Origin of the sequence: Paenibacillus sp. LC231 (assembly GCF_001860525.1) — a bacterium.
Classification (GTDB): Bacteria; Bacillota; Bacilli; order Paenibacillales; family Paenibacillaceae; genus Paenibacillus_AQ.
Genome location: NZ_JFOM01000054.1, coordinates 57672 through 288357, shown reverse-complemented (window position 1 = coordinate 288357; position 230686 = coordinate 57672). Strand labels below are relative to the sequence as shown.

210 protein-coding genes, 1 tRNA gene, 4 pseudogenes and 1 other annotated feature (2 of these 216 only partly in view) are annotated in these 230686 nt (G+C 50.7%); of the genes and pseudogenes, 159 read left to right on the top strand and 56 right to left on the bottom strand.

Annotated features, from left to right (window positions below):
- From AK95_RS30290 to AK95_RS30150, 30 genes are all read left to right on the top strand, one after another.
- Window positions 1-1632, top strand: partial view of a hypothetical protein gene (locus AK95_RS30290; protein ID WP_071223621.1) — the 3' portion only. 438 nt of this gene lie to the left of the window's left edge; only the last 1632 of its 2070 coding nucleotides appear in the window; its start codon lies off the left edge, out of view; it ends in the stop codon at window positions 1630-1632.
- A 72-nt stretch (window positions 1633-1704) separates the two neighbouring features.
- Window positions 1705-2184, top strand: coding sequence for an ABC transporter permease (locus AK95_RS30285; protein ID WP_071223620.1), 480 nt, complete (start codon window positions 1705-1707; stop codon window positions 2182-2184).
- Between the two features lie 67 nt (window positions 2185-2251).
- Window positions 2252-2644 (top strand): hypothetical protein, encoded by a 393-nt coding sequence (locus AK95_RS30280; protein ID WP_071223619.1) that lies wholly within the window; start codon window positions 2252-2254, stop codon window positions 2642-2644.
- The gene (locus AK95_RS30275; protein ID WP_071223618.1) at window positions 2641-3189 is read left to right on the top strand and encodes a hypothetical protein; all 549 of its coding nucleotides are present in this window, start codon (window positions 2641-2643) and stop codon (window positions 3187-3189) included. The genes AK95_RS30280 and AK95_RS30275 overlap by 4 nt, the downstream gene beginning before the upstream one ends.
- Entirely contained in the window at window positions 3176-4150 is a 975-nt protein-coding gene (locus tag AK95_RS30270; RefSeq protein ID WP_071223617.1) for a hypothetical protein, read from the top strand. The genes AK95_RS30275 and AK95_RS30270 overlap by 14 nt, the downstream gene beginning before the upstream one ends.
- A gap of 29 nt (window positions 4151-4179) precedes the next feature.
- A complete protein-coding gene (locus AK95_RS30265) occupies window positions 4180-5814 on the top strand; it encodes an RCC1 domain-containing protein (protein WP_071223616.1) in 1635 nt (544 codons plus the stop codon).
- 20 nt (window positions 5815-5834) lie between these two features.
- On the top strand, window positions 5835-6872 hold the full coding sequence (locus tag AK95_RS30260) for a DUF916 domain-containing protein (RefSeq protein ID WP_071223615.1): 1038 nt from the start codon (window positions 5835-5837) through the stop codon (window positions 6870-6872).
- A gap of 68 nt (window positions 6873-6940) precedes the next feature.
- Window positions 6941-7561, top strand: coding sequence for a WxL domain-containing protein (locus AK95_RS30255; protein WP_071223614.1), 621 nt, complete (start codon window positions 6941-6943; stop codon window positions 7559-7561).
- A 145-nt stretch (window positions 7562-7706) separates the two neighbouring features.
- Window positions 7707-8813, top strand: a complete 1107-nt coding sequence (locus AK95_RS30250) for a copper amine oxidase N-terminal domain-containing protein (RefSeq protein WP_071223613.1) — start codon at window positions 7707-7709, stop codon at window positions 8811-8813.
- Between the two features lie 3 nt (window positions 8814-8816).
- Window positions 8817-12650, top strand: coding sequence for a DUF5704 domain-containing protein (locus AK95_RS30245; RefSeq protein WP_235613261.1), 3834 nt, complete (start codon window positions 8817-8819; stop codon window positions 12648-12650).
- Between the two features lie 16 nt (window positions 12651-12666).
- Window positions 12667-13161, top strand: coding sequence for a hypothetical protein (locus AK95_RS30240; protein ID WP_071223612.1), 495 nt, complete (start codon window positions 12667-12669; stop codon window positions 13159-13161).
- A 9-nt stretch (window positions 13162-13170) separates the two neighbouring features.
- Entirely contained in the window at window positions 13171-13437 is a 267-nt protein-coding gene (locus AK95_RS30235; protein ID WP_071223611.1) for a helix-turn-helix domain-containing protein, read from the top strand.
- A gap of 12 nt (window positions 13438-13449) precedes the next feature.
- A complete protein-coding gene (locus AK95_RS30230; RefSeq protein ID WP_481855873.1) occupies window positions 13450-20691 on the top strand; it encodes a helicase-related protein in 7242 nt (2413 codons plus the stop codon).
- Window positions 20692-20777: 86 nt separating this feature from the next.
- A complete protein-coding gene (locus AK95_RS30225; protein ID WP_071223610.1) occupies window positions 20778-21476 on the top strand; it encodes a Fic family protein in 699 nt (232 codons plus the stop codon).
- Between the two features lie 93 nt (window positions 21477-21569).
- Entirely contained in the window at window positions 21570-22076 is a 507-nt protein-coding gene (locus tag AK95_RS30220; protein ID WP_071223609.1) for a recombinase family protein, read from the top strand.
- Window positions 22077-22221: 145 nt separating this feature from the next.
- Complete coding sequence (locus AK95_RS30215) at window positions 22222-22533, top strand: DUF6664 family protein (RefSeq protein ID WP_071223608.1); 312 nt, start codon at window positions 22222-22224, stop codon at window positions 22531-22533.
- A 124-nt stretch (window positions 22534-22657) separates the two neighbouring features.
- On the top strand, window positions 22658-23605 hold the full coding sequence (locus AK95_RS30210; RefSeq protein WP_071223607.1) for a DUF3991 and TOPRIM domain-containing protein: 948 nt from the start codon (window positions 22658-22660) through the stop codon (window positions 23603-23605).
- Window positions 23606-23684: 79 nt separating this feature from the next.
- Window positions 23685-23852 carry a hypothetical protein gene (locus tag AK95_RS34350; protein WP_162487671.1) on the top strand — a complete coding sequence of 56 codons (168 nt, stop codon included), beginning with the start codon at window positions 23685-23687 and terminating at the stop codon, window positions 23850-23852.
- Between the two features lie 285 nt (window positions 23853-24137).
- On the top strand, window positions 24138-24476 hold the full coding sequence (locus AK95_RS30205; protein ID WP_071223659.1) for a plasmid mobilization protein: 339 nt from the start codon (window positions 24138-24140) through the stop codon (window positions 24474-24476).
- Window positions 24477-24597: 121 nt separating this feature from the next.
- A complete protein-coding gene (locus tag AK95_RS30200) occupies window positions 24598-25881 on the top strand; it encodes a relaxase/mobilization nuclease domain-containing protein (RefSeq protein ID WP_481855871.1) in 1284 nt (427 codons plus the stop codon).
- Complete coding sequence (locus AK95_RS30195; protein WP_071223605.1) at window positions 25826-26779, top strand: PcfB family protein; 954 nt, start codon at window positions 25826-25828, stop codon at window positions 26777-26779. The genes AK95_RS30200 and AK95_RS30195 overlap by 56 nt, the downstream gene beginning before the upstream one ends.
- Complete coding sequence (locus AK95_RS30190; protein WP_071223604.1) at window positions 26776-27681, top strand: ArdC-like ssDNA-binding domain-containing protein; 906 nt, start codon at window positions 26776-26778, stop codon at window positions 27679-27681. The genes AK95_RS30195 and AK95_RS30190 overlap by 4 nt, the downstream gene beginning before the upstream one ends.
- 47 nt (window positions 27682-27728) lie before the next feature.
- Window positions 27729-27920 (top strand): hypothetical protein, encoded by a 192-nt coding sequence (locus AK95_RS30185; RefSeq protein WP_071223603.1) that lies wholly within the window; start codon window positions 27729-27731, stop codon window positions 27918-27920.
- Window positions 27907-29685, top strand: a complete 1779-nt coding sequence (locus tag AK95_RS30180) for a VirD4-like conjugal transfer protein, CD1115 family (protein ID WP_071223602.1) — start codon at window positions 27907-27909, stop codon at window positions 29683-29685. The genes AK95_RS30185 and AK95_RS30180 overlap by 14 nt, the downstream gene beginning before the upstream one ends.
- On the top strand, window positions 29682-29978 hold the full coding sequence (locus AK95_RS30175) for a glutamyl-tRNA amidotransferase (RefSeq protein ID WP_071223601.1): 297 nt from the start codon (window positions 29682-29684) through the stop codon (window positions 29976-29978). The genes AK95_RS30180 and AK95_RS30175 overlap by 4 nt, the downstream gene beginning before the upstream one ends.
- Window positions 29979-30035: 57 nt before the next feature.
- Window positions 30036-30875, top strand: coding sequence for a VirB6/TrbL-like conjugal transfer protein, CD1112 family (locus AK95_RS30170; protein ID WP_071223600.1), 840 nt, complete (start codon window positions 30036-30038; stop codon window positions 30873-30875).
- Window positions 30876-31063: 188 nt separating this feature from the next.
- A complete protein-coding gene (locus AK95_RS30165; RefSeq protein ID WP_071223599.1) occupies window positions 31064-31249 on the top strand; it encodes a hypothetical protein in 186 nt (61 codons plus the stop codon).
- 25 nt (window positions 31250-31274) lie between these two features.
- Entirely contained in the window at window positions 31275-31583 is a 309-nt protein-coding gene (locus AK95_RS30160; protein WP_071223598.1) for a hypothetical protein, read from the top strand.
- Window positions 31584-31620: 37 nt separating this feature from the next.
- Window positions 31621-31977 (top strand): PrgI family protein, encoded by a 357-nt coding sequence (locus AK95_RS30155; RefSeq protein ID WP_071223597.1) that lies wholly within the window; start codon window positions 31621-31623, stop codon window positions 31975-31977.
- Window positions 31974-34298 carry a VirB4-like conjugal transfer ATPase, CD1110 family gene (locus AK95_RS30150; RefSeq protein WP_071223596.1) on the top strand — a complete coding sequence of 775 codons (2325 nt, stop codon included), beginning with the start codon at window positions 31974-31976 and terminating at the stop codon, window positions 34296-34298. Before AK95_RS30155 ends, AK95_RS30150 begins: the two co-directional genes overlap by 4 nt.
- Before the next feature lie 50 nt (window positions 34299-34348).
- On the opposite strand, the gene AK95_RS30145 is transcribed toward AK95_RS30150, so the two are convergent.
- Complete coding sequence (locus AK95_RS30145) at window positions 34349-34687, bottom strand: helix-turn-helix domain-containing protein (protein WP_071223595.1); 339 nt, start codon at window positions 34685-34687, stop codon at window positions 34349-34351.
- A 199-nt stretch (window positions 34688-34886) separates the two neighbouring features.
- Window positions 34887-35426 (bottom strand): RNA polymerase sigma factor, encoded by a 540-nt coding sequence (locus tag AK95_RS30140; protein WP_071223594.1) that lies wholly within the window; start codon window positions 35424-35426, stop codon window positions 34887-34889.
- Between the two features lie 659 nt (window positions 35427-36085).
- On the opposite strand from AK95_RS30140, the gene AK95_RS35200 reads away from it, so the two are divergent.
- From AK95_RS35200 to AK95_RS30085, 12 genes and pseudogenes are all read left to right on the top strand, one after another.
- Entirely contained in the window at window positions 36086-36214 is a 129-nt protein-coding gene (locus AK95_RS35200; protein WP_268801977.1) for a hypothetical protein, read from the top strand.
- On the top strand, window positions 36189-36611 hold the full coding sequence (locus AK95_RS30135) for an RNA polymerase sigma factor (RefSeq protein ID WP_071223593.1): 423 nt from the start codon (window positions 36189-36191) through the stop codon (window positions 36609-36611). Before AK95_RS35200 ends, AK95_RS30135 begins: the two co-directional genes overlap by 26 nt.
- 429 nt (window positions 36612-37040) lie before the next feature.
- Window positions 37041-37988 (top strand): annotated as a pseudogene (locus AK95_RS30130) (flavin-containing monooxygenase); the annotation flags it as partial.
- A 248-nt stretch (window positions 37989-38236) separates the two neighbouring features.
- Complete coding sequence (locus tag AK95_RS30125) at window positions 38237-39037, top strand: arsenite methyltransferase (protein WP_071223592.1); 801 nt, start codon at window positions 38237-38239, stop codon at window positions 39035-39037.
- A gap of 508 nt (window positions 39038-39545) precedes the next feature.
- The gene (locus tag AK95_RS30120; protein ID WP_071223591.1) at window positions 39546-40169 is read left to right on the top strand and encodes a class I SAM-dependent methyltransferase; all 624 of its coding nucleotides are present in this window, start codon (window positions 39546-39548) and stop codon (window positions 40167-40169) included.
- A 34-nt stretch (window positions 40170-40203) separates the two neighbouring features.
- On the top strand, window positions 40204-40860 hold the full coding sequence (locus AK95_RS30115) for a class I SAM-dependent methyltransferase (protein ID WP_071223590.1): 657 nt from the start codon (window positions 40204-40206) through the stop codon (window positions 40858-40860).
- A gap of 143 nt (window positions 40861-41003) precedes the next feature.
- Window positions 41004-41642, top strand: coding sequence for a CadD family cadmium resistance transporter (locus AK95_RS30110; RefSeq protein ID WP_071223589.1), 639 nt, complete (start codon window positions 41004-41006; stop codon window positions 41640-41642).
- Between the two features lie 40 nt (window positions 41643-41682).
- Window positions 41683-43092, top strand: coding sequence for a dihydrolipoyl dehydrogenase (lpdA, locus tag AK95_RS30105; protein ID WP_071223588.1), 1410 nt, complete (start codon window positions 41683-41685; stop codon window positions 43090-43092).
- 77 nt (window positions 43093-43169) lie between these two features.
- On the top strand, window positions 43170-43538 hold the full coding sequence (locus AK95_RS30100; protein WP_071223587.1) for an ArsR/SmtB family transcription factor: 369 nt from the start codon (window positions 43170-43172) through the stop codon (window positions 43536-43538).
- On the top strand, window positions 43531-45921 hold the full coding sequence (locus AK95_RS30095) for a heavy metal translocating P-type ATPase (protein WP_071223586.1): 2391 nt from the start codon (window positions 43531-43533) through the stop codon (window positions 45919-45921). Before AK95_RS30100 ends, AK95_RS30095 begins: the two co-directional genes overlap by 8 nt.
- A gap of 55 nt (window positions 45922-45976) precedes the next feature.
- Window positions 45977-46453, top strand: a complete 477-nt coding sequence (gene lspA, locus AK95_RS30090) for a signal peptidase II (RefSeq protein WP_235613258.1) — start codon at window positions 45977-45979, stop codon at window positions 46451-46453.
- 12 nt (window positions 46454-46465) lie between these two features.
- Window positions 46466-47227 (top strand): ZIP family metal transporter, encoded by a 762-nt coding sequence (locus AK95_RS30085; protein WP_071223658.1) that lies wholly within the window; start codon window positions 46466-46468, stop codon window positions 47225-47227.
- A 19-nt stretch (window positions 47228-47246) separates the two neighbouring features.
- On the opposite strand, the gene AK95_RS30080 is transcribed toward AK95_RS30085, so the two are convergent.
- Window positions 47247-47942 (bottom strand): C39 family peptidase, encoded by a 696-nt coding sequence (locus AK95_RS30080; protein ID WP_235613257.1) that lies wholly within the window; start codon window positions 47940-47942, stop codon window positions 47247-47249.
- 251 nt (window positions 47943-48193) lie between these two features.
- Here AK95_RS30080 and AK95_RS30075 point away from each other — a divergent pair, with 251 nt between their 5' ends.
- The gene (locus AK95_RS30075; RefSeq protein WP_071223584.1) at window positions 48194-48907 is read left to right on the top strand and encodes a cytochrome c biogenesis CcdA family protein; all 714 of its coding nucleotides are present in this window, start codon (window positions 48194-48196) and stop codon (window positions 48905-48907) included.
- Between the two features lie 359 nt (window positions 48908-49266).
- On the opposite strand, the pseudogene AK95_RS35020 reads toward AK95_RS30075, so the two are convergent.
- Window positions 49267-49476: pseudogene (locus AK95_RS35020) on the bottom strand (cytochrome P450); the annotation flags it as partial.
- On the bottom strand, window positions 49403-49636 hold the full coding sequence (locus AK95_RS35395) for a four-helix bundle copper-binding protein (RefSeq protein WP_481855874.1): 234 nt from the start codon (window positions 49634-49636) through the stop codon (window positions 49403-49405). The gene AK95_RS35395 and the pseudogene AK95_RS35020, both read right to left, overlap by 74 nt.
- A 203-nt stretch (window positions 49637-49839) precedes the next feature.
- Between AK95_RS35395 and AK95_RS30070 the strand changes: the two genes are divergently transcribed.
- A complete protein-coding gene (locus AK95_RS30070; protein WP_071223583.1) occupies window positions 49840-50082 on the top strand; it encodes an SHOCT domain-containing protein in 243 nt (80 codons plus the stop codon).
- 125 nt (window positions 50083-50207) lie between these two features.
- On the opposite strand, the gene AK95_RS30065 is transcribed toward AK95_RS30070, so the two are convergent.
- Window positions 50208-50510: a hypothetical protein gene (locus AK95_RS30065; RefSeq protein ID WP_071223582.1), complete on the bottom strand. Its 303-nt coding sequence runs from the start codon at window positions 50508-50510 to the stop codon at window positions 50208-50210.
- A 44-nt stretch (window positions 50511-50554) separates the two neighbouring features.
- Here AK95_RS30065 and AK95_RS30060 point away from each other — a divergent pair.
- Both AK95_RS30060 and AK95_RS35255 read left to right on the top strand, forming a co-directional pair.
- Window positions 50555-50770: pseudogene (locus AK95_RS30060) on the top strand (methyltransferase domain-containing protein); the annotation flags it as partial.
- Between the two features lie 250 nt (window positions 50771-51020).
- The gene (locus tag AK95_RS35255) at window positions 51021-51428 is read left to right on the top strand and encodes a DUF6075 family protein (RefSeq protein ID WP_074961978.1); all 408 of its coding nucleotides are present in this window, start codon (window positions 51021-51023) and stop codon (window positions 51426-51428) included.
- Window positions 51429-51455: 27 nt separating this feature from the next.
- Here the strand turns inward: AK95_RS35255 and AK95_RS30055 are convergent, their stop codons facing one another.
- Window positions 51456-51707 carry a hypothetical protein gene (locus AK95_RS30055; protein ID WP_071223580.1) on the bottom strand — a complete coding sequence of 84 codons (252 nt, stop codon included), beginning with the start codon at window positions 51705-51707 and terminating at the stop codon, window positions 51456-51458.
- A 249-nt stretch (window positions 51708-51956) separates the two neighbouring features.
- On the opposite strand from AK95_RS30055, the gene AK95_RS30050 reads away from it, so the two are divergent.
- From AK95_RS30050 to AK95_RS30035, 4 genes are all read left to right on the top strand, one after another.
- A complete protein-coding gene (locus AK95_RS30050) occupies window positions 51957-53324 on the top strand; it encodes a C40 family peptidase (protein ID WP_071223579.1) in 1368 nt (455 codons plus the stop codon).
- Between the two features lie 448 nt (window positions 53325-53772).
- Window positions 53773-55611, top strand: coding sequence for a recombinase family protein (locus tag AK95_RS30045; RefSeq protein ID WP_083397764.1), 1839 nt, complete (start codon window positions 53773-53775; stop codon window positions 55609-55611).
- A gap of 265 nt (window positions 55612-55876) precedes the next feature.
- The gene (locus tag AK95_RS30040) at window positions 55877-56452 is read left to right on the top strand and encodes a 50S ribosomal protein L25 (protein WP_071223578.1); all 576 of its coding nucleotides are present in this window, start codon (window positions 55877-55879) and stop codon (window positions 56450-56452) included.
- 204 nt (window positions 56453-56656) lie between these two features.
- The gene (locus AK95_RS30035) at window positions 56657-57361 is read left to right on the top strand and encodes a DNA alkylation repair protein (RefSeq protein WP_071223577.1); all 705 of its coding nucleotides are present in this window, start codon (window positions 56657-56659) and stop codon (window positions 57359-57361) included.
- Between the two features lie 64 nt (window positions 57362-57425).
- Here AK95_RS30035 and AK95_RS30030 read toward each other — a convergent pair whose 3' ends face one another.
- Window positions 57426-57854, bottom strand: a complete 429-nt coding sequence (locus tag AK95_RS30030; protein ID WP_071223576.1) for a GNAT family N-acetyltransferase — start codon at window positions 57852-57854, stop codon at window positions 57426-57428.
- A 345-nt stretch (window positions 57855-58199) separates the two neighbouring features.
- Between AK95_RS30030 and erm the strand changes: the two genes are divergently transcribed.
- From erm to AK95_RS29990, 8 genes are all read left to right on the top strand, one after another.
- Window positions 58200-59066: a 23S ribosomal RNA methyltransferase Erm gene (erm, locus tag AK95_RS30025; protein ID WP_083397763.1), complete on the top strand. Its 867-nt coding sequence runs from the start codon at window positions 58200-58202 to the stop codon at window positions 59064-59066.
- A gap of 127 nt (window positions 59067-59193) precedes the next feature.
- Window positions 59194-59571 carry a MerR family transcriptional regulator gene (locus AK95_RS30020; protein ID WP_071223574.1) on the top strand — a complete coding sequence of 126 codons (378 nt, stop codon included), beginning with the start codon at window positions 59194-59196 and terminating at the stop codon, window positions 59569-59571.
- Complete coding sequence (locus AK95_RS30015; protein ID WP_071223573.1) at window positions 59568-59888, top strand: thioredoxin family protein; 321 nt, start codon at window positions 59568-59570, stop codon at window positions 59886-59888. Before AK95_RS30020 ends, AK95_RS30015 begins: the two co-directional genes overlap by 4 nt.
- Window positions 59889-60029: 141 nt before the next feature.
- Complete coding sequence (locus AK95_RS30010) at window positions 60030-60707, top strand: CPBP family intramembrane glutamic endopeptidase (protein WP_071223572.1); 678 nt, start codon at window positions 60030-60032, stop codon at window positions 60705-60707.
- A gap of 68 nt (window positions 60708-60775) precedes the next feature.
- Window positions 60776-61801 (top strand): phosphotransferase family protein, encoded by a 1026-nt coding sequence (locus tag AK95_RS30005; RefSeq protein WP_071223571.1) that lies wholly within the window; start codon window positions 60776-60778, stop codon window positions 61799-61801.
- 61 nt (window positions 61802-61862) lie between these two features.
- Window positions 61863-62270, top strand: a complete 408-nt coding sequence (locus AK95_RS30000; RefSeq protein ID WP_083397762.1) for a MerR family transcriptional regulator — start codon at window positions 61863-61865, stop codon at window positions 62268-62270.
- Window positions 62257-62997 (top strand): SDR family oxidoreductase, encoded by a 741-nt coding sequence (locus AK95_RS29995; RefSeq protein ID WP_071223570.1) that lies wholly within the window; start codon window positions 62257-62259, stop codon window positions 62995-62997. Before AK95_RS30000 ends, AK95_RS29995 begins: the two co-directional genes overlap by 14 nt.
- 152 nt (window positions 62998-63149) lie before the next feature.
- Window positions 63150-65078, top strand: a complete 1929-nt coding sequence (locus AK95_RS29990) for a PAS domain S-box protein (RefSeq protein ID WP_071223569.1) — start codon at window positions 63150-63152, stop codon at window positions 65076-65078.
- 179 nt (window positions 65079-65257) lie between these two features.
- On the opposite strand, the gene AK95_RS29985 is transcribed toward AK95_RS29990, so the two are convergent.
- From AK95_RS29985 to AK95_RS29970, 4 genes are all read right to left on the bottom strand, one after another.
- Window positions 65258-66970 (bottom strand): cellulase family glycosylhydrolase, encoded by a 1713-nt coding sequence (locus tag AK95_RS29985; protein WP_071223568.1) that lies wholly within the window; start codon window positions 66968-66970, stop codon window positions 65258-65260.
- A 352-nt stretch (window positions 66971-67322) separates the two neighbouring features.
- Window positions 67323-70790 carry a copper amine oxidase N-terminal domain-containing protein gene (locus tag AK95_RS29980; protein ID WP_071223567.1) on the bottom strand — a complete coding sequence of 1156 codons (3468 nt, stop codon included), beginning with the start codon at window positions 70788-70790 and terminating at the stop codon, window positions 67323-67325.
- A gap of 173 nt (window positions 70791-70963) precedes the next feature.
- Window positions 70964-71938, bottom strand: a complete 975-nt coding sequence (locus AK95_RS29975; protein WP_481855870.1) for a proline dehydrogenase family protein — start codon at window positions 71936-71938, stop codon at window positions 70964-70966.
- Window positions 71939-72011: 73 nt separating this feature from the next.
- Complete coding sequence (locus tag AK95_RS29970; RefSeq protein WP_235613256.1) at window positions 72012-72845, bottom strand: AraC family transcriptional regulator; 834 nt, start codon at window positions 72843-72845, stop codon at window positions 72012-72014.
- A gap of 118 nt (window positions 72846-72963) precedes the next feature.
- Here AK95_RS29970 and AK95_RS29965 point away from each other — a divergent pair, with 118 nt between their 5' ends.
- From AK95_RS29965 to AK95_RS29935, 7 genes are all read left to right on the top strand, one after another.
- A complete protein-coding gene (locus AK95_RS29965) occupies window positions 72964-73281 on the top strand; it encodes an ArsR/SmtB family transcription factor (protein ID WP_071223566.1) in 318 nt (105 codons plus the stop codon).
- A gap of 65 nt (window positions 73282-73346) precedes the next feature.
- Window positions 73347-73829, top strand: coding sequence for an SRPBCC family protein (locus AK95_RS29960; protein WP_071223565.1), 483 nt, complete (start codon window positions 73347-73349; stop codon window positions 73827-73829).
- 128 nt (window positions 73830-73957) lie between these two features.
- A complete protein-coding gene (locus AK95_RS29955) occupies window positions 73958-74965 on the top strand; it encodes a C45 family autoproteolytic acyltransferase/hydrolase (protein WP_071223564.1) in 1008 nt (335 codons plus the stop codon).
- A gap of 373 nt (window positions 74966-75338) precedes the next feature.
- The gene (locus AK95_RS29950) at window positions 75339-76040 is read left to right on the top strand and encodes an ABC transporter ATP-binding protein (protein ID WP_071223563.1); all 702 of its coding nucleotides are present in this window, start codon (window positions 75339-75341) and stop codon (window positions 76038-76040) included.
- A gap of 13 nt (window positions 76041-76053) precedes the next feature.
- Window positions 76054-79371: an ABC transporter permease gene (locus AK95_RS29945; protein WP_235613254.1), complete on the top strand. Its 3318-nt coding sequence runs from the start codon at window positions 76054-76056 to the stop codon at window positions 79369-79371.
- Between the two features lie 277 nt (window positions 79372-79648).
- The gene (locus AK95_RS29940) at window positions 79649-81391 is read left to right on the top strand and encodes an ABC transporter ATP-binding protein (protein WP_071223561.1); all 1743 of its coding nucleotides are present in this window, start codon (window positions 79649-79651) and stop codon (window positions 81389-81391) included.
- Window positions 81372-83231 carry an ABC transporter ATP-binding protein gene (locus AK95_RS29935; RefSeq protein ID WP_071223560.1) on the top strand — a complete coding sequence of 620 codons (1860 nt, stop codon included), beginning with the start codon at window positions 81372-81374 and terminating at the stop codon, window positions 83229-83231. Before AK95_RS29940 ends, AK95_RS29935 begins: the two co-directional genes overlap by 20 nt.
- Before the next feature lie 465 nt (window positions 83232-83696).
- On the opposite strand, the gene AK95_RS29930 is transcribed toward AK95_RS29935, so the two are convergent.
- Both AK95_RS29930 and AK95_RS29925 read right to left on the bottom strand, forming a co-directional pair.
- Entirely contained in the window at window positions 83697-84617 is a 921-nt protein-coding gene (locus AK95_RS29930) for a class I SAM-dependent methyltransferase (RefSeq protein WP_071223559.1), read from the bottom strand.
- Between the two features lie 534 nt (window positions 84618-85151).
- The gene (locus AK95_RS29925) at window positions 85152-86546 is read right to left on the bottom strand and encodes an MFS transporter (RefSeq protein WP_071223558.1); all 1395 of its coding nucleotides are present in this window, start codon (window positions 86544-86546) and stop codon (window positions 85152-85154) included.
- A 119-nt stretch (window positions 86547-86665) separates the two neighbouring features.
- Between AK95_RS29925 and AK95_RS29920 the strand changes: the two genes are divergently transcribed.
- The 11 genes from AK95_RS29920 to pepT all read left to right on the top strand — a co-directional run bounded on the left by AK95_RS29920 (window position 86666) and on the right by pepT (window position 98192).
- On the top strand, window positions 86666-87577 hold the full coding sequence (locus AK95_RS29920) for a LysR family transcriptional regulator (protein WP_071223557.1): 912 nt from the start codon (window positions 86666-86668) through the stop codon (window positions 87575-87577).
- A 98-nt stretch (window positions 87578-87675) separates the two neighbouring features.
- On the top strand, window positions 87676-88626 hold the full coding sequence (locus tag AK95_RS33960) for a cupin domain-containing protein (protein ID WP_083397761.1): 951 nt from the start codon (window positions 87676-87678) through the stop codon (window positions 88624-88626).
- A 278-nt stretch (window positions 88627-88904) separates the two neighbouring features.
- The gene (locus AK95_RS29910; protein ID WP_071223556.1) at window positions 88905-89681 is read left to right on the top strand and encodes an ABC transporter permease; all 777 of its coding nucleotides are present in this window, start codon (window positions 88905-88907) and stop codon (window positions 89679-89681) included.
- Window positions 89678-90478: an ABC transporter permease gene (locus AK95_RS29905; RefSeq protein ID WP_071223555.1), complete on the top strand. Its 801-nt coding sequence runs from the start codon at window positions 89678-89680 to the stop codon at window positions 90476-90478. Before AK95_RS29910 ends, AK95_RS29905 begins: the two co-directional genes overlap by 4 nt.
- 15 nt (window positions 90479-90493) lie before the next feature.
- A complete protein-coding gene (locus AK95_RS29900) occupies window positions 90494-91480 on the top strand; it encodes an ABC transporter ATP-binding protein (RefSeq protein WP_071223554.1) in 987 nt (328 codons plus the stop codon).
- 94 nt (window positions 91481-91574) lie between these two features.
- A complete protein-coding gene (locus tag AK95_RS29895; RefSeq protein WP_071223553.1) occupies window positions 91575-92075 on the top strand; it encodes a DUF3995 domain-containing protein in 501 nt (166 codons plus the stop codon).
- 203 nt (window positions 92076-92278) lie between these two features.
- Window positions 92279-94249, top strand: coding sequence for a tetratricopeptide repeat protein (locus tag AK95_RS29890; protein ID WP_071223552.1), 1971 nt, complete (start codon window positions 92279-92281; stop codon window positions 94247-94249).
- A 220-nt stretch (window positions 94250-94469) separates the two neighbouring features.
- Entirely contained in the window at window positions 94470-95219 is a 750-nt protein-coding gene (locus tag AK95_RS29885; RefSeq protein ID WP_071223551.1) for a methionine ABC transporter ATP-binding protein, read from the top strand.
- A gap of 4 nt (window positions 95220-95223) precedes the next feature.
- A complete protein-coding gene (locus AK95_RS29880) occupies window positions 95224-95922 on the top strand; it encodes a methionine ABC transporter permease (protein ID WP_071223550.1) in 699 nt (232 codons plus the stop codon).
- A 56-nt stretch (window positions 95923-95978) separates the two neighbouring features.
- Window positions 95979-96815, top strand: a complete 837-nt coding sequence (locus tag AK95_RS29875; protein WP_071223549.1) for a MetQ/NlpA family ABC transporter substrate-binding protein — start codon at window positions 95979-95981, stop codon at window positions 96813-96815.
- Window positions 96816-96959: 144 nt separating this feature from the next.
- Window positions 96960-98192 carry a peptidase T gene (gene pepT / locus AK95_RS29870; protein WP_071223548.1) on the top strand — a complete coding sequence of 411 codons (1233 nt, stop codon included), beginning with the start codon at window positions 96960-96962 and terminating at the stop codon, window positions 98190-98192.
- A 98-nt stretch (window positions 98193-98290) separates the two neighbouring features.
- Here pepT and AK95_RS29865 read toward each other — a convergent pair whose 3' ends face one another.
- Window positions 98291-99175, bottom strand: a complete 885-nt coding sequence (locus AK95_RS29865; protein ID WP_071223547.1) for a helix-turn-helix transcriptional regulator — start codon at window positions 99173-99175, stop codon at window positions 98291-98293.
- Between the two features lie 190 nt (window positions 99176-99365).
- On the opposite strand from AK95_RS29865, the gene melA (AK95_RS29860) reads away from it, so the two are divergent.
- A complete protein-coding gene (gene melA / locus AK95_RS29860) occupies window positions 99366-100664 on the top strand; it encodes an alpha-glucosidase/alpha-galactosidase (RefSeq protein ID WP_071223546.1) in 1299 nt (432 codons plus the stop codon).
- Between the two features lie 135 nt (window positions 100665-100799).
- On the opposite strand, the gene AK95_RS29855 is transcribed toward melA (AK95_RS29860), so the two are convergent.
- Entirely contained in the window at window positions 100800-102053 is a 1254-nt protein-coding gene (locus AK95_RS29855; RefSeq protein ID WP_235613253.1) for a sensor histidine kinase, read from the bottom strand.
- A gap of 242 nt (window positions 102054-102295) precedes the next feature.
- Between AK95_RS29855 and AK95_RS29850 the strand changes: the two genes are divergently transcribed.
- The 12 genes from AK95_RS29850 (at window position 102296) to ald (ending at window position 117753) form a co-directional block, all read left to right on the top strand.
- Window positions 102296-104116, top strand: a complete 1821-nt coding sequence (locus AK95_RS29850) for an ABC transporter substrate-binding protein (protein WP_071223545.1) — start codon at window positions 102296-102298, stop codon at window positions 104114-104116.
- 103 nt (window positions 104117-104219) lie between these two features.
- Window positions 104220-105230 carry an ABC transporter permease gene (locus tag AK95_RS29845; RefSeq protein ID WP_113056503.1) on the top strand — a complete coding sequence of 337 codons (1011 nt, stop codon included), beginning with the start codon at window positions 104220-104222 and terminating at the stop codon, window positions 105228-105230.
- Between the two features lies 1 nt (window position 105231).
- Window positions 105232-106068, top strand: coding sequence for an ABC transporter permease (locus tag AK95_RS29840; protein ID WP_071223543.1), 837 nt, complete (start codon window positions 105232-105234; stop codon window positions 106066-106068).
- Between the two features lie 8 nt (window positions 106069-106076).
- Window positions 106077-107087: an ABC transporter ATP-binding protein gene (locus AK95_RS29835; protein WP_071223652.1), complete on the top strand. Its 1011-nt coding sequence runs from the start codon at window positions 106077-106079 to the stop codon at window positions 107085-107087.
- Complete coding sequence (locus AK95_RS29830) at window positions 107074-107874, top strand: ABC transporter ATP-binding protein (protein WP_071223542.1); 801 nt, start codon at window positions 107074-107076, stop codon at window positions 107872-107874. The genes AK95_RS29835 and AK95_RS29830 overlap by 14 nt, the downstream gene beginning before the upstream one ends.
- 291 nt (window positions 107875-108165) lie before the next feature.
- Entirely contained in the window at window positions 108166-110568 is a 2403-nt protein-coding gene (locus AK95_RS29825; RefSeq protein ID WP_235613252.1) for a sensor histidine kinase, read from the top strand.
- A 54-nt stretch (window positions 110569-110622) separates the two neighbouring features.
- A complete protein-coding gene (locus AK95_RS29820) occupies window positions 110623-111288 on the top strand; it encodes a response regulator transcription factor (protein WP_071223540.1) in 666 nt (221 codons plus the stop codon).
- A gap of 217 nt (window positions 111289-111505) precedes the next feature.
- A complete protein-coding gene (locus tag AK95_RS35195) occupies window positions 111506-111628 on the top strand; it encodes a hypothetical protein (RefSeq protein WP_256720554.1) in 123 nt (40 codons plus the stop codon).
- A gap of 6 nt (window positions 111629-111634) precedes the next feature.
- Window positions 111635-113632 carry a methyl-accepting chemotaxis protein gene (locus AK95_RS29815; protein WP_071223539.1) on the top strand — a complete coding sequence of 666 codons (1998 nt, stop codon included), beginning with the start codon at window positions 111635-111637 and terminating at the stop codon, window positions 113630-113632.
- A gap of 183 nt (window positions 113633-113815) precedes the next feature.
- The gene (locus tag AK95_RS29810; RefSeq protein ID WP_071223538.1) at window positions 113816-114736 is read left to right on the top strand and encodes an AraC family transcriptional regulator; all 921 of its coding nucleotides are present in this window, start codon (window positions 113816-113818) and stop codon (window positions 114734-114736) included.
- 107 nt (window positions 114737-114843) lie between these two features.
- Window positions 114844-116349 carry an alpha-glucosidase/alpha-galactosidase gene (gene melA, locus AK95_RS29805; protein WP_071223537.1) on the top strand — a complete coding sequence of 502 codons (1506 nt, stop codon included), beginning with the start codon at window positions 114844-114846 and terminating at the stop codon, window positions 116347-116349.
- Window positions 116350-116634: 285 nt separating this feature from the next.
- Entirely contained in the window at window positions 116635-117753 is a 1119-nt protein-coding gene (gene ald, locus AK95_RS29800) for an alanine dehydrogenase (RefSeq protein WP_071223536.1), read from the top strand.
- 143 nt (window positions 117754-117896) lie between these two features.
- On the opposite strand, the gene AK95_RS29795 is transcribed toward ald, so the two are convergent.
- Both AK95_RS29795 and AK95_RS29790 read right to left on the bottom strand, forming a co-directional pair.
- On the bottom strand, window positions 117897-118589 hold the full coding sequence (locus tag AK95_RS29795) for a pseudouridine synthase (protein WP_071223535.1): 693 nt from the start codon (window positions 118587-118589) through the stop codon (window positions 117897-117899).
- Between the two features lie 191 nt (window positions 118590-118780).
- The gene (locus tag AK95_RS29790; protein ID WP_071223534.1) at window positions 118781-119341 is read right to left on the bottom strand and encodes an SLOG family protein; all 561 of its coding nucleotides are present in this window, start codon (window positions 119339-119341) and stop codon (window positions 118781-118783) included.
- A 125-nt stretch (window positions 119342-119466) separates the two neighbouring features.
- Between AK95_RS29790 and AK95_RS29785 the strand changes: the two genes are divergently transcribed.
- On the top strand, window positions 119467-120342 hold the full coding sequence (locus AK95_RS29785) for a DUF6612 family protein (protein ID WP_071223533.1): 876 nt from the start codon (window positions 119467-119469) through the stop codon (window positions 120340-120342).
- A 147-nt stretch (window positions 120343-120489) separates the two neighbouring features.
- Here AK95_RS29785 and AK95_RS29780 read toward each other — a convergent pair whose 3' ends face one another.
- Window positions 120490-121476, bottom strand: a complete 987-nt coding sequence (locus AK95_RS29780) for a DUF4871 domain-containing protein (RefSeq protein WP_071223532.1) — start codon at window positions 121474-121476, stop codon at window positions 120490-120492.
- A complete protein-coding gene (locus tag AK95_RS29775) occupies window positions 121473-121991 on the bottom strand; it encodes an RNA polymerase sigma factor (protein ID WP_071223531.1) in 519 nt (172 codons plus the stop codon). Before AK95_RS29775 ends, AK95_RS29780 begins: the two co-directional genes overlap by 4 nt.
- A 154-nt stretch (window positions 121992-122145) precedes the next feature.
- Between AK95_RS29775 and AK95_RS29770 the strand changes: the two genes are divergently transcribed.
- Together AK95_RS29770 and AK95_RS29765 are read left to right on the top strand one after the other, a co-directional pair.
- Window positions 122146-122649: an LURP-one-related family protein gene (locus AK95_RS29770; RefSeq protein WP_071223530.1), complete on the top strand. Its 504-nt coding sequence runs from the start codon at window positions 122146-122148 to the stop codon at window positions 122647-122649.
- A gap of 43 nt (window positions 122650-122692) precedes the next feature.
- The gene (locus tag AK95_RS29765) at window positions 122693-123214 is read left to right on the top strand and encodes a mismatch-specific DNA-glycosylase (RefSeq protein ID WP_083397760.1); all 522 of its coding nucleotides are present in this window, start codon (window positions 122693-122695) and stop codon (window positions 123212-123214) included.
- 140 nt (window positions 123215-123354) lie between these two features.
- Here the strand turns inward: AK95_RS29765 and AK95_RS29760 are convergent, their stop codons facing one another.
- Complete coding sequence (locus AK95_RS29760; protein ID WP_071223528.1) at window positions 123355-124209, bottom strand: 1,4-dihydroxy-6-naphtoate synthase; 855 nt, start codon at window positions 124207-124209, stop codon at window positions 123355-123357.
- Entirely contained in the window at window positions 124206-124916 is a 711-nt protein-coding gene (locus AK95_RS29755; protein WP_071223527.1) for a futalosine hydrolase, read from the bottom strand. The genes AK95_RS29760 and AK95_RS29755 overlap by 4 nt, the downstream gene beginning before the upstream one ends.
- Before the next feature lie 187 nt (window positions 124917-125103).
- On the opposite strand from AK95_RS29755, the gene AK95_RS29750 reads away from it, so the two are divergent.
- The 7 genes from AK95_RS29750 (at window position 125104) to mmsB (ending at window position 134191) form a co-directional block, all read left to right on the top strand.
- Entirely contained in the window at window positions 125104-125703 is a 600-nt protein-coding gene (locus tag AK95_RS29750; RefSeq protein ID WP_071223526.1) for a TetR/AcrR family transcriptional regulator, read from the top strand.
- Between the two features lie 222 nt (window positions 125704-125925).
- Window positions 125926-126933, top strand: coding sequence for a substrate-binding domain-containing protein (locus tag AK95_RS29745; protein ID WP_071223525.1), 1008 nt, complete (start codon window positions 125926-125928; stop codon window positions 126931-126933).
- Complete coding sequence (locus AK95_RS29740) at window positions 126914-128857, top strand: cache domain-containing sensor histidine kinase (RefSeq protein WP_481855869.1); 1944 nt, start codon at window positions 126914-126916, stop codon at window positions 128855-128857. The genes AK95_RS29745 and AK95_RS29740 overlap by 20 nt, the downstream gene beginning before the upstream one ends.
- A complete protein-coding gene (locus tag AK95_RS29735; RefSeq protein ID WP_071223524.1) occupies window positions 128854-130071 on the top strand; it encodes a response regulator transcription factor in 1218 nt (405 codons plus the stop codon). Before AK95_RS29740 ends, AK95_RS29735 begins: the two co-directional genes overlap by 4 nt.
- A 290-nt stretch (window positions 130072-130361) precedes the next feature.
- Complete coding sequence (gene chvE, locus AK95_RS29730) at window positions 130362-131447, top strand: multiple monosaccharide ABC transporter substrate-binding protein (RefSeq protein ID WP_071223523.1); 1086 nt, start codon at window positions 130362-130364, stop codon at window positions 131445-131447.
- 42 nt (window positions 131448-131489) lie between these two features.
- Window positions 131490-133022 carry a multiple monosaccharide ABC transporter ATP-binding protein gene (gene mmsA, locus AK95_RS29725; RefSeq protein ID WP_071223522.1) on the top strand — a complete coding sequence of 511 codons (1533 nt, stop codon included), beginning with the start codon at window positions 131490-131492 and terminating at the stop codon, window positions 133020-133022.
- A gap of 2 nt (window positions 133023-133024) precedes the next feature.
- Window positions 133025-134191, top strand: coding sequence for a multiple monosaccharide ABC transporter permease (gene mmsB / locus AK95_RS29720; RefSeq protein ID WP_071223521.1), 1167 nt, complete (start codon window positions 133025-133027; stop codon window positions 134189-134191).
- An 83-nt stretch (window positions 134192-134274) separates the two neighbouring features.
- Here the strand turns inward: mmsB and AK95_RS29715 are convergent, their stop codons facing one another.
- From AK95_RS29715 to AK95_RS29700, 4 genes are all read right to left on the bottom strand, one after another.
- Window positions 134275-135000, bottom strand: coding sequence for a Tat pathway signal protein (locus tag AK95_RS29715; protein WP_071223520.1), 726 nt, complete (start codon window positions 134998-135000; stop codon window positions 134275-134277).
- Complete coding sequence (locus AK95_RS29710; RefSeq protein ID WP_071223519.1) at window positions 134997-135875, bottom strand: ATP-binding cassette domain-containing protein; 879 nt, start codon at window positions 135873-135875, stop codon at window positions 134997-134999. The genes AK95_RS29715 and AK95_RS29710 overlap by 4 nt, the downstream gene beginning before the upstream one ends.
- Window positions 135865-136251 carry a GntR family transcriptional regulator gene (locus AK95_RS29705; protein ID WP_071223518.1) on the bottom strand — a complete coding sequence of 129 codons (387 nt, stop codon included), beginning with the start codon at window positions 136249-136251 and terminating at the stop codon, window positions 135865-135867. The genes AK95_RS29710 and AK95_RS29705 overlap by 11 nt, the downstream gene beginning before the upstream one ends.
- Window positions 136252-136701: 450 nt before the next feature.
- Entirely contained in the window at window positions 136702-137295 is a 594-nt protein-coding gene (locus tag AK95_RS29700) for a M15 family metallopeptidase (protein ID WP_071223517.1), read from the bottom strand.
- 174 nt (window positions 137296-137469) lie between these two features.
- On the opposite strand from AK95_RS29700, the gene AK95_RS29695 reads away from it, so the two are divergent.
- On the top strand, window positions 137470-137997 hold the full coding sequence (locus AK95_RS29695) for a hypothetical protein (protein WP_071223516.1): 528 nt from the start codon (window positions 137470-137472) through the stop codon (window positions 137995-137997).
- Between the two features lie 118 nt (window positions 137998-138115).
- Here AK95_RS29695 and AK95_RS29690 read toward each other — a convergent pair whose 3' ends face one another.
- The 3 genes from AK95_RS29690 to AK95_RS29680 form a co-directional block, all read right to left on the bottom strand.
- The gene (locus AK95_RS29690; RefSeq protein ID WP_071223515.1) at window positions 138116-139297 is read right to left on the bottom strand and encodes a MalY/PatB family protein; all 1182 of its coding nucleotides are present in this window, start codon (window positions 139295-139297) and stop codon (window positions 138116-138118) included.
- A 33-nt stretch (window positions 139298-139330) separates the two neighbouring features.
- A complete protein-coding gene (locus tag AK95_RS29685; RefSeq protein ID WP_071223514.1) occupies window positions 139331-140254 on the bottom strand; it encodes an AEC family transporter in 924 nt (307 codons plus the stop codon).
- Between the two features lie 248 nt (window positions 140255-140502).
- Window positions 140503-141222, bottom strand: coding sequence for a 3-ketoacyl-ACP reductase (locus AK95_RS29680; protein WP_071223513.1), 720 nt, complete (start codon window positions 141220-141222; stop codon window positions 140503-140505).
- A gap of 170 nt (window positions 141223-141392) precedes the next feature.
- On the opposite strand from AK95_RS29680, the gene AK95_RS29675 reads away from it, so the two are divergent.
- Window positions 141393-143525 carry a class I SAM-dependent methyltransferase gene (locus AK95_RS29675; protein WP_071223512.1) on the top strand — a complete coding sequence of 711 codons (2133 nt, stop codon included), beginning with the start codon at window positions 141393-141395 and terminating at the stop codon, window positions 143523-143525.
- Between the two features lie 164 nt (window positions 143526-143689).
- Here the strand turns inward: AK95_RS29675 and AK95_RS29670 are convergent, their stop codons facing one another.
- The 4 genes from AK95_RS29670 to AK95_RS29660 all read right to left on the bottom strand — a co-directional run bounded on the left by AK95_RS29670 (window position 143690) and on the right by AK95_RS29660 (window position 146300).
- Window positions 143690-144412: a peptidylprolyl isomerase gene (locus AK95_RS29670; protein ID WP_071223511.1), complete on the bottom strand. Its 723-nt coding sequence runs from the start codon at window positions 144410-144412 to the stop codon at window positions 143690-143692.
- Between the two features lie 249 nt (window positions 144413-144661).
- Window positions 144662-145054, bottom strand: coding sequence for a hypothetical protein (locus AK95_RS29665; protein ID WP_071223510.1), 393 nt, complete (start codon window positions 145052-145054; stop codon window positions 144662-144664).
- Between the two features lie 92 nt (window positions 145055-145146).
- A complete protein-coding gene (locus AK95_RS34655) occupies window positions 145147-145323 on the bottom strand; it encodes a hypothetical protein (protein ID WP_201259445.1) in 177 nt (58 codons plus the stop codon).
- Window positions 145324-145601: 278 nt separating this feature from the next.
- Window positions 145602-146300 carry a hypothetical protein gene (locus AK95_RS29660; RefSeq protein ID WP_071223509.1) on the bottom strand — a complete coding sequence of 233 codons (699 nt, stop codon included), beginning with the start codon at window positions 146298-146300 and terminating at the stop codon, window positions 145602-145604.
- Window positions 146301-146643: 343 nt separating this feature from the next.
- On the opposite strand from AK95_RS29660, the gene AK95_RS29655 reads away from it, so the two are divergent.
- The 3 genes from AK95_RS29655 to AK95_RS29645 all read left to right on the top strand — a co-directional run bounded on the left by AK95_RS29655 (window position 146644) and on the right by AK95_RS29645 (window position 152246).
- On the top strand, window positions 146644-148095 hold the full coding sequence (locus AK95_RS29655) for a SulP family inorganic anion transporter (RefSeq protein ID WP_071223508.1): 1452 nt from the start codon (window positions 146644-146646) through the stop codon (window positions 148093-148095).
- 195 nt (window positions 148096-148290) lie between these two features.
- Entirely contained in the window at window positions 148291-150207 is a 1917-nt protein-coding gene (locus AK95_RS29650) for a sensor histidine kinase (protein WP_071223507.1), read from the top strand.
- Between the two features lie 149 nt (window positions 150208-150356).
- Window positions 150357-152246 (top strand): sensor histidine kinase, encoded by a 1890-nt coding sequence (locus AK95_RS29645; RefSeq protein ID WP_201259444.1) that lies wholly within the window; start codon window positions 150357-150359, stop codon window positions 152244-152246.
- A gap of 94 nt (window positions 152247-152340) precedes the next feature.
- On the opposite strand, the gene AK95_RS29640 is transcribed toward AK95_RS29645, so the two are convergent.
- On the bottom strand, window positions 152341-152580 hold the full coding sequence (locus AK95_RS29640; RefSeq protein ID WP_071223505.1) for an NHLP leader peptide family RiPP precursor: 240 nt from the start codon (window positions 152578-152580) through the stop codon (window positions 152341-152343).
- 72 nt (window positions 152581-152652) lie between these two features.
- Entirely contained in the window at window positions 152653-153606 is a 954-nt protein-coding gene (locus AK95_RS29635; RefSeq protein WP_071223504.1) for a hypothetical protein, read from the bottom strand.
- A 235-nt stretch (window positions 153607-153841) separates the two neighbouring features.
- On the opposite strand from AK95_RS29635, the gene AK95_RS29630 reads away from it, so the two are divergent.
- Entirely contained in the window at window positions 153842-154504 is a 663-nt protein-coding gene (locus tag AK95_RS29630) for a general stress protein (protein ID WP_071223503.1), read from the top strand.
- A gap of 77 nt (window positions 154505-154581) precedes the next feature.
- Window positions 154582-154935: a hypothetical protein gene (locus tag AK95_RS34345; RefSeq protein WP_071223502.1), complete on the top strand. Its 354-nt coding sequence runs from the start codon at window positions 154582-154584 to the stop codon at window positions 154933-154935.
- Window positions 154936-155129: 194 nt separating this feature from the next.
- Here the strand turns inward: AK95_RS34345 and AK95_RS29620 are convergent, their stop codons facing one another.
- Window positions 155130-156239 carry a GNAT family N-acetyltransferase gene (locus tag AK95_RS29620; protein WP_071223501.1) on the bottom strand — a complete coding sequence of 370 codons (1110 nt, stop codon included), beginning with the start codon at window positions 156237-156239 and terminating at the stop codon, window positions 155130-155132.
- Window positions 156240-156432: 193 nt separating this feature from the next.
- Between AK95_RS29620 and AK95_RS29615 the strand changes: the two genes are divergently transcribed.
- The 3 genes from AK95_RS29615 (at window position 156433) to AK95_RS29605 (ending at window position 159663) form a co-directional block, all read left to right on the top strand.
- Window positions 156433-157881: a potassium/proton antiporter gene (locus AK95_RS29615; RefSeq protein WP_071223500.1), complete on the top strand. Its 1449-nt coding sequence runs from the start codon at window positions 156433-156435 to the stop codon at window positions 157879-157881.
- 207 nt (window positions 157882-158088) lie between these two features.
- On the top strand, window positions 158089-158562 hold the full coding sequence (locus AK95_RS29610) for a Dps family protein (protein ID WP_071223499.1): 474 nt from the start codon (window positions 158089-158091) through the stop codon (window positions 158560-158562).
- A 195-nt stretch (window positions 158563-158757) separates the two neighbouring features.
- Window positions 158758-159663, top strand: coding sequence for an EcsC family protein (locus tag AK95_RS29605; protein ID WP_071223498.1), 906 nt, complete (start codon window positions 158758-158760; stop codon window positions 159661-159663).
- Window positions 159664-159782: 119 nt separating this feature from the next.
- Here the strand turns inward: AK95_RS29605 and queF are convergent, their stop codons facing one another.
- From queF to AK95_RS29575, 6 genes are all read right to left on the bottom strand, one after another.
- Window positions 159783-160280, bottom strand: a complete 498-nt coding sequence (queF, locus tag AK95_RS29600; protein WP_009591586.1) for a preQ(1) synthase — start codon at window positions 160278-160280, stop codon at window positions 159783-159785.
- Window positions 160281-160347: 67 nt separating this feature from the next.
- Window positions 160348-161139, bottom strand: a complete 792-nt coding sequence (gene queE, locus AK95_RS29595; RefSeq protein WP_071223497.1) for a 7-carboxy-7-deazaguanine synthase QueE — start codon at window positions 161137-161139, stop codon at window positions 160348-160350.
- Window positions 161132-161623 (bottom strand): 6-carboxytetrahydropterin synthase QueD, encoded by a 492-nt coding sequence (queD, locus tag AK95_RS29590; RefSeq protein ID WP_071223496.1) that lies wholly within the window; start codon window positions 161621-161623, stop codon window positions 161132-161134. The genes queE and queD overlap by 8 nt, the downstream gene beginning before the upstream one ends.
- A 1-nt stretch (window position 161624) precedes the next feature.
- On the bottom strand, window positions 161625-162296 hold the full coding sequence (queC, locus tag AK95_RS29585; protein WP_071223495.1) for a 7-cyano-7-deazaguanine synthase QueC: 672 nt from the start codon (window positions 162294-162296) through the stop codon (window positions 161625-161627).
- 277 nt (window positions 162297-162573) lie between these two features.
- Window positions 162574-163278 carry an AIM24 family protein gene (locus AK95_RS29580; RefSeq protein WP_071223494.1) on the bottom strand — a complete coding sequence of 235 codons (705 nt, stop codon included), beginning with the start codon at window positions 163276-163278 and terminating at the stop codon, window positions 162574-162576.
- 54 nt (window positions 163279-163332) lie between these two features.
- Window positions 163333-163785 carry a cell division protein ZapB gene (locus AK95_RS29575; RefSeq protein WP_071223493.1) on the bottom strand — a complete coding sequence of 151 codons (453 nt, stop codon included), beginning with the start codon at window positions 163783-163785 and terminating at the stop codon, window positions 163333-163335.
- A 220-nt stretch (window positions 163786-164005) separates the two neighbouring features.
- On the opposite strand from AK95_RS29575, the gene AK95_RS34650 reads away from it, so the two are divergent.
- The 6 genes from AK95_RS34650 to AK95_RS29545 all read left to right on the top strand — a co-directional run bounded on the left by AK95_RS34650 (window position 164006) and on the right by AK95_RS29545 (window position 171317).
- Window positions 164006-164161, top strand: a complete 156-nt coding sequence (locus tag AK95_RS34650; RefSeq protein WP_201259443.1) for a hypothetical protein — start codon at window positions 164006-164008, stop codon at window positions 164159-164161.
- Window positions 164162-164291: 130 nt separating this feature from the next.
- Entirely contained in the window at window positions 164292-164687 is a 396-nt protein-coding gene (locus AK95_RS29570; protein WP_235613251.1) for a hypothetical protein, read from the top strand.
- 293 nt (window positions 164688-164980) lie between these two features.
- Window positions 164981-165607 carry a hypothetical protein gene (locus AK95_RS29565; protein WP_235613250.1) on the top strand — a complete coding sequence of 209 codons (627 nt, stop codon included), beginning with the start codon at window positions 164981-164983 and terminating at the stop codon, window positions 165605-165607.
- Between the two features lie 114 nt (window positions 165608-165721).
- Complete coding sequence (locus AK95_RS29560) at window positions 165722-166120, top strand: helix-turn-helix transcriptional regulator (RefSeq protein ID WP_071223490.1); 399 nt, start codon at window positions 165722-165724, stop codon at window positions 166118-166120.
- 322 nt (window positions 166121-166442) lie between these two features.
- Window positions 166443-167642, top strand: a complete 1200-nt coding sequence (locus AK95_RS29555) for an S-layer homology domain-containing protein (RefSeq protein ID WP_071223489.1) — start codon at window positions 166443-166445, stop codon at window positions 167640-167642.
- Between the two features lie 993 nt (window positions 167643-168635).
- The gene (locus tag AK95_RS29545; RefSeq protein ID WP_235613249.1) at window positions 168636-171317 is read left to right on the top strand and encodes a DUF5704 domain-containing protein; all 2682 of its coding nucleotides are present in this window, start codon (window positions 168636-168638) and stop codon (window positions 171315-171317) included.
- 257 nt (window positions 171318-171574) lie between these two features.
- On the opposite strand, the gene AK95_RS29540 is transcribed toward AK95_RS29545, so the two are convergent.
- On the bottom strand, window positions 171575-172678 hold the full coding sequence (locus tag AK95_RS29540) for a YheC/YheD family endospore coat-associated protein (RefSeq protein WP_071223487.1): 1104 nt from the start codon (window positions 172676-172678) through the stop codon (window positions 171575-171577).
- Window positions 172679-172971: 293 nt separating this feature from the next.
- On the opposite strand from AK95_RS29540, the gene AK95_RS29535 reads away from it, so the two are divergent.
- The 19 genes from AK95_RS29535 to AK95_RS29445 all read left to right on the top strand — a co-directional run bounded on the left by AK95_RS29535 (window position 172972) and on the right by AK95_RS29445 (window position 189648).
- Window positions 172972-174117, top strand: coding sequence for a glycosyltransferase family 4 protein (locus tag AK95_RS29535; RefSeq protein ID WP_071223486.1), 1146 nt, complete (start codon window positions 172972-172974; stop codon window positions 174115-174117).
- Between the two features lie 82 nt (window positions 174118-174199).
- Complete coding sequence (locus AK95_RS29530) at window positions 174200-174760, top strand: WIAG-tail domain (protein ID WP_071223485.1); 561 nt, start codon at window positions 174200-174202, stop codon at window positions 174758-174760.
- A 177-nt stretch (window positions 174761-174937) separates the two neighbouring features.
- The gene (locus tag AK95_RS29525) at window positions 174938-175795 is read left to right on the top strand and encodes a glycosyltransferase family 2 protein (RefSeq protein ID WP_083397758.1); all 858 of its coding nucleotides are present in this window, start codon (window positions 174938-174940) and stop codon (window positions 175793-175795) included.
- A 145-nt stretch (window positions 175796-175940) separates the two neighbouring features.
- Entirely contained in the window at window positions 175941-176876 is a 936-nt protein-coding gene (locus tag AK95_RS29520) for a glycosyltransferase family 2 protein (RefSeq protein WP_071223484.1), read from the top strand.
- Window positions 176873-177634 carry a glycosyltransferase family 2 protein gene (locus AK95_RS29515; RefSeq protein ID WP_071223483.1) on the top strand — a complete coding sequence of 254 codons (762 nt, stop codon included), beginning with the start codon at window positions 176873-176875 and terminating at the stop codon, window positions 177632-177634. The genes AK95_RS29520 and AK95_RS29515 overlap by 4 nt, the downstream gene beginning before the upstream one ends.
- Entirely contained in the window at window positions 177631-178362 is a 732-nt protein-coding gene (locus tag AK95_RS29510) for a sugar phosphate nucleotidyltransferase (RefSeq protein ID WP_071223482.1), read from the top strand. The genes AK95_RS29515 and AK95_RS29510 overlap by 4 nt, the downstream gene beginning before the upstream one ends.
- A complete protein-coding gene (locus AK95_RS29505; RefSeq protein ID WP_071223481.1) occupies window positions 178359-179090 on the top strand; it encodes a glycosyltransferase family A protein in 732 nt (243 codons plus the stop codon). Before AK95_RS29510 ends, AK95_RS29505 begins: the two co-directional genes overlap by 4 nt.
- Window positions 179091-179161: 71 nt before the next feature.
- Window positions 179162-179452, top strand: a complete 291-nt coding sequence (locus AK95_RS29500; protein WP_071223480.1) for a nucleoside-diphosphate sugar epimerase — start codon at window positions 179162-179164, stop codon at window positions 179450-179452.
- A 32-nt stretch (window positions 179453-179484) separates the two neighbouring features.
- Window positions 179485-179796, top strand: a complete 312-nt coding sequence (locus AK95_RS29495; protein ID WP_233354786.1) for an alpha-helical endospore appendage domain-containing protein — start codon at window positions 179485-179487, stop codon at window positions 179794-179796.
- Window positions 179796-180110 carry a hypothetical protein gene (locus AK95_RS29490; protein ID WP_071223479.1) on the top strand — a complete coding sequence of 105 codons (315 nt, stop codon included), beginning with the start codon at window positions 179796-179798 and terminating at the stop codon, window positions 180108-180110. The genes AK95_RS29495 and AK95_RS29490 overlap by 1 nt, the downstream gene beginning before the upstream one ends.
- Window positions 180111-180117: 7 nt before the next feature.
- Window positions 180118-180426 (top strand): hypothetical protein, encoded by a 309-nt coding sequence (locus tag AK95_RS33715; protein WP_074961975.1) that lies wholly within the window; start codon window positions 180118-180120, stop codon window positions 180424-180426.
- A 203-nt stretch (window positions 180427-180629) separates the two neighbouring features.
- A complete protein-coding gene (locus tag AK95_RS29480; RefSeq protein ID WP_071223477.1) occupies window positions 180630-181721 on the top strand; it encodes a CgeB family protein in 1092 nt (363 codons plus the stop codon).
- Between the two features lie 49 nt (window positions 181722-181770).
- A complete protein-coding gene (locus AK95_RS29475) occupies window positions 181771-182895 on the top strand; it encodes a CgeB family protein (RefSeq protein WP_071223476.1) in 1125 nt (374 codons plus the stop codon).
- 149 nt (window positions 182896-183044) lie between these two features.
- Complete coding sequence (locus tag AK95_RS29470) at window positions 183045-184445, top strand: glycosyltransferase family 4 protein (RefSeq protein ID WP_071223475.1); 1401 nt, start codon at window positions 183045-183047, stop codon at window positions 184443-184445.
- Between the two features lie 150 nt (window positions 184446-184595).
- Complete coding sequence (wecB, locus tag AK95_RS29465; protein WP_071223474.1) at window positions 184596-185690, top strand: non-hydrolyzing UDP-N-acetylglucosamine 2-epimerase; 1095 nt, start codon at window positions 184596-184598, stop codon at window positions 185688-185690.
- On the top strand, window positions 185680-186666 hold the full coding sequence (locus tag AK95_RS29460; protein WP_071223473.1) for a polysaccharide biosynthesis protein: 987 nt from the start codon (window positions 185680-185682) through the stop codon (window positions 186664-186666). Before wecB ends, AK95_RS29460 begins: the two co-directional genes overlap by 11 nt.
- Window positions 186663-187490, top strand: a complete 828-nt coding sequence (locus tag AK95_RS29455) for an SDR family oxidoreductase (protein ID WP_071223472.1) — start codon at window positions 186663-186665, stop codon at window positions 187488-187490. The genes AK95_RS29460 and AK95_RS29455 overlap by 4 nt, the downstream gene beginning before the upstream one ends.
- Window positions 187472-188431 carry an NAD-dependent epimerase/dehydratase family protein gene (locus AK95_RS29450; protein WP_071223471.1) on the top strand — a complete coding sequence of 320 codons (960 nt, stop codon included), beginning with the start codon at window positions 187472-187474 and terminating at the stop codon, window positions 188429-188431. Before AK95_RS29455 ends, AK95_RS29450 begins: the two co-directional genes overlap by 19 nt.
- A gap of 176 nt (window positions 188432-188607) precedes the next feature.
- Window positions 188608-189648, top strand: a complete 1041-nt coding sequence (locus AK95_RS29445) for a YhcN/YlaJ family sporulation lipoprotein (RefSeq protein WP_071223470.1) — start codon at window positions 188608-188610, stop codon at window positions 189646-189648.
- Window positions 189649-189745: 97 nt separating this feature from the next.
- On the opposite strand, the gene nagA is transcribed toward AK95_RS29445, so the two are convergent.
- Genes nagA through AK95_RS29430 form a run of 3 tightly spaced genes read right to left on the bottom strand, consistent with a single transcriptional unit; the run spans window position 189746 to window position 192537 of the window.
- A complete protein-coding gene (nagA, locus tag AK95_RS29440) occupies window positions 189746-190933 on the bottom strand; it encodes an N-acetylglucosamine-6-phosphate deacetylase (protein ID WP_071223469.1) in 1188 nt (395 codons plus the stop codon).
- Window positions 190930-191658 (bottom strand): glucosamine-6-phosphate deaminase, encoded by a 729-nt coding sequence (nagB, locus tag AK95_RS29435; protein WP_071223468.1) that lies wholly within the window; start codon window positions 191656-191658, stop codon window positions 190930-190932. The genes nagA and nagB overlap by 4 nt, the downstream gene beginning before the upstream one ends.
- Before the next feature lie 6 nt (window positions 191659-191664).
- Window positions 191665-192537: a MurR/RpiR family transcriptional regulator gene (locus AK95_RS29430; protein ID WP_071223467.1), complete on the bottom strand. Its 873-nt coding sequence runs from the start codon at window positions 192535-192537 to the stop codon at window positions 191665-191667.
- A gap of 290 nt (window positions 192538-192827) precedes the next feature.
- On the opposite strand from AK95_RS29430, the gene AK95_RS29420 reads away from it, so the two are divergent.
- From AK95_RS29420 to AK95_RS29390, 7 genes are all read left to right on the top strand, one after another.
- Entirely contained in the window at window positions 192828-193052 is a 225-nt protein-coding gene (locus AK95_RS29420) for a helix-turn-helix domain-containing protein (protein WP_006208732.1), read from the top strand.
- A 278-nt stretch (window positions 193053-193330) separates the two neighbouring features.
- Complete coding sequence (locus AK95_RS29415; RefSeq protein WP_071223465.1) at window positions 193331-193603, top strand: hypothetical protein; 273 nt, start codon at window positions 193331-193333, stop codon at window positions 193601-193603.
- Window positions 193604-193778: 175 nt separating this feature from the next.
- A complete protein-coding gene (locus AK95_RS29410; RefSeq protein WP_071223464.1) occupies window positions 193779-195572 on the top strand; it encodes a cache domain-containing sensor histidine kinase in 1794 nt (597 codons plus the stop codon).
- Window positions 195547-196335 carry a response regulator transcription factor gene (locus AK95_RS29405; protein ID WP_071223463.1) on the top strand — a complete coding sequence of 263 codons (789 nt, stop codon included), beginning with the start codon at window positions 195547-195549 and terminating at the stop codon, window positions 196333-196335. Before AK95_RS29410 ends, AK95_RS29405 begins: the two co-directional genes overlap by 26 nt.
- A 112-nt stretch (window positions 196336-196447) precedes the next feature.
- Window positions 196448-197767: an extracellular solute-binding protein gene (locus AK95_RS29400; protein ID WP_071223462.1), complete on the top strand. Its 1320-nt coding sequence runs from the start codon at window positions 196448-196450 to the stop codon at window positions 197765-197767.
- Window positions 197768-197867: 100 nt separating this feature from the next.
- Window positions 197868-198749: a carbohydrate ABC transporter permease gene (locus AK95_RS29395; protein WP_071223461.1), complete on the top strand. Its 882-nt coding sequence runs from the start codon at window positions 197868-197870 to the stop codon at window positions 198747-198749.
- Between the two features lie 13 nt (window positions 198750-198762).
- Window positions 198763-199647, top strand: a complete 885-nt coding sequence (locus AK95_RS29390) for a carbohydrate ABC transporter permease (protein WP_071223460.1) — start codon at window positions 198763-198765, stop codon at window positions 199645-199647.
- Window positions 199648-199754: 107 nt separating this feature from the next.
- Here the strand turns inward: AK95_RS29390 and AK95_RS29385 are convergent, their stop codons facing one another.
- From AK95_RS29385 to AK95_RS29375, 3 genes are read right to left on the bottom strand one after another with little or no spacing between them, the layout of a single operon-like run.
- Window positions 199755-201140, bottom strand: coding sequence for a nucleoside recognition domain-containing protein (locus AK95_RS29385; protein WP_083397757.1), 1386 nt, complete (start codon window positions 201138-201140; stop codon window positions 199755-199757).
- Entirely contained in the window at window positions 201091-201837 is a 747-nt protein-coding gene (locus AK95_RS29380) for a FeoB small GTPase domain-containing protein (protein WP_071223459.1), read from the bottom strand. The genes AK95_RS29385 and AK95_RS29380 overlap by 50 nt, the downstream gene beginning before the upstream one ends.
- Window positions 201834-202085, bottom strand: coding sequence for a FeoA family protein (locus AK95_RS29375; protein WP_071223458.1), 252 nt, complete (start codon window positions 202083-202085; stop codon window positions 201834-201836). The genes AK95_RS29380 and AK95_RS29375 overlap by 4 nt, the downstream gene beginning before the upstream one ends.
- Before the next feature lie 235 nt (window positions 202086-202320).
- Here AK95_RS29375 and AK95_RS29370 point away from each other — a divergent pair, with 235 nt between their 5' ends.
- From AK95_RS29370 to AK95_RS29340, 7 genes and pseudogenes are all read left to right on the top strand, one after another.
- On the top strand, window positions 202321-203388 hold the full coding sequence (locus AK95_RS29370) for a flavin-containing monooxygenase (protein WP_071223646.1): 1068 nt from the start codon (window positions 202321-202323) through the stop codon (window positions 203386-203388).
- Window positions 203369-203674, top strand: a complete 306-nt coding sequence (locus tag AK95_RS29365; RefSeq protein ID WP_071223457.1) for an ArsR/SmtB family transcription factor — start codon at window positions 203369-203371, stop codon at window positions 203672-203674. Before AK95_RS29370 ends, AK95_RS29365 begins: the two co-directional genes overlap by 20 nt.
- Window positions 203675-204042: 368 nt before the next feature.
- A pseudogene (locus AK95_RS29360) lies at window positions 204043-205778 on the top strand (proline--tRNA ligase).
- A 519-nt stretch (window positions 205779-206297) separates the two neighbouring features.
- Window positions 206298-207320: an MBL fold metallo-hydrolase gene (locus tag AK95_RS29355; protein ID WP_071223456.1), complete on the top strand. Its 1023-nt coding sequence runs from the start codon at window positions 206298-206300 to the stop codon at window positions 207318-207320.
- A gap of 435 nt (window positions 207321-207755) precedes the next feature.
- Complete coding sequence (locus AK95_RS29350) at window positions 207756-208940, top strand: glucose-1-phosphate adenylyltransferase (protein WP_071223455.1); 1185 nt, start codon at window positions 207756-207758, stop codon at window positions 208938-208940.
- A gap of 14 nt (window positions 208941-208954) precedes the next feature.
- Window positions 208955-210058, top strand: coding sequence for a glucose-1-phosphate adenylyltransferase subunit GlgD (gene glgD / locus AK95_RS29345; protein ID WP_071223454.1), 1104 nt, complete (start codon window positions 208955-208957; stop codon window positions 210056-210058).
- A gap of 38 nt (window positions 210059-210096) precedes the next feature.
- Complete coding sequence (locus tag AK95_RS29340) at window positions 210097-212541, top strand: glycogen/starch/alpha-glucan phosphorylase (RefSeq protein ID WP_071223453.1); 2445 nt, start codon at window positions 210097-210099, stop codon at window positions 212539-212541.
- Between the two features lie 367 nt (window positions 212542-212908).
- Here AK95_RS29340 and AK95_RS29335 read toward each other — a convergent pair whose 3' ends face one another.
- On the bottom strand, window positions 212909-213472 hold the full coding sequence (locus tag AK95_RS29335) for a phosphatidylglycerophosphatase A family protein (RefSeq protein WP_071223452.1): 564 nt from the start codon (window positions 213470-213472) through the stop codon (window positions 212909-212911).
- Window positions 213473-213638: 166 nt separating this feature from the next.
- On the opposite strand from AK95_RS29335, the gene AK95_RS29330 reads away from it, so the two are divergent.
- From AK95_RS29330 to AK95_RS29320, 3 genes are all read left to right on the top strand, one after another.
- Entirely contained in the window at window positions 213639-214697 is a 1059-nt protein-coding gene (locus AK95_RS29330) for a GerMN domain-containing protein (protein ID WP_071223451.1), read from the top strand.
- 112 nt (window positions 214698-214809) lie between these two features.
- A complete protein-coding gene (gene rph, locus AK95_RS29325; protein ID WP_071223450.1) occupies window positions 214810-215568 on the top strand; it encodes a ribonuclease PH in 759 nt (252 codons plus the stop codon).
- Between the two features lie 4 nt (window positions 215569-215572).
- Window positions 215573-216202, top strand: a complete 630-nt coding sequence (locus tag AK95_RS29320; protein ID WP_071223449.1) for an XTP/dITP diphosphatase — start codon at window positions 215573-215575, stop codon at window positions 216200-216202.
- 80 nt (window positions 216203-216282) lie between these two features.
- On the opposite strand, the gene asnB is transcribed toward AK95_RS29320, so the two are convergent.
- Window positions 216283-218127, bottom strand: a complete 1845-nt coding sequence (gene asnB, locus AK95_RS29315; RefSeq protein WP_071223448.1) for an asparagine synthase (glutamine-hydrolyzing) — start codon at window positions 218125-218127, stop codon at window positions 216283-216285.
- Window positions 218128-218289: 162 nt separating this feature from the next.
- On the opposite strand from asnB, the gene AK95_RS29310 reads away from it, so the two are divergent.
- Together AK95_RS29310 and AK95_RS29305 are read left to right on the top strand one after the other, a co-directional pair.
- Window positions 218290-218598, top strand: coding sequence for a hypothetical protein (locus AK95_RS29310; protein WP_071223447.1), 309 nt, complete (start codon window positions 218290-218292; stop codon window positions 218596-218598).
- Window positions 218599-218654: 56 nt separating this feature from the next.
- On the top strand, window positions 218655-219020 hold the full coding sequence (locus AK95_RS29305; protein WP_071223446.1) for a hypothetical protein: 366 nt from the start codon (window positions 218655-218657) through the stop codon (window positions 219018-219020).
- Window positions 219021-219125: 105 nt separating this feature from the next.
- On the opposite strand, the gene AK95_RS29300 is transcribed toward AK95_RS29305, so the two are convergent.
- A complete protein-coding gene (locus AK95_RS29300) occupies window positions 219126-220151 on the bottom strand; it encodes an aldo/keto reductase (RefSeq protein ID WP_071223445.1) in 1026 nt (341 codons plus the stop codon).
- A gap of 112 nt (window positions 220152-220263) precedes the next feature.
- On the opposite strand from AK95_RS29300, the gene sigZ reads away from it, so the two are divergent.
- Both sigZ and AK95_RS29290 read left to right on the top strand, forming a co-directional pair.
- The gene (sigZ, locus tag AK95_RS29295) at window positions 220264-220827 is read left to right on the top strand and encodes an RNA polymerase sigma factor SigZ (protein ID WP_071223444.1); all 564 of its coding nucleotides are present in this window, start codon (window positions 220264-220266) and stop codon (window positions 220825-220827) included.
- Window positions 220828-221092: 265 nt separating this feature from the next.
- Entirely contained in the window at window positions 221093-222574 is a 1482-nt protein-coding gene (locus AK95_RS29290) for a copper amine oxidase N-terminal domain-containing protein (RefSeq protein ID WP_071223443.1), read from the top strand.
- Window positions 222575-222667: 93 nt separating this feature from the next.
- On the opposite strand, the gene AK95_RS29285 is transcribed toward AK95_RS29290, so the two are convergent.
- Window positions 222668-222964, bottom strand: coding sequence for a magnetosome magnetite crystal formation protein family (locus AK95_RS29285; RefSeq protein ID WP_071223442.1), 297 nt, complete (start codon window positions 222962-222964; stop codon window positions 222668-222670).
- A 159-nt stretch (window positions 222965-223123) separates the two neighbouring features.
- Here AK95_RS29285 and AK95_RS29280 point away from each other — a divergent pair.
- Both AK95_RS29280 and AK95_RS29275 read left to right on the top strand, forming a co-directional pair.
- Window positions 223124-223197 (top strand) — tRNA-Arg (locus AK95_RS29280).
- A 401-nt stretch (window positions 223198-223598) separates the two neighbouring features.
- Window positions 223599-224039, top strand: a complete 441-nt coding sequence (locus AK95_RS29275) for a hypothetical protein (protein ID WP_071223441.1) — start codon at window positions 223599-223601, stop codon at window positions 224037-224039.
- Between the two features lie 87 nt (window positions 224040-224126).
- On the opposite strand, the gene AK95_RS29270 is transcribed toward AK95_RS29275, so the two are convergent.
- The 3 genes from AK95_RS29270 to AK95_RS29260 form a co-directional block, all read right to left on the bottom strand.
- The gene (locus tag AK95_RS29270) at window positions 224127-225989 is read right to left on the bottom strand and encodes an arginine--tRNA ligase (RefSeq protein WP_071223440.1); all 1863 of its coding nucleotides are present in this window, start codon (window positions 225987-225989) and stop codon (window positions 224127-224129) included.
- Between the two features lie 63 nt (window positions 225990-226052).
- Window positions 226053-226277: a binding site (T-box leader), on the bottom strand.
- 43 nt (window positions 226278-226320) lie between these two features.
- Window positions 226321-227100: a class I SAM-dependent methyltransferase gene (locus tag AK95_RS29265; RefSeq protein WP_071223645.1), complete on the bottom strand. Its 780-nt coding sequence runs from the start codon at window positions 227098-227100 to the stop codon at window positions 226321-226323.
- Window positions 227101-227244: 144 nt separating this feature from the next.
- Window positions 227245-227673, bottom strand: coding sequence for an EamA family transporter (locus tag AK95_RS29260; RefSeq protein WP_071223439.1), 429 nt, complete (start codon window positions 227671-227673; stop codon window positions 227245-227247).
- 107 nt (window positions 227674-227780) lie between these two features.
- On the opposite strand from AK95_RS29260, the gene AK95_RS29255 reads away from it, so the two are divergent.
- Both AK95_RS29255 and AK95_RS29250 read left to right on the top strand, forming a co-directional pair.
- Window positions 227781-228248 carry an acetyltransferase gene (locus AK95_RS29255; protein ID WP_071223438.1) on the top strand — a complete coding sequence of 156 codons (468 nt, stop codon included), beginning with the start codon at window positions 227781-227783 and terminating at the stop codon, window positions 228246-228248.
- Between the two features lie 177 nt (window positions 228249-228425).
- On the top strand, window positions 228426-230686 hold the 5' portion of the coding sequence (locus tag AK95_RS29250) for a DEAD/DEAH box helicase family protein (RefSeq protein WP_071223437.1). Its footprint extends 535 nt past the window's final position; 2261 of the gene's 2796 nt are visible here — the first part of the coding sequence; its start codon is at window positions 228426-228428; the stop codon falls past the right edge of the window.

Here is a 230686-nt window from a genome sequence, read left to right as displayed (position 1 = left end):
CGGCTGGAGCTGCGCCTGCTCCGGCAGCTTCGCATCTTCTTCGGCGATATCCGCCACCACTACCATCGCCACGGCATGGTGGAGGAAGCGATTTACGAAGCGGCGGACGGCGCTCCCTATGAAATGGCGCTGCACGGGCAGGAACTGTACGAGATGCTGACGGACAGCGATGCGGAGGACAAGCTGGCGCAATATGTGGAACTCGCCCCCAACCGCTATTTGCAAGGGCTGGCTGGATTGTCTTACCTCATTAAAGAGCATGGCGACCGGCAAACGGAAAGCGGCTCAGTGTACCTGAAAGGGCTGGAAAAGCTGTCCGGCGAGCTGAATCTGGAGCTGCTGCGTCGGGAGAAGCTTAGCTATTTGTTGCAAGGGCTGACGGTGATCGCGTTGGTGCCGCTGCTTTTTACCCGCCCGATTGAAGCATGGGCCAGCCACTTTTTCCCGTCAATGGACGCCTTCTACGCCGGAGCGCTCGGCTGGCTGGCGAAGCTGACCCTGCTCGTGGTTGTCTGGTTGTCCTATGTGCTGCTCCGCGCGCTGGGAGAGTTGGACGGGACTGCCCGATCAACCAGCCGAAACAGATGGGAAAGGCGCGTGTACGATTGGCCATGGATACGCTGGCTCGTGCAACGGTTGATACCTGTCCCCGATTCGCGGGAAGCGCAGCGCGTGACCCGGCTGCTCAAGGACACGGCATCGCCGCTGCGGCTGGAATGGTTTTATGTGCAGCGCTTAGTCGCGGGCGCGTTGGCTTTCACCGCTGTATTGGGGCTGTTCGTGTCCTTGCATGCAGCGGAGCGGCACCAACTGCTTTATGCGCCGGTAAAACCGGGGATGCTGTTCGGGCAGTTGTCCGCCGAGGAGGAAATCAAGGCGCGGGAAACTGCAGCGCTGGATCGCCACATTTTGGAACAAGTAAAGGAGGTGAGGCCGCGCAACGAACGCATCATCATGAACCTACTCCGTCAGCAGGCGGTAAACGGTGAACAGGAAGAGCAGCTTCGCCTGACCGCGCGGCGGGTGATGGACAAGCTGGAGCAATTGGATCAGCCGTGGCTGCTGTGGTGGGAAGCCTTTCTAGCACTTGCCGCAGGCTGGGGCGGGTATGCGCTGCCCGTCGGCATCCGGTTGTTTGAGCGGCGCATGCGGCGAATGGAGATGAAGCACGAGGTCGATCAACTGCAAGCGGTGATCGCCATGCTTTCCGGGATGGAGCGCATGTCGGTCGAACAACTGCTGATCTGGATGGAGCAGTTTGCCCGTGTGTTCAAGGAGCCGCTGCAAGCCTGCTTGCTCCACTTTGAACAGGGCGAGGAGCAGGCGCTTGCGCAACTCAAGGAGGATGCGCCGTTTCTGCCGTTCGTGCGGACGGTGGAGAAGCTGGAGCTCGCATCACAGCATTTGACGATCCGCCAAGCGTTCGACGATCTCGAAGCGGAGCAGGCGTTTGCGCGGGAGCAGCGCAAGCAGGAGTATGAGCAGTTGATTGAGCAAAAAGCAGGCTGGGGCCGATGGATTGGCTTTACCCCCTTGATGACGCTGATCTTCGGGTATTTGGTGATACCGCTCATTGTCGTTAGCCTGCAGCAAATGACCGCCTATTATGAGCAGCTTCAGCGCATTCAGTAGGCGGCAGCATCGCTTTCCCTCATCTTGCGGGAAGGCATTTTTGTATTTCCATGTCAAAGGAGCGAATGGAAGATGTCGAATGCACAAAAAGCATTGGTGATGGCAGCGGGGATTTTCCTCGCCATCGCCCTCATTACCCTGGCCGTGGTCTTGTTTGTTTCGGCCCAGGATTCCACCAAAGCGGCTCAAAGCAATTTTAGCAACATTCAAACCGAGCTGTCGCAGACGGCCTTTACGGTATACGACAATACGACGTTGTCGGGCAGCCAGGTTGTCAACGCGCTGCGCAAATTCCGCGATGTCGATCAATTCGGTATTCAGATTTTCACTGGCAAAAATCCGGCTGGACTTTGGTACGGCAAAACGATCAATACGAGTGTGCCAATGGATAACGTGACCTACGGCACGGTCGTTGGCGTTGCTCCCGGCCTGATCGCCCAAACGGTAGACGAGGCGGATATTAACTATGTCAATCCGAGCGGCAAGTTCCGCGCGACTCTGGTGCTGGACAGCAGCAATGTCATTCGCGGCATTGTTTTCCGGCAGCAGTAAGACCGAATGAAGGGCTGAAAGCGTCTGGGTATCCCCGGGCGCTTTCAGTTGGAAGGAGGAAAAACGGATGGATTATGCCCCGAGAACGATGATGGAGATGAGTGTCGCGTTTCTGGCGTTTCTGCTCGCGGCGGGAACGGGCCTAATGCTGTTTCAAAACGGAGCTTCGCTGAATGCGTTGGCCTACGTCTCGGGCCAAGCCCAGAATCGCAGTTTGCATCAGACCGCAAGCCCCATAGCCAGCGACGGCACGTTCAGCGGTGCGGAGGTACTCCACGTACTTGCGCGGCTGGAAGAAGGCGATGCGGAAATAATCGTGAACGGTGTCCGATACGAAGCGCCGCTGGAACGGGAGCAGCTTCGCGTAAGCGGCATCCACCTGCAAGCGAAATATGTGCCGCAATATGAGCGGGATGAGAGCGGACGGCTGCTGCGGCTGATCTTGAGGCGAGTGCCATGAACACGCTGACCAAGCTGTTTGCGGTGCTGATTGCCCTCCTGTTGCTCTACCTGTATCCGCTCGCCGCCGCCTTTGACCAGCAGGACGATATTTCCGAGCTGGTGGCGCTGCGGGCGACGACCTCATTTGTGGATGCGGTGCGCGACAAGGGCGGCATTACGCCCGCTATGTACTACGATTTTATGGCCGCATTGGCTGCAACGGGCAATAGCTTTACGGTCGAGATGGAGCATGGCAGCAAAAAATACGTGCCGGTCTACGATGACCCGACTCGGCCGGAGACGTTCCGCGGCATCTATGAAATACATTTCGATTCGTACTATGACGAACAGATTTTGCCGGTACTGTTTCCTGACAATACGCTGGCCAGAGATGATCCAAGCCGCCGCTACCGGATGCGGGCGGGTGATAGCTTCTCAGTCACGGTGCGCAATACGAATCGGACGGCGGGGACGCTGATCTTTGACATGTTGAACAATACGATCAGCCCGAATGAAAAGATCGTTATTCCCTATGGAGGGATGGTGCGCCATGCGATGGATTGAGTGGGCGATTGTCGGCGCACTGCTGTTCCTTCCGTTTGCCACCATCAATCGTATTGAGACGGATGCGCTGCGCCGGACGCTGCTGACCGAATTACGATATGACGCTGCGCTGGATGCGGCGGTGGACGATGCGGCGAGCCAGTTAATTGGCAATGCCAGCCAGCAACGGGAAGCGCAGTACGGCTCGGAGAAACGGGTCGCACTAAATAAGGAAGACGCCATCGCGGCGTTTTATCGGACGCTGGGTGCGGGCTTTGGCATCGCGGACGATCCGGTGGCGCAAGGCACGCTGCGCCGCTACATCCCCGCGATTGTCATTGTGGGGTATGACGGCTTCTATGTGTATAGCGAACACGAATGGGTTGGCGCTGACGGGAAGGCGGTGATGAAGCCGGTTTGGGGCGCGAAGAAGCCGTATGCCTACGCCGATGCGGCCGGCAACAGCCTGTCGTTTACGCTGGATCAGGAGGTATTGGCTTACGATGCGGCGAGCGGAAGCTGGCAGGAAGGGTTGCGGCAGGACATTCGGCAGCAAACGTCGATTCCGCTCCTGCAGGATGCCGAACAATTTGAGCAGATACGGCGCAGCACGATTGTCCGGGCGATTCAGGATGAACTGGCATATCGGATCAACCAATACAATGAAACCGTCTCCCGATCCGGATTTTCGTACGTGTTCACCTTGCCGCTGATCCCGGATGAGGACTGGAGCAACAGTATCGACGATGTGGGCGTCATGGCGTTTTTGCAAGGCATTCCGATGGGCGTGAAGGTGTACAACAGCTATGCATTGGGGGGAAGCCGGGTGCTGAAACAGGAGGCCATTATCGGCGCTCGAAAAGGCGCGATGAAGGTATATTTCCGCAACTCCTGCGGCTACGGATATCCGCGCGAAGAGGTGTTTGCCAACGAGCAAGCGGCTGCGCACAAGGGGTACATGCCGCTGCCCTGTCCGCAATAGCTGGCATTATCGAAAGGAGGAAGCCGGATGTGTATGTCCGAGTATTGATTGGAATTTTGCTATGGCTTGCCGTCCATATCCCCGCCGCGCAAGCAGCCGGGCCTGTGTATACCCAGGCTTGTGGCGGCAGCGAATTTGCCATGGCGTTAAAATCGGATGGCACGGTCTGGTCGTGGGGCAGCAATCAACAACGGCAGTTGGGATACGATTCCGGCGGTGCAGTCGTTTCGTTCCCTACTCGGATTCAATCTCTGCATCAGATCACGGACATCGCTTGCGGCGCCACCTCGGGCTATGCGCTGCAAGCCGATGGTTCGGTATGGGTTTGGGGGCGTGGAGCAGAGGGGCAGCTTGGTCTTGGCGACACGCAGCAGAAAAATGAACCAACACTACTTTCATTGTCCGATGTGACGCAAGTGGAGGCCGGAGTCCATTTTGCGCTGTTTGTACGTGAGGACGGGACGTTATGGGCAGTTGGAGAGAATCAGCAGGGGCAGCTTGGCGATGGGACGACCACGAGCAAGACATCGCCGGTTCAAGTGCCGGAGCTATCTTCGATTCTAACCGTCGCGGCTGGCGGCACTCATAGCCTGGCCGTCACGACGCATGGCCATGTATACGCTTGGGGGAGCAATAGCTACGGCGGCATTGGCAATGGAGGAGCCGGACCGCCGGTAACCACGCCGTACTGGCAAAGTACCTTGGCCAACATCGTCAGCGTGTCGGCAGGGAACGATTCCTCCTTTGCCTTGGATGGCAATGGTCAGGTCTGGTGCTGGGGCGTGAATACGTATGGACAACTGGGCTTTGGCGATACCGTAAGGCGCTATGAGCCGACGTTGTTTTCGGCGTTATCGAATGTAGCTTCGATTCATGCCGGTGGCGATTACACTCATGCGAGGCTGTCGAATGGCGAACTATGGGGCTGGGGCTCGAACTGGAGCGGCAAATTGGGAGACGGGACGGGGATGGATCGCCATTCCCCGGTGCAAATACAGATGGAAGCTGTTCAATTTTTAGGCAGCATCAAATCCAACTTTGTTCTGGCAGGAACAATCGACGATTTATTGTATAGCTGGGGCTATGGGGCGGGCGGTGTGCTTGGATACGGCGGCGGCTCACGAGCCTTGCCCGGCCTGGTGACCGGGACGATGACGACAGCAAAAGGAACCGCTTCGTTCTCAACGGTAGCCCTGCCGTCCTCGCTTCAAAGTTCGGCAACCTTGCCCATAACGGTTTCGGACTTGCGCGGCTATAACGCGGGTTGGACGCTCAGCGTATCCGCTTCTCCATTTTACTGGTCGGGACTTGATCCCACAACGGGAAACAGCAGTCTGATCGCCAGCTTTCCAGCCTCCAGCCTGATGATAAACGGAGCCGCGCCGATTACGGTGCTAAATGGTATGGAAATCGACGCCGTTCACGGTCCCAAGCACCTGCCGGGACAAACACTGGGGACGACCTCCGTCCCCATCATGCAGGCAGACGCCGGGTACGGCACAGGGAGATATGAGACGGCCATGTTTTTGGCGCTGGCGGTGCCGTTGACCGTACAGGTATTTCAGGCTGCTCCTGCCTCTTCCTACGAGCCAGGCGACACGATTGGCCTGTTGGCCGGAACGTATACGTGTACACTCACCTTGACGCTGACCAGCGGAATTTGAACAAAAGGAGCGAATAACGCATGAGGATTCGACTGTTGCTGCTGGCAACGGTTTTTTGGGTTGGAACGGGGTTTTCCGCCCCGGCGAAGGGACAGCAATTGATCGTGAGCGGCGATCCCGAACACGTCCATCCGCAACTCGGCGCTTACGTCGAGGAAATTGTCCCCGGAGAGGAACGCGAGTATGCGGTGGAGGTGAGCAATCCGACGGAGAAGGACATCACCGCCCTGCTCTACATGGCGGATGCCATCCCGGCGCTTGGAGGGGGGATGGATTTTACGTTGCCGAATGATCCGGATCTAAGCTCGGCAGCTTGGTATACAACGCCGGATCGACCCATTACAGTGCGGGCCGGAGAAACAGAACGCTTTACCGTGAACATGCGCATCCCCGATTCCGTTCAGCCGGGTCAATATGTCTCGGTGATCGGCGTTTACGACGATCAGGATCACACGGTGGAAGTGTCGGACGATACGCAGGCGCGGTTTGTTACCCACGTGGTTCGCAAGACCGGCTTGCAGGTCGTCCTCAACTTCAAGCTGGACGAAGCGAAGCCGCCGCAGGCGGTTCCGCATGCAGCCGTCTATGCGAAAGAAAATGAGAAAGCTTTCCTCTCCATTTTGCTCATGAACGAAGGCGGCAGTTTATCCAAGCCGGAGATGACCGTGGAGGTCAAGCGGCAGGACGAAGGTAAGCCCGTACTGGAACTGAAAACTCGCTTTGACTCCATCTATGCGGGGACGGTGGCGCAATATCGGGCCGAACTAAGTCGACCGCTCGCTCCGGGAGCCTATTTGGCGGAGGTCATCACGAACGTCAACGGGCAGATGGAGCAAAAGGTACTGCCCTTTGAAGTGGCGGGCGAAGAAGAAAGCACCCGCTGGGGAACGGCGTCTTCGGGCGAGGTGATTCAGGTAGCGGAGGACGGCTCCCCGTTGCCCGCGCCGTGGCTTGGGTTGCACCGCATCTACCTCTATGCCGGACTGTTGTTGCTGATTGTGATCGTCACGTGGCGGCGAAAACGTGCCGACAAGCGGCGTTCTAGGGAGCCGCGCTAAAATCCCATGCTGCGTCCGGGCGCAGCATGTTCATATAGATCACCCCATTTGTAAAGGAGAATTGATCTATGTTCAACTTCATTCGCAAGCTGCTTCCCCTTGCCTTGGCAACGGCGCTCCTGCTCCCTGCCGCCGCCCATGCCGAAACGGTGTCCATCATCGCAGGCACGAATCAATCGTCGCAGACGGCCATTTCCTTCAGCGCAGTGACGCTGGACGTAACCGCGAATCAGATCTCGACGGCCTCCAATGGAATTACCGTTCGCGACAGCCGCGGCAGCGGTGCAGGCTGGTCGGTATCCGTGTCGTCCACCGATTTTGTGAGCGGCTCCTTGCCTGACCCGACGACCTCGGGCATGTATACCGTCAAAATTCCGGCCAGCGCTGTTTCAGTCATTGTTGGTACGCCGATTGTAGCCTTGAGCGGCCAAGCCGTCGACCCGACCCATGGGCCGCTGGCCTATAACGGCACGCTGTCCGCCACGCCACTCAAGCTGATACAGGCAGATCCGGGTTACGGCATGGGCGAGTATACGGCAGGCATCTCCTACTCGCTGGCAGTGCCGAAAACCGTAACGGTGGCTTCGGTGAGCAGTGGCTCCAGCAAGTATGAGGTGAATGATGTGGTCGGCACGGTAGCGACTACCTATACGGCGACGTTGACCTTCACCCTCGGCTCGGGCGTATAAGACGCGCGAAACGGCTCCTGTTTCTTCATTGAAATGGGAGCCGTTTTCCGGCTTGCAATATAGACAGGCTGTACCGCTATCCCCTATCATGAAGGGAAAAGAAGGTTTTTCCATATGAACAATTCTGATATGAGGAGTGAAGCCGTTGAAAAAAAGAATATTGCTGGTGTTGATCGTGGTCATGCTGATGAATGGGTTTGCCCTGACTGCGAGCGCGGCATCCAAGCCGCCAACATTTATCACGGTAGTGATGGATGGTACGAAGCTGTGGTTCCCCGATGCCCAGGCGTTCATTGATGAAAACCAGCGAACGTTGGTGCCGGTGCGGTTTGTAGCGGAGGCGCTCGGCGCAAAGGTCGGCTGGGAAGCGGAGAGCCGGTCGGTGCCGATCCAAAAGGACGATCAGAACATTCGGTTGACCATCGGCAGTCATGTCGCGACGGTCAATGGCGAAGAAGTGGCCTTCGATACCCAGGCGGTGATGCAAGGTGGTCGCACTTTTGTTCCATTGCGATTTGTCAGCGAAATCCTTGGCGTTGCGGTGGAATGGGATGGTAAAACGAATACGGTGTTTCTGTCCAATACAGAGCAGCAGGCAGGCGATCTTGATCCGTGGGGCAGGCTGATTCGCACGACTGATCTGCCGAGCAATGCAGCGGATTATCCGTACATTCTGGCGGATGTTCCGAACGCGATGTATGAGCTGGCGTATCCGTATTCTGATCCGGAAGATCGAAAGGTATCTTCGATGCTCTATTCGACCATTTCCGAGTACAACAAAGAGAATGTGGACATCTGGTTGAGCAGGCTGAAAACATTTGGCGCATTATGGCTCAATGTGGACTACCGGACGATTGATGACGAATGGGCGCAGGCGTTGTTTGCAACCAAGATGCAAAACTCCAATGCGGAACTGAAATATATTCGTCAGTATGTGGATTGGGTAAAAACGAACAAGATTCAGGTTGAGGGTTATCTTGATCCAGAACCATCTATGATCTATTATGATGGATTTGGAGCCAATCACGTTCGAGTCAAGTTCAGAATCAATTTTGTATCATTTCAATCTTCAGAAAATTTGATTTATGATGAGTGGTTCCCTAAAGACGCTGAGTTTGAGAAAAATGTGTGGTACGAGGGGTATTCGGATATTAAGTTGGTGACCAATGTCGGCGGAGACTGGGGAAGTACGTTGAAAGTATCACCGACAGCGAGCCTGTTTTTTAACCACACCATTTCGAAGGCGGAATAGCAAATGAAAATAAAAACATTACCCAAACGACTTGTGTGCATGCTGCTGGCATGCACTTTTTTTATGTCGATTGTCTTATTGCCACATGTCGTAACGGCTGCTCCTCAAGTGCGTATTTTTGACGGAGCTATCCAATTTGAAATTACCAGTACAGCCGCTACGACTTCCATTCGGTACAAAACGGTGGGCTGGGTTGTGACGCGAGAACAGGTATGTTCCACGACTTCTCCTAAACAATGCAGTGATCCGCGAAATCGCCCGCATGCGCTGTTTCTCAATCAGGAGGTCAGACAAAAAGGGCAGTATCCTGATCCGCCCATACCCGGCCAGCCATTGACTTCCTATTACGAAGTACCCGAAGAAATCGTGACTCAGCGACTTTGGGCGGCAGGCATGGACGGCATTCAGGACAATGACGATTTGTACTTCTATGCCGTCATGGTTTCCATCAACGGAGACGGCTCGGTTCGCAAAGGCCCCTTCTACACTCTGTCGGGCATCAAGCAAGCCGAGGGCTGGCGGGTTCCCGACGATCTCGACGACTATTTCGGCCTTCATATTCCCTATCGCAGCGCGGAGTTTCCGGTGGATGTCGTGGCCAAAACCGTCGATGGCCGAATCATTCAAAAGCCGGACGTGACGTTTTTGAAGGGCAAATACAAAATCGGGGAAACGATAGACCACGAATTTCCGGCTACCTTGACCGATGGCGGAAAAACGTATCGGATCGTCCGCTCCTACTTGACGCCCAAACAGGATACGACGCAGAAAAAGTGGTTGCAGGAAAATCCCGAAACGAATGATAAAGTCCGTATTCGCAGCTTTACTGTAGCCCTTGGCGGTTCGGACGCGATTGCCGAATATGAGGAAGCCGCAAGCCCCGTGAAAGCCTACTATCAAAAGGAAGACGGTACGGTGCTACAGGAAGTAGATAAGGGCGAGTTTGTGACAGGAGAGGAAGCGAACCACACCTTTGAAGCGACGATAACCAAAGGCGGACAAACGTATGAGATCATTCGCTCCTACATTACGAGCAACAGCAATCCGACAGAAAAGCTGTTCATTCAGGAAAAAGGAGACAGCAAGCTGCGGGAACGTACCATTTTGGTGGGTTCGAGCGGTTCCAACTTTGTGGGTATCTACAAGGTGCCCTCGCCCGTTACTGTTACTTCCGGCATCGACGCACCGGGGCAGGCGGCTTCGACGGAAACAGCGGTCATGGGCGATTTTACGTTCGAAGCCAAGTCGCAAAGCCAGCTCAAGTCTTATCGGATTACGAGTATCGAAAACGCGCAACTGGTCAACGCCAGTCAGCAAACCGGCGCACTGAGCGGCACATCGGCCAGCAAATCGCTGCCGATTCGCATTCGGCTTGGCAGCAGCGATTCTGTCACTGTCAAAATCACAGTCGTGGTGACGGACAAGGCCAACCAAACGGGCGATTCGACCGCCGATCATACGGTGCAGATCAATCGCGGCGGAGAACCCCCGCAAACCGGCTCCGAGCAGCAGCGCGAGGACATGGATGCATCGGCATCGGCGGTGATCAAGGCGGATGCGCGCGGCGCAGAGCGCTATGACGTGCTCAAGGGCATCCCGACATCGGAAAGCCTATACGTGAACGCAAGCGCGAAAGCCTATTTGTACAAAAACAAATTTACGGAGATCAAGGGAACAAAACAGTACCCGGTCACCGTTAGCCGCACCTATTCGCTGCATTGGACGGAATACGTCTCCGGACCGCCAGACAGCGGGGGCAACCCGACCACTATCCCGGTATCTCGCTCCGCTACTCAAACGGTTACGCAAAACTATACGGTGGAACGCAAGTTCAGCTACTGGCTGATTGATCGCCTGGAAGTGTACGGCTTGCAGCGCGCTGAAATATCCAACTATGCCTTGCCGGGCGGCAAGGTGACGCTGCAACCGAGTGGCTACACGCCGCCAACCGTTTCGGCCAGCCATGATGTTTCTCCATCAGCGCATGTGACCGATCCGGTGTATCGTAATGTAACCTTGCCCGGCCAATCGTTATATGGCGGCTCCAGCCGTCCGTCTGTGCCTTCCGAGAACTGGAAATCGGAGGCGGAGCAGGCGGTCGGGAAAATCAAGGTGCGGAACGATTCGCTCCTATTCAACGGACAGACCATTATGGATAGCCGAACGACTGAAGAAACGGCTCCGGCTCCAGGAACGATTCCGGCTCCGCCGATTATCGGGCAGAACGTGCTGTACGGCAGCGGTTTTGTTATCGATTCAGGCAAAATCAATAAGGTAGCGCAGCCAAGCAGTGGGACGCTCTCCTACTCCCTGATCAAAGGCATTGGCGGCGGAAGCAATCAAACCTTCCCGATTTCCGGCATCAATCCGGTGACGGTGCATACGCCGATTGTGAATCGGGCCACCGTCTCCGACGATCAGGCGCATAGCCAGAAGACGGTGCCGACACCCGGGCGTTCGGCGCTCATTTTGAATCGACCCTTTACGGTGACCATCCCGACTAGCGGGCAGCATCGAGACATTACGGGCTACGGCAACCGGGATTATGCGAAATACATCCGCGACAAGCAGGTGAGATTTCCTTTTGACGTGTACAAGGCTGACCGCACTACACTGATTCCAAAGGAGACCTGGACTTCGATTCCAGTTGGCCAGCTACAGACGACGTTTTATTTGCCGGTGTGGGTGGATGAAGGAAACTATGAGGTGTTGTTCCGTTCCTTTGCCGAAAACAGTCCTGCTTCGTTTACGTCGCAGCCTAATGCCAACCTGGATGTGAACCATCATGTGGCGACGCAGGTGGTGCCGGTCGAAGTCATCGGCCGTTTGTTTGATTTCCGTATTACCGACATCGCGGATTACCAGTGGGAGATGGTATTCCGCACGGCCAAAGGCAGTGCAACGCCAACCGGCAACAGCTATTGGGTCGGGCCGAACGGGATTGACGGCGCAGCGCGGGGCAATGCGGCTCCCTTCATATTGCCGATCCGGCAGGGCAGTCACCCGGAGAGCGGCAAGAAAAACGTGGCGATCAAGACGGGCTATCACTTCAAATTCGAGGTCAAGACGCTTGGCAATATGTTTGGTTCGGGCGACGGTATCCTGATTACGCCTACCTTCTATTTCGTGGACAAGAAGGGACAGAACCGACAGCCGGTGGACTTGTATTACCACTCGGGCAACAAGCGGTTTATTCGCATCGGCTCCGCAGAGGACACCGAGCAGCGGCTGGTCACGCTGGATACCCGACTTCGTAATGTGCCGAAGCAGGAATTGACTGATACCGCCAGTTCCCTCTGGAGGTTGAATGGCGCTACAGGCAATCAGACCACGTATGTGCAGCAATTATTGAAGGATGCGGCACAAAAGAAGATTTACGTTGGCGGTTATGACGGCATGCTGCTGCCGCCACAGCTTCGTACCTTCATCGGCAGCATGCAGGTGCCAAGTGGCGTTGATACGGCGCGAGCGAATGCAGCCGTTCAGCTTTGGCGCGGGGAATATAGCTTGCCCGCTGCGCCGTATGCAGTGCCTGCGGGCTTCAATGTGGCCGAGTACGGACGCACCCACAAGCTGGATGACCAGTCTCCGATCTTCCTGCGCGACGGCTACCTGATCGTTAATTTCAACATCGAGACGATACGTAATCGGAACACCAGCCAGCCGCACTTGCAATACAAAAATGCGCCGCTGAACAACCAGTGGCAATTGGAGGGCTTTGCCCGCAGCTTTGTCGATCCGTATGGCGCAAGGTTCTCCCTGCTGGACGGCGACGTGGCGTTTTATCATGCGGACCTGTCCAGCTACGACGATTTTGGCACGGGCGGCACCCACTGAATTGGGAGGAATGGACATGTTTGAGAAGCTGCAAAGCGCCGCTCCCGAGGAAGCGGCTTATTTTTATACGGGTTCGGCTGAGAATGAGATCGGGCGTTCCTGTATCGGACATCTGCGCGGGGACTTCGGGCGCTCGGGCGAGGAGTTTTGGGTGACCTGGTTTCCGCGGAACTCTCCCTTCGAAACGGCAGCGTTTAAGGACGAGTTGGGCAAGGTGTTTCAGGCGATTGGCGACCACGGCGTGCTGAAAAGCCGTCAGCATATGCTTCGCTTTTGCAGCAAGCACCCGGAGGCGCGTATCGCCGGGGCTTGGAGCACGGACGTATATGGCTTTCGCATGGAGACGCAGGAGCATCGCTACTACCTGCGCTGCTTCCCGTTTGCTGGGGATTACAACTTCTACTTGTACTGCTACGCCCGGACGGAGCGCGTGGCCGAGCAGCAGCGGCAAGCCCCTCCCGCCCCTGCGGTAATTATCCCGCAGAAGAAAAAAACGGAGCCGCAACGATAGGAGGACGCCATGAACGATTTGACGCGTTATCGGCTGCTGGCGGAAGCCGCGCTTCCCCCGGCGGCCAAGCTGCTGTACAGCTATTTGCTGGATTTCGCAGGCGGGCGAAACGGCACTGTGTGGCTGTCTTCCCGCCGCCTCGCGGCAGAGGTCGGACTTTCGACCTCTGCCATTCGCCGCAACCTGCATCGTCTGGAACAAAACGATTTGATTCACCTTACCTCGCGTTATTCCGAGGAAGGCATTCGATTGACCAACAAAATTACGATCCGGTAAGGAGGTGTCCCCGTGACAGCCAAGCTGCAGCGCATGGTCGAGCTGTCCGCCCGCACAGCGCATGCGGTGGTGAACGATACCGGACAATGGGCCGACTTCTTGCGCACCGCCGCATGGAATTACAAGTATCCGTTTCAGGATCAACTATTAATCTATGCGCAACGCCCGGACGCTACCGCCTGTGCCCCGATTGAAGTATGGAACCAAAAGCTGAACCGTTGGGTCAAACGCGGCGCGAAGGGCATAGCGCTGATTGAGGATCGGGGCAGCAGCCTGGGGCTGCGCCATGTGTTTGACGTATCGGATACGCAAAGCCGCCAGTCCCGCGCCGTGCCGCTGTGGCGCATGGACGAGGCGGATATGGAGGCTGTGCTTGAAACGCTGGAGAACGCCTTTGGACACGAACGGGAGCCGGGCATGGAGTTGCCCGGCTCCTTGCTCGCTGCGGCGCGGAACGCCATGGAGGATCACAGCGCCGATTATGTGCAGATGCTGCTGGCCGAGCGCGACAATAGCCTGCTCGAAGAACTGGACGCCTCGCATGTGGAGCTGCTGTTTCGGGAAGCCGCGCAGCACGCCGTTGCCTACATGGCAATGGTTCGCTGCGGGCAGGAGCCAACTCATTACATCAGCACCGATGACTTGTCCGGTGTCGGGTATTTCAACACGCTTCCTGCTCTTTCGCATTTGGGCGCAGCCATCAGCGATGTGGCCGAGACGATCTTGCGGGAGATTGAGTCTACTGTCCGGGCACAGCGCCGACAAAACAAGCGAAGTCAAGCTCTGGATTCATCTCGCACCGTTGCAAAGCCAGAACCGCTGTTGCACAATGAAGCTAAACCACGCGAAGGGATGATCGAACATGGAACTGACCTACACGCAGAGCGGGGATTACCTGCTGCCGGATCTGGCACAACCGGAGTCGGTGGGCATCGGGAAATACGGCCTGCTACGCAAGACGTTTCTGAAAACCGAGCGCAAGGGCACCTACGCCCACCTGATGCTCTCGGAGCAGTTGAACCCGCATCTGGCGGAGATCGACCGGACGGCGAGGGAACAGATCGAGCAGACCATCGCGCAACTGCTGACGCAGCACCCGGCACCGGACAAAGCGAGCGATCCGTTGGGCTGGACGGGCCACATGAACAATCTGAAGCAACAGGCGGAGGAACTGATTCTGACCGAACTGGTGTATCGCTAACATGGCATGACCGGAGAACGGAGGACAATCGTCTTCCGTTTTTTCATGACGGGAACCAGATCAACGATATGCTGCGAACCGCGCCGCTCTCGGAGAGCAAGGCGGAGATCGCAGCTTTTTTTGATGCCCATGATGATCCGGTAGAACGCGCCCTGTACGTCAGAAGCCTGTTTCCGCAGGAGAAGATGGAGCTGGAACTGGAGCCGGATACTTGGATCGGTGTGGAGCCTTACCAAAATGTGCTGCATATTTGGACGGGCAAGTCGGATAGCCGGACGGCCCAAGGCTTCTACGATTGGGGCGTGATCGTCGGCCATATCAAGAGCATGATGCTGCTGGGCGAATTTGACCGGACGCAGCCGCCGGAGCCGTCCGCTGAGCAGCAAACGATGTGGCTGGAGGAGACGGCAGAGGAAAAAGCCGCCGCGTTTGTCTGGCCGCAGGAGGTCATAGATGCCGTGCTGCAAAACGGCAGCGGCTTCGAGCATGGCAAGCTGCGGATTGCCCTTCATTTTCAGCAATCTCTGTCGGCGCAGGACAATGCCGAGTATTTGAAACGGGAATATGGGACAGGCGGTCGCGCCCCTGCTTTGATCGGTACGAATATCCATGAGCATCACGACAGCAAGGGCATTACGTTGGAACGCGGCTTTCGAGGGGATCAGGATCAGAAGCTGGTGCTGCCCTGGATGAAGGTGCAAAAGCGGATTGGCGAGTTGCTGACCGCCGGACGTTATTTGAATCGCCGGGAAGCGGAGCAGTTGCCCGCCTATGCCGAACAACTGGAGGAGCAACGGAGGCCGCGCGAAGCCGAGCTGCGAGAACGGCGGCTCCCGTTGCCGGAGCCCCCATTGGATTCGCCGCCAGATGCCCTGCAGCGCGACCGGAAGAAGCTGCGCTATGCGTATGCCGAGGGCAGCTCCATATACATTGGCGCGGATGAATATGAAATCGTACAGTTGGAATCGAATAAGGTGTGGCTACAGGATAAGCAGTTCCCGCTGTTTTCAAAGGAAATGAGCCGCGGGGAATTGGAACGCCTGCTGCGCGACAACCCGCTCAACGATCATTTGCTCTCCAATGAACCGCTGTCCGAAGCGGAAGTAGCGTTGTGGGAAAGCGATGGAACGGATGACCGTTCGGAGGAACCGGCGCAAGCCGCAACAAAGCAAACGGAACAAGACGGAACACCTACTACGCCTATTAACGAGGCCGCTGCACACCCGCGCGAACCGGCGAGCAATTATCGCATTGTGGATGTTGCCTTGGGGCACGGCGGTGCCAAAACGAAATTTCGCCGCAATGTGGAAGCGATCCGGCTGCTCCAACAGTTGGAGCAGGAAAACCGCCAAGCGGATGCGGAGGAGCAGGCGGTGCTGGCGCATTATGTGGGATGGGGCGGCATCCCGCAGGCATTCGATGATGCCAACAGCCAATGGGCTGCTGAATATGCCGAGCTGCAAGCGCTGCTGACCCCGGAGGAGTTTGCGTCTGCCCGGGCCTCAACCCTGAACGCCCATTATACGTCGCCAACGGTCATTCAGGCGATGTACGAGTGCCTGGAGCAAATGGGCTTTCGGCGGGGAAATATTTTGGAGCCTTCCTGCGGGATTGGCAACTTCTTTGGTTTGGTGCCGGAATCGTTTCAGGATTCACGGCTGTTTGGCGTGGAACTCGACAGCTTGACCGGGCGCATCGCCAAGCAGCTCTACCCGCAGGCTTCCATTGCGATCAACGGGTACGAGCGGACGAACCTGCCGGACAGCTTCTTTGACCTTGCCATTGGTAATGTGCCGTTCGGCGGCTATGGCGTGGTGGACAAAAAATATGACAAGCACAAGTTTCTGATTCACGATTACTTTTTTGCGAAGACGCTCGACAAGGTGCGGCCGGGCGGCATCATCGCTTTCATTACCTCCAAGGGGACGATGGACAAGCAAAATCCGGCGGTTCGCAGGTACATCGCGGAACGGGCGGCATTGCTCGGCGCAGTGCGCCTGCCGAGCAATGCGTTTCTGGCCAATGCCGGAACCGAAGTCACGGCAGATATTCTCTTTCTGCAAAAGCGGGATCGCATGGTGACGGTCAACGAGCAGAGCGAGCCGTGGTTGGCGTTGGCTGAAACGGAGGATAGCGTGCCGATCAATGCCTACTTTGCCGCTCAACCGGATATGGCGCTAGGTACGATGGCGTTTGATGACAAAATGTACGGCAATCGCGAGGAAACCACATGCCGACCGTACCCGGATGTACCGCTTGATGAGCTGCTGCGCGAGGCATTGACCAATATTCACGCCGAATGGGTAGAAGGAGAACGTGAGGAGCAGCCGGAGGAAGCGGAGGCTTCCTTGCCCGCCGATCCGAACGTGCGCAATTTCAGCTTTGCGCTGGTGGAAGGCAAGGTCTATTTCCGCCAAAACAGCCAAATGCATCCGGTCGAAACCTCGGCAACGGCGACGGGGCGCATCAAAGGCATGATCCAGTTGCGCGATACCGTGCGCGACCTGATCGAATATCAGACCGAGGACTACAGCGAGGAAGCGATTCGCGAACAGCAGCGCAAGCTGAATGTGCAGTATGATCACTTCGCAGCGCAATATGGGCTGATTAACAGCCGCGCCAACAGTCTCGCCTTTTCGGATGACAGTTCCTACTTCCTGCTCTGCTCGTTGGAAATCCTCGACGATGAAGGGCGTATGCAGCGCAAGGCCGACATGTTTACGAAACGCACCATCCGGCAACGGACGCAAGTAGAGCAGGTGGATACGGCGTCCGAAGCATTGGCGGTGTCCATCGGCGTCAAGGCTCGGGTGGATTTGGCTTATATGAGCGAACTGACCGGTATCCCCACAGAAAAACTAGTGCAGGACTTGCGCGGCGTTATCTTTCCCAATCCCGAACAGATGGATGATGACGGAGAGCCGCTCTACGAGACAGCGGATGCGTATTTGTCCGGCCATGTGCGCGACAAGCTGCGTATCGCCAAGCAATTTGCGGGCTATGATGCGGAGCGGTACGCCGAGAACGTCAAGGCGCTGGAGGCGGTGCAGCCGCCGGATTTGATGGCTTCCGAAATCGATGTTCGGCTGGGGGCGACCTGGCTCCCACCCGAAATCATACGTGATTTTATGTTCGAGTTGCTGGATACGCCGCCGATGTTTCGCCCTTCTATTCAGGTGCTTTATTCCGACTATACGGCGGCCTGGAACGTGCGCGGTAAAAGTGATGACCGAAGCCATAACATCAAGGCGAATATGACGTATGGAACGAATCGTATCAATGCCTACAAAATCATTGAAGACACGCTTAATCTGCGGGATGTGCGCATCTTCGATACAGCGATTGAAAACGGCGTGGAAAAGCGAGTGCTAAATCGGAAAGAGACGGCCATTGCCCAGCAAAAACAGGAGCTGATCAAGGAAGCGTTCGGCGAATGGCTGTGGCGAGATCCGCAGCGCCGCGAACGGCTAACGCGCCTCTACAATGATCGATTCAATGCGATCCGCCCGAGGGAGTATGACGGCAACCATATTCGCTTTACTGGGATGAATCCGGAAATCCGGCTTCGGCAGCATCAGGTGAACGCAGTCGCTCGGGCGCTCTATGGCGGCAATGCCCTCTTTGCCCATTGTGTCGGCGCAGGCAAAACGTTTGCCATGACCGCCGCAGCGATGGAAAGCAAGCATTTGGGCTTGTGCAACAAAAGCATGTTCGTTGTTCCGAACCACTTAATTGAGCAGTGGGCGGCTGAATTTTTGCAGCTTTATCCGTCTGCGAATGTGCTGGTGACGACGAAAAAGGATTTTGAGACGAAAAACCGTAAAACGTTTTGCGCCCGCATTGCCACTGGCGATTATGACGCGATCATTATCGGGCATTCACAGTTTGAGAAGATTCCGATTTCAATGGAACGCCAGCGCCAGCAACTGGAGGAGCAGATTTACGAGATTACCGGCGGCATTCGGGAGTTGAAAGAGGCTAAGGGCGAGCGGTATGCGATCAAGCAATTGGAGAAGACGAAGAAGACGCTGCAAATCAAGCTCGAAAAATTGAACGATACGAGCCGTAAAGACGATGTGGTCACGTTTGAGGAATTGGGTGTGGATCGGCTGTTCGTGGACGAGGCGGATTCATACAAGAACTTGTTCCTGTACACCAAAATGCGCAATGTCGCGGGGCTATCGCAAACCGAAGCGCAGAAGTCATCAGACATGTTTATGAAGTGTCGGTATCTGGATGAACTGACGGGCGGACGTGGAATTATTTTCGCAACGGGAACGCCGATCTCGAACTCCATCACGGAAATGTATACGATGCAGCGGTATTTGCAGTATGGGAGCTTGCAGAAGCAAGGCTTGCAGCATTTTGATTCGTGGGCGTCCACGTTTGGCGAAACCGTCACCGCAATTGAACTGGCTCCGGTAGGAACAGGGTATCGGGCGAAAACCCGCTTTGCCCGGTTCTACAATTTGCCGGAGCTGATGAATATGTTCAAGGAAGTGGCCGACATCCAAACGGCCGATATGCTCCAGCTCCCGGTGCCGAAGGCGCATTTTCATAATGTGGCTGTCCCGCCAAGCGAGTTTCAACGGGATATGGTAGCCGACCTTGCCCGCCGCGCGGAACAGGTTCGAGCCAAGGCGGTCGAGCCGCATGAGGACAATATGCTGCTGATTACGAATGACGGGCGCAAGCTGGCGCTCGATCAGCGGCTGGCGAATCCGCTGCTGCCGGATGATGAGGGCAGCAAGATCAGCGCCTGCGCCAGTAACATCCACCGGCATTGGCAGGAGGGGCAGCAGCAGCGGCTCACGCAGTTGGTTTTTTGCGATTTGTCTACCCCGAAAGCAGACGGCACCTTCAACGTTTATGATGAGATCAAACGCAAATTGTTGGAGAAGGGTGTTCCAGCAGCGGAGATCGCCTATATTCATGATGCTAATACGGATGCGCAGAAAAAGGAGCTATTTGGCAAGGTGCGAGCAGGACAGGTTCGCGTTCTGCTGGGATCGACGTTCAAGATGGGAGCCGGCACGAATGTGCAAACGAAGCTGGTTGCTATTCATGATCTCGACTGCCCTTGGCGTCCGCGAGATTTGGAGCAGCGTTTGGGTCGGGTGATTCGTCAAGGAAACCAAAATAGCGAAGCCTATATCTACCGATACGTGACGGAAAATACGTTCGATGCGTACCTGTATCAGACGCTTGAAAACAAACAGCGCTTTATCTCGCAAATCATGACGAGCAAGTCGCCGGTTCGCTCTGCCGAAGACATTGATGAAGCGGCTCTTTCTTACGCCGAAGTGAAGGCACTGGCGACCGGCAATCCGTATATTAAGGAAAAGATGGACTTGGACATTCAAGTGTCCAAGCTCAAGCTGCTCAAGGCCAACCATCTAAGCCAGCGTTATGCACTGGAGGATCGGTTGCTCAAGCTGTTGCCGCAGCAGATCAAATCGACGGAAGAACGGATTGCCGGGTATGAGCAGGATGTGGCTTTGTACAGGCGTCAGGATGCCGATAAGATGGACGGCGAGGAAGCCGCCTTTGCCGGAATGACGATCAAGGAGTTTACGTATAAGGAACGCGCATCGGCAGGCGCGGCGCTGCTGGAAGCCTGCAAGGGGATGACATCTCCCGATCCGCAGGAGATCGGCCAATACCTGGGCTTCTCCCTATGGGTTTCGTTCGACAGCTTCCATAAGGAGTACAAAGCGACCTTGCGCGGCGCGTTGGGGCATAGCATTTCGCTTGGAACTGATGCAAGCGGCAATCTGACTCGGCTGAACAATGCACTTGTTGCGCTGCCAGAGAAGCTTGCCTATTGCCGCGATCAACTGGTCACGCTCCATAAGCAGATGGAAACGGCGAAGGAGGAGATTGCGGCTCCCTTTGAACAGGAGCAGGAGTTGCAGGCCAAGTCGGCGCGGCTGGCGGAGCTGAATGCGCTGCTGAATATGGATAAGCGGGAGAACGAGGCGATAGACGCAGGCGTGGTCGATGATGAACCGGAACTGACGGAGCGAAAAAGAATGAATCGACAGCAACGATGAGCGAGCTGACCGGGGCGCGCTCTTCTGTATATCTCCTGGTTTGCTTTAGAAAACCGCTATAATGACGAGGTAGGGAGGGATTTTCGATGGAGCTTTTTCCGGATAAATACAAGCTCACCAAGCAGCAGAGCTTGTTTCTGGCCAAAAAGAAATGGGATGAAAATATATACTGCGGGATGAAGATGGAAAATCGCAATATTACATTTCCGCAAACGCAAACGATTTTGAATGGCGTTAACGTACCTAGCGTCACGCTGGACGATATTCAGGCGGTGCTCAACATGCGCGATGCCTGGCGGTACTTGTTCCATGCGATTGATGAACCGATTACCTTGACGCTGTTGTGCAAGCTGAACGAATTTGTGGCGCGAAATGAAGCGCTCGAATGGGGCGTACTGCGTAATGGCCGCGTTGGCAGCTCGGGAACGGATGATGTGCCTCCCCTTCCGGTACAAAGCGAGATCGAGCAGGAACTGGCGGACTTGCTGGCTGCCGATATGACGACCACCGAACGTGCTATTACGGCCTTTCTGTGGGGAGCCAGGCGGCAAATGTTCTGGGACGGCAATAAGCGAACCTCCCTCCTGCTGGCCAACAAGCTGCTCGTGGAGCATGGACATGGCATGCTGACGATTACGGAGAAGAACATGGAGCGTTTTAATGAACTGCTCTCCGCCTATTACAGTACCAATGAAATGAGCGAGATCAAACGTTTCTTGTACGAGCATGCGATCAGCGGTATTGATTTTGAGCCGGAGCGCCGCGAGCCGGAACGGGCGAGATAAGCCCGGCGTGATGAATCGATCCCAAAAGCCTGTTGCCCTTCACCGGCGGCAGGCTTTTTCTCTTGGCGTATCCAAACGAGGAGGCGTGAACCATTGGAATCGAATCAGGACAAGGTTTATCGGGTAGGGATTTATTGTCGCGTAGGCAGAAGGGATGACGGTATTGCAGAGAGCGCCGGTATTGCCGATCAAAAAACACGGTTGACGGAATACGTGGTGCAGCAGGGCTGGCGATTGGCGAATGTGTATGCGGATGATGGTTACAGCGGCATCCATTTCAACCGCCCGGCGTTTCAGGCCATGCTGCGGGACATCCAGGACGGAGGAATGGATTGCATCATGACCTGTGACTTGGCGAGGCTCAGTCGAAATCAATCGGAAGGGTTGTTGGTTTTGGAGCGCTTTTTTCCTGAGCGCAAGGTTCGGTTTTTGACGCTGGATGGCAGCGTGGATACGTTGAATCGGGGAGCGCTTAGCGCCTTACCAGCGCGCCATAGGTTCAACGTAAAGGATAGCGACCGGAAGGCGACAGAACGAAAACCGAATGCAGGAGAGAAAACGGCAAACCGCAGAAAGGGACATTGGCCTACACGCGGATAGTTCGAAGCTCGGACGCTGCCCATCCTATTCTTGATGTGCTTCGATGTGGCGAAGCTTGCCTAATGGAATGATCCATAGAGATGATCAATGACAGGTTCGCGCGTTCCGGCCGGATCAGGTATGTTTGTTATGGGAGGGAGCGCGCATGGAAAAGGAATGTTGGCAGCAACTGGAGCAGGTCTTTGACGATCTGGACAATGAAGTCACCCGGCGTTTGCGCAATGAGGAAGCTTATATGATGTGGGTTCAGCGGAGGGTTGAGATTCAATTGCAGCATCCGTTTATCAAGGGCATGATGGATGGCGATGCTGGTGTTTTTCCAAGCGATCAGGACTATCAAGCCTGGCTGGAGGTTCAAAAGACGCTGGATGAAACGATACGCATGGAACGTATGGCCCTTTATTGGCAAGGTCATGCGGATTGTTATGCATACCTGAAAAAAATAGGGGCGCTATAGCCTCAGAAACGCCATATACTGAACCCGACAAGTCTGTTGCCGACCGGTAACAGGCTTATTTACGTTCATCTCTGCTTGTGTGTGGACATTGAACAGGATGAAGATGTACGAAAGGAGCGAGTCGATGGCTTATGTAAGCAAAGAACAGATTGAGCGTGCCAAAGAATGGGACTTGCTGACGTATCTGCAACATGTCGAGCCTTATGAATTGGTAAAATGCTCACGAAATGCCTATGCGACACGCAGTCATGGCAGCTTGAAAATATCCAACGGCAAGTGGTTTTGGTGGTCGCGCGGGTTTGGCGGACGCTCGGCACTTGATTATCTCATTAAGGTGCGGGGAATTTCCTTGCCGGAGGCGGTGCTGCATATTAACGAGCAGGCTTCCCTCTCTCCATCACCGGTTTCGCAAGCGATTCAGGAGGAGAACGCTGCTGTTCCATTCGAGCTTCCCGAAGCCTATGAAAATGCAAGCCGCGTGGTTGCTTATTTGCGTGGACGGGGAATTGCCCGAGAGGTGATTGAGGCGTGTCTCCAAACAGGACGCCTGTATGAAAGCCGGAACTACCACAATGCGGTGTTTGTCGGTTTTGATGAGCAGGGCGTTCCACGCTATGCGGCGATTCGCGGAACGACTAGCACTCGCTATATGGGCGAAGTGCCGGGCAGCGATAAGCGTTATGCCTTCTCGCTTCCAGCAGCAGAGAACAGCGCTGAACTGCATCTGTTTGAGAGTGCCATTGATCTGCTGTCCTATTGCACGTTAATGTCGATTCGAGGAGAGGACTGGCGGCAAGTCCATCTTCTGTCGCTTGCGGGGATACACCGCCCCGCAGAGAATAAGGACGAGTCGGCACTTCCGGCTGCTCTTCTCTCCTATCTGGATCGCCACTCGGAAGTAAAGCGACTGGTGCTGCATTTGGACAATGATGAACCGGGACGCTTGGCAGCAGAGATGATCGAGCAGCAACTGGCTCAGAGCTATCTGTTGAAGAATGAACCGCCTGTCCAAAAGGATGTAAATGAGGACTTGATGGCGTACAAAAAGCAACGTGAGTTTCCAGCACGGTAGTATTGCGGCACAATGGCAAGCCGGCTCGTCATTCGCAATAATAAAAAAGTATCCATCTCAGGGGGAAGGGGGATTGAGCATGCAGTCGAGAGATGACAAGGAGCAAGGCGAGACAAGTTGGGATGCGGAGAAGATTGAAGCGGCATTGGTGGAGGCAGAGGAGCAAGCTCGCAGCGATAAGACGCGATATGATCATCATCAGGTCATGCGCGAGGCGCGACAAAAGATCAATCGAAAGGAACGTTGAGCGAGGTATTGTGTTCAAATTGAACCGGATCAAGGTTCCACGAAGACGCTGTTTGCACGGCGTCTTTTTTGTTTGCCCGCAGCCCCCTCTTTTTCCCGGCAGGTGTCCTGATGGCAACGTGTAACGTTGCAGCAAGCACTGAATTTGGCTGGCCGCCAAATTCGCTTGTTAGGGGCACCGCCCCTAAGACCCCTGCGTTTTCGCAGTAGTTGGCTTCAAGACAATCGCTATTCACGATGAATCGATTTTGAGGAGCAGTTTTTTTCAGTGAAAGGAGTGCTTCAATTGCGAGAGCGAAGAATCAAGATTATGGTTCGTTTGAACGAGCATGAACGAGAGCGTTTGGTTCAGCAAGTGAAGCAAACGGGGCTTTCTCAAGAAGCCTATATCCGCTCTCTGATCAACGGATATATTCCAAAATCATTACCGCCCCTGGATTACTACACCATGCTGCGTGAACTGAATGCTATTGGCAACAACCTGAATCAGCTTGCAGCGAAGGCGCATTCGACCGGCCATCCGGATCGCAATGCCTTCCAGCGTGAAGCGGAGGATTTGCGGCGGGCTATTCAACAGATACAAGAAGCGGTGACTGCGCCGGAGCCGCGTCAAACTCCTCTATAAGTGAGGAGAACAAGGTATGGCTACGACCGCGATATGGGATGTGAGCGACCGTCTAAAGCGCGTGTTGAATTATGCTGTCAATCCAGATAAAACGGATCAGGGGCGCACGGAAGCAGATGGTTTGCGACAGACGCTTGCCTACACCGGCTCAAACGCGAAAACGGAGCGGCAGCTTTATGTGAGAGGCATCAATTGCGATCCCATCACCGCCCATGAGCAAATGCAACGAACCAAGCGGCAATTCCAGAAGACGGGCGGTATTGTCGCTTTTCATGGCTACCAGTCCTTTGCGCCGGGGGAAACGACACCGGAGCAGGCACATGCCATCGGTGTGAAGCTGGCGCAAGCACTTTGGGGAGAACGCTTTGAAGTAGTCGTCGCCACCCACCTGGACAAGGATCATTTGCACAATCACTTCGTTCTCAATTCTGTCTCCTTCATAGATGGCAAACGTTACTACGACAATAAGGCGTCCTATGCGCGGATGCGGCAAACCTCCGACCGGCTATGCCGGGAGCATGCCTTATCCGTTATCGAGCATCCGGATCGCGGCAAGGCCAAGCAGTACGGGGAATGGCGAGCCGATCAGGAAAGCAAGCCGACATGGCGTGGCGTCATACGCGAGGACATGGACGCAGCTATTGCTGAGGCAAGGACGATGAGCCAATTTTATGCGCATCTGCAAGCGAAGGGGTATGAGATCAAAGCTCATGTCAAGCATTTGGCAGTCCGTCCGCCGGGCAAAACGAGATTTGTTCGCTTGCGCACCTTGGGTGAGGCCTACATGGAGGACGCGATCAAGCAACGTATTTTGAGCAGTACGTTATCGGAGAAAAAAGCAGCCATGCCGCTTCCGCGCCGTAAGCGAGCCGTGTTGATTCGAGGAAAGCGCTCAGCCAAGCATCGCAAGCTTTCCGGCCTTCAAGCGTTATATGTCCGTTATCTGTATGCTTTGGGCATTCTGCCCCGCTATCGTTCGTCTCCGAGACGAGCGTCTTTTTTGTTGCGAGAAGACCTGCGCCACTTGTCGCAAATCATTGAACAGACAAAGCTGCTCTGCCGTCATCAGCTTTCCAGCCGAGCGCAATTAGTAAGCTATTATGAAGCTCGACAGGTCGAGATGAGTGAGCGACAAATTGAACGTAAATTTTGTCGTAGGCGCTTGCGCAGTTGCCGACAGCCAGAGCAGATCGCAGCGTACCGTGAACAGATCGCGGCGCATTCCCGGCAACTCGCGCAGCTTCGAAAGGAGGTGAGGCTTTGCGCGGGCATTTTGGCGCGCTCCGATACGATCAAGGACAAGTTACACCAGCATGAAGAACAATTCAGGCATAAGGAGGTAGAAGCCCATGAGCGGAAACGAGGCGGCCGATCAGGTCGTCAGCATGAGTCTGCGCGGCATTGAAGTGATGGCGAAAATATCCGGCGAAGGCGCCAAGCATCTCGCCGTCTATTTGTTCGCCGTACTGCAAGGGCAAAAACAGACAAGGGGCCGCACGCGGTTGGAAAATTTGCTCCGCAGCGGGAAGGAATTGAAGGTATTCGCCGTGCGCAATGAGGACTTGCCTACCTTCTGCAAGGAAGCGAAGCGTTATGGCGTCCTGTACTGCGCGTTGCGGGACAAAAAGAATGTGGACGGCCTGTGCGATGTGATGGTGCGCGCCGAGGACGCCTCCAAAATCAATCGGATCGTGGAACGCTTCCAGTTGGCAACGGTGGATACGGCCAGCATCAAGCAGGAAATTGAACAAGCCCGTCAGGAGAAGCAGCCGGACAGCATGGAAGCGGAACGAGCGATGAAGGCCGCGACAACCGAGGAACACGAGCCGGTAACCAAGGAGCAGGAAGCTTCCTCACCGGCAATCAGCGAGGAGTTTTTAGATGAGCTGCTGGGAAAGCCGGAGCCGCCGGAGGGGGTGGAGCCGGAAAACGAGGTGCCGGAAGGCGAGCAGCCGGTGCACGAGGGGGAACCGCTGGCCGAAGCGGAGGAGCCGGAACGCCTCCCCCTGCCTCGCCAAGCCGAGAGCCAGAACCAAGCGGAACCCCTCTCTCCGTCCGTGCCTACCTCCGCGCACAACGAGGCATCCGACACGATCCGTGAACAGCCGAAGCCGAAGGTGTCCGTGCGGCAATTGCTGCGCGAAATTCGCGAAGAGAACCGAGCTGCGGAAAAACGGCGGCAAGAGCAGCAGCAAGAACGGGAGCCGGGCTTGCCGAAGCGGAAGAATCGGGGCAAGGCTCCTGTTGCCGTGAACGCTCCGGTCGAGACGCCAAAGCGTAGCGCTCGTAAGAGGGGCAAATGAGCCAGTGGGATGATTTGTTCCGCCAGGAAGCGCCACCGGTGACGGCCGCTTCGCAAAACCAGCCCTTCGACAAGGAGGCTTCGGTGCAGAAGAAGCAGGAGCTGCGCCAATGGACGTATGAAACCATTGATGCCACTACGGCTGCGGTCGCACAAACCGGCGAACAGCTTCAACAGTATTTGGATGTGCAAAGCCGCTTTGGCCGGTACAGTGTTTCCAATGCGCTGCTTATTATGGCACAGCGGCCGGAGGCAACGCGGATAGCAGATTTTGAAGGCTGGAAGGCAATGGGCTTCCACATTCGCCGCAAAGAAACCGGCTTTTACATTCTGGAGCCGGGCGAGACGTACAAACGCGAGGATGGCAGCACAGCGGTCAGCTACAACCCGAAAAAAATGTTTGATGTTGCCCAGGTGATTGGCGAGAAGCCGGTACTGCCGCCCCTGCCGGATGAACGCACCCGCATCAAGGCGCTCATGCATCGTTCACCGGTTCCGATTCAGATGGGTGACGCCTTGCCAGCGGACATGCATGCTCTCTATCAGCCGGATGTCCGCCAGATTGTCATACGCCGCGGGCTGTCGGCCGGTGATATTTTTCGTTCGCTTGCGCAGGAAATGGCGCATGCGGAAATGGATCAAGGTAAGGCCGACTATAGCCGCTCGGATAACCAGGTCCAAGCGTACAGTGTTGCCTATATGCTGAGCAAACAGTTCGGCGTGGAGACAGCGGGCTTCCGCTTCAACCGGGCTGTCGAAAGGCTGAAAGGGCTGGAGCCTCAACAGATTCGTGCGGAGTTAGCCGTTATCCGGGACACGGCCCACACGATGAATAGCCGGATGTACCACATGCTGGGCCAACTGCGGCAGCAGCAGCCGAGTCGCAGCGATACGGCTCGTTAACGTAATGCCTGACCAATGACCATTTCGATGACGTGGGAGGATGGCCGATGAAAGAGGACGAGCGTATTCTGAGCTTGGATCATTACGAGCATGGTATTGTCATCAACGCCTTGAACACCCTGCGCAATGGTTTGATCGGGGAGCGGCGATCGACAGATGCCGTGGACGATCTGCTGCTGAAAACGATTGATGCCCCCTATCGAAAAGCGAAGCATCGGAGCCAGCATGCGGCGCGCTAATTCCGCAACGAGTCAGTTTATACTCGTTGCGGTTTTTTTATTGCCGGTCATCTGGCTGGCGCTGCATGCCGCCCCTGCCCTATCGGACGGCTTGCCTGCCCTGCTATTGCAGCTCAGCGCGGCAATGGAGCATCCCTTCCATATCCGCTGGGTTGCCGATACGCCGCGCAGCCTGCTGCTCTTTACGCTGGCATATGCCGTCTGTACCGGCGTGTATCTGTCCTCGCTGCGCAACTATCGCAGGCGCGAAGAGCATGGCAGCGCCCGTTGGGGAAAGGCGAAGCAAATCAATGCCAAATACCGAAGCAAACAGCCAGAGCAAAACAAAATCCTGACGCAGCGCGTTCGGATCGGTCTTGACGGCCGTAAGCATCGGCGGAATTTGAATGTGCTGGTGGTCGGCGGATCGGGAGCCGGGAAAACACGCTTTTATGCCAAGCCCAATGTCATGCAAGGCCATACTTCCCTTGTCGTTCTCGATCCGAAGGGGGAGATTTTGCGGGATACCGGCGGTTTGCTCCGGGCAGACGGATATGACATCAAAGTGCTGGATCTCATTAACCCGCATCTGTCGCACGGCTACAATGCGTTTGCTTACTTGCGGGACGACAAGGACGTACTCAAACTGGTGACCAATCTTATTCGAAATACAACGCCAAAGGGCAGCAATACGAACGATCCGTTTTGGGAGCGTTCCGAAACGGCGTTGCTGGAGGCGCTTGTGCTGTACCTGCTTTATGAAGCGCCGCCGGAGGAGCAAAATTTCCCAATGGTGATGGAGATGATCGCGGCGGCGGAGGTTCGCGAAGAAGACGAAACGTATCAAAGCCCATTGGATGAACTGTTCGAGCGGCTGGCCATGCGCGAGCCTGACCATCTGGCGGTCAAGCAGTACAACATTTTCAAATTAGCAGCGGGCAAGACGGCAAAGTCCATCCTGATCGGTCTCGGAGTGCGGTTGGAAAAATTTAATCTGCCGACCATCGCAGGCATGAGCGTGGTGGATGAACTGGACTTGTCCGCCATGGGAACGAAAAAGACGGCGCTTTTTGCCGTTATTCCCGATAACGACAGCAGCTTCAACTTTATCGTCGGCATGCTGTATACGCAGTTGTTCCAGACTCTGATGTACGAAGCCGATTACCGGCATGGGGGGCGCTTGCCCGTTCATGTCCATTTTGTGATGGATGAATTTGCGAACGTCGCTTTGCCAACAGAGTTTGACAAGCTGCTTTCGACGATGCGCAGCCGGGAAATTTCGGTGTCCATCATCCTGCAAAATTTGGCGCAGCTCAAGGCGCTATATAAAGATGAATGGGAATCCATTGTCGGCAACTGCGACCTGTTCCTGTACCTCGGCGGCAATGAGCAATCCACCCACAAGTATGTGTCGGAGCTGCTCGGCAAGGAGACGCTCGATACGAACACGTATGGACTGAGCAAAGGGCGCAACGGGAGCTATTCAATTAACTATCAGCAGACAGGCCGGGAGCTACTGACGCCGGACGAGGTTCGGCTGCTGGACAACCGCTATGCGATATTGTTTATCCGCGGCGAACGGCCGGTGATGGATGAGAAGTACGACGTGCTTCGGCATCCCAACGTGCCGTTGACGCTGGATGGCAGCGGAGAAGCCTATCGGCACGGCGACGAGGGGCATGCTGTGGACTGGACAACGGTGGTGCTGCATGAGCAAGGCGACTATGAACTGTTGTCTGAGAGCGAACTGGAAGAGCTGATATTACAAGGAGATGATCGGCATTGAAGCGTAAAACACAATGGTTGCTGGCGTTCGGTACGATGATTGTACTCGGAACGGTAGGGACTTCGACGGCCTATGCCGCAGGCGATCCGATGGAAACGGTCAATAATTTCTCCAATTTCATTTTTGGCCTGATCCGGGCGGTAGGCATGATTATCTTGGGCTTCGGCATCGTTCAGATCGGCTTGTCGCTCAAGTCGCATGACCCATCCCAACGAGCCAACGGTTTTTTAACCTTGGCGGGCGGGGTCATTATTACATTTACGAAGGAAATTCTAGCTTTAATCGCGGGATAACCGATTACGCCGGAGGGGAGCGCTCGCTGCTCCCCTTCTGGACTAAAGGGTGAGGGCATGTCGAAAAACAGTTGGATCGAAGAAAATCTAGAGAACGCGCTGAACACCTGGAACGACAAAATGAACGAGATTTGGCAGCTTGTCACGCAGTCGCCAGCCGAGTTTAAGGGTGGCGTGATCTGGCAGGTGGTCACGGATATTCACGGTGCGCTGCAGGCGACCGGACTTGCGCTGCTGGTGCTGTTTTTCGTGGTCGGCGTGATGAAGACGGCGGGCAATTTTGCCGAGATCAAGCGGCCCGAATTGGCCGTCAAGCTGTTTATTCGCTTTATTCTCGCCAAGGCGGTGGTGACTTATGGGCTGGAACTGATGATGGGGCTGTTCACCATTGTGCAGGGCGTCATATCGACCATCATGGGGAACTCCGGCTTCGGGGCGATGGAAGGAATCAGCCTGCCGGGCACAATTTCACAAGCGATTGAGGATGTCGGGTTTTGGGAGAGCATCCCGTTGTGGATCGTCTCCTTGCTCGGCAGCCTGTTTATTACCGTGCTGTCGTTCATTATGATTCTGTCGGTCTATGGCCGTTTTTTCCGTATCTATTTGTACACCGCGATTGCACCGGTTCCGTTGTCGGCCTATGCCGGTGAGCCAAGCCAAAGCATCGGCACCTCCTTCCTCAAGGGCTACGCTGCGGCATGCCTGGAGGGCGCAATCATCGTGCTGGCCTGCATCATTTATGCCGCCTTTGCCGAAGCGCCGCCAGCCGTTGCGGATGGAACTGGAGCCGTGACGATGATTTGGACATACATTGGCGAGTTGATCTTTAACATGCTCGTATTGGTTGGCGTTGTCAAAATGGCAGACCGCGTAGTTCGAGAGATGATGGGCTTATAGAAAGATTCATGTTGAAAAAATAATGAGCCGCTCCCTCTTCTCCCCTCCTTCTACTATACTCTAAATGTATAATCTGTTTTGCTTGATTATATGTTTGACTTATTAGTGGTTCGTAAGTACCATTTATGTATCCTATAAAGATGATTTTGGCGCTGATCCGGATCGGCTCTCAGACGGGAGGATAATCGATGAAAGAGTTGGAGCGAGAGCTGGAAGAAGAACGGAAACGCTTGAACGAATTGGGATTGCGCCTGATAAAGCAATCCATTTCGTTAGCCGACAATCGAGAAATGCAGGAACTCAGTCAGAAAGTCGATCTTCTCGTGGTTCGTTCTCAACGCAGGAAGCGTGTACAGAAGCAGCATGAACGGTAGTAGAAGAAGGGGAGGGGGAGCGCGTATGGAGTTTCCATCATGGTTCAGGCAAATCATTCAAAAGAGATTGGACAAGGTGACGGCCAAGATAGCCTATCATCCCGATCTGGAGCAAATACGGAGGGAGGAAGAGAAAGCCTTTCAGGCTTTGTTTGCCGGGATCGACCTGAAGCAATCACCGGCCTTTTCAGAATGGGAGGATCGGCATGGCTTGCTGCTTGCCATGATGAATGAGAAGCTGTATTTGAGAGGCATGCAGGATGGCATTCAACTCGCTGTTGCGCTGCTGTCCCCCTTGATCTGGCAGGAAGAGGATGAGCCTTTGGAAGGGTAACTCTGTTCTATGGCAGCAGAAGATTGGGAGGATGCGTATGGAGATCAAAATTAACCGGGAGATCCGGGCATATACGGAAAGCTTATTCTTTGGACTGTCCTTGCGGCAGTTCTTTTTTTCTGTTCTGGCCATAGGCGCGGCGATTGGCCTGTACTTTGGCTTGCGGAGTCAAGTGGGCATCGAAACGGTAAGCTGGATGTGTATCCTCGGGGCAGCACCTTGTGCTGCGCTGGGCTTTATTCAGTACCACGGCATGACCGCAGAGCAACTGCTGTGGGCGTATATCAAGTCGGAGTTTCTGATGCCGAAGCGGCTCGTCTTCCATTCGACCAACCATTATGTTGAAGCGCTGCGGTTGAAGCTACGGCAGCGCGGTCTGGAGGAGACGCGATGATTAAAACGCTCAAGCGCATCCTGAGCCAAGACAAGGAGCGCTTTGTCGTTCCCAAGGGTGTTCAACAAGCGATCCCGATTCGAGCCATGTGGCCGGACGGGATTTTTTGGGTTGGCAACAAATTCTCCAAGTCGTTTCGCTTTGAGGATATTAATTATGCTGTGGCCTCACGAGAGGACAAGGAAGCGATGTTCCTCGCTTACGGCGAACTGCTTAATTCATTGGACAGCGGAGCAACGACGAAAATTACGATCAACAACCGGCGACTAAACCGGACTGACTTGGCTGATTCAATTCTGATCCCGCTGCGGGAGGACGGGTTAGACCCGTACCGGGAGGAATATAACCGCATGCTGCTCGACAAAGCGACCGGCGCCAATGAAACGTATCAGGAAAAGTACATCACCGTCTCCATTGTAAAAAAGAACATTGAGGAAGCGCGGCAATATTTTGCGCGGATCGGTGCCGAGTTGTCCGGGCATTTTACACGGCTCGGCTCCAAATGTACGGAGCTGAATGCGACGGATCGCTTGCGCAGGCTGCATGATTTTTATCGCATTGGCGAGGAAGCCGACTTTCGCTTCGATTTGTCGGAAACGATGCGCAAAGGCCATGATTTCAAGGACTACATTTGTCCGGACACACTGGAGTTTGAGCGGGATCATTTTCGCATGGGACGCTTCTATGGCCGCGCGCTCTTCCTGCGGGAATATGCCAGCTACATCAAGGATAGCATGGTTGCCGAGTTGTGCGACCTGAACCGCAATCTGCTGTTGTCGTTAGATGTCATCCCGATCCCGACCGACGAGGCGGTGCGCGAGGTGGAAAACCGGCTGCTCGGCGTGGAAACCAACATTACGAACTGGCAGCGGCGACAGAACAAAAACAACAACTTTTCGGCGGTCATCCCCTATAACATGGAGCAGCAGCGCAAGGAGAGCAAGGAGTTTCTGGACGATCTGACCACGCGGGATCAGCGGATGATGTTCGGACTGCTCACGATGGTGCATATTGCGGAGAGCAAGGAACAGCTTGACCAGGACACCGAAGCTTTGCTTACGACAGCCCGCAAGCATCTGTGCCAGCTTGCCCCGCTGACCTTCCAGCAGATGGACGGTCTGAATACGGTTTTGCCGTATGGGCTTCGCAAGGTGCATGCGTTGCGGACGCTAACGACCGAAAGCACGGCGGTCTTTGTCCCATTCCGCGCCCAGGAGGTCATGCATCCCGGCGGCGTTTACCAAGGGCAGAACGTCATCAGCAAAAACATGATTTTTGCCAGCCGTAAGCAGTTGCTGAACGGAAATAGCTTTATTTTGGGCGTTCCCGGCTCCGGCAAAAGCTTCACGGCAAAACGTGAAATCGTGAACCAGGTGCTGGCAAGCGACGATGATGTGATCCTGATCGACCCGGAAAGGGAATATTCCGCCTTGGTGAAGGCGCTTGGCGGCGAGACGATTCATATCTCGGCTACATCGTCGAACCACATTAATGCGATGGATTTGAACCGGCAGTATGGCGACGGAGCCAATCCGATCATTCTGAAGTCCGAGTTTGTGTTGTCGCTGTGTGAGCAGTTGATGGGCGGGTACCCGTTGGGGGCAAAGGAAAAATCGCTGATCGACCGTTGCACCGCCAGCGTCTATCGAAGCTTCTTGCAGAGCCAATACAAGGGGGAGCCGCCAACGCTGCGAGACTTCCATGCCGAGTTGCAAAGGCAAGCGGAGCCGGAGGCGCAGGACATTGCGCTTGCAATTGAGCTGTTTACGTCCGGCAGCTTGAACACGTTTGCCCAACCGACAAACGTCAACGTGAATAACCGGCTGATCTGCTACGACATTCTGGATTTGGGCAAGCAATTGCTTCCGATTGGGATGCTGGTTGTGCTGGATAGTATTCTCAACCGCATCACGCAAAACAGGGTAAAGGGCAAAAACACGTATATCTTCATTGACGAAATTTATTTATTGTTCCAACACGAATACAGCGCCAACTTTCTGTACGCGCTTTGGAAACGCGTCCGAAAGTATGGCGCTTTTTGTACGGGCATCACGCAAAATGTGGACGACTTGCTGCAAAGCCATACCGCGAGGACGATGCTGGCCAACAGCGAATTTATTGTGATGCTGAATCAGTCCAGTACAGATCGCAAGGAACTTGCGGAATTGCTGAATATTTCGGATTTGCAGCTCTCCTACATCACCAATGTGGACGCCGGGAACGGGCTGATGAAGATCGGGAGTTCGTTGGTTCCTTTCTCCGATCAGTTCCCGCGGGACACAATGCTGTATCAGTTAATGACCACGAAGCCGGGCGAATAGGCAAGCTGAAGGAGCGGCAGGATAGATGCTGCTCCTTTAGCTCACACGATTTAATCGCCGTCTCCCTCGGTCAACAGCGCCTTCAAAATACGGTGAGCTTGGCGCTGCCGGGCTTCGTCCTGCTGCAAGAGCAGCAGCAAACTCTCCCATATCCAAGGATTCTCTTGCAAGCTGCCTGCTTGGTCGCCAAACAGGTCATGGACTGACATATGTAAACCGGAAGCGATTTTTTCAATCGTATTCAATTTGACATTGATTTCGCCGCGTTCCACTTGGGCAAGGTAGCTGCCAGCCATGCCAATGCGCTCGCCCAACTGCTCTTGTGTCAAATGATGAGCCATTCGATGCAGGCGAATTCTGGCCCCTACAATTTGCGCAAACGTACCCATACCATACCACAACCTCTCTACTAAAAGTGTAGACTACACTTCCAGAGGGGTGGAGAGTCTTAAAACTATAGGTACAACCACAAATTATAGTTTTAGAGGATAATGGATTATACGAGGCAGGATGAAATCGCAAAGGGGAGGAACTCGGCACTCAGCCGAGGCTCCTCCCCTGATATTGTTCAATCAAGTATTCATGCGCTTAACCAAACAGAGCTTGGCGAACCGTGAGCTTGATCTTTTTTCTCAAGCGATAGATGCGCGTCGTGACAGCCGTTTTCGACAGGCTGTATTTCTGGCTGAGCGCGTGTATGGAGAGGCGTTCCTTGAAGTAATCGACATACAATTCTGTTTCCACGCGGCTGAGCTTCTGTAAGACATGCTGAGCTAGGCTGTCCATGTTCAAGGTCGCGATTAAAACCTCGTACAATTCAAAACTGTTGGCGGTCAATTGATTGGCGATGCTGTCGCTGATCGGAATTTCGTATTTTCGTCGTCGATAAAGCTTTCGGAACAGAGTGTTCACTTGATTCCGTGCGGTCTTGTACAGCCAGCCCGCAAGATTGGGATGAGCTTGCAAGGTTGCGATATTTACTTGCACCTGCACAAAGGTGTTTTGCGCACATTCCTCGGCCATCTCGACGGCCTGCCCCCGTGTTAACCTCTTGCAGTAGTTCAAAATGCGGGTGAAATACCTGCGAAACACATCCACAAAAAACGTTTCATGACTCCCGAGATTCATCAAAATCGCGCCCTCCTTCTAATTTCAGGTACACAGACAACGATGAATGGAACGGAGCGGCTGGGCAACGTGAACGTAGGCTGCTTTTGTTAATCCCCCCCTTTTATGAACAGCTATGTATACAAGCAGCAAGCAGACACAGAGAGTCTTCCCGCTGTTGTATCTTCAACCCCTCCATCATTCAACTGGTTCCAAAGGCATTGCTTATCCCGCAACGGATGGCTTTCGATGAGCAGATTCTCCCGGGAAATGGTATCGAATCCCGGTCGTTTTGTCATGAATTGACGTTTTTTTGACGCAATATGTGATTTTACGACTAGATAGCGACATGTTGTATAAGGGAATTTTACCCTAATTTTAAATCTTCGCCCAATGGTTCTTTTGGACTAACTTATTCAGTTGGAGTAGAGCAGGCTGGAGGTTTTGAACATCCATCATTTGCATTCCGGCTAGCGCCAGGACAACTTGAGACAAGCTATCACGGCGGTGCTGCCTTGCGGGCAGGAGCTGATAGATATGCGATGTCCTCGAATGTACGATAGCTTGATTTCTTCCCCCTGTCTTGCTTCTGGTAGTGGGAAGTTTGCTTTCCCGCGACAATCGGCTATACGCGGAATGAAATATGTGTTAGCCGGAACCTCTCAAGCGGGAGGTTCTTTTTGTCTGCCAGAACATCGAAGGAAGCGATGGACAGGCAGCAGGGGGTGCCGCTCCCCGCCTCCGGTTTGGTTTTACGAAAAAACCAAACCGGAGGCGAACAAAATGAAGATAAAAATCAACCTGCGTGAAATCTATCCCTTCTACCAAACCGATATTTGGGTGGAGGTTGAAGAAGAGATGGCTCGCGAGCTGCGACAGTTTGATTTGGATGAAAGCGCGTACATTTTAAGGAGATATCGAAATCGAGCGTATTTCTCCCTGGATCGGGAAGATGGAATTGAGCAAGAAGCCTTGCTCAATCCGGCTTCCCCGGAAGAACTGCTGCTGCAAAAGGCTTCCCGTGAAGAGTTATACAAAGCCTTGTGCCAATTGCCGAGCAAATGGGTTCAACGAATTTATGCGCATTATATGTTGGGTATGAGCAAAGTTGCGATAGCGCGGTCGGAACAAATAGATGAGAGTACGGTGCGTAAATCAATTGAGCGGGGACTTAAGCAGTTGGCACGGTTGTTAAAATCGGAGTAGATGAGATCAGTGAAACGCTAATCAAACAGGCTATGAACAAATGCGTGACGAAGTGTGGTCACGCATTTGTTGTTCACTTTGAAATATACTTGTGCAGCAGACATGATCGATGACGGCAAAGTTCTCCTGATGGTGGGCAAATGTTTTATGGTTATCGATTTGAGTTATCGGGCAAGTACCTTCGGCCGGATGAATTGGACACTGTGGAAGCTGTATACGCTTATGTGATGGATAAAATAAGCCATACTACCCGCGTGTGATGGTGACGGCGCGGGGGCCCGGCGTTTGCTGCGGCAATGGAACGGGTGGGGTTCCCGGTTCCGGTTCCACAACATGCGCTTGAAGCCCAAGACATCCTATAAAAAGCATTATGCAGCGCTTCCCAATCCATCCCAACCTACGTCTATATTTAGGAAACCATTAGGAAGGGATAGACTTATAGGCTCGTGGCCGCGTTATTACGATAGTCTCAAACTGTTCTCTCCAGCACGTTTCTCGTCGATGCCAGGCATGAAGTTCCCCGGCGATCCGAATGGCTATCCCAAGCGTGATGAAGTCATTCGTTATTTACAGGATTACCGGGCAAAATTTCAATTGCCGGTCCGAACCAATCAGCGCGTAGCATCGGTCGAAAGGGATGGAGAAGGGTTTACGGTCCGTACGGCGGTAGGGGATACGTTTCGGGCGCGCACCATCATTAATGCGACCGGCTCCTTTCACAATCCCTATACGCCAGTTGTGCCGGGGCAGGAGGCGTTTCAAGGCCGCACACTTCATTCCTCCGAATACCGGAATCCGGAGCCATTTCGCAATCAACGCGTCGTAGTGGTCGGGCGCGGCAATTCTGCCGTACAGATCGGTGTTGAGCTGGCCGAGGTGAGCAAGACGTCTTTAGCGGTACTCCGGCCGGTCCAATTCATGAAATCGAGGCTGTTGGGTCAGGATGTGCATTTTTGGATCAAACTGATTGGGTTTGACACCTTTCCATTTTGGCGGTTCGGGAAAACCGCGCCGAGTTCAAGTGCGGTGAACGATTCAGGCGGGTACAAAGAAAAAGTAGCGGCAGGAAAACCGGATCAACAACCGATGTTCACATCCTTTTATGAGGATGGCGTCATTTGGCCGAACGGGACAAAAGAGCCGGTGGATACGGTGATCTTTGCGACAGGCTACCGGCCGTATCTTCCCTACCTTCAAGCGATTGGCGCGCTGGATGCGGAAGGAAGGCCGTTACATCAAGCAGGCATAAGCGACGTTCCGGGGCTTTATTATGTGGGGCTGGAAGGGCAGCGTTCCTTTGCTTCTGCTACCTTAAGGGGGGTGGGGCCGGACGCGCAGTTTGTTGTTAAAAAGCTTTTGCATCATCTTAAACACTGAATGCTTACATTTTTTGATAAAAGGATGGAACCGACTTGAACCTCAATTGGTTTGCTGCGGAAATGCTCATGAAACAACGCCAAAGGGAAATCGAACGATCTGCTAGAGAAGCGTGGAAATGGTAAGACGCTATGCAAAAGCAATCGGTCCGATTCTTTAGTAGGCGGCCAATCATTCGTGCAACACCAACGGCTTGTTGCGCTGCGAGCTGCTGTTGATTGTATAAAAAAACTAAGGAGTGATCTTTCATGAATCAAGTGAGTAATTGTCAAATTCGTCAAAACGTTCGGAATCGGTATAAGGAGATCGTCTTACAGGACGTAGGGGCGGGGTCCTGTTGTACGCCAGCGCCAGCTAATGCTTGCTGTGAGTCGCCCGCGGACGTTTCCGCTAAAATGGGCTACTCGTCAGAAGAACTGACAGCCGTTCCGGATGGGGCGAACCTTGGCCTCGGCTGTGGCAATCCGCAAGCCATTGCCGCTTTGCAACCGGGAGAAGTCGTGCTGGACCTGGGCAGCGGCGGCGGGTTTGATTGCTTTCTTGCCTCCCGTCAGGTGGGCGCTTCCGGCCGCGTCATTGGTGTAGATATGACACCGGAAATGGTCAGCCGCGCTCGCGAAAATGCCAGTAAAAGCGGATTTACCAATACGGAATTTCGGCTGGGCGAGATCGAGCATCTGCCGGTTCAGGATCATTCGGTTGACGTAATTATTTCAAACTGTGTCATTAATCTGTCCCCATCGAAGCAGCAGGTTTTTGACGAGGCGTTCCGTGTGCTGCGTAACGGCGGCAGACTGGCCATATCGGATGTCGTGGCAACAGCCGATTTTCCGGAAGAAATCAAGCAGGATATCGACCGTATCTATTCAGGGTGCATTTCAGGAGCTTCCTCCGTCGGCGAACTGGAGGCCATGCTTGCGCAAAGCGGTTTTACCCAAATTGAGATTGAACCTAAAGACGAATCCCGGACATTCATCAAGGAGTGGATTCCCGGCGCAAATATCGAACAATACCTGGTGTCCGCCGCGATACGTGCCATCAAGCCATGAGCAGTGACGGGCTGAACTGTTGCAACTCGTGTTGAGCCGAACAAGCATAAATAAGAAGGCGCTGCCGGTTAGCTGGCAGCGCCATCGCCTTTGCAACGTATAGCTGCGCTTTGCGGTTTATACCCTATATATTTCGCATCCCCTTTATAAGGAAATATTGCGAAGCTGACCATCAATATGTTTGGTTCCATACAGCGGCGGTATTTTGCCTTCCTCCAGAATCGTGCGCGGACGTACACCACGTTTTAAATTCGGTTTCTTTATCGCCTGGATATGCCAAGGTGTACAATGGCGTTATCAAAATCCCCGTATATGGTCCAATGCCGTATCCTTTCCACCGAGGGGGCAGCATGTCAGTTCCTTCACACTTTTTTGAGCTACTTATTCGGAACTTATGATTTTTTTCAAGTTGAACAAATAATCAAATATGTATTTGAATATTCGAGAGGTTTGGTGTATTATAATAATCAAATTAACGTTTGATTGTTGAGGGGGCAAAGAATCGACTATGAATAACTCTTGGAACAAAGTGATTTATCGGTTCTGGGCTCCTTTCTATGATTATTTCTTTAATTCCGGCCCTTTTTTAAACGCCCGGAAAAAGATTTTTGAGAACCTCGACATTAAGCCGAGAAGCAAAATTCTTTTTGTGGGCGTCGGTACGGGAGCAGACTTACAGTTCATTATGGGCAAAGATATTTCTGTTACTGCAATTGACTTGTCATCCGACATGCTTGATAAAGCAAGAAATAAATATGATGCACCAAACTTTACGTTCACAGAAATGGATGCGCAAGATTTGGCCTTTTCTCCGGAATCGTTCGATATGGTCATTGCGAATCTGATCCTATCTGTCGTACCCGATCCGGATCAGTGTTTTCAAGAAATGATTCGGGTTACTGGATCTGGGGGACGTATAGTCATTTTCGATAAATTTGCCCCTCCCTCGCAGGAATTGCCTGTAATTAAGAAATTCCTTCGTCCCGTCGTAGCAATGATGGGGACGGACATTGGCCGTCATTTTGAACAAGTCGTAAAACCATACGAAAACCATATTCGAGTGGAGGAAGATGAGTCTGCCTTATTTAACGGCATGTATCGGAAAATCATACTTCGTAAAATCCAAGCTTAAACTACTGGCAAGATGTCCGGATGGAGGGTGAAAGATGCGTAAAGAAGACACTAGAGATTTTATACCAGCACTGAGATTTCACTGGCTTACATCATTTTATGATCCGATATTACGCTGGACAATGAGGGAGTCTACCTTCAAGAACAAATTAATTAGACAAATTCAAGTTGATTCGGGGCAGCGAGTGCTTGATCTAGGATGCGGGACCGGTACATTAACCCTTCTTTTAAAACAAGCTTACCCGAAAGCAGAAGTAACCGGACTCGATATTGATCCGAATGTTCTCCGAATTGCAGAGAAAAAAGCAGTGGATATGGGAATGGACATCGTATTTAATCAAGGAATGTCGTTTGAACTTCCCTACCCTGATCATTCATTTGATCATGTTGTCACAAGTCTAATGTTTCATCATTTGACTTTAGAAAATAAACTCCGAACACTAAAAGAAATTTTTCGTGTACTTAAACCAGGAGGTGAACTTCACATAGCGGATTGGGGAAAGGCGCAAAATCGGCTCATGCGCATTGCGTTCCTTTCAATCCAAATCCTCGATGGTTTTAAAACGACAGCAGATAATGTAAATGGCCTGATACCGCAAATCATCGATAAGGCCGGGTTTGCTACATCTAAAGAGACGGATAGGTTTATGACAGTATACGGAACCCTTTCTTTATACAAAGCGAAGAAATAAAACAGCATTGCGGTGAAGGTAGCTTCACTGCTACTGCCGCAAATAGCTGGCCGGAGTAAACCTTTGTTAAATGGTAATGTTTAATCAAATAAGTATTTGGATATAAGAACATGTAAATCTACAATTGGATGGAGCAAATCGCTATGTCACTCACATTAATTCTTTCCGCTATTGGCACGTTCATCGTGACAAACGTTGACGACATTTTTGTGCTGATGATCTTTTTCGCACAGATTGAGAAAGCGCGGCACACACAAGTTGTTCTAGGGCAATATCTTGGGTTCGGATTGCTCGTTGTATTGAGCCTATTAGGGGCTTTCGGTTTTACATTTTTGCCACCCGAATGGGCCGGGTTTCTCGGGCTGATACCGATTTATCTCGGTATCCGAATGTTCCTCAAAAAGGAGGAAGAAGATGAGGCAGAGGAAGCGCTTGAGAAATTGGGCGATCTAAAGTCACAACCTTCAAACAACCGATTGTTTGGACCACTAACGGGTAAGGTCGCTGCGATTACCTTTGCCAACGGGGGGGATAACCTGGGCATATACATCCCGTATTTTACGACCCAGGGGAATGCGTCACTTTTATCCATCGCGATTGTGTTCCTCTTGATGGTCGCGGTATGGTGTTTCCTGGCGTATCGGCTGGCAAGCTTCCCGGCCATTCTGAAGATTCTGGAAAAGTACGGAAGTGTCATTGTTCCACTGGTGTTTGTCGCATTAGGTATTTCGATCATGCTGCATGGTGATTCATTTGCATATCTCATAAGACTGTTTGGATAACGTTCACGTAAATCGAAATGACGAACTGGAGGGAAACACAATGGTAGTAGGCGACGCAAGCATGCACACGCAGTTGTTGGTCATCGGCGGTGGTTCTGGGGGTTATGTTGCAGCTATACGAGCCGCGCAGCTCGGCAAGAAAGTGTTGCTGGTGGAAAAATCGGAACTCGGAGGTGTATGTCTCAATTGCGGCTGCGTGCCGTCCAAAGCGTTGCTATCAGCGGCGCATCGTTATGAACAAATGCTGGACAGCGGCATATCCGGGTTAAAAGCGAAAGGCGTTGATATAGATTTTTCACAGATTCAACAGTGGAAACAGTCGAAAGTGGTGAATCGCCTCAAAACGGGTATTCAATCCTTGCTCAAAAAGCATGAAATCTCGGTCTTCAAAGGAGAAGCGTTGTTCATAAATGATCGGGAAGCCCGTCTCTATAATGAACAAGAATCGCTCCGATACCAATTTGACGATTGTATCGTTGCTGTCGGATCGCGCCCAATTGAATTAAAAGCATTCCCGTATGGAAATCGAATTTTGTCCTCCACGGAAGCACTCGCCCTTACCGAAATCCCTGAGCGGATGGTCGTCATCGGCGGTGGCTATATCGGTATTGAGCTAGGCCAAATGTACGCGAAGTTCGGCACGAACGTAACCATTTTGGAAGGTTCACCGTCGATTCTGCCTGGATTCGAGATTGAAATTACCCGGATTGTCAAAAAAAATCTGGATTCCCATGGCGTTACGGTATATACGAACGCCATGGCTCAATCCGCCCAACAGTCGGCTGATGAAATCACGGTTACCTTTACGGTAGATCAGACCGAACAACAAGTGATGGCCGATTATGTTCTTGTGACAGTAGGACGCCGACCCAATACTGATGGCGAACTCGGTCTTGACCGGATTGGGGTAAAAATTGGAGACCGGGGACTGGTCGAAGTCGATCAACAAGGGCGAACGTCTATTCCACATATTTATGCGATTGGTGATATTATCCCTGGTCCTGCACTGGCGCATAAAGCTTCATACGAAGGAAAAGTGGTTGCTGAAGCCATAGCTGGCCAGCCAAGTGCCTTCGACTATAAAGGGATACCTGCGGTCGTGTTTTCCGATCCGGAAATTGCTTCCGTAGGACTTAGCGAACCTGAAGCCAAAGAGAAAGGATATGACATCATGGTGGGTAAGTTTCCGTTTGCGGCAAATGCGCGTGCTCTCTCTTTGAGTGCGTCCGAGGGGTTCGTCAAGCTGGTAGGCGATAAGAAAACAGGTTTGATCCTTGGCGGGCAAATCGTCGGCACAAACGCGTCCGACTTGATTCCGGAAATTGCCTTGGCAATTGAAATGGGAACGACCATGGAAGATTTAGCCCTCACGATTCATGCGCATCCGACACTTGGGGAATTGTCGGCCGAAGCGGCAGAAGTTGCCCTTGGCCATCCCATTCATATTTAGTTTTGTTTGCCTTTGACAAACCAATGGCGCAAGCATAATATAATAATCAAATGAACATTAGATTGAGGTGATGGGAATTGAAAAACCAAGATACATGCGAGATCTTTTGTTATGACGAGGATAAGGTCAATCGAGTCCGGGAAAAATTAAGCAAAAATGATTTTCAGAATATGGCGCAAGTCTTTAAAGTGCTTGCAGATCATACGCGGCTAAAGGTTGCTTATGCCCTGTGCGATGAAGACGAGTTATGCGTCTGTGATGTGGCCAATATTATCGGCTCCACGATGGCGACGGCTTCCCATCATTTACGGCTGCTGCGGAACATGGGCATTGCGAATTATCGGAAGGAAGGGAAGCTCGTTTTTTATTCCTTGGGAGATGAGCAGCTTAAACAAATGATAAGGCTCGCCATTGAGCATCAAAGGGAGGTTGTTGGCGTTGAATAAAGTGGCTGAATCATTAGAGAACAAAAACGTGTACCGCGTTGAAGGATTTACATGCGCGAATTGTGCCGGGAAATTTGAGAATAATGTCAAGCAATTGCCGGGCGTTCAAGATGCGAAAGTGAACTTTGGCGCTTCAAAAATTGCCGTTTTCGGTGAAACCACTGTTGAGGAACTGGAGAAAGCCGGTGCATTTGAGAATCTTAAAGTCATCCCTGAAAAACCGGTACGGATGGCAAAACCGGAAGTGAACGAGGAAAAAAACGTATTCAACGTTCAAGGATTTACTTGCGCGAACTGTGCCGGGAAGTTTGAAAATAACGTGAAGCAGCTACCAGGGGTTCGGGATGCGAAAGTGAACTTCGGGGCTTCAAAAATTGCCGTGTACGGTGATGCAACGATTGAAGAACTGGAGAAAGCCGGCGCATTTGAAAATCTGAAGGTAACGCCGGAAAAAACCGTACGGGCAGCGACGCAAGAAGTCAAAAAGGAAGCCAAACAGCCTTTTTATAAAAGGCACAGCACGTTACTGAATGCGACGTTATTGCTCGTTTTCGGTTATCTTTCCCAGTATGTCAATGGCGAAGAAAACCTGATCACTTCCTTATTATTTGCGGCCTCTATTGTAATGGGGGGATACTCACTCTTTAAAGTCGGTTTCCAAAACTTGCTTCGGTTTGAATTTGACATGAAAACCTTGATGACCGTGGCCATTATTGGAGCCGCGATCATCGGAGAATGGGCAGAAGGCGCGATTGTCGTTATTTTGTTTGCCATTAGTGAAGCACTGGAACGATTCTCAATGGACCGCGCGCGACAATCGATCCGTTCCTTAATGGACATCGCTCCAAAAGAAGCTCTTGTAAGACGCAATGGACAAGAGATGATGATCCATGTTGATGATATCGCCGTTGGAGACGTTATGATCGTGAAACCCGGTCAAAAGATCGCCATGGACGGTGTGGTTGTAAGTGGATACTCCGCCGTGAATCAAGCCGCGATTACTGGTGAGTCCGTACCGGTAGAAAAAACGATCAATGACGATGTCTTTGCCGGTACGTTAAATGAAGAAGGCTTGCTTGAAGTTAAGGTAACAAAGCTTGTGGATGACACAACCATTGCAAAAATTATTCACCTGGTTGAGGAAGCACAGGGAGAACGCGCTCCTTCGCAAGCGTTTGTTGATAAATTTGCGAAGTACTATACACCCATCATCATGATTGTCGCCGCTTTAGTCGCGGTTATTCCTCCGCTTTTCTTTGATGGGAGTTGGGCCGCATGGATTTATCAAGGTTTATCTGTACTCGTTGTAGGTTGTCCTTGTGCGCTTGTGATATCGACTCCAATTTCCATTGTGTCGGCAATCGGAAATGCGGCCAAGAAAGGTGTCCTAATCAAAGGCGGCGTTTATCTCGAAGAAATGGGAGCCTTGAAGGCCATTGCATTTGATAAAACCGGCACGCTAACAAAAGGAGTCCCGGTTGTAACGGATTTCAAGGTGTTTAACGATCAGACAAATACATCGGAATTACTATCTGTCATTACGGCTTTAGAGTACCGTTCTCAACACCCTCTGGCGTCAGCGATCATGAGAAAAGCCGAAGAGGAACACATTTCGTATTCGGATGTAAAGGTTGACGAGTTTTCTTCCATTACAGGCAAAGGCATTAAAGGGATAGTCAACGGAACGACGTTTTACATCGGCAATCCAAAACTCTTCAAAGAACTGCCAACAACTCGTTTCAGCAGCGAGCAGGAGCAATTGGTTACAACCCTTCAAAACGCGGGCAAAACGGCCATGGTTGTCGGAACTGACAGTACAATTCTCGCGGTGATCGCCGTAGCGGACGAAGTTCGCGAGTCGAGTAAGGACGTTATTCAAAAGCTGCACCAGCTGGGCATCAAAAAAACGATTATGCTTACCGGTGATAACAAGGGTACGGCAACTGCCATCGGCGGACATGTCGGCGTATCGGATGTTCAGGCGGAACTGCTGCCGCAGGACAAATTGGACTTTATTAAACAATTGAGATCCGATTACGGGAACGTAGCCATGGTCGGGGATGGCGTCAATGATGCCCCTGCGCTGGCCGCCTCTACAGTCGGCATCGCGATGGGCGGAGCTGGCACAGACACCGCGCTGGAAACAGCAGACGTGGCTTTGATGGGCGACGATTTACGGAAACTTCCATTTGCGATCAAACTAAGCCGAAATGCACTTAGCATCATCAAGCAAAACATCACGTTTGCGCTTGCGATAAAATTGATTGCTTTGCTGCTCGTTATTCCGGGTTGGCTGACGTTGTGGATTGCTATTCTTTCCGATATGGGGGCAACGCTCCTGGTTGCATTAAACGGATTGAGACTCATGCGCGTGAAAGAATAAATAAGCGAGTTAGGGGTTTTACGCCCCTAACTCTTTATTTGGAAGGATGGTGTATGTGCTTCGTTACTTTATTTTCGCTATTATCGCTTTTTCCGTTGACCAATTGATCAAATGGAGTGTAGCAACTTATATGGATCTCGGTCAAAAAATACCGCTTATTTCGGGTGTTATTCAATTGACATCCATTCGGAATCGGGGGGCCGCATTTGGCATCTTGCAAAACCAGCGACTATTTTTCATCGTGGTGACAGCTATAGTTCTTATTGGCATTATCGTCTATTTGCGCAAAATCTATCGCAAGCAAAAATTGCTCGCTTATGCGCTAGCCCTGATTTTTGGAGGGGCACTGGGGAATTTTGTGGATCGCGCTTTACATGGCGAAGTCGTGGATATGCTGGAATTTACTTTTATCAACTATCCTGTATTTAACATGGCGGATGTGTTCATCACGACGGGAGTTATTATGATCATGATTGACACGTTTCGGTCATCCAAAGCGGATAAGGCATCAAGTCAGAGCTTACCGGAGTAGATCGGGGTGGTTATGCTGAATTGGGGCAGTCTGTTTTATGTATTTCTGGCGGCGGCCGCCAATGTGATCGGCGGCCTCGTTTTTGTGTTAAAGCGACATTGGTCACGTAAGAGCTTGAATGCTTTGATGGCTTTAAGCGCAGGACTTTTGATCGCTATTGCCATTTTGGATTTTATTCCGGAATCTTTGGAGCATGATTCCTCAAGCCCGATTTTCATCCTGCTCGGTGTATTGGCGATTTACTTTTTTCAGCAATATGTCGCCGGTTATTTTCACTTCGGCGAGGAAACACATGCCACACAACACGAAAAAAGTACCGCAGTCGGTGCCATGGCCGGTATGCTCATCCACACTTTTTTTGACGGGTTATCGATCGCGGCCAGTTTTGAGGTCGATTTTCGTTTGGGCATTACGGTCTTTATTGCCGTGCTTCTTCACAAAATTCCAGATGGACTCACGATTTCATCCATTATTTATATTCTTTCCAAAAACAGGACAAAGGCTATGGGCGCCGCACTTTTACTAGGAATCTCTACATTGGCAGGTGCGCTGACGGCATTTATTTTTGCCGACTATTATTTGCCTGGGGAACAAACGGTTGCCGTCGCGATTGCTTTTTCGGCAGGGGTGTTTCTGTATGTTGCCGCCACCGATTTACTGCCTGTAGTGAATGCATCCGGAGATCGCCGTGCGGCGTTGTTTTTCTTTATAGGTATCCTGTTATATTTTCTGCTTCAATGGGGAACCAACTGGCTGGCCCCGGCCCTGCATTAATTCATGATCATGTTATGTTTTACTTATTGGGTGGCGTGTAGGACAGAGCTTGTTTTCCAAGCGCTTCCCAACTCCTGATAAACTGCTGCTTGTCCACCTGCTGCCCTTTCACGCCGGATAAGGGATCATTGACGTAGACGTACTGCTGATCGTATCCGACCAAAAGTACGCTATGTACGGAGAACGTGGCACGAACGGGTCCGGTAGGTGAATCCCAGACGACCCATTTCGGGAGTTCTACATATGTTGTGGTTGTCCATGCAATAACAGGTACTCCCTGTGCCAATTGTTGTTCAAGTGTGTCAAACGAATGATTGGTTAAATCGACGGCGGTTGGAATGTAGTTTTTTAATAAATCGAATAAAGCCGAGTGATAGATACTGTACCCTTTTTCCTTGCCTGTGATATCCCCAACAAAACCGAGATTTGGGTTTCCCCAATACGTAATGTTGCCCTGCGCATCGGTTTTCATTGGGGCTGGATCTTTTTTCATTTCGCCGACAAGCTCCATTTTATTCTTAGCAATGCCATGAAACTGAAGCAACATGGCCAAACTGGTGATCTCACACCCGTTATATAACTCCGGCAATTGTTTAATCAAAGGCGCATCGAGCTTTACAATGTTAATTTGGGGCAATGACGAGACGTCTTGCATTGGGATTGTTTTTGGTTCAGGCAACATTAACGGTTCCGACTGAAGTGAACGCCAAGCCAAAATCGGCCTCCCTGACACCTTTTCGTACAAAACGCTGCCTATTATCACATTTATGATGATAAGCGTGCTGATGATCGAGTAAACAAATGATATTTGTAAAGATTTCGATAACAGGATCATTGTCCTACGCATGGCACAAGTTCATTCCCTCTATTCTAGTCTGTTTGAAACTAGGGTATGTTTTGCCTATCGTAGCATGTTTACTAGAAAGATTAAAATCTTTAGTTTCATGTGATAAGGAGGTATGGTTTTTGAACCCTGAAAATATTACGATTTGGTTGGCGTTTGGGGCCGGTTTTTTATCTTTTATTTCCCCTTGTTGCCTGCCTTTGTACCCGTCCTATATCTCGTATATTACGGGTATCTCTACCAAAGATTTAAACGAACGGCAAAGTCTTTTTCACCGTAAAGCCTTGCTGCATACGTTATTTTTCATCCTCGGATTTTCCATTATTTTTTTTGCTCTAGGATTATCGGCCAGCCTAGTAGGGGATTTGTTTGCTAACAATCGTACACTAATCCGTCGATTGGGTGCGATTTTGATTGTCGTGATGGGACTGGTTATGCTCGAGGTGTTCAAGCCCCAGTTACTTATGCGAGAAAAACGGTTCGCATGGAAGACGAGACCTTCCGGCTATGTCGGATCGACATTGGTGGGTATTACGTATGCGGCCGGATGGACGCCTTGCGTAGGTCCAATCTTATCTGCAATTGTTGCTCTGGGCATCACAAATCCTGACCAAGCCATATTGTATATTTTGGCCTATACTCTGGGATTTGGCCTTCCCTTTTTCATCATGGCGTTTTTTATCGGAAAAATGAAATGGATCATGAAATATTCCAATAAAATGATGAAAATAGGTGGTGCGTTAATGGTTTTGGTTGGAATTTTGTTATACACCGACCAGATGACGCAGATTACGATATGGTTAATTCGTTTGTATGGAGGTTTTACCGGTTTTTAAACTATCACGATTTGCTTAACACTGCTTGAGGAGTACGTCCCTTTTTTGTTTACTTTGACGGATGTAAATTAGGGTATATCAGCAAAGCTGGTACTGCCACCCACAAAGCTTAAATATTATTAAAGGGGGTCATCAACATGTGATCGCCGCGAGGCGGTCGTCTATGGTTGGGAGTAGGGGCGGCGCATTGTCGGGGCGTATTTGCGCACAAGCCAAAAAAATACGCTTAAGCAAAGACTTTACATATAAGGAAGCCAATTTCCCACTTAGGGGGGAGAAACAAAAATAGCCGATTTCACCGCGTTAAGAGGTGTACCGGCTATTTTTGTGTAATCAAATTAAGTCCTTCGCGTAACATTTTAGAACACTACTTTACTATGGGGAATACTAGGTATACTGACCATACTGAAACTTAAATCCTGCTCAGGAACTTCATAATTCATTCGATTCACTAAATAATCGAGACTCACTTTCATGACTTCTATGGTGACCCATTCACCGGCACAACGATGTCCCATAAAGTAATCGCCCCCACCTTGCGGAATGAAGCCGAAGGGGCTTCCGTCCCATTTGCTTGGCGTATGTGCTATTACGCGCCATGAATTGAGCAGATAAAGCACAAATATCGATGCAATCCCGGAGCAGATTGATACAATTCACTCTCGCTTGAACATCAGGTTCTTTCAAACATGAACTTAAACATTCTTTGCATGTCTTGCGTACATTTATTACAAGCGTCGATACACATTTGGTATTGCTGGACAGTTGAATTTACAGTGGCTGGCAAAACCTATTCCTCCCTTAGTTTTTCTTACTCATTGTAATTTTTGTCAAGCCACATTCTTTTATGCATGCGTCCCTTTGGAAGATGATCCCCAATGAACGAATAATTGGACAAAAAATAACAATCCTAAACCAAGGGGGTGATGGCGATGATGGATCATATGATGATGGACAGTTCTGTGATGGCGATGATGTGTTTCATGATGGGGATTGGAGCTCTTATCGTCATTATTGTTATTGGAATAACGATTTACATGGTGACTCGTTTACTTATGAAAAAAAGCAGACTTGAGGATCGTCCCCTCATGCTGCTTAAAGAAAGATATGTAAAAGGCGAAATTAGCGATGATGAATATACTCGGATGAAAAAAGTAATCGCTGATTTGAAATAAGAAGAAAGTATTAATCCGGCGAGAATTGATCTTTTGAAAGACTGCGAAGGCGCTACCGGTTAGTTTGGTAGCGCCTTTGTCATTGCGCGTGTAGCCACGCTTTGCGGTTTTATTTCGCATCCTGCTTATAAAGAAAGAATGCGAAGTGTTGGTTGTCCATCAATATGTTTGGTTCCGTACAGCGGTGGTGTTTTGCCTTCCTCCAGGATGGTGCGCGGACACCACGTTTTAAATTCGGTTTCTTCTCGCCTGGATATGCCAAGGTGGACGATGGTTTTATCAAAACCGCCGTAAATGAGTAATTCTGCCCCTAATTTATGAAATTTAATCATGGCTGTGTCGGATGTCAGTATGCGGGGAATGGCGAGATAATAAATCCATTTTCCTTTCAGGCTGTTAAAGTTCGGTTTGCCTGAGCGGGACCGCATATGTTCCCGGTCAATCGTGCCGTTTTTGATGTTCGGCCGCGGATGTTTCCGCTAAAATGGGCTACTCGTCAGAAGAATTAACATCCGTTCCAGATGGGGCGAACCTTGGCCTCGGCTGTGGCAATCCGCAAGCCATTGCCGCTTTGCAACCGGGAGAAGTCGTGCTGGACCTGGGCAGCGGCGGCGGGTTTTATTGCTTTCTTGCCTCCCGTCAGGAGGGCGCTTCTGGCCGCGTCATTGGTGTAGATATGACACCGGAATGGTCAGCCGCGCCCATAATTTTTTTTGGAAACCTTTTGCCCGCCAACACAATAATGAAAATCAGGTTTCTTGGATTCTAATTGATGAACTTATAGTTAAATATTAAATAGTTTTTTTCGACTTGAATTAACTTTACTCATTTTGATATTTAAGTACCCGATTTGAACTCCAGAATGAAAAGGTTAGTAGAGGAGTGCCATTTCCATTGGTTCTTTTGCTGTCACAAATCATTTTGAGAGGAGAAAGCATATGATACCTACCCTATTTCGTGACTCCCAACATGAAGCCTTCTACTATCGCATGTTGACAGAACGTAGATGCACGGATAGTTATCACAGATCATTATTCTATACGTTAGGAATATCGAAAGATACGCGCACTCATATTCATGACGTATTCGATTTTTCAAATGGTGGGATTAAGCCGGAAAGTCTGTCCGCGCCCTGGCAAACCGGGAGCTCTATCCGCACTTGCCGATTGGCGTTCAATCTCTGGAATGGCTGGAGCCAAGCTGGGGAGGAACGCTATTCAACCCCGCATGAACTTTTTGATTGTGGTTTTGCTCCTTACTTTTTTGAAGCGATACGCCTCCGTTATCCCGATTATTGCAGATATCAATTCCCTTCCTTCAGGCCCAAAGCTGAACGTAGTCGGTAAGTTGAGGGGGAATTAGCATTGAAAAAACTAAAAATCAGAAGGATAGTTAAGTCGATCAAACAGATCAACAAGCACGTTCGCGTACTTAAACGAGGTGTATTCGGAAGGAACAGCACCGCCCGATACAAGGTGCAGGAACGTACCCGTTCTTCTTCCGAGCAGATACAAGATCGCAATGATGCGAATATACAGGGAGCCATAGGCAGTATCGTGCGTGTATCGGTGGTAGCTGCAACCACCATCCGAAAGCGATGGCTCCACTCCAATCAGGCGCGTCATTCTCATCCACATACAGACCAGGATTCGCGGTCGAGCGCGCGGCCCAGATTGCAACGTTGGCCAGCTAACGGGAGGCAACCACGAATCGCTAGACGGAAACCGCCGCGCTTATCAGGAAAGGCGGTGGTTCAACACCTGCCCGAAAGGCAACCAGCCGGGAAAAAGAGAGTTGGACATACAACAGCCAGTATCAAAGCCGACCACAATGGAAAAACGAAAGGATATGCGCCGCAGCGGAGGACGGCCGCTATGATGGCTTTTCCGCTTTCGGGGAAAATGAAGCAGAAAGGAACGATTCGCCAAAGGCGAGCGCTTAACGTAGTAGCTCGCACCATCAAGTCCGCTCATCTCTCCGTTTCAGAGGTCGATCATGCTAGTAAGGATGAGAAGCACGCAGCTCATCAGAAGCGAATGCTCCAGGCCGCAATCCAGGCACGGTATTCGATACAAGGGGCGCGAGCAGTCGCGCACATGAATATTCGCATGATTAAAATGCTCGTTCGAGCCACAGCGCTGCTGGTGAAGGGAGTGGCCGCGCTGCTAGGAGTCAGTAGCAGCGTTATTATTCTGCTGTGCATCATCATGATTATTGCGGCGCTGCTCTCCTCCCCGTTTGCCATCTTCGTGGCAGATGAAAATACAGAGCCCGGTACACAGAAGCTATCGTTGATCGTAGACGAGTTGGATGAACAATTCATGACTCGACTGGAGCAGGAACGTCAGGCGGCCGGAGATGTAGATCGAGTAGAAATCCATTACGTTGACAGCGAAGAAAAAAGCCGCATCGACAATTGGCCGGAGGTATTGGCCGTTTTTGCGGTCAAAACGTCCATGTCCACGGCGGGATTTGACGTGGCAACGATGGATCGGCAGCGAGTCGAGATGCTGCAAACGGTCTATTGGGATATGAATCAGATCGATTCGCATGTTGAGACGCTGGAGTATACGGAAATGGTCGCCATTGAGCAGGATGACGGAAGCATAGAGGAGCATCCGGTGACGGAATATGAACGTGTCTTGCATCTGTCGATTACGGCTCGAACGGCAGAACAGCAGGCAACTCTCTATGATTTCTCTATTGAACAGAACGATATAATGGAAGAGTTGTTGTCAGCAACATTTCGACCTATGATGTTTGCGCTTCTTGGTAAAGACGAGAATGTGGGCTTGTCATCGGAACAGTTTGAAGCGATTATGACCGATTTGCCTGCCGGTGTGCTTGGAAGCCAGGCTGTCGAGTTGGCGTTGACCCGGTTGGGCGATCCCTACAGCCAACTAAAGGCGGGGCAGGACAACTACACGGATTGCAGTTATCTCGTTCAGTGGGTGTATCGGCAATTAGAGGTCGGCCTGCCAAGAACGGCGGCAGAGCAGGCGCGTTTCATCGTAGACAACGGACTTTCGCTCACCGCAGATGAGTTGATGGCCGGCGACTTGATTTTCTGGAGCTACGAGCAAAACGGGCGATTTATGGATATTACGCATGTCGGCATTTATGCTGGTAACGGCAAGGTCATTGACGCCTCCTCCACTCGCCTGCAGGTTGTATATCGGAATGTATTCGACGCCGAGCTTCAAGTGATGTATGGTAGGCCGTATTTTCCTTTTGTGGAGTGACCTATAAGAAGCATATCACAGCCCTACAGCACTTCGGTCATATTACCGAAGTGCTGTAGGGCTTTTCGTTTAACAAACATGATCGGGTACCCGATTTGAGCCTCAAAATGAAAAGGTTAGTAGAAGGCCTTGTTTCTAATGGCCATATTGCTACCTAAATTCGGTTTGAGGGGATGATCGCTTGAAAACGGATTTGTTGAGGTACAGTATGCAAATTGCAATGCTCAGGCAATTGCTGACACTATCCTTGATAAGTGAACAAGAGTTCGATTTGATCAAAAAACGAACCATGCGTGATTATGGCATCTATTCAGACCTTACATCTGGATAAACCATCGCATTCGTTCTTTATAAATGAAGTTTTGAAATTCAGATTCGCACCTTTGTCGAATTCACCTGAATTTAATACGCTAATAGCGTAGAAATCAACTCAGGGGAGGAAACAGCAATGTCATTTTCAGTTGAGGTTATAAAAGCAAATCGAAAGCTGTCAGATCGTACTGGCGGACAACAAGAAATTCTGAGAGTAGCCCCGTATGCACGGGTAAGTACAGACACTGAGGAACAACTCAACAGCTACAAATCTCAAGTTTCCTATTACAAAGAAATGATTAGTCAGCGCAGCGATTGGACACTGGTTGATATTTATGCAGATGAAGCCATTACGGGCACTCAGGTGAAAAAGCGTGATGATTTTCAGAGATTAATAACCGATTGTCTCAATGGAAAAATTGATATGGTCATTACCAAGTCTATCTCCCGGTTTGCCCGAAATACAGTGGACACCTTAAAGTATGTCCGCAAGCTCAAGGAAAGAAATGTAGCTGTATTTTTTGAGAAAGAGAACATCAATACTTTGACGATGGACGGCGAGTTATTGCTTACAATCCTCAGTTCAGTAGCACAGCAAGAGGTTGAGAATATTTCATCGATTGTTAAAATGGGCTTGAAAATGAAAATGCAACGCGGCGAGCTTGTCGGTTTCCAAAGCTGCCTTGGTTATGACTACGATCTCACAACCAAGCGAATCTCAGTGAATGAGGATGAAGCGGAAGTTGTACGATACATTTTTGAGCGTTATATTGCTGGTGTGGGGGCCTCTGTCATAGCTCAAGAGTTAACGAAGCTTCCTCATAAAACAAAGCGTGGGAACTCGGAATGGGGCGATACTACAGTGCTGGGTATCATTAAAAATGAGAAATACAAAGGCGACCTTCTTCAAGGCAAAACCTTTACGCTTGATCCGATATCCAAGAGGAGGTTGGATAACCACGGTGAGGAAGATCAATATTACATTAAGAATCATCACGAGCCCATTATAAGTGAGGAGATTTTTGAGAAAGCTCAAGATATTTTGTACAGACGAGGAAAGCCACGCGGGAAACTTGATAAAGGCAGTAAGCGTGAAAAGTTCAGTCGGAAATTTACATTCAGTTGCAAGCTGGAATGTGGATTCTGCGGAAAAAACTATTCCCGAAGAAGTTGGAATAGCCGAACAACTTACGCAAAAGTCATTTGGCAATGCGTCACTTTCTCGAAAAAAGGAAAGAAATATTGTCCGCATAGCAAGGGAATTGAGGAAAACATAATTGAGGGAGCCTTTGTCGAAACGTACAATCGCGTATGTGGCAATCATAAGGATGTGTTAGATGAATTGTTGTTGAGGATGGAGTCCGTGCTTGGAGAGCAGCAGTATCACAAGCAATTACTTAAAGTGAAGCACGAAATCCAGGCTCTCGAACAAAAACGTTCCAATCTGATTGATCTTCATCTGGATGAGAAAATTGACCGCGCCACGTATGAACGTAAATATGATGAACTGGAGTCCACGTTAACGGAACTAATCGAAGCGAGAGAACAACTGGAGGCTTCGGCTCAAGAAGAAGTTGACGTTGAAAAAAGAGTGCAACACTTTCGTAACGTGCTTCAAACCAATACCGTCCTTTCTGAATTTGATCGAAATGTATTCGAAAGTGTCGTTGAAAAGGTTATAATGGGAGAAAAGCAGGAAGACGGAAGCGTAGAGCCGTATCAATTAACATTTGTATTCAAAACGGGCTTAAAGAGCGCTGTTCAATGCAAAGATGGAAGGCAAACTCCAAAAAAGCTAACAGTAGCGGAGAGGAGTGATGCATGTCCCCATGTCCCAAACAACACATGTGGAGGCGGTAACGCTGTTGATCAGGAAAGACAATTAAATCGGAGATATTGCAAAGAGGGGCGAAAGAGCCCCTCTTTTTTCATTGTTATAAAACAGCAGGACACTTGCCCGGTTTGTTTCTTATAACCAGGCAGTTGCATAGGAGATTCCAGCCCGCTTCGGTCGACAACACACTTTTTCTATGATATGGTAGCAAGTAATTAGGCATTTCGTTCCCTTGGGACGAGGTGCCTTCTCGCATATTTATAGCCGTTTTACATTAAATGTCTATCTGGAGGTGATGCAATGGTGCTCCTGATTTCCCCGCTACGGGGGGAGAAATCCGTAGTTCATTATGGACGATCGATGGAGAGTGCACCCAAATAACGATAATCTGAGGAGTGTTGTTGAGATGAGAGTAAATTTACGAGCAGAAACGCGCGCCGCGATGAACAAAACTGGACTTAAGCAGCTTCGTCTTTCGGGGCGAATTCCGGCGGTTGTATTTGGCACAGGGGAAAACAATATGATGATTCAACTGTCCGCCAAAGAATTCGGCAAATGGGCAAGGAACGGCAAAGGAGGAATCCTGGAGCTTCGTTTTGACGATCGGGAGCCGCTTCCGGTTTTGCTGGAGTCCGTTCAGCGTGATTCAATTACTCGTGAATACATTCATGTCGACTTTTTGCGCATCAATATTAATGAAGTTGTTCGGACGAGAGTAAATCTCGATTACATCGGCACCGCCAAGGGAGCCAAACTTGGAGGCGTCGTCCAAATTCAAAGCACGTACATCGAGATTGAGTCTTTCCCTGACCGTATTCCTGCCATCATTCCAGTTGATATCAGCGGACTGGTTATCGGGAATTCCTTACACGTCGGGGATCTTAAACTGCCAGACGGGGTCGTGCCGATCTCTTCGGCAAATGAACTGCTCGTGTCGGTGGTGACACCGAAAGTCCAGTCGGAGCAACCGGAGGCTATGTAACTTCTGCTGCCGGCGATTACTTCCCGATACTCCATCGGGAAGCGATCGCCGGTTTTTTGCGTAAAACTTGAACAGAATCCGGAACTTTCCATCAAGTGAGACTAGGCTTGGTCGTCATTATTATTGTACACTCAAGTCATGTGAACTGCGGCCTGCCGCTTATTCGGCAGCTGCATACTAAGCCAATGAAGGAAGTGTCAAACCATGAATGCAGAATCCGTTATGGCGGAGCTTGAAGGGCTAGGCAAGGAACGGCTCAAGAAAATGTACCTGTCCAATGGGGCGCGTGAACCGCTCTTTGGCGTGGCGACAGGCGCCATGAAGCCGATGGCCAAGAAAATTAAAATCAATCAGCCTCTGGCTGAGCAGCTTTATGCCACCGGGAACTACGACGCCATGTACTTTGCTGGCATCATTGCAGACCCTAAAGCCATGACGGCAGCGGATTATAATCGCTGGATGGATGCGGCCTATTTTTATATGCTGTCCGATTATGTGGTTGCCGTTACGTTGGCAGAGGCAGATATTGCGCAAGACGTTGCCGATCAATGGATCGCAAGCGGCGAAGAGCTCAGAATGTCGGCGGGGTGGAGCTGTTACTGCTGGCTGCTCGGCAGCAGACCGGATCGTGAGTTCCCGGAGAGCAAAATCTCGGCCATGCTCGAACTGGTGGAAAAAACCATTCACGAGTCTCCGGATCGAACGAAATCCGCAATGAATAATTTCATGTACACCGCAGCCATATCCTATTTGCCGCTTCATGATAAGGCGGTTGAGACCGCAAAAGCCGTAGGACCTGTAGAAATGAAGCGGGACAATAAGAGCAAGTTCCTGAACGCTACCGAAAATATTAGGAAAGAAGTCGAGAGAGGGAAACTAGGTTTTAAACGCAAGTATGTGAGATGTTAAACCATGTTTTTAATCGACAGATTTGATGGAAGACCTAAAGAAGGCGGTGTTTTGCTGCCTTCTTTTAAATATCCTTTTTCATATAGTAATGCGTATGCCGTCCGGCATTCTCGATCCGGCCATATACCTCATACCCCTGCTTGATGTAAAAATCCAAGGCTTGGAAGCTCAATGTATCCAATTTAACGAACTCGCATTGTTTCTCTTTCGCTATTTTTTCCACCTCGTTTAACAGCTTGGTGCCGTACCCTGATTTACGGAAAGGTTCGTCCACGAACAAGTAGTGGATTTCCAGCCAGTTCCAGCATATTTCACCCACAATTCCGCCTAAAATCTGACCGTCCGCATTCCTCAACAATAGGTTTACTTCCTGATAACGTCCCTTTAAGTCGTCTGGGAAGTGCATGAGATTATACTTAATCATTTGGTTCCTTACGTAATTTATGTCGGCGCTGTTTGATTCTGCAGTTTCATTAGTAAAATAAATTTGCATAAGGTTTGCTCCTTCTGGTATGCCACATCTGTGGTATGTGAGGATACGAAATCGGTTTATTCCTATCCTTCTCAAGATATCATAGCCTTTAGGTGGATCGGCGGTAAAAAATCTTTTTAAAAGAATGTACCCGTGAGGCAACGGGATGCCTATGCTATACTGTGGTTGTTATTTGATCCGTTTCATCTAAGGGAGGATTGTCCTTACATGTGTTGCATCGCATTCATACGTATTCGTTAATGAAGGTACAGAGCATCTAAATCCGTCCATTTTCATGTAAAAATGCGAAGGATTATTTGTGCTGTGCCTTTTTCATTACTATACGAATGAATGAGGTGCTTTTTTGTGTTTAAACATAATAAAAATAGTCGGAAAAAGTTGAAGAAACCGTCTAACTTTTCCGCTCAGCATTTATTAATCAGCAAACGGCTGATTCATGAGATGATCGATTTGGCCCGGATCCGATCCACCGACATCGTGCTCGATATCGGAGCGGGGACAGGGGCATTAACCTTTCCGCTGGCAGAGAAGGCGGCACAAGTGCTCGCGATCGAGACAGATCCGGCGTTTATTGATAAACTGTTCAGCAAGATAAAAGATGGCAGCAACATTCGCATTAAGCCGTCGGATTTCCTGGAGGTTCCTCTTCCGAAAAGTCCGTTTGCCGTCGTGGCGAATATTCCGTATTCGATCACCACAGCGATCATGGCGAAGCTGCTGGATCATCCCGGCGTGCCGCTGCAGCGAGCCGTGCTGCTTGTGGAGAAGGGGGCAGCCAAACGTTTTACAGCAGTTCCGGTTCAAGATCCGCGTATCTTAAGCTGGAGGATGCATTATGACATGCGGCTCGTGCGGACCGTATCGCCTCAACATTTTGCGCCGCCTCCCAAAGTGGATTCCGCTATTCTAGCCATCAACCGGAGGAAAAAGCCGCTCATTGCCACGCAGCATCAACCGAAGTTTAGAGCACTGGCAGCCTATGGATTGCGGGACCCGAGGCTGCCGTTATTCGCGTCTCTGGCGGGCGTGTTCACGCCTCCTCAGATTACGAAGCTGGTCCGAATGCTGGGGGTGGATCGGGAGCTCCCCATCGGGAGGCTGAACGAAGAGCAGTGGGGGACTGTATTCCATACGATGCTCCAGCATGTGCCGTCGAACCGTTGGCCCAAATTATCTGCTAGCTCTAAAGGGAAATTCAAAAAAAGAGAATAACATTCCATGGGGATATTGTCGTTTCTAATACGATCATTTATAAAATATTCGCAGAATTCGCTTGACCCTGACACTAGTGTCAGGGTTTACAATGAAATCGAATCGTTCATCCAGGAGGCGAAAAAGCATGAAAATCGGAGAACTTGCAGCCCGTACCGGCGTCAGCATCCGTTCGCTTCGATACTACGAACAGCAAGGATTGCTTATGCCGGTTCGCAACGAGAACGGGTACCGGGAGTATTCGATTCTCGCAGAAGAACAGGTGCGTACCATCCAGTTATATTTGAATCTGGGATTGTCCACCGAGCAGATCGCCGGTTTCCTGCATTGCGTCTTGAAAAATAAAGAGGCGTTCTGCGCGGAAGTGTTCCCGATTTTTCGTCAAAAAATTGCAGAGATCGATGCGCAAATCCACCAGCTGAACCATATCAAGATGAATCTGGAGGAACGCATGCAATCGATTCTGGAGGAACGAGAATCGGAAGAAGCGGAGGAATGCAAATGAGTTTACCACGAATAGATGCAGCCAGCTTTCAAGGCGCGATTAAACAGAATGGAGTCACGCTGGTTGAATTTGGAGCCAAATGGTGTCCGCCGTGCAAAGTGCTGCTTCCCATTCTGGAAGAGCTGAGCCAGGAAGAAGCGGGTCGCCTGGAGGTCTATCAGGTGGATTGTGACGAATCCCCGGAGCTTGCCGCTCAATTCGGTATTATGTCCATGCCGACGGTGATCGTGTTTCATAACGGAGAACCGGCAGACAAACTGATTGGACTTCGGCCTAAGAGTGTGTACCAAGCCGCGCTAGGCCGTTATGTATCATAGAATCGAATATGGATGATTAAGCGAAAACGCCTCTGTTGTTTAATGACACAGAGGCGTTTTCTATGGAGGTAGAAGGCATTATGCGCCGTGTATCGAATTCTTATACAGCAACCGTAATACGCTGCCGAAGGAGATACTTTCATGAGATCAAGAAGGAAAATCATATCTCTTCTGACTATCATCGTACTAAGCTGTCTTGCCATGAGCTTGGTAGACGCGGTGATCCGTCCGGATTATGCTGTTAAATCCGCCATCAAGATCATCCTTTTTCTGTCATTACCGATTGGTTACGCCATGATCGCCGGCGGGGTACCGTTTCGGAGGCTGTTCACCTTCGAGAGAAAAGGCCTTCTGATGTCCTTGCTGCTGGGATTCGGCGTATTCACGATCATACTCGGCGGATATTTTTTGTTGAGTCCTTTATTTGATTTCACCAACGTAACAGGAGCCTTACAGGAGAACTTGGGGGTAAACGCGGGCAATTTTGTGTTTGTAGCCCTTTACATATCGATTGCGAATTCACTGCTGGAGGAGTTCTTTTTCCGCGGTTTTGCTTTTTTCACACTGAAGGAGCAGGTCGGACGACGGTTTGCTTATCTATTCAGTGCAGGGGCCTTTGCCGTGTATCATATTGCGATGATGTCCAGTTGGTTCTCGGTAGGGCTATTCCTCTTGTTAATCGCCGGTCTGGTTGTCGCGGGCCTACTGTTTAACTGGTTGAATGAGCGCAGCGGCAATATTTACGCATCCTGGATGGTCCATATGTTTGCCAATCTTGCCATTAACACCATCGGATTTATGCTGTTTGGGATCATCTGATGATAGGATTTTTTTGCTGATAAGAGTATGCCGGCAAGGCGGCGGGAAATTTTAAGGAGGCGTTTTAACTGACAACAGAGATCTTTTTCTCAACTAACCCCATCGGTCATGTAACGGATGAGCAGCTTCAAACCATGCTGGACAGACACAATCTAGGGAACCTCATTTCTGCTGAGAAAACGTCTAAGGGAGTAGGAAATCAGACGTTGTTCATTCACTCGAGCAAAGGAAGCTATGTATTGAAGGGAAATCCCCTTTATGCAGGGCAGTTCGCTGAAGAGAAATTTTATACGGACTATTTGCACGAATATACATCACTGCCTTTATCGGCTCCGTATCTGTTGGATGAGTCCGGCGATATTTTCGGCTGGAGCTACGCGATCATGCCCTGTCTTCATGGCGTACATATGAATGATCCACGATGTAGAGCAAGGCTTGACGCAACGGATCGAATAGATATTGCCTCTTCAGCAGCCAGCATTTTAAATGAAATGCACGGCTGGATAGTGGATCAGTATGGCGAGCTTGATCCGCAAACACAAAAGATCCGCCCGTTTGAGGGATCTTATAAAGAGTGGCTCTACCATCGGATTCGGTACTGGTTGCAGGATGCCAAGCAATATTCCCAGATCACTCCAGCCGATACGGAATGGGTTGAAGAGGTGCTGCGTGCCTCGGCAGATGCGTTCGATAAGCATTGCTCCCCCACTTTTGTTATGGGGGATTTCAAGGCAGAGAATATGCTGGTAGCGTATGATACGGTTCGTCAGGAGTGGCGAATCAGCGGCATTTTTGATTTTACGACCGGATATTTTGGGGATGGAGTTGCGGATTTGCCCAAGATGGTGATTATGTATTGGGATTTCGAGGAACAGGAAGCAGCTAGGCATTTTGTACAGATGTACTTGCAGGGTTCTGCCATTAAGGAAGGCTTTGTTGATCGATTTAGAGTGCATATGCTCCATCAGCGTATATTGGATTGGGGATGTGCCAAAGCGATGGGTGCAGTTACGTGGGATCCGCAGCTTGCTTTTTCCGACTGGGCAAAAGATTATGTTTATGCCATGGACTACTTGAGATCGTGGATTGCATGATGCTTGTGGAATTCCGGATTGACCTTCACATGATGTGATGGTTTACAATGCGGTTAACCGAATGAAAAAGGAGCTGCTGCGTGTGCATATTAGTGAGTTGTCACGTAAAACGGGCGTAAGTTTGCGTTCCTTGCGTTATTACGAGGAGAAGGAACTATTGTCTCCGGACCGTCAGAATAATGGCTACCGTGAATATAGGGAGACGGATATCGAGCGGGTTCGGCTGATCCAGATGTACTTTAGCCTGGGATTGACGGTGAAGGAGATTATGAGTTTTTTCCAATGTGCGTTTGATGAGCAGCCCAAAATCGAATGTCTCCCGAATGCGATTGAGGTAGGTAAGCGGAAGCTGGATGATATCCAGCTGCAGATCGAGCTGCTGAAGCAGGCGGAAATCCATTTGCAGAAGAACATTAAGGCATGGGAAGCTATTTTGGACAAGGGGGATCGGCGTAATGAACAAGGTTGACGGACAGGTTGTGAAGCGAGTTGCTGTCGTGACGGGGGGCAACCGCGGAATTGGAAAAGAGATTGCAAGGCAGCTTGCTGCCAAAGGGCTTCAGGTGATCATTACATCCCGGGACGAAGGGAAGGGGAGGTTAGCTGTCCAGGAATTGCTTGCGGCCCGGCTCGATGTCAAGCTGCAGGTGGCGGATGTCCACGAAATCAACGATGTGGCACGGATGATGGAGCGAATACAGTCAGACTACGGCCGTCTCGACGTGTTGGTGAACAATGCCGGGGTTATTTTGGACCGAGGGGTTTCTGTGCTGGATGTAGAGGAGTCGGTCGTGCGCCAAACGCTGGAGACGAATTTTTTTGGTGCTTTGCGTATGACGCAGGCGGCGATCCCTTTGATGAAGAAGCATCATTACGGGCGTATCGTAAACATCTCTTCCGGTCTTGGCGCTTTCGAAATCATGCAGGATGGTTACGGTTTAAAAGGGTCATCCTCGGCTTACCGTATCTCCAAAACGATGCTGAATGCGTTAACCTGCCTCGTCTCGCAGGAGGTAGCCGGTGCCGGCATAAAGATAAACGCGGTTTGCCCTGGCCGGGTTCAGACCGATATGGGCGGTGAGGATGCTCCGTTAACCGTTGCCGAAGGGGCTGATACGGCTGTTTGGCTGGCGACGATGGAGGAGGATGGACCGAGCGGGGAGTATTTTCGAGAGCGGCAGCGAATCGCTTGGTGATGTGGTGGGGATTTTTGCTATGCAAGGGATGACGTCTATTGTTTGGTTTACCGATGGATGACGCTGCTAATGATTAGCAATATAAAATACTCTGAAAAAGACCCATTTCGAAGATGCTGATGTATAATAATCGGTATCAGGAGGTGCAGAGTATGAGTGGGATCAACATTTTTGGCCATCAGGCTTTGTTTGAACATGTCTACAAAAGTGCTCCAATTGGCATTGCCCTGGTTACGATAGAAGGAAATTGGATCAGCGTAAATCCTGCGGCTTGCAAAATGTTTGGCTTGACGGAAGAAGAATTGATGGCACAGCCGGCAACCGATTATATTTATTCTGATTGCATTAACAATAAAGATAAGCTGTTTCAATCCTTGGATGAGACGTCCTCAACCATTGCGGTGGAAAAACAATTCGTACATAGAGACGGCCGTGGCATATGGGCATCGATGCATGTTTCTCTGGTTCGTGACGAAAAGGATCAATCTCCTTTGTTTTTCATTTCGCAAATTGTTGATATTACCAACAGCAAGATTGCCGAGCAAAGGCTCCAGGAGAGCATTGAACGCTACACCTCGCTGAAGAAGTATAACCATGATGCGATCATTTCCTTCAATCTGGAGGGAAGGATCATTAATGGGAACCAGATGGCAGAGCAGCTGACCGGTTTTAAAATTCCGGAATTAATTGGAACCCGCATTTCAAATTTGATCGGTGAACGTCATCTTGCTCGTATACTTTCTCCTTTAGCGGATTATGTTGCTGTCGAGAAAGCTATAAACGTTATCCATCACAAAAATGGACACACGGTTGAAGTGCTCGCTACGCTTGCACCCATTGTCATTTATAACAAGAATGTGGGTTTTTACATTATTGCCAAGGATATGACAGAGCAGAAGAGGCTCATCATCGAGAAGGAAGCAGCCGAGAAGACAAATAAAGCCAAGAGCGAGTTTCTGGCGATGATGAGCCATGAGATCCGTACGCCGATGAATGGTGTTATCGGGATGACGGACTTGATACTTGAGACAGAGCTTGATGACGAGCAGCGGGACTATGTACAGATCATTAAGAAAAGCGGGACAACCCTTCTGAACATTATCAATGATATTTTGGACTTTTCAAAAATCGAATCGGGCAGAACGGAGCTGGTGAAGGAAACATTTAATCTAAGAACGGCTTTGTCCGAGACATTGAACCTGATTCTTCCGAAGGCGCTGGAGAAAAATATTGAGGTGACTACCTCTGTAGCTTCTGACGTGCCGAATCAAGTGTATGGGGATGTGACAAAGCTAAGGCAGATCTTAATGAATCTGCTTAATAATGCAATTAAATTTACGCCTAATGGCGCCGTCTCCATCTCTGTGCAGTGTGTCGAGGACCAGGGGAACTCGGCCCTTATCCAATTCTCCGTTATGGATACGGGCATTGGCGTGCCGAGTGAGAAGGTTGCGCAGTTATTTGAACCCTTTTATCAAGTGGACCACTATATGACCCGCCAGGTGGAAGGAACGGGACTGGGGCTGGCGATCTGCAAAAAACTCGTTCAGTTGATGGGCGGAGATATCTGGTACGAGAAGAACCAGAACCAACCGGGGTCAGTCTTTACGTTTACGGTTGATTTTTCGTTTAAGTCGAATGATGTCAATCAACAGGAAAATGGGGCCGTTCACGAGAATCACTCCTCAGGAAACGATCTGAAAATTTTGATTGCCGAGGATAATGAGGTGAATCAGTTAGTTCTCAAGAAAATGATTGAGAAGCTGGGATACCATTCGACCACCGTCCAGAATGGACTCGAGGCGGTTGAAGCCTTCGAGCGTTATTCGTATGACATCGTGTTCATGGACATTTCGATGCCCTTCATGGATGGAACAGAAGCGTTCCGGCTCATTAAAGAATCGGCATCATCCGAAAAACAGCCCTTTATCGTGGCCGTTACGGCCCATGCGATCAAGGGCGATCGCGAGAAATATTTAGGGATGGGCATGGATGAGTATGTAAGCAAGCCTGTCAGCATGAATGTGATCTCGGGCATTATCGATAAGTTTCTGGCTGAGCGAGATATGTCTCAAGCCTAAACAGATGAAAGCTCAGGTGATCTCACTTGAGCTTTTGTTCAATCTAATTATAGGAACCACATCGCATCCAGTTTGCAGTTGCTTATCTGCCGTCGCGTGTATGAGAGATGCAGCCGTAGTGAATGGAAAACGGCCTGCGGGAAGGTTCCCGACAGGCCGTTAATGTTATATAAGGTGTCCTAAGAGGCGTTACCGGTTACGCTGCTTCCGCTTTTCGTAAGATTGTAGGTGATGACCTCACCGCTCCAGAAATGGAACTTGAGGATCACTTCTCCGTCTCTGACCTCATTAAAAAAGGTAGGCTTGAGCTTGATTTCACCGGTCGAGTAGGATGGGGAGAACGTATATTCAAACTCTTTGAAGGAGGTCCAGTCCTGCGGTCCTGCATTGCCTCCCGTCGCGTATACCGCCTCCATCGTGGCTAGCTGATCTCCGTTGAATGTCGTTGGAATGCTGAACGAATCGGTTGTACCCTGCGTGTTGCGAAGCTCGGGCTTATCATGGAAGATGACCCTGAAATTCCAGTCCGCACCGCGGTTGAATTTGGCCGTCAATACAGCGTTCACGCCGAATTGGCCGGATGAAGTCAGTCTGGACAGCAGGCTGGATGTAAACGTAATCGCATTTCCGTTAAGCGTATAATCCTGCCCGGCAACTAGCAGCTGTCCGTTTGTGCGAACTTCGGTTAACGTGTGGCCGTTTAAGTTCAAAGGTATGCTCTTATTCTGGATGGCCGTTCCTTTTTTTACGAAGACCAGATCGGTGTCAGCCGTGGAAGAGCGACCGCTCCAACCCGCCTTCATGATGTTGTACAGCTCCGGATCGGACCAGGTAAAAGCGGTTCGCTTAAAGTGCTGGCCATTGTCCCATAGCATATGGGTAATGTTCTTCTCTTTGAGATAATAGGTTAGATATTCGAAGAACTTCAGCTTCTCTCCCTGCTCAATGACTCCCGTGCTCTGATCGAAGCCAAGAAGTCCATATTCACCCAGGATGACAGGAATCCCTCTGGCGATAAAGGTGTTATACACATTGTTGAATGTTTGATCGATATCGTTCCGGGTATCCGTCTCAAAACGGGTATAACCCGCGATGTTCACACTGAACGGCCAAAATCCGTAATAATGGACCGTCGCAATGAGATTGGAGTCATTCAGCTTCGTCATGGTGTTATATAGTTCGTTCATTCTCTCCTGGGTTGGAGAGGCCTCCAGGGTAGATAGCACAAGCGGCCGGGTTGCGTTGCGTGCTCCAGAGCCGCGGACGATCTGATGGAATGAAACATGAAGTTCATCCAGCATCTGAAATGCTTTCTTCTCATCGGTGGTCCCGCCATCCGAGAAACGAGGTTCATTGACGCTTTCAAACATCAGTTTGCTGGAATGGTTCCGGAAGCGATGGGCAACTTGAGTCCACACGGCGTTGTACTTGGCAACGACCTCATTGCGATTGTTCTCCATATGGCTGATCCATAGCCAAGAATCGTGATGGACATTGATCATGACATACAGATCGGCTTTAAGCGCCCAATCGACAACCTCCTGTACCCGGTCCATGTAAGCGGCGTCGATGGTATAGTTCGGCCCGCTGCCGATATGATTGTTCCAGGTTACCGGAATGCGGATGCTCTTATATCCTTGTGCCGCGATTTGGTTGATCAAAGCTTTGGTGATGCGCGGATTCCCCCATGCTGTTTCGTCTGCCCCCACGGCGTCCAGCGAATTGCCAAGGTTCCAGCCGGGCTGCATATCATGGACGTAGGCTTGGGGATTTTTCTTTGGAGATCTTGAATGTTCGTTTTTCGCAGCGGATGCAAAGGATGGGAATAGTGAAAGGACCAGAACAGCGATAAGTGCCAAGGAACATAGGGATTTCTTATTCAGGTTTATCATTAGCAGCTCCTTTTGTAATGAAAGTTGTAAATCGATGTTTTAACTAGAGTGACTTCGTGTGAGGTATCTGTCGGGTTTTGAGGTTTTAGTTGTCGCGAAAGGATTTAGAGCAGGCGTTCACCTCCAAGGGTATATTGAAAGCGCTTCCCAATTTATAAATTATCATATTTTCCCATTTGGAAGTACCCGGACAATTTGTCACAAAATCATGTGAAAATTAGTTATAAGATGCAGGTAGTTTTGGAGAGGGCTTGATGGGTGGAAAGGGATAAAAAAAGAGCTGACCCTCATGGTCAAGTTTGACATGAGGGTCAGCTCTTTATGTTAGAGAAGGTTGGTATTCTACCTTCGACTAAGTTTTTTTAACTAATACAAGTGTTTTGGATGCTTCGGATAAAGGTGTTGCGGATGGAGCACTCGAAGCGATTTTCTTGTCTTTGGACAGTACGGACAGGACATAAACGGCATATTCCGTATTGTCTTTAATGTCTTTACCGAAGGCATCTTTGGCAGGGATTTCAATCAGAGCCGAGATATCTTTGCCATCGGGTTTTATGGTTACATTGGTATTGACTTTGGCATCCGCTTCCGTCGCTGTCTTCAGATCGAAGGCCTTAATGCTATTTTTCTCTACAAACAACAGGCGGTATGCCGTAATGCTGCGTTCATCGATCGCCTTCTTGAAATCGACTTGAAGCTTCCCGCTTGCATCCAACTTGGCTGTAACGCCCGTTGCTCGGGTCGGATTCGGGATTTCGAACTCCGAAGAAGAATTGGAGATGTTGTTGTTGGTAGAAACGGTGCCATCAGCTACAGCAAGGATGTAAACTCTATATTTAGTACCAGTTACGATAGCTGCACCGTTGACGTCCGCTAAACCGGCGGACATTTTGTGCTCGATTCTGTTAGGAGATGGATCTACCTTCGTATACAAATGTTCCTTGGTGATTTTGTTGGCATCGTCTAATCCAAAACTCTGGTTAGCCGGTACAACCATGATTCGGTATTCTTTAACACTTCCTGATGAAGGATTGAATTTGACAACAATGTCACTGCTGTTCCCGTTGGTGCTTTCAATCCCGGCATACACATCCGAAGGAACCGTTACAGCGGTACCCGTAAGCTTAATCGGCGCAGATGGTGCCGACAGGGCATTGCTTATTGAACCATTGTTGCTTACGGACAATACAAATACTTGATAATCCACCAAATTGCGAATTGGCTCATTGTTAACATCTCTTGTTGTAGGTCTCAGAACATCCTCAAAATTGGAACCGATCGGTACTCTGTCGAAGTAAGGTACATTTTTAGCTTGCGCTTCAGTAAAGCTGCCAGCGTTTGCTTGCTTCACGACCATGATTCGGTATTCCTTGATGTTGGATTCATTCGCAGCCTTGGTAAACGATACTTTCAAGTCGCTTGCGTTATTGTTGTCGCCATTATCAGCTGCTGTAACGTTTGTTACTGCTGCTACCTGGGTCACGCCTTGAATCGTCACGGCATTAGAGACCGATGAAAGAGCATTGCTGTAATTCGAATAGCTGTTGCCTCTAGATAAGACGTACACGCGGTAGCTTGAACCTCTTTGAATGAGATCCCCGTCGGAATCCTTGGTCGTGCTAGTCAAATCCCGAGTGATGGTGCCACCGGTTTTGTTAACCGTGGTGTAATTCCCGTTGTTGTAAGCTTGCGACACGTTCAGGCTTTGGTTTGACTTCACAACGAGAATCCGGTAATGATCGATGTAGCTTTCGCCATAAGCGGGACTGAAGGCGACTCTCAGATCACTTCCGTTTCCGTTGTTGCCGTTCAGTGTCAACGTTGGCGTAGAAACAGGGTTTACATTCTGATTGTTGTGTCCAAGCGTAATCGATGAGTAATTGGATAATGCATTGTTATTACTCGAATATCCTACGGACAGGACATATACGCGATAGCTGATACCATTGCGAATCAGCTCCCCATCGATATCTCGGCTGCTGGAATTCAGGGTTTGAGTAATGTAGTTGCTGCTGTTGTTTTTATTGATTTGAGTGTAATAATAGCTGTTGTTTAAGTTAGTGGCTCTATACAGATCAAAATAACTATCAGATGATTTTACAACGAATACCTGGTAGTAGTTGATGTTCGAACGATCGGACGGCTGGTTGAATGATACCTGCAGATCACGTCCGTCATTGTAGTTGTTCACGTCGGTGACAGACAGGCTGGTAACCGCGCCCACATTGTAGCTGGAACTCAAGATGATGGAGCTTGATGGAGCGGACAGCACGTTGTTATTGAGGTTATTGTTGTCCACGGCCATGACGAATACGCGATAGTACACGCCGCTACGAATCGTTGCTCCATCCACATCTCTGGCACCCGATGCCAGCGTCAAATTGTTGATGTTATTGCCGGTTTTGTTGACATGAGTATAGTAGTTGTAGCTGGAGGCCGTATTCGCTTTACTTAAGTTGAAGCTGTTATAATTGCTGTCCTTTACGACAAACACGCGATAAGAGTGAATGTTGGATTCGTTGGATACCTTGTTGAAGCTTACGCGAAGATCGCGGCCATCACCATAATCGGCGATATCCGTCACCTGCGTAATGAAAGGAACCGTTGAATTGCCCGTGCTGAGGGTGATGGAAGACGAACCTGAAGACAGGTTGCTTGCAAGCACGTTCTCATTGCTGCTCACAGACTGGACGAACACGGTGTAAGCAACTCCGCTGCGGATAAGCTCCCCTGACGTATCACGAGCCGAAGAACTTAGCGTCGTGGACAGTGTTGTATTCGTCGTGCTGGTTTTGCTTACCGTCGTGTAATTTTGGCTTTGAACGGATTTGGCAGCCGCCAGATTAAACTTGGCAGCATCCTTCGTTTTTACCGCAAACACGCGATAGTTGGTTACATTGCTCTCATTCTGGGCACGCGTGAAGCTGACCTGCAGATCACGGCCATCGCCATAGTCGCTCACATCGCTTGCCTTCACGTTGGTTGCCCCGTTTACTGAATTGGTGTTGGTCAGCGTCAATGACGGCGAAGCCGAGGAAAGGGCATATGTGCCGCCTGTTTTGCTGACTGCCAATACGTAGGCTTTATAAGCCTGGTTATCGCGGATAAGATCATTATCCACATCCCTTGAGCCCGACGTGAGGGTCAGCGTCGGATCCGAGCCGGACGGGTACACCGTTGTGTAAGCTGCCGAGGACACGCGCTGTGCCTCAGATTGGTTTAACGTTTTGGACTGCTTTACAATCATCACCCGGTAATGCGAAATTAAAGACTCGGTGGATGATTTGGAGAAGCTCACCTGCAGATCGCGGCCGTCGCCGGCATTGCCAATGTCCCGAAGAGTCACATAATTCACAGGCACGATACCGGTATTATTTCCGCCGCCTGAATTGTTCGTTGTTTTGACGGTGACCGTTTTCGTTTTGGAATTCCAGCCGATTTTTTGGCCGAGGGCTTCACTTACGAAGCGTACCGGTACCATGGTATTGCCTTTTAAGTTTTTCGCCGGAACATCCAGCGCTACCGTCTTGTTATTGATGGTGGCCGTCTTGGAGTTGATTTTTAGAATGACGGTTGTGCCATCCTTGGTCGCTGTGACGGTTTTCGTTTTTTGATTCCATTTGACCGATGCATCCAAGGCTTCGAAGATGGATCTCATCGGAAGCATGACGCGTCCTTGGATCATGACAGGCGCTTGAGGCGTATACAGCTTGACGCCGTCAATCAAGACGCTGATGTTCACTGCCGCCTGTACCTGCGATTGGAATGTCATGGGGATTAACAGTATAGCTGCTAGCAAGGCAGTCCATATTCTTTTCACACACTCAACCTCCTGAAATTTAGCTTTGTTATTATTTTCCTCTACAATATGACGCATTGGCCTGGAATAAAGTTTCAACTATAACATCGGCAATCCGAAAATATTTTTTAGTACCTGGTCATAAAAAAGAAAGAAACAGCGTGTTTCTGCCGTTTCTCCCCTGCTGATGTTGATCAATATTGTTTAATTGTATCGGTGCCGCCCTGGATCGACCGGGTCACTGCATCATATATATTCGGCGGGTGCTCGGCGATCCGGTGGCACAGGTACAGAAACCATTCCTCACCGTAAGTCAGATAAATCCGAATAGGGAAGCCGTCATCTTTCATTTGTCTGGAAAGGTTCGGGCGTATGCCATACAGCATCTCAAGCTCGACGGCGGATACGCGATACGTTTCGTTGCTTGTGATATGCCGAAGGATCGTTTCATCATGGGTGGCGACCGATACGGGCCTGCCTGCTTGAATGCATAAATCGACCAGTTGAATATACCTTGAAGTCAGCATCTCGGAACGGGGAATATAGTGCCCCTCTAGTTCCTGATAAGCGCCTTTCACGATGCGGATCGTGCCGGGGCTGTCGGAAAGAATTCTTTCGAGATCTTCCATCGTTCTCGGGAGCTGCGCTTGCAAAGTAATACCGACATTCGTGAATTGGGCCGAGATTTTTCTGTGCAGTTTAAGGATGGCATCCGTTTTGGCGGATTCCTCCATGCTGATGACCAGCTCCAATCCGGCTTCCTCGGCTTGGCCAGCCAGTCCGAGAAGATGCCGGTATGCCAAATCCTCGTCTACCGATAATCCGATATGGGACAGGTCGAGTGATATTCGGGTTCCCGGCCTGTCTTTGGCACAGGCCTTAATTAACCGGGAGAACTCCAGGAAAGCCTGCGTGCATTCCGCTTCGGTCAGCGTGTTCTCCCCGATATATTCCAGCGAAGTGCGATAACCTTTGGCGTCCAGAGCATCCCGACATGACAAACCTTGTTCCAGCACATCGCCCGTGACAAAACGCTCTGCTGCACGCAGCAGGATCGGATACCATTCGGCGGATTGCTGGACGTACTGTTTAAGTTGCAGATTACGGGCGACTGACTTCAAAGCGTCGGCAAAAGCCAGTTCCGTTAATGAATCGTTCAAGTTAAACACCTCGTTTGATTAAGATCTCCTGTGATTCTATCAACGTATAGGCGAGAGGGTCTTGTATAAAATTGCGGTTTGTTTAAGATGTCGCTGCTTTTGCATACCGAAGTGGCGTTGTCCCTACGCAACCGGCAAAAGCTCTCGTGAAATGGCTCTGATCGTAAAACCCGGTCTCCACAGCAACGTCGGCTATGGCTTTTCCTTGAAGTAACTGCTCTTTGGCGTAATTGATGCGCAGTAAATTCTGATAAGCGTGGGGAGCTAGATGATAGGATTCTGTAAACATCCGAATCAGGTGGAATTTGCTGACTCCGGAGATGCCTTGCAGAATATCAAGTGTAATGCGATCTTTGTAATGATGATCCAGATACTGCTTCACTCGCAGAATAGCCGGGGATTGATGAACGCTGCCGCTAGACGCCAAAGCGGCTTCCTCTTGAAGGAGACCCGTCTCCCGCATTAATGTCATAAGCACGGACTCCACTTCGAGGGGAGTGGCATTTTGCTGAAGCAGTGTCCTGCAGGAATGAATCAGATGCCGGGATCGTTCGTTTTGATATTTCGGATGCAGGATGGGCATATGGGCTTGATGGAAATTGGATTTATAGTCCGAAGAGGTTTGACCGAGCCACCGGGGATGGACAAACATCATAGTGTACTTCCAGTTTGCAGGATTCTCGGGATGACAGGCATGAGGCAGCAGCGGCGGAAAATGCACAATATGCCCCTGGGCAGCCTCAAACCGTTTCCCGGCCGACCATACGCGGGTGGCTCCCTTTTCAATGAGGCCAATGGAAATTTCTTCGTGAAAATGCTTCTTATAAGAAAGATTGTCTAACGTATCGCATTCTTTGATTTCGAGAAACGGCAGGTCAGAATCACGCAAAAAAGTGATATCGGGCATTTCCGTCATTCCTTTCCTTCAAACATCAATAGATTCATTATAAGGAAGGCGTTATGTTTGTTCAAAGATCGCGTCCATATTTGTATATAACTTTACAGAAATATAACTATAAAGTAATATAATAAACATGTTGAACGATAACCTTTTTGAAGTGTTGGCAGAACCGAACCGGAGGACAATATTGGACTACCTGCGCGTGAAAGAGTGCACGGTGGGCGAGATTGTAGATCTCATACAGCTTAGCCAACCAGGCGTATCCAAGCATTTGCGCATTTTGCGGGAAGCCGGTCTTGTCTCGGTGCGGAAAGAGGCACAATGGCATGTGTACAGTCTGAATGCCAAGCCTCTGGAGGAAATCCACCACTGGCTGGAGCCTTACCGGCAGTTCTGGACGAATAAGCTGGATGATCTGGAGAGGCTGCTGGATGAGGATGAATCTCCTTAAACATCCTAATGTAGTTTGATTGGAAGATCCATTTTTGAATAAAACATTCCTAAGGAGGATGAAAAATGCTGGCAGTAGTACAGCAAGACGAGTTCGGAACAACCGTCCGATTTGAACGCCGCCTGAAGCATTCGGTTGAGAAGGTGTGGTCCTATCTGACGGATAATGACAAGCTCACACAGTGGTTCTCGGAGCTGAAGGTGGAAGATTTGCGCCAAGGCGGAAGAATTACATTTGACATGCAGGATGGAACGTTTGAAGAATTTGAAATTACAGATTATCGGGAGTTATCGGTACTAGAGTATACGTGGGGAGAGGACCGGGTGCGTTTTGAGCTGCATCCCGAGGCTGGAGGATGCCGTCTGGTACTAATCGAGTCGATAACGAAAATTACGGATCATACACCGAAGGATATTGCCGGTTGGGACGTATGTCTGGACGTCATTGAAGCACTGCTGGATGGCAGGACGCTTGAATCGCGCAAAGACGCCTGGTCCGAAAAATACGAGCAATACGTTCAAGCATTTAAACAATTGCCGCGTGCATAACAATCTGCTCCGACCCAGCATGTAAACATCGGGGTCGGAGCTTTTTTATTGGAAGATGGATGAATTGCATCTATAATCGGGTTAGGGATATATTCCCATATGGAAACCGCTGGGGTGGAGGGGTTAAAATGCCGGATTACACGGTACACATCTTGCAGCTTAGAGAAGATAACTATCATAACGGGCTTAAGCTGGGTCGCCGTCTGCGAAATCAACCGATATTAAAAGCGTTCGAAGCGGTCACCAAGCCGGAGATCGACACGGAACAACTGAAGAGCATTTATAACGAGTTTGCCCCGCAGCTGTTGTCGGAGCTTGAAGGGCTGGCGGAAGGCTTGGAAATGCCGTTTTCCAAAGCCGCGGCGCTTCTCGGCGGATATGACGTCCCGAAAATCGCGGCCATGGGATGCTCGGCGATGATCACGACTTCGTATTACGTAAGAAATTACGACTTTACGCCTGCGTTTTACGATGGTTATTTTACAGTGGCTCAAGCCGATCAAGGCTTAGCGAGTGCAGGTTATAATTTGCAGGCAATAGGCAGGCATGATGGGGTGAATGAGCAAGGGCTTGCCGCCGGGCTGCATTTTGTCAGCTTTGACGGATACCAGGCGGGTCTGTCGCCTTGGGTCGGCGTTCGGATGGTATTGGAGTCATGCGGTACTGTGGAAGAAGCGTCTTATATGCTGCGCCATATTCCCCATGCGGCGTGTTATAACTTTTCAGTAGGGGATGCACGAGGGAACATGGCCGTTGTGGAAGCAAGTCCGGATCAAGTGATTACCCGTACGGGCGGGGAGGCGGCGATCGCCTGCGTTAACCATTATGAGGCTTTGACGGGCAAAAACAGACCATCCATCGAGCACTCCCTTCAGCGTAAACGTTATATCGATAGTTTGGATGCTGAACCGTTAACCCAAACCGAGGCTTTTGGTTTGTTTAAGGACCGAAAGTCCCCGTTATTTTTTACCGATTACGACGATTTGTTCGGAACGCTGCATACCTTTTCGTACGCCTTCGAAGAAGGAAGGGTCATGACATCGCTTGCTCAGGGGGGCGTGCTTGATTTTTCGTTCAGGGATTGGATCGAAGGCAAGGATCTTCAGGAGGCAACACTGACCGGGCATATCGATTGACAATAAATCTATCAGAGAAGCGCTTCTTCCCAGGCGAAGAAGTGCTTTTTGTGCTGCTCGGGCTATTTCAAATTTGGAACATTCTGTGACATTGCCATCGCGGGGGGTGGCTGCGTTTTCTTTGGCCGATTTGTTTGTGCTACACTGATTTTAAAGGATCATTTCATTGAATGAACGTCAGAAAACAAGGAGTCCAGCAACGGTAAAGACACAAATAAGAGGTATAGCACAGTCACGACAGATGCCGAAGTTTGTATCCAATCACGGTGAACGGCCCTCCGGCTTAATCGCCGGATATGCCCTCTTTTGGGTTACATTAGTTTACATAACGATTTAAGCCGATATTGCAACCATGAGTTGGGAGTGGGTACACATGGCTTTTGTGAGCATGAAGGATGAATATAAGCGCTACCGAATGGGAGAGACCACGATTGTAGCCAATGATGGAATCAACCTGGAGATTGAAAAAGGCGAGTTTGCGATCATTGTCGGTCCCAGCGGTGCAGGCAAATCCACGGTGCTGAATATATTGGGCGGCATGGATACGGCGGATGAGGGACAAGTACTCGTGGATGGAACCGATATTGCCAGGTTTAACAGCAAGGAGTTGACCGGCTATCGGCGCAATGACGTCGGATTTGTGTTTCAATTTTATAACCTGGTTCCCAATCTGACGACAAAAGAAAATGTGGAGCTGGCTTCGCAGATTTCTCCTCGAGCCCTGGACGCGGAGCAAGTATTGCGGGATGTCGGCCTGGGTAATCGTCTGAACAATTTTCCGGCACAGCTGTCCGGCGGAGAACAGCAGCGGGTAGCGATTGCCAGGGCACTCGCCAAGCAGCCGAAGCTGCTTCTCTGCGATGAACCCACGGGTGCGCTTGATTATCATACAGGGAAGCAGGTGCTTAAGCTGCTCCAAGACACTTGCCGCCATACCGGAACGACGGTTATCGTCATTACGCATAATTCTGCCCTGACGCCGATGGCGGATCGGGTCATCGAGATCAACAATGCCAAGGTCCGAAACATGGTTTTAAATCCGAACCCCGTTTCTGTAGACAACATCGAGTGGTAGGGAGACTCATATTATGAAGAAAAGAGCGTTGTGGACTGATATTTTCCGGGAAATATCGCGGACAAAAGCTCGGTTTCTGTCCATTTTTGCCATTATCATGCTCGGCGTCGGTTTTTTTGCGGGGATCAAAGCCACGGGTCCAGATATGCTGGACACAGCGGATCACTACTATAGCGATTTAAAGCTGATGGATCTTAAGGTTCAGTCCACCTTGGGTCTCGATCAAAGCGATATCGAGAAGCTGAAGTTGATTGCCGGAGTGGATAAGGTTCAACCTGGCTATAGCGCAGACGCATTTCTCGGTGACAGCGGGCGGATCGCAAAGGTCCTCTCCTATGACCCAGGAAATAATCTGAATCAATACGTGCTTACAGAAGGTCGAATGCCGGAGGCCGCAGGAGAGATCGTCATCGACGCGGGAGATCGGGGGAACGAATTTAAACTGGGGGATCAGATTACCTTTACCAATCCGGATGAGGAAGTCAATCTCAAGAAGACGTTTGACCACCTCACTTATACGGTTGTGGGAAGGGCGAAGAGTCCGCTGTTCATCAGCAGCATGAGCCGGGGAACGAGCGGCATCGGCAAGGGGACTGCGGATGTGTTCGCGGTTATACCGGAGCAGGACTTTAAACTATCTGTATATACGGAAGTCTACCTGACCTTCCAGGACACCGCTGAATCAGCTCCCTATACGCTTGAGTATGATGAGAAGATCAAACGGCACAAAGAAGCGCTAGAACTGGCACTAAAAACCATGCCGCAGGAGCGGCTGGCGGAGATTCGTGCCGAGGGGCAGATGAAGCTGAATGAGGCCTTGGACAAAATCAAGGATGCCAAGAAGCAGCTGACCGATGCGGAGCGGGAGTTAAAGGAAGCGAAGATCAAGCTGAATGAAGGAGAGCAATCCTACCGCGATGGCGTGAATAAACTTCAAACCGAGCTGGCACAGGGACAAGCCAAGCTGGATGCCGCGGCAAGAAAGCTTGCCCAAGGCAGAGCGGAGCTGAAGCGGAATCATCAGCAGTTGGAACAAGGACAGTCCCAGCTTAAGACAGGGCAAAGTCAACTGGATCAACAGAAATTGGAGCTCGCGCCAAAGCTGGCACAAGGGCAGCAATTGGCGAAGGCGCTACAGCAAATCTCCGGTTTAGATCCGAAAGACATACCGGAAGAACAGAGGCAAGAGCTGCTTTCAGCGGCTCAGGCAGCAGATCCGAAACTGGGAGCAGCCATTGCGGGTTACATGGAAGGAGCATTGGATGGCTCTGCTTTGCAAAAGGCTGCTTCTGCGTTCCGGAGCGGTTTGAACGAAGCTTCGCAACAGCTGGATCACGCTCAGCAGAAGCTGCATGCAAGCCGGGCACAACTAAAAGAAGGAGAGGCCAAGCTTCGGGAAGCCGAGCGACAGCTCGTACAGGGCGGAGCTTTGTTGAAGCAAGGAACGGAGGAGCTTGCTGCTGCTAAACAGGCAGGGGAAGCCAAGCTAGCGAATGCGAAAGCGGAGCTTAGCCAAGGACAGGAGAAATACCAGGAGGGTCTAAAGAAATTTAATGAAGAAAAAGCAAAGGCTGAGCGGGAAATCGCCGATGGCGAGAAGGAAGTGGCGGAGGGACAGAAGGAGCTGGATCAGCTCGAGCTGCCGAAAGTCTATGTGATGGACCGCAGCATCAATCCGGGCTATACCGAGTACAGCGATAATGCGGACCGCTTATCTTCCATTGCAACGGCATTCCCGGTTTTCTTTTTCCTGATCGCCGCCCTCGTCAGCCTGACAACGATGACTCGTATGGTTGAGGAGCAGCGGCTGCAGATCGGAACCTTGAAAGCACTTGGATACAGCAACCGGGATGTGATGAAAAAATTCCTGGTGTATTCGACGCTGGCAAGTGTTGCGGCCTCAGCAGCCGGACTGTCTATCGGCTTCACCTTGTTTCCCGCTATTATCTATGATGCTTACGGCGCTTTATACAATCTGCCGGATGTGAGAACGCGATTTTATCTCAGCTACAGCATCATCTCGATCATCGTGGCCGTGCTCTGTACGACCATGACCGCTTATGTGGCGACGCGGGTGGAACTTCGAAGCAACGCTTCGGTCCTGATGCGCCCCAGAGCCCCCAAGAACGGATCCCGCATATGGCTGGAACGAGTTCCTTGGGTGTGGAACCGGCTCGGCTTTATTGGAAAAGTTACCGCCCGTAATTTGTTCCGCTACAAGCAGCGGATGTTTATGACCGTTTGCGGTGTTGCCGGCTGCACGGCCCTGATTCTGACCGGTTTCGGTCTTAAGGATTCCATCGGGGATATCGCGCCGCTGCAATACGGAAAGATTATGCAGCATCAGGCGACCGTTGTATTTCAAGACGATAACGGCGATAGCGGCATGCTGGAGGATTATAACAAGCACATTGCGGACATGCCGGAGATTACGGGGATTTTGAATGTGACGCAAGCGGCGATGACCGCAACAGCTCCGGGGCTGAATACTCAGGATGTGAGTTTGTTCGTGCCGCAATCGCCAGAGGAGATCGATTCCTTTATCGTCCTGAAAACCCGTGTGCAGGAACAGACACTGTCACTGACGGATGACGGTGCGATCATTACCGAGAAGCTTGCCAAGCTGTTTGATCTCAAGATCGGCAGCACTTTCACCGTCCAGAACAGCGACAACGATTCCTATGAAATACGTGTAGCCGGGATAACGGAGAACTATGCTATGCACTACGTCTATATGACGCCGCTGTATTACGAAGAGATTTTTGATGGGAAGCCGGAAGTGAACAGTCAATTGCTGACGTATGACAACAACAATCACGATCCGGAGTGGGAGGACCAGCTTGGAGAAACGTTAACCGCAAGCCAGCGGGTGGCGATGGTCAGCTTCACGAGTGGAGTAAGCAATGCCTTCAGTGATACGATGGACAGTATGAACGTCGTGGTGGTTGTCCTGATTGTATCTGCAGCAGCGCTCGCGTTTGTCGTCCTGTACAATCTGACGAATATTAACGTATCCGAGCGGATACGGGAGCTGTCAACGATCAAGGTGCTTGGCTTCTATGATAAGGAAGTAACCATGTACATTTATCGCGAAAATATGATTCTGACCGTACTGGGGATCTTAGCGGGCAGTCTGGGAGGCGTGTTCCTGCACCGGTTCGTTCTCCTGACCGCGGAAGTGGACGCGATGATGTTCAGTCCCGCGATCCATGGAATCAGTTTCGGCTATGCAGCACTGCTGACGCTGTTGTTCTCGGCCATTGTGATGGCCTCCATGCATTACAAGCTAAAGCGGATTGATATGATTGAAGCGCTGAAATCGGTGGAATAGATATATGTTTCAACAAGAGAGCCCTATTCGAGAGGAGACAATCCTGAAGAATAGGCTCTTTTTTTCATCTCCTTTGCAAAGCTTCCTATACAAGCCAGAAGTTGCGTTTTGGAATGTGAATTACTGTGATTTTTTAATCAGTCGGTAAGTTCTAGGAGAAAATATATTATAATAGACATATCGAGCTCTTGTACGAACTAATATTGCTACTACATGAAGACCCGTGGGTAATTGATGTATGAACATGATAAAGGTCTTCAGCCTCGGAGGAATGCTTATGGGAATGGTTTTCTCGATCTTGAAAAAGTACCGCGTCGCAGCGATTGCGGCACTGGTCATGATGCTGATTGAGCTCACCGTAGAGCTGATTCAGCCGTTGCTCATCTCTAAAATCATTGACGACGGCATACAGAAACAGGATTTGTCCGTTGTCTGGATGTGGGGAGCCGTTTTAACTGGAAGCGCTATCATTGCCTTTATAGCGGGGATATCCAGCTCTTTTTTTGCGGCGCATACGAGTCAGGGACTCGGCTATGATCTGCGCGATCAGCTGTATGAAAAGGTGCAGTCTTTCTCTTATTCGATATTTAACCGGTTTGCTACCTCATCTTTGATTACCAGACTTACAGGTGACGTCACCCAGATTCAGGATACGGTGTTCATGGGATTGCGGTTTATGACGCGCGTTCCGCTCGTTGTGCTGGGAAGCATCATCATGGCATTGGTGGTGAATGTGAAGCTGGGCTTGCTGCTTGTCCTTACCGTGCCATTATTGTTTATTTTTATCGCTTGGATTATGAAGCGGGCAGCGGATGCGTTCCGCCATGTACAGCAGCGACTGGATGCGGTAAACGGCGTCATTCAGGAGAATCTGACCGGGATTCGGTTGATACGCGTATTCGTACGGATGGGACACGAAATTGAACGCTTTGCCCGTACCTCTGGCAAGCTGATGAACACCACGGTCTCGACCTTGCGATTAACGGAGACAACGATGCCGTTTATTCTTCTCATAATGAATGCTGGGATCATGGCGGTCCTGTGGTTCGGCCGCAAAGACATCGCGTCCGGCAGTGCCAGCGTCGGCGAAGTGGTTGCCGTAGTCAATTATTCCCTGCGTTGTATTGGTGCCATGTCCGCCCTGTCCTGGGTTGTCGTTGCCTTCTCCCGGGGACGCGCTTCCGCGCAGCGGACGCAAGAGGTGTTAAATACGGAAGAGGATGCAGCAAGCGCGGCCAAGGATAAGAATAAAAAGGTTCAGATTCAAGGAGGCGTGAAGTTCGAGCAAGTGAGCTTTAGCTATCCGGGCAGCGACATCGACGTGCTGACGGATATTTCCTTTGAAGCGAGGCCCGGAGAGCGGATCGCGATTATGGGAGCAACTGGTTCCGGCAAGTCTTCATTAGTACAGCTGATTCCACGGCTTTACGAGGAAGAGAAGGGAGCAGTACGCGTAGACGGAATGGATGCCGGATCGATCGATGAGGTAACTCTGCGCAGCAGCATCGGTTATGTGCCGCAGGAAGTGCTGCTCTTCTCCGGTACGGTCCGGGAGAACATTGCCTGGGGACGCGAGGATGCTTCCATGGAGGAAATTAAAGAGGCGGCGCGCAGAGCGCAAATCCACGATACCATTGAGCGTCTGCCTAACGGTTATGACACGATGCTGGGCCAGCGCGGGGTCAACTTGTCCGGCGGACAGAAGCAGCGCTTGTCCATTGCGCGGGCGCTTGTGCGAAAGCCCGCCATCCTTATTCTGGACGACAGTACCAGCGCCCTTGACGTCCGAACGGAAGGCGCTCTGCTGGATGCCCTGAAGGATTTGTCCTGTACGACGTTTTTGATTACGCAGAAGATCAGCTCGACCACTTCGGCTGATTTGATTCTGCTGCTGGACGATGGGCGTTTGATTGGAAAAGGGAACCACGAAGATTTGATGGAAAATTCCTCTCTATATCGACGCATCTATGAATCCCAATACGGAGAGGAGGCGCAGCAGCATGCTCAAGGCATTCACTGAACCGTTTCGTCATCCAAGACCGAAGATTGATCTTGGCAAGAATAAGGATGGCGGCCAGGGGGGCAAGCCAAAGGCCAAGGCCAAAAACTGGTCGGGCACCCTCTCCAGAATATGGACTTATCTCGCCCGCCGCAAAGGCAAGCTCGCACTCGTGCTGCTGATGGTGTTGATCAGCTCGGGCCTTGCATTGCTAGGTCCCTATCTGCTTGGCGTCGGCGTGGATAGATTTCTGGATGATGTGCGTAATCCGGACAGCTCCATCGACGCGGCCTGGTTGTATTTTCTCGTTGGCTTGGCCGCCGTCTATGTTCTTCAGGCTTTAACCACTTGGCTGCACAACGTCTGGATGATCGGCATCGCCCAAGAGACGGTGTACCGGATGCGGATGGATCTGTTCACGCATCTGCACCGGCTCCCGATCCCGTTCTACGGCAAGCGCCAGCAGGGCGAGATCATGAGCCGCCTGACGAATGATATCGAGAATGTGAGCTCAACGCTCAACAGCTCAGCTATTCAAATTTTCTCGAGCGTGTTGACCTTAATCGGCACATTAACCGTCATGTTATGGCTTAGTCCGCTCCTTACGCTGCTGACATTCCTGGTCGTGCCTCTGATGATGATGGGGATGCGCTGGATTACCCGGCGGACCGGTCCCTTGTTTAAGGAGCGTCAACGCAACCTGGGGGATCTGAACGGGTATATTGAAGAAACGCTGTCGGGGCAGCGGATTATTAAGGCTTTTTCCCAGGAAGAACGGGTTGTCCGCGAATTCGATGAGCGCAATCAACGGATTCGTCTGTCGGGCTTCTGGGCGCAGAGCATATCAGGCTTCATACCGAAGCTGATGAACGGGCTCAACAACTTGAGCTTTGCGATCGTAGCAGGCATCGGCGGCATCATGGCAATTCAGGGGCATATTACGATCGGCGTCATCATTATATTTGAGAGTTATGCAAGGCAGTTTACGAGACCGCTGAATGATCTCGCAAACCAATGGAATACGCTGCTGTCTGCCATTGCGGGGGCGGAACGCGTATTCGAGGTGCTGGATGAAGAGGTTGAAGCGAAGGACGAAGGGGCTGCTGTCACGCTGAAGAGCGTGGAGGGCGCGGTGAAGTTCGACAACGTCTCGTTTTCTTATGAGAAAGACGGAGACACACTGGAAGGAATCAGCTTTGAAGCGAAACCCGGCGAGATGATTGCGCTGGTCGGTCCGACCGGTGCGGGGAAAACGACGTTAATTCAGCTGCTCTCCCGGTTTTACGATCCGGACAGTGGAAGGATTACCCTAGACGGGCGGGATATTTCTTCGATTCGCAGGGAGAGTCTGCGCGCGCAGATGGCTTTTGTACTGCAGGATTCCTTCCTCTTCCAGGGCACGATCCGTGAGAATATCCGCTTCGGACGGCTGGATGCCACCGATGAGGAAGTGGAAGAAGCCGCGAAATTGGCCAACGCCCACTCGTTTATCGTGCGGATGAAGGATGGTTATGACAAGAAACTCAAGCCTGACGGCAGCGGCATCAGTCAAGGACAGAAGCAGCTGCTTGCCATCGCGAGGGCGATTCTGGCCAACCCTTCCATGCTGGTGCTGGATGAAGCGACAAGCAGCATCGATACCGTAACGGAAATCAAAATCCAGGAAGGATTGCAGCGATTGATGAAAGGACGGACCAGCTTTGTCATTGCCCACCGTCTAAACACGATCCGCTCGGCGGACCGCATCCTGGTGCTCAAGGATGGACGCTTATTAGAGCAGGGCTCCCATGATGAGCTGCTGAAGCAGGGAGGATTCTACAGCGACCTGTATTACGGCCAGCTGAAACGGGCGGCTATGTAACAATATGGTGCAGACACCACGATAAGGGAGTGTGCCTCTGCTCTAGAACCACTCGCACCACTGGTTCCAACTGCGGTTTCCCAAAATAATGCTACCTGAAATAGGGCATGGTTGGAGCCGAGCGGCCTATACCATTTGGAATATCGCATTAGCCATAATCAAAACCACCGGAGAGGCTATAAGCCAAGCAGGGCTCCGGTGGTTTTTTTGTATTGGATTTTATGATTTTTACTCATTCGTTGACAGTGGTTACTTGAGCTTCTATTTATTGCGCGATTTGAGCTTGTTTACTTATAACCGTTCCGTTATTTAGCCGTTTGCTGCCAACAGGCCCCTTTTGAGGCCATTTACGGATCCTATGTCACTATAATCGGGGTAAAGTCCATGTTTCTGGGGCCTTAGCAGAATCAGTATCATCATGGCTGATTTATACTATGGCCCCACTCTTTCCGCCCTCATCCGTGATTATCGGGAGGACTTGACAGCCAAGCAATAATTAACGTTGTCGAATGCCGTTATTTTGTGATCAGGCTGACTCTCATTGTAGGCCTGAAAAAGCTCCCTCGTAATCTCGGAAGGAGTTAGATGCTGGTAAATCAATAAATTAGCCTCTTCCAGCATTTGCTCCAGCTCCGCGTAGGAATAGCCTGCCTGCATGGGTTCGCCTGCACGCATAGCCATCATGACCTGCTTCTGCGCCCGTTCACCCGCCTCAGGGGTAAGCGTAAGCTCATCGGGATAATCAAAGACAAAGCTGCTGCCGCTGGGGACCAGCCGGGCAATGGACGACAACAGCTGTTTGAACGTCTGTTTTGGCAAATAATAACTGATTCCGAGCAAGCTGCTGAAGCTGATTCGTTCCGGGTCAAAATCTGGACAAGCAGCTAAACGGCTTATCCAGTCCGCTTCTAAAAAGTCGGCCGCAATGCAATGCAGATTCGCCGGCTTGGCCAATGGGAGAGCGGATACGCGTTTTTCTTTATCCGCTGCCGTAACGGGATGATCGATCTCGAAAATACGCAGTTTTTCAGCCCACTCCGGCTGTCGGTAGGCGAAGGTGTCGTAGCCGGAGGCAAAGATTAGATACTGTTCGGCTCCCAAGCTGGCGGCAACGGCGAGCGATTGCTCGGCAAATGCTGCTCTCCCGAGCGGAGAAGGAGACAGCTGATAATCGACGACTTCGCGCAGCGCCTGCTCCTGCGAGCCGACAAACGACGGCCGGAAGAAAGTTACGGCCTGGGACATGTTGAAGGCTATCTGCTCGTATTCCTGATCGGTTAATAGCTGGATGGCGATGGGATCGTCAAAAATTTTCACTTGATTATGCTTGGCGTGATACGCCCGCGAAAATGCGCTGACAAGAGCGGTCAGGCTTTTCTTTTCCATGATGGATCACCTCTTATCCGTTGTAGCATGGCAAGGCCCGACAGGATAAGACTTGACTTTCATGTAAATTTATGGTATAATAAATGTATTGAATAGTTAAATTTCACATTATCGCCATATTTGATGGCGTTTTTTTTATTTTCTCCTAATATTGGATGTGATACCTGGTAAATCCGGCACCCGAGTGGAGCGATTGGATCGACTTTTTGGAGAATCCGGGAGCCACCAGCAGAGACGAAAACCAAGGGGCTGTCCCAAAGGTCGATTGACCAGGGATAGCCCCTTGGTATGTTGATAAGACGCTACGAATATAAATCCATTCCTCCAATCGCTGTGTCCCCCAGCGGAAAAAATTCGAGGACAAAGGCAACCGCTGCAGCTTTTCCCGGGCACCTCGTCCTCTCAGCTACTTCGTTGATTTTCATATAAAACAGCCCTGATTTCCGCATTGTATAATTCTGGGCAATCACAAAGGTTCAAATGCGGAGCCTTGCATATTTTAATCTAACACGGACCTATCTGCTGTTCTTTCCCTTATTTAGAGCTCGTAGTTTGAAGCCGCAGTTTACGCTGCCCCGCGGCTTTGCCAAATTGCAGCATGAACAGCAGAAGAACTCCAGCTTGCAAGGCAACCAGGACGATATAGATGTTGCTGTAGGTGGAGGCGCCCTGGAACAGGTTCAGCGGATTCCAGGAGCTGCCGGCGCCAAGATCGACAGCTTTGCCGTACACCCCCGTGGCGATCGCGCCGGACAGGAAGTTAAGCAGCGAGAACAATCCCATCCCGACACCGGTTTGCTCTTTGGGCAGCGACAATGAGATGGTCTTGGAGAGCGAGATTTGCATAAATATTTGACCTACATTGCCAAAGACCAGAATTAGCGCAATGAGGTATGGCGATACGCCCGCGAAGGTGGACAACAGGGCGAAACAGAGCAGAAGCAGGGTGGACGCTGTATAGAACAGATAACGTGTTCCCTTGGTATCCGCGAGCTTCCCGCCTCTTCCGCCGAGTATGGCCGCAGCGACGGCTCCCGGCACCATAACAAATCCGATCCATCCCGGAGCCAAACCGTTAATATCCGCCAGCAGCTGCGGAGTAAGAAAAGGCAGGGCGTAACCGACACTCATGATGAATATGCCGAGGACCAGGCCGACCGAATAGCTTTTGTTGCTGAATAAACGGGGCTGGACAAAAGGTTCTTTAGCCGATCGAATGCGCAGGAGGAACAACAGGAACAGCATGAAGCTGCCTACGCCGAATATCCATCCACTCTGTGTCACCGCAAGGAGCAGCAGGGCAACCGTTCCGGCGAGAAGACCGCCGCCGAGCCAATCGATTCGTCCACCCTGACCTTGTTCATTGCCCAAATATTTGCGGTACAGCGGCAAGGTAACAAGGATCAACAGCGGGATGCAGAAGAGCCATCTCCAGTGGAACATACTGACGATCAAAGCCGAGACTACCGGCCCAATCGCGCTTCCGATGGCGAGTCCGGTGGCGGTTATGCCCAGCGCGCGGCCCCGGCTTTCCGCAGGGAAATAGCGAACGGGAATGATCATGGCGGTTGCCGGAATGACGGCTGCCCCCGCAGCCTGGAGGATCCGCCCCAGCAGCACCATCCAGTAGGCTTGTGCCGACAATCCTGCAATAGAACCGACGAGGAAGAGAAGCAAACCGAAAGTGAGCAGATTTTTGAGTTTATAGGTGTCGGCCAATTTTCCATATAGGACGGAGCCTATGGCATAAATCAGCATGTAAATCGACGATACCCAGCTGACCTGGGCAAAGGAAAGCTGGAATTGCTTGCTGATTTCCGGAAGCACGATATTAAACATCGTTGCGCTCATCGATGAGAGAATCATCGTAAACGCCAAAATGCGTATTAATTTTTCAGCAGATGGTGGTTGTTGCTGATGTTCGTTCATGTGATTTCCCCCTTTCCTTTGGTTACGATTTATTCTACAATCGATAGTTAATAAATAAAAATATATATTATGACATGCATTCATATACTCAAGGGTATCAATAAAGGAGGAAGAACATCGTGGAACTGCTTCAGCTGCATTATTTTCAGACGGTGGCCAGAATGGAGCATATGACCAAGGCTGCGAAGGAACTCCGAATTGCCCAGCCAGCGCTCAGCAAGACGATTGCCAGGTTAGAGGAAGATTTGGGAGTACAGCTGTTCGATCGGCAGAATCGGCAAATCAAGCTCAATTCATTCGGGAAGGCTTTTCTGAAAAGCGTAGATACGGCATTATCAGCGCTTGAGGAAGGGAAGAGAGAGGTGTCGGATTTGGCAGGTATGGAGCGGGGCAGCATCCGCATTGCAACGACGGCACTGCCTCGGCTGTCCAAAGCATTGGGAGCTTTCCGTGCGCGATATCCTGATGTGAATTTCCGCATTATCCAGATTCCGCCTGACTCGATGATGGAGATGGTGCAGATGCTGGAGAATGGTGAAGTCGATTTATGCTTTGCGGCTGCGGCATTGGATGATGACAAGTTTCGGGAAATCCCGGTTCTTCATGCCGAGGTATTCTTGGCGGTACCCCACGGTCATCGATTGGCGGGCAGGAAGAGCATTTCCCTTCAGGACGTTGCGGGGGAAGCCTTCATCGAATACAAGGAAGGCCACCCGTTCCGAAAAATGAATGAGGAGTTCTGCCGATTGGCCGGGATCAGCCGGGATGTCGTCTGTGAAGTGGATGAACCTGCCGCTTTGGGAAGTCTGGTGGCCGCCGGGCTTGGAGCCGCATTTGTACCCGGGTGCAAAGGGGATGAAGAGCCGCCGTACGCGATGGTGCGTATCGAGAAACCTTCCTGCTACCGTACCTTCACTCTAGCGTGGCTGGAGCAGCGATATTTGTCCAAGGCCGCAAGAGAATTCCAGTCATTCCTGGTAGACTATTTCGGCGAGTTTCAGGAGCCGATGATTCATAGGGACGTGATCTGACAGGTCACGTCTTTTTTCCTGTCCCGGCGATCCCCTTCTACATAGTCCGGGCCTTCTACGCATACAGATAGATCAAGAACTTTCAAGGGAGGAACACGATGCTGGATCCAGTACTGACATCTCCGAATTTGAAGCTGTTTGCGGACTCAAACGACACCTTGAACTATAAACGCGATGCGGGAAATTACATAACCCAGGTGTTTGAAAACCAGATGCCGGCCATTGCCACAGGATTCTTCAACGTTCATATGACCAAAGGAATTATCATCCAGCCCCACTGGCATACGAATGCCGATGAGCTGGTGTTTGTCATCAGCGGCGAAGTGCTGACTTCCGTATTTAATCCCTTCACCCAGAAGCTGATGACCTACAAGCTAAAACCGGGACAGGTATCGATGTTACCAAAAGGCTGGTTCCATTGGATTCTGACACTGAGCGACAAAGCCCATATTCTGACTATATTTGATAAGCCGACGCCGGATATCGTATATGGGTCGGACTTCCTCAGGCATATTCCGAAGGAGATCTTGCATATCGCCTACTGCGTGAATGAGGAGGATTACGCCAAAGCGGTTGCTCCGCTGAAGGAAACGGTCATATTGGGGCCACCGCCGGGCTGCGGCAAGCGGGACGAACATGCCCCCTACGTTGAATCGATTCAGCGGCAGCCGTTTGGCCAGCCATTTCCGTTTAACGCACAGCAACCTTCGCCGCCTAGCTATTATGGATATGCACCACCGCCATCATATCCATCATATCCATCGTATCCATACAATTATCAACAAGCGAGGATGCAGCAGTACGGCGTTTCCCCATCGTATTCCCCTTATTCACAGCCGCCATCGTATCCGCCGCAAGCTTCCTTCTCGCCACCGGCACCCTATGCGCAACCGGTAACCTATTCGCAGCAGGCACATCAGCAATCGTCATTCTTCCAGCCGCAGCCGTTCCAGCAGCTTCAGTATCTGTACAGAACGAGCCCGGATCCTGAGCCAGTCTCTAGCCGTGGTCCTGAACCCGATACGGAATTTGGGCGAGAGGGTCAGTGACACCAAAACTTGTTTCCTTTTAGTGTCAGAATGAGATAATATTTCCTGAAAATTTCATTACACGACTCCGAAGTCTTCAAACTCCCTTGGTGGTTTCTTTTGAAACCACCCTCCGGAGAAGAAGGCTTCTTTTTGTATCCCGGATCGTCCGTATATTTTCCTTCCGAAAAAAGCCTTGCCTGATCTGGAACGTTCTGGTATGCTATTGTCCTTCTCTCATTTTCGCCTTGTCTGAAGTGGATGGGTCCGCCATCTAAAATGCTTATCGGAGGTGCTTCATGCTTTATTTCACATTGGCTTCCAAAGCCTATGCCCGCAATTTGCAGTACCGCGGCGCACACATGGTGCACAATATCGCCAGCGCGATGTTTGGCTTCATGTATGCCTGTATCTGGATCGGTCTCGGTGCAGACTACGCACTCGGAGATTACGGAACGCAGGGAATGGTCGGTTATATCGCCTTTACGCAAGCTGCGCTCTGGGTTTCCAGTTTCGTCACGAATGGCCTCGGCATTCCCCAAGCCGTGCGAACCGGCCATATTTCTCTGGATTTGATGCGTCCCGTTCATTTGTTCAGTCATTTGATGGCCAAGGAATGGGGGCAAATCGCCTACCAATTCGTTTACAAATCATTCCCGATCTACCTGGTGTATTACTTTGCCTTCTCGCTGCATTTACCCGGAAAAGCATCTACCTTCCTCTATGTTGCCATTGCGCTTGCAGGAGCCGCCTATTTATCGATCTGCATCAACTATCTCATCGGCGCATCCGCATTATGGACAACGGAATCGTCCTGGTTGTATTGGGGCAACCATGCGATGATCAATCTTCTTGCAGGCTTCTTCATTCCGATTGAATGGCTGCCGGGCTGGCTTCAGACGATGGCCTGGTGGTCGCCGTATCCGTATCTGCTCTATGTGCCGACCCGGATCTATCTGGGTTTTAATGACGTTTCCTATCTATGGGGGACGCTCTTTTGGTGCGTGCTGCTCACGATGGCCAGCCTGCTGGCAACAGGCTTCCTAAGACGGAAAGTGGAGGTGCAAGGAGGATGACCACGAGATCCTGGCTATCTCTATACGCGCTGCTGATCCGCACCAGTATCAAAAGCCGCATGCAGTACAAATTCAATTTTATCCTGGCTTCGTTTCTGGCGGCGCTAATCCAAATTTCTGAGTTTCTCATGGTTGCCATCGTCCTCTATAAGTTCGGGGCCATCCAGGGGTGGTCCATGCATGAAATCGGGTATTTGTTTGCCGTTATGACCTTATCGAAGACGCTCTACCGGACGTTTGCGGATGAAGTGCACCATCTTGAACACTATCTGGTCAACGGGGAGCTTGACCAGCTGCTGACTCGTCCCATGCCGGTACTGCTGGCGCTCATGCCGCAGAAATTCCGGATTATGCTGGGCGAAGTGCTGCAGGGCGGTTTTCTGCTCTGGTGGTCGCTGCATGGCATGATGGCGGCAGGGCAAGTCGGATGGAGCGCGGTGCCGCAATCGCTGTACATTATCGTCACGGGGGCCGTCATCCTGTTCTCGATCGGACTCGCGACCGCCACGTTCGGTTTTTGGACGACCCGGATCACCGAGCTTCAAAATATTACGGAGGACGCGGCCCGGACGGCAGCCCAGTATCCGCTCACGCTGTATCCCAAATGGATGTCGTCGATCCTGCTGATCGTGGTCCCGGTCGGTTTAGTCAATTACATCCCGTCATTATACATACTGCGGGGCGAGCTCGGCGTTTGGGTGCTGCCCGCATTGGCTGGAGCGGCTCTGGTATGTCTCTTCTTAAGTCTGAAATTCTGGCAGTTTGGTTTGACCAAATATCAAAGTACAGGGAGCTAAGGGAGGAACGCGTCAATGATTGAAGTCCACGACATACGCAAGGAATTCAAAACGCCGGTTGTGAAGGAGGGGCGCTTCTCCGGGCTGCGAACCCTGTTTACGAGAGAATACCGGACGAAGGAAGCCGTGAAGGGAATCAGCTTTCAAGTGGAGCAGGGGGAATTCGTCGGTTACATCGGACCGAACGGGGCCGGCAAATCCACCACCATCAAAATGCTGACCGGCATTCTCCACCCGACCTCGGGTCACGTATCGATCGGAGGCATGAATCCGCACAAGGAGCGGCGCAGCGTCGTGAACAACCTGGGCGTTGTATTCGGTCAGCGGAGCCAGCTGTGGTGGGACCTGCCGGTGAAGGATTCCTACGATATTTTGGCTAAAATGTACAGCGTGGATCAGGCGGACAAGGAGCGCAGACTCGGACAGTTTGCCGAATTGCTGGATTTACAGGCGTTCTGGGAAACGCCTGTACGCAAGCTGTCGCTCGGCCAGCGCATGCGCGCCGACCTCGCCGCTGCGATGCTGCATGATCCGGACGTGCTGTTCCTGGATGAGCCGACGATCGGTCTGGACGTAAACGCCAAACGGAACATCCGCCATTTTCTCAAGCTGATCAACGAGCAATTCGACAAGACCATACTGCTCACGACGCATGACATGGATGATATCGAACAGCTGTGCAATCGCGTGATGGTCATTAACAACGGCGAGCTGTCTTATGATGGAACAGTAAAGTCTTTACGGGACACCATCGGGCTGCCTACCGTGATCACCGTCACTTTCCGCGGGCCTTTTGTCATTCCCGATCAATCTTTACGCGAAGGCGGTCTTCCCGCCCCGATTCGGGTGACAAGCACGCTGGATAACACCGTCACCATTGAGGTGAACCGCCGCGAGATGAATACGCTTGATATTTTTAAAGAGCTGGGCCGCTGGGGCGAGCTGGATGATATCGATATGGAAGATCCCGATTTCGAAGATGTGATTCATAAGGTGTACTGAACAGAGGCAAGCTACCGCATATTTAAACTAAACTTAAACTTCAAGTCATCTGAATGCTCTTTTTGTTAAGTATGATGAGCTTGAGGTGATTGACATGAATCATTCAAGAATGAAGAAAGCCGGGTATACGGCTTGTTTTGCCGCTGTTATGTATGCCCTCCCCCATTTCTGGTGGGGACTTGGCATCGGGTTTGCATTCCCGGGGGATTTCCAGGAAGCGCCTGATGAATTTTTGACGCACGTGATCGGTTACTGGGGAATGGGTACCCTGGCCTTATTGGCAGCCGTTTTCGCGCTTGCTTTTGCCAGACCGTGGGGGCTGCGCTTACCGAAATGGTTGCTAATTATACCAGCTGCCATCGGTTCTGTTTTGTTGTCATTATGGGGATTTACTTACTTCGTCATGCAGTATTTGTTGGCGGTCGGCCGCGTTCAGTCGGCCCCCATGTATGCCGATCAAGATGCAAGCCCCATGGCGGTGTGGGGATACTTCTGGTACGCGCTCTTCCTGATCTGGGGAATTTCACTGGGTACAGCAGCATACTATGGGGGAAAAGTTCGTAAGCAGAATAAATCAAATCGTTTCACTAAATAACGCGTGTATTTCTTTCGTTGGACATTTTTGGTAACCTTGTACAATATAATAGGATACACACCTAAAGAGGAGCCTGCACGGTTCCTTTTTAATTTGGGTGCAAATGGACATAGAGGAAGTATAATATAGAGATAGAGGAAGGAAACCTCTGCTCAGATCATACGAGCCCAAGAATAACATCTACATATAAAGGATGAGCCACCATGAAGTTGATGAAGCGGATCTGGTTCCGTATCGGTAACCATTACAGGAAGAAGCGGGATTTTGAACAAGCCCTTAAATATATGAGAAAAGGCGAAAGTGCCATTACCAGTTTCAATGATAAGCTGCACTATGCGGAGCTGCTGCACAACAGCGGCCATTCGGAAGAGGCCGTAGCTTATTTGGAGCGCGTGATCGATACGAGCGGAAGCCATCGCGCTTATGAGCGGCGCGCTCATATTTTGCGTGAGCTGAACCGGGAGCGCGAGGCCATTGAGGATCTAAATGAAGCGATTCGGTTGAATGCCGACAATTATATGAATTGGTATACCCGGGGGATTGCCCACAAAGATTTGAATCAATATGAAGAGGCGATCCGCGATCTGAAGGAAAGCATTAAAAGAGAGGACAGGAGCACGGTTATTTCAACTTATTATGAGCTGGGCATGACCTTTTATGAGAGCGGCAATCCGGCGGAAGCGGCGCACTATTTTCGCCTAAGCATCCAGGAGCCGGAACGCGCCATCCCGATGTATTATTACATGCTGTCCGTATCCCTGGATCTGATGGATCATGTGCAGGAAGCCGTGGGTGTTCTGCAGGAGGGAATCCAGCTGGCCGATCGGTATGAAGCGGAAGCGGATGGCGGATATGGACTGTTTGCAGGCAGCACCAACTACAGCTACGGTGCATTTCAGACGTTTCAGCGGCAAGTGCGGGAGGCGTATTCTTTTCGGAAATCTATGGCGGACCTGTACGTGCAGCTTGGGGACATCGGACAGGCCGAGCACTATCTGTCGGAGGCCATTGAGCGGTATCCGGATTCATACGAGCTTTACTTAAAGAGAGCGGAGGTCTTCAACCGTTCCGGTAACAAAAATGCAGCTAAAGCGGATTTGGCATGGGCGATTGAAGCGGCGCCGGACGATTACCGCGCGTATTTCGACATGGCCCGGATTTATCGCGAGGATGGTCTGGAGGATCAGGCCTACGAGCTGATTTCGAAGTTGTATGCAAGACAGCCGGACTCCCCGCTGGCCTGCTATTGGATGGCCGACTGCTATTACCGGCTGGGTCGTCAGGAGGAGGCGCTGGCGATCAATGACAAGCTGCTTAAGCTTGAGAATGATGATGCACCGAACTATGTGCAGCGCGCCGATATTTACATGGAGATGAATGATCTGCCATCTGCGGAGCAGGCTCTGAAGGAAGCAGCCGCGCTTCAGGACGGGACTGAAATCCGCAATAAGCTGAGTTATGTGCTCTATCTTCAGGGACGCAATGAGGAAGCGCTGCTTGAACTGCAGGAAGCGGTTAAGCAGGAGGAGTCCTTCTCCGAGCATCCGACGTATTTGGCGGCCAGCGGGCATATCTATAAGGAGATGGGCATGTGGGATCTCGCCATCGATGCTTATTCCCAGGCGATCCAGGCGCATCCGTCGAATCCGAGATTTTACGAGTTTCGTGCCGTTTGCTTTGTGGAGACCGGACAGCTGGAACGGGGATTAGCGGACTGCGCTCAAGGACTCAGTTTGAACCCCGGGCAAGGCAGCCTCTACAGCCTGCGAAGCGGAATCTACTATTCGATGGCGGATTTTGCGCGGGCGAAGGAAGATACGCTGCAAGTGCTGGAGCTTTCGCCGGGTCATCCGGGCGCTTTTTTCAGACTGGGACAGATTTATTACAAGGATCAGGAAGAGGATGCGGCATTGGCTGCTTTTGACGAGGTACTGAGGCTGGTTCCCGAGCATGCCGACAGCTATCTGTACAAAGCACATATTTATTACAGCCAGTTCGAGCATGAAGATGCCATACAGGCCATCGTGAACTGGAGCTTGCATCTTCAGAAGGAGATGCCCCCGGCTGATAAAATCCAAGCCATCGAAGGCTTGGAGGGCTTTGAAGAGAGTTTGCTGAATAAGGCGGTAGAACGGTTAACGGGCATGTATGGGCATCAGCTTTATTTGTCCTGAATGCCGCTCTTAACCAGCAGAATCATGTAATCCTGCATTCACTCTGTAAGTCCGATGCTCATGTAGGGATGCGTTGATCACGAAGAAGTTAGAGTCCGCCAAGAAGTGGTGTCACATTTTGTCTAAAATTATGGTATGATTCAATAGTTGTTGCAGCATAACATGCTCGCAGGCTGCATAGCCAAGCGGGCTTTCTTCATGTGCAAGGAGGGGGATTATCATGATCTCACTGCAAGAGGTCAGTAAAAGCTTTGGCAGCGGCAGTGGCCGTTATCAGGCGATAGACGCTGTCTCTCTTCATATTGAGGAGGGAAGCATTCACGGAATCATCGGCACGAGCGGAGCCGGAAAATCGACGCTGCTGCGCATCATGAATGTACTGGAGAGACCGGATTCCGGCCGAGTCGTGGTGAATGGTCAGGAGCTGACCTCCCTTGGCGGCAGGGAGCTTCGGGAGGCAAGAAGATCGATTGGCATGATCTTTCAGTTGTTCCAGCTGGTCAGCAACCGGACGGTATGGGGCAATGTTTCGATGCCGCTTGAGCTCGCAAAGGTACCGAAGACCGAACGGGCGAATCGTGTCCAGGAGGTTCTGCGTTTTGTCGGACTTGAGGATAAAGCGAAGTCGTATCCGGCTCAGCTAAGCGGCGGGCAGAAGCAGCGGGTAGCGATTGCCAGAGCGTTAGCCAATTCGCCGACCGTCTTGTTGTGCGATGAGCCGACCTCTTCCTTGGATCCCCAGACAACCGCGGATATTCTGGAGGTGCTCCGGCATATCAACCGAACGCTGGGGGTAACCATCGTAATCGTTTCCCACGAGATGGACGTGGTGAACGACATTTGCGACCAGGTGTCCGTTATGGAGAACGGACGTCTGAGCAGAACGTACCGCAATCAGCTAAGCGATGGAGAGATTTCTCGGGGTTCCGGATCTTCAATGGACGGTGCAGGGAAAGTGGGGGATGGTTAGTTCCATGAATGACATCATTCCATATTTAAGTGATTATTTTGCCTATGTCCTGCAGTATCAGAATGAAATCTGGCGGGCGATTGGCGAGACGTTCATCATGGTGGGCATATCGATTGCTGCCGCTATAATACTGGGTCTTCCGGTAGGAACACTGCTATTTTTGTGTCGAAAAGGCCAGCAGTATGAGAATCGCCTTCTATTCTCCATTTTGAATGCCTTGGTTAACGTCATACGGTCATTCCCGTTTCTGCTTCTGGTTGTCATTATGATACCGGTCACGAGATGGATCGTCGGCACTTCCCTGGGGACGCTGGCCGCTGCGGTGCCTTTATCCGTCGTTGCGGTGGCTTACTATTCAAGGCTGGTAGAGCAATCCTTGCTGGAGGTGCCGAAGGAAGTGATGGAAGCGGCCGCTTCCATGGGGGCATCCACACTCCAGATGATATACAAATTCCTGTATGTAGAGGCCCGCTCGGGCCTTGTACTTGGGCTGACAACATCCACGATCAGTTTTATCTCGTACTCCACGGTGATGGGGATCGTGGGCGGGGGTGGCGTCGGGGACTTCGCGATCCGTTACGGGTACCAGCGATTTGAGGGAGAGCTTATGTCATTTACGATCATCATTATGATCATTCTGGTACAGTCCATCCAGTTCGGCGGGAACCTGGCATCCAGGCTGCTGGATAAGAGAAAAGTTTAATTCTATTTTTTGAACGCATGCACACCGATTATATTTTAACTGGAGGTAACCAAACGATGAATAAGAAATTAATGCTGCTGATGCTGACCCTCTTGCTGGTGCTGGCAGGCTGCGGACAGCAACCTGCCAAGGACAAGACTCCGGAGAGCGCAGCACCCGATGCCGCGGAAGAAGTTACATTAAAGGTTGCAACGCTCATTCCGCCAATGACCGAGGTGCTTGATCTGGTGAAGCCGATGCTGAAGGAAGAAGGCATCAACCTTGAAATCCAGATCTTGTCCGATAATGTGCAGCCGAACAATGCGCTGGCCCATAAAGAGGTAGATGCGAACTTCTTTCAGCATGTGCCGTACATGGAAGAGTACAATGCGAACAACGGCTCGGAATTGGTTCCGGTCACGCCGATCTATAATGCCGTTTTTGGAGCCTACTCCAAAAAATATAAGACCATCGAAGAGCTTCCGGATGGTGCAAGCATAGCGATTCCTAACGACCCTTCCAACATCGGCCGATCCCTGGTGATGTTCGAGAAGAACGGCCTGATTAAGCTGAAGGAAGGTGTCGGCATTCAAGCGACGCAGGCGGATATCGTGGAGAATCCGCATAAATACAAGTTCACCGAGGTGGATCTGCTCATGCTGGCCCGTACGCTCGACGACGTCGATATGGTTGCCATGACGCCAGCATACGCGAAACCGCTGGGACTTACCCCTAAGAAAGATGCTCTTGTAACCGAAGGCAACGACTCCGATTTCACCATTACGCTGGTGGCCCGTAAAGATAATGTGGATTCCGAGCCGATCCAGAAGCTTGCCAAGGCGATGACCAGCCCGGAAGTGAAAAAGTTCTTCGAGGATAACTACTCCGAGATTGCGCTGCCGGCTTTTGAATAAAGCGCGTATTTTATGGTTCGCAATAACCGTTTTCCGAGGTTTTCGGGGGACGGTTATTTTTTTGAGTGCGGCCAAATATGGTATACTCTTCATGGATTTGAGAGGTGCACCTTACATACCCATACGTATTGGAGTTGAGAATTTATGAAAAAAGAAGTAATCGACAGACTCATTACCTATGCACAAGTGGATACGCAGTCAGACGAGAACAGTAATACCTGCCCTTCGACACCGGGACAGCTGACACTGGGTCAGCTGCTGGTGGACGAGCTGAAGGAAATCGGCATGCAGGATGTAACGATGGATGAGAATGGCTACGTGATGGCCACACTTCCGGCAAACTCGGATAAACCAATCCCGACTATCGGCTTTTTGGCACATATCGATACGGCTACCGATTTTACGGGCGCCGGTGTCAAGCCGCAGATCGTCGAACAATATGACGGACAAGACATCATTCTGAACAGAGCGCAGAATGTGGTGCTCTCCCCGCGGGATTTTCCGGAGCTGAATGGCTACAAGGGGCATACCCTCGTTACAACGGATGGCACCACCTTGCTTGGAGCTGATGATAAAGCGGGAATTGCCGAGATTATGACGGCGATGGCTTATTTGATCCAACACCCGGAACTGAAGCACGGTAAAATCCGGGTTGCTTTTACGCCGGACGAGGAGATCGGGAGAGGACCGCACAAGTTCGACGTGGAGGCTTTCGGGGCTAAATACGCATATACGATGGATGGCGGACCGCTCGGGGAGCTTCAATACGAAAGTTTTAATGCGGCAGCGGCGCTGGTCACTTGCAAAGGGAAGAATGTCCATCCCGGAACGGCCAAAAACAAAATGGTTAACGCGGCGAAAATCGCCATGGAGCTGAACAGCATGCTCCCCGCGGAAGAAGCGCCTGAACATACCGAAGGTTATGAAGGCTTCTATCATCTTACTTCCATCGAGGGTGACGTGGAGCTGACCGAGCTTCGTTATATTATCCGCGATCATGACCGGGAGCTTTTCGAAGGAAGAAAGGCCAAGCTGGCTTCCATCGTAGAGGAGCTTCAAAACAAGTATGGAGCCGAGCGGATCATCCTACAGATGAAAGATCAGTATTACAATATGCGTGAAAAAATCGAGCCGGTCAAAGAAGTGGTCGACATCGCCCAGACAGCCATGGAGAAGCTGAAAATCAAGCCGATCATCGAACCGATCCGCGGTGGCACCGACGGTTCTCAACTGTCGTACATGGGCCTGCCAACACCCAATATTTTTACGGGCGGGGAGAACTACCACGGGCGGTATGAGTATGTATCCGCCGACAATATGGTATTGGCCGTTCAAACGATTATTGAAATCGTGCAGTTGTATGAGGAGCGGGCTTAAGTTAAATCTTTTCAAAAAGGAGCTGCCGGCAGGAATGCCGGCAGCTTTTTCGTATGCTCTTGTTTGGGCCCGCATTAGATATCTTGCCTGTCTATAGATCATGCTTTAGTAGAACCTTTCTCCAGGCTGTATTTATACTCGCTTGGGGTCATGCCTGTCCATTTGCGAAACTGCTTGGAGAAATAGAGTGCATCATTGAAACCGACAGAGGAAGCAATCTCATGAATGGAGAAGGACGATTTCATGAGCGATTTGGCTTTCTCAATACGTACCTTCATGAGATATTGCATGGGGGACATGCCTGTATGCTGTTTGAACATTTTGGACAGATGTGCCCGGTGATAGCCAAGCGTTTTGGCCATTTGATCAATGGAGAGCTGTTGATGATACTGGGTCGAGATCCATCTCTCGGTCTGCCTTACGCCTCGCTCGATATCCGGCACGTCATTGGAGTTTGACGGAAGATGCTCACGGTTTAACATCGCCAGCTTATGGAGCAGCAATCGGAGCCACCCGGAAGCCTGAAGGTCCTCAAGCCAGGGATGATCCGATTGGTTAAAGCCCAGACGGAGATGACGGTACATGTCGATCAGCGACCTTAGCTCAGCTTCATCCGTGCAGTGGATAATCGGCTTAGCCGGCGTAACACCCATGTCGGCCAGCAGCATCTTGGTGCCTTTTTCTTGTAATGCAACCCAGTTATAGTGCCAGGGGTTCCGATCATCGGCTTCATAGCTGAAAAGAACTCCGGGAAGGATCACGAAGGTATCGCCTGCCTGGCAATGATGCACGATGCCGGCACACTCGAAGATGCCTTGGCCTGTTAAGACGGTGTGTATGAGGCAGTAATCATGAATGATCGGACCGATTTTGTGGCGTGGTATGGGAGTTCCCTCACCGCTGAACAGGATGTTCAGGTCGTGACCGCCCGGTGAAGGATTCATACCAATCGTGTAGAGCGTATGGTCTGGCAAAATAGACATGCGCTATCCCCCTTAAACGTGTGCGAGATCAATCGATATCGTGGATGTTGAATTAGGGTTAGCTTACCTAATGAAACAACAAATGTCCATATCGCACTTGTTTTGCTCCATATTCAAAAAAGACCGATTATCATATAGTTAGTCTTGTGAAAGCGTATTAATTCATGGAGTTTAGGGAGGGAATTAATTGATGTCTAAGATTACATTTATCGGAGCAGGAAGTACCGTATTTGCCAAGAATGTCCTGGGGGATTGCATGCAGACCCCGGCCTTGCAGGGATTTGAACTTGCTTTGTATGATATTGACCCGATCCGTTTGAAAGATTCGGAGAACATGCTGAATAATATAAAGAAGACCAGCGGCAGCACCTGTGTCGTCAAATCATACAGTGACCGCAAGGAAGCTCTTCGAGGAGCAAAATATGTCATCAATGCCATCCAGGTCGGAGGATACGATCCGTGTACGATTACGGACTTTGAAATTCCGAAGAAGTATGGACTCAGACAGACGATTGCGGATACTGTGGGAATCGGCGGGATTTTCCGTAATCTCCGCACCATCCCGGTCATGCTGGATTTTGCGGCCGATATGCGGGAAGTTTGTCCACAGGCGCTGTTCTTGAACTATACGAACCCCATGGCGGTGCTGACCAATGCGATGAACACGCTGGGCGGCGTGCAAACGGTAGGTCTGTGCCACAGCGTACAGGCTTGCATTCCGCATCTGTTCGATAATCTGGGGATGGACAAGGAAGGCGTGCAGGCCAAAATCGCCGGCATTAACCATATGGCATGGCTGCTTGAGGTAACGAAGGATGGCGTGGACCTGTATCCGGAAATTAAGAAGCGCGCGGCCGAGAAGCAGAAGGAGAAGCATCATGATATGGTTCGTCTCGAGATGATGCTGAACTTCGGTTACTACATTACGGAGTCGTCCGAGCATAACGCCGAGTACCATCCATATTTCATCAAGCGTAACTATCCGGAGCTTATTGAGCGCTTTAATATCCCGCTGGATGAATATCCACGTCGCTGTGTGAACCAAATCGAGGGATGGAATGCGATGCGCGAGGATTTGGTCAACAACCAGGATCTGAAGCACAACCGCTCCCATGAATATGCTTCTTACATTTTGGAAGCGATCGAGACCAATGTTCCGTTCAAAATCGGCGGCAATGTAATGAACACGGGACTGATCACGAACCTTCCGAAGGAAGCTTGCGTTGAGGTTCCGTGTCTGGTCGATGCCAGCGGCGTAACCCCGACCTATGTCGGCGATCTGCCTCCGCAATGTGCCGCTCTGAACCGCACCAATATCAATACCCAGCTGCTGACGCTGGAAGCGGCGGCAACCGGCAAGAAGGAGCATATCTATCATGCGGCGATGCTCGACCCGCATACGGCTGCCGAGCTGTCCATCGATGACATCAAGAGCCTGTGCGACGACCTGATTGAGGCGCATGGAGACTGGCTCCCTAAATACCAATAAGGCTGATACCACTTAAGCAAAAACAACAGAATTTTTGCAGCAAAAGAAATATTATTCCATAAAAGAGAGACGCTCTGGTATCTACAGGGGCGTCTCTCTTTATCGTTAACGGATTGCGCGCGGAAATTACCTATGTTATGGATTTATATTGGCGTGCGGGAGCGTGATGAGAAACACCGTTCCTGATCGTGGCGAGCTCCGAACCGAGACACTTCCATTCATGGCGCGAATGGCTTGATAGGAGAAGGTGAGTCCAAGTCCGGTGCCGCTCATTTTAGTGGAATAGTAGATTGAACCGAGACGACTCAATTGCTCAGGGGTCATGCCGATCCCGTTATCTTTGATTTCGATGGACACCTGTTCTGCTTCTTCATAGATGGTGACGTGGACCGTGCCTCTGTCGACGTCTTTGCTGGCCTCAATCGCATTCTTAATAAAGTTGACCAACAGCTGCTTGAGCTCCGCCGGACTGCCTAAAATGTAAATGGGGAGCTGAGGGTAATCAGCGCTGAGGGTCACGTTGCTCATATTAGCATATGAAATCATGAGCTCGACAACAGATTTGATCTGGGCCGAAAGCTCGATTCTTTGCTGAAACGGCAAGTGTGGTTTGCTGATCGAGAGATACTCGGACAAGATTTGCTCGGTCCGGCGAATTTCCTCCATGCTGATTTCCAGAAAACGTTCGGTTTTTTCCTGAGGGAACGTACCGCTCTTAATCAATTGCAGGAACCCAAGCACGGTTGTTAGCGGATTGCGGACCTCATGGGCAAGGGATGCGGCGACATGATTGACGGCTTCGGCTTTCTCATTCTGGATATACCGCAGATAAAGCTCTTTGTCGGATACGGATTTGTTAAACAGGGTCACGAGAAGCCATATTCCGAGCGAGTTATGAACCGGCATAGCTAGAATATTGAATACGAAGTTATTTATGATGTAGTCAGGTTTGGTTATGTAGAGTATCGTGAGCGGGAGAATAGAGAAGCTGATACCTGCTATAAAAACGATCCAAAATTTGTGTTTGGTTCGATGGTACATGAATGACAATAGAACGGACAGGGGGAACGTAAAGATCAAGATAATAATGGCGTCGATCATGCCGGATCCGCCAATGTACAACCTGTAGATTAGAAATTCCATAAGGAGAATTGCCCCAGTCAGGAACCCTCCGAACAGCATGCCGAAGAACATAATGACATACCGCACGTCAAAGATCAGCCCGCTTTGAACGGACGAAGCAAAGGTCATGGACAGCAGCATGCACAGCGAACAAATGACAATGATGAAATTACGGGAATAGTTGACTGTCAGTTTTCTGTAATAGATGTTGTATGCGACAAAAGGCATCAATGCAAACAACAACTGCAGCAAAACATCTTTAATCACAGGCAGTAGGCCCACCCCTTTGAAGAGTATCGAATCGTCCGCTAGATTACCTTGTCCATTCAAGTTCGACGTCAATTGGAAAAATCCTTGAGGCTTGAATAAAAATAACAAAATTTATTCGTACTCAGATGGAGTGGAGGAACATATAAATTCATCGAGAAAGCGCTTGCAGACAACATATGTCTGTCCCGGATACTCAGCACTTAAGTGAGAACACATTTCCATGAATGGAGGGTTCACAAGTGAAGCTGAAGACCGTTCTGAGACCCATGTTCATTCTTTTGTTGGCCGCGTCTTTTTTTGCTGCCGGATGCCAGAGTGTAACGCCGCCAACCGCATCAGATCCGCCGCCGCCCAAAGAAGAGGTAAACACACCCGGAGGCAGTGATAAGCCGGCACCGTCGGGCGATGCGAAAGCGACGCCGAGAAATGAAACGCTATACGTGAACGGTTTGCAATGGGGGGCACCTACGAATTTTAACCTGCTTAGCGGAAACCCGGCGTTTCCGATTAACTACGGAAACTCCAGAGAACTCGTCTATGAAACCTTGTTCATGGTCAATCAGCTGACAGGCGAGTTGGAGCCGCTGCTGGGTACCAAGTATGAATGGACCGACGATCTGACCCTGAAGATCGAATTGAACAAGGATGCCAAATGGAGTGACGGCAAGCCATTCACCTCCGATGATGTCGTTTATACCTACCATCTCGGCAAAAAATATGACATTAACTGGAGCAGCTTCTGGACCTACATCGAGGACGTAACGGCAGACGGGCCGCAAACGGTGAACATCAAGCTGAATAAAGACAATCCGAACAAATTGACGGTGCTCGACAGCATCGAGATCATGCCGATGCTGCCTAAACATGTATGGGAAGAGGTCGAGAAGAAAGCCAATAACGACCTAGCCACCATTCGTAAAGAAGTCAACGAGGACCCGATCGGAACGGGGCCTTACAAAATGTATTTTTACAATGATCAGAAGATCACGATCGTACGGGACGATAACTACTGGGGGCAGGCACTCTTTGGCAAGCTGCCGGCTCCCAAATATATCACCCATGTCATCTATAAAGACAATGCAGCGGGCGACCTGGCATTCAAGAGCGGTCAGGTAGACGTATCGCAGCAGTTTATTCCGCAGGTATGGAAAATGTGGGAGGGCGGGGCTCCGGTTAAAACCTATATCAAAGAGGCTCCCTATTATGTGCCCGGCTCCATGCCATCGATCTTCTTCAACATGACGAAGGAAGGACTCAACAATTCGGATGTCAGAAAAGCGATCGCTATGGCGATTGATTACGGCAAAATTTCGGAGCTGGCCATCAGCGGCTACTCGGCCCCAATGGAGCCGTCGTTGACGCTGAATACGGAGGCCGAAGCGAAATATGTAGACCAGGCGGCTATCAAACCGCTCCAATGGACAACGGATGTGGATGCGGCCAATGCGCTGCTCGATTCCATCGGCGCCGCGAAGGGGAAAGACGGCATCCGCGTCTTGAACGGAACCCGTCTCGGCCCGTTTGAAATCGAGTGTCCATACGGCTGGTCGGATTGGAATGCGGCGCTTGAGATTGTGGCCCAGAATGCGAAGGCAATCGGTATCGAGATTCGAACCAAATTTCCGGAAGCACCGGTATGGACCAATGATCTACAGACCGGCAAGTTTGATATCATCATGAACACGCCTGCCGGCGGGGTCAGCCCAAGCCAGCCGTGGAACCGCGCGATGACCATCATGTACTCCAAGGGCGTTGCGCCAATGGGCGAGATGGCATTCTACAACTGGGGCCGGTATAAGAACGATCAAGCCGATGCCATCATCGAGAAGATTCCAACCATTACGGACGAAGCTGAATTGAAAGCGCTCTACACTGAATTGACCCAAATCTGGTTAAAGGATATCCCATCGATTCCGCTCATGTATCGTCCTTGGGTATTCGATACGGTCAATGAATCCGTATGGAAGGGCTTCCCGACGGAAGGGGACGGCAGCAACATACCGCCTCAAATTTCGATGGATGGAGCCGGTATCAAATCGCTGTATCAGATTCATAACTGATGGATATAACTCATTGAACCAAGACCTATATTGGCGGATTTGCACCCCTGATATAGGTCTCTTTTCCACCAATTTCAAGGTGTGATCCATGGGGGTGAGCTGCTTGAGCGTTTACGGAAAATATATCGTCAAGAAGTTCTTCTGGTACTTTCTGACGCTGGTGATTGCAGTCACGCTGAATTTCCTGCTGCCCCGGATGATTGAAGGGAATCCGGTGAGCATGATTGTGTCTGAGATGACGCAGGGGATGACCGACAGCGATACGATCAAACGGGTCTATGAGACGTTTCTCGTCGAGTTTGGAATCGACAAGCCTTTATGGGAGCAGTTCTTCATCTATCTGAAAAATTTGGCGACAGGCAATTTGGGCACTTCATTCGGCCTATATCCGAAACCGGTAACGGAGATTCTGGCCTCGGCGGTTCCATGGACGATCGGGCTTCAGCTTCCGGCCATTCTGGTTGGCTGGCTGATCGGGAACGTGCTGGGCGCCGTTGCGGCTTACCGCAAGGGCGTATTCGATAAAGTGATATTCCCGGTGGCCTTGTTCGTGAATTCCATTCCTTTTTTTACCTTAGCCATTATTATGCTGTATGTATTCGCCCTGTCCCTGAACTGGTTTCCGCTGCATGGGGGCTACGATTACCAGATGGTGCCGTCACTCAGCTTTGAATTCTTCGCTTCCGTACTTCGGCATCATACGCTTCCATTTCTATCGATCGTGCTGGTTACGATTGGCGGCCAAGCCATTGGCATGCGGGAGATGTCCATCTATGAGCTGAATTCGGATTATGTTCTGTACAGCAAACTTCTCGGGATACGGGACTCCAAGATTGCGAGGTATGTATTCCGAAATGCGATGCTGCCCCAGATCACGGGATTGGCGTTATCCATCGGTACGATGGTGGGCGGTTCGCTGATCTGTGAAATCGTATTCAGTTATCCGGGAATCGGAACCTGGATGTTCACGGCGATCCGTCAGCTGGATTATCCGTTAATCTCAGGCTGCACCCTCTTGATCGCCCTGGCCGTGCTGCTGGCCAACTTTACGATTGACCTAATCTACGGCTGGATCGATCCAAGAATCAAGGCCGCTCAGATGGAGGATCAATAATATGAACAGTTCCTTTCGCATATTGATCAAATCGCCAAAGTTTATGTTCGGAGCCTGCATGCTGCTGGCTATGATCGGGATGGTGCTGATCTACCCGCTCTTTAACCGCAACGATCCGCTGGAGATGATCGCCCTGGCGTACCAGCCGCCGGATTCGAAGCTGCTGCTGGGGTCGGATAACTTCGGCAGGGATTTATTCCTGGAATTGATCTATGGCATTCGGACTTCCCTGCAGGTTGGGCTGATTGCCGGCGTATTTGCTACTGTGATTGGTCTTGTGATCGGTTTAGCCTCAGGTTATATCGGAGGCATGATTGATAATCTGCTGACAGCCATCACCAACATTTTCATCGTGATACCTTCCTTTGTCATCCTCATTCTGATCTCGGTCAGCATCGATTCGCGCAGCTCGTTTGTTACGGCGGTTATCATTGGCATTACCAGCTGGCCCTGGACGGCCAGGGCCGTACGTGCTCAGACATCCTCGCTGCGAAACCGGGATCACGTAAATATCGCGAAAATATCCGGCTACAGCACGCCGCGCATTATCATCTCGGAGATATTGCCGTACATCGCTTCCTATGTTGTCATGGCGTTTGTGCTGCAGACGGCATCAGGTATTCTGTCCGAGGCTTCCATCTCGATGCTGGGGCTGGGACCGTACAACACGATTTCCCTTGGCATCATCATGAACTGGGCGCTCGTATTTGAAGCACCGGTTGCCGGCGCTTGGTGGGCCTTCATCCCGGCGGCGATCTCCATCGCCATCATCACCTTCTCCTTGTACATGATGAACACCGGCATGGATGAGATATTCAATCCGAAGATTAGGAGCTGATGGGTGTTGTGAGCACAAATATACTGGAAGTGAACGAATTGAAGACCTATTACCGTACCCGGTTGAAGGAGCATGTCTATGCCGTAGACGGGGTGAGCTTCTCGCTCGAAAAGGGGAAGACGCTTGGCATTGCCGGTGAATCCGGCTGCGGCAAATCGACCCTTGCGCTCAGCCTGATGGGTTTCTATTTTCCACCGCTGCATTATGGCAGCGGCTCGATTGTCGTAAGCGGCACGGATATTATGAAGCTTGGCAAGGAACAGCTCCGTTCCCAGGTGTCGGGAAGAGAGATATCGTATATCCCGCAAGCAGCTATGAATGCCCTGAATCCTACGCTCAAAATCATTCATTTCGTCGAGGATATTATGAAGGAGCATCGCCCTGAGCTGAACAAGAAGCAGGTGTGGGATATGGCGGCGGAACGGTTCGAAACCTTGAATTTGTCAACCAAGGTGCTGAACTCCTATCCGAACGAGCTGTCAGGCGGCATGAAGCAGCGGACGGTGATCGCTATTTCCACCATTCTGAACCCCAAAGTGCTGATTGCGGACGAACCGACCTCGGCGCTGGACGTAACCTCGCAGAAAGCGGTGATCAAGCTGCTGAAAAGTCTGCTGGATCGGGGCTATATTCAGTCTCTGGTATTCATCACCCACGAGCTGCCGCTGCTTTATCACGTAACGGATGACATCATCGTCATGTATGCAGGGGAGATCGTGGAGCGCGGAACCGCAGAGCAAATGATTTTTGACCCGATCCATCCTTATACGAAAAAGCTGATGGGTTCCATCATTGTGCCGGAGGAAGGCATGAAAGGCCATAAGCTGGCCGCTATCCCGGGTACCCCGCCTAATCTGAAAAACGTACCGGAGGGCTGCCGGTTTGCAGATCGCTGTTCCTATGTGCAAGACGCCTGCCGTAAGGGAAAGATAACGAGCCGGACCGTGGAGGATCGCATGTATCGCTGCATCGTGGAACCGGGTGTGCTTAAGGAGTGGTATGCAAATGAAGAGGAATGATGTCCTGATTCGGGGAGAGTATCTCACCAAGGTGTTCGGTTACGGGAAGCAGAAGACCACCGCCGTGGAGGATGTCAGCTTTACCTTTCATGAAGGCGAAATCATATCGATTGTCGGCGAGAGCGGAAGCGGCAAAACGACACTGGCGAAAATGATCATGGGCCTGCTGAAGGAGAGCAGCGGTACGATAGAGTATATGGGCAAGCCAAGGCAGCTGAAGCGGCACAGAGACCGCAAGCGCTATTGGAAAAATATCCAAGCGATCTTTCAGGACCCGTTCTCTTCGTTCAATCTCTTCTATAAAGTCGAGAAGCTGCTGCTCGATTGCATCAAGCTGCAGGGAGATAAACTGACGAAGGAGGAGCAATTCCGCAAAATGAAGGAAGCGTGCTCCTTTGTCAATCTGAAATTCGAGGAGCTGCACAATAAATACCCGTTCGAACTGTCCGGCGGGCAAATGCAGCGCCTGATGATCGCCCGGATTTTCATGCTCCATCCGAAGCTGCTGATTGCGGATGAACCGACCTCCATGGTCGATGCATGCTCGCGGTCCACGATACTGGATATGCTCTTGAAGCTGCGAGATGAGAACAACATGACGATTATTTTCATTACCCATGACGTAGGGCTTGCTTATTATGTAAGCGATACGCTGTATATTATGGAACAAGGGAAAGTCGTGGAGCGGGGACCGGCGGAAGAGGTTATCTTGAATCCGCAGCATCCTTATACCCAGCAGTTGATTGCCGATGTGCCCAAGATTCACTCTGAGTGGGATTTGGCATGAGCGGCGTGGACAATGGAAATCTCATGAGAAAAGCTCGAAGCGCAACGCTGCTTCGGGCTTTATTTTGCTTCGTTTATTTTCGCGGATATGACACTTCGAATCGCTGTGTAAAATTTCTCTATTCTTGATCTTCGCATTTGTGAAGGATCTGCCGATAAATGATATGGCTGCCATTTGAATCATTCCGCAGCTCGCATTCGGTATACCGCAAGGCATCTGACAAGACTGCGTGTATGCTTCATAAGGAGACCATCAAACATTATGTGTACTTACTTCTTGGGGGCAACCATCTTGGTATTAGTCGCCCTCACCATGACATTCTGGATTTTTTTGTTCAAAGTCGCATATCAGCGGAAGATAAGCCACCAGGCCTTGGACATGGCCGAAGGCAGATTCCGCTTGCTTGATGATATGCTGCTTACGCTTGATGTGGGTATTTGGGCATACGATTTCGCCACAAGGAGTATCCAAAATACTTCTTTGGCTTTTCATAAAATCACAGGTTATTCACATCATGATTTCGCAGGCGGCCTTTCCTGGGAAACGCTGATCCATCCGGAGGATATGGCGCTGTTCCGATCCTTGGTTGACAAACTTCGACAAGGCGACGCCGTTCATACCGAATACCGAATCATCCATGCGGATGGTGATGTTCGCTGGGTTCAGGTAAAGATGATTCCGACGTTGAATGACGCCGGTCAAATGATCCGCACGGATGGCATTGCCGTTGATATTACCACCCGCTTCCGCATGGAAGAGGCGCTGTATGATATTACAGAATGCAAGAAGATGGAACAAGCGCTCAAGGAAAGCATGAACCGGTATCGCAGGCTGGTGGAGTTATCTCCGATTGCCATTGCAGTCTGCAAGGACCGCAAGCTCATGTACGTGAATCCCGCCGGACTTCGGATCCTTGGGGCGGCGGGTCCTGAGAACATCCTGGGTACCGATCCTTGGGACTGGGTGCTTGATCCCTATGAGGAGTGGGCCCGCAAACGGCTCAGGCAGCTGATTCGGACAGGGGAAGTTGTTGCCGAAGAACTATCCATAAGACGGGTTGACGGAGAGCGGGTCGATGTCGTGGCGACGGCCCTTTATGATGCGGAATCGGACACGATTGAAGTTTTTTTCGAGGATATAACCGCCCGTAAATCAGCGGAAAGGGCCCTTATGGAGAGTGACCGGATCAACCGCCATATTCTGGATATCGCTCCGGTTGCGATGTTCCTGCATTCCGATTTTTCTTATATTTATGCGAATCCTGCGGGCTTATCCTTATTGGGAATTGCGGACATCGCGCAATTGGACGGCACCTCCTTCCAGGACGTGATTCCTTCCGACCAGCTCGAGTTCGTGACGTCTGAGGTTGAACATGTGTACGCAAGCGGAAATACCTCGGAGCTCGCCGGCAACAAACTAATCCGGCTGGATGGGACGATCATTGATATTGAGGCCATAACGACACCTATCCCATATATAGGACATCATACCGCGCTTACCATTATTCGGGATGTTACGCAGCAGAAGCAGGCCGAACGGGAGCGGATTGCGGCAGAAAGGCTTGTCCGGGAGAGCGAGGACCTGTATTTCAGGCTGCAGATGAGCCTGGATCAATTCTCCTCCGATCTTTTCGGGATGGTGAAGATCAGTGAATTGAATGCCCGGATCGTACAGGAAATCAAGAAGGTGCTGGGGACGGATCGGGTGAGCCTCATCCAGATAAACCACCACAGTCTGCAGATCAAAATCCAAGGGGGCCATAAAGAACCGCCACAAGGGGTGATTCGTGCGATCCATTCATGCGGCCCTGGGCATATTCCGTTCTGTAAACTGTTTGAGATGTGTGATGGATATTTTGTCAAGATTGGAGAAATGAACGGGGATAGCAGCATTGTCTGTATTGGCGGCGACGTTCCCTTGCTCCTGATTCAGGCCCAAAAAATATGGCTGGAGACCATTACGCGTTATGCAAGTGTTCTGTACGATAACTTCCGCGTCATTGAGGATTTGACGAGGGAACTGGAGAAGCTGGGTTCATCCCAGCAGATCATGCCCCTATGGCTGCTGCGACTCATGCTTCATTTATCCGAAAATGAGCGGAAGCGATTGTCCCAGGACCTTCACGATGCCGCGCTTCAGGAACAGATTATATGGTACAGGAAATTGAATCAGATTACTTCGGATCATGAGCTGCCGGAGGATCTGCGCCCGCAGCTGGAGGAGATTGAGCAGGGCCTTCTGGATGTCATTTATCAGATTCGAATTACGTGCAACGAGCTTCGTCCCCCGCTGCTGAAGGAGGAGGGGCTGGAACGTTCGCTTGAGGCATTGTTTGAATTTACCCAGCTCCGAACCAATTACTCCATACAATTCGACTGCTCAAACTTCGATGATGATATCAGTGACGACCATTTGATCGGATTGTACAGGATTGTCCAGGAGCTGCTGGCCAATGCAACGAAGCATTCCAACGCGACGGAGGTAAGGCTCCGTTTGTCCACCCAGTCGGATGAAGTCAACCTGAGTTATGAAGACAACGGGATTGGGATCGACCCCAGTCAGCAATCGGACCAATTCAACAGCATGGGGATTGGCGGCATGAAAGAGCGAGTCAGAAGCATGAACGGCAAAATCCAGTTCGACTCGTCGGATAGCGGCGGGTTGGCTGTCTATATATCCATTACGGCAAGATAAATTCGCCATCAGTGAAGCAAGCAAGATACCAGACTGAAGGAGTCATGAGTGACGATGATCGAAATTTTATTGGTGGATGACCATCCCTCGGTGATGGAGGGAACCAAGGTGCTGCTTGAGCAGGAAAAGGATATGTTCGTGAAGATTGCCAATACGCCGGAGCGGGCACTGGAGTTGGTGAGCACGCTGCATTTTGACGTGATGCTGATTGATATGCATATGCCGGGCATGAACGGAATTGATTTGGCCAAGCAGATCCTCCGGATTGCTCCGGACGCGGTAATGCTGATTTATACGGGCTTTGAAGTCAGCAATCATTTTAATTTGATTATGGAGGCCGGACTGGCAGGTTTTGTCTCGAAAACGTCGGGCAAAGAGCAGCTGGTAACGGCTGTTCGGTGTGCGCTGCGAGGAGAGGTCGTTCTGCCGATGACACTCGTGAAGCAGCTCCGCCGCGATACCGCAAATGGCCCGGAACGAACAGCAGGCGCGCCGGCAGCCCAGTCTATAACCGATAAAGAATATAGTATTCTCAAGGAAATCGCTCGCGGAAAGAGCAACAAGGAGATTGCGGGGACGGTGATCATGAGCCAGCGTTCACTCGAGTACTGCTTAACCAATCTCTTTCAAAAGTTGAATGTGAAGTCACGTATAGAAGCTGCACTGAAGGCAAAGCAAATGGGGATCCTCTCGGATTCGGATTTTGTCCAGATAAGCTGACAGGCTTACTCTTTTTTTCGATTCAGATCATGAAGCAATACACCCTTCGATACGATTTTAGGTAAATTCGCTACCATTCGACAACAATCGCAGGGTAGCCCGCAAAATTCTTGCGTGCTCACGCAAGAGAATTTCGGTTACGAAAGGTATGTAAGTGTATATGCTTATGTTACTGGATGGATATAGTCTGTTAGTAGGAAGGGTGGTTACTTGCGGCATGACAAAGGACCTATTTGAATATGGTGTCGATGACCTCTTGTCACCGGAAGAGATTGAGGAGGTTTTGGCGCAGCTTGAAGAAGAATGGAATGAATTTAACAGCCGGAAGAAGCGAGGGTGACTCATAATGAAACGATGGAAGTCTTTGAAATCTCTGTTTGCAATGAAACTCCAGAGTCGCATGCTGCTTATTATTTTGGGAGCAATCACGATATTTTTAACGAGCATGATGACTTATATCAGTATGACTACAACGGAGGAGGCTCTGGATTCGGCCAAGACGCTTGCGGTGACGACGAGTGAAAAGATCGGCGCTCTGGTTCAAGCAGAGCTTGACGATGTCATGAACTCCGCACGTACATTGGCTGTAAGCTTTGTTGGAATGAAGGAGAGCGACACAACGAATCGAGCAGCCGTTAATGAAATATTAAGAAGAAACCTGGAGGACAACCCGTCGTGGAAAGGGATTTGGACTTTATGGGAGCCGGATGCCTTTGATGGCCAGGATAACGAATACAGAAACAAACAGGGCAGTGACCATACGGGCCGAATGATGTCCTACTGGGCAAGAACGGAATCCGGACTGGAACGTTCCGTCATCGAGGATTATGAGCACGAAGGGGAAGGTGACTTCTATCTCCTGGCGAAGAACAGCGGCAAGGAAATCATTATGGATCCGTACGTCTTCAAAGTAGGTAACGAAGATGTCATGATGACATCGCTCGTTGTTCCAATTATCGATAACGGAAAGACCGTCGGCGTGGTTGGCGTCGATATTTCCCTGGCACATTTGCAAAGCATAATGGAACAATTCCGATTGTTCGATACGGGTTATGCTCATATCTATTCGAATACGGGCGTGATCGTAACGTCCCCGGAGGACGGATTGATGGGGCAGACGCTTGAGAAGGCATATCCTGGCAAGACGGTTCCTCTTATACTGGATGCGATTCGGGAAGGGGACGTTTATACCGAGGAAGATGCCGAGCTGTACAAGCTGTATACGCCGATTAAGACCGGATTGACCGAAACGCCATGGTCTGCCGCTATCATTATCCCGATGGATGAGATTACGGCCAAGTCGGATGCACTGATCATCTCCATCATAGCGGCAGGCGTGGTCACCTTAGTAGCTATGGCAGCTGTCGTAGTCCTGTTAACAAGGTCCATCGTGAAGCCACTGGGTGTTTCCGTTTCCATCGGCGAGTTCATGTCGAAGGGAGACTTCACGCAGGAGGTTCCTGCGGCTTATCTTCGCAGGACAGATGAAATCGGCACATTGTCCCGAGTGTTCGCGCAGCTGCTGGAGAGCATGCGGGAGATGATCGGCAGAGTAAACATGAACGCATCATCGGTAGCCGCCGCTTCACAGCAGCTGTCAGCTGGTGCCGAGGAACTGGCCGTTGGGAGCAGCAGTCAGGCTGAATCCGTGCAGACCGTCAGTGAATTGTTCCATGAATGGTCGAATGCCATCAATTCCGTTGCAAGCGACGCCTCGGCAGCATCCGAGCTTGTAAATCAGACCTCCGGCATTGCAACGGAAGGCAGCGGCATCGTCCAGCAGTCGGTGGAAGGCATGAACCGGGTACGGGAGCAGGTTGCCAAACTCGAAGCGGACTCCCAGCGGATCGGTGAGATCATCGAGGTCATCGACGATATCGCCAAGCAGACCAACCTGCTTGCCCTTAATGCGACGATCGAGGCTGCTCGGGCCGGTGATCAAGGAAGAGGCTTCGCCGTGGTGGCGGATGAAGTGCGTAAGTTGGCCGAACGCAGTGGAGGGGCCACGAAGCAGATTGCCGATATCATCAAGGGCATGCAAAAGAATACGGCCGATAGCGTGGAGGCGGTGAATCAAGGTGTCATCCACACGGAAAAAGCCGGGGAAGCCTTTGCCTACATTACAAGCATGGTGAATGAATCGGCGGGCAAAGTGATGGATATTGCAGCCGCCAGCGAGGAGCAGGCAGCCCAGGCTGCCGAGGTGGCAACCGCCATTGAAACGATATCTTCGTCGACGGAGGAAACGGCGGCTACAAGCGAGGAATCGGCGGCAACGGCACAATCGCTTGCCGAGCTTGCCGAAGAGCTGAACCATACCGTATCGGCCTTCAAAATCTCGTAGCACCACTGGCATATTGATGATAAGCTTGGCCTAAGGGCCAGGCTTTTTTTCATGTAAAGCATTGGCGGCCTGCTATCGCAAGAAAAACTACTTCTAACCGCGGTCTGTTTTTTGTAAGGACGTTGATAGATGTTTTTGTTATGAATTGGAACTCCGTACTGCTTGGACAAAGGAGGAAAACGTGTGAATGGCAGCTTATTTCAGCAGATGTTAGAAGAGGGGGATTACGTCCCGCGTTTTTACGCCTATTACTATAAGCAGTGGATGGATTATGCAATGCCTTACCATCAGCATGATTCAACCGAAATTATGTATATGATCTCAGGAGTATGCCGGATTGACGTGAAGGTAGGCGATACGGAAAAGAGTCTCACGCTGAAAAAAGGGGAGTTTATGGTACTGGATGCCGATGTCCCGCATCGGTTAATCGTTGAGCAGGCGGTCTCCTGCCGAATGCTGAATGTGGAATTCGGATTTATGGAAACTGAAGGAAGGACGCTTTCTCTTAGGCAGATTGCCGGTGAGGAGCAGGAGGTGTCTTTTCTGCTGAATCGGCCGTTTCCCTACTTGGTGTTAGTGGATCAAGAGGAGGTATATCCGGTGTTAAAGAGCCTCGTCCTTGAACTTGATCAAAGAGGGACTGAGGGCAGAATGATGACGCATATGCTGTTTATTCAGCTGCTTGTATGCATCGCCCGGCTGTATGATGAAAGGGAACGCAGCGAAGTGCAGCAGAGCGAGTTCTACATTAAACGAAGCGTCGATTTCTTGCATCAGAACTATGACCGTAATATTCAGGTGAAAGACGTTGCCGCTGAGGTGAATCTGCATCCCGGCTACTTGCATCGAGTATTCCGCAGAGGGACGGGCAGAACCATAACCGAGTATCTCACCATGATTCGAATGGAAAAGGCCAAAATGCTGCTGGAGCAGACGGATATCCCCATCCATGAAATATCGGATTATGTGGGTGTTGGCAGCAGGCAGTATTTTCATATGTTGTTCAAGAAGTATACGGAAACCACGCCGGTGGAATTTCGGCTGCGGAAGGACCGCAATGCCTGGAAATACGGTGATCAGGAAGCCGGAGCAGATAAGAAGTGAGGATTTTTGACTCGGAGGAGTTCAAGAGGTCATAATTTTGATAACGCTTTCTACCACTTGATTGCTACAATAACTACAATCTAATTTGCAGCTAGGGAGTGGATAGAATGTCATTTAAGGTTGCTTTTATCGGAGCGGGAAGCATCGGCTTTACCCGGGGAATTCTGCGTGACTTGTTGACTGTACCGGAGTTTAGGGATATCGAGGTCGCTTTCACCGACATCAGCCAGTATAACCTGGATATGGTCACGGAATTGTGTCAGCGGGACATTATCGAGAACGGGCTGTCGATTGCGATTCAGTCCACCACGGATCGACGGCAAGCCCTGCAGGATGCCAAATATGTTATCTGCACCATTCGCGTGGGTGGATTGGAGGCGTTTCGCACGGATGTGGACATTCCGCTGAAATACGGCATCGATCAGTGCGTAGGCGACACGCTCTGTGCAGGCGGCATTATGTATGGCCAGCGGGGAATCCCCGAGATGCTGAACATTTGCCGGGATATTCGCGAGGTGAGCGCGCCTGATGCACTGCTGCTGAACTATTCGAACCCGATGGCTATGCTGACATGGGCATGCAATCAGTATGGCGGCGTGCGGACGGTTGGTTTATGTCACGGCGTGCAGCATGGGCATCACCAAATCGCCGAGGTGTACGGTCTAAAGAAACATGAGGTCGATATTGTCTGTGCCGGAATCAACCATCAGACTTGGTATATTCAAGCCTCACATCAAGGCAAGGATTTGACGGCTGGACTGCTGGATGCGTTCGAACGGCATCCGGAGTACAGCAGGACTGAGAAGGTTCGCATCGATATGCTGCGACGTTTTGGGTATTACAGCACCGAGTCCAACGGCCATCTAAGCGAATATGTTCCTTGGTACCGTAAACGGCCGGAGGAAATTACGGAGTGGATCGACCTCAGCAGCTGGATAAATGGAGAGACGGGCGGATATTTGCGAGTCTGTACCGAGGGACGCAACTGGTTCGAGACCGATTTCCCGAACTGGATGAAAGATCCGGCTATGGAGTACACGCCCGAGCAACGAGGAGAGGAGCATGGCTCCTACATTATTGAAGGTTTGGAAACCGGCCGGGTATACCGGGGTCATTTTAATGTGGTGAATCAGGGCATTATCTCCAATCTGCCGGATGATGCAATCATTGAGGCGCCGGGTTACGTGGACCGCAACGGCATTTCCATGCCGCATGTAGGGAATTTGCCGTTAGGGCCGGCTGCGGTGTGCAATGCAAGCATATCCGTGCAACGGCTAGCGGTTGAAGCGGCGGTTCACGGAGATGACAAGCTGCTTCGTCAGGCATTTATGATGGATCCGCTGGTCGGTGCGGTATGTAATCCGAAGGAAATTTGGCAGCTGGTCGATGAAATGCTGGTCGCCGGTGAAGCCTGGCTTCCTCAGTACGCGGCTTCGGTCGCCGAAGCGAAGGCACGGCTAACATCTGACAATCTGATACCCACCCGTCCGTATGAAGGAGCAGCGAGACTCAAGGTGAAGACGGTGGAGGAGATGCAGCTCGACCGGGAGAAGGCGAACAAAAACGCAGGTGAATCCGACAAAGGGAAGGATCGCGAAAAAACGTTAAGCTGATTGCGCATTAACGAAGGTGTCAAACAACAGAAATACTTATGGTTTCATGAATGCGTATTATACAAACACTTTGGCGAGGATGATATAACGGACAAAAATCCGTTATAATCCCTCTGCCAGAAGTGTTTTTTTCTGCATGCAGTTCATCTTTCACCTGCATATACTACGGATACATAGATATAAATTCGGATGGACAATCCCATACCTTAGACAGGTACACAGTTTGGGTGAAAATGGTTACAATTCAATTAGATAGGCAAAGCTCACCATTAAGGAGGCATGGGGATGATCATTGGGGTTCCCAAAGAAATCAAAAATAACGAGAGCCGTGTAGGCATGACGCCGGGTACGGTCGTCAGTTTCAGGAATGCCGGGCACGAAGTGCTTGTTCAATCCGGGGCAGGCCTTGGGATCGGATTTACGGATGAAGCTTATAGAGCGGCTGGAGCCAAGGTGGTTGCTTCGGCTGCCGAAGCGTGGAAAGCCGAGATGGTTGTGAAGGTGAAGGAACCCCTGCAAGAGGAGTATGAATACTTTCAAGAGGATATGATCCTATACACGTATCTGCACTTGGCCCCCGAGCCGGAACTGACCAAAGCACTGGTCGACCGTAAGGTGAGTGCCGTTGCTTATGAAACGATACAATTAACGGATGGCAGCTTGCCGCTTCTGACACCGATGAGTGAAGTGGCAGGAAGAATGTCCATCCAAATCGGGGCGCATTTCCTGGAAAAAGCACATGGCGGCAAGGGTGTCCTTCTAAGCGGCGTACCTGGGGTCGCACCGGGTAAGGTTACCGTTATCGGCGGCGGCATCGTTGGCACCAATGCGGCAAGAATTGCGCTGGGACTCGGTGCGGACGTCAGCATCCTCGATATTAATCCCGGCCGACTTCGTCAACTGGATGATCTTTTCCAAGGGCGGGTCAAAACGATTATGTCCGATCCGTATCATATTGCGGAAACGGTAAAGTCCGCCGACCTTGTCGTGGGTGCGGTGTTGATCCCCGGTGCAAGGGCTCCTCGCCTCGTAACGGAAGAGATGGTAAAAGAGATGAGCCCGGGATCGGTCATCGTGGATGTGGCAATTGACCAAGGAGGCTCGATCGAGACGATCGACCGGATCACCACGCATGATAACCCGACTTATGAAAAGCATGGTGTTATTCATTATGCCGTAGCCAATATGCCGGGCGCCGTAGCCAGAACCTCCACCATGGCACTGACCAATGTAACGGCACCGTATGGGTTGAGAATAGCAAGTAAAGGGCTCCGCCCGGCCGCTCGTCATGATAAAGCGCTTGCCAAGGGCATCAATGTCATCGACGGCAAGGTAACCTATGAAGCGGTTGCGGCGGCTCATGGTTATGCGTATACCAGCATTGACGATTATTTGCTGGCATAGCGATAACAAGTTTTACAGCATGCAGAGCCATTTTTCATAAATTTGACACGATACCAAGGTTTGACGTAAACCTTAGCGGTGCTTTCGCTCGGCCGCCGTGGGCAAAGCTGAAAAATGGCTTTTTATGTTGGTTACGCCTTCGCCTAGTTCAACATGAACAGGAGCTGATGCAGTTCCGTTTCCTTCAAATGCCTCCACTCCCCCCGTTCCAGCTGTTCCAGTGTAATATTCATAATCCGAACACGCTCCAGCTTCAGGACTCTGTACCCCAAGGCTTTACACATTCTGCGGATTTGCAGATTAAGGCCCTGCGTCAAAATAATACGAAATACATCTTCGCTTTGCCTGTAAACCTTGCATGGTTTGGTTATGACGTCCAGGATTTCAACGCCTTGAGACATCGCTTGCATAAATTCGTCCGTAACGGGTTTGTCCACGGTCACCACATATTCTTTCTCATGATTATGCTCCGAACGCATCATTTTGTTCACAATATCTCCGTCGTTCGTGAGTAAAATCAACCCCTCAGAGGCTTTATCCAACCTCCCGATGGCAAAAATGCGCGATGGATAGTTAATAAACTGAACAATGTTTCCCGCCACATGCTCAGCTGCCGTACAGACAATACCGATGGGTTTATTGAGAGCCAGGTAAACCGCTTCGCTATCGTTACGAGGAATTTTCTTTCCATCTATCAACACGATATCGTGCAGCTCAACGTCCGCCCCTTTTTCACACACCTTGCCATTGATCGTAATGCGTCCGGCTGCAATCAATCGGTTGGTTTCTCTGCGCGAGCAATATCCCGTTTCGCTTATGTATTTGTTAATTCGCATGCTCCACCGCTTCTCATGTGTCATATTGCCACAGGTCCATTTTAGTTAATACACTTGCTCTTTTCCTTGATCTTTGTGAAATGTGGCATGCTCCAGTTGGGGGGATCGCCGGCCAGAATTCCTCGAGCGATCCAGTTGGGAACATAACAGCTCCTCTGGCGGATCGAAGCGATAACCGGGGAGCAGCGAGCCTAGTAAAAGTCCTGCGACATGTTCTCCTCGTCTGCAACAGCCTGTATCTCCTCCGATCCGATGCTGATAAAGCGGTAGCCGTCGGCTGCCTGCTTCTTCAGGGCACGCTCTTTGATGAACTTGGGGCTGGCTTCGCCGTTATCTTCGTCATACACGAGCAGAATACCATCGGTCTTGCGGAGAAGCAGATCATCCCTGGCCGTAAACTGCCACGGCCCCTGATAAGGGCCCTTGCTGACGGGTGCATAGAAGTCTACCCCCTTCATCACTTCCTGAAAATAAGCTTTTTTATCGTCGTTCCATTGCTCCTCGGGATTCTGGTAGGCCGTCAGAATGGAGCATTTCAGGTTGGGGTATTGGGACTTTAGTTCGATAGCCGCTTCGATGGCCCATAGGTCCACGCCATATTGTCCTGGCGTGATGACCCACTGGAGGCCTTCCTCTAGCAGTGGAACCAGGCGATTGGCAATCGCTTTACGTATATAAGGTATGCCTTGGTGTTTGTTGTTGTAAATACCGAGCTCGTGGGCCCGATATCCGGTAATCAGAATGTTTTCCAATCGAGCACGCTCCCTGACAAAGAATAGGTCTAGTGTACCTTTTTCGGAAATTTTGATCAATCGATGTTACAAATCGTATAGAATGGAGAAGTAACTCGGAATACATATTTTAGGAGGACATTCGATTGAAGAAGTGGACAGCAGCATTACTAGGGGCAATTTTGGTTATGAGCATGACGGCATGCGGCAAGGACAACAAAGCAGCAGACGACGCCGCAACGCCGCCAGCAACAGAACAAGGGACGACTCCTTCGACAGAGACGCCAGCTAAAGAAGGACCGAAGGAGGATGCTCTTCCGACTGCTGACGAGCTTCTCCAGAAATCGGCCGAAGCTTCCCAGAATTTGAAGAGCTTTGCGATGAAAGCCGATGTTAAACAGCATATCGTGGTTGAAGGCGAAGAGAAGCAGGAGCAGGATGTTAATATGTCGCTTGACTCGGAACTTACGCTCGAGCCGGTGGAGATGATGCAGAACGTCGTGATGGATTCTCCGGAAGGCAAGGTCGAGATGAAGCAGTATATAACGGAAGATGGTATTTACATGCTCATGGATGGTCAATGGATGCAGGTTCCGAAGGAATCGGAGCAGGAGATCCGCGATAGCCTGGATCCAAGCAGTGCGAGTCCGGAGCAGCAGGTGGAGCAGTTCAAGACCCTCGCTAAGGACTTCAAAGTTACGGAGGACGGAGACACATACGTCCTGACGGCGGATGTCTCCGGCGACAATCTGAAGGAGCTTGCCAAGTCCATGATGAGCCAAGCAGGCAACGATCCGCAGATGGAAGCCATGATGGATCAAATGGATATCAAGAGCATCCATATTATTTATGGCGTACAGAAGGAATCTTACCTGCCTGCAACAACCGATTTGGACATGGTGATGGCAATGGAAGCCGAAGGTCAGAAGGTATCCTTGGATATGAAAATGAAGAGCACCTACTCGAAGCATAACGAAATCAGCAAGATCGAAGTTCCGAAGGAAGCATTGAACGCGAAATAATGCTGTTTGGCAGATGATATAAGAGGAATTGAAATGGCGATATTCCTCATGAACAAGGCTGCCCCGATTCTGTAGATGCCTACAGACCGGGGCAGCCTTGTTTTATGATGTACTTCAGGCTCGGAATTAGGTTAAGGTGGTGAAAACTTAGTCCTGAGGTTTATCGACCTCCACAATGACGCTGTCGAACAGCTGACCGTCAATGGAGACCATAATGCGCCATAGTCCTGGCGAAGGCAGCGACATGGAGGTAGGTATTGCTGCATCGGCGCCGTTTAACGGAGAGGGCCGTAAACCGGCAACTTTAAAGACATCGATGATCTCGGACGTGTTTCTTTTTACAGCCGTAATGTGCAAGTCACCCGTTAATTCCTCGTCACGCCCCCAGAAATGCCACATGTATTTATTAGGCTGATTTGCATTAAACCAACCTGGATGTATAAATCCCAAGCGACCTTCCACACCGGTCATGGCATAATTACCGGATCTAAATCTCGGGCTCGGCTCCCAGCTGCTGTCCGGCACATCGACCACGATATCGCCGTACTTCTCCTGATCCACCATCACGTCGAAACGCCATAAACCGGAGAGCGGCAGGGCAAAGCGGGAAGATACTCGCGTAAAGTCATTGTATGCCATATCGGAGGTAATCTTCGTCTCAGCAAGCTCTTCAAGGGTAATACCCGTATCCCGATGTACGGCGGATATGCGGATCGTTTTTCCTTCAAGATCTTGAATGGGGGTTAGAAGATTCCACCAGGCACCGGCTGGAGAGCCCGCGGCGTAATCCCCGCCCGGAAATGCCTGAAGTTTATCTACGCCATCCTCCGTGTACACGCTGCGGGGAGCCCAATCGGCAGCATTTCCCCAACCCTTGATCGGTATCAGCTGTTGAATCACGGGTGATTCACGCCATCCCCATGCCGCCACGATTAGAAGAAGCATGAACACACTTGCGGTCATCATACGCAGACGTGTTGGAGACTTCCGTTTTTTTCTGCCCATCCTTACAGAGCCATTAGCAGCGTTTTTTAATACACTGGATTTCATCTCTTCGGTGAACATCGGCTCGTTAAATGGAGAAGAAGCGAGTTCTTGAATCCAATCGGGCTGCAGCTCTTGTTCGGTCTTCACTGGACATCCTCTCCTTTCAACATCATTTCCATTCGGGCTCGAGCCCGGTGCAGTCTGGATTTGATTGTTCCTTCGGATATGCCGAGCAGTTCCGCTATTTCTTTTCGCGGCAGCTGGTAATGGGATTCAAGGATCAACACCTCCCGGTATTTGGGCGGCAGTTCCAACACGTACTTCCAAATCTGCGAGACGGCAGCAGCATCCATAAACTCTTTTTCAGCGGAGGGTTCCGTCTGCTTGGAAGTGATCCAGCCGGTTAAAGATACCCTCGTCATATAGGAAGACTTGAGATAGTTCAGGGAAAGATTGCGGGTGATGGTTAACAGCCATGTTTTGACAGAGCTTCGGCCCTGAAAATCATTCCAGTGCTTAAATGCTCTCAAGAACACGTCCTGACTGATATCGTCAGCCGCATCTTTGCGTTTCGTTAGGAAGAATGCATAGTTCCATACGTCCTGGCCGAAGGACTCCATCCATTCACTCAGCATGGTGCTCGCATCATTCACGGCCACCATAGATTTAAGGTACTCCAATAACATCACCTCGAATATTAGACAATCAAATATCGGATCGGTTCCCGAATTTCCCGCAAAAAAATTGAAACAATTTAATCTGCAAATCGTTGTATGAATAACAGGTATGCAGGAATCGAGGAAGGGGAGAAGTCCTATGCATTTATATTTTAAGGATAACTTTTTCAGCTCGGGTATAACAGATATTATGGATAGGGAAGGCAGTGTCATAGGAAGTCTGGATTTGAAGAGCGCTTTCGGCTCCTCGCTGGACGTATATAACGCTTCTGGAGATCCGGTATGCAGCGGGTCGTTTCGATTCTTCTCGAACAAATGGAATATTACTGGCGGCAATGGGGAAGAACTGGGCCTGCTGCGCATGCGGATGAGCTTTTTTACGAAAAAATTCGAATACGATGCGGGATCGCGGGGCGTATATGAGATCACTTCGCCTGCTTTTTCCAATGAGTATGAAATAACGGATGATGCCGGAGGGGTCATCGCCTCTTTTTCCCGCATTAGCGGCTGGCTTCAAGCCGGAGCCTATCAGCTGCAGAATGAGAGCGACGTTCTTGGTGACTGGGAGCTTGTTGCCGTCGTGATGGGCATTCACCAGATACGCAAACGCAACAACAGCGCTGCCGCATCAAGCTCTCATTAAGCTCAAGGGAACCCAGATTTAGATGATGAGAGGAGGAAGCAGAATGGATGAAGTCAGCGATCATCTGGATTATGGATTGACTCTTGTATTTATCGGTTTTAATCCGAGTTTGCGGTCCGGGGAGGTCGGTCATCATTATGCGAACCCTCGCAACAATTTTTGGAGGATTCTGCATAAATCCGGTTTGACCCCGCGCTTGTATGAAGCCGCTGAGGATGGAGAATTGCTTAAGCTAGGGTACGGATTTACCAATATTGTAGCCAGGCCCACAAGGGGGGCCGAAGACATAACCCGCGAAGAGTACAGGCTCGGTAGAGAGACGCTGCGCGAGAAGCTGGCCAAGTACAGACCGGAGGTTGCCTGCTTTGTCGGCAAGGGCGTGTATACCGAATTCAGCGGCAAAGCCAAGGCGGATTGGGGAATTCAGCCGGACTCCGTCATTGACGGCGTGCGTGAGTTTGTAGCACCTTCTTCCAGCGGACTGGTGAGAATGCCCATGGATGAGATTATCGGAATTTATCAGCAATTGCATGATTTTATATCGAGGAATGAGAATGAGTACTGAACAGGAGTGTACGACAAGAACCATTCATGGGGGACAATGAAAAAGAGGAACGTCCAGGAGACCCGGTTGTCGGGTTCTTGGTGCTCCTCTTATGAATACAGAAAATATAAGCTTTCAGTGAAACCGTTTAGGCTGCCGTATTACGGACGCTTCAGCAGCGCAGGATCGATCCTCGGCACAAGCCCTTCATCGGCTGCGCGGTTCAGCAGGGCTGAAATCGCGGCATAGCCGTCCTCGCCCAGCTCCGCGGTAAATGGATTGACGTACAGGTCGATGTGAGCATCGGCGACATCCGGGTCCATTTCCTGAGCGTGATGGAGGACATAGGCCCGAGAGTCCTCGGGATGTTGCCAGGCATATTCGACAGAGGAGCGGATCCAGTTCGAGATGCTTGCCAGATCCAGCGACCTGCGGGCCACAATCGCTCCCAGAGGAATAGGCAGATTGGTATCGGACTCCCACCAGCTGCCCAGATCCGTCATCATCTTCAATCCATAAGACGAGTAGGTGAACCGTGCTTCGTGAATGACAAGCCCGGCATCAATCGCTCCATCCCGGACAGCCGGCATAATCTGATCGAACGGCATCACCACGATTTCGCCAAGCCCTCCGGGTACGTTCTGTGCGGCCCACAGACGGAACAACAGATAAGCCGTGGAGCGCTCGCTTGGAACGGCTACCCGCCGGCCGGACAAATCCGCAGGGCTGTCAGGAGTTTTACCATCCGTCAGCTTGTCCGCTGTCAGAACGAGCGGCCCGCATCCGCGGCCAAGTGCTCCTCCGCAGGGCAGAAGGGCATATTCATCCAGCACCCAGGGCAGCGCGGCATAGGATATTTTTAAGATATCATGTTCTCGATCTTCGGCCGCCCAGTGATTGGTGATATCGATATCCGCATAGGATACATCCAGCTTGGGGGCGCCTGGAATCCGTCCGTGAACCCAGGCATGAAATACAAATGTGTCGTTGGGGCAAGGGGAAAAAGCGATTTTCATCGTAACACCTCCGGTAGTAATGAACTTGCGGTCTCAAGCGCCTGCAGCGCCTCCTTGATCTTCCATGCACTGCGGTCCCGCGGACCGACCTGATTGGAAATGGACCGGATTTCGAGCACGGGCACACCGACTGCAGCGGCAGCGGTGGCCACGCCGAAGCCCTCCATCGCCTCGGCTGCAGCGTCCGGTACCCGATGGAGGAGACGTGCAGCCGTTGCGGCTGTTCCCGTCGTGGTGGAGACCGTCAGCACAGGCCCAAGGGTTACAGGAACACCAGCATGTTGTAAGGCCTTCGCGAGTTTGCGGGCAGAATCTGGATCTGCCTGTACCCGATCCGTTCCGAAGCCGAGCTCCTGGACGCTGCTGAAGCCGTCTTCGGTTTCGGAACCGAGATCAGCGGCAATGATGGTGTCCGCAATGACGATGGAACTAACCTCAGCCTGACCGGCAAATCCTCCAGCGATACCTGCGCTGATAACCCAATCATAGGTGCCCTGAACCAACTGGCGGGCAGTCGCAGCAGCTGTTGCCGCTGGGCCGACTCCACCCGCGATGACATCAAATCCGTGAGCATGGTTAAGCCCGCGCTGCACGGCTTCTTTTTCAGCATCGACCGCCGTGACAATAAGCACGCGTGTGGAAGACGGGTCTTGCGAGTTATGTGACTCGGTTATATCCACCGAGTTGGATTGGGTATGTTTCTGCATGTTATTTATCTCCTTCTTGGCTGTAACGATAAACATCGTTATCCTTTTACGTTATAACGTTCTTGTGGCGATGTAAAGTCTCGTGCATGTTATGACTGGACTTTATCTGTAGCAGCAACTTTCCGATATAGAGTATAATGGACGGTAACTTACATACATCATGAGTAGATTCGGAGGTTGGATAGCTTTGCGTAAGAAGGGTGCGAACGGACAAGAAAGCCGGGCTAGACTACTGATTGTCGCTGCTAATGAATTTGCAAAGTCAGGATACCATCAGACCAAGATCAGCACCATCGTTTCTCGGGCTGGATTGACGCAGCCGTCATTCTATTTGTATTTTGAGAGCAAAGAAGCCGTGTTCAAGGAGCTGGTGGAGAAATTTCGAGCTGAGCTCAAGATCCTGCTCGAGGGCAGCAGATTGGAGAGCGGAATCGATGAGGATCATGTGACCGGCCGTTTGCAGAGCGTTCTGACAGGGTTGTTCGCGTTTCTTGGGAAAGACCCGGATCTGACGCAAATCGGTTTTTTTATTGGGGATGACGCGGTGATCGTAAAGTCGGAAATGGCAGCCATGATTGAGCAAAATCTGAAGGCTGAGCAGCGGGACGGGTATTTTGACGGTGATTCCGATATGCATATCGTCGCGGAGTGCCTGGTCGGTGTTATTGAAAGACTGACCTCCCAGCAGCTTCTGACAGGCAAGCGGACTCCTGAGGATCTTGCGAGTCACGTGGTGAGTTTATTTATGCATGGTATCAGCATTTATCCGGCTAAGCGGGCTACATAAGGCATTGAAATTCAACCTACAAAAATAAGATTAACATATCAGAAACAGGCTGCAACATGGTTAGTTTTAACTGTGGACGGTCTGTTTTTTGCTGCCGGCCATAGCCAAATTTTAGCAAGGGTTTGATCTTTTTCAAAGAATTGCAGTATATTCATTATACGTTATGTAACCGATTGCAGCTGAAGATGGCGAACGAAGGATCAAGGATCGGGGGACTTATTCATGAAGAAGATGATGCTGGTGTATGGTGCGCTTCTATTGGCTTTTCTCACCTATGTCTTCATGTACAGGCTGGAGGACAAGCGTTCTTCCGCCTGGGAGGAGGGCGGCCTGCATGGCAGCATGGGTGAGAATTATGTCATGGTGACTTTTCAATCCGGCATGGAATACTGGAAAAATATTTTGAAGGGCTTCGAGGATGGAGGGGATGCGCTGGGCGTAACTGTCGATTATCGCGGCTCTACACAATACGACGTGGAGGAACAGATCACTGTTCTGGAACAGGTGATTGCCAAAAAGCCTTCCGGTATCGCCTTGTCGGCCATCGATTCCAAAGCGCTGACGTCGACGATTAATAAAGCCGTGGAAGCCGGGATCCCCGTCGTGCTGTTCGATGCGGATGCGCCTGACAGTAAGGCCTATTCGTTCCTGGCAACCAACAATTACAATGCTGGCGTTGCGGCCGCAGACAAAATGGCGCAGCTTCTCGGCCGGGAAGGGGAGATCGGGATTGTTACCCAGCCCGGGCAGCAGAATCATGATGACCGTTCCGAAGGCTTCAGGGACACTTTAGAGCAGCGATATCCGGGCATGTCCGTGGTGGAGATCAGGGAAGGCAAAGGGGATACCCTCGTTGCCAAAGAGGCTGCTGCCGACATGCTGGACAAGCACCCGGATCTCAAAGGGATCTTCGTAACGGAGGCCAGCGGCGGAATGGGCGTGGCGGATGCCGTGATCGGCGCGGATAAAGCAAACCGGATTACCATCATCGGATTCGATACGAATAAAGGGACGCTGGACCGGATTTCCGATGGAACCATCGCGGCAACGATCGCCCAGGGAACGTGGAATATGGGCTATTGGTCCTTGCAGTATTTGTTTCATCTGCATCATGGTCTTACCGTACCGGCCCCGACGCTCGGCAATGACGTGTCTCCGCTTCCAACAAGGGTGGACACCGGGATTTCCATTGTGACCCGAGAGAATGTGAATGATTATTATGCAAAATAGAAACAGAGCGGAATCCTGGCGCGAAGGCATCTCGCGTTGGCTGCGGTTCGGGGATTTGCCGCTGAGATACAAGCTGGTCATTTTGTTCCTCATGGTTGGCATCCTGCCCTCAATCGCGCTGGGTGTCCTCGTCAATTGGACGGTTAACCGCATTGTGGATCAGCAGGTAACCTCGAACACGATTCAATTGATCGGAAAGGTCAATCAGACCCTGGACAATGATATGGAGAATCTCCAGAACATTACGTATTTGATCGGATTTGACCCGCGCACGGAACGATTTCTGAATGGGGAAATTCAAGGGGACAAGCCAGCCGTTGAAACCGAAGATACGGGTAATTCCGGCCTACAAACGTCCTCGGTCAAGCAGGACAATGCGGAGAATTACGAGATTAAGCGGTACCTTCAAGGCTTCACGACGCTGTACCCGGAAATCGCCTCTATTCTTCTGGTCAATCGCGAGGGGGAGTATATCAGTAACGAAATGTACGCACGCAGTCCGGCAAGTTTGACGGAGGAAGAATGGTACCGCGAGGCTGTTTTAAATGAAGGGATTTTTACCGTGCTTGGCCACCCGGCAGAGCGTAATGTCACCACCCATGTTCATTACGGCAACGAGGAACTGGTATCGGTCGTTCGCTCGATTGTGGATCCGGATACGAGGGAAGTAACCGGTGCGGTATTGATCGATTTGAAGCTGCGGGCAGTCGCAAGAGCGGTCCGGGATGTCACGCTTGGAAAGAGCGGATATTTGATGGTGGCAGAGGCCGGCGGCTCCAGCATCTATGCTCCGGAGGATTCCATCATTCCGTCCATTCCCCCCTCGTGGTTTCCGGAAGAGGACAGCGGCGCCTTGATCCGCGAGGCGAACGGGGAGCGTCTGCAATTGATATACGGCACCTCCTCCTTTACTGGCTGGCGAACGATCGGCGTATTTCCAACCAGCGAATCGGTGTATGAGGTCCGGGAGATTCGTTTCTATATGATTTGTTTCTTGTTTGTGGTGTGCTTGTTTGGGGTTGCGGCATCCTATACGCTTTCACAGTCAATATCCAGACCGATCTGGCAGCTCATGTCCTTCATGCAAAAAGCCGAATCCGGGGATTTGACGACCCGTTACTGGGGAAACCGGCAGGATGAGGTGGGTATGCTTGGCCGCAGCTTTAACCGCATGCTTCTGCAGATTCGCAAGCTGATGAAGCTGAGCGAGCTGCGGGAAAAGCAGAAGCGCGAAGCGGAGCTGCGCAGCCTGCAGGCTCACATTAAGCCGCATTTTCTGTACAACACACTGGATACGATTCATTGGATGGCCCGCAAGAAAGGGGCGGATGATGTATCGGATCTGGTGGAATCCTTGTCGCGGCTGTTTCGGATTGGGCTCAGCAAAGGGGATGATATCATTCCCATGTCCGACGAATGGACGCATATCAGCAGTTACCTGCAAATACAAAAAACGCGTTACCGCGACAGGCTGCAAGTTGAGATGGAGCTTTCGCCAGAGGCTGAGAAATTGTATGTGCTGAAGCTCTTACTGCAGCCGATCGTGGAAAACGCGATATACCACGGCATTAAGGCCCGTAGAGGGCCTGGGCGAATTGTCATCAAAGCCCAGGTGAACGGAGATGTTCTTCTCCTTAGCGTCCAGGATAATGGGGCCGGCATGTCTTCTGATCGGCTGGAGGCGCTTCGCAAACAGCTTGCCGACCCGGTAACCGCCATGGAGGCGACCCCGGGAGAAGGGCTGGGCGGAAACCGAAGCTACGGCATGCTGAATGTGCAGGCACGTATCAAGTTAACGTTCGGCGATGAGTACGGAATCACGATTGACAGTACAGAGAACGAGGGAACCACGGTAGTGATTACGCACCCGCTGGTACATGCCGTTCCTTCGTCCTCCGATCATGATGGGAGAGACAGGTTATGAAGAGAGCGTATCAAGTCTTGATTGCCGACGATGAGCCAATTATCCGCGAGGGCATTCGGGATGCAGTCGACTGGGAGGCACTCGGCATGGAAGTGGCTGCCGAAGCGGAGGATGGCGAAGAGGCGCTGGAGCTTGCGCTCAGCCAACCGATTGACATTATGCTGGTCGATATGAATATGCCGTTCCTGGACGGCATCGGGCTCATGAAGCGGATGAAGGAAGAGCGTCCCGAATGCCGGTTCGTCATTATTACCGGCCATGACGAATTTGCTTATGCGCAGGAAGCGATCCGGCTCGGGGTTAAGGATTATATATTGAAGCCGGTGAATGCGGATCACCTGATCCAGGTGCTCAGCAGCGTTCGGGATGAGCTGAACGACCATCAAATGCAGGAGAACTACCTTAAGAAGGCGTCCGAGCAAATCGAGAAGAACATTCCGCTGCTGCGGGAACGGTTCTGCCTCGAATGGATGCATGGCCTGCTGGATGAGCAGGAGGCGCTCGAGCAGCTGAAATTTCTGGGACTGCCGCCTTGTCGTCCATCCCGGATCGGCATCGCCAGATGGACGGAGATGACGGCTCCGCAGCCTTTGATGAAGGAAAGCGACCGGCAGTTGTATCTGTTCGCGATGGAAAATATAATCGCCGAGCTGTTTCATCCCGCGCCCTGCGTTTTGTTCCGGGATCACACCGGATGGATCGGCATCTGCTGCTGGGGAGTAGCGGATTCGAATATTGCGGCCGATGCCGAGCAGCTGATCCAGAAGTACTTAAAGCTGGCCGTGAATGTACATCTGGAGCCTGTTTCGGAAGAAGCGGACGGCGCGGTTGCAGCCGCTTATGAGGCTTGCCGGGAAGGGGTGTTCAAGGAGGCGCAGCTCTCTCCGCTGGTACGGCGGGCTCGTCAGCTCATCCAGGAACAGTATGCCGTTCGGGAGCTGACGCTGGAATCTTTTGCCCAGGCCCTGCAGGTTTCGCCCGTCTATCTGAGCCGGACGCTAAAGAAAGAACTGGGCACGTCTTTTATCACGCTCATGACCCAGACGAGGATTCAGAAAGCAATCCAGCTGCTCAACTCCACCGAGCTTAGCATCCTGGACATCGCGGAGCGGGTAGGGTATGACAGCCAGCATTATTTCAGCACGGCTTTTAAGAAGGTGATGGGGGTATCGCCGAACCGGTACCGCAAAGGGGCGACGGTTCAGGAAGAGTAAGCGGTTGAGTGAAGGCGAGAGTCTCTGTTTTGTTGGTATAACCAACTAAACAGAGGCTTTTTTTATGCAGGTAACCGCTTGAGACATGCTGTGTACGGAGCCGGAACGTTAAGCAGCCATGCACACTCGCACGAATCCCAAACAACAAAAGTATGAAAATTATAAAAAAGGTTGTTTTCGTGGAAAGACCCCTCCACCTGATGGGATGTATCCTTTTTAGTACAGAGAGGCTTTTCGAACCTTCGGTTGTAAGCGCTCTCGATTCCATTTTTCGGAAAGGGGAACTACCGATGAAGAGAGGATTGCCAGGATTGCTGATCGCGGTGCTGCTCTTGGCCCTGACGGCCTGCAACCTCGCCGAAAGCCAAACCGGCGATGCTGAGAAGGGATACGTCGGCCTTGCGATGCCAACGAAATCATCCGAACGCTGGGTGGCTGACGGAAAGAACATGGAGCGGCTTTTTCAGGAAAAGGGATATAAAACCGATCTTCAATTCGCCGAGGACGTGATTGAAAACCAGATTTCCCAAATCGAGAACATGATTACAAAGGGGGTCGACGTTATCGTCATTGCTTCCATTGACGGCAATACGCTGACAGACGTGATCAAGAAGGCTCATGATCAGGGAATTAAGGTTATCGCTTATGACCGGTTAATTCGAAATACCGAGCATTTAAGTTATTATGCCACCTTCGACAATTTCCAGGTCGGTGTTCAGCAAGCATCTTATATTGAAGAGAAGCTTGGCCTGAAGGAAGGGAAGGGTCCGTACAATATCGAGCTGTTCGGCGGATCGCCGGACGATAATAATGCTTACTTCTTCTATGACGGCGCGATGTCCGTGCTGAAGCCTTACATGGATTCAGGCAAGCTTGTGGTTCGGAGCAAGCAGACCACGATGGCCCAGATTGCGACCCTGCGCTGGGATGGGGCTTTGGCCCAGTCGCGGATGGATAACCTGATCAGTGCCAACTATTCGAGCGAAAATTTGGATGCGGTGCTGTCGCCCTACGACGGGATCAGCATTGGCATCATCTCTTCACTCAAGGGCGTAGGCTACGGGACGGCGGCCAAGCCGCTGCCGATCATCACGGGTCAGGATGCCGAGCTAGCTTCCATTAAATCGATCGTGGCTGGAGAGCAAACACAGACGGTGTTCAAAGACACACGCCAGCTCGCCGAACAAGCGGTTAAGATGGCGGAGAGCGTGCTGAAGGGAGAAGAGGCCGAGGTCAACGATACCGAATCGTACGATAACGGCGTCAAGGTCGTGCCAGCCTATCTGCTCCCTCCCGTATCCGTTGATGCTTCCAACGTGGAGAAAGAGGTTGTGGAGACCGGCTATTATTCCAAGGAAGAAATCGGATTGAAATAGTCTTTAGGCAGCGAACACGAAACGATAGGAAGGTGAAGCCAGATGTCAGAGTATATTCTTGAAATGCGGAATATTACGAAAGCGTTTCCCGGGGTGAAGGCGCTGGATAACGTGAATCTGAAAGTTCGCGAAGGCGAAATCCACTCCCTGTGCGGGGAGAACGGAGCGGGCAAATCCACGCTGATGAAAGTGCTGAGCGGGGTGTATCCACACGGCTCGTATGAGGGAGATATTTTGTTCAAAGGCAGCGTCTGCCAATTCAAAAATATTAAGCAAAGTGAAGACCTGGGCATCGTCATCATCCATCAGGAGCTTGCGTTGATCCCGTATCTGTCGATTGCCGAGAACATTTACTTGGGGAACGAGCGCGCCGAGAAGGGCATCATGAACTGGAACGAGACGATGATCGGAGCTAAAGAGCTGCTGGATAAGGTGGGACTCAGCGAAAACCCGAACACGCAGGTCGGCAGCATTGGCGTCGGCAAGCAGCAGCTCGTCGAAATCGCGAAGGCCTTATCGAAGAAGGTGAAGCTGCTTATTCTGGACGAACCGACGGCGGCGCTCAACGAGGACGACAGCGAGAACCTGCTTGAGCTGATGCTGGAATTCAAGAAGCAGGGAATCTCCTGCATCCTGATCTCCCATAAATTGAACGAGGTGTCAAAGGTATCGGATTCCATTACGATTCTGCGCGATGGTCAGACCATCGAAACGCTCGATATGAGAGGCGGCGAGGTGAACGAGGACCGGATCATCCGCGGCATGGTCGGCCGGGATTTGACGAACCGTTACCCGGAGCGGACACCCAAGATCGGGGAAGTCATTCTGGAGATCAAGGATTGGACGGTTTACCACGAGCAGCAAGCAAGCCGCAAAGTAATTGATAAGGTTAATATGAATATCCGCCGGGGGGAAATCGTGGGCATTGCCGGGCTGATGGGTTCCGGCCGGACCGAGCTTGCGATGAGTGTTTTCGGTAAGGCATACGGCAGGAATATTACAGGAACATTGCGCAAAGACGGGAAGGAAATCCGGAATCAATCTATTACCGAGGCGATAGAAAACGGTTTTGCTTACGTTACCGAGGACCGCAAGGAATACGGGCTGATCCTCATGGACGATATCAAACGCAACATCTCGCTGACCGGACTGTCCAAGCTGGCAAAGAACATGGTCATTGATGAAAGGGAAGAAATCCTCGTGGCGGAGGATATGCGGAAGAAGCTGAAAATCAAAACGCCGAACATTCTCCAGAAGACGGGAAACCTCAGCGGGGGGAACCAGCAGAAGGTTGTCTTGAGTAAATGGATTTATGCTGAGCCGGACATTCTGATCCTGGATGAGCCGACGCGGGGGATTGACGTTGGGGCCAAATACGAGATTTACGCGATCATTAACCAGCTGGCGGATGAGGGCAAGGGCGTGCTTGTCATTTCCTCGGAGCTGCCGGAGATTATAGGGATCTGCGACCGGATTTATGTCATGAGCGCGGGACGGCTGACCGGAGAAGTTAGCAGAGAGCAGGCTTCGCAGGAAACCTTGATGAGATACATGACCAAGAATGGAGGGGCTTAAACATGGAGACACTCAAAAAAATGTTCAAAAACAACATCCGCCAATACGGGATGATTATCGCCCTTGTTGTCATTATGATATTTTTCCAGATCATTACGGGCGGACTTCTGCTGGAGCCGATCAACATCACGAACCTGATTCTCCAGAACAGCTACATCCTCGTATTAGCCATCGGCATGGTGCTTGTCATTATTACGGGTCATATTGATTTGTCGGTCGGTTCGGTAGCCGCGTTTGTCGGTGCGGTTGCAGCGATCATGATGGTCGATATGCAGCTGCATCCCGTCATTGCCGTCATCGTATCCTTGATCGTCGGCGGTCTGATCGGAGCTTGGCAGGGATTCTGGGTGGCTTATGTGAAAATACCGGCCTTTATCGTAACTCTGGCGGGCATGCTCTTGTTCCGCGGTCTAACCATGATCGTGCTGGAGGGCCAATCCATTGCGCCGTTTCCGGGAGGCTTCCAGAAGCTGAGCTCCGGCTTTATCCCGGATTTCGGCAATACCGGCACCAATCTGATCGCCATTCTGGCGGGGATCGTCTTTACGGTTATCTTCCTGATCAATGAGCTTCGCGAGCGAAAATCGCATAAAAAATACAACTTCGAAGTTCTGCCAAACGGCTTGTTCCTCTTGAAGCTTATCCTAATCGCAGCGGTGATCAATGCCTTTACGTTCATGCTGGCCAGTTATGCCGGCCTCCCGAACATTCTGATTCTGCTGTTGGTGCTGATCATCATCTATTCCTTCGTGATGAACAAAACCGTGATGGGCCGTCATATTTATGCGCTCGGCGGCAACGAGAAGGCGGCGGCGCTGTCCGGCGTGAAAACCAAGAAGGTCACGTTCTGGGTATTCGTTAATATGGGCGTAATGGCAGCGATCTCCGGGTTGATCTTTGCCGCCCGCTTGAACGCGGCGACGCCAAGAGCCGGCACGAACTTTGAGCTGGATGCCATCGCGGCGAGCTTCATCGGCGGCGCATCGGCTACCGGCGGGATCGGTACGGTCTTTGGCGCCATCATCGGCGGTCTTGTCATGGGCGTGCTCAATAACGGAATGTCGCTGGTAGGTCTTGGCATCGACTGGCAGCAAGGCATCAAGGGTCTGGTTCTTCTCGCGGCGGTAGCCTTCGATATTTATAATAAAAAGAAGAGCAGCGCTGCTTAATTCAAGCACTGTAAAGAATGATAAATGGCTGACTCCGGAGTAGATATGCTGCTACCCGTGAATCAGCCATTTTGGCGTACATGTTACATTTTGATCGTAACTCTTCGCGTGATCAGCCGAATCAGAATAAGTGCAATCAGGATGACGATCAGGGAGCCTGCAAGAGAGACCGGCAGCGTAAAGGAAAAGTCAGTCGTGACCGGCAGCCACTGTTCCCATATGGAAGCCAGCTCGAATTGCCACAATGCATCCATGAAGGCGATCAACACGAGGGCTAAGGCGATCCACCCCAAGCCGCAAATCCAGCCGAACCGGTAAAATCCGGATCCAATCATCCATCCCATCAGATAGTAGATAAAAATTTGGACGCCATAGGAGACAAGTATCAGCAGCCAGTTGTTATCGAACTTCTGCATCAAGGTGCTGTTGGCATCATGGGAGGTAACCATCCCGATGATCCAATTGACCAGACCCACCACGACTGGAAAGGCCAATGATAGATAGACGGCCGCCAATGCGGCTCCTTTAAAGAAATCCCTGCGCGTAATCCCGTTTCTTACATAATAGCTCAGAAAGCCGTAGGCAGAAATGATGCCGATGACGAGCATAAATCCTTTGGTTGAGCGGTAAGTGATAGAGAAGAAGTCCTCCTCTGCGATTCCTGCGCGAACATTGATACCCATGCTGGTACCGATCCCGACTCCAATATTGATCAACAGTACAATAACTAGAAATCCCAAGGCCCAGCTGCCTTGATGAATAAACATGTCGCTTGATACTCTGGTTACGGCAGATGACGTTTTTTTCATGCGGAATATTCCTCCCCCGTCAGATGGATAAACAAGTCCTGGAGCGAGATCGGCCCGATCTCAAGCCCCGCCCGATGTGCGGCCAGCTGAGCTTCCTCGCTTAATTCTCCATAGACCATGACGGCTTTGGTAGAACCGAGCTGCTGCACGTTGAGGACCTTCATACCCTGGATGAATTCATCTACCTTTGCCGCCGGGCCCGTAACGGAAACGCCTCGGGATGTGAGGCTTTCATAATCGTCTTGCAGTACGAACTGGCCTTTGTGAATGATAATGACTTCTTCGAACAGATAATCCATCTCCGAAACCAGGTGGGTGGAGAGAATGAATGTACGGGGATGGCGCTCCTGGTCTTCCAGCAGCTCCCGGTAAAAAATTTCGCGTGACGGCGCATCCATGCCGAGATAAACCTCATCCAATATGGTCACCGGCGAGCGGCTGGCAAGGCCGATGCATACGTTAAAAGCGGACTGCATGCCTTTGGAGAGCTGCTTCAGCTGTTTATCCAGGGGCAAATTGAATTTGCGGGCAAGCTCCAGGGCATAAGCCGTATCAAAATGGGGCCGGTACCTGGCAACGGATTCAATCGCAGCCTTGACCTTGTCGGTCTCGTCTTTATAGTCGACATCGTAGATGAAGGAGACTTCCCTCATGATTTTGGCATTTTCGAAGGGCTGCTCGCCGCCAATCGTAACCGATCCCGATGAGGGTTCACGAAATGAAGCAAGAACAGACAGAAGCGAGGTTTTGCCTGCTCCGTTCCGCCCCAAGAGACCATAAACTTTGCCGGCAGGGAGATGAAACGAAACATTGCGAACGGCTTCGAGGTCACCATATATCACCGATAGGCGATCAAACTGAATATCAAGATTCATGGACGTCACTTCCTTTTAACTGGGTTATGATTTGAAAAAGCTCATCCGTGGATAAGCCGAGTTTGTCTGCTTCCTGTACCATAGGCACCACATAATGTTCCGCAAATGCACTCTTTCGGGTCTGGAGCAGCATTTCCTTGGCCCCCTCTGCAACAAACATGCCGACACCTCGCTTTTTATAGATGAGTCCGGAATCAACCAGGAGGTTGATGCCTTTTAATACCGTGATGTGATTGATTTTGTAAAATTGGGATAGCTGCGTCGTGGAAGGAACCTGTTCACCTTCAAGCAGTAGATCATTCACGATCTGGTCCTCGATCTTCTCCTTGATCTGGATGAACAGGGGCTTATTATCTGGGTGTACGGTACCGCTCAATAAGAATCACCGCCTTGCCTTCATGTCCTGTTAAGGTTATATACTCATATATATGACTATATAACCAAAAGGTGAATCGAATGTCAAGCATTTGGTTGGATATCAAACATCCATCGAGGCGCCTTTGCAGAGAACAACGTCAAAAAAGGCCGACCAGAAGGATCTGGTCGACCTTGACGTGTAGTAATTCTTACGGACTCAGCATACGTTATTTCGTTAAAATAGTCACTATTTTCTTCATAACGGACAGGGGAGCTCTTATATACGCTTAAAAGCGGAAATAATCTATATTTTATTAGAATAGCGACTTTCGTGTCCGTTATATTCTGAAAATACGGCATAAATTCTTAAATAACGTCGATGGTGTCCGTTTATATTCTATATATGGGATCTAGCTGCGCTTATCTGGAGATACCTTACCTATCGAGTTCTTCAAATAGCAATATCATTTCACTTTGTTTCCGAATACTCGGAAGCGTCCATGGGAGGGAGTTTTCCCCGTTTCAAATCACGGATCGTCAGTCCAAAATCGATCTGCAGATGCGGATAATCCGGGAAGTTGGCCCAATCGCCGCCCCACTGGAAGCCTAAATCTTTGGCAATTTCCACAACTTCCATCCAGTCAGCCTTGCCGTTTCCGTTCCCGTCATATTCCATATCCCAGATGACGCTTCCATCCTTTAGTCTTAGCGCAAAATCAATCGCAAGTCCATAGTTGTGGAGGGATTCTCCGGCCTTGGCATTCGTCACGATGTCGCCCTCGGTGCTGCGGCCCTGATTGTAGATGCGGGTCTGCTCTTCATGGCTGCGGTAACCGTCCGTTATGATGATCGTGATCCCTTTTTTCTTCGTGAGACGGACAAGCTCATTCTTTTGCTGTAATACATACGGGTGGAGCTGGGTGACTTCAGGTGTTTCTTTACTGTTAAAATCAAACTCGAGATCGTTGATGAATCCCGGTATGGAGGTTTGCAGCTGCATATAAAATATGGCGAGTAATAAGGCAGCAATTAGGAAAAGTGTCGTTTTTTTGCGTTTGATCATGAGGACTCTATAATCTACCTACTTTCATATGATGGCTTACTCTATTATATCGGCATCCCGTCCCGTATTCCAACAGACGGGACCCCCTGACCAGATATCGACATGAATAGCAATCCATGGTTTATCGCATCCTATCCATAAACATGGACGCTATCCGGAAAAGGGGGAATTGCAATGAATCATATTCAAAATATGTCGATGAGACTCAACCAGTTGTCGGGTCAATTGACCACTGCAGCGCAAAACGGGGGAATGAACGAAGTCGGGATGATCGCAAGTCAGCTCAGCCAGTTCCAAGCCGAGCTTCAAAGCGCTCAAGCTGGGGTTACGCCTGAAACTTCTTCTGCCGTCCGGCAGGAACTGGTGAATTGCCGAATGGTCTTGCATGGGATGATGAACGCAGTGCAGGATATCCGAACAGCTATAGCGGAGCAGTACCGCCAGGTGCTGGGCGAGAACAAAACGGCATTCGAGCAAATGGACGAGACAACGCAGCAGAGCGAGTACGCCGAAGCTTATCGACATCGTCAGCTGTTCCAGCAGATGGACCAAGTCAGCCAGCAGCTTCATCAGCTGGACGGCACAATGCTGGACGCAGGTTATCAGATGGAGCGGGGACAGGTGGCCGGCGACAGTCTGAATGGAGCCGTAACGATTGAGGGGCTGACTTCCGGTACCGACGACAACGGAAGTTTGATGTGAGACTGCTCGATCGGAGGGCGAAACAGGATAACAGGTTTAGGCAGGGTTCGAAATTTTGCAAGCAATAAAAAGGAGCTGTGCGTATAGCGCGGCTCCTTTTGTGATTGAGTTTATGTCCTTAGGCTTTCCGCCATTCCTCGACAGCTTTATGCAGACGAGTCAACGCCTCCTGAACGGTGGCACGCGTGCAGGCCAGGTTTATGCGCATAAAACCTTCGCCTTCCTTCCCGAAGGCCGCCCCGCTGTTTAATCCAAGCTTTGCCTCTTGCACCAGGAAGCGATTTAAGTCCTCGTGGGACATGCCCATTCCACGGAAATCAATCCACAGCAGGTAAGTAGCCTCCGGTATAACCACCTTCAGCTCGGGCAGATGCTCCTGTGCGTAATTCGCAACCAGCTCCATGTTCCCGCGGATATAAACCAGGAGTTCATCCAGCCATGGTCCGCCCTCACGGTAAGCGGCCTCGGTGGCGGCGGCGCCCATCGGTGTAATGGAGCCAATGGCGTAACGGTTCAGTATTTTGCGGAACTTGCTGCGCAGCTGCGCATTCGAAATGATGATGTTCGCCGTGTTCAGACCGGCGATATTAAACGTCTTGCTTGGCGCGGTGCAGATGATGGAACGCTCGGCGGCATCCTCGGACAGAGCAGCGAATGGCGTATGCGCGCCGGATTCAAACACCAGATCCGCATGGATTTCATCGGATACGACAAGCACATCGCATTGCTGGCAGAGAGAAGCCAGTCGCTCTAATTCTGTTCTGCTCCACACCCGGCCCACCGGGTTGTGCGGACTGCACAGAATGAGCATTTTGACTTTGCCTGTAGAAAAGCTCTTCTCCAAGTCTTCGAAATCCATCGAGTAATCGCCGTCCTCGCTTCGAAGCAGCGGATTATGCACCAGCTCACGGCCATGGTCCTGAACGACGCTATAGAATGGCGGATAGACCGGCGTCTGGATGACGACTTGATCGCCCGGCTCGGTGAACGCATCCACGATCAGGCTGAGTGCCGGAACGACACCCGGACAGAATTGAATCCACTCCTGCTGAATACTCCAGCTGTGGCGTTTCTCCATCCAGTCGCATATCGCTTCACGGTAAGAGTCGGAAGGGAACGTATATCCGAATACGCCATGCTCCACCCGTTGATGGAGCGCCTTTACAACGGCGGGAGGCGCGGCAAAGTCCATGTCAGCCACCCACATCGGAAGCGCATCCGGCACGCCGAAGATGGTGGGAACATTGTCCCACTTCTGGCAGTCGGTACAGGTTCGGTCTATTGCAAGATCAAAATTCATATGTAAATTCCTCCTAGCAGAGATGAGTTAGCGTTAAGCTACAAATTTGGCTAATGTAATTAAGCCGGTAATTGTAATTACGTTTAGTATGGTCGATATAAGGACAGTTTGTGCAGCAAAATCAGGCTCATTCTGATATTCTTCCGCCAAGATCGATGAATTTACGCCAACCGGCATGCCTGAAGCAATGATGAGGGCTTGAGCCGGGATACCCTTTAAGCCGAGCAGCAGCACGATCAGAATGCCGATGGCTGGCGCGACCAGCAGACGCAGCAGAACGCTGAGGTAAACATCGAGCCGGCGCAGGCGGAGCGGATATTTAATGATCTGTGCGCCAAGTGTCAGCAGGGCGATCGCGACCATGGATTGGTCCGCATACATCAACGGCTGCGAGATAAAGACCGGGAGCGGCAACGCCAGGGCATGCAGCACGATTCCGATGACGAGGGCATAAGGAACGGGCATTTTCAGAAATCCGATGATGGCCTGTTTGTATAATCCTTCCGTCTTGGCTCCCTGAATGGAAATAACTCCGTACGTGAACGTAAGGAGGCTCTGAAAAGACATGATGAGCGCTTGTACCGAGCCGGCCATCGGATCTCCCTTGAAGGCCAGATCATTGATCGGAAGGCCGTAGTTTCCCGAATTATCGAGCAGAAGGCTGTTGGTAAAAGCAGCTCTCATCCCCCGATTGAATTTGCGCTGCTTGGCAACCAGCATGCTGATCACGTAGAGCACGCCGATATAGAGCGCATAGAATAAGGCCACCATGCCCAGGAGCTGCGGTGACATTTTGGATTCGTACATACTCATAAAAACCGCTGCAGGCGTAATGTAGTAAAAGTTGATCTTGGCGAGTGTGTACAAATCGAGTTTGAAGGCATATTGCATAATGATGCCAAAGCCTATCAGGACAAAAATGGGAAGTACCACTTCGAGTAAAATGTCAGCGATCATGCTGTTGTCATCTTCTTTCCATGAGTGTAGCTTAAGATAAATATCTGGCTGTCGTATGACGCCATGTCATTATATCATGACAACGGATTGTTGACACTTGATTCCGTATGGAAAAAAGAACAATTGTTGCTGGCCGCGTTACGGTCGCTTTATATCCAGGCTGTATGCAAAAAAGGGTGCTCCCTTGGCCGATGACCAGGGAACACCCTTGAATGGCTGTAGCAATAGGTGCGTCTGTCGACGCGCCATTATTGCGGGTTGGTTGTCCAAATCCCGGCGGTTTTGACAAAAACGCGCTGCGGGAGCTTCAGTGCAGCGAGCACAAGCTCAGCTACGTCTTCTGGCTGCATCATCCGGTCCTCGTCCCCGATCTTCAGGCCGGCATTGACGGCAAGATCCGTGTTCACGGTGCTTGGGGTCAGTGCGGTCACACGAATGTTGTGTTTGCGGACCTCCTGGAGCACAGCTTCGGTCAGTCCCATAACGGCAAATTTAGAAGCGTTATAGGCAGAGCCCGTGGCGAATCCGCGCTCTCCGGCCGTAGAAGAGATGTTGATGATATCGCCCTTGTTGTGCTCGATCATGCCGGGCAGCGCTGCGCGCGTCATGTAGTAAGTCCCCATCAGATTTACGTCAACGATACGTTTCCAGGCTTCAGGTTCCATTTCCAGCAGATTGCCGAACTGGGCAATGCCCGCATTGTTAATCAGAATGTCTACCGAGCCGAGCTCCATGTTTACCGCTGCAAACGCAGCCTCGGCCTCACTCTGCACGGAAACGTCGGCAACTGCAGCAACGGCTCTGACACCATATTGTTCAGCAACCAGGGCGCTCAGCGGCTCCAGATCAGCTGCCGTACGGGCGACAAGCCCAACGTGCACGCCTTCCTTGGCAAGAGCAATCGCCAGAGCACGTCCAATCCCTTTACCTGCACCCGTGATGAGGGCTGTTTTATTTTTCAGGCTCATGTACACTCACTCCTTCACATCAATAAAAAATATGGTTTCGTTGACCAGTATACCCTGTAGCATCGGCTACTACCAAATGCTTGCATTCCATCGACAGGAATTTGTTATAATCGTAGCAGCGAAAAAACGTAACGCGTTCATTATTATTTCAGGAAGTGGAGGAACAATCTATGCTGCACGCGCTGGATATCATAACCGCTTTTCGGCAGGGGGATGAAGCGGCTGCCAAGAGGTATCCTTGGTTAATGAAACTGGTATCAGCCGAAGAACGAATCGTGAATCTGGAACGGATTGCGTCCATTGGCCAATTGGCCCATGCCAACCCCGTGCTCGATTATGTAGAACGTACATTGAAGATACTGGATTCGCTGCCTGTTTCCTATTGGATCAAAGAACTGCTGGAAGAAGTACTGGTGTGGGCGGAAACGGCCAAGGGCGGAACGATGCGGGATCGACTTCGCTGGCAGCAGTCGGGTATTAACTTGTTCCTTCATAATATCGGGTCTGCCCAGCTATACGAGAGACATATCCGGGACGGCAACGGAACCATGTCTCCGCATGAGGAGATGGTCCACACACTCATACTTACCCATGGACTGCTTGGGCAACACATTCGCGGGGAAGTCGCTTTTGAGGAGAATCTGCCGCTGCATAAGCTTACGGAGGAAGGACGGCTGACCGCGGATGAGTTGATCCGGCTGCTAATCCCCTTGAATCACTGCATCATCGGCGGCGTATCGGAGGAGCTCTGGCATTCCGTTCAGGAAGAAATAACTCAGCTTATTCGGAATCTTGCCGAAGGGACCGTACCGGATCGGTGGACTTACGAGGAACGGCTGCGCCGTCTTCGATCCGTTTCGATTGCCCGCGGAGAAGACTTCGATAAGCAGCTTCATGGGATTCGTGAGCAGTGTGATCTGTCAGCTGTTCTGCATGGATTTCAGGATATGACGCTCTGGTACGTGGAAGCCGCCCTGCAGGATTTCTCGTTGGAAGAATTCGTGAAAGTTCTTCTGCTTGCTCTCCATTCGGAGAAGCGGGACCCGGATCAGCCGCTTGCGGAGGGGCAAGGGGATCGGCTGCTTCCGGAATCGGTGAACCACTTAAGCTTTGAGCCGCTGATGAACGATATGTATTACGATTACAAAGGCGTCAAGAAGCTGAACGTATATAAGAAGAGAATGATTGAACAATATTTGCGCCAAACGGATTGGGCGTCTTGCCTTCATGGGTCGGTGATGGCCAACCCGCATCTGAGCCACCGGATTGAACGGAAGCCGGAGCTGCCGGATACGGTATTTTTTACCTTCGAATTCTCGCAAGCAGCGGAGAAATTAATTGAATTTTGCATCGAAGCGGAGAAATCGCCCCTCTATGAGAAAGCGGTCCTGCTCCTGTTCGACCTGTTCGGCCTGCGCCGCGACGCCTACGACAGATTTCATAACGAAGAGAGTTATTTGAGCGATATGAACAGCACGGGAGATTATAAAAAAGTGATTCTGGATTATATTACGGGAACGGCGGTGCTGGATATCGGGCCCGGAGGCGGCGTGCTGCTTGACCTGATCGAGGAACGGTTGCCGCAAGCGCGTCCGGTCGGGATCGACATCTCCTCGAACGTGATTGAAGCGCTGGAGAAACGTAAACGTTTGGAGCACAAAGCATGGGAAGTGATGAAAGGGGACGCGCTGAACCTCAGGGATTACGTGGAGCCGGGGAGTGTGGATACGGTTATCTTCTCTTCAATCTTACATGAGTTGTATTCGTACATGGAGACGGACGGTTCACGCTTCAATACGGCGACCGTGGAGGCAGCCTTGCTCAGTGCCTATGGCGTGCTTGCTCCAGGGGGGCGCATCATCATCCGTGACGGGATTATGACCGAGCCCGAGGATGCATGGAGAAGGATTCGCTTCCTTGAGGCTGACGGTATAGAATGGCTGATCCGATATGCCTCGGATTTCAAAGGGCGGGTCATATCATACGAGCAGCTGGCCGAGGCGGAAGTGCGCATTCCCGTGAACGATGCAATGGAGTTCCTGTACACCTATACTTGGGGGGCTGAAGCTTACGTTCATGAAGTGCAAGAGCAGTTTGGCTACTTTACGCCTACGCAGTATGCGGAATGTATACGCAGGACGCTAGGTCCTGAGGCGATCATCCGCGTGGAGCAGCATTATCTGCAGGAAGGATATGCCGAGGCATTGGCTGATCGAATCGAATTCATGGATGAAGATGGGAAGCCGGTGAAGCTGCCTGACAGCACTTGCTTGTACGTCATCGAGAAGCCGGCCCATTCCTAGAAGAGACAACAGGCTGTAACTTAAAAAAGAGACCCGCACGCTCAATTCAGCGTACGGGTCTTGTTGTTGTATCGTTAAACCTGCCGGTATGCCTGTATTCACAAGTGATCCGGGATGTGTGCCAATGCCATGAACTTGCGAGGCAATGCTAGTCCGAAGAGATGCTATTCCTGCTTCTCGGGATCCGGATAATCCTTGCCGAGCGTATCAACCGTCACTTTCTTCATGACGGGAACCTCAAGCGGTTTGTCCATCTGATCCCGCTCCAAGCCCACGATCTCCTCTGCGGTTTCCATTCCTTCGATCACCTTTCCGAAGGATGCGTACTGAGCATCCAGCGAAGGTGCATCCGCAACCATAATGAAGAATTGCGATCCGGCGGAGTTTGGATCCTGCGCCCGGGCCATCGATAATACGCCTGTCGTATGCTTCAGGTCATTCTGAAAGCCGTTGGACGTAAACTCGCCGGGAATAGCATAGCCGGGTCCCCCCGTTCCGTTACCGTCAGGGTCGCCTCCCTGAATCATGAAGCCGGGGATGACGCGGTGAAAGCCTGTCCCATCGTAGAATCCTTGTTCCACCAGGGAGATGAAATTGTTCACCGTGTTCGGCGCAACCTCCGGATAAAGCTCAAGCCTTATCGTTTTGCCTTTCTCCATCTCAATGGTAACGATAGGGTGGCTGGCGTTCGGGTCCGGCACGTTCTGCTTAACCTCGGTTTCCTTCGGGGCTTCCGCTTCGGGTGCTGTTGCCCCGGTCGTCGAGCCCGTTCCGCCGCCTGCGCCGCTTTCGGCTCCCTTGTCATTCTGACCGCATGCCGTCATCACGAGCAGCAGCGCCAGGATGACGAATAGGGCGGGCATCCAGCGTGTTCTGCGTTTCAACATCATTGATTCCTCCTGTTATTCCTTCTCAAGCCTTAAGTAATTAATCTGTATCATATTTTATCACAGGTTGGACAAGTACTGAAAATCGAAAAAGGTGAGTATACATAATCTATAGGAAAACGTTTCGACGTAACGTAATGTCACAGAAGCCAAAGTCGGTCCTGCCTTGCACTCCATAATCAAAAAAATAAGCCTCCGGACTTGTCGCAAGTCTGGAAGCCTGAGGAAAAGGAAAGCGTTTAACTGTCTCTACTTCACCGGGAATATGCCTTCCACTTTGTTTAATGGGAGCAGAATCCGGGAACGGTTCTTATCCTTGGCGAGCAATTCAATAAAATCGGCTCCGATTCTGACCAGACGGATTCGGTTAAAGGCACCACGGGTAGAGAAGGTGGTCCGCACGCCTACCAGCACCGTTTTGCCCGGCGGCTTGACATCAAATACCCGAACCGAGTTGAGACTGGACGGCACAAAGAGCTCGCCCTGTACCTTGATGAAATTTTTCGGGAATACCCGCTGCAAACGTCCGGGTTCCAAACCGGTGTTCGGTGCGTTGACTTCTACCAGATGACCGGTTAAAGAGGCCAGCCGCTGCTGCAGCGTGATTTTATGTCCGCAGGGATGGATCGGCAATCCTTTCATATCAGCATCATCCTTCCAGGGTCGTATGGTGTAGTGTATGTTGGAAGGTATGAATTGGGTGAACGTAGAGGTTACATTTCCGGTGTGAAGGATCAGGAAGATGAAGAGTTTCCGCGGTTGCTCGTTTCACTGCCATCCGGCTTCTCGTGTTTGATGCTGTCGGGTATCGGGATACTGTCCGGATATGAATCCTCGACAAACAGGCCAAAATCCTCATCAATGTCGCGTTCGGTCACTAAACGCGGGTTCTCGTCAGGATGCTTCTTCATCGGCTGTTCCTCCTATTAAATCTAGTCTTTGAAATGGTTGGCTAGTATAAGAACTGATAGCTCGACCCATACTGTTTTACTATAAAGATGTTGTATGGGAGGCATAGGCATGGAAAGAAAGGGAAACATATTAACAGCACTCATATGGGGAACCTTGATCGGCATCCTGCTGTGGATGTCATTTCTCGGCTGGCTGGATATCATATTCGGAAAATAGAGGATCGAACCCATACAAGTATAAGACCCGCCTTCCTATTAGGGAGGCGGGTCTTGCCGGTTTAGTCGTCCTCACCATGGCTGCCGTTTAGTAGATCGGTTCCGTGCATCTGCTCCGTTGGCGGGGCGGCTGGGTCCACCGGGCTGTTAGCCGCTATGGCGTCCGCATCCGGTACATCCTCCAGCGGCTGGTATTCATCTTCTTCGGACGGGTAATTCGTAAAAATGTCCTGATTTAAAAACGCAGTACCGCTGCCGGTTAATGAAGCGTCAGCTGCAAGCCGCCGCTCCGTATCGCCGGAGTATTGGCCGATAATTTCGTCTCCGGGGCGAGAAGGGGGCTCATCTTCGGCGGCTCGCCATTCCCGATCCGTTACATCATCTGCGACATCGCGAATGTAAGTTTCATCGACTGGTCGATCCCGTTCGATCCGGTCTGCTTCGGCCAGTCCCGAGGAGGAAAAGCTTCTCTCGTCGGCAATGGTCCGCTGATCGGGATCGGCACCGGTCGCTTCCCATGCATCGATGGCGCTGTGATCCGGGTTCAGACGTTCTTCTGGTTTCGCATCCGCAGGCGCAGCTTCATTCTGATCGTAGGCAATGTGGTCCGCGTCTTCGCTGCTTAAACTTTGCTCCGTGTAGGTGTTGACGTCTCTCAGATCATCTTGTGGAATCATGTCCGTATCCTCGACTCTCCGTTTGGCCTCGAATTCCAAATATGTCAAATCTGCCAGCGTATTGCGGTTATTTTCGTCTCGCATAGGGTCCATCTCCTTCCAAGTGTTCAAATCCAATAGGTTTCTATACTTCGACTTTACCCGCTGAATCAAGAATGAATCTTGGATCTTTTCAGGTTATGATAAACCAAACAAGTTTTATCTTTCCCTGTCATTTGTCGTATTATGAATATTTTTTAAATTGGAAAAATGGACGTAATTCAAGACAAACGGGAGAAAATGAATGATATCGTGGGATAGGTTCCTTAAATTGAATAATGAAATTTTGAAATGATCCCGTTATAATCGAAAAAGTGATTATCGGACCAGGACAATCCTGAGAGTGGATTGTCAAACCACTATAATAGAACAGGAAGTGATCAGGACTTTGTTTCAATGGATTAAACAAGGCTTCTTTGGCAACTCGCGCAGGGATATTTTGTCAGGATTGACGGTAGCGTTCGCTCTCATACCGGAAGCGATCGCATTCTCCATCATGGCTGGCGTCGATCCCATGGTTGGACTCTATGCCTCTTTTGTGATAGCAGTCAGTATTTCATTCTTTGGGGGCCGTCCCGGCATGATCTCCGCAGCAACAGGGGCCATGGCGTCATTAATGGGGCCGCTCGTGGCGATGCACGGGATCGAGTATTTGTATGCGGCAACCATTCTTACAGGTATTTTGCAATTGTTGATGGGGGCGCTCAAATTCGGGCGGTTTATTACATTTGTTCCCCAGCCGGTCATCACCGGATTCGTGAACTCGCTGGCCATCATCATATTTCTGGCCCAGCTTCCGAATTTCAAGGGCGAGTCGTGGCCCATGTACTTGATGGTCATCGGAACGCTGCTTATCATCTACTTGCTGCCGCTGATTACCAAAGCAGTTCCTTCGGCGCTAGTTGCCATCATTGTGATGACCATCATCGCGGTGTGGTTCAAAGCTCCTGTGCAAACGGTGGGCGACATGGGCAACATTACGCAGGCTCTTCCGTTCTTCCACATCCCGAATGTAACCATCAGTTTGGATATGATCATGACAATATTGCCTATATCTTTGGCTCTTGCTGTCGTCGGGATGACGGAATCGCTGCTGACGGCGTCACTCGTGGATGAGATGACGGAGACCGGCAGCGACAAGAACCGTGAAATCCGCGGGCAGGGTGTTTCCAACGTGATCACTGGTTTCTTCGGCGGCATGGCCGGTTGCGCCATGATCGGACAGACAGTGATTAATGTCAAATCAGGCGGTCGCACCCGGTTATCAACGCTGGTGTCCGGTGTGTTCCTGCTGTTTCTCATCATTGTGCTCGGTGATGTCGTGAAACAAATTCCGATGGCAGCGCTTGTCGGGGTCATGTTTATGGTTTCCATCGGTACATTTGAATGGGGATCGCTTCGCACACTTCATCGTGTACCACTAGGTGATGCCATAGTCATGCTGGCAACGGTAATCATCGTGGTGGCCACGCATAACCTGGCCATCGGGGTCATGATCGGAATTATATTAAGCGCGCTGAATTTCGGCTGGAAAATGGCAAAAATCCATGCCGTACCGCATGTGCAGCCAAACGGTACGAAGGTATACGAAATCCGGGGACAGTTATTTTTCGGAACGATGATGTATTTTGTAAACCTGTTTGACGTAAATGAGGACCCTGAGCAGGTCGTGATTGATTTTTCCAAATCCCATGTATGGGATCAGTCAGCTACCAATGCTATTTCCAAGGTATTGAATAAGTACAAGGAAGCGGGTAAAGACATCAGGCTCGTAGGGTTGAACGACGAAAGTCAGCGGATGGTTGATAAAGTCGGCCTTGCTTCAAGCTCCACACACTAGAGGTGTAAGGGATTGCTTTTAACCTTAGGGTTAAGGGCGATCCCTTTTCATTTGCCTGTATGTAATAAAAAATTTACAAACGGAACAGACGTTTCATGTTATATTGATTGTAAATGAACACGAAGTTTGTCGAATTAGCTGCACAGAGAAGATGCGGACTTTTATTGACTATAGACGGTTAGAGGTGCTGACTAGATGAAGGATATGCCCAAATCCATATTCCTGCTTCTGCTGGTGGTACCGCTGCTGCTGATTATATCGACCATATCACCGGGAAAATCGGACGCAAAGAGTTCTCAAATCGTGATATCCGATTGGCAGTTTATGTGGGATAACGAACAACAGGAGGTTGTTTCGCCGGTCAACCTGCAGGGAAGAAGCTGGTTGGCGGGAATACCAGACAAGAAGGGACCCCCCGAGTCAGATGGGGTGTATTCAGCATGGAATCGTTTTACTTTACCGGCTCTCCCTTGGAAACATTCGGCCATCATGATTGACCGCATCAAGGGACAGGATGTTGTGGCTTTCTTGGAGAATGAACAGGTGTATGAAGCCAAGCGAGACTATATGTACTCGAATCATTCTCTTCTGCTTCCGGTCCATCCGGATGATGCCGGCAAGACCGTTTATATATGGACGAACGGCGTCAGGGATATGACGTTAGGCATCGAAGGCGATATTATACTTGGCGAATATGAGCATTTGCGTGGAAGCTTTATCAAGAAGGACCTGGAAGATTTCATATTGGGCAGCTCGTTTCTGTTTATTGCGATGGTCATGTTCTTTTGCTGCTTGTTCCTTCCGAAGCATACGGTATCCAGCTGGCTGTCGCTTAGCGTGGTTATTCTGGCAAGCGGGGCTATGCTTATTACGTATTCACCGTTCCTATACACTTTCTATGGAGACCAAGGCAGCGTGTGGGTCTCGGTGTTTGATATTTCACTCTTCGCCGTGCTGCCGGCGCTGTATTACTATTTTGAGAATATGTATGGCCCCGGGCCCTATCGAGTCATTCGCTACTGCCGAAGATTTCAAATAGCCTATTCCGTCATATGCCTGATATTTCTAGTTGCCCATGTGGTTAGCCATCATTCATTTTATGAGATCTACTATTTGGTTTCGGTGAAGATCCTGGGTATTCTGATTATCCTGCAGATGCTGCTGCTGGTCGGTACTACGATTCTGTATGCTTCCAAGCGGAACAAGGACGCTTATATCTTTTCTGTAGGCTTCGGGATGATGGCGTTAGCGACGCTCGGAGATCTGCTGGCTTTTTATTACCATGACGGGCAATATCATTTCTTTTTATGGAAGTGGGGCATTATCGGACTGATTGTCTCCTTGATTGTCATGCTGGGCCGTAAATTCGTCCGCAGCCATGAGCAAGTGCTGCAGTATTCCAGGAAACTGGAGATGTTTAATAATGAGCTTCAGCGATCGGAGAAGATGGAGATCATCAGCGAGCTGGCCGCCTCAGTTGCACACGAGGTTCGTAATCCACTGCAAGTGACACGCGGCTTCATGCAGCTGCTGGCACAGAACACCAAACAGGCGGAGAAGGAGTATTTTGGCCTGGCGCTGAAGGAGCTGGACCGGGCTTCGGGAATCATCACGGATTTCCTCACATTTGCCAAGCCTGAATTGGAGAACGAGACCAAGCTGAATGTGTATGAAGAGTTGAAGCATGTAAAAGGCATCCTGCTGCCGCTTGCCAATCTTAGCGGGGGCTCGATCGAGCTGGATAACGCAAAGGAATTATTCATGACGGGTAATTCTTCCAAACTCAAACAAGCGATGATTAATATCGTCAAGAACAGTATCGAAGCACTGGATGGAGAAGGGGTTATTCGTCTATGGGCCTATGCCAAGGGAGAAGAAGTGGTCATTCACATCAAAGATGACGGCATCGGAATGGATGCTGCGGATCTTGAGAGACTTGGCGAGGCTTATTTCTCCAATAAGTCCAAAGGGACGGGGCTTGGGTTGATGGTTACCTTTCGAATCATCGAAGCGATGCATGGCACCATTCATTTTGTTAGTGAGAAGGGCAGCGGGACCGAGGCCATTATCCGCTTTCCGGCTGTATCTGCTACGCAGGAATCGGAAGTATAAATGGAAGAGAGATACCATAACGGTGTCTCTCTTTGTTACGTCTATAATAGAAAATTTTATCATTTTTCCGAATATTAGAAGGTGGAAGGTTTTGTTGCATCGAATAACACAGTAAGAGTTTCACTCATTATAATGTTTGAGGTGCGTCAATGAAGTCTGGATGGAGAATCGCTGTGTTCCTGATCATCGTATTTACTTTAAGCCAGGGGCTCCCCAGGCTTGTCTTTGCCACCGAAGAAACGGCAGTTCGTGCAGCGATTAAGGAGTGGAGGATCCTCTGGTCGGAGTCCCGGGGGATACCGGAGAGCGTGCCCGTTCATATCAATGACTGGATGGAAACTTCGGCCGGTGATTCGAAGCCTTTTAAGCCGCATACCAAGGCATCCGCGTGGATTCATATGAAGATTCCCGAGATCGCATCCGCATCCCCTGGCATTTTGATTGATAAGCTCCACGGACAACAGGTTGCGGTTTATGCGAACCATGAGAAGATTTACGAATCTACCCGAACGTACAATTATGAGCTTAATTACATCTTGCTTCCTCTGAATCAGAACATGCTCGGCAAGGACCTTCACATCTGGCTGGAGACCGCTAGGGATCATGTGACGATTGAAGGGAAAATCCTCGTCGGCGAGTATCAGGACATGTTTAATCGGTTTATCAAGTCGAATTTAATGGACATCATTCTTGGGAGTGCCTTTATATTTATCGCATTGGTGATGTTGATCTGCGCTATTTTTTTGAACAGAAAATATTTGGTCGCTGTATTATCCCTTTCTTGCATTATTTTATCTGTAGGCATACTGGTGTTTACATACTCCCCGTTTCTTTATACGATTTTTAATCAATATGGAAATATTTACACTCACTTATATGACATCTCATTATTTATCTTACTTCCTTCGTTCAGTCTCTTTTTTGAAACCATCTTTGGGCCCGGCTGGAAGGGCTTGCTGCGCAAACTCCGCAAGTTCCAGATATTTTACTCGCTGTTTTGCGGGCTGTTTCTGATTGTTAATCAATGGGGTTCGAATCAATGGTTCGATCTGTATTATTTCTTCTCCGTTCATGTAATGGGTATTGTGATGATCGTTCAATTTGTTTTGCTTGTCGGAAGCTCCATGTATTATGCCGTGAAGGGTAATAAGGACGCTGTTATTTTTAATGCAGGCTTTGCAATCTTCGCAGTTGTGGGCTTAAGCGAGCTGCTGCAATTTTTCCTCACCCGTGGCAGCTACAATCTCTTCCTCTGGAAATGGGGGATTGTCAGCTTCATTATTGCCTTGATTGTCATTCTGGGGCGGCATTTTGCCAAAAACCACGAACGGATTCTTCAATACTCCAAGGAGCTTGAGATGTTCAACAATGAACTGCAGCGATCGGAGAAAATGGAGATCATCAGTGAGCTTGCAGCATCGGTTGCGCATGAGGTTCGTAACCCGCTGCAAGTTACGCGGGGATTCCTGCAGCTTCTCACCGGAAAAGCCCAAGCCGCGGAACGCGAATATTTGGATTTGGCTCTGGTGGAATTGGACCGTGCATCCGGCATTATTACGGATTTCTTGACCTTTGCCAAACCGGAATTCGGCAAAGACACCGTGCTTCGGGTTGCGGAGGAGTTTAAACATATCGAAGGCATACTTGGTCCGCTTGCCCACCTCCAAGGAGGCAGGATTACCGTTGATATTCCGGAGGATATTACGATTCGGGGGAATTCCTCGAAATTTAAGCAGGCTTTTATCAACATTGTTAAGAATAGCATCGAGGCGCTGGGCGAAGAGGGATTGGTTCATATCCGCTGCTATCGCCAGCAGGACCAGGTATTTATTCATGTTGTAGATAATGGCGAAGGGATGGAGCCGGATGTGTTGGCACGGCTGGGGGAGCCTTATTTCTCCAACAAAACCAAGGGCACGGGGCTTGGCCTGATGGTGACCTTCCGAATTATCGAAGCCATGAATGGAGACATTTATTTTACGAGTAAAAAAGGAGTGGGGACGGATGCTGTCATTACGCTTCCCGCAGCTGGCGAATAATTCGCTAAGCTGCGGCAGCGCTTTGACGGCGATCGTCCCCACTCTTTGTGCCGATTACATCTATTTATGAAATGTCCAGGCTGTTATGTAGTCTTTACCAGATGGCTTTTGCTTTGGCTTCTGACTTGATCACGCCTGATGGATTCGGAGGAATGACCAGATACAGCTCGTTAGGGTTCTCTTCAAGCGTTCGAATCTCGATGTGGTCGGGAATCCGTACCCCAAGAACTTCCTTGATGGCGGATTTCGGATCGCTAAGCAATTTTGCCTTAAAGCTAGGATCCTCCCAAGCTTTTTGAATCAATTGTGTTTGAAAGATGGCTTCTGTCGTCATAAGAATCACCCTTTCAAATAAATTGGTTATTTTTTACTCTTAAAGAATACCATGGAACAAATATAAAATCTATTATTTTTTGCTTAGAATAGACAAGTAATAGTTTAATCCGCCAAAAGAAAGGGTTTCTTTACTGTTTTCGATATGATTCGCTTCGGCTTGAAGCTCGTCTACCATCGTTTGATGAAAGGAGATGAGATGGGGGGCTTCTATATCTACAGATAAGAGATTGGCATGGGTCGCTGCAGCAATGTCTGCATAGGGCTTCAACGCGTTGTTGATATAAATGGCTTCTTGAACTTCGGTCATCGTCAGATTTGTGTCGCACGGTCGTCCCAATTCCGATTTAATGAGAGACAGCAGGCAATTGTAGCTGCCATCCGCAAGATCCTGCTTCCAATCGGTCCAATCGTCCATCATCTGCAAGGTAAGCAAAACATGGTTCATTACATCATTCGTTCGTGGAATGAGGCCTGCTTGATCAGATAAAAGCAATGCTGCCGTGCTTCCCAGCTTTACGGGAGCTGCCTTTTTTGCAACCATGATAGGGTTGTGCTTGAAGTAATCATCCTGGGTTTCATGGATAACGCCTTCCGACCATTCGTGCGTGTAGTTTTTGAAATAAGACCAGAAGTCGGAGTTTGCTGGAAAATAGGGTTGATAGGATGTGAGAAACTCGTAATACAGCAGGTTAGCAAGTGCGAGATGATGTTTCGAATCTGTGGAAGACTGACTGTCATGGGGCGAGTCCATTATGTCGTCTTGAATGAAGTAGTATAACATGCCGATAATGTTGGCCGCTGAGAGGTGTCGGTATACATCGGCGGGGAGTTCGGTCAGTTCTTTCATCCAAAAAGGAAGCAGATAACAAATGTAATTTTTGGAACTGTCCTGCTCGAACACGTCAAACTTTCTTAAGTAGGAAAGACCGATTTCATTCAAGGGAGCAGGGAGCTCGGATAACCTTGCTTCGCAGACTGCGAATGCAGCAGCAAGATCGTCCTCGAATGGCTTGAACCAGTTCATGCAATCACCAACCCTATTCTATTTTTAAGGTACAAGTGCTTACTTGCTATATTAACATGAATATTCACAGAGTTAAATATTACCAGTTATATGACTGGATAATCATGGGTTTTTTGATATCTGCGGGGAGGCCTTTTACAGACGCAATATCGTTTTTTTTGTTTGATTAGGGCGGCTGGCGTTTAAGTTAGGAATGTACAGCGATAACCGAAAATGACCATAAGGAGGAATTCATATGACTCAGAAAATTGTAGGAGCTTTTCGGACGGAGCAGGAAGCAACCCGGGCCATTGAGGAACTAAAGCAGCAAGGTTTCAGAGCCGATGAAATCTCTGTCATTGCCAAAGATCGCGGTGAATCTTCTCATATTCAGGAGGAGACCGGCACCAAGGCACCTGAGGGCTTGGCATCCGGTGCGGCCACAGGCGGTGTATTAGGCGGTGTAACCGGATTGCTGGCCGGCTTAGGTGCATTGGCCATTCCAGGCATTGGTCCGATCATCGCGGCTGGTCCGATCGCGGCAACCCTTACGGGAGCAGCCGTTGGCGCCGGCGCGGGCGGATTGGTAGGTGGTCTCATTGGACTCGGAATTCCGGAAGAGCAAGCCGAGGAATATGGGGGCTATGTGGATGAAGGCCATATTCTGGTCATGGTGGATGCAGATGAAACGAACGGTGGCCGGGTATATGATATATTCCGCAGCAATAGCGCCCTAAATGAACATCATTACCGTGAGGAAGGCACCTATAGCGGTTCCGGTGCGCCGGTAGATTCACGTTCCGAAGCAGCGGCTGCCACCGAGGATGCGGTTCCGGACCCTAATCTGTATCAAGGTTATGGTGATGGTAATGGCGGTGCCATAAGTCCGGATCGGGATGAGATCTCGAAGAGACGGTAAACTTCATTTATAGATATGGATTATCAATAACAACCCGCCCGGGATGAACCGGGCGGGTTGTTATTGCGCGTTAGCGAGTGTTTACCGCTTACTGCGCTGTCTCTGTGTTCCCCTCGGCCCGTAACCGGGACCGCCGCCAGGACCGTGTCCGTGTCCGGGACCACCAGGACCGCCTGGATGCCACGGACCCGGACCGTATCCCGGTCCGCCAGGATGCCATGGGCCATGTCCATGCCCGTGTCCAGGAAATCCGTGACCGGGATATCCCGGATAAAACGGAGGGAAAGGATAGATCGGATAATAAGGTGGATAGTATGGATAAGGATAGAACGGATATCCGGGGAAGAGCCCAGGAATACCCAGGCTTGTTTGGGATTGCAGGCCTCTTTTTGGATGATGATTCAAGCCATGCACCTCTTTCTATCAGATAGGTTATTTCATCCTATGTAGAAGCGGAGGTGAAGGGCACATATCCAGTTAAAAATAGGCGAACGACCATGGTTGGTATGAATAGCAGCGGTATATACTGTCGGGTAATAGATTCAGATCTATAACCTAGCAAATAAAAAGGGTGCACATGACCTCCCCGCTAGGGGAAGGATCAAATGCACCCTCAGTATCTGCGTCAAATATATTGAAGACCTGTTGTGTACGGGAGAGGGATAGGTTCAAAGGTTATGCTTCCGTTAGCCCGATAAGAGGATTCCGGATCAAACAGGATCGAGAGCAAACCCTCATCATCCAGTTCCAATACTTCATTGTTCAAGCTAAGACGGTAAGGACCATGCTCGCCATCTGCCTGAATCAACCCCTCAGGCAGCGCGGGAGCCAACTGACGGAGCAGTTCCGGGCCGCTAACCAAATACACGGTCCCCTCATTCTGAATATATTCTGGCTTGATGCCGGCGGATTGGATTAACGCTGCCAGCTCGTTATCCTGCCATGGCAGTGGAACGGTTAGCTCTGACAGGTTGAAGGAAGAGATCGCCTCGGCTATGACCAGCGCAGCCGCTTCAGGACTTCCCCCCCATTCTACAAGGGTAGATTCTCTCGAAGGAGTCATCACAGCTCCGGGTACGGCGATGATAGCAAATGCAGTCAACACGCCGTCTTCTTCGGCGACAAGCACCTGCTGCTCAAGGCGGATCACGTTGGAGTAGGCGCTCGCACCCAGCAGCTTGTTAAGCTCCGAAGCCGTGGTAACATAACCGGCTTCCCGCTGTTCCATTAGCCTTTGAAGGTGGAATAAATCCTGCGGCTGCATTGCCCGGATGCGCACTTGTTTTCCCGTTACCGCCCGTAAGGGCTCAGTGACGGCCGGGTCTAGACGGAACCGGAGTGCACGGCCGAACAAACGGCTGCCTGCCCGGGTATACAGGGATCTGCCGCCGGAAATAAGGATCAAGGATGCCCCCGAAGCTTCGCCATGACGGATACACTCTTCCAGGAGACTGCCTGCGAGTCGCTGACCCCGGTATTCCGGATCTGTGCAGACGGAGCCGATGGAGTAGACATTTAATCGGGCACCGCGAGTTTGAATGGTAAATGGTACGAATCCCATGAATGAAACGAGTTTGTCTTGATCCCATGCACCGTAGGAATGGCTGATTCCCGGCGAGAATATCGGAGGAAAGGACACCCCCATAGAAGGCTGTTCCGGCTGCTTCAGAAATATACGGTCGGACAGCTCAACAGCTTGATGTAGTTGATCGCTTTTCATAATAGAAATGTTCACTCGATTGACGCCTCCCCTATGTATGTCGCTTGTTACCAGTATAAAGTCATTGGGCGTGGAATTTCCAGTAAACGTTTGCAAATTTCTTGTCTGCCAGCTCCGCCGTTAATCTTTGACCGATGGAGTACTAATTGTGTGCGAGGAAGCGATGATTTTCGGGTAATATAATGTACGAATTTGACGCACCGGAGGGATGAGCTTGCCAAGTTTTGTTGATTCCATGATTTTATTATGCGGCGCCTTGCTAGTGACAGGTGTATTGACCACCAAATTTTCTTCTCGCTTCGGCATGCCCGCCCTGGTGCTGTTTATTGCCATCGGGATGATTCTCAGCCGCTTCATTTATTACGATAATGCGGAGCTCACACAGCTGGTCGGCATATTTGCTTTGATTGTCATATTGTTTCAGGGCGGGATGCAGACCGATTTCAAAGAAATCAAGCCGGTTATGGGGACGGCCATTTCACTTGCAACGATAGGTGTCTTGCTGACAACGGTTGTTGTCGGAATATGCGCTGCATTCATTCTGGATATTTCGTTACAAGAGGGGCTGTTAATTGGTGCGATTGTTGGTTCGACGGACGCGGCGGCCGTGTTCTCGGTTCTCGGCGGAACGAATTTGAAGAAACGGATTCGAATGACGCTGGAGGCTGAATCCGGAAGCAATGACCCGATGGCGGTATTTCTAACCGTATCCCTTATCGAATGGATCGAATACCCGGAACTGAATTTGATCGGTCTTATTTTTTCGTTCGTAATGGAGATGGGACTGGGTCTGGTTGTCGGTGTTCTTATCGGAATGCTGGCCGTATATGTGATCAATCGTATCAATTTCGATTCCTCGGGCTTATATCCCGTAACGGCACTGGGATTCGCCGTGATGACTTATGCCGCCGCCGCTTGGCTTGGAGCCAGCGGTTTGCTCGCCGTGTACGTGATGGCTTTGCTGCTCGGCAATACCGAGCTGACATACCGCAAGACGATTCAGGCATTTAATCAAGGTTTCGCCTGGATGATGCAGATCGTCATGTTTGTGCTGCTCGGGCTGCTTGTTTTCCCGAATGAGCTGTCGGAGGTTGTATGGCAAGGACTGTTATTGTCCCTGATTCTCATATTTATAGCCAGGCCGATCGGCGTGTTCAGCAGCCTGTTGTTTACCAAATTTGCCATGCGGGAGAAAATATTAATTTCATGGGCGGGCCTTCGCGGGGCCGTACCGATCGTCCTGGCTACATATCCCGTTCTGGCGGGAATCAAGCATGGAGAATTGTTTTTTAATGTCGTGTTCTTTGTTGTGTTGACCTCAGCGGTGATCCAAGGCACCACGATCTCTCCGCTCACGCAGATGCTTTCGCTGGTGGAGAAGGATAAAGCCAAAGCACCGACATTATTAGAGTTAATGGCTCTTGGAAAAACGGATTCCGAGATCAACCATATTTTGGTGGATGGGGAGATGCCCATTGTCGGCAAGGAGATTCAGCAGTTGAATCTGCCGGACGATATTCTCTTTACGGCTATTATTCGGGAGAAACGTATCATTACGCCTAAGGGGAGTACGGTCATTGAGGCAGGGGATACTTTATATGTCATGAATCCGAAGCAAAAGCGGAAGGAAATGAAAACGATCCTGGGGTTGTCTTAAGATTACTTGCAGCCGGAGAAATATGATGCCTATCATAGCAGTTGATCTTAAAAATAAGTTAGGATAGGTATAAATAGAAGGTAATTTCTTCATCCTATCTTCATCTGATAAGTTTCCGATTCCCTTTGCAAAAGAGATAAGAATCTGTTATGATTAATACAAGGATTTAGAATAAGTCTAAATACAATAACAAAGGAGACGATATAGATGAATAACTTAACCCAACAAACACAAGGAACGACAACCAATGAACTTCAACAAATTTTGAACACGCAGGTAGCCAATTGGAGTTTGCTTGGCGTGAAGCTTCACCACTATCACTGGTATGTAAAAGGTCCTCAGTTCTATATGCTGCACGAGAAATTCGAGGAACTGTACAACACAGCAGCTGGTTATGTGGATGAGCTGGCAGAGCGGATGCTGGCCATTGGCGGCAAACCGGCAGCCAGTATGGCGCAATATCTGAAACTGGTCACGCTGAAAGAGGTTTCTGATGAAAACACGGCCGAGCAGATGGTCGGACAGCTGGTTGCGGATTTCGAGCAGCTTGCCGGCGAACTGAAGGCGGGAATCGAAGCCGCAGATCAAGAAGGTGACGACGCTACATCCGATCTGTTGACCGGCATGGTCAGCGATGTACAGAAGCATACCTGGATGCTGAATGCCTTCTTGGGTAAATAATTTCACATCTGTATGCTTGCGTCGCCTGACGGATTGCGATAATAAAGAGGGAGATCGACCCGATTGGGTTGATCTCTTTTTTGTTAATCTTGCGTGTGATGTTGTAAGATTAAATTTGAAATTTATTGCGTCTTTCTTCAATGAACTGCGTATACAGTTTATAGTTACTTTTAATGTTGGATAGGAGTAGTGAGGATGACAGAGATGGAATCACGACAACAGCTGGAGTCGCAGCTTCAAGAGATTTTGAAATGGGAGAAAGAGCAGAAGGATGTCATGTTCTGGGAGAAGCTCGGAAGAATTCCTTTCATGCTGCTGGATCGCCTCACGCCCAAGGCTGTTCAAGAGAAAATCGGAAGCGCCTTGAATGAGGTAGGCGGATTTATTCAGAGCGGCGGAAAGCATCTGGTTCGCGAGAAGTCGGTTATGAACGTTCTGGCACAGGCAGCGGGATTGGACGGTCCGAATTCGGTTTCCGGCCCTTCCGTAAAGTCTGCTCCGGAGGAATCCATTGAAGATGAGAGCGAAGAGGAGGTAGTGGCGACTTCCGGGCTTACGCTGGCATCTGCCGCGAAGCTGCCGCTCCAAGTCATGGACACTGCAGCGGATACACTGACGGTAAAACGAGTCAAATTCGCCGCAGCGCAAGGAGCAGCCACGGGAATCGGGGGGATATTTACGATAGCGGCCGATCTCCCGATGGTGCTCGGTCAATCGCTTAAGGTGCTGCAGGAGATGGCGCTTTGTTACGGTTATGATCCGAACGATCCCCGGGAGCGGGTGTTTATCGTGAAGTGCTTGCAGTTTGCATCTGCCGATATCGTGGGAAAAAAAGCGGTGCTCGAGGAACTCGCCACTTTTGATGATGAACAAATGACAGAGCAGGTATTCTCACAGCTGCAGGGCTGGCGTGAAGTCGTTCAGTCTTATACCGATAACTTCGGGATGAAGAAGCTGTTTCAGCTGATTCCGATCGCCGGGATTGTATTCGGTTCGATCAGCAACAAAGGGACGATCAGCGATGTGGCCGAAGCGGGGAAAATGCTGTACAAGAAGCGGCGTCTGAATTACCGGCTTAAGAATATGGAATATCCCCTGTAATCGTGTAGTCCTCCTGATAAAATGACAAAAAAAGGGTTGCCCACCTTAGGCGGTAACCCTTTTTATCATCATTATGAAATTATGAAATTAGAACTGACATCATTCAGGAAAAAGGCTACCTATCGGTTGTCCACTTTTTCCGGATAGAGGTCATGATTCATCAAACGGTTCGCAGCGATCTCCTCGTATTTGGTCCCCGGACGACCGTAATTGCAATATGGATCGATGGAAATGCCGCCCCGCGGGGTAAATTTGCCCCATACCTCGATATATCTCGGATCCATCAGTTTGATGAGGTCATTCATGATGATATTGACGCAGTCCTCATGAAAGTCCCCATGATTGCGGAAGCTGAACAGGTACAGCTTCAAGGACTTGCTCTCCACCATCTTGATATCCGGAATGTAGCTGATGTAGATGGTCGCAAAGTCCGGCTGTCCTGTGATCGGGCACAAGCTTGTAAATTCGGGACAGTTGAATTTGACGAAATAGTCGCGGTAAGGATGCTTGTTGTCAAAGCTCTCCAATATGCCGGGATCATATTCAAACGTATATTTCGTGCCTTGGTTGCCGAGCAGGGTAACGTCTTCCATTTCTTCTTTTTGTCTTCCAGCCATATAAGGTAGCTCCTTTATTAAAATGAATAAATGCTCAATCAGGCGCAGCGTATTTTTTATTATAACGTCACACGCCGCGTTTATTGCCCCAAACGAGCGTGTGCAATTGCGGCAGGACACGCACATCGTTCAACCGGTCGGATTGCATGACGGCATCGACAAGCAACTCGTACCGATCCAGCAGATGGGAGACCAGCGAAGTGGTATCGCCTGTACCTACATCGGGATTGCCGGTCTGCAAATAAAACGGCACGTTCGGGTATCGCTCATGGACCGTTTCCGCATAGCTGAGGTCTTTATCGTCAAATACGACAACCTTGAGGCTGAAGGATCTTCCTGGCGCCCGAGCGGACAGCTTGGAGACGATATCATCGAGTTTGCCCCAGTCCGTATCCATACCTGAGCTTGGCGGCTTGGGGGAGATGGTGACCTCATCAATGTCATTCAGCCAATCCTGCCAGCGTGAACCTTGGGTCTCCACGGCAACGGTAATTCCATGTCGGTGCAGCTCATCCACAAGCGTGCCGAGCTGCGAGAGAAGCGCGGGATTGCCGCCGGACAGGGTGACATGATCGAAGCGCTCACCGCCCAGCCGGTACAGCTCTTGCCAGATTTCGTCTGCATTCATGCGCGAAATGGTGTCCTTGGCGGATCCGTCCCACGTAAACGCGGAGTCGCACCAGGAGCAGCGATAATCGCAGCCCGCCGTACGAACGAACATGGTCTTGCGGCCAACGACCATGCCTTCACCTTGAACAGTAGGACCGAAAATCTCCATCACGGGAATCGGACGGTCCACTGCTATGACCGGGGAGGAGGCAGTTGAATCGTTCTCAGGCTTTACATGCACATTATTCATCGATCATCCACTCCCGTCTGACCTCAGCGTAGCTGGTCGGCGTCTCGAACAGGCGAACGAATTCGGTTCGGGTGCCTTGTTGCTCGTGCGACTCTCTGCTGCGAAGGGATTCTTCCATTTTTTCAAACAGCCAGACCACCATGTTTTCCGCTGTTGTGTTCATTGGCGGCAGGGTCTCGTTCAAGTAACGGTGATCCAGATAAGGTTCAATGTCTGTTTTCCAGCAGTCCTTAATGTCCCCGAAATCCACGGTAATGCCCACTTCATTGGGAGTACCGCTGATACCAAAGACCACTTTGTATGTGTGGCCGTGCAGGTTCTTGCATTTTCCTTCATAGCAATGCAGATGATGGGCAGCATCAAAGGTAAACTCCTTAGAGACAAGCACCCGCTTCCGATGGTAACGCAGGCTTCCGGCATCGATGTCTTCGCCAAGCTTTTGCAGATGCTCTACAATGCGGAAAGCCCCGGGCTCGCGGCTCATATCAGACGCCCCCTTCGGATACACGATTACGGCGCTGCATATAGTTATCGAGCCCCGCTTTTCTCAGCTTGCATGCAGGGCATTCCCCGCAGCCATCGCCCTTGATGCCGTTATAGCAGGTTAACGTATGGTCGCGAATATATTCAAGTGCATTCATCTGGTCGGCTAGTTCCCAGGTTTCCGATTTGTCGAGCCACATAAGCGGCGTGTGAATGACGAACGGGTAATCCATAGCCAGATTCAGCGTAACGTTTAGTGACTTGATGAAGCTGTCCCGGCAATCGGGATAACCACTGAAATCCGTTTCGCATACGCCCGTGATCAGATGTTTGGCACCGATGCCCTTGGCCAGCACAGCGGCAAAGCTGAGAAACAGCAGGTTTCGTCCCTCCACAAACGTAGTGGGCAAGCCGTCGCCTTCGGCAATTTCGATATCGCTGCGCGTCAGCGCATTCGGTGCCAGCTGATTAAGCAGGCTCATATCAAGCACGGTTTGCTTCACGCTTTGTTCCTTGGCGATCTGTGCCGCGCATTCTATTTCAAGCTTATGGCGTTGGCCATAATCAAAGGTTACGGTTTCCACTTCGGCGAAGCGTTCCTTCGCCCAGAACAGGCAGGTGGTGCTGTCTTGACCACCGCTGAAAACAACGACCGCTTTTTCATTTTTAAGCATAAAAAAACCTCTCATCCTTCATATTTTAAGAACAGCCAAAAGGGCTGAACCTGTAGAAGAAAGAGAAGTTCATTGAACTGAATCCGTAAAAAAACAAGCCTTATTCTTAGGGTGCAGTACCGAATAAGACACGATAGTTTTTTATAGAGGGAGTTCACGAACCTCTCCCACACGCCGCGAGAGGCGCATGGATTGTCTTCTGTTGTCCTTGTGACCGCATAGGGTGTTAGAATCCAGCATGCAGTCTGATTACGCCCTCTATTATAACACGGCCCGATTATTTGATAAACACTCCGCCAAAGGGAATTGCTTCCCGCAGAAAACGCTTGATGATGCCTTCATCGTTTAATTCGTCCACGAGTCGCTGATTCTGGCGTCCCGCTTGAAACAACACGTAACCGTCACCGGTCAGCTTCCAGTGGTAGTTCATATGCTGGCTGGCCAGATGATTGCCGTATACGGTCAGGTCCAGCTTGGCCGCTTCCGGATAGGCGATGATGCTCCCGGCGTCCACATACAACGGCTCGGTAGGATGCAGCTTGACTTTACATACCGGACCCTGGGTCAAAATGCCGATGCTGCCATTTCCGGAAAACTTCATCTTAATCGCATCCCGCGTGACCAGCATGTTCTTGATCTTAAGGATTCGTGTCTGCATCGTAACATGCTTGGTATAAAAGAAAACATGCCGAAAATCATAGAGCATGTCCTGTTCGCCTTCCAGCTCAATTTCATGCATATTGAAGCCTGGGGGGAGTGCAGCCGTAAACTGACTGGGCCCTGTAATATCGGCACGAATCCATTTTTTCTTGCGGTACATGCCTTTTACGTTCATGAGACGGTCGCTGCGTCCGGAGGAGGGCCCCCGATAGGCAACGATTTGCTCAGGATGGAGGACATGGGCCGTGTCCCCTTCAGTCAGGGAGAACGTAACCGCTTGTCCCGCTCCGCTGCCGGCTGCATCTTCCATTCGGATAATCATGGCCGCGCCTCCTTTTGCCTGGTTGGATGGTAGGGATCTGGATAAGAGCTTGTCCTATTTAGAACGATTCGTTCGGCGCATGCCGAATCGCAGGACGCGAATGATGACAAAGTATCCGGCAGCTAATGCCACGGCGGTGATCGCCACGGTCTTTATACGTTCCGCCCCGCGATTTCGTGCGGCTTCAGCCTCCTGAAGCTGGCTTACCATTTGGGTTAATTGCTGGTTCTGCTCCGCGAGATTGGAGTTCTGCTCCGCCAGCGTCAGATTTTGCTGCTGCAGCCGTTCGGAAGCGATTCTGGCTTTATCAAGTTCCTGCAGGGCTTGGTTATAGTTGTTCTTGAGCTGGTTTATTTCATCGGGCAGTCCGGAGAACTGCTGGATATTGTCGTACAAATTATTAAAGTAATTGGCGCTGGCGGTCCGTCCACCGGCCGGCAGCGCGATCCCCGCCACCAGCAATATGAGGGAAAGTTGAATTAGCTTGGATTTTGTCGGCTTATGCAAGAGGGACCACCACCATTCGATTATTTATAGTAAATACGAATCAGATTCCGACAGGTTTCTATTAATATATTACCCACATTTGCGATGGAAGTGAATCTATTAGCAGGCCAAGTTGTTTAACTAGCTCAAGTAAAGGGTAATGTATGTAAGCAAGCGCCCAACAAGCCTTCCCATAGTAATGATCATAAAATGAACGAACAGATAAAAGGAGATTACAATCATGATAAAGGAAAACAACGTGAAGAAAATTATGATTACAGTGAATGGAAAACCCGTGGGTAACGGATTATTAATTGATAAAGTAACGTACGCTCCCATTCAACGTACATCAAGACATACTGGAGATAAACCCGTTTCGGCAGCAGAAATAGGTTAATAGACCCTGTATAGTGAAATCAACAGCCATTAAAACCGGAGAACGTCTCCGGTTTTTTTGCGTTTAATTGCGAATGGAACTTCATTCTTTTGCGTATGAGTGTGGTATAAAGCAGGTGTTCTATTCCGGATTGGGTGTGATGTCGGCCCTGTTAAGTGATTTCGGCATGGGGAGCCGGGCGCTTTTACTGGGGCTGTTCTCAATTGTCATTTTATTGGGTTCCTTCTGGTTTACGGGCAATATGATTACGAAGCAGAAGCTTGACTTGAAGGAATTCATTGCGAAGATCGGTTCTTTTCAGCTGCCCTTCGGAGCGGCGCTTATCGTAAGCGGATTGATCAGCTTCATGTCGTTAAAGCTGGCATTCCTCATCCTTATATTTGCTTTAATGACCGGGCTGGCGGCGAACAGCGCAGCCATTATCGAATGGTACCGCATCGGATCCAGCCAATGGATAAAGTTTTTAGGGATTGCTATAGGCATTTATGTATTATTATTTGCCATTGTACAGACCGTTTTATTGTAGGAATAAGTCAATTACGAGGCAGTAAAAGACTTCCGTGTCCGACATCTGACAAAAATCAGCATATCCAAAAGACCGCAGCTGCTAGGGCTGTGGTCTTTTTTTGTCGAATTCATAATAGGAACATATGTTCCGTGACAGTAAGATGTCCATCTGTATTGGTACATTATTAGAAGAAGAGGAAAGAGGTGGATGTATTGCAGTCTGGCTTGTTTTCGGATTTTACATGGAGCCACAGCCATGTATTCGCTGGGGGCACTAGTCAGGTCTTTCTGCTGATCGAGTGGAGGGCTGGTGTGTTAAAGCAAAAAAAGAAGTCTCATGGCGGCTTTAATCAGCCCATGGCTGAAGATGTCCAATTACACCTTCAATTAGGGGAAAACGTTCAAGTAGGACATATGTATGGATGCCATGGCGAGATATTGAATGATCGCAACATTTCATTGTCTTTAGGTTCTTTGTCGGAAGGGAGAACCAAACAGCTGGTTCTTGAGCTAAGTGTCGGAGCCAGGCAATCGGGGGTGTATCCCATAATTACCGCTCTATGGACCTACATGGAAGTTCAGAAGCAGCAGGTCGTCTTGCAGCCGTCTCGAACGATTCCGCTTCAATTCAGCAATCATACGGCATTGAAATACCGGAGGGCAGATGATCGCGTTGAGAACGTGCTGAAGTTATACCAGAATGCTTCCATTCTGGAGCAAGCAAGAAGAGAGCTGGAACGGGGGAAGCTGGCTCGAGGAGAAGAAATGATTCGTAGACAGGCAGATGAGATGCTTTTATACGCAATCCGATTTCGGGATGCGGATTATTTGAGGGAGGCAGAGACCCTATATCAACTAATTGGATTATATCTGGATACATATCGGCAATTATCTTCTGAAAATGCGAATAGAAAAAGGGACTTTAGACTTAAAGAATAACTGGGAACGAAGAATCTGTATATAAAAAAGGAAAAATGATTTCAGGGTCGAATGTACTATTTAGCAGTCAATAAATGTATGTCTAATTTACTAGAAAGATAGGGAGAATGCCATATGACAGACCGACTGATCCGACTAATGAGAATCATTACCCTTGTACAAGCAAGACCAGGTATACTGGCTCGAGAGCTTGCCGAACGTTGTGGAACCAGCGAAAGAACCATTTATCGGGATATGGATGCCCTCAGCGCCATGCATATTCCCATCACTCACCAAGGCCGAGGCCGAGGTTACACATTTATCGGGCATTTTGCAATGTACCCGCTTGGTTTATCGGAAGAGGAGGTACAGGCGTTATTTAAGCTATTGACCATATTGGAGCAAATCAAGCCGATGCTGCCCGATGAATTTGAAAGCGCTTATGAGAAGGTATTGGCTGCTGTATATAAGCAAAGCGCGGAAAAAGCTGAAATTCAGGCCGGGGACCGGGATGAATCCTCTACCGTTCTATAACCGTTCCACTACGTGTAACAATTAAACCTCGAACGAAGGACACATCTTCATGTGACTATCGTCGAGGTTTTTATAAATTTATGGGAAATTAATTATCTCATGTGGAGATGTGAATAGAGTAGTAAATTAGAATCAGGATAGGAATATTATACCAAAATAGATGATTATATGATAATATAACTATAATTTCTCTCATTCATCCAAAAATGTCATGGATGTGTAATTGTGAGAGACGGCGGTTGATGTCCCTAAGCAAGGGCGTAGGAAGGAGATATGGAGCAATAGCATAGGTTTATTCCACAACTTGTATAGGAGGATATTCATGAAGAAAATCTCGATCAGTGTATTAACGGTATTGTCCTTGTTCGTCGGAAGCTTCTATCTGAACACGGTGGAGGCAGCGCAAGGGAGTCATGCAGACAAGACGGTGGAATCTCGTGACACGAAGACTAGTCAATTTACGGATACTCAAGGGCACTGGGCCCAGGGCGCTATTCAAGATGCAATCCAACGAGGTTATGTGGATGGTTATCCGGATAAAAGATTCCTGCCTAACAAGCAGGTAACTCGAGCGGAATTTATTAAAATGGCAGTTTCGGCCATGGATATCGAAGTGGCTTCCTTAAGTTCAGGTTCTTGGTATGCTCCTTACGTAGCTGCCGCAGAATCGGCAGGAATCTATAAGGCTGGCGATTTCGGTAACAGTGACTTAACGAAACGAATGACGCGCGAAGAGATGGCTAAGCTAGCGGTAAAAGCGCTGGGATATAAGAACGTGGAAGATAAGCAGTGGATGTATCTTGCATCCAAGGACGGTATCATATCCGGGACTGCACCAGGCGTAATATCGCCTACGGGTACTACGACAAGGGCTCAAGCTATTGCGGTTATAGAGCGTTTGCTTCAGGTAAAAAGCGGCAAGGAGCTCCCCGTTGATAAATATGCCGTAGCCGCGGCCGAAGTGTATTGGCATAAGACGAATATTTTCTCGGTGGCACCGGAGATTTTTAATGGGCCGGATAACAATAACAAAAATGTAGGGATCGATTCTTGGAAGCTTTCGAAGCTGCAATTCGGTGCACCAGATGGGTCCGTTGTAGCCCAAGTAGATGAACTTATTGCAATTGATTGGAATGACCCGAAAGATCCAAATCGTAAACTGTTGCCAAGTAAAAATAAACTAGTATGGAAGTTTGGTTCAAAAGAAAATGTATTCACTAATGATCTACAAGCTTATGTTATCCTTTTAAAATCACATTATGTTGTTAATAAGAAACCTAAGCTTTATCCGTTTAAACGATTAAGTCTAAACATCATGGGTTATAATGGGAAGCCTAATGGAACTATTTTAAACATGCCGTATGTGATCGAATCAAAAGAAAAGGAAAAACAAATTTATGGATTAGTCATTCCAAAAAAGGGTTTTAGCACTGGTGGATCAATTGAAGTGTTGGTTGAAACTATCACAGCTGGTGCTCCAGTGTATCTTAACACACTCTCAAGATCTGTTTTGATCAAGTAGAGGGTAAACGCTATGAAGATTATAAAGTCCCTCAGTGTCATCCAAATAAGTTTATTTCTAATTACTTTACTGTTACTACCACACGGACAATCCACTTATGCTGCTAATGATGTTACTAAAAATATTGACTTTGATTTTGTTATTGATTCTAAAGACTACGAAAGCGGCGGTCACATCTTCTCTTCTAAGAAAGAGTTAGAAACAAAAAAAATTGTCGTGAATGCACCAGTGGGAAAAATAATAAAAAAACTCGAATGGGTTAATAGAACTACTGACGCTCCTATAAGATCAATAAACGGATTTACTCCAGGCTTATCGACATGGAGTGGCAAAGATAAATTAAGTGGTACTAAAACTAAAGTTACCTCTAAAAACAACACAAATTATGGTGGTGTATATTACTGGGATAGATGGTCAGTATCAGACGCGGGGAAAGAGTATGGACAATTATGGAAGGCCTCGAGTACCTTTGGAACAATTATGGATAACAAAAACTGTAGAAATGTTGAAAGGGAAAATATTCAGGGGCATCAATTACCTAGATATCCTGGATGCACAGATCGTGGGTTAAAAGCTCCTATTAATCGGTCAGCTGCCTTTCTCATCTCTGAGCCAGGTCACTCATTACTTGGTTCTTGGATACGTAATGGTGCAATATCTGATGAGGTAAGAGCTTCGAATGTTTCAGTTGATTTTAGAACGCCAATTGCTGATGTCCATGGTACATCTGGAACATCGGACGCTAGTACAGTAGGTGGGGAAGTTGCTAGTGTGGATAATGATAATCTTGACTTAATTACAATTAACTTCTCCCAGACCTTCAATAATGACACCTACAATCGATACTGGGCAAATCCTGGTGCGAAGCAAGTTTGGTATTTCTCGAAGTTTTTCGTCGACTTTGATTCTTACACATATATGTACAAAGACAAACTCCTTCGAGCCACCTTTGCAGATGGAACATCAAGCTTAGAAATAACAGGCGCGACGTGTGTGCCACCATCCGGTACCATTCAGCTCACAGCGAAATTAACGAAGGTAGACGGAAGTACATACAATCTGCAAAGACATGAGAAGTTGACTTGGCGAAGCTCGGATAGCAGTGTCATGACTGTCAATGCTTCCGGTGTAGTGACAGCCGTGGCAAGCACGGGACAAGCGACGATTACGGCTCATTTTAAAGATACGGCCCAGGCACTGGATGAAACTGACAATGCTTCGATTCAGGTTGGGGCAGGCTCGTCTTGCGGGAATACCGGTGGAGGAGATCCGGGAACAGGTGGCCCACCCAACACATGCGGAATCCAAATCGGTCCGGCGAGAAAGGGAACCGTTACATCGCATATGGTTATGGACCCCGTGGCAACGGGCGTAATTAAGGCGGACAATCGAGACTCTGAAAAGTATGATGTTCTTGACGGGATACCGACTTCGGAATCCCTATATGTCAATGTATTCGGGCTCAATTATCTGTACAAGAACCAGTGGGCAAATATGTTGGGGGAAATTACCTACACCGTTCCCGTCAAAAAGACATACATTCTTACCTGGACGATACCGGGAGAACCAAGCTCAGGTCCGGATGATCCCGGTACACCTGATGAACCCATGGAAGAAGAGGTTCAGGTAGAAGAACAAGTTACGATAACTAGACCGTTTTCCTACTGGCAAATCGATAATTTAGAGGTTTATAAGTTAGCCAGATCGACCGTCAGCAATTATGCATTACCGGGCGGATCAGTGAGCCTTACTCCAGCCGGCTACACCCCTCCTGTTCTTACATCCGATCATAGTGCGAATGTTGACGATCATGTGGAGCCTGCATCATGCGAAGAAGTGGATTTAGGAACAGAAACTGTTTCAGGCGGTTCGAGCAAACCCGCGGTGCCGACAATAAATTTTACATCTGCAGCGGAGTCGGCTGTAGGTCAAAACCAGGTGAAAAATGATAGAGTCCTGTTTAACGGATCTACCGTCATGAGTGACAGCTGGGCGCAAGGAACGGCACCAACACCAGGGATCATTCCCCCGGCTGCGACGATTCAAAGAGACGTCCTATACGGCAGAAACTATCTCATTAGCAATACATTATTGAATAGAGCGAATACAACGAGCACAGGGACAATTGATTATGATCTCATACCCGGCAACATTAATGGCGGATCTAATCAATCATTTCCGATTCACGCCATCAACACCGTCACCGTTCATACGCCGGTAGTCAATTATTCGTCGGTGACGGATGATCAGGCCCACAATCAGAAGACGACCCCGAACCCGAACCGCTCTGCATTCGTCTTGGATCGGCCGTTTACGGTACGCATCCCTACCTCGGGTCAACATCGGAACATCCAGGGATACGGAGACCGGGACTATGCGAAGTATGTAAGATCGAAACAGGTGTATTTTCCGTTCGATGTCTACAGCAGCGACAGGAGCACCTTTTATCCAAAAGACACCTGGATTACAATCCCGACGGCTCAGCTGGACACTGAGTTTTTCCTGCCGGTATGGGTGGATGAGGGGGATTATCAGGTATATTTCCGTACGATTGCGGAGAACGCTCCATCCGACTTCACGACTCAGCCCAGCGCGAACCTGGATTTGGCTCACCATGTGGCTACGGATATAGAACCAGTTGAAGTGATCGGGCGCGTATATGATTTCCATATCACGGATATTGCCGATTATAACTGGGAGACGGTCTTCCGCAAACAAAAAGGGAATGCGGCACCAAGCGGCGCGTCCTATTGGACAGGACTTCGCGATATTGACGGTGGAACACGCGGGAACTCGCTTCCGTACACACTGCCCATCGCACCGGGCAAGCATCCGACACAGGGATATAAGAATGCAGCCGTAAAGACAGGCTACCATTTCAAATTCGATGTGAAGACGAAGGGCAATATGTTTGGTGTACAAGACGGCATTTCAATTACCCCGAGCTTTTATTTTGTTCATCGGGACGGCAGCAGACGGCAGCCCGTTGATCTGTATTACCACAGCGGAAACCGGAAGTTTATTCGGATCGGTTCCCCGCAGGACACGGAGAAGCGTTATGTCATCCTGAATGACAGGCTGCGCAATGTTCCGCAAGACGAGCTGCAGGATACGGCTTCGTATTTGTACAACCGCGGCGGAGCCCCGGCGGGAATGTCTGCGGCGGCCTACATGAAGCAGTACTTGGAGAAGATCAGCAAAAGCAAGACCTGGGTAGGTCGGCTCGACTGGATGCTGCTTCCATACGAAATACGCACACTGATCGGCCCGAAGTCAGGATTGCCAGCCTCCGTTGACACGGAGCGGGCCAACGCAGCTGTACAGCGCTGGTATGGTGAATACAGTCTTCCTGCCGACGTGTATGTGGTGAAGAAAGGGACCGACCTGGCCGCTTATGGACGAACGAACCGCCTAGACGAGAAATCCTCGATTTTTCTCAAAAAAGGGTATATCGTGGTCAATTTCAACATCGAGACGATCCGGGAGGGCAACACGGCCAAACCCCATTTGCAATACATTCATGGCCCACTCATGAATCAATGGCAGCTTGAAGGATACAGCCGTACGTATAACGATCCGTATGGTAAGCGGTTTTCTCTGATGGATGGGGATGTCATATTCTATCATGCCGATCAGTCCAGCAAAGGGGATTTTAAATCTCAGGTACCTCATTAAAGTTTTCACCTGACCTCCTTATGTTAAAGAGGATGATCCCTAATCCTTACCCGTAACAACACCAAAACAGCCACGCCTGAGTATTTCTCAAAGGCGGTGGCTGTTTTTGGGTTGTGCTCGCAGTGCTTGCATGAAAAAGCTCTGTTGATTCACGGCTACATGGTTTACATGGAATTAGGTTTCGATACAGACAAGGGGCGGTGTATCCCGTATCGGGATCAAACCGTAAGCGTCATCGCCAACGCATTCGGCTTATCTCAATACGAGGGCCAGGCATCGTTATCGTAGAGATGGCGGACAAAAGCCATTGGATTCCGATACGAGTTCTTCCATGCCTCTCCCATGCCAGCCTCCAGGAAACCATACCGTTGATCGCAGCCGTTGCACTCAATGAAATAGAGCCTTCCATCTTCGGTAATCCCGATGTCCAGTCCAAAATCGGCAGCATACGGAATAAACAGGGACAGGATGCGGGCGATATGCAGGGAAAATTCCGCAATACGCTCGAGGGTTTCTCCGATTGGGGCATTCGGCATGCAGCGGGTTAGAATGTCCGGTACCTGATAGGCGGAACCCCCTTGCGCGATGTTGGAGACAAAGGTTTGAGGCGGCGAGGTTTTGGCAAACATTCCCGCGATTTCCCAGCTGCCGCTGCCCCCCCGCTGCACGGTGACCCTGATGTCAAAGGGACGCCCCCTGTATTCTGCCAGCGGAATGCGCTCCTGTGCCAGAAAGGGCGCACGTCTGATTCTCTGGTAGATTAACGGATGAAGCTTGCCCTCGGCCAATGTTACTGTTCTCCATCCTTTAGCCGAAGGGGAGGAACGCGAATACGTCAATTGGCTGTGCCCGGTGCTGCTTTTTAGCCGCATAATGCCGATGCCGATACTGCCGCTGCATGGTTTTAAGACGAGGTCACCATGTTGGCTTAACATGGATCGAATGGAGACGGGCGTAGCCTTTACCGTATGCGGTAAGGCATTCGTTAATCCCGGATCCTGTTCCAGCATATGGTGTATCGTATCCTTGCCGTAGCGCGTACGGCCGTTAAACACAAAGATTCCTTGTTTGATCAGATCGTCGATCCGCTTGAGTTCACGTCGGTTGTGGTAGATGGCGCGCATATGGATGGCGCGTGGAATGGGAATGTGGACACGGCGGTACCCGGATGGAATGGGTATATATCCTGTCACCTTTCCGGTATCCAATGAAATATGATGAATGGTAAAAAAACAAGGAACCAGTCCGTACATGGCAGCGGCTTCTTCATAGTTAGCCAGTGATTCAGTGCCGATTCTCCCGCTGGAAATTCTGCGATACGTGTTGTTGTTGAGCAGAATGCCGACAAATTCCGGATGCATGGTCATCCTCCTTGTTACCACAGATCATGGAGTCTTTGTACCACATCGTATGCAGCAGGAAGTTTGTCCCGGGTGGACGGGTGTCGCCCGTGGTTGGCCTATTCTTTATCGAAAGATTAGTCACCAATAGCCCCTGATTCGGTATATGTTAAGGTATCCGGCCATACACATGACAGGGATGCGCTTTTTTGAATTAGGGCAATGAAACACTGCTGGTATCAAGGGGGATGGGTACCTATGATATATCAGTAGTGGTTTTTCATATAGATACGTTGTGAGAAGGGTGTGGAGTTATGGGTTTGCGGAAGGTGGCCGTTGTGACGCCGGGGTCCTTTGTGATTCCTTCGGGGAGGAGCAGCTCTGTCGAGCGTGTAGTGGAGCAGACCATTCCATTGGCACAGGGAGCCATGGATGTGCGCATATTTGGAGTGCTTGGAAAAGGACTCCCTTCAAAAGACACGATCAATGGCGTTCCGTGTTACCGCCTGCCATCGGGAGCGAATTATTATCCTTCCCTGCTGCGGAGGCTTCAGAAATGGAGACCGGATATTATCGAAGTACACAATCGCCCGCTGTTAGCTCAGCGTCTGAAGATGCATCTCCCGGATGTAAAGACTGTACTTAATCTCCATTCCAATACCTTTATATCGCCTCCGTATATGAGCGAGCAGCGGTTCGGAAACATCGCCAGGTGGATGGACGGCATCGTGGTGAACAGCCGTTTTTTGCTGGAAGATATCACGATAAGGCATCCGGAGCTGTCGGATAAAATTACGATCAATCATCTCGGAGTCAGTCTGGAGCATTTTACCCCGCCCTTCAGCCCGGCAGCCAAGGCATTGCGGGAAGCCCGACTTGCTCATTACGGATGGAACGGGCGGCGCATCATCCTGTTTGCCGGACGACTTATTCCGGATAAAGGCGTTCACCATTTGCTGGAAGCACTGCCGCAGATCATCGATAAGCATCCGGATGTACTGCTGCTCATTATCGGGAGCGCCGGATACGGATCGGATTGGGAAACCGCCTATGTGCGGGAATTGAAAAAAGCTGCAAGACCCTACCAGCATTGGGTAAACTTTCGCCCCTTTGTGCCATACCCGGCTATTGCGGATTGGTATTCGCTTGCAGACATCGTGGTTGTTCCGTCTGCACCCAGAGAGGCGTTTGGACTCGTGAATGTCGAAGCCATGGCAGCAGGCGTGCCGGTCATCGCTTCAAGCGCCGGAGGAATTCCGGAAATTGTGGAAAACGGAGTGACGGGGTATTTGGTGCAAAGCGATGATTTTCCAGCCGGACTTGCACAGCAGATTAACAATCTGCTGCAGGACGAAAATCTTCGCAGACAGATCGGAATGGCCGGTCGCGAAACGGTGCGGCAGCGCTTCAGATGGGACCATACGGCCGAGCGCTGGGTTCATTTGATGCAGACCATCTGAGGATAACCGATGGAACAGTGGCAGGCGCCCCCCTTGCCGAATAGGATGGAGTAACGATTAGAAGCAGAGGAGAGAGTCGACAGTGAACAAAGCCAGAAGGATCACCAGGGGAAGAGGGAAGAGACCGTACCGGCGATATCCTGGCCGTCTCAAGACATCCGCGTACAGACCGGGCATTGATCGTGGCGGTACGGCCGAGTATGAATTGGCCGATGATACGATTGACGCGGCTCATCTTCGACATCGCAGTGTAAGAAGCGAGGCGATTGAAGACTATTCTGTATATAGCATTCACTTATCCCCTGAATCGATTACTTCCTCTAAAATTGCAAGCCATTCGGTGGACTTGGCGCATTTGAGCTTTAATCCGGTACAAGGGATGCCTGACAGGCCATTAATGCAGCAGTTTGGCGATATGCCGTTCATGTTTCCTGAAGGCGTGGACACCATCGATGTTGCCGTCTCGCTCCAGTCCCCTTATGCCGATGGAAATTATGTCATGGTGGTATCATGCAGCGACCCCGGGTTTCAAGCGGGGGTCAGGTCACGGAATGAGCTTCAGGCGATGGTCGGCATCACAAGGTCCGCAGGCAATCCGCATGCAGCCGGATGGTTATCATGGATAGCAATAGGCGGACAATAAAATCGTAAAAAAGGGCAGGGAGTTTACTCCCCGCCCTTTTTGTATGTACAGATAGCGGATGGGGATAAGCGTTGGGGCGTAACCGTACATATGCCGTTACGATGAAGAAGAGCAAACATACAATAGGATAGATTGCCAAGGAGCAAGTGACCGTTACAAGGGAGGAGGAGTGCAAGTATGCGCAAAATGCAGCGGTTAAGGCCCCGAAGAAGGCCGGTTTCTCGGCGTCCTTCCAGGGAATCGTTGCAGCCACCCGCTATTCCTACCACCTACCGTCCTATGGAGCCACAGATCCCACGGGAGAATCACCCCCATCCTTGCGTGTCTGTCATTATTCCCGCTATGAATGAAGCCGGTAAGATTTCCGCGGTCATAGCAGAAGCGCGGGCGGTTCATCCCGAAACCGAGGTAATCGTTGTTGCGAACGGGTGTAAGGATCAGACCGCAGCTGTCGCAGAACGGATGGGAGCCAAGGTGTTGTCTTTTGCGGAGCCGCTGGGACACGATGTGGGACGAAGTGTGGGCGCAGAAGCAGCTAAAGGACGAATTCTTCTTTTTACAGACAGCGATATGGTTATTCCCTCCGGTGAGTTAAGGCCTTTCGTGCAGGCGGTTCAATCCGGCGTTGATGTGGCCTTGAACGATTATACCGGTCCTATCGATCGGCAGCCGGTTCACCGGGTTATTCTTGCGAAATATACATTAAATTCGATGCTGGGAAGATCTGATTTGCGGGGCGCGTCCATGACAGCTGTACCGCATGCCTTAAGCCGTCGGGCGCTGGAGACAATCGGTGCAAGTGAGCTGTCCATTCCGCCGAAAGCGCAAGCGGCTGCGGTCAACCGGGGGCTGCGTGTAGAGGCGGTCTACCGCGTGGAGGTTGGACGCTTGAATCCCGGTCGAATCCCGGGCGGAGATCCGCTGGAAATGCTGGTGCTTGGCGATCATTTGGAAGCACTGGAAGCCGTGATTGCAGAGCGTGGTATCCGGGGCGGATATCACGATGGTGGACGAAGACGGAGCGTGGTGAGGTGAGCACGTGCAAAGACGGATTCATAAAAAAATAAGTCGATCAGGATCTAAAGGCCGAAGACGTTTAAGGAAAGGTTCCTCACGGGTGGTGGCATACCGTTTAACACGGAGCAGCCGTTGGGAACGGCTCGCACTGAGTGCAGGAGGTATGTCCGGGAGAAGACGAGGAGCGGCCTCCAAAAGGGATGCATCCACGGCCTTGGGTCAATGGCTGGCTTCCAGCGGAATCCCACATCACCAGCTCTGTCACGTCCTGCCAGGGGTAGCGGAAGCGTTCCGACGAGGATACGCCAGAGGTTCCAGGCAGTCGATTCCGGCACCGCTGCTGCCGCCTCTGAACGGGCGTGCTTCCGTTATCGTGTCCGCCTGCAACGAAGCGGGTTCCATTCCGATGGTGCTGCGAGAGCTAAAGCGGCTTCCATTACATGAAATCATCGTTGTCGAGAATGGGAGCCATGATCATACGTACGCGGCAGCGCGTGCATTTGAAGGGGTTACGGTGATTCACATTCCCGAGCGGCTGGGGCATGATGTGGCCCGTGCCTTGGGAGCGAAGATGAGCACCGGGGACATCGTTCTGTTCATGGACGGGGATATGCCGGTGCCTGCGGAGAAGCTGAGTTCCTATCTGGTTGCGGCAGATCGCGGAGTGGATGTGGCATTGAATGATATCATGCCATTGCTGCCGGAATTTGGCCGCCAAGATGAAGTTACCCGCTGCAAAACATTTCTCAACCGCATGCTGGGACGTGACGATCTGGAGGCCAATTCGCTAACAGCTGTTCCCCATGCGATGACAAGGCAGGCGCTGGAGAGTATCGGTTATGCAAATCTTTCAGTCCCTCCCAGAGCCCAGACGTTGGCCATAAGACAGGGGCTTCGGATTGAAGCGGTGCAGACCGTGGATGTTTTGAGCGTAAACCGGCGAAGGAAGACGAATCGCGGCAAGGACAATCCAGTGGCAAAGCTGATCATTGGCGATCATATCGAAGCCCTGGGAGATACGATGAAAAACCTTGGCGGGCGCCTTCAATGGGGACAGGTGTCACGGACGGAATTAGCCTTACGGAGGAACAGCCTATGAGCGGACTAACGAGTATTATTATTCCCACGTATAACGGACTGCATCTGCTCCGTACCTGTGTGGAGCATATCCGGGCATATACCGATGTCCCCTACGAGATTATTGTGGTGGACAATGGCTCGCGGGATGGAACCGGTGAATATTGTGTACGGGAAGGGCTTTTGCTTGTCTCACTGCCGGAAAACACCGGCTTCCCCATCGCGTGTAACCATGGACTTCGGTTGGCCTTGGGAGATCAATTATTGCTGCTGAACAATGATGTTTTTGTTTCACCGCGGTGGCTGACGTTATTGCAAGAAGCGTTATACAGCCAGGAGGAGATCGGGGTCGTGGGGCCTGTAACGAATTACGCAAGCGGTATCCAGCAGGTAAAGGTAGGTTATACGGACAGAGCAGGCTACATCCAGGAGGCAGAACGCTGGAATGTACCGAATGCGGCGCTGTGGCACGAAGTGAATCGTATCGTGGGGTTATGCTATTTGTTTAAGCGCACGGTTATGGATCGGGTGGGATACCTGGATGAGATGTTCTCGCCCGGACACTATGAGGATGATGATTACTGCTATCGCGCTCGCCTTGCAGGGTTCAAGCTGGTGGTGGCAGGGAATGTGCTGGTGCACCATGAAGGGAGTGCAAGCTTCCGAACCCGGTTCCCGAGCGGATTCCAGGAGTTGATTGAACGGAACCGGAGACGGTTTGTAGAGAAGTGGAATGTAGACCCATTACAATTCATCGAGGAGAGAGGTGACGCATCATGAAGGGCGTATTGCTGGCAGGGGGGAACGGCACCCGACTACTTCCGCTGACGAAATATATGAATAAGCACCTGCTTCCGGTAGGAAAGCATCCGATGATTGCATATGGAATCCACAAGCTGCATCAGGCGGGCATCGATGACATTTTATTGATTACCGGCTCCAAATCGGTTGGCCTGTACGCCGAATATTTGGAGAACGGACGGAGCTTTGGTGTCAATTTGACCTATAAGGTGCAGGAGCAGGCAGGCGGAATTGCGGAGGCATTGGAGCTGGCGAAAGGATTTATACCTCACGGTGAAAAATTCGTTGTTCTGCTGGGGGATAACCTGTTTCAGGATGATTTAAAGCCGTTCATTCAGCATTATGTACAGCAGCCTTCCGGTACGGCAATGGTACTGCTTAGTCCTACGGATAGCCCCCATCGGTATGGCGTACCTGTATTTGCGGAGGATGGCAGCGGGAAATTGCTTTTCATTGAGGAAAAACCCGTAAATCCCCGGAGCCGTCATGCGGTGACGGGAATATATATGTATGACCATAGCGTATTTGATATCATCAGCCGAATCAGTCCGTCAGAACGAGGGGAATTGGAGATTACCGATGTCAACAATCTGTACGCAGCCAACGGGTCATTAATGTATGACATCCTGCAGCAGTGGTGGTGCGATGCCGGCACTTTTGAATCGTTGCAGGAGGCGGCTGTGCATATGAAGGATGAATTGCCATGAAAAAACGGCGTGCAGTTCGGGCTGCAGGCCATACCGGAGAGCAGCGAGATGGGGGAGTATCGGGCGAGCATTATCGAGCCGGTTATGAGGCCGGTTATGCTCTCGGGCTAAGGCTTGGGCAGGAGGACAGGGGCAGCGTGTTCGAAGGAACGAGCATTATTATCCCTGCGGATTCTCAGCATGATGCAGCGGTTCAAGTCATACAGCATATTGAGACAATGACTCCCCATCTCTATGAGGTGCTTGTTGCCGATGCTGGCGCCACAGCGAATACGAGGCGGTATATTCATGATCGAAGAGGAGTCGTGCGTCACATCAAGGGGAATAGCGGAGATCATCTAGCCGCCGTTGTGAATAAGGCGATTTCTGCTTCACTTGGCGAGTATATCGTCATATTGGCCAACGATCCTCCACATATGGATAACTGGCTTGGGGTTCTGATGTGCGAGTTTGAGCGTGAACCTGGTGTAAAAATGGTCTACGCCAGTTCTGCAGTATCGGATTTAGGAGCTGCATTAGTAGATGAGGAGAAGTCAGCTCTGCCGAGTTCCTCGTCCAGTCCATTGAGCTGTTTGCTGTTCAGACGTTCGCTCCCGGCAGAGATCGGAATGTGGACGGAAGAGATCCTTTCCGCGGAAGATCATATGCACAGATGGCTTGAACGGATACCCGCGGAACAAAGATTACAGATAGAGGCATCACCGCTATTTGCAAGCGGGAAGATATGATTTGATTGTTGCACGGAGAATCCGTTTTCCGCATATGCTGAACTGATAGAAGAGTGAAGGGGAGTACCGACGTGGAGAGCAAAATCGATGATATGATAGCGCATCTTTCGCATTCTCAACAGCAGCTGGCCCGGATTTTGGAAGCTCAGCGCCATGCTGCTGTTCGCATGGCTCAAATTATACATTCTCTTCCTGAATATGAATTTCAGCTTGCAGAAGGACCGAAATCATCAGGAGGACAGACGACCCAGATCAATCGCAGCATCGTGTCTTATTTGAATGCCATGGCGGATCTGCAGCAAACCGCAGCAGATAGCCTGGAGATCGTGTTAAAGGAAATGAGAGACCAAGAGGAAGAATAACCCGGTAATCTTACCGGATGACAGAGGCGGGAATGCAGGTGAGCAAAGAAGAGTCTTTGATGCGAATGCTGGAAGCAGCCGTAGCCATTCAGCGCGAGACCTCCCTGATCCTGGAAGGGAAGGCTGTCGAAGCTGAAAAAGTTCGCGAGTGGGTGCTTTCGCAGGATCCCTCTACCGGCGGATTGAAGGATTCGTTGGTGATGCATGAGCAAATCGTGGAGCAGATTGAAGGACTGACCCGAATCGGATCAGGGCTCTGCCGGAATCTGCGTGTGGCTTTAGGTACCGATGATCAGGCGTCAAGCGGAGGTTTTGATGAATTTGATTTTGGAGATTCGGATTGATGATTACACGCACCCACCGGGAACATGAAGCAAGGGTAGCCATGATATCATCTATCGCCAGAAGCCAGGAGGCATTGGCCGGCATTTTGGAGAATATCGCCGAAGTCTCGGCCCATTCCGACGTGACAGCGAAAAGGCTTGCTGAGAATATCCGGCTATTAACCGGTTACCAGTCAGTTATGACGGAGATGCTGACAGGCATACCGCGGAACCGAACGAAACGGGGGTCTCCTTCTTCCCCATGGCTTGCAGCCGGAAGGATTGCAAGCCACGGTACAGCAGACCAGGAACAAACCACGCACTTGGGAGGTTAATGACAGGATGAAAGTAAAAATAAAGGGCTTGCGAAAGAGCGGACGTGCACGCCGTGCCGGCAGCAAGAGATTGTCCTTGGCAGTAAGACGCTTAAAGATTGTTAAAGGTGCAAGACGGCGTCGTGGCGGAAACTTGAGTTTGCGTAAACGCCGCGGGATTCGAGGCCGCTATCGTTTACGAAGAGGAGGGCGCGTTTTCTATCCCGCCTCATCCCAGGCGTATAACCAAGGCTATAGTCAGGCATATGACGAAGGATTTAAATCGGGATTTGCGAAGGGTTATGAAGACGGGCAAATCCCTCCTGCACCTGTATGAAGGCGGACAGGGCGGCTCTCACGGAAGGTTTCGAATCCGTGAAGGACCGCTCTTTTTTTATTTTCACTTGCCGTTTCCAAGGGGGCGATACGTAAGGGCATACGCCAAATTCCCGGTTCAAGGGACAATCGTCCATGATGCATTCGTCCTCTTGGCATATAGTTATATGAACCTTTGTAAATCCCATAAGAGACAGGGTGAAGATGGTGAGCTTATCGTTTCTTACAGGTCAGAAGGAGGGCTACCAGGCAGGTTACAGTGAAGGTTACCGTTTGGGGGGGTGCCGTGCGCTGATGGAACGTATTCCAGTCGAGCCCTCGCCATATTTCAATCTGAAAATTCTGTATGTCCCTCAAGGATTTGAGTCCATTGATGAAGGGGTAGTCAAGGGACTTGGCCGAATCGTTCGGGAATGTATCGTGGTGACGCCGGAACAAGTGGTGGAGGTAGCGCTGCAGCAAAAGCCGGATATCATTCTGGTGATGAACGGCTTGCACGTATTTCCGGAGGGGTTTCGCCATTCGATGAATCAGCTCCGGAACCTCGGCTTCCGGACGGCCATTTGGTTTGTGGATGATCCTTATTTTACGGAGGAGACGCCGGGATTGGCACAGCACTTTGATGTTGTGTTCACGCACGAGCTGAGCTGTGTTTCATTGTATCAAAGCGTCGGGGTGAAGGAAGTGCATTATCTTCCGCTAGGCGTTCATCCGGAACTATTCACCCCTACGATGGCAGGGCCGGCATATCGTTCTGACATTTGTTTCATCGGTAACGCGTTCCGCAACCGTGCGGCACTGTTTGATGAATTAGCACCGTTCTTGAAAGGGAAGCAGGTTCGTATTATGGGAGGCTACTGGGAACGACTCGCCCGTTATAAAGAACTCTCTCCGTTTGTGTACAGCGGCTTCATTCCGCCTGCTGAAACCGTGAAATTCTACAACGGCGCCAAAATTGTGATCAACCTGCACCGGCCCACACAAAGCGGTGACGATAACCGCAACAGCCTGAATTATCCGGGACGTTCGATCAACCCGCGCACCTTTGAGATCAATGCTTGCGGTACGCTGCAGATCACGGATATCCGTGAGGATCTGAGCCAGTATTATACGCCAGGAATCGACATCGAAACCTTTGGCTCCGTTCCGGAATTGAAACATAAGATTTCCTATTATCTCTCTCAAGAGGATCAGCGCAGAAGTATAGCGCAGCGGGCGCTTCAGACAACGATGACAAGACATACGTATGTTCACCGACTGCCGGAACTTCTGACTTTGATCGAAGCCAATCGATAAGACGGACTTTGTTTTTCGTTCAAGCAAATATCAGGGAGGAGCGAAGCGGATGGCTAGAAGTTTAGTTACAGGACCACGTCGGTCCGCCGTATCCGATGCATACGGGCAAGGCAGGAATGCCGGTCTTCAAGCGGGATACGATGAAGGGTACTTCCGGGGGAAATCACAAGGCATCGTCAACCGGATTGTATACACCCCGCCTGTGCGGGATATCCATGTCTTGTTTGTCAGCTCGGGAAAAGGATTTCCCTATTCGCCGATTGACGAGGCGATTATTGGCACGCTGCATGGCATGGTACGTCAGCTTTCGCTGACGGATGCGAAGCAGGATGTAGCAGCGGAAGCAAGCCGCACCAGGCCGGATCTGGTGCTGGTGCTGGACGGCATGTATCTTCCTGTGGAACAGATGGATGCCGTTCGGGCCATGGGGATTCGGACAGCCGTATGGATGACCGACGATCCGTATTATACCGATATGACCATAGGCTGGGTTCATCACTATGATTATGTGTTTACGCTGGAGTTTAACTGTGTGGCTCATTATCAGAACTTGGGCTGCGCTCAGGTTCATTATTTGCCATTCGCTGCATTTCCCGGCCATTATCGTCCGATCGTCAAACCTGGAGCGGCAACCCGCGATATCAGTTTTGTCGGTACAGCCTACCCGAAGCGGATTCAGTTCTTTGAGCCCATTATGGATCAACTGATGGCGCACCGTACATTTATTAACGGAAATTGGTGGGAACGATTCCCTGGGTATGGGCGATATAACAACCGAATCGAGGTCAACAAGTGGATGGGCCCCGCGGAAACGGCAGACGTATACAACAGTGCCAAGATTATCATCAATCTGCACCGTGCGGTAGATGACGACGACATTAATCAAAATAGAGGTCATATTCCTGCGGCTTCCCCAAACCCTCGTACGTTTGAGATCAGTGCCTGCGGTACGCTTCAACTCTGTGATGAGCGCGCGGATCTGGCACGCTTTTACACGCCGGGTGTGGAGATTGAGACATACCGATCGCCTGGTGAACTGCTGGAGAAGATTGAGTATTATCTTACGAATGACCAACTGCGTAAAGATATCGCCCATCGTGCGCTGGAGAGAACGTTTCAGGAGCATACCTATGCACATCGGCTGAACACGATGTTCTCGGTCATCTTCCCTTGATCGATATTCAGAAATAGATGAATGTTGGGGGAACAAGCGTCGTTGCGGTATCTTTGTCTCCCTAATATATTGTACCAACTGGGTGAAAAGGAGGTGGATCGCATCCGGTACTGCGAGAATCACGGTTACTGAAGATGCGGACGATACCGATGGCCCTTAAACCGAAAATGTTGATTTTTTCACACGTATCCAATCCTTCAAGCATTACGGGAGCGGAAAAGCTGCTTCTGTTCTTCTGCGGGCAGTTAGCTCCATACTTCGATTGTGTTCTGGTTGCACCGAATGAAGGCCGGCTGACCATGCTGGCCAGACAATCCGGGATTATGGTCAAAATCTACAAAATCCCATTGCTCCACAGTATCTATACACCTGGTGCCCAGCTAATGAACGAAGCGGATAAGTTAATGACAACAAATGTATTCCGTGCTTTGACAAAATGGATAGCAAATGAAGGACCTCAGGTGATCCTTATCAATACCTGCGTGCATTTTATGCCGGCGGCTGCCGGAAAACGACTCGGGATTCCCGTGCTGTGGCAGCTGACAGAAAAAATTACGGATAACGGGTATGCCCATTTCTCCACTTCGTTAATCCATCAGTACAGCAGTTGGATCATCAGTATTTCCGAATCGGTAGCCGAGAGCTTCCCGCCGGAAGTGAGGCAGTCGAAGATGACGGTTCTTCCTCCATCCTGGAGCGAGTCTGACATTCAGCCGGAAGCATGGCCGGGATGGAGGGCCTCCTACCGGGAGAAGCTTGGGATCACATCGAACAGACCCGTAATTGGAATGATCTCGTCGTTTCTGATCGAGAGCAAAGGGGTCCATCATTTCATCGACATGGCGCTTTCGCTCAAGGATGCCTATCCGGACGCGGTCTTCCTCATTGTTGGCAGCGTGCTGGACCTGGACTATGAGAGGCTGTGCCGCGATCGAATTGCTTGGTCCGGAGCTCAGCACCGATTCATATTCGCCGGTACCCAGGATGATATCACACAGGTGTACTGTGCACTCGATGTTGTTGTTGTACCGAGTGTAGTACCGGAGGGATTCGGGTTGACGGCACTGGAGGGCCTGATGTACGGAAAACCGGTTGTTGCCTATGCCTCAGGAGGACTCCAGGAAGTGTTGACAGCTGCCGGCTGTCCGCATCTGCTAGCCGACCCAGGAAGTACGGCCTCTCTGGTGGAGAAAGTAAGGTCCATACTGGATCAGCCGGATCAGGGAGTTTCCTTGGGAATGCAGAACCGGATGCAAGCACAGGCTGTTTATGGTCCTGCGATGTACCAGGTACGAGTGAACGAAATGGTTTCCCGGTGGATGAATGAGCATCCTGAGTGGTTCCAGGCGACGGCAAGAACGGCGAAGCACCGGGCTGCTCCGACGAGACGGCATAAACAGCGTAAGCGGATCCGGAAGAAACGCGGAAAAGCCGGACTGCGCCGAATAATCCCTCGCACGAGAACCAGAAGAACAGAAGGAAAACCGACCAGGCGACGGGCATCAAAGCCTAGACAACGCAGAACGTCCGCAAGGCGACGGAAGGCATAAGACGAGAGGAAAGGCAGAGCGGTCCTCAGGCTGAGACATTGAAAAGCAGGTATGCATCCACTCTGCCTCCTCACGAATACGGGAAGAATGGTCGTGCTGCGGAAAGATCGCCTTCGGATCTGTGATTAACTTGGCAAGGGAGAATCCGATATGAAAGTCATGACAATCTTGGGTACGAGGCCCGAAATTATCCGATTAAGCTTGATCATTCCTCTATTAGACCAGTATGCAACGAGGCATGTGCTCGTGCATACAGGGCAAAATTTCACGAATACCTTAAGCGGGGTGTTCTTCTCGGAGATGGGGCTCCGCAGTCCGGATTACGTCCTTCAGGACCGTCAGGCAACGCTCGGAGGCCAGCTGTCGGTCATGTTCAGCCGTATGGAAGAAATCTTGGAGCAGGAGAAGCCCGATACCGTTCTGCTGCTAGGCGATACAAACAGCGCGCTTTGCGCTGTGCTGGCTGAGCGTCTGGGATATCCCGTGGTGCATATGGAAGCGGGGAACCGCTGCTTTGATCTTGATGTGCCTGAAGAGAAGAACCGCAAAGTCATTGATGCGGTATCCTCCATCAATATGCCTTATACGAGCTACAGCAAGAATCACCTGCTTCGCGAGGGTGTGCCGAGTCAGCGTATCGTTCTGACAGGGAACCCGATCTATGAAGTCATGAAGCATTATGAAACTCAGGTCAATCAAAGCCGGATCATGGAGCAGCTGTCCTTGTCGCCTCAGCAATATTTTCTGGTCACGATACACCGCTCCGAGAATGTGGATCGACCTGAGAATTTAAAGGAAATTTTAAATGGGTTAAACGCGGTTGCGGAAACGTTCGGACACCGGCTCATATGCAGCCTTCATCCCCGGACGGCTTCGCGCCTTGAAGGGGCGAAGGAGGTTAGTCTCCATCCGCTCATTGAATTCCACGAGCCGTTTGGCTTTTTTGATTTTGTGAGGCTCGAGAAGGATGCGCTGTGTGCCATCACCGACAGCGGCACGGTACAAGAGGAATGCTGCATCATGCACGTACCCACAGTAACGGTTCGGCGGACGACGGAGCGACCGGAGACTGTGGATTGCGGAAGTAACATCGTATCCGGCTTGAGTGCCGACCGGATCCATGGAGCGGTCAAATTGATGACTCAATTGAGTCGCGACTGGAAGTGCCCGGACGGATACTTGGCGGACAATGTGTCGCGTACCGTCGTAAAATATGTGCTTGGAGGGAAAGTGAATGTTCACTAATCAACGGATTTTGGTGACTGGCGGCACAGGCTCTTGGGGACATGAACTGATCAGCCAGCTACTGCCGCTAAATCCTAAGCAGGTCATCGTCTATTCCAGAAGCGAGGCTACGCAAGTGGCCATGGACCGTGAGTTTGAAGATCCGAGACTCACTTTCCGAATTGGGGACATCCGCGACAAGGAAGCTCTTACGGCAGCCTGCCAGGATGTCGATTACGTCTTTCATCTTGCGGCGCTGAAACATGTACCTGTATGTGAGGAGCATCCCTATGAAGCTCTGAAAACCAATGTTGTAGGCACGCAGCATGTCATTGAAGCAGCCATTGAAAACCAAGTAAAAAAAGTGATATATATTTCAACGGATAAAGCTGCAAATCCATCCAACTTTTACGGCATGACCAAGGCGATTGGCGAAAAGCTGATTGTGTATGCTAATCTGTTGAGTAATCACACCAAATTCGTTTGCGTGCGGGGCGGCAATGTTCTCGGAACGAACGGGAGCGTCGTTCATGTATTCAAGAATCAGATTCGGCAAAAGGGACAGATCAGCATTACCGATCACAACATGACCCGTTTCTTCCTGACCTTGAAGGATGCAATCTCCTTGCTGTTCAAAGCGTCGATTGAAAGCATAGGCGGCGAAATCTTCGTTATGACGATGCCGACCTGCCGCATCGTGGATTTGGCGGAAGTGCTTATAGAGGCTTCCGGGAGAAACGATGTCACAGTGGTTGAAACCGGAATTCGACCGGGAGAGAAGATTCATGAAATACTCATGAGTGATTTTGAAAGCCAGACAACCGTTGTTTACGATGACGAATATTTGGTCATTTTACCGACTTTAGATATTCCTGATCTGAAGGAACGGTATCAACACCTGCCCAAAGTGTCTTTCAACAGCTTCAGCTCGGAGCATCAATTGATGACGAAGGTCGAAATACGGGATATTCTGCGCCGCGGAGGATTCTTGCCATGAAGATGCTCATTCTCGGGGGAAATGGCATGGCGGGACATATGCTTGTACAGTACTTTCAGTTATCCGGCAAGCATCATGTCTTTTATACGACCCGGGACAGAAGCGATTCACAAGGCCTGGTGCTCGATGTAACCGATATGAGTGCTGTAGAGCATATCGTGAAGGCGGTTGGGCCCGATATCATCATCAACGCCGTAGGCGTCTTGAATCAACGAGCTGAGGAAGACAAGATAAACGCGTATCATATCAATGGTTTTTTACCTCATCGGTTGCGATATTTAGCGAATAGCATTTCAGCCAGACTTATTCATATCAGCACGGATTGCGTGTTTCTGGGGACCAAGGGAGGCTATCGGGAAGATGATCTTCCCGATGGTGTGACTTCCTATGCGGTAACCAAAGCGCTGGGCGAGGTCCAAGATCCGGATCACTTGACGATTCGAACCTCGATCATCGGACCTGAAATTCGGCAGAGCGGAATCGGCCTGTTTAACTGGTTTATGAAGCAGCGAGGCGAGGTCTCCGGCTACCGGGCTGTGCTATGGAACGGTGTTACAACGCTGGAGCTTGCCAAAGCGATCGAATTCTTCATGAACAAGGACGTGGGAGGTCTCATCCATCTCGGACACCCGAATCCGGTAAGCAAATATGAGTTGCTGCTGTTGTTCAAGGACATATGGGGGAAACACGATGTGGTTGTGGTCCCGACGGATGAGTTTGTTCAGGATCGGACGCTGCGCAGCACGCGACTCGATGCAACCTATCCATTCCCGGATTATGCTCAAATGTTAAAGGAGATGTATGAATGGCAGCAGAAACATTAACAAACAAAAAACTGCTGATCACAGGAGCCACAGGTTTTACCGGCTTACATGCTTGTGCTTATTTCGTCCGGCAGGGCTGTACGGTCGTTGCTGCCGGTCGAAATAAGAAAACGCTGGATTCGATACAAGGCGTCATTTCCGCCGAGTGTCACCTGGAGGACCGTGAACAGGTGAATGAACTTATTCAAACTAACCGTCCCGATTATATTTTACATTTAGCCGGAAAAAATTCAGCTTCGGAGTCGTGGAAGCATCCTGCTTCATATATGGAGAGTAATGTTATGGGCACCATCTATCTGCTTGAGGCTGTTCGGCAGCATTGTCCGGACAGTCGCATGGTGATGGTTGGATCCAGACTAAGCGTAGATCCCGCAAAAGGCGCGGCCGCGGTTCCTCATCCATACAGCCTTAGCAAAACCTTTGCCAGTTGGTCCGCAGCGGCCTGGCACAGCATGTTTAACCAGCATATCGTCCTTGCTGAGCCGTCCAATCTGATTGGCCCTGGAGAATCGACAGGATTCTGCACGCTGCTTGCCCGGTATATTGCAGGCTGTGAAGCGGGTAGGGGCCTGCCGCTATTCCGTATCAGTTCCCGATTCGAATCCAGGGACTTTCTGGACGTTCGGGATGCGGTAGCTGCATACGGCGTACTTCTGAAGAGCGGTTCTTCCGGCATGACGTATCCCATCGATTCGGGGAAAGAGCATACGCTTGGAGAACTGGCTGAGCGCTTACTGAAGGAGACCGGGACGGTGGTGCCCATCGATTGGGGACCTGAATCCGCCTCGCTTTCGTTGGATTCGTTAAATAAGGGGACCGGGGGGCAGCAAGGGACCGGGCTCCTCAAAGCGCTGGGATGGAGCCCGCAATACGTCCTGGAGCAATCGCTTGCCGATATTATGGATGACGCCAGAATACAGGTGCAGTCCTCCACTTCATAAGTAAAATGAAATAAAACGCCGATGGATGTTCGTGATCTAATCGGTGTTTTTTTGTCCATAAAATTAGGCTTGATCATCAGTAATCTTCCATGTTAAAACCTTTCAGCATACCACTTCTGCCGCAAGGTCATCCTATACGATGTTAATACACTCATTATAGAGATGGAGGATGAATCATGATTAAATCCAAGGCCCTCAACCTGACCGTCTCCACGGCATTGCTGCTGAGTATGGCTGCAGTAGCAGGATGCGGTAACGCCAACGACGGCAACACGACACGCACGAACAATGTGGACAATGGCCGTATCGGTGTGAATTCCGTACGGAACAACCAGAACGTCCGCAGCACGCAGCAGCATGACCTGACCAACCTGAAATACAGCAAAACGCTGTCGAGAAAAGTTTCGGATATCAGTGGTTTAGGTACAGCCCATGTATTCGTGACAAACCGCAATGCGTATGTATCGCTGTCCCGGGATGGCATGAACACGAACAACATCAACGGTCGTGTGACGGGTATGAGCACTGGAGCTAATCGTGCCACTGACCGTACGCTGACGGGCACGAACACCACGAATGTCAGAAACCGTACCTTCGGTACCTCAGGTACAGGCAGCGTTGGACTCCTGCAAGGAATGGCAAACGACACAAGACGTGCTGTGGACAATACGACAGGTCTTGGAACAGGTTTAGGCCGTAATGCCGATAACCGCGGCTTCGGTGTAAACGGAACGACAACCAATGGCGGATTTGGCGGCAGCAATTATAATACGTTAAACGGAACACGCACGAATGGACTGATGGGTACTAACGGAACGAACGGTACGACAAATGACACTCATATGGGAACAGGCATCAATGGCGTTCCTTATGGCACTTACAACAACAATAATATGGGTATCATGAGCAACAATCGTGAAGAGGTTCCTCAACATGTACGTCAGGAGATTACGAGCAAAATTCGCAAGACCGCTCCGCATATCAGTCAAGTATATGTTTCCACAGATGAGGATTTTTATCAGCATGCCAATCGTTTTGGAACTGACGGTAATGCAGCGAACACGGTTGGAACGCTTACGCGCGATTTCGGCACCTGGATTAACCGTGTGTTCCCACTGAACCTTGGCGGTCGTGACGGCATGAACGATACCCGCGGCAACCTGATGAAGAATGATACGGATGACGGTTGGTTTGGCGGTAATCGGAACAGCCGGTAAAACCTCTATACCAAAAGGAGCTGCTCTTTAGGAATGAAATCATCCCTAAAAAGGCAGCTCCTTTGCTATGTCTGCTATAAGTAATAATCAATCAGGATTAATGTTTGCGTTGTCCTTGAATCCAGACGCCTTGAAGCTCCAGATCATTTGAAAGCATCAGCACATCGGCAAGCTTGCCGGCTTCAAGAGAGCCTGTAAGATCTGCGATGCCGATCTTTGCGGCGGGATTAAGACTTCCAACGCGGGAAGCCTGCTCAATGCTTAACCCAACCTCTCGGACCAACAGCTGAAAGCCTTTGATCATCGTCAGCGTACTGCCAGCCAGGCTGTCTCGGTTGCTCTTGAGCGTGGCGATGCCGTTCTCGACAACAACCGGCAGGTCACCAATCGTATATTCGCCGTCAGCCATACCGGTAGCGGACATCGCGTCGGTAATCAGAATCAGATTTCCGTCTTGCTTCATGCGGGCCAGAATCCGAATGGCTGCGGGGTGGACATGGATACCGTCAGCGATAATCTCGCAGCTTAAGCGATCATCACTGAGCATCGCGCCCACCACGCCAGGCTTGCGATGGTGCAGTCCTGTCATCGCATTGAACGTATGCACGCCATGGCTAAGACCTGCTTCAACGGCGGCTTCGACTTCCTCATAGGTGGCATCTGTATGCCCCAAGGCGGCTACGATCCCGTGGGTGTTCAGCCAAGAGATAGCCTCTAGTGCTCCCTCGCGCTCGGGTGCGAGCGTCACCTGGCGGACCAGGCCAGGGTAAGTGGATACCCACTCTTCCAGCCAATCGATATTAGCGTGAACGATATGCTCCGGATTTTGTGCGCCGGGCCATTTCGGGCTGATAAAAGGGCCTTCCAGATGTACGCCCACCAGTCTCGTGTAAGGCATGCCTTGGCTCTGGTAGTTGTTAACTTCTTGCAGCACATGGTCGATGGCTGCCTTAGGGGCCGTCATCGTGGTAGCAAGCATGGCCGTTGTTCCCTGGGAGCTGTGGAACGACGTGATTTTATCCAGAACATCCTTGGAGGCATCCATGAAATCTTCACCGTTACCCCCATGTACGTGGATATCAATAAAACCGGGAATAATGTACCCATCCGGTTGATGGATCACTTCCGCTGCGGCCTGCTTCAGATCGGCAGGGAGCCCGGAAGCATCACCGGCGTAGGAGATGCTCTCACCTTGAATCGCCAGCACGCCATCTTCGCAGATGCCGTTTGGCGTCAGGACTTGACCATACAGCAATTGGACAGATTCTTTTCGTTCGCCGCTCATACCAGCAGTCTCCCTGCACCTTGATCCAAAAGGACAACCACATTCGGATGACATTGAAGCAGCGATGCCGGACATTCTGTGGTAATCGGTCCTTTCAATGCACGGTGAACAATTTCCGCTTTATCCTCACCACGGACGAGGAGAAGAATTTGCCGGGCTTTCAAGATCGTGGCAACGCCCATCGTAATCGCATGGGTTGGAACATCATCCAGGGTAGGGAAGAATCTTGCATTGGCGTTGCGTGTTTTCTCTTGCAGCTCAACCACATGCGTACCCCCACTCAAGGCTTCGCCAGGTTCGTTAAAACCGATGTGTCCGTTATGTCCAAGGCCGAGAAGCTGGAGATCAACCGGGCCGAATTCTTCCAGCATTTTATCGTAATTCAGGCATTCTGCTTCCGGATCGGCAGCATTTCCGTTCGGCACATGGGTCCGTTCGATCTGGATGTCCACATGATTGAAGAACTTCTCATTCATGAAAGTGCGGTAGCTCTCGGGATGGTTCTCGGGAAGGCCTACATATTCGTCCAGATTATATGTTGTGGTCTGGGCGAAGCTGACCAGGCCCTGACGATTCATTTCAATCAGTTTGGCATAGAGCCCGACCGGTGTGCTTCCTGTAGCCAGTCCCAGCTTAGCGCGCGGATTGGTGTGAATCAGGCTGGAGATCAGGTTAGCGCCTGTTTGCACAAATTGTTCTTCATCGCGGAATGTGTAAATATTCATTGGTTATTATCCTCCTCGGCTTTTGCGATAGTTTTGAACATTAAGATATGATTGCTCCAGACGGGGAACATACGTAGAGAAGTCCCGACTGGCCATACCCATGAACAGGATGTCAATAATGTGAAGCTGAGCGATACGCGAAGCCATGTCTCCCCGGCGCATTCCTTCCTCTAATGAAGATGAATACAGTGTGATGTCTGCCAGAGCGGAGATGGCGCTGCTTCGGTACGACGTGATGCTGATCGTGAAGGCGCCGGCGTCTTTGGCACAAGTCAACGCATCGATGGTCTCCGGTGTTTCGCCGGAGTATGAAACAGCAACGGCAACATCGCTTGAAGTCAGGGTAGAGGCTGATGTGATCTGCATATGCGAATCTGCGAAAGCCGTGCAGTTTTTGCCGATCCGGATCAGCTTCTGGTAGAAGTCCTGTGCCACAATGGAAGAGGTAGCCACTCCGTACAGATCAATGCGCTTCGCGCGGCATAGGGCATCCACGGCTCGCTCCAGCTGACCCAGATCGAGCAGTTCTGTCGTATCCCGTATCGAAGTCAGATGATTGGATTCAATCGCCTCGACGATGCCGGCAAGCGCGTTGCCGGCAACGATATCCTGATAGCGCGTATTTCCCGTGCGTGAGGCCATTTCGGCATGAGCGATCTCGGCGGCGAGCTTGAGCTTAAAATCAGGATACCCTTTACACTGAAAGTTCTTACAAAAACGGGTTACGGTGGCAGCGCTGACCTCACACTGCTCTGCAAGATCTTTAATGCCCATATGCACAATCTCGGATGGAGCTGTCAAAATAAACTCTGCGAGCCGTCGTTCCTGACGGGGCAGACTTTCCTTTTCGACAGAAATAATATGCAAGATTGGTGTCATCACAAGCCTCCTTCAAGGTTCCCGGTGAGCTTATTGCCTGGGCATAACGAATGGGATTCCAATTCTGAAAATAATTTTTATAAATATAAAAAAATAAAGAAAATTATTTTTACACCATCATCATAGACCAACCCTCGAGAGGAAGCAAGGACAAAAATCGCCAATACGGGCCAATCGCCCAAATTGTTCGCCTCTTTCGCACCTTCCCCCCTCATCTTACATAAGATGAGTTGACTGTATCCCTTACCCTTGTTAGACCACACATACCCGGGCAAGGAGGGGTGACACCATTGAAGGGGACCGACCATAACAGCAAGTTCTTGTTAACCCACCGTGAACGCGAAGTGTTTGAATTGCTAGTGCAGGACAAAACGACTCGCGATATCGCCGGGCAGTTGTTTATTAGCGAAAAGACGGTGCGTAACCACATCTCCAATGTCATGCAGAAATTAAACGTCAAGGGCCGTTCGCAAGCTGTCGTTGAGTTGATAAAACTCGGTGAGTTGAAGATCTGACACCATGCCGGTTGCATGAACGAAAGCACAGCGAAAGCCTTCCTTCCCGTAGCAACGGGAGTGAGAAGGCTTTTTTGTGTTTTCATTGCGGAAATTCGGTTATATTCTGTGATTGGAAATGGGCAGGAACCGCCATGACAAATACAAGATATGTTAAAATGTTCGCAAATGTATTAATGTAGTAACGTCGTTTATACGTGATCATGGAGTGTAAATCTGCTAATCGTTTTTTAGCTATTTTGTACAAATAGCCTGCACATGTCGGAGGTGAAATAAACATGGGATGGATGATCGGGATGATGACTGGAGCCGTTCTAGTCCTTCTTGCAGTTGTATGGTTCAGACGCAAGAAAAGAAGCGGAAGGGAGCGTAATGTTATCCATCTGAACACAACAACGCGAACCCGGAGCGGTCAGCACGGACAAGCATGCAGTAAATGCCGGCGCAAGCGACAATTAATCTTTTATGCTGATGACGCCGGCGCCGTAAGAGGGCTGTGCACCGATTGCAAAAGAGAGCTTGAGCGGCATCAGGAATTATATCCGGTATAGTATGCTTGGCTGTATATGAGAGGAAGTGCAAGGGGAAACTAACCTTTCGCATTTCCTCTTTTTTGAGTAATAAAGTACATATGCCTTGGACCTTTGCGGAAGGGCGAGGACTCCCTAACTTCAACAAGATTGTGTATAGTGAATTACAGTTCCAAATCGAAAGGGAGTGCAGAACTTGAACAGGTTTGGCAGGCTGAATACACTGCGGAATCAAATCTTCCTTGGATTTATGCTGGTGATGGTGATCGTATTGGCATTGGTCGGGGTGTTTGTATATGATCAGGTTTCGGCTTTGCTGCGTAACAGTGCGGAGAAGCATATTCAGCAGACGGCCGTTCAGGCCACGGGGAAGCTGGATGCGCTGCTCAAGCAGGTGGATACGCTGACGGCCCAAGTCTCGACGAACGCAACGGTTCAGCGCTTTCTGGCGCAGGAGACCGCGGGCAAGCCGATAACATTCGGTGAACGGCAGTCCCTTCAACAGGAGGTTCGTAAATATGAAGCCTATGCTACGGGCATCCGGTCGCTGGAATTATATACGAAGGATTATCGGCGGCTGTTTCCGCTGGATGAAGGAAGTCTGACCAGCCGGGTTAGGGGAGATTGGATTGCTGCGGCAGACCAGGGCATGGGGAAGCTGGTATGGTTCGGTCAGGATCCCCGGGACCCGGATGTGGTGGTAGCGGTACGGAGAATTCGGCTGATTGACCATTCCTTTGCCCACGGCGGGTACTTGCTCGTGAAGCTGGAGAAGGACTATTTTGCACTGGCGGACTCTGCAGGCGGCATGGGCAGCGATTCGCGTGAAACGATGGGATTGTTTGATCAGGCGGGGAATGAAATCTCGTCGGATTTTGCCACCGTGGTGGATGCGAAGGAGGTTTTGCACCGCGAAGGGGAGACGGTTACGGTCGGCCATGAGGACTACATTGCCGTACAGAAACAGTCTGAGGCCACGGGCTGGAACCTGGTCATCCTGACGCCTGTCGACTATACGACGGAGGGGATATCAGTGCTGCGGACCGCGATCATCGTATCCGGGGGCGTGGGTGCGCTGCTGTTCCTGTTCTTAAGCTTTATATTGACCACGATGATCATCCGGCCGATTTTGAATCTGATCAAAGCCATGCGCGGCGTGAGACTGGGAACGCTGAGGCCCATTGCCGTCACCTCGAAGACGATGGAGATCAACGAGCTTAACAATTCGTACAACCAGATGGTGGATTCGCTGAACGAATTAATCGAGGTTGTGTATCAGAAGGAGATCATTCAGAGCCGGACAGAACTTAAAGCGCTGCAGGCTCAGATCAATCCGCACTTTCTTTTTAACACATTGGAAGCGTTTTACTGGGCGCTGGATGATCAAGGGGAAGAAGAGCTGGCCCAAATCGTGGTCGCGATGTCCGGCTTATTCCGTTACGTCATTAACCGCAAAGACGAGGATGAGTGGGTATCGGTCCGGGACGAGCTGGATCATGCCGAGCGTTATTTGATGATTATGAAAATGCGGATGCTGGACCGGTTATCCTGGAAAATCGAGGCGGATGAAGCCAGCAAAAACGTGCCGATTCCGAAGCTGCTGATTCAGCCGATCGTGGAAAATGCGATTCTCCACGGAGTTGAGCAGCGATTGGGTCCGGGCACCGTTATTGTACGGGCGAAGGCCTCGGATCACCCGGGATATACGGTCATTTCGGTTAGCGATGACGGCCCGGGAATGGACGAGGAGACGGTGGCCTCTCTGTATTCCTCCATGGAAAAGGGATACGCGGAATCTTCTAAAAAAAGCGGTGTTGGCATTGCCAATGTAGAGCAACGAATCCGGTTGTATTATGCTTCCGGGCAAGCCGGCCTGCGTATTCACAGCGTGGTGGGTCAGGGAACGACGATCTCATTTCAAATTCCGAATGATTTTCAGGCTAATGGTGGGGAGGGGGAACAGCATGAAAACGATACTGATCGTGGATGATGAGCCGAGAACGAGGGAAGGGGTAAGGAAGACGCTGGAGGCATGGTCGTCGGGTCGCTGCAGAATCGTGACGGCTTCAAGCGGCGTAGAGGCGCTGGAGTGGCTGCAGGATCAGGTGGCTCATCTGGTGGTGACGGACATCCGCATGCCGGAAATCGGGGGACTTGAGCTCATTGAGAGATTGCATGAACTAGAGCATCCGCCGGTCATTATCGTCATATCCGGTTATTCGGAATTTGATTATGCCCGTAAAGCGCTGCAATACGGCGTCGTGGATTATCTCCTAAAGCCGCTGGATAAGCGGAAGCTGGTAACTGCGGTCGAGTCGGCCCTGGAACGCCAGGAAAAAATTGATCGGATTGAGCGGATGGAGAAACTGGTGGATCCCAAGCTCCTCGAGGCGGCGCAGCTGGATAAGGGCTACAGCATTCAGGTGCAGGAAGCGCTGAAGTACGTGGATCAGCACCTTCAGGAATCGGTATCGCTTAAGGAAGTGGCAGAAGTGCTTCACCTGAATTCCAGTTATTTCAGCGTGTTATTCAAAGAGCAAACCGGACTCACCTTCAGCGAATATTTAACGCGTCGCAGGGTACAGCGGGCCAAGGAGCTGCTGGCGGGCACATCGCTGCCTGTCGCGGAAATTGCGGAGAAAGTGGGATACCAAACGGCGAAATATTTCGTGAAAGTGTTCCGTGACCTTGAGGAGGTAAGCCCGAGTCAATACCGCCACAGCGTATCCGATAGCGGAGAGGAAATCCAATAAAAGTGGAATTAGTCCCAATCATTATGACCTTATACATTCATCCCCTCACTGATAAAATTTGATTAAAGCGGTTTCAATACGCGAACAGCATACTAGAAAAGGGGTTGTAAACGTGTTCAACAAAAAATGGTCAGTTCTGCTTCTGACATTGTGTCTCGCTTTGGTCGCAGCTGGTTGTGGATCGAGCAACAGCAGCACCGGGGATTCCGGCAGCAGTGGCAGCGAAGGCGATAAAGTTACGGTAAACTTCATGCACTTATGGCCAGCGGGCGTTTCCGCAGGGCAGAACAAAATCGTGAATCAGATCATCGAAGAATATCAAAAAGAGAATCCAAACGTGACGATCAAACAGGAAGTTCTGGATAATGAACAATACAAAAACAAATTGAAAGTGCTTTCCGCATCAAACGAGCTTCCGGACGTAGGGGTAACCTGGGCAGCCGGATTCCTGAAGCCTTATGTCGAAGGCAAACTGTTTGCACCGGTAGATGATTTGCTGGGCGGTCAGCTTAATGGCAAGTTCGTAGCCGGCACGACCGAGGCTTATGCCATTGACGGCAAAACGTATGCGCTTCCACTCGAGTTTAATATCGCACCGGTATATTACAACAAAACGATATTCGAACAGCATAACCTGGAAGTACCGCAAACCTACGAAGAATTCAAGAACGTCGTGAAAACGCTGTCCGATAACGGGATCGCTCCCGTCGCGCTGGGCAACAAGGATCGCTGGACCGGATCCCTCTGGTACATGTACCTGGCAGACCGGATCGGCGGACAAGAAGCGCTTGCTGGTGCAATCAGCGGATCAGGTTCCTTCAAGGATGAATCACTTGTAAAGGCAGCCGCCGAAGTTCAATCGCTGGTAGATGGCAATGCGTTTGTCAAAGGGTTCAACGGCTTGTCCAACGAGGAAGCGAAATCCGAATTCCTGAACGGCAAAGCGGCCATGTACATGATGGGAACCTGGGAACTGCCAAACTTCACGACCAATGAAGAGATTCCGCAAGAATTCCGCGACAGCGTCGGATTCTTCAAATTCCCGACGGTTGAAGGCGGAAAAGGCGACATTAACAGCTGGGTTGGTGGACCGGGCGTTGGCTTGTTCATCGGCGAAAACTCCAAGGTAAAAGAGGAGTCCAAGAAGTTCGTTGAGTATTTCGTAACCAAATGGGGTGAGCAGTCCGTCACAGGCGCAGGCGTTATTCCGGCAACGAAAGTGGATACCTCGACGCTTGAGCTTCCACAGCTGTACATCGATCTGTTTGATGAAATGAATCAAGCAAGCAGCATTACCTTGTTCGCGGATGTACAAATGGAGGCCAATGCCGCCGAGACGCATCTGAACATGATTCAGGCGCTCTTCGGCAAAGCCGTAACACCGGAGAAATTTTCCGAGGAGCATGATGCAGCGATTTCCAAAGGTAAGTAAGACTCTTTAGGACAACGAAGAAACAGGACCCTGATGTATCCGGGCAGCGATGCCGGATACATCTTTCCTCTAGACCATAGGAAGAAAGGAGTCGGACACTTTGGATAAAGTGATGTCCAACAAAAAAATCATCGCGCTGTATGTTTTGCCCGCACTGCTTGTGATTATGGCCGTCGTTTATATTCCGATCATACTTACCGCCTATTACGGACTGAACGAATGGAACGGCATCGGTGCGATGACCTTTATCGGACTCGATAACTACCAGGCTCTGCTTACGGACGGCAAGTTCTGGGACAGTGCGTGGCACTCCCTGCTGTTAGCCGTATTCTCGGCTGCAAGCCTGATTATCTACCTGGCTGTTGCGATGGTGCTGGCCTCCAAGATCAAGGGCGCCAACCTGTTCCGTAAAATCTATCTCATCCCCATGCTGCTGTCCTCCGTTGCGATCGCGCAGCTGTGGCTGCGCATTTACCACCCGACGAACGGGATTGTGAACAGCTTCCTGGAATCCATCGGGATCACGAACCCGCCGGCATGGCTCGCTGAGCCGTCGCTTGTCTTGTTCGCTTTGTTTATTCCTATTCTGTGGCAGTATGCCGGTTTCTATATCTTGATCTATTATGCAGCTTTGAAGAATATCCCGGCATCGCTGGTGGAAGCGGCCAAGATCGACGGGGCGACTTCCCTGCAAATTGCGTTCCGGATCAAGCTTCCACTCATTATGGAAGTGATTAAGGTGACGATTGTGCTGGCGGTGGTAGGTTCCTTGAAATATTTCGACCTCATCTTTGTGATGACGGACGGGGGGCCTAACGGCGCAAGTGAAGTAATGGCGTCCTACATGTATCACACGGCTTTCCGCGCTTATGATTTCGGTTACGGCAGCGCGATCGGGTTCTTCCTGCTGGTAATCTGTCTGATCGTAACGTGGGTCATACGGAAATTAACGGCATCGAAAGAAACGATCCAATATTCATAAGGAGGAATGCTTCATGATATCCGGAGCCACAGGACAGCTCCAAGACGGGCGCGCCCGGTCCGCAAACGGAGTGGGAGGCAAGCTGGGTTACGCGCTGCTGTATATCGTGCTGATCGGCGTTGCCGTATTCCAGCTGTTCCCGCTCGTATGGCTGCTGCTGTTCTCATTAAAAAACAATCAGGAAGTCTTTGATCTTCCTCCGCTGTCCCTTCCGATGAATCCGCGCTGGGAGAATTATGAGAAGGTATGGAGTGCCGGCAACATCAGCGTTTATTTTCTGAACAGCGTTTGGATCACCGTTGTCGCCACTGCGCTCACGGTCATTCTGGGAAGTCTCGTTACCTTCGCGATTACGAGAATGAAGTGGAAGGGCAGCTCCTTCGTCCTCGGATTATTTATGGTTGCCATGATGATTCCGGTTCACTCCACCTTGATTCCGCTGTTCAGCATTTTCAACAAGGTTGGCCTGACCGATCATCCCGTTTCTTTGATATTGTCGTACGTGGCTTTCAATATGCCGATTACCATTATGATTCTGCTCGGGTTCTATTACACGCTGCCGAAGGAAGTGGAAGAGGCGGCGGTCATGGACGGCTGCTCGGTTCACCGGGTCTTTTTCCGGATCGTCCTTCCGATGACGGGCTCGGTTCTGGCGACGACAGCCATTATCAATATGATCTACAACTGGAATGAGTTTATCTTCGTGAACACGTTCATCAGCTCGGACATGTTTAAGACGCTCACCGTCGGCGTGCAGAACTTTATAGGACAATACACAACCGATTGGGGTGCGATTGGCGCAACCTTGATGATCAGTATTTTGCCAATTCTGCTGATGTTCCTGTTCCTCAGCGATCGTATCGTGGAAGGCATCGCTGCTGGTTCGGTGAAAGGTTAAGTTTCATAGAACTCATCCATTTCCGGATAAAATAAACGAGCCGCTTCAAGGAGACTTCTTGTAGCGGCTCGTTTGCTTTATATGATGCCTGATTCAATCCTCGGTCGTTAAACCCATCCCAGTGCCCGGGCCACCTGAGTGACCAGGAAGGTGGCGCCGATGGCGATGGCCGTCGGGATGGCAAAGGACAGGAACGTCCACTTCACGCTTTTCGTTTCCTTCCAGATGTTGACGAGCGTGGTACCGCATGGATAATGAAGCAGCGAGAACAGCATCATGTTCAGTGCGGTCAGCCAGGTCCAGCCTTGGTCCAGGAAGATTTGCTTGAGGGCAAACATATCGGTAACCTCGGTCAGGGACCCCGTAGCCAAATATCCCATCAGCAGGATCGGCAGCACGATTTCATTGGCGGGAAGGCCGATGATAAAGGCCATCAGAATGAAGCCATCGAGTCCGAGCGCGCGCGCAAACGGATCGAGAAATTCAACGAAATGAATCAGAATGCTGGCATCGCCAATATAGATGTTGGCAAGCACCCAGGTGAGGACGCCAGCAGGCGCCGCTACGATAATGGCCCTGCGCAGTACATAGAGGGTTTTATCCAGAGTCGACCGGAGAATGGTATTCAGTATCTTCGGTTTACGGTATGGAGGCAGCTCCAGCGTGTAGTGGGAAGGAATGCCTTTCAAGGCGGTTTTGGATAGACCCCATGATACCGTGAGCGTGACAACGACACCGATCAGCACCATGCCCATAACAACGGAAGCCGTTACGAGCGTCTGGGCTCCTCCCGAGAAACCTGCAGCCATGAACAAGGAGGCCAGCAGGATCAGGGTCGGCCAGCGACCGTTGCAGGGCACGAAGTTATTGGTCAGAATGGCGAGCATTCGCTCGCGAGGCGACTCGATGATCCGGGTCGACATAATGGCCGCCGCATTGCAGCCGAATCCCATCGCCATGGTGAGGGACTGCTTGCCGTGCGCACCCGTTTTTTTGAACAGGCGGTCCAGGTTAAAGGCTACCCGAGGCAAATAGCCATAGTTCTCCAGCAGCGCAAAGGCTGGAAAGAAGATGGCCATGGGAGGCAGCATGACACTGACAACCCAGGAGGTCCCCCGGAACAATCCGAGAATCAGCACGCCATAGAGCCAATCGGGAGCATGAAGGGCCTGAAAGGCCATCGTCAGGTATCCTTCGATCCAGCCAAAGAAATTTGCCAGCATGGAAGAAGGCACGTTAGCCCCTGCGATCGTTAAGTAAAAAATAACGCCGAGCATGGCCAGCATGATCGGAAATCCCCACAGCTTGGAGGTGAAGATGCGGTCCAGACGCTCGGAACGGTACAGAAGCTCCCGGTTGGTCACGGTGACGGCTTCGCTGCACAGCTCGCGGGATTTTTTGAATAATTCGCCCACGATGTCTTCCCGAACATCCTCTACCTGCTCAGCAGGAATGGCGGCTGTTAGAGCTTCCAAGCGCTTTAGCTGTTCCAAGCGAAATCCCTCCTTTATCCGAAGCCTTTAATCGTTCTTTCAGCGTGGCGATCAGCTTCCGGTCCCCATCGAGAAAGCGGATCGCCAGCCATCTGGCTGGGTATTCGTCGCCAAGAATGTCTCGTAATTCGGACTCCAGGCCGGAAATTCGCGATTCCAGCTGTTCGTTATATTTCATCCGATACGGCGTAGTCGGAGTCTGCCCTGTACACATGAGAAGCAGCTGCTCGGACAGGGTATCCAGGCCTTCGTTATTTCTGGCCGATATCGGAATGACGGGAACCCCGAGCTGATCCGCCAGCTTGCGTGTATTAATCTTGATTCCTTTTTTCTTCGCTTCGTCCATCAGATTCAGGCAGACGATGACCCGGTCGGTCATTTCCAGCACTTGCAGTGCGAGATTAAGGCTTCTTTCCAGCGCCGTAGAATCCAGAACCAGCAGGGTAACGTCCGGTTTCTCAAAAATAATATAATCGCGCGCCACTTCTTCATCGGCCGAGTTGGAGAACAAGGAGTATGTCCCGGGCAGATCGATAAATTGGAAGCGGGTGTCTTTGTAATCGTAATGGCCGCTTGCGAGACTGACTGTTTTGCCGGACCAGTTGCCGGTGTGCTGCTTCAGGCCGGTGAGTGCATTAAAAAGCGTGCTTTTTCCCGTGTTCGGGTTGCCAGCCAGCGCGACGGTAAAAGTTCTCATGATGATATCACCTTACCCCAGATTAACTGACTTTCTTCTTTTCTTAATGCAATGACGGTACCTGCTACTCTATAAGAGGTGGGGTCACCGAGCGGGCTGGCTTTCAGCACTTCGATAACGGAGCCCGGAACGAATCCGAGGTCCAGAAGCCGTCGTTTATGCTCTCCGCGGATACCCACCTGTTCAATCAGAAAACGCTCGCCGAGCGCTGCCTGATGCAAATGCTGCCGATATTTTGTCTCATCCATAAAGTTTAACCTCTCCCTACTAAATTGGGCCGAGCATATATTGTTTCCTCGAAGCAACTTTATGCCTATAGTATGACTGAATGTGTATGTTGTCAACTGGATTCATCAGATATTTATTCCAGTTTCATGCGGCGTTTGACGATGCAATCACCATCTTATGCTTGAAGGGGAAACAAGATCCATGTTATATGTATATATGAGCAATTATTCATATAATTGGAGTGATACCTATATGATATGGGACGTAATCGTTATCGGCGCGGGGCAGGCAGGATTGGCAGCTGGCTATTGGCTGCAGCAGGCAGGGATGAAGTTTCTGTTGTTGGATCGGGGGATGGAGGCAGGTGAAACATGGAAGACGAGATATGATTCCTTGAAGTTGTTTACGCCGAGGACTCATAGTGCCTTGCATGGAATGAGGTTAGAGGGGGATCCCGACGGGTTCCCGGATAAAGATGAGATGGCGTCCTATCTGAAATCGTATGCAGCGCGGTTTAGGCTGCCCATTCAGTTTGAGACGGATGTGAAGTGTGTCCGGAAGGAAGAAGACCGTTTTATAATCGACACCCATCAGGGAGAATATCATGCAAAGGTGCTGATCATCGCTACCGGGCCGTTCCGGCAGCCTCGAATTCCGACGTTTGCAGCATCGTTTCCAGAGGACATTCTCCAGCTGCACTCATCCGATTACAGGCGACCTTCCCAGCTTCAGGAGGGCGGCGTTCTTGTCGTTGGCGGCGGGAACAGCGGGGCACAGATTGCGGTCGAACTGTCACGTGGTCGGGAAACGTATTTGGCCCTCGGACAGCAGCCGCGTTATTTACCCATGACCATTGGGGGAAAGGGCATGTTCTGGTGGTTGGACAAACTCGGCATTTTATCTGCCGGCGGTTCCTCCTGGGTGGGGCGTAAGCTGAAGCGCCGCGGAGACCCGATTTTTGGATATGAATTGAAACAAGCGGTCAAGTGCGGTAAAGTGGTGTTGAAAAAGAGAGCCGTTGATGCCGGCGATTCCGGAATGCGATTCGAGGATGGAACGGAGCTTAAGGTTCAGAATATTATCTGGGCGACCGGCTTTGTTCCCAGCTATGATTGGCTTCAAGTGGATCGAGCGCTGGATCATGAGAAGGCTGTTATTCATACACGCGGTATCAGTCCGGTAAAGGGGCTCTATTATGCAGGTTTGCCTTGGCAGACGCACAGGGGCTCCGCACTCTTGGCAGGAGTTTCACGGGATGCCCGCGAAATCGTTCAAGCCATTATGGAGAAGAGGGGATTAGTTTATGGAAAAAGAGCACCATGAGCTGCTGCACGAAGACGAGGCCATGGAAGCGTCACGACTGCTGAAGGCCATTTCGGATCCGACGCGGATCCGGATTCTTCATTTGCTCTCGCAAGAAGAATGCCCGGTCGGCCATATTGCCGAGGTGCTTGGCATGAGTCAGTCGGCGGTATCCCACCAGCTTGGCTATCTGCGAAGTTTAAGACTGGTCAAATACCGGAGGGAAGGAAATACATATTTTTATACGTATGAAGATGAGCATGTCATCGGGATCTTACGGCAGGTGCTGGACCATATCGCTCATTAGAATCGCCTGACCCGTTCATGCTTGACATTCTGACCGTCCGGCTGTAATGTATTGGAAAATGAATTTCCCGTGAATAACGATCATCAAGGACATGAGGATGCAAGATTCGGCGAGACAGAAAAGAAGCCCTTGGCTGAAAGGCTTCCCCCGCTAGGCTGTGTCCTTCCTACCTTGTAGTTGCCCGCTGTGAACAAGCGGCGCCGGTTTGGCCCGTTACCGCCGTATGAAGCATCTTCAATGGAGCGTCTTTTGCATCCGGTAAGATGGAATCAGGGTGGTACCACGAGCACATTCGTCCCTAGGAGCGAATGTGCTCTTTTTGCGCTCAGGCAGGTTCATTCATGGACATAAGAAGGAGTATGAGGAAGATGCGGCAAAGCCAATTATTGATGACAACGATGCGTGATGTGCCTTCCGAGGCGGAGGCACTGAGCCATCAATGGATGCTCCGCGGCGGCTATATCCGTCAAACGGCAGCAGGAATCTATTCGTATCTGCCGCTGGGATGGCGGGTCTTGCGAAAGATCGAAGCTATTATTCGGCAGGAAATGGATGCCTCCGGCGGACAGGAGATGCTCATGCCCGCTGTTCAGCCCGCCGAGCTGTGGAAGGAATCGGGGAGGTACGATGTTTACGGTTCGGAACTCATCAGGCTGCATGACCGCCATAATCGGGAGTTCGTGCTTGGACCAACCCATGAAGAAGTGATTACGTCCATCGTTCGCCAAGAGATTTCTTCGTACCGGAAGCTGCCAGTCAACCTGTACCAAATTCAGAACAAATACCGGGATGAGCGGCGTCCGCGTTTTGGTCTGCTGCGGGGGCGTGAATTCATGATGAAGGATGCGTATTCCTTTGACCGGAACTGGGAAGGCCTGGATGTGTCCTACCGGAACATGTATGAAACGTATGAACGAATCTTCAGACGCTGTGGCCTGACGTTCCGGGCGGTGGAAGCCGATGCGGGTGCCATTGGCGGACAAGGGGAAACCCATGAGTTTATTGCACTGGCGGATATTGGCGAGGATACCGTTGTTTCCTGCAGTGATTGCAGTTATGCTGCAAATCTGGAGCGAGCGGAGTCTGCGGCTTCAGCTGAGCCTGCAGGAAGAGAATCCGTAAAGACCGACGGAAGCTCAGTTATAGAACGGGTAATAACTCCCAATGTGAAGAGCATTCAGGAATTGACTGACTTCCTGCAAGTCGGCCCGGAGCAATTGATCAAGACGCTGATTTACCACGTGGATGGAGAACGGGTTGCGGTGCTTGTCCGGGGAGACCGCGAAGCAAACGAGGCAAAGGTGAAGTCTTACCTAGAAGCAGAACTCGCGGAATTAGCGAGCGCCGAAGAGGTGATGCAGGCGACGGGAGCCCCAGTCGGGTTTGCGGGACCGGTAGGTCTAACCCTGAAGGTATTGGTCGATTCCGAAGTAGCAGCTATGGCAGAGGGATCGCCGGTGCTAACCAGGGGGATGCTCATCTGAAGGGAGTCCGCCCAGGATATGATTTTTCGCTGGAACACACCGGCGATTTCCGGAATGTAACAGAAGGTGAACCTTGTCCGCGCTGTGGAGCTCCGCTACAGTTTTATCGCGGGATTGAGCTTGGACATGTGTTCAAGCTGGGTACGAAGTACAGTGAGGCTATGAACGCCATGTACCTGGATTCCGACGGACGGGAGAAACCGCTGATCATGGGCTGCTACGGTATTGGCGTCTCCCGCGTCATGTCCGCCATCGCCGAGCAGTGCATCTCGGATGAGCGGTTGGTCTGGCCGATGTCCGTGGCTCCGTTCAAGGTGCACATTATCCCGGTTGCGGTTAAGGATGAGATTCAGATGAAACTGGCTGAACATATCTACAGCGAGCTGAATAAGGCTGGTCTGGAGCCGCTGTTGGATGACCGGGACGAACGGGCCGGCGTCAAGTTCAAGGATGCCGACCTTGCCGGCGCTCCGCTGCGTCTGATCGTTGGACGCGGAGCCGCTAACGGAGAGGTCGAATGGATGGGCCAGGACGGAATCAAGATCACCCTGCCTGCCGAGGAAGCCATCCAGCGCTCATGCGAGGAGGCAGTCCGTCAGCTGGATGGAGCCTTCCAATAAGAGTCGAGATTCATTAAATTGGAGATGAGAGGGAAAGAACTTTACGCGTAACGGATGGAACCTATATCGGATATTAGAATAGCTTTAAAAATATAGTGGAAAACGTGCATGTCAGTAGGAGGGAAGGCAACCCAATCTTTTTTTGAGGTTGCCTTATTGTTTTGTTAGAAGGGGGACGTTGCATAGGCTTACATGATTACGATAATGATGCAGCCGATCTAGGCTTTATAATGAACGAGCTCGAAGCAGCGGAGCAGACGAATCGATTCCGGAAAAGCGGCAGCGTTCGCCTTTGCCCTCGGATTTTTACAATGGATAAATACAGTAAGGAAAATCCGAGGGCAACAGCGATTGGAGGAACGATACGTATGCGCAGCGTCCTCTAGTGAAACATAGTAACTTGCTCGCTTCAATCCTCTAACCAACATGCAGGGCAGCCTTGTATACATATCCCGAATACAGGCTTATGATGAAGGAGTCGGAATTGAAGTCATAATGCGGATGGAGGTTGCATCTACGATGAATCAGGAAGAGAAGGGACCAAGCCCGGACATTCATCCTATAGAAGAACATCAGCTCAGTCAGGTGAAGATTACATTGTCCAACCCCTTAAGATGGGTGAACAGCTATGTGCTGCGGGGGGATGACGGTATGACCATCATCGATCCGGGGCCGCGAACGAGTTCCTCGGAGCAGGAATGGCTGGCGGCGATGGAGCAGCTCGGGTTCGAGTTCAGCGACATCGCTTCGATCGTGCTGACCCATCATCACCCGGATCACTATGGGCTTGCCGGGTGGTTTCAGGAGCGTTCGGGCGCCAAGGTGTGGATGTCAGAGCGGGCGCATCGGGAAGCGATGCTCATGTGGGGAACGGATTCCGCGATGGATCACGAACTCCCGGCGTTCTTCCGGCAGCATGGCATGCCGGAAACCAAGCTTGCCCTGCTGCCGGAGCATCTGAACGGCTTCTTCCCCCAAGTTACGCCGCAGCCGGAGATCTCGTTTATCAGCGAGGATCTGCCGTTCCGGATGGGCAGCCGGATATGGGTCCCGGTGCAAACGGCCGGCCATGCTCCGGGACATCTGTCGTTCTTCCATGCAGACAGCGGCGTTCTGCTATGCGGCGATGCCGTGCTGCCGCAAATCTCGCCCAACGTGAGCCTGCTGCCCGGCAGCGATGCCGAGCCGCTGGCACTATTCCTCGCAGGGCTGCGCCGCCTGCGGGAACTGCATGTCCGGACGGCGTACCCCGGACACCGCCACCCGTTCACGCATTTCCGTGAACGGATCGAGACGCTCCTCCTCCATCACGAGGAGCGCCTGACTACCATCGCCGGCATGCTGAGCACTGCCGGTCGCCTAACCGCCTTCGAGGTCTGCACCGCCCTCTTCGGCGAGAAGCTCGGCATCCACCAGCTCCGCTTCGCCATGTGCGAAGCGCTGGCCCATCTCGCCGAGCTGACCCGCCGTGGAGAAGCCGAGGAGATCGAAAACGAGGATGGAATGCGCTATTTTTCTGTACGGAAACAGCCGCATTCCTGATATAATCAAGACATAAATAAAACCGTCTGCTTGTACGTTGACTTCCATCATGCGTAGAATAGGCGGTTTTTTGTTTAATAGATTCAGAGGGCTGCATTGTGGAGCATCTCTTGATCAGATGCAGTCGGATAGTCTGCCCGAACAGCCGCTGCGATCAGGATGCTTGGCAAGTGGCGCTACGGCTTTTTTATAGAAGAGAAGGCCGGTAATACCTAAGATGGGGGGCCTTCCCTCATTAGAGTCAGAGTTTCTCACTACCCCGCATATAGTTGATGTACCTTGCTGTTTAAGTAAGGCATTCCCTCAAGGCATTTTTCTTAATCACTCGTCATCATGATCCACTCCACCATATTCGTATCGAAGCGTTCCCTTGGTTCCGCCATTTTCATGTTATAGGATTCGTATCTCATAAAGCCCCTTAAAGGAGAATCTGTCATGAAGAAAAAAGATGTGGTCGCTATGCTGCTCGCAGGAGGTCAAGGTAAACGGCTGAAGGGCCTCACGAAGACGCTCGCCAAGCCGGCTGTTTATTTTGGGGGTACATACCGGATCATTGATTTTCCGCTGAGCAACTGCTCCCATTCGGGAATCGATACGGTTGGGGTACTAACCCAGTATGAACCTCTGGTTCTGCATTCTTACATTGGCGTAGGAAGCGATTGGGACATGGACCGGTTGAATGGAGGCGTATTCGTGCTTCCGCCCCATGAACGGGAGGACGGGACGACCTGGTACCGCGGGACGGCGGATGCGATTTATCGGAATCTTAAGTTTATTGATCAGTACGATCCCGAGCACGTTTTGATTTTGTCGGGAGATCACATCTATAAGATGGATTATGACCGTATGCTGACTTATCACAAGGAGAAGGATGCCGATTGCACCATCTCCGTCATCGAGGTGAGCCTGGACGAAGCGAAGCGGTTCGGCATGGTGAATACGGATGAGAACTGCCGGATTTTCGAGTTCGAGGAGAAGCCTGCGCATCCGAAGAGTACGACGGCATCCATGGGCGTTTATCTGTTTCGCTGGAAGCTGCTGCGATCCTATTTACTGCGGAATGCGGAGCATCCGGATACGAGCCATGATTTTGGCAAAGACATTCTGCCGAGCATGCTGACGGACGGCAAAACGCTGTACGCTTATCCGTTCGAAGGGTACTGGAAGGACGTCGGCACCATCGAGAGTCTCTGGGAAGCCAATATGGATCTGCTCTGCGAGCAGCCCAAGCTGGACTTGAACGATCCGTTGTGGCGCATTTACACCCGGAACCCGAATCAGCCGGCAGAGTATATTTCTCCAACCGGCGTCGTCCGGAACAGCATGATTAACGAGGGCTGCACTGTGTGCGGCGAGGTAGAACATTCGATCCTCTTTTATGGCGTGGAGGTAGGGGAAGGCAGTGTCATTACCGATTCCGTCATTATGCCCAAGGTGCGCATCGGCAGCCATGTACGCATACACCGGGCGATTATCACTGAGGACATGGTCATTCAAGATCATGCCGTCATTGGTCCGCCTCCTGAAGATCCATCCCGGATTGTGCTTGTAAGCGGTCAAGATGAAGACGTCCTGAAGCTGCTTCAATCGTCGTCTTCGTCCCATAATAATCAAGGTTAGGACGGGATTCGCAGATGAGAGAACTCATGGGTATTATTAATTTGGAGCATGAACGGGATGTATTGAGTGAATTGACGTATTACCGGTGCGGGGCCGCTGTGCCTTTTGCGGGGAGGTACCGCCTGATCGACTTCGTGATGTCCAATATGATGCATGCGGGCATCGAGGATATTGCGCTGTTTGTTCGCAGGAAATACCGGTCCCTGATGGATCATCTGGGCGAAGGCAGGCCTTGGGATATGCATCGCAAGCGGGGCGGCCTGTTCATACTTCCGCCGGATTGGAACGATGAAGCCGATGTGTCCGCCGGCGAGCTGCGGCATATTTATAACAATCTCGATTTTTTTGAGCGGGGATCCGCGAAGCATATCGTGCATTCCGGCAGCCAGCATATAAGCACCGTCGATTTGAATGAGGTATACGAATACCATTTGGAGCAGGGCGCCGACGTGACGCTTGTTTATACAAAAGTGACTGCACCACGGGAAGAGCACCGTTCGTGTGTTCGCCTCGATGTCGATGAGGACGGCATGGTCAAGGATATTCATTACGATCACAAGCATGATGCGGTATACATGGAGGTGTTTGTGATGGAGAAAGCGCGGTTTCTGGAGATGGCCGACCACTGCATCGCCCATGGGGGCAGCCATTTCTTCCGGGACGCGATCATGCGTAACCGGCACAAGCTGAACATTGCGGGATATGAATACCTCGGCTATCATGCGGTGATCAATTCGCTTGAGAGCTATTATCGTACCAGTATGAACCTGCTGAATCCTAAAACGTATAACAGCTTGTTTCGTAAGCAGGCGGTCCACACCAAGATCAAGTATGAGGTTCCCGCTAAATATTTGAATTCGGCCGATGTGAGCAACGCACTGGTGGCCAATGGCTGCCAGATCGACGGGGAAGTAAAGAATAGCATTCTGTTTCGCGGAGTACAGGTAAAACGAGGCGCAAGCATCCATAACTCCATCATCATGCAAAAATGCGTCATTGGCGAGAATGTGAGGCTGGAGAACGTCATACTCGATAAAGATGTAATGATCTCGCGGGATCATAAGCTTCAAGGGGATTTTCGCAAACCTTTTGTCATCGCCAAGGACATCTCGATTTGATCACAAAATAATTCGAATCCGTCAGGAGGAACTTTCTTTTGTTTAACAACAAGGAAACATTCAAGCAGGTCTTTACGGAGCAGTTGGTGAGTCGGTTGGGGAAGGGACTTGAGGAAGCGACAGCTGAGGATGTTTACAAAACACTCGGCGGCATGATCCGGGAGTATGTTGGACGGGAATGGGCGGCCGCCAATCGGATATACCGGGAGACCGGGCAGAAGCAGGTATATTATTTCTCGCTAGAATTTTTGATCGGGCGGTTAATGGGAAACAATCTGCTGAACCTGGGTGTGCTGGATATGGTCCGCAGCGGCCTTTTGGACCTCGGGTGGAATTTGGATGAGATTGAGGAGCAGGAACCGGATGCAGGACTCGGCAACGGGGGGCTCGGACGTCTAGCGGCATGTTTTCTCGATTCGTTGGCATCACTAAGCTATGCAGGCCACGGGTGCGGAATCCGGTATAAGTACGGATTGTTTGAACAGAAGATTATTGATGGCCACCAAGTCGAGCTGCCGGACAACTGGCTTCAGCGGGGCAACGTCTGGGAAGAACGGCGGGCTGACAAGGCGGTGGAAGTGCGCTTTTGGGGCCGCGTGGAGGTGGATGTACAGGAGGGGCGAACCGTGTTTCACACGATGGGTTATGAGCGGGTTCTGGCGGTACCTTACGACGTTCCAGTGATCGGGTACGGTGAGGGGCAGGTGAACACGCTGCGATTGTGGAGCGCCGAGTCCGCTTCGGATATATCCCGAATCCGTTCGGCTCATCATCACAACAGCTATTATAAATTTTTGGAATATAACCGTTCGGTCGAATCGATATCGGAGTTTTTGTACCCGGATGATTCGGCTTACGAAGGCAAGCTTCTCCGGCTGAAGCAGCAGTACTTTCTCTGTTCCGCGGGCGTTCAGAGCATTCTCAGGACGTTCGACAAGCTGGGACGGTCCTATCATGAGCTGCCCGAGCATGTGGCCATTCATATCAATGATACGCATCCGACCTTGGTGATTCCGGAGCTGATGCGGATTCTTATTGACGATAAGGGTTTCGGTTGGGAGGAAGCCTGGGACATCACGAGCCGGACCGTTTCCTACACAAACCACACGCTGCTTAGCGAAGCTTTGGAGAAATGGCCGGCCGGCATGGTTCGTGAGCTGCTGCCGCGCATTTACATGATAATCGAAGAGATCAATAAGCGGTTCTGCGGCATGCTGCTGGAACGCTATCCTGGCGACCATGAGCGCATATCGAAGCTTGCCATCATTGAAAGCGACCAGATCCGCATGGCCAATCTGGCAATTGTGGGCAGCTATCATGTAAACGGCGTGGCGGGGCTGCACACGGAACTGCTTAAGACACAGGTCATGAAACCGCATTATGAGCTGTATCCGGAGCGATTCAGCAACAAAACCAACGGGATTACCCACCGGCGCTGGTTGATGCACAGCAACCCCGGCCTGAGTCAATTGATATGCGATGGTATCGGCGATTCATGGATCACGGATCCGCACCAATTAATTCAGCTCAAGGGGCTGAAGACCGATTCCGCCTTTCAGCAGGGGATTCAGCGGATCAAACGGAACAATAAAGAACGGCTTGCAGATTACATCGCGAATAAGCAAGGGATTGTGATTAATCCCGATTCCATATTCGATGTTCACGTGAAGCGGCTGCACGGCTATAAACGGCAATTGCTGAATATATTACGGGTGATGCACGCGTATAACGAGATTAAGGATCAGCCAAGCGCGGATCGCGTTCCCCGTACCGTCATTTTTGGGGCGAAGGCAGCGCCGGGTTATTATCTGGCCAAAAGCATCATCAAACTCATTAATGTCGTTGCCGAAGTCGTGAATAAGGATCCGCAGGTCAATGACAAACTCCAGGTGCTGTTCCTGGAGAACTATTCGGTGTCTCTGGCGGAGAAGATTATCCCCGCAGCCGATCTGAGCGAGCAAATTTCCACGGCTGGCAAGGAGGCATCCGGCACGGGAAACATGAAGTTCATGTTGAACGGCGCTTTGACCATCGGCACGCTGGATGGGGCTAATGTGGAGATGTTCGAGCTGCTTGGCCATGAGAATATGTTCCTGTTTGGATTGAAGCTGGAGGAAGTGCTTGAGTATTACAGGACGGGAGCTTATGTATCCAGGGAGCGGTATGAGCAGGATCCCAGAATCGCCCGTGTGCTGAATCAGTTAATATCTTCAGGATCTTTCTGCTGTCACGAGTTGGAGTTTGGTCAGATTCTCCAGTCCCTGCTTGATCATAACGATGAGTTTTTTGTATTAGCGGACTTTGCCAGTTATGTGGCAACCCAGTCGGAGATCGATCGTGCTTATTTGAATACCGGAGCCTGGACCGAGAAATCGATAATAAATATGGCCCACTCCGGACATTTCTCCAGCGATAACACGATTCACCGTTATGCATCCGACATCTGGAATGTTTCTCCTGTTATGGTTGGTGCGAACCGGTAATCTATCTCTATCATATTCTTAAAAAAAAAGAACCCCGCCATAGGCTTGGCGGGGTTTCCATAGGTGCTCTATTGGAATGTTCTTCATCATATCATATGATGGATCTTTTCAAAAATGACTAGATAGATTTACCGATTTACGTGATTGGACAGCCCGTTTTTTCATAGGTGAGAGGAGGTTCTTATTATAGAAGAAACTCATTGTTCCGGCCCGTAAAGAGGTATGCTTTCTATCTGCATTCGTCTATAATTCTTTGAAATTACCTACTCTCGGCTTGGATAGCTCCCGTCCGGTGAGCTGTTTCCTGCTGGTAGGCAGAAAAAAAGAAGATTCGCATGTTGAGCGAATCTTCTTTTTATGAGGCGTTTTATTCTTTTGGAAGCTCTTCGGTTGTGCCGTACAACTCGATCTCACGCTCCGCTTGCTTGCGATGGGCGATCCGGCTGCTGGCGGCTGCGGCAACCGCGCCGACGATATCGTCGAGGAAGGTATGTACACGGCCGCTTGATTTATCATTCAATTGCTCAAGAATGCCGGGTTTAAGCTTGTCGATATACCCGTAGTTGGTGAAGCCGATGCTTCCATATACGTTAACGATGGAAAATGCCAGGACTTCATCCACGCCGTATAACCCTTCGTCATTGGCCAGCATTTCTTGAAGCGGGGATATGAGATTGCCTTCCTCCGCCAAAATATCTAGTTGAATTCCGGTTAATACGGCGTTTTGGACTTCGCGTTTGCTGAGTACGGCATCCACGTTCTCCATGCACTCGTCCATGGTCAAATTCGGGTAGTATTTATTCTGAAGGATCATCACCAGTTCCGCGATTTCCTCCAACTTGATTCCACGCTTATGCAGCAGGCTCCGTGTCGCATCCGCTACCTTCTTGCTGTTCAGACTGTATGGAATGTTTGAATCGTTTTCTGCCATGATGGAACTCACCTCATTTTCGTGGTTGATGAAGATGCATACGACGATTGTACTTTTTCCACCCCCCTTTGTCCAGAAAGGGCAAAACTGAGAGTTATTTTTTTGGAAAGGGCTCGTATACATAGGAGTACAACCTGTACAAAAAAATGTTAGGGAGGAACAATACATGAAACGTAGTAAACGTAATCTTCGCAGGCTTTCCGCCGCCGGGCTGCTTGCTGTTCCGATCGTGTTGTCCGGCTGCGGCGTATTTTCCGGGAAGCAATCGGAGGCGATTGACCCGCCGCCTGCACAAGTGGAGAAGCAGATGCTGAACACGGCCGGATCCACAGCGGCACAAGGTGACATTGGCACGCAGACAACGGTTTATCTTTCGGATGCGCGGGGAATGCTGGCACCTGTAACCTTGGGTATTCCGAAGGTAGAAGGTGCAAGCGCCGTGAAAGAATCTCTTGAAGTGCTTGTGAACGGAGGCCGCTATGCTGGCTATGTTCCACAGGGTTTCCAGGCGGTATTGCCTGCAGGTACGCAGATCCATAATGTGACGGTCGATCCGGAGAGCAAATTGGCCGTTGTTGAATTCAATAAATCGTTTACGGAATATCAAGCGGCAGATGAACGAAGAATCTTGGAGGCGTTGACGTGGACGCTGACGGGACATGAAGGGATCGAATCGATGCAGGTATGGGTGGATGGAGTCAAACTAACGGAAATGCCGGTCAATCACACGCCGCTGGACCGTCCGCTTTCACGAGCAATGGGGATCAACCTTCAAAAGGCGGATGACGCATTGTACACTTCCTCTTCGCCGGTTACCGTCTATTTCTCTTCAGTGACGCCAGACGGCATTCAGTATTATGTACCTGTTACCAGACTTGTTCCGACTGGACAGGATGCGGTTAAGGCTGCTTTGAACGAACTGATCCGGGGGCCGCATTACGGTGATGGGCTTGTCGAGGTCATCCCGGACGATACCACCGTTGCATCGGTCGAAAAAGGAGAGGACGGCGCTGTTACCGTATCACTTCAGGACAGCATGTTTGAGCAGGGAGAGCAGGTTCCAACCGAGCTGCTGCAGGCCGTCGTGCTAACCGTAGCCGAGAATTCGGATGATGCGAAGGTCAAAATTCGAATGAACGATCTCTCCGAGGTGGTTGGAACGGATAGCCGTAATTACAGCGAGCCTGTCAGCCGTCCGGAGTTCATTAACGAAATTTCGATCTGACCCTTCACGGCCATCTTTGAAATATGCGCCGGAAAAGGTGCTTTTGTGCCTGCACTTTGGTAGAATAGGGAATGCTAATCAGGATTGCGATAAGAAGTAGGAGGCAGAAAACATGAGATCTAACGGACGTAAGAGCGATGAGCTTCGACCGATGAATTTATCGACCCATGTGAATAAATATGCGGAAGGCTCCGTGTACATCGAGATGGGAGACACCAAGGTGCTGATTACGGCGACCGTGGATGAGAAGGTTCCCCCGTTTCTGAAAGGACAAGGAAAGGGCTGGGTGACGGCTGAGTACTCCATGCTGCCGCGCGCAACACAATCCCGCAACCAACGGGAAGCCAATCGCGGTAAACTCAGTGGCCGGACGATGGAAATTCAGCGGCTGATCGGCAGAGCGCTTAGGTCTGTTGTGAATCTGCATGCTCTTGGCGAGCGGACAATTACGCTGGACTGCGATGTAATCCAGGCGGATGGCGGAACGCGGACCACCTCCATTACAGGAGCATTTGTAGCTTTAGCCATAGCGGTAAATAAAATTGCAGAACAACATAAACTGGCGGTATTTCCGATTACGGACTACCTGGCCTCCATTAGCGTGGGCATTGCAGGCGGACAGGCGCTGCTGGATCTGAATTATGAAGAGGATTCCAAAGCGAAGGTGGACATGAATCTGGTCATGACCGGAAGCGGCAAATTCGTTGAGGTTCAGGGAACCGGCGAAGAAAGCCCGTTTTCTCGTGAGGAGCTGGATCAGATCCTGAAGCTTGGGGAACAGGGAATCCGCGAGCTGATTGAACGTCAGCAAGAGGCACTTGGCCCCATTGCAGCTAAAATCGGTTCCGTGAATGCGAGTACTGGAGTATAATCCCATGACATTGACACTCGGAGACACGCTAGTCGTAGCTACCCGCAATCAGGGCAAAGTCAAGGAATTTGCGCATGCTTTTGCTGCTTTCGGTACGGAGGTCAAGAGCATGTACGATTACCCTGATCTGCCGGATGTCGTTGAGGATGGAGCCACATTCGCAGCCAATGCATTTAAAAAAGCCAAGGCGGTTGGCGACGCACTGGGATTGCCTGTTCTGGCCGATGATTCGGGATTGTGCGTGGATGCGCTGAATGGCGCGCCCGGCGTTTATTCCGCCAGGTATGCCGGCGAGCACGGCGCGGATGAGGACAACAACGAGAAGCTGCTCGGTGAGCTGGAACAATTAAGGCTCGGTGAGGATACGGAGCAGCCCTTGCTGAGTCCGGCCCGATTTGTCTGTGTGCTGGTGCTGTATGATCCGGTCTCGGGAGAAAAGCTTGAGGCTGAAGGGAGTGTTGAAGGCTGGATCACGTCGGATCCGTCCGGAAAAGGCGGGTTTGGATATGATCCGCTGTTCTACCTGCCAAGCCATGAGAAGACGATGGCCGAGCTTTCCCTAGAGGAGAAGCAGGAGATCAGCCATCGGGGCAAAGCGCTGCGCAAACTTGTAGCGGACCTGCAGGCACGATAATTGAATAGTAATACTATAAAAAGAAACCATACCGGCTATTGCGGGTATGGTTTCTTTGATTTTTCGTAAACAATAAGAACTTAACGTATGGATACGTTATACTCTTTGAGCCAGAAATGCACCTGGGCCAGGTAGGCGAACAGCTGCGGACCGGACATCAATTGACCGAACCAAGGGAGATTGGAGGAAGCATCCGGCGAAGAAGCCAATTCCCGGATCCGTGCCGTATCGATGAGCGGAAGCAGCGGCGAAGAAGGATCGTCCAGAATGGACAGCACCTGCGCTTTGACGGCTGCCAGATAGTTCGGATTGTGAGTTTTGGGATACGGGCTTTTTTTACGGTACAGGACATCGTCGGGAAGCACACCTTCAAGGGCTTTGCGCAGAATGCCTTTTTCACGGTCGCCTGTCGTTTTGATGCTCCAAGGAATATTCCACACATAATCGATCAGGCGATGATCGGTATAGGGAACGCGGACCTCCAGCCCAACGCCCATGCTCATCCGGTCCTTGCGATCGAGGAGCGTTGGCATGAAGCGGGTGATATTGAGATAGGACATGACCCGCATTTTGGCCTGCTGCCCGGTCTCCCCGTCCAGCTTCGGCACTTCGGCTACCGCATCGGCATAACGGTCTCCGAGGTATTCCAGCGGTTTGATCCAGTCCCGAATCTCGTCAGACAGCAGCCCGGCTCTCATATCCGGGGCGACAGACCATGGGAAAGTACCGGAATTCAGCATTTCTTCCCGGTGAAACCAAGGGTAACCGCCGAATATTTCATCAGCGGCTTCACCGGATATGGCGACGGTCGCGCCTTTTTTAATCTCACGGCAGAAGAGGAGAAGGGAGGCGTCCACGTCCGCCATGCCCGGGAGGTCCCGCTTCTGAGTGGAGACATCCAGCGCTTCGACCAGTTCGGGCGTGTCGAATTCAATCCAATGGTGGTCCGTGCCCAGCTCCTCGTGCATCCGTTTGATCCATGGCGCATCCGCGCCCGGCTGGAAGGAATGGGATTTAAAATGTTTGTTGTTGTCCACATAATCGACGGAGTAGGTGTGCACTTGTCCTTGGCCCGTCCGTTTGTAGTAATCGACGGCGAGCGAGGAGAGCGCACTGGAATCAAGACCGCCGGATAACAGGGAGCAGACCGGTACATCGGATACCAGCTGACGTTCAACGGTGTCCCGCAGAAGATCGCGTAAGTAGCTTGCCGTCTGATCCGCATCATCCTCATGGGGCTTGCTTTCCAGCTTCCAGTAGGTATACTTGCGCAATCCTTCCCGGTTAAAGATCATCGCCATTCCAGGGCGAAGCTCTGCGATATCCTTGTAGACACCATGTCCCGGGGTTCGCGCCGGACCGATGATAAACACTTCCGCAAGCCCCTCGGACCCGACCACAGGCTCCACCTTCGGATGCTGAAGCAATGCTTTCGGTTCCGATCCGAATACGAGCGTTCCGTCAATGTAACTGTAGAACAGGGGCTTTACCCCCACCCGGTCCCTAGCCAAAAATACTTGTTCCCGCACGCTGTCCCAAATCGCGAATGCAAATATGCCATTGAGGCGTTCCAGACAATCGGGACCCCATTCGACATAAGAGACTAACAAAACTTCCGTGTCGCATTTGGTATTGAAACGATGACCGCGTCGTACCAATTCGTCTTTAAGCTCCGCAGCATTATATAATTCCCCGTTATATACAATGGCATAGACTTCCTCTTCCCGATGAATGATCATCGGCTGAGCGCCATTCTCGGGGTCGATCACGCTGAGTCTTCGGTGACCGAATGCGCACGGGTTGGAAATCCAGGTGCCGGATCCGTCAGGTCCGCGGTGAGCCAAACTTTCTGTCATTTTTACCAGCAGCTGCGAATCCTGCGTCAAATCGCCGCTCCATTGTATAAAACCGGTTATTCCGCACATGACGGTTCATCCTCTCTTTGTCTTTGTCATACGCTGTCCCATCTTTTTAATCCTACGTCGCCAAAGTGATACAGATATATGCCGAAGGAAGGCATAAAATGTCTGTCCTTTTACGAAAACTAAGAAAGAGGACGAATATCAAAGAGAAGGAGAGATGCGTCCATGAATAAGTCGACCTACTACGTTTCCGTCCAGAGCCGCTCCGTGTTGACCGAACAGGGAGCGAGCGCTTATGAATGGGAGATCGAAGCAACGCCGGAAGAGGCGGACCAAGTTCGGATTGAGCTGGACATGATGCAGGAGAAGGACGAAGAAATGACGGGGTACTTGTTTCCTTGGCCGGATACGCCGCAACAAAGCACCAATGCCCTGTTTCAATCCTCCTTGGACAAGGTGTATCGAACCATTTATCAATTGGGCACACCAGCCACGCGCCAGCAAATGGAAGAGCTGCGATTGCTCTCCGACTGACTGAAAACTATACGGATCGTGCAGTCCCTGCACATCGCGATGAAGGAGAATGTATGATGTATGCAATCAGAGATGCAAAAATCCGGCGGATTACGGAAGTGAATGGCGTTCCTTGCGCTGAGGTTGAGGTCTACCCCGCAGCGGAAGGAGAAAGTGCATTGCTGGCTTATCTGACGCCATCTTCCCCGCTGGGAGGTTATGAGCTGGTGAAAATCGTCCGCAGCAACGCCAGCATGGAGGTGGATTGGTTCGACAACAGCATGCATGATGCATTTGTCGATGCCACGGACGAAGCGTTCGAGAGCACCGTTCAATCCACCGCGGAGGAAGATCGGGATGCATTCAAGCAGCAGCTGCTTTCTACAGGCCAGCTATATGAGCAGCTGAACCAGCGGCTCAGCGAAGGCCCCCAATATTTTTAGAGATATAAAAAAGAAAGAAGAGATCTGTCCGATGCTCATCGGCAGATCTCTTTTTGTATGCGTAAGGGGAATGCCGCCATACCAGCATTCCCCATTCTAAAAAACTCAGTTCTGTCCATGCTTTCGAATGATATCCTCGTCCAGCTCCATAAAAGGCCATCCCGGATATTCAACAGGCAGACGGCTTACTTCATCCAGTTGAGAAAGTTCGGCTTCATTCAGAATCAAACCGCTCGCTCCCAAATTATCTTGCAGTTGGTCAGTACGCTTAGCACCGACGATAACTGTGGTGACCGCTTGTTGATGAAGGAGCCACGCAAGCGCAATTTGGGCGACAGTTGCCTCATGAGCTTGCGCGATATCTTGAAGCACGTCAAGAATCGGGTACACCCGCTCCGTATCAATCGGCGGAAAAGCCAATTTGGCATGGCGGTCCTCGGAGCTTCCCCGATGTTCACGAGTATATTTTCCGGTCAAGAACCCGCCAGCTAACGGGCTCCAGACGATCAAACCCATTTGCTGATCCTTTAGGGCAGGGATAATTTCTCTTTCGATATCCCTTGCGGCGAGTGAATAATACGATTGGCTGCTTTTGAATGCATGAAGACCGTGCATAGTGGAGATGCCGCGCGTTTTCATGATTTCCCAACCGGTCATATTGGAATTGCCAATGTACCGGACTTTTCCGCTTCGGACAAGGTCATCCAGTGCACGGAGCGTTTCCTCCCAATCGGTTAATTGATCCGGGTTATGAATTTGATATAGATCGATATAATCGGTGTTCAGGCGTTTAAGGCTTTCTTCCACCTGACGAATGATGTGCAGCCGCGACAGTCCAATATCGTTGGGGCCCGGACCCGTGCGCGCACGAACCTTCGTAGCAATCAGCGCTTGATGTCGCTTGGATTTCAGTGTTTTACCAAGAATCTCTTCAGAGCGGCCTTCGGCGTAGGCATTGGCTGTATCAAAGAAATTGACACCCGCATCCAAGGCCTGATCTACAAGATATCCTGCTTCCTTATCATCCAGCGTGCCGAACATTCCCCACTTCGCTCCTCCGCCAAACGTCATCGTGCCGAGCCCGATCTCTGATACCAGCACACCTGTATTACCGAGTAAATTGTATTTCATCTCTTTCCAGCCTCCTATGATTTGGTTTACACTAAGGCAGACGCTGGTCAGTTGGAATGGACGCAAAAATCAATCGAATTATTTTTGGAAAATGCCGGGGGTGAGCTTTTAGATGGATGCAGTCGCCATTTGGACGGAGTACCATGAGCCTGTTAAAAGGTTTGTCATGACTAGGATTCGTGAGCGCGCTGATGTGGATGATATTGTACAGAATGTATTTATGAAGGTCCACACCCATATCTCAGATTTAAAGGATGAGGAGAAACGGGGCTCCTGGATATTTCAAATAGCTCGCAACAGCATCGTGGATCATTACAGGAAGACTCGTTCAGGTGAAGAGCTGCCGGAACAGCTGTCTGTTGTCGATGAATATGCAGAGATTGATTATGATCAGGAAGTGATTGCCTGTTTTCAGTCCGTGCTGCCATGCTTGCCTGATAAATATCGGGAAGCTCTTGAATTGACCGAATATAGAGGGATGTCGCAAAAGGAATTAAGCGAGCATTTGGGAATATCCTACTCCGGCGCTAAATCAAGAGTACAGCGCGGGAGAGAGATGATGAAAGAGCTGCTGACGGGCTGCTGTCATATCGAATCGGATGCATACGGGAACATCGTGGATTTTCGAATCGTGTACGATGAGCCGCAGCCGGTAAGAAAAAAGGCCAAAAAATAAAGCTTGGTGCGTTCACCAAGCTTTTTATTATGATGTATCACAATATAGGACAAAGGAGTTTTACGCAGTTCTGCAAAAGATGTCGATAAAAGATAGGATTCTTGTCGATTCCGATTTCGCTTCAGTAGGGAGTATGGACCACGCGGGACTCTTGATTATGAAAGAGATGCAAATAGGGCTTTTCCTCTATATGATTACTGAAGAATCCTCCCTATAATGTTGGATTAGCGTCACTTCTAACATATTAGACAAGGGGAGATTGAAATTGGGTAGATGGAATAAACATATGGTTAAGCTGTGGGGAGCGGGAATCCTGGCATTGTCGATTACATTGGGCTCTGTCCAAGTGCCGGTATACGCGGATACCGTGCAGAGCGTAACGGTTCTAGAGTCCACGCATGAGCTGGTGAACGGCAAGATGCGCGTGACAGCGGATATTCGCAACGGAGGAACCGGTGCGGAAGCGGGATTCTATGTCGTGGGTTATGATGAAAACGGTAAAGCGCTTGAGGTTGTCGGTGATTCCGAATATATGATGAGTGATGAAATCGGTACATATGAGGTGGATCTGGATAGCGGCAGCAGCGTTAAGCGGGTGGAAGTCATTCCTGCAGGACTGGCCGGCGATCAAGCACAGCTGCTGGCTTCAGGTTACTATACGAATAACGGCGTGATTAACGTGTCGGGTGTCGTGCAGAATTCTACGGTCGGGCATAACGTGGGCATGCTCGCGGTAGGTTATGATGCATCCGGTAAAGCGGTTGAAGTGACATCGGCGGACAGCTACCTTGGCGGCAGTGATGTCGGTACGTTCATCGTACAGCTGAAGGCAGCCAAACTGATCAAAAGCGTAAAGGTATCTGTTATCGATCCGGTTGAAGATGCCGTTAAGCTGCTTCAAACGGGCAGCCGCCTGGAGAACGGAAGGCTTGTCGTGACCGGCTCGATTCAGAACCGGAATAAAGGCGGGCAAGCGGGAGTCATTGTTGTCGGCAGCAACGGTAGCGGCAAGGTTTTGGAAGTCAATACAACCTCGGGATACCTTTCATCTAACGAAATCGCGACTTTCCAGGCTGAGCTGGAAGCTGGCAAAGCGGTCAGCGATCTCAAGGTGTTCCTGACGGGAAACAGTCAGACTCCGAAAATCATAGCCGAGGGCAGAACAACGATCAACAATAAGCTTGTCGTTACGATCGGTGTGGAGAACGGGGATGTGTCCCAACGAATTACCGTGAAATCAACGGCGTATGATGCAAAGGGACGCTCTTTGGGGACGGATACGGATTCCATGTTCATGACGGCCAATGAAACGACGACCCTGCGCATTGATTACGATACACGAGTAACAAGCGTAAAGCTTAAATATTATGATCAGTCCGGCAAACAAATCGGAGAAGCGCCGATTCGCATCAAAATCAACGGCCAACTCCAATCCTATGCACAGTCACCGGTCATGGTAGGGGGAAGTGTTCTTGTCCCAATGCGACCGATCTTCGAATCCCTCGATGCCTCGGTCAAATGGGATCAAAAGACGCAAAGCGTCTCTTCCAGCAAAGGATCTACCCAGATCAAGCTGAAGATGGGCTCCAAGCAAGCGGTCGTTAACGGAAAAAATGTAGCACTGGATTCGGCGCCGCGGATGGTAAAAGGCACCGCGATGGTGCCGCTGCGTTTCGTGGCATCCGCGCTGGGCTGTGAAGTAAAGTGGGACGGCAATGAAAAAATGGTGCTGATTACAACGAAATAACACGAGAAGGACCATGCGGTTAAGCGCATGGCACAACACCAAATAACACAAGAAGGACCATGCAATTAAGCGCATGGTCCTTTTTAAATATGATCAGTAAGCGTACTCCCTCAGCACTTGAATGCCCATGATCACATTATAAACAAAAGCCCCGAAGTAGATGATGCCGAACAGGATCAGGTATCCAATGACGGAACCGAAGGACCCTGAGGTTACGGCCATGTAGATTAAAGGGATCGCAGCGATAATGGGGAACAGGTGCGAGAACAGGGCGCGACGGGCGTGCTTGGCTACATAGGCGTCCGGGGAGAAAATCCAGACGATGACAGGAAGGATGAAGGGGGCAAAGAAGATGCTGAAATACGATAAAGAGGATAAAAGCTGTCTCATGATATCACGCTCCTGAAGTCATTTTCATGATATTCATATTACCCAGTAAGCCCGCTCCTGATTCTGTTCCGAACCATTCTGAAAAAAAGTTCTTTGAAAAATACGAAAGATGCGATATAATATACTTCGTTACTGTTTAAAAGATTTTCATACATATTTGTCCCAGTAGCTCAGCTGGATAGAGCAACGGCCTTCTAAGCCGTCGGTCAGGGGTTCGAATCCCTTCTGGGACGTAAAAAGAGACACCGTCAAATGACGGTGTCTTCTTTTTACGTCCCGTGAGGATGAGAACCCCAAAAAGGGGTTCGTCGGAGGATAAGCTTCGTTAGGATTACATCGCAGTCGGCCTGAAGGGCCGTACCCCGACTGGGACGAGAACGTCCCGTGAGGGTGATGAACCCCCAATGGGGTTACGCCTGCGCATAAGCTTCGTTAGGATTACTACGCAGTCGGCCTGGAAGGCCGTATCCCGACTGGGACGAGAACGTCCCGTGAGGGTGATGAACCCCAAAGTTGGCAAATACATCGGGAGCGAATATAGCTTATGTTTTGAGAAGTGTCTGACATCCTAGCGGTTTCGTCTTATAATAGAAGAAAAAAGTATTTTACGATACATATTGAGGAGGCGTCGAGCATGCAGCTTACGAAAATCTCACAGAATACCGCCATTTTATTGGAGCATGCCAAAAAATCGGGGCTAACTACCTCCGAGCTGCTGGAGGCTGTGCGCTCGGGTGAGGTCGAGAGATTCCAGGTCGCGAACAATGGTCATTTTCACTATGAGGAATTGTTCTCTTATGCAAAAGAACATGGGGAAGATTTAGAGAAGGCCGTTAGCGAGGGGTACAAAATTACGTTTAATACCCGCAACGGGTTGAAGATCTGGCTGGAGGAAGCCTTCCACATCAGTTCAGAATCCGATTTTAGTGTAGATGAAGGCATTATTGAGGGGCTGAAGCTCCAGGAGGAGCAGGTCGCTCGCTTGAAGGAAGCGCTGGCCGTCAACTGGACCCTGCAGGAAGAGCCTGCAGCAGATGCCGTCCAGATCAGATTGACCGTCAGAGGATTGCAATAATATATGATAGCCACCGTACGTATTCAACATGAATCGTACGGTGGCTTTTTAGTACACCGTCATTCGTTAAACTCGTTAGAGGGAGATTTACATCCGGCTGGGCGTGGGCAGTCCCAGTACATCCAGTGCTTCTCCAAGAGTGTTTTTAAATAAGGAAGTGAGCCATACACGGAACCGGAGCACTTCATCCGCCGATTTCAGAATTGGGCATGCCGAGTAAAAATTGTTGAACAAGGAGCACAGCTCATAAGTAAAGTTGCAGACGGCGCTTGGAGATAGATCCCGGCCGGCGGCATACAGGGTATCGTGCCAGGTGCTGATATGGCGAAGGAGCGCATGCTCCGCTTTTTCCATGTCAGGGAACCGGGCAGGCACCGACGGCGAAACACCCGCTTCTTGCGCTTTATTGAGCACGCTGAGTGCACGCGCGTAGGAGTAGAGCAGGTATACCCCCGTATTTCCTGATATTTCAGTGGCCTGCTTCAGATCGAACACCACCTCGGTTTGCAGTGCAAAGCGAAGCAGATAGTAACGGATGGAGGCGGCTGCGATCGTATGACTGGACAAACCGTTTTTATCGGAACGGGCGTCTTCGATGACCTTGGCTACTTGATGGATAAGCTCGGTGATTTTAATTCCGATCCCCTGACGTCCGGACATCGCGTAGGATGCTTTCCCGTCGGAAGTATCGATGCCGAGATCCGAAGCGGCAGAAGGGCTTAACGAAACGACGCCGTAGCTGACATGACGGAGCTTGTCGGCCTCTTTATGGAATCCCAGGCTTTCCAGCGCCTGCTTCACCATCGCCTGCGGGTACTGCTGCCTGTAATCAATGACGTTGATGACCATGTCTGCTTTGCCAAAAGAGAGCTGCTCGCCATGAGTGCTCGTCGTCCAAACCTCCTTTGTGAATTTTTTATATACAAAATCGTTGGAGAGCACACCGTATTTCCACAGGTGATAGGCGATGTCTTTGGCGGTGTAAGTCAGGATGCCATTGGAGCGCACGAGCACTTTATCCATGCTGTGGTCTGACTCCGGATCGTCAACGGCTTCCGTTCCTGTTTGCTTGAGCACCCAGCAGCCTGCAAGTTTGCCCTCGGTTTCCTGATGGAAGAGCGGCGTGTTCTTCAACAGCTCGAAAGCGGATGCCCAGAACCCCTCTCTGACAATGCTGCTCTCCCACACAAGCAGATCATAGTCAATGCCGAACTGCTTCATTTCTTCAAGATGCTCTTTGACAATTCTCTCGGCAACGAGCAGTCCGATCCAGGACAGATTCTGGTTACCCTCTTCCAATGCGTGCAGAACCTCGGTCCGATGCTGGACCAGCCCGGGCTCCCTTTCGTAGGCCTTATTGGTACTTGAATACACGTCCCAGCAGTAATCGCCGAACCGGGCATGTTCCTTTGACAGCGGCGTGTGGAGCATCCCGACCACCGTATCTGCCAGTTGATTGCCAAGGTCGTCGATATAATTATGAACCTCCACCTCGTAACCAAGCTTCCTCATCAGCCTGACCAGCGTATCGCCGATACAGGAGTTTCTTAGATGGCCGATATGGGCGGATTTGTTCGGATTGATGGAAGTATGCTCAATGACAATCTTCTCGTTCGTTGCCGGAGGCAATTCAAAACAATGTCCAGCCCAATATTCCCAATCGATACGCAGATTCATAAAACCTGGGGCAACAATCTCCGTGGCATAGACAAGCTGTTTATAGGTCGGATCCTGCTCAAGCTCGGCTTGAATCAGCACGGCAATATGCAGCGGAGCTTTACGAAGCAGCTTCGCAAGCTGCATCGCAATGTTGGTGGCATAGTCCCCATGCTCCATGCTGGCAGGCTGCTCAATCCGGATTGGAGTAGAATCGGGCAGTTGGACGCCCATATCTTCACACACTTGGTTTACAGCTTGTTGAAGGCTCGAAGTAATCAAATGACTTAACACGTTAAATCCCCCTTTGAAAAATAAACAAAACACGTCAGAAAAATCAAAAAAGCCCTCATCTCCTAAAGAGACGAGGACTTGTGCTCGCGGTACCACTCTTGTTGTTAAACCACAGAGGGTTTAACCACCTTGATACGATAACGGTGTAAGCCGGGGCTTCCTACAATATTTCATTTCGGAAGACCATCTCCTGGGTCCGTTTCACTGCCGACTTTGTACCGGTTTCCACCCTCCCGGCTCGCTTGGACTAAAGTCAAGTGCAGTTACTCTCCCAATCAACGAAAATCACATGTTCAAGTTTTTCATATTATTAACCATTCTATTTAGAAAATCAACCCTGAAATTCTGAAACCTTCTCTGCAAAGACTCGCAGGCGCTTGTAATCTGCATAAAATGCATCCTCACGCCAGAGCGTCGCCCGGGCAGCTTGGCTGATACGGGCAATGGCTTCGTCCTTCTCTTCAGCCGAGAATCCAGCAAAGAAACGATCTCCAAAATGCAGCAGCCAATACTTCACGCCATCCTTGCCCTCAGGCAGCTTCGTGGGACGGTCGAAGTGATGGGCGATATGCACCCGGAACCCATGGGATTCAAGCAAGGTCGTATATTGGCCCAAGCTGGGAAAATACCACGGATTTCGGGTGTCGGCATCCATTCCATAATGGTCGGCGAATACCGTTTTCAAAGCTTGGTAAATTCCGTCGATATTCCCCTTGCCTCCAAACTCCGCTACGAATCGGCCACCGGGCTTGAGTGCGCCATAGACGGAGCGTACCACACCACAAGCATCCCTCATCCAATGCAGGGCGGCATTGGAGAAGACGGCATCATACGGCGATTCGGTGTCGAAGTTCTCGCCGTCTCCGGTCAGAAACGTAAGCCCGGGGTATTTGCTTTTGGCGCGCTCAATCATCTCGGCCGAATCATCCATGCCGGTTACATGTGCACCCGAAGCAGATATTTCATTTGCCAAATCACCGGTTCCACAGCCGAGATCAAGAATCCGTTCTCCGGGTTGGGGTGCAAGAAGCTCTACTACGCTTTTTCCATAAGCCGAGACAAACGATAACTGCCGATCATAATCGTGCGCTTTCCATACTTGCTCTGACATAACAACAACTCCCTCACCCATGAATTATCCTCATTGTGACATGTTTATCTTATAATTAGAAATATATAAATGTGATAATATTGATAGGTTTTAACAATAAATGAACGAACAAAAAGCCGCTGAGCAGCGGTTTTATGTAGAACCTTATTTAACGGCAACCAGAAGAGCGCCAACGGCAATGAGTGCAACGCCGGCTGCGTTAATCCAGGATATCTTTTCTCCAAGAAACACAAAAGCCAGAATGACCGCGATGACAACGCTCAATTTATCGATAGGTCCTACCTGCGATACTTTGCCGTATTTTAGCGCAAGAAAATAAAACAGCCAGGACAATGCCCCAGCAATGCCGCTGAGCACAATGAAGCTTAAGGCTTTCTTCTGAACCAGAATGTCACCGAGTTCCGAGAATTTGCCCTGAACCCCCACGACTCCCAGCAGAAACAGGGCCATAATGACAGAGCGGATCGCCGTTGCCGAATTGGCATCGATGTTTTGCAGGCCTATTTTTCCGAAAATGGCGACAAGAGCCGCCGTGACCGCCGACAGCAATGCATATATAAGCCATAACGGCATGTTGTTCTCTCCTTCCTGACAAAGATAAAGTCTCTGATTAATGTACCGAATTCCACTATAATAGTATAGAGCAATTTACACGTTATCATGAATATCGATGAGATCGAATGATTTGGAAGGGACTGGATGAAGTGGTGTTACATATAGCGCCTTATACAGAAGAGTATCATGATCGGCTGGTGGAAATATGGCTTCGTGCCGTATCCCAAACGCATGATTTCCTGACGGAGGAAGATATCCGGTTTTATTATGAGATGATGCAAAATGGAGCGCTGAGAGCCGTAGAGATCTGGGTCTGCTTGAATACCGAACAGGAACCGATTGGATTTATGGGGCTGGAAGGGGCCAAAATCGAAATGCTGTTTGTGGATCCCCTCCATCACGGCTTAGGCACGGGAACGAAGCTGATCCGGCATGCCGAACAGCTCAAGGGGCGGAGGCTGCAAGTCGATGTGAATGAACAGAACCCCATGGCCCATGCTTTTTATAAAAAATACGGCTTCGTGCAAATCGGCCGCTCCGAGCTGGACGGCTCCGGAAAGCCGTTTCCGCTTATTCACATGGAATTACAGTAGGTTATGGATCACTATTTTACATTATCGAATTTATAAGTTTCCAGCGCAGCTGAACCCAATCGATAATGCAAGTAAAACATCCTTTACACGCGGTCTGTCTTCTGTGGACTTACGTCGATAGACGTTTTTCCTATACACACCGAAGAAGAAAGAGGTGCATCTAAACTGGAGGAATCCATGAAATTTTTTCCGAGTAATCTGTCGTTTCGTTATCCGTGGCGCTCCTATCAGAAAAGGGTGCTTCACGGGCTGGAGCATCATCTGAAGAATCGGCATCTGCATTTGGTGGCGCCGCCGGGTTCGGGGAAGACCGTTCTTGGACTGGAAATCATGCTGCGCATTAACCGGCCGACGATCATCCTGGCCCCCACACTCACCATCAAGCAGCAATGGGCGAGCCGGTTTGTGGAATTATTCCTAGACGATCAAGAACAGCCCGAATGGATCTCCACCTCGCTCAAGCGACCGGCATTGGTAACGATAACGACCTATCAAGCCCTTCATAGCCTGCTTAGTAATGCTGGGGAGCAAACCTCTGTTAGGAGGAAAGGCACGGCGGAGATAGAACATGCGCATCAGCTTGAAGATGAGCACAACAGGGATCCCGAAATGGCCATGGAAGCTTCTGAGGCGGAGGTGATGGAAAGCGCTAGCGAGGAAGATATCACGAACGGTACCGAGGCTCAAGAAACCTTGGAGTTGTTGAAGCAACGGGGTTATCATACAGTCATTTTTGACGAGGCGCATCATCTCCGGATGTCTTGGTGGCAAAGTGCTATGCAGCTGTGCGAAATGCTGGGCCAGCCGACGAAGATTGCCCTTACTGCCACACCGCCATATGATGTTAATCCAAGGGAATGGCAGAGGTATATCGAGCTTTGCGGTCCCATCGACGAAGAGATTAGCGTCCCGGAGCTGGTCTGTCATGGTGAGTTGTGCCCGCATCAGGATTACATAAGTTTAACCACCCCTACTCAAGAGGAGGCAGCTAAACTCCGGGAGTTTCGGCTGCAGGCAGCCCAGGTTAAGGACGAACTGATCCGGGATAAGTTCCTGGCGGATTTGATTGTCAATCATCCTTGGATTACGCAATCCGAAACGTATACCGAAGAAATATTATCCTCGCCCGAGTATTACTCCAGCATGGTGCTTTATCTGCGTGCCGCCAATCAGCCCATCTGGAAGGAAGCGGTGAAGCTGCTCGGAATGAAGGAGAAGGAAACGCCCGATTTTTCGGAAGAGTGGTTGGAGGAACTCCTTAGCGGCATGCTGTATAAGGATCCGCATATGGATCGTGAGCTGCCGGAGTTAAAGGGCTTGCAGAAGAGGCTCAGCCGAATGGGCATGATTGAACGCCGGAGGGTTTATATGCGTTCTACGCCGGCATTTGACAAAATGCTGGTCCAGAGCGTTTCGAAATTGCACGGCATCGGCCGTATTCTTGATTTCGAGCGTTCCATGCTGGGGGAAAACTTGCGGATGGTGATTTTGACCGATTATATCCGTAAAGAGGACCTGCCGAAGGATGCAGCTGACGAGAAGCCGCTTCATCGGCTTGGCGTTGTCCCCATTTTCGAGTTAATCAGAAGGCAGCTGGCTGAGAAAAACAGTTCGCACAGCGAGCATGAGTTGCCTATCGGAATTCTGACCGGCTCCTTTGTTGTGCTACCGGCAAAGGCTGTGCCTTTAGCCAGGGTTTGTGCCGTTCGGCGAGGTCTTCACTTATCGGAGCGCCCGCTTGCTCACGACAGCCGCTATATAACGATTGATGTTCGTGATGCGAATCGCTCGGCTATCGTCGCAATCATAACGGAAGTGTTTTCGGAGGGAGAAATCCGGGTGCTGGTTGGTACGGCGGCTCTTCTGGGTGAGGGGTGGGATGCCCCCGGAATCAATTCCTTGGTCATGGCATCATATGTAGGTTCGTTCATGCTGTCCAACCAGATGAGAGGGCGGGCGATTCGGGCGCAGCGCGGGAATCCCGATAAAACCGGAGCGATCTGGCATCTGGCCTGCATAGATACAGCCAAGAGCGGCGGCGGCGAAGATTTGGGCTCGCTTGCCCGCAGATTTCGATCTCTCGTAGGTTTATCGATCTCGCACCAGACCATTGAGTCGGGCTTGGAGCGCATGGGCCTTGATCTTCGGAAAAGGCATACCGCAGACAGCATTAACGATTATAACCGCGACACATTGGAGCGTTCGAAGCAGCGGCATCTTCTGAAGGGGCGTTGGGATTCGGCGATTGCCCTTCACAGCTCCATGACGGAAGAACTGACGGCGGATCGAGAGAGCATCCCTAGGCCTGTCGTGTTTTCTCATACGGTGAAAGCCGTACTCCTGTTCGCCGTTGGTCTGGGATTGGGCGCCTTCAGCGAGACGTTAACGTCTCCGCGTTTGTTCCAATCGGACGCGCCGGCCTGGTTCAATTTACTCAT

Excerpts from the sequence above, each read along its gene's own strand:
- AK95_RS30285 (WP_071223620.1), top strand. The coding sequence starts at position 1,705 with ATGTCGAATGCACAAAAAGCATTGGTGATGGCAGCGGGGATTTTCCTC.
- AK95_RS30280 (WP_071223619.1), top strand. The coding sequence starts at position 2,252 with ATGGATTATGCCCCGAGAACGATGATGGAGATGAGTGTCGCGTTTCTG.
- AK95_RS30275 (WP_071223618.1), top strand. The coding sequence starts at position 2,641 with ATGAACACGCTGACCAAGCTGTTTGCGGTGCTGATTGCCCTCCTGTTG.
- AK95_RS30270 (WP_071223617.1), top strand. The coding sequence starts at position 3,176 with ATGCGATGGATTGAGTGGGCGATTGTCGGCGCACTGCTGTTCCTTCCG.
- AK95_RS30260 (WP_071223615.1), top strand. The coding sequence starts at position 5,835 with ATGAGGATTCGACTGTTGCTGCTGGCAACGGTTTTTTGGGTTGGAACG.
- AK95_RS30255 (WP_071223614.1), top strand. The coding sequence starts at position 6,941 with ATGTTCAACTTCATTCGCAAGCTGCTTCCCCTTGCCTTGGCAACGGCG.
- AK95_RS30245 (WP_235613261.1), top strand. The coding sequence starts at position 8,817 with ATGAAAATAAAAACATTACCCAAACGACTTGTGTGCATGCTGCTGGCA.
- AK95_RS30240 (WP_071223612.1), top strand. The coding sequence starts at position 12,667 with ATGTTTGAGAAGCTGCAAAGCGCCGCTCCCGAGGAAGCGGCTTATTTT.
- AK95_RS30235 (WP_071223611.1), top strand. The coding sequence starts at position 13,171 with ATGAACGATTTGACGCGTTATCGGCTGCTGGCGGAAGCCGCGCTTCCC.
- AK95_RS30225 (WP_071223610.1), top strand. The coding sequence starts at position 20,778 with ATGGAGCTTTTTCCGGATAAATACAAGCTCACCAAGCAGCAGAGCTTG.
- AK95_RS30215 (WP_071223608.1), top strand. The coding sequence starts at position 22,222 with ATGGAAAAGGAATGTTGGCAGCAACTGGAGCAGGTCTTTGACGATCTG.
- AK95_RS30210 (WP_071223607.1), top strand. The coding sequence starts at position 22,658 with ATGGCTTATGTAAGCAAAGAACAGATTGAGCGTGCCAAAGAATGGGAC.
- AK95_RS34350 (WP_162487671.1), top strand. The coding sequence starts at position 23,685 with ATGCAGTCGAGAGATGACAAGGAGCAAGGCGAGACAAGTTGGGATGCG.
- AK95_RS30195 (WP_071223605.1), top strand. The coding sequence starts at position 25,826 with ATGAGCGGAAACGAGGCGGCCGATCAGGTCGTCAGCATGAGTCTGCGC.
- AK95_RS30190 (WP_071223604.1), top strand. The coding sequence starts at position 26,776 with ATGAGCCAGTGGGATGATTTGTTCCGCCAGGAAGCGCCACCGGTGACG.
- AK95_RS30185 (WP_071223603.1), top strand. The coding sequence starts at position 27,729 with ATGAAAGAGGACGAGCGTATTCTGAGCTTGGATCATTACGAGCATGGT.
- AK95_RS30180 (WP_071223602.1), top strand. The coding sequence starts at position 27,907 with ATGCGGCGCGCTAATTCCGCAACGAGTCAGTTTATACTCGTTGCGGTT.
- AK95_RS30170 (WP_071223600.1), top strand. The coding sequence starts at position 30,036 with ATGTCGAAAAACAGTTGGATCGAAGAAAATCTAGAGAACGCGCTGAAC.
- AK95_RS30165 (WP_071223599.1), top strand. The coding sequence starts at position 31,064 with ATGAAAGAGTTGGAGCGAGAGCTGGAAGAAGAACGGAAACGCTTGAAC.
- AK95_RS30160 (WP_071223598.1), top strand. The coding sequence starts at position 31,275 with ATGGAGTTTCCATCATGGTTCAGGCAAATCATTCAAAAGAGATTGGAC.
- AK95_RS30155 (WP_071223597.1), top strand. The coding sequence starts at position 31,621 with ATGGAGATCAAAATTAACCGGGAGATCCGGGCATATACGGAAAGCTTA.
- AK95_RS30150 (WP_071223596.1), top strand. The coding sequence starts at position 31,974 with ATGATTAAAACGCTCAAGCGCATCCTGAGCCAAGACAAGGAGCGCTTT.
- AK95_RS30145 (WP_071223595.1), bottom strand. The coding sequence starts at position 34,687 with ATGGGTACGTTTGCGCAAATTGTAGGGGCCAGAATTCGCCTGCATCGA.
- AK95_RS30140 (WP_071223594.1), bottom strand. The coding sequence starts at position 35,426 with ATGAATCTCGGGAGTCATGAAACGTTTTTTGTGGATGTGTTTCGCAGG.
- AK95_RS30135 (WP_071223593.1), top strand. The coding sequence starts at position 36,189 with ATGAAGATAAAAATCAACCTGCGTGAAATCTATCCCTTCTACCAAACC.
- AK95_RS30125 (WP_071223592.1), top strand. The coding sequence starts at position 38,237 with ATGAATCAAGTGAGTAATTGTCAAATTCGTCAAAACGTTCGGAATCGG.
- AK95_RS30120 (WP_071223591.1), top strand. The coding sequence starts at position 39,546 with ATGAATAACTCTTGGAACAAAGTGATTTATCGGTTCTGGGCTCCTTTC.
- AK95_RS30115 (WP_071223590.1), top strand. The coding sequence starts at position 40,204 with ATGCGTAAAGAAGACACTAGAGATTTTATACCAGCACTGAGATTTCAC.
- AK95_RS30110 (WP_071223589.1), top strand. The coding sequence starts at position 41,004 with ATGTCACTCACATTAATTCTTTCCGCTATTGGCACGTTCATCGTGACA.
- lpdA (WP_071223588.1), top strand. The coding sequence starts at position 41,683 with ATGGTAGTAGGCGACGCAAGCATGCACACGCAGTTGTTGGTCATCGGC.
- AK95_RS30085 (WP_071223658.1), top strand. The coding sequence starts at position 46,466 with ATGCTGAATTGGGGCAGTCTGTTTTATGTATTTCTGGCGGCGGCCGCC.
- AK95_RS30070 (WP_071223583.1), top strand. The coding sequence starts at position 49,840 with ATGATGGATCATATGATGATGGACAGTTCTGTGATGGCGATGATGTGT.
- AK95_RS30065 (WP_071223582.1), bottom strand. The coding sequence starts at position 50,510 with ATGCGGTCCCGCTCAGGCAAACCGAACTTTAACAGCCTGAAAGGAAAA.
- AK95_RS35255 (WP_074961978.1), top strand. The coding sequence starts at position 51,021 with ATGATACCTACCCTATTTCGTGACTCCCAACATGAAGCCTTCTACTAT.
- AK95_RS30055 (WP_071223580.1), bottom strand. The coding sequence starts at position 51,707 with ATGACGCGCCTGATTGGAGTGGAGCCATCGCTTTCGGATGGTGGTTGC.
- AK95_RS30050 (WP_071223579.1), top strand. The coding sequence starts at position 51,957 with ATGATGGCTTTTCCGCTTTCGGGGAAAATGAAGCAGAAAGGAACGATT.
- AK95_RS30045 (WP_083397764.1), top strand. The coding sequence starts at position 53,773 with ATGTCATTTTCAGTTGAGGTTATAAAAGCAAATCGAAAGCTGTCAGAT.
- AK95_RS30040 (WP_071223578.1), top strand. The coding sequence starts at position 55,877 with ATGAGAGTAAATTTACGAGCAGAAACGCGCGCCGCGATGAACAAAACT.
- AK95_RS30035 (WP_071223577.1), top strand. The coding sequence starts at position 56,657 with ATGAATGCAGAATCCGTTATGGCGGAGCTTGAAGGGCTAGGCAAGGAA.
- AK95_RS30030 (WP_071223576.1), bottom strand. The coding sequence starts at position 57,854 with ATGCAAATTTATTTTACTAATGAAACTGCAGAATCAAACAGCGCCGAC.
- AK95_RS30020 (WP_071223574.1), top strand. The coding sequence starts at position 59,194 with ATGAAAATCGGAGAACTTGCAGCCCGTACCGGCGTCAGCATCCGTTCG.
- AK95_RS30015 (WP_071223573.1), top strand. The coding sequence starts at position 59,568 with ATGAGTTTACCACGAATAGATGCAGCCAGCTTTCAAGGCGCGATTAAA.
- AK95_RS30010 (WP_071223572.1), top strand. The coding sequence starts at position 60,030 with ATGAGATCAAGAAGGAAAATCATATCTCTTCTGACTATCATCGTACTA.
- AK95_RS30000 (WP_083397762.1), top strand. The coding sequence starts at position 61,863 with ATGAAAAAGGAGCTGCTGCGTGTGCATATTAGTGAGTTGTCACGTAAA.
- AK95_RS29995 (WP_071223570.1), top strand. The coding sequence starts at position 62,257 with ATGAACAAGGTTGACGGACAGGTTGTGAAGCGAGTTGCTGTCGTGACG.
- AK95_RS29990 (WP_071223569.1), top strand. The coding sequence starts at position 63,150 with ATGAGTGGGATCAACATTTTTGGCCATCAGGCTTTGTTTGAACATGTC.
- AK95_RS29985 (WP_071223568.1), bottom strand. The coding sequence starts at position 66,970 with ATGATAAACCTGAATAAGAAATCCCTATGTTCCTTGGCACTTATCGCT.
- AK95_RS29970 (WP_235613256.1), bottom strand. The coding sequence starts at position 72,845 with ATGACGGAAATGCCCGATATCACTTTTTTGCGTGATTCTGACCTGCCG.
- AK95_RS29965 (WP_071223566.1), top strand. The coding sequence starts at position 72,964 with ATGTTGAACGATAACCTTTTTGAAGTGTTGGCAGAACCGAACCGGAGG.
- AK95_RS29960 (WP_071223565.1), top strand. The coding sequence starts at position 73,347 with ATGCTGGCAGTAGTACAGCAAGACGAGTTCGGAACAACCGTCCGATTT.
- AK95_RS29955 (WP_071223564.1), top strand. The coding sequence starts at position 73,958 with ATGCCGGATTACACGGTACACATCTTGCAGCTTAGAGAAGATAACTAT.
- AK95_RS29950 (WP_071223563.1), top strand. The coding sequence starts at position 75,339 with ATGGCTTTTGTGAGCATGAAGGATGAATATAAGCGCTACCGAATGGGA.
- AK95_RS29945 (WP_235613254.1), top strand. The coding sequence starts at position 76,054 with ATGAAGAAAAGAGCGTTGTGGACTGATATTTTCCGGGAAATATCGCGG.
- AK95_RS29940 (WP_071223561.1), top strand. The coding sequence starts at position 79,649 with ATGGGAATGGTTTTCTCGATCTTGAAAAAGTACCGCGTCGCAGCGATT.
- AK95_RS29935 (WP_071223560.1), top strand. The coding sequence starts at position 81,372 with ATGCTCAAGGCATTCACTGAACCGTTTCGTCATCCAAGACCGAAGATT.
- AK95_RS29930 (WP_071223559.1), bottom strand. The coding sequence starts at position 84,617 with ATGGAAAAGAAAAGCCTGACCGCTCTTGTCAGCGCATTTTCGCGGGCG.
- AK95_RS29925 (WP_071223558.1), bottom strand. The coding sequence starts at position 86,546 with ATGAACGAACATCAGCAACAACCACCATCTGCTGAAAAATTAATACGC.
- AK95_RS33960 (WP_083397761.1), top strand. The coding sequence starts at position 87,676 with ATGCTGGATCCAGTACTGACATCTCCGAATTTGAAGCTGTTTGCGGAC.
- AK95_RS29910 (WP_071223556.1), top strand. The coding sequence starts at position 88,905 with ATGCTTTATTTCACATTGGCTTCCAAAGCCTATGCCCGCAATTTGCAG.
- AK95_RS29905 (WP_071223555.1), top strand. The coding sequence starts at position 89,678 with ATGACCACGAGATCCTGGCTATCTCTATACGCGCTGCTGATCCGCACC.
- AK95_RS29900 (WP_071223554.1), top strand. The coding sequence starts at position 90,494 with ATGATTGAAGTCCACGACATACGCAAGGAATTCAAAACGCCGGTTGTG.
- AK95_RS29895 (WP_071223553.1), top strand. The coding sequence starts at position 91,575 with ATGAATCATTCAAGAATGAAGAAAGCCGGGTATACGGCTTGTTTTGCC.
- AK95_RS29890 (WP_071223552.1), top strand. The coding sequence starts at position 92,279 with ATGAAGTTGATGAAGCGGATCTGGTTCCGTATCGGTAACCATTACAGG.
- AK95_RS29885 (WP_071223551.1), top strand. The coding sequence starts at position 94,470 with ATGATCTCACTGCAAGAGGTCAGTAAAAGCTTTGGCAGCGGCAGTGGC.
- AK95_RS29880 (WP_071223550.1), top strand. The coding sequence starts at position 95,224 with ATGAATGACATCATTCCATATTTAAGTGATTATTTTGCCTATGTCCTG.
- AK95_RS29875 (WP_071223549.1), top strand. The coding sequence starts at position 95,979 with ATGAATAAGAAATTAATGCTGCTGATGCTGACCCTCTTGCTGGTGCTG.
- pepT (WP_071223548.1), top strand. The coding sequence starts at position 96,960 with ATGAAAAAAGAAGTAATCGACAGACTCATTACCTATGCACAAGTGGAT.
- AK95_RS29865 (WP_071223547.1), bottom strand. The coding sequence starts at position 99,175 with ATGTCTATTTTGCCAGACCATACGCTCTACACGATTGGTATGAATCCT.
- melA (WP_071223546.1), top strand. The coding sequence starts at position 99,366 with ATGTCTAAGATTACATTTATCGGAGCAGGAAGTACCGTATTTGCCAAG.
- AK95_RS29840 (WP_071223543.1), top strand. The coding sequence starts at position 105,232 with ATGAACAGTTCCTTTCGCATATTGATCAAATCGCCAAAGTTTATGTTC.
- AK95_RS29830 (WP_071223542.1), top strand. The coding sequence starts at position 107,074 with ATGAAGAGGAATGATGTCCTGATTCGGGGAGAGTATCTCACCAAGGTG.
- AK95_RS29820 (WP_071223540.1), top strand. The coding sequence starts at position 110,623 with ATGATCGAAATTTTATTGGTGGATGACCATCCCTCGGTGATGGAGGGA.
- AK95_RS35195 (WP_256720554.1), top strand. The coding sequence starts at position 111,506 with ATGACAAAGGACCTATTTGAATATGGTGTCGATGACCTCTTGTCACCG.
- AK95_RS29815 (WP_071223539.1), top strand. The coding sequence starts at position 111,635 with ATGAAACGATGGAAGTCTTTGAAATCTCTGTTTGCAATGAAACTCCAG.
- melA (WP_071223537.1), top strand. The coding sequence starts at position 114,844 with ATGTCATTTAAGGTTGCTTTTATCGGAGCGGGAAGCATCGGCTTTACC.
- ald (WP_071223536.1), top strand. The coding sequence starts at position 116,635 with ATGATCATTGGGGTTCCCAAAGAAATCAAAAATAACGAGAGCCGTGTA.
- AK95_RS29795 (WP_071223535.1), bottom strand. The coding sequence starts at position 118,589 with ATGCGAATTAACAAATACATAAGCGAAACGGGATATTGCTCGCGCAGA.
- AK95_RS29775 (WP_071223531.1), bottom strand. The coding sequence starts at position 121,991 with ATGGTGGCCGTGAATGATGCGAGCACCATGCTGAGTGAATGGATGGAG.
- AK95_RS29770 (WP_071223530.1), top strand. The coding sequence starts at position 122,146 with ATGCATTTATATTTTAAGGATAACTTTTTCAGCTCGGGTATAACAGAT.
- AK95_RS29765 (WP_083397760.1), top strand. The coding sequence starts at position 122,693 with ATGGATGAAGTCAGCGATCATCTGGATTATGGATTGACTCTTGTATTT.
- AK95_RS29760 (WP_071223528.1), bottom strand. The coding sequence starts at position 124,209 with ATGAAAATCGCTTTTTCCCCTTGCCCCAACGACACATTTGTATTTCAT.
- AK95_RS29755 (WP_071223527.1), bottom strand. The coding sequence starts at position 124,916 with ATGCAGAAACATACCCAATCCAACTCGGTGGATATAACCGAGTCACAT.
- AK95_RS29745 (WP_071223525.1), top strand. The coding sequence starts at position 125,926 with ATGAAGAAGATGATGCTGGTGTATGGTGCGCTTCTATTGGCTTTTCTC.
- AK95_RS29740 (WP_481855869.1), top strand. The coding sequence starts at position 126,914 with ATGATTATTATGCAAAATAGAAACAGAGCGGAATCCTGGCGCGAAGGC.
- AK95_RS29735 (WP_071223524.1), top strand. The coding sequence starts at position 128,854 with ATGAAGAGAGCGTATCAAGTCTTGATTGCCGACGATGAGCCAATTATC.
- chvE (WP_071223523.1), top strand. The coding sequence starts at position 130,362 with ATGAAGAGAGGATTGCCAGGATTGCTGATCGCGGTGCTGCTCTTGGCC.
- mmsA (WP_071223522.1), top strand. The coding sequence starts at position 131,490 with ATGTCAGAGTATATTCTTGAAATGCGGAATATTACGAAAGCGTTTCCC.
- mmsB (WP_071223521.1), top strand. The coding sequence starts at position 133,025 with ATGGAGACACTCAAAAAAATGTTCAAAAACAACATCCGCCAATACGGG.
- AK95_RS29715 (WP_071223520.1), bottom strand. The coding sequence starts at position 135,000 with ATGAAAAAAACGTCATCTGCCGTAACCAGAGTATCAAGCGACATGTTT.
- AK95_RS29710 (WP_071223519.1), bottom strand. The coding sequence starts at position 135,875 with ATGAATCTTGATATTCAGTTTGATCGCCTATCGGTGATATATGGTGAC.
- AK95_RS29700 (WP_071223517.1), bottom strand. The coding sequence starts at position 137,295 with ATGATCAAACGCAAAAAAACGACACTTTTCCTAATTGCTGCCTTATTA.
- AK95_RS29695 (WP_071223516.1), top strand. The coding sequence starts at position 137,470 with ATGAATCATATTCAAAATATGTCGATGAGACTCAACCAGTTGTCGGGT.
- AK95_RS29690 (WP_071223515.1), bottom strand. The coding sequence starts at position 139,297 with ATGAATTTTGATCTTGCAATAGACCGAACCTGTACCGACTGCCAGAAG.
- AK95_RS29685 (WP_071223514.1), bottom strand. The coding sequence starts at position 140,254 with ATGATCGCTGACATTTTACTCGAAGTGGTACTTCCCATTTTTGTCCTG.
- AK95_RS29680 (WP_071223513.1), bottom strand. The coding sequence starts at position 141,222 with ATGAGCCTGAAAAATAAAACAGCCCTCATCACGGGTGCAGGTAAAGGG.
- AK95_RS29675 (WP_071223512.1), top strand. The coding sequence starts at position 141,393 with ATGCTGCACGCGCTGGATATCATAACCGCTTTTCGGCAGGGGGATGAA.
- AK95_RS29670 (WP_071223511.1), bottom strand. The coding sequence starts at position 144,412 with ATGTTGAAACGCAGAACACGCTGGATGCCCGCCCTATTCGTCATCCTG.
- AK95_RS29665 (WP_071223510.1), bottom strand. The coding sequence starts at position 145,054 with ATGAAAGGATTGCCGATCCATCCCTGCGGACATAAAATCACGCTGCAG.
- AK95_RS34655 (WP_201259445.1), bottom strand. The coding sequence starts at position 145,323 with ATGAAGAAGCATCCTGACGAGAACCCGCGTTTAGTGACCGAACGCGAC.
- AK95_RS29660 (WP_071223509.1), bottom strand. The coding sequence starts at position 146,300 with ATGCGAGACGAAAATAACCGCAATACGCTGGCAGATTTGACATATTTG.
- AK95_RS29650 (WP_071223507.1), top strand. The coding sequence starts at position 148,291 with ATGAAGGATATGCCCAAATCCATATTCCTGCTTCTGCTGGTGGTACCG.
- AK95_RS29645 (WP_201259444.1), top strand. The coding sequence starts at position 150,357 with ATGAAGTCTGGATGGAGAATCGCTGTGTTCCTGATCATCGTATTTACT.
- AK95_RS29640 (WP_071223505.1), bottom strand. The coding sequence starts at position 152,580 with ATGACGACAGAAGCCATCTTTCAAACACAATTGATTCAAAAAGCTTGG.
- AK95_RS29635 (WP_071223504.1), bottom strand. The coding sequence starts at position 153,606 with ATGAACTGGTTCAAGCCATTCGAGGACGATCTTGCTGCTGCATTCGCA.
- AK95_RS29630 (WP_071223503.1), top strand. The coding sequence starts at position 153,842 with ATGACTCAGAAAATTGTAGGAGCTTTTCGGACGGAGCAGGAAGCAACC.
- AK95_RS29615 (WP_071223500.1), top strand. The coding sequence starts at position 156,433 with ATGAGCTTGCCAAGTTTTGTTGATTCCATGATTTTATTATGCGGCGCC.
- AK95_RS29610 (WP_071223499.1), top strand. The coding sequence starts at position 158,089 with ATGAATAACTTAACCCAACAAACACAAGGAACGACAACCAATGAACTT.
- AK95_RS29605 (WP_071223498.1), top strand. The coding sequence starts at position 158,758 with ATGACAGAGATGGAATCACGACAACAGCTGGAGTCGCAGCTTCAAGAG.
- queF (WP_009591586.1), bottom strand. The coding sequence starts at position 160,280 with ATGGCTGGAAGACAAAAAGAAGAAATGGAAGACGTTACCCTGCTCGGC.
- queE (WP_071223497.1), bottom strand. The coding sequence starts at position 161,139 with ATGAATAATGTGCATGTAAAGCCTGAGAACGATTCAACTGCCTCCTCC.
- queD (WP_071223496.1), bottom strand. The coding sequence starts at position 161,623 with ATGAGCCGCGAGCCCGGGGCTTTCCGCATTGTAGAGCATCTGCAAAAG.
- queC (WP_071223495.1), bottom strand. The coding sequence starts at position 162,296 with ATGCTTAAAAATGAAAAAGCGGTCGTTGTTTTCAGCGGTGGTCAAGAC.
- AK95_RS29580 (WP_071223494.1), bottom strand. The coding sequence starts at position 163,278 with ATGATTATCCGAATGGAAGATGCAGCCGGCAGCGGAGCGGGACAAGCG.
- AK95_RS34650 (WP_201259443.1), top strand. The coding sequence starts at position 164,006 with ATGATAAAGGAAAACAACGTGAAGAAAATTATGATTACAGTGAATGGA.
- AK95_RS29560 (WP_071223490.1), top strand. The coding sequence starts at position 165,722 with ATGACAGACCGACTGATCCGACTAATGAGAATCATTACCCTTGTACAA.
- AK95_RS29555 (WP_071223489.1), top strand. The coding sequence starts at position 166,443 with ATGAAGAAAATCTCGATCAGTGTATTAACGGTATTGTCCTTGTTCGTC.
- AK95_RS29540 (WP_071223487.1), bottom strand. The coding sequence starts at position 172,678 with ATGCATCCGGAATTTGTCGGCATTCTGCTCAACAACAACACGTATCGC.
- AK95_RS29535 (WP_071223486.1), top strand. The coding sequence starts at position 172,972 with ATGGGTTTGCGGAAGGTGGCCGTTGTGACGCCGGGGTCCTTTGTGATT.
- AK95_RS29525 (WP_083397758.1), top strand. The coding sequence starts at position 174,938 with ATGCGCAAAATGCAGCGGTTAAGGCCCCGAAGAAGGCCGGTTTCTCGG.
- AK95_RS29520 (WP_071223484.1), top strand. The coding sequence starts at position 175,941 with ATGTCCGGGAGAAGACGAGGAGCGGCCTCCAAAAGGGATGCATCCACG.
- AK95_RS29515 (WP_071223483.1), top strand. The coding sequence starts at position 176,873 with ATGAGCGGACTAACGAGTATTATTATTCCCACGTATAACGGACTGCAT.
- AK95_RS29510 (WP_071223482.1), top strand. The coding sequence starts at position 177,631 with ATGAAGGGCGTATTGCTGGCAGGGGGGAACGGCACCCGACTACTTCCG.
- AK95_RS29505 (WP_071223481.1), top strand. The coding sequence starts at position 178,359 with ATGAAAAAACGGCGTGCAGTTCGGGCTGCAGGCCATACCGGAGAGCAG.
- AK95_RS29495 (WP_233354786.1), top strand. The coding sequence starts at position 179,485 with ATGCAGGTGAGCAAAGAAGAGTCTTTGATGCGAATGCTGGAAGCAGCC.
- AK95_RS29490 (WP_071223479.1), top strand. The coding sequence starts at position 179,796 with ATGATTACACGCACCCACCGGGAACATGAAGCAAGGGTAGCCATGATA.
- AK95_RS33715 (WP_074961975.1), top strand. The coding sequence starts at position 180,118 with ATGAAAGTAAAAATAAAGGGCTTGCGAAAGAGCGGACGTGCACGCCGT.
- AK95_RS29480 (WP_071223477.1), top strand. The coding sequence starts at position 180,630 with ATGGTGAGCTTATCGTTTCTTACAGGTCAGAAGGAGGGCTACCAGGCA.
- AK95_RS29475 (WP_071223476.1), top strand. The coding sequence starts at position 181,771 with ATGGCTAGAAGTTTAGTTACAGGACCACGTCGGTCCGCCGTATCCGAT.
- AK95_RS29470 (WP_071223475.1), top strand. The coding sequence starts at position 183,045 with ATGGCCCTTAAACCGAAAATGTTGATTTTTTCACACGTATCCAATCCT.
- wecB (WP_071223474.1), top strand. The coding sequence starts at position 184,596 with ATGAAAGTCATGACAATCTTGGGTACGAGGCCCGAAATTATCCGATTA.
- AK95_RS29460 (WP_071223473.1), top strand. The coding sequence starts at position 185,680 with ATGTTCACTAATCAACGGATTTTGGTGACTGGCGGCACAGGCTCTTGG.
- AK95_RS29455 (WP_071223472.1), top strand. The coding sequence starts at position 186,663 with ATGAAGATGCTCATTCTCGGGGGAAATGGCATGGCGGGACATATGCTT.
- AK95_RS29450 (WP_071223471.1), top strand. The coding sequence starts at position 187,472 with ATGGCAGCAGAAACATTAACAAACAAAAAACTGCTGATCACAGGAGCC.
- AK95_RS29445 (WP_071223470.1), top strand. The coding sequence starts at position 188,608 with ATGATTAAATCCAAGGCCCTCAACCTGACCGTCTCCACGGCATTGCTG.
- nagA (WP_071223469.1), bottom strand. The coding sequence starts at position 190,933 with ATGAGCGGCGAACGAAAAGAATCTGTCCAATTGCTGTATGGTCAAGTC.
- nagB (WP_071223468.1), bottom strand. The coding sequence starts at position 191,658 with ATGAATATTTACACATTCCGCGATGAAGAACAATTTGTGCAAACAGGC.
- AK95_RS29430 (WP_071223467.1), bottom strand. The coding sequence starts at position 192,537 with ATGACACCAATCTTGCATATTATTTCTGTCGAAAAGGAAAGTCTGCCC.
- AK95_RS29415 (WP_071223465.1), top strand. The coding sequence starts at position 193,331 with ATGGGATGGATGATCGGGATGATGACTGGAGCCGTTCTAGTCCTTCTT.
- AK95_RS29405 (WP_071223463.1), top strand. The coding sequence starts at position 195,547 with ATGAAAACGATACTGATCGTGGATGATGAGCCGAGAACGAGGGAAGGG.
- AK95_RS29390 (WP_071223460.1), top strand. The coding sequence starts at position 198,763 with ATGATATCCGGAGCCACAGGACAGCTCCAAGACGGGCGCGCCCGGTCC.
- AK95_RS29380 (WP_071223459.1), bottom strand. The coding sequence starts at position 201,837 with ATGAGAACTTTTACCGTCGCGCTGGCTGGCAACCCGAACACGGGAAAA.
- AK95_RS29375 (WP_071223458.1), bottom strand. The coding sequence starts at position 202,085 with ATGGATGAGACAAAATATCGGCAGCATTTGCATCAGGCAGCGCTCGGC.
- AK95_RS29365 (WP_071223457.1), top strand. The coding sequence starts at position 203,369 with ATGGAAAAAGAGCACCATGAGCTGCTGCACGAAGACGAGGCCATGGAA.
- AK95_RS29355 (WP_071223456.1), top strand. The coding sequence starts at position 206,298 with ATGAATCAGGAAGAGAAGGGACCAAGCCCGGACATTCATCCTATAGAA.
- AK95_RS29350 (WP_071223455.1), top strand. The coding sequence starts at position 207,756 with ATGAAGAAAAAAGATGTGGTCGCTATGCTGCTCGCAGGAGGTCAAGGT.
- glgD (WP_071223454.1), top strand. The coding sequence starts at position 208,955 with ATGAGAGAACTCATGGGTATTATTAATTTGGAGCATGAACGGGATGTA.
- AK95_RS29335 (WP_071223452.1), bottom strand. The coding sequence starts at position 213,472 with ATGGCAGAAAACGATTCAAACATTCCATACAGTCTGAACAGCAAGAAG.
- AK95_RS29330 (WP_071223451.1), top strand. The coding sequence starts at position 213,639 with ATGAAACGTAGTAAACGTAATCTTCGCAGGCTTTCCGCCGCCGGGCTG.
- rph (WP_071223450.1), top strand. The coding sequence starts at position 214,810 with ATGAGATCTAACGGACGTAAGAGCGATGAGCTTCGACCGATGAATTTA.
- AK95_RS29320 (WP_071223449.1), top strand. The coding sequence starts at position 215,573 with ATGACATTGACACTCGGAGACACGCTAGTCGTAGCTACCCGCAATCAG.
- asnB (WP_071223448.1), bottom strand. The coding sequence starts at position 218,127 with ATGTGCGGAATAACCGGTTTTATACAATGGAGCGGCGATTTGACGCAG.
- AK95_RS29310 (WP_071223447.1), top strand. The coding sequence starts at position 218,290 with ATGAATAAGTCGACCTACTACGTTTCCGTCCAGAGCCGCTCCGTGTTG.
- AK95_RS29305 (WP_071223446.1), top strand. The coding sequence starts at position 218,655 with ATGTATGCAATCAGAGATGCAAAAATCCGGCGGATTACGGAAGTGAAT.
- AK95_RS29300 (WP_071223445.1), bottom strand. The coding sequence starts at position 220,151 with ATGAAATACAATTTACTCGGTAATACAGGTGTGCTGGTATCAGAGATC.
- sigZ (WP_071223444.1), top strand. The coding sequence starts at position 220,264 with ATGGATGCAGTCGCCATTTGGACGGAGTACCATGAGCCTGTTAAAAGG.
- AK95_RS29285 (WP_071223442.1), bottom strand. The coding sequence starts at position 222,964 with ATGAGACAGCTTTTATCCTCTTTATCGTATTTCAGCATCTTCTTTGCC.
- AK95_RS29275 (WP_071223441.1), top strand. The coding sequence starts at position 223,599 with ATGCAGCTTACGAAAATCTCACAGAATACCGCCATTTTATTGGAGCAT.
- AK95_RS29265 (WP_071223645.1), bottom strand. The coding sequence starts at position 227,100 with ATGTCAGAGCAAGTATGGAAAGCGCACGATTATGATCGGCAGTTATCG.
- AK95_RS29260 (WP_071223439.1), bottom strand. The coding sequence starts at position 227,673 with ATGCCGTTATGGCTTATATATGCATTGCTGTCGGCGGTCACGGCGGCT.
- AK95_RS29255 (WP_071223438.1), top strand. The coding sequence starts at position 227,781 with ATGATTTGGAAGGGACTGGATGAAGTGGTGTTACATATAGCGCCTTAT.